Origin of the sequence: Brevibacterium sp. H602 (genome assembly GCF_051172395.1) — a bacterium.
In the GTDB taxonomy this organism is placed as follows: Bacteria; Actinomycetota; Actinomycetes; order Actinomycetales; family Brevibacteriaceae; genus Brevibacterium.
Genome location: NZ_JBPIZD010000008.1, coordinates 1 through 174668 on the forward strand (window position 1 = coordinate 1; position 174668 = coordinate 174668).

The 174668-nt window shown below is 65.8% G+C and carries 155 protein-coding genes, 1 tRNA gene and 1 pseudogene; 70 read left to right on the forward strand and 87 right to left on the reverse strand.

The genetic code is table 11. The features are described 5' to 3' along the window. Window positions 1-22: 22 nt before the first annotated feature. Both ACSBQT_RS07470 and ACSBQT_RS07475 read right to left on the reverse strand, forming a co-directional pair. Window positions 23-703, reverse strand: a complete 681-nt coding sequence (locus tag ACSBQT_RS07470) for a GntR family transcriptional regulator (RefSeq protein ID WP_410709492.1) — start codon at window positions 701-703, stop codon at window positions 23-25. A 2-nt stretch (window positions 704-705) separates the two neighbouring features. After that, complete coding sequence (locus ACSBQT_RS07475) at window positions 706-2511, reverse strand: gamma-glutamyltransferase family protein (protein WP_410709491.1); 1806 nt, start codon at window positions 2509-2511, stop codon at window positions 706-708. Between the two features lie 204 nt (window positions 2512-2715). Here ACSBQT_RS07475 and ACSBQT_RS07480 point away from each other — a divergent pair, with 204 nt between their 5' ends. Further along, on the forward strand, window positions 2716-3417 hold the full coding sequence (locus ACSBQT_RS07480; protein ID WP_410709490.1) for a YoaK family protein: 702 nt from the start codon (window positions 2716-2718) through the stop codon (window positions 3415-3417). A gap of 79 nt (window positions 3418-3496) precedes the next feature. Here the strand turns inward: ACSBQT_RS07480 and ACSBQT_RS07485 are convergent, their stop codons facing one another. Beyond that, the gene (locus tag ACSBQT_RS07485) at window positions 3497-4792 is read right to left on the reverse strand and encodes an MFS transporter (RefSeq protein ID WP_410709489.1); all 1296 of its coding nucleotides are present in this window, start codon (window positions 4790-4792) and stop codon (window positions 3497-3499) included. A gap of 79 nt (window positions 4793-4871) precedes the next feature. Beyond that, the gene (locus ACSBQT_RS07490; RefSeq protein ID WP_410709488.1) at window positions 4872-6335 is read right to left on the reverse strand and encodes a M20/M25/M40 family metallo-hydrolase; all 1464 of its coding nucleotides are present in this window, start codon (window positions 6333-6335) and stop codon (window positions 4872-4874) included. A gap of 138 nt (window positions 6336-6473) precedes the next feature. On the opposite strand from ACSBQT_RS07490, the gene ACSBQT_RS07495 reads away from it, so the two are divergent. Further along, window positions 6474-7373, forward strand: coding sequence for a LysR family transcriptional regulator (locus ACSBQT_RS07495; RefSeq protein ID WP_410709487.1), 900 nt, complete (start codon window positions 6474-6476; stop codon window positions 7371-7373). Window positions 7374-7422: 49 nt separating this feature from the next. Here the strand turns inward: ACSBQT_RS07495 and soxR are convergent, their stop codons facing one another. Next, window positions 7423-7890, reverse strand: a complete 468-nt coding sequence (gene soxR / locus ACSBQT_RS07500) for a redox-sensitive transcriptional activator SoxR (protein ID WP_139906564.1) — start codon at window positions 7888-7890, stop codon at window positions 7423-7425. A gap of 71 nt (window positions 7891-7961) precedes the next feature. On the opposite strand from soxR, the gene ACSBQT_RS07505 reads away from it, so the two are divergent. Together ACSBQT_RS07505 and ACSBQT_RS07510 are read left to right on the forward strand one after the other, a co-directional pair. Continuing rightward, window positions 7962-9431, forward strand: a complete 1470-nt coding sequence (locus ACSBQT_RS07505) for an MFS transporter (RefSeq protein ID WP_410709486.1) — start codon at window positions 7962-7964, stop codon at window positions 9429-9431. Between the two features lie 63 nt (window positions 9432-9494). Further along, window positions 9495-10451 carry a PCC domain-containing protein gene (locus tag ACSBQT_RS07510; RefSeq protein WP_410709485.1) on the forward strand — a complete coding sequence of 319 codons (957 nt, stop codon included), beginning with the start codon at window positions 9495-9497 and terminating at the stop codon, window positions 10449-10451. A gap of 104 nt (window positions 10452-10555) precedes the next feature. Here the strand turns inward: ACSBQT_RS07510 and ACSBQT_RS07515 are convergent, their stop codons facing one another. The 10 genes from ACSBQT_RS07515 to ACSBQT_RS07560 all read right to left on the reverse strand — a co-directional run bounded on the left by ACSBQT_RS07515 (window position 10556) and on the right by ACSBQT_RS07560 (window position 21131). After that, window positions 10556-11323 (reverse strand): SDR family NAD(P)-dependent oxidoreductase, encoded by a 768-nt coding sequence (locus ACSBQT_RS07515; protein ID WP_435001330.1) that lies wholly within the window; start codon window positions 11321-11323, stop codon window positions 10556-10558. Between the two features lie 34 nt (window positions 11324-11357). Continuing rightward, entirely contained in the window at window positions 11358-12902 is a 1545-nt protein-coding gene (locus tag ACSBQT_RS07520; RefSeq protein WP_410709483.1) for a TRAP transporter large permease, read from the reverse strand. Further along, entirely contained in the window at window positions 12899-13453 is a 555-nt protein-coding gene (locus ACSBQT_RS07525) for a TRAP transporter small permease (protein WP_410709482.1), read from the reverse strand. The genes ACSBQT_RS07520 and ACSBQT_RS07525 overlap by 4 nt, the downstream gene beginning before the upstream one ends. Before the next feature lies 1 nt (window position 13454). Beyond that, the gene (locus ACSBQT_RS07530; protein WP_410709481.1) at window positions 13455-14495 is read right to left on the reverse strand and encodes a DctP family TRAP transporter solute-binding subunit; all 1041 of its coding nucleotides are present in this window, start codon (window positions 14493-14495) and stop codon (window positions 13455-13457) included. 93 nt (window positions 14496-14588) lie between these two features. Further along, complete coding sequence (locus ACSBQT_RS07535) at window positions 14589-15512, reverse strand: SDR family NAD(P)-dependent oxidoreductase (protein WP_410709480.1); 924 nt, start codon at window positions 15510-15512, stop codon at window positions 14589-14591. Next, window positions 15509-17164 carry an AMP-binding protein gene (locus tag ACSBQT_RS07540; RefSeq protein ID WP_410709479.1) on the reverse strand — a complete coding sequence of 552 codons (1656 nt, stop codon included), beginning with the start codon at window positions 17162-17164 and terminating at the stop codon, window positions 15509-15511. The genes ACSBQT_RS07535 and ACSBQT_RS07540 overlap by 4 nt, the downstream gene beginning before the upstream one ends. Continuing rightward, window positions 17164-18327, reverse strand: coding sequence for a thiolase domain-containing protein (locus ACSBQT_RS07545; protein ID WP_435001334.1), 1164 nt, complete (start codon window positions 18325-18327; stop codon window positions 17164-17166). Before ACSBQT_RS07545 ends, ACSBQT_RS07540 begins: the two co-directional genes overlap by 1 nt. Before the next feature lie 230 nt (window positions 18328-18557). Beyond that, window positions 18558-18899: a DUF1330 domain-containing protein gene (locus ACSBQT_RS07550; protein WP_410709477.1), complete on the reverse strand. Its 342-nt coding sequence runs from the start codon at window positions 18897-18899 to the stop codon at window positions 18558-18560. A 4-nt stretch (window positions 18900-18903) separates the two neighbouring features. After that, window positions 18904-20187 (reverse strand): MFS transporter, encoded by a 1284-nt coding sequence (locus ACSBQT_RS07555; RefSeq protein ID WP_410709931.1) that lies wholly within the window; start codon window positions 20185-20187, stop codon window positions 18904-18906. Further along, window positions 20187-21131, reverse strand: coding sequence for a hypothetical protein (locus ACSBQT_RS07560; RefSeq protein WP_435001335.1), 945 nt, complete (start codon window positions 21129-21131; stop codon window positions 20187-20189). The genes ACSBQT_RS07555 and ACSBQT_RS07560 overlap by 1 nt, the downstream gene beginning before the upstream one ends. A 122-nt stretch (window positions 21132-21253) precedes the next feature. Here ACSBQT_RS07560 and ACSBQT_RS07565 point away from each other — a divergent pair, with 122 nt between their 5' ends. Then, a complete protein-coding gene (locus tag ACSBQT_RS07565) occupies window positions 21254-21847 on the forward strand; it encodes a TetR/AcrR family transcriptional regulator (RefSeq protein ID WP_435001337.1) in 594 nt (197 codons plus the stop codon). 113 nt (window positions 21848-21960) lie between these two features. Here ACSBQT_RS07565 and ACSBQT_RS07570 read toward each other — a convergent pair whose 3' ends face one another. From ACSBQT_RS07570 to ACSBQT_RS07580, 3 genes are all read right to left on the reverse strand, one after another. After that, window positions 21961-24534 (reverse strand): GcvT family protein, encoded by a 2574-nt coding sequence (locus ACSBQT_RS07570; protein ID WP_435001339.1) that lies wholly within the window; start codon window positions 24532-24534, stop codon window positions 21961-21963. 68 nt (window positions 24535-24602) lie between these two features. Beyond that, window positions 24603-26117, reverse strand: a complete 1515-nt coding sequence (locus ACSBQT_RS07575) for a flavin reductase family protein (RefSeq protein WP_435001340.1) — start codon at window positions 26115-26117, stop codon at window positions 24603-24605. Next, complete coding sequence (locus ACSBQT_RS07580) at window positions 26114-27340, reverse strand: aromatic ring-hydroxylating oxygenase subunit alpha (RefSeq protein ID WP_410709930.1); 1227 nt, start codon at window positions 27338-27340, stop codon at window positions 26114-26116. Before ACSBQT_RS07580 ends, ACSBQT_RS07575 begins: the two co-directional genes overlap by 4 nt. Before the next feature lie 255 nt (window positions 27341-27595). On the opposite strand from ACSBQT_RS07580, the gene ACSBQT_RS07585 reads away from it, so the two are divergent. Both ACSBQT_RS07585 and fdhA read left to right on the forward strand, forming a co-directional pair. After that, the gene (locus ACSBQT_RS07585) at window positions 27596-28528 is read left to right on the forward strand and encodes a LysR family transcriptional regulator (RefSeq protein ID WP_410709472.1); all 933 of its coding nucleotides are present in this window, start codon (window positions 27596-27598) and stop codon (window positions 28526-28528) included. 198 nt (window positions 28529-28726) lie between these two features. After that, complete coding sequence (fdhA, locus tag ACSBQT_RS07590) at window positions 28727-29941, forward strand: formaldehyde dehydrogenase, glutathione-independent (RefSeq protein ID WP_410709471.1); 1215 nt, start codon at window positions 28727-28729, stop codon at window positions 29939-29941. Between the two features lie 125 nt (window positions 29942-30066). Here fdhA and ACSBQT_RS07595 read toward each other — a convergent pair whose 3' ends face one another. Continuing rightward, window positions 30067-31266, reverse strand: a complete 1200-nt coding sequence (locus ACSBQT_RS07595; RefSeq protein WP_435001343.1) for a M20 metallopeptidase family protein — start codon at window positions 31264-31266, stop codon at window positions 30067-30069. Window positions 31267-31425: 159 nt separating this feature from the next. On the opposite strand from ACSBQT_RS07595, the gene ACSBQT_RS07600 reads away from it, so the two are divergent. Then, a complete protein-coding gene (locus ACSBQT_RS07600) occupies window positions 31426-31983 on the forward strand; it encodes a dihydrofolate reductase family protein (RefSeq protein ID WP_435001344.1) in 558 nt (185 codons plus the stop codon). Window positions 31984-32049: 66 nt separating this feature from the next. Here the strand turns inward: ACSBQT_RS07600 and ACSBQT_RS07605 are convergent, their stop codons facing one another. Next, window positions 32050-32406: a VOC family protein gene (locus ACSBQT_RS07605; protein WP_435001346.1), complete on the reverse strand. Its 357-nt coding sequence runs from the start codon at window positions 32404-32406 to the stop codon at window positions 32050-32052. A 248-nt stretch (window positions 32407-32654) separates the two neighbouring features. On the opposite strand from ACSBQT_RS07605, the gene ACSBQT_RS07610 reads away from it, so the two are divergent. From ACSBQT_RS07610 to ACSBQT_RS07640, 7 genes are all read left to right on the forward strand, one after another. Continuing rightward, window positions 32655-33440, forward strand: coding sequence for a SurA N-terminal domain-containing protein (locus ACSBQT_RS07610; protein WP_435001348.1), 786 nt, complete (start codon window positions 32655-32657; stop codon window positions 33438-33440). Window positions 33441-33644: 204 nt separating this feature from the next. Beyond that, the gene (locus tag ACSBQT_RS07615; RefSeq protein WP_139467760.1) at window positions 33645-35015 is read left to right on the forward strand and encodes an L-lactate MFS transporter; all 1371 of its coding nucleotides are present in this window, start codon (window positions 33645-33647) and stop codon (window positions 35013-35015) included. A gap of 15 nt (window positions 35016-35030) precedes the next feature. Further along, window positions 35031-35201 (forward strand): hypothetical protein, encoded by a 171-nt coding sequence (locus tag ACSBQT_RS07620; protein WP_435001351.1) that lies wholly within the window; start codon window positions 35031-35033, stop codon window positions 35199-35201. Window positions 35202-35470: 269 nt separating this feature from the next. Beyond that, complete coding sequence (locus tag ACSBQT_RS07625) at window positions 35471-35908, forward strand: MarR family winged helix-turn-helix transcriptional regulator (protein WP_435001353.1); 438 nt, start codon at window positions 35471-35473, stop codon at window positions 35906-35908. After that, on the forward strand, window positions 35905-36513 hold the full coding sequence (locus ACSBQT_RS07630) for a DUF998 domain-containing protein (RefSeq protein WP_410709461.1): 609 nt from the start codon (window positions 35905-35907) through the stop codon (window positions 36511-36513). Before ACSBQT_RS07625 ends, ACSBQT_RS07630 begins: the two co-directional genes overlap by 4 nt. A gap of 133 nt (window positions 36514-36646) precedes the next feature. Next, window positions 36647-38122 carry a S1C family serine protease gene (locus tag ACSBQT_RS07635; RefSeq protein WP_410709460.1) on the forward strand — a complete coding sequence of 492 codons (1476 nt, stop codon included), beginning with the start codon at window positions 36647-36649 and terminating at the stop codon, window positions 38120-38122. A gap of 45 nt (window positions 38123-38167) precedes the next feature. Beyond that, the gene (locus ACSBQT_RS07640; protein WP_410709459.1) at window positions 38168-38917 is read left to right on the forward strand and encodes a TVP38/TMEM64 family protein; all 750 of its coding nucleotides are present in this window, start codon (window positions 38168-38170) and stop codon (window positions 38915-38917) included. Here ACSBQT_RS07640 and ACSBQT_RS07645 read toward each other — a convergent pair. The 9 genes from ACSBQT_RS07645 to paaA form a co-directional block, all read right to left on the reverse strand. After that, entirely contained in the window at window positions 38914-39690 is a 777-nt protein-coding gene (locus ACSBQT_RS07645; protein ID WP_410709458.1) for an enoyl-CoA hydratase/isomerase family protein, read from the reverse strand. The two genes, ACSBQT_RS07640 and ACSBQT_RS07645, sit on opposite strands and share 4 nt — an antisense overlap. Before the next feature lie 64 nt (window positions 39691-39754). Then, a complete protein-coding gene (locus tag ACSBQT_RS07650) occupies window positions 39755-40624 on the reverse strand; it encodes a 3-hydroxyacyl-CoA dehydrogenase family protein (protein ID WP_435001357.1) in 870 nt (289 codons plus the stop codon). Beyond that, complete coding sequence (locus ACSBQT_RS07655) at window positions 40621-41529, reverse strand: enoyl-CoA hydratase/isomerase family protein (protein WP_410709929.1); 909 nt, start codon at window positions 41527-41529, stop codon at window positions 40621-40623. Before ACSBQT_RS07655 ends, ACSBQT_RS07650 begins: the two co-directional genes overlap by 4 nt. Before the next feature lie 23 nt (window positions 41530-41552). Next, window positions 41553-42716: a thiolase family protein gene (locus tag ACSBQT_RS07660; protein ID WP_410709456.1), complete on the reverse strand. Its 1164-nt coding sequence runs from the start codon at window positions 42714-42716 to the stop codon at window positions 41553-41555. A 91-nt stretch (window positions 42717-42807) separates the two neighbouring features. Beyond that, window positions 42808-43926 (reverse strand): 1,2-phenylacetyl-CoA epoxidase subunit PaaE, encoded by a 1119-nt coding sequence (paaE, locus tag ACSBQT_RS07665; protein ID WP_410709455.1) that lies wholly within the window; start codon window positions 43924-43926, stop codon window positions 42808-42810. Further along, window positions 43926-44495 (reverse strand): 1,2-phenylacetyl-CoA epoxidase subunit PaaD, encoded by a 570-nt coding sequence (gene paaD / locus ACSBQT_RS07670; protein WP_410709454.1) that lies wholly within the window; start codon window positions 44493-44495, stop codon window positions 43926-43928. Before paaD ends, paaE begins: the two co-directional genes overlap by 1 nt. Beyond that, window positions 44489-45469: a 1,2-phenylacetyl-CoA epoxidase subunit PaaC gene (paaC, locus tag ACSBQT_RS07675; protein ID WP_410709453.1), complete on the reverse strand. Its 981-nt coding sequence runs from the start codon at window positions 45467-45469 to the stop codon at window positions 44489-44491. Before paaC ends, paaD begins: the two co-directional genes overlap by 7 nt. 13 nt (window positions 45470-45482) lie before the next feature. Continuing rightward, on the reverse strand, window positions 45483-45824 hold the full coding sequence (gene paaB / locus ACSBQT_RS07680) for a 1,2-phenylacetyl-CoA epoxidase subunit PaaB (protein ID WP_410709452.1): 342 nt from the start codon (window positions 45822-45824) through the stop codon (window positions 45483-45485). After that, on the reverse strand, window positions 45821-46870 hold the full coding sequence (gene paaA / locus ACSBQT_RS07685) for a 1,2-phenylacetyl-CoA epoxidase subunit PaaA (protein ID WP_410709451.1): 1050 nt from the start codon (window positions 46868-46870) through the stop codon (window positions 45821-45823). The genes paaB and paaA overlap by 4 nt, the downstream gene beginning before the upstream one ends. Window positions 46871-47535: 665 nt before the next feature. Between paaA and paaI the strand changes: the two genes are divergently transcribed. The 4 genes from paaI to ACSBQT_RS07705 all read left to right on the forward strand — a co-directional run bounded on the left by paaI (window position 47536) and on the right by ACSBQT_RS07705 (window position 51329). After that, entirely contained in the window at window positions 47536-48084 is a 549-nt protein-coding gene (gene paaI / locus ACSBQT_RS07690) for a hydroxyphenylacetyl-CoA thioesterase PaaI (RefSeq protein ID WP_410709450.1), read from the forward strand. Window positions 48085-48243: 159 nt separating this feature from the next. Then, window positions 48244-49539, forward strand: coding sequence for an AMP-binding protein (locus tag ACSBQT_RS07695; protein ID WP_410709449.1), 1296 nt, complete (start codon window positions 48244-48246; stop codon window positions 49537-49539). 137 nt (window positions 49540-49676) lie between these two features. Next, window positions 49677-50378 carry a TetR/AcrR family transcriptional regulator gene (locus tag ACSBQT_RS07700; RefSeq protein ID WP_410709448.1) on the forward strand — a complete coding sequence of 234 codons (702 nt, stop codon included), beginning with the start codon at window positions 49677-49679 and terminating at the stop codon, window positions 50376-50378. Between the two features lie 48 nt (window positions 50379-50426). Further along, window positions 50427-51329, forward strand: a complete 903-nt coding sequence (locus tag ACSBQT_RS07705) for a diacylglycerol/lipid kinase family protein (protein ID WP_410709447.1) — start codon at window positions 50427-50429, stop codon at window positions 51327-51329. 116 nt (window positions 51330-51445) lie between these two features. Here the strand turns inward: ACSBQT_RS07705 and paaZ are convergent, their stop codons facing one another. After that, window positions 51446-53482: a phenylacetic acid degradation bifunctional protein PaaZ gene (gene paaZ / locus ACSBQT_RS07710; RefSeq protein WP_410709446.1), complete on the reverse strand. Its 2037-nt coding sequence runs from the start codon at window positions 53480-53482 to the stop codon at window positions 51446-51448. A 391-nt stretch (window positions 53483-53873) separates the two neighbouring features. Here paaZ and ACSBQT_RS07715 point away from each other — a divergent pair, with 391 nt between their 5' ends. Next, a complete protein-coding gene (locus ACSBQT_RS07715) occupies window positions 53874-55238 on the forward strand; it encodes an MFS transporter (protein ID WP_410709445.1) in 1365 nt (454 codons plus the stop codon). A 145-nt stretch (window positions 55239-55383) separates the two neighbouring features. Then, entirely contained in the window at window positions 55384-56373 is a 990-nt protein-coding gene (locus tag ACSBQT_RS07720) for a serine/threonine dehydratase (RefSeq protein ID WP_265418822.1), read from the forward strand. A 63-nt stretch (window positions 56374-56436) separates the two neighbouring features. Here the strand turns inward: ACSBQT_RS07720 and ACSBQT_RS07725 are convergent, their stop codons facing one another. Together ACSBQT_RS07725 and ACSBQT_RS07730 are read right to left on the reverse strand one after the other, a co-directional pair. After that, entirely contained in the window at window positions 56437-56628 is a 192-nt protein-coding gene (locus tag ACSBQT_RS07725) for a hypothetical protein (protein ID WP_039211572.1), read from the reverse strand. A gap of 82 nt (window positions 56629-56710) precedes the next feature. Continuing rightward, window positions 56711-57550 carry an ABC transporter ATP-binding protein gene (locus ACSBQT_RS07730; protein ID WP_410709444.1) on the reverse strand — a complete coding sequence of 280 codons (840 nt, stop codon included), beginning with the start codon at window positions 57548-57550 and terminating at the stop codon, window positions 56711-56713. A gap of 185 nt (window positions 57551-57735) precedes the next feature. On the opposite strand from ACSBQT_RS07730, the gene ACSBQT_RS07735 reads away from it, so the two are divergent. Together ACSBQT_RS07735 and ACSBQT_RS07740 are read left to right on the forward strand one after the other, a co-directional pair. Continuing rightward, a complete protein-coding gene (locus ACSBQT_RS07735; protein ID WP_410709443.1) occupies window positions 57736-58659 on the forward strand; it encodes an IclR family transcriptional regulator in 924 nt (307 codons plus the stop codon). A 296-nt stretch (window positions 58660-58955) separates the two neighbouring features. Then, window positions 58956-59939 carry an Ldh family oxidoreductase gene (locus tag ACSBQT_RS07740; protein WP_410709442.1) on the forward strand — a complete coding sequence of 328 codons (984 nt, stop codon included), beginning with the start codon at window positions 58956-58958 and terminating at the stop codon, window positions 59937-59939. A gap of 187 nt (window positions 59940-60126) precedes the next feature. On the opposite strand, the gene ACSBQT_RS07745 is transcribed toward ACSBQT_RS07740, so the two are convergent. The 8 genes and pseudogenes from ACSBQT_RS07745 to glyA form a co-directional block, all read right to left on the reverse strand. Continuing rightward, window positions 60127-60441, reverse strand: a complete 315-nt coding sequence (locus ACSBQT_RS07745; RefSeq protein WP_435001363.1) for an FCD domain-containing protein — start codon at window positions 60439-60441, stop codon at window positions 60127-60129. A gap of 191 nt (window positions 60442-60632) precedes the next feature. Beyond that, window positions 60633-60794: pseudogene (locus ACSBQT_RS07750) on the reverse strand (GntR family transcriptional regulator); the annotation flags it as partial. Between the two features lie 157 nt (window positions 60795-60951). After that, the gene (gene purU, locus ACSBQT_RS07755; protein WP_039211576.1) at window positions 60952-61806 is read right to left on the reverse strand and encodes a formyltetrahydrofolate deformylase; all 855 of its coding nucleotides are present in this window, start codon (window positions 61804-61806) and stop codon (window positions 60952-60954) included. Window positions 61807-61897: 91 nt separating this feature from the next. Further along, entirely contained in the window at window positions 61898-62584 is a 687-nt protein-coding gene (locus tag ACSBQT_RS07760; protein ID WP_410709441.1) for a sarcosine oxidase subunit gamma, read from the reverse strand. Beyond that, on the reverse strand, window positions 62577-65504 hold the full coding sequence (locus ACSBQT_RS07765) for a 2Fe-2S iron-sulfur cluster-binding protein (protein ID WP_410709440.1): 2928 nt from the start codon (window positions 65502-65504) through the stop codon (window positions 62577-62579). The genes ACSBQT_RS07760 and ACSBQT_RS07765 overlap by 8 nt, the downstream gene beginning before the upstream one ends. After that, complete coding sequence (locus tag ACSBQT_RS07770) at window positions 65501-65791, reverse strand: sarcosine oxidase subunit delta (RefSeq protein ID WP_410709439.1); 291 nt, start codon at window positions 65789-65791, stop codon at window positions 65501-65503. The genes ACSBQT_RS07765 and ACSBQT_RS07770 overlap by 4 nt, the downstream gene beginning before the upstream one ends. 22 nt (window positions 65792-65813) lie before the next feature. Next, entirely contained in the window at window positions 65814-67031 is a 1218-nt protein-coding gene (locus ACSBQT_RS07775; RefSeq protein WP_410709438.1) for a sarcosine oxidase subunit beta family protein, read from the reverse strand. After that, window positions 67031-68422 carry a serine hydroxymethyltransferase gene (gene glyA, locus ACSBQT_RS07780; protein WP_410709437.1) on the reverse strand — a complete coding sequence of 464 codons (1392 nt, stop codon included), beginning with the start codon at window positions 68420-68422 and terminating at the stop codon, window positions 67031-67033. Before glyA ends, ACSBQT_RS07775 begins: the two co-directional genes overlap by 1 nt. A gap of 136 nt (window positions 68423-68558) precedes the next feature. Here glyA and ACSBQT_RS07785 point away from each other — a divergent pair, with 136 nt between their 5' ends. Then, complete coding sequence (locus tag ACSBQT_RS07785) at window positions 68559-69221, forward strand: GntR family transcriptional regulator (protein WP_062860491.1); 663 nt, start codon at window positions 68559-68561, stop codon at window positions 69219-69221. A 51-nt stretch (window positions 69222-69272) separates the two neighbouring features. Here the strand turns inward: ACSBQT_RS07785 and ACSBQT_RS07790 are convergent, their stop codons facing one another. The 6 genes from ACSBQT_RS07790 to ACSBQT_RS07815 form a co-directional block, all read right to left on the reverse strand. After that, window positions 69273-69980 carry an IclR family transcriptional regulator gene (locus tag ACSBQT_RS07790; protein WP_435001366.1) on the reverse strand — a complete coding sequence of 236 codons (708 nt, stop codon included), beginning with the start codon at window positions 69978-69980 and terminating at the stop codon, window positions 69273-69275. A gap of 28 nt (window positions 69981-70008) precedes the next feature. After that, window positions 70009-71262: an aminopeptidase P family protein gene (locus tag ACSBQT_RS07795; protein ID WP_410709435.1), complete on the reverse strand. Its 1254-nt coding sequence runs from the start codon at window positions 71260-71262 to the stop codon at window positions 70009-70011. A gap of 68 nt (window positions 71263-71330) precedes the next feature. Continuing rightward, window positions 71331-72680: an MFS transporter gene (locus tag ACSBQT_RS07800; RefSeq protein ID WP_062860490.1), complete on the reverse strand. Its 1350-nt coding sequence runs from the start codon at window positions 72678-72680 to the stop codon at window positions 71331-71333. Between the two features lie 254 nt (window positions 72681-72934). Next, the gene (locus ACSBQT_RS07805) at window positions 72935-75520 is read right to left on the reverse strand and encodes a cytochrome b/b6 domain-containing protein (RefSeq protein ID WP_410709434.1); all 2586 of its coding nucleotides are present in this window, start codon (window positions 75518-75520) and stop codon (window positions 72935-72937) included. A gap of 1 nt (window position 75521) precedes the next feature. Next, the gene (locus ACSBQT_RS07810; RefSeq protein WP_139906505.1) at window positions 75522-76499 is read right to left on the reverse strand and encodes an electron transfer flavoprotein subunit alpha/FixB family protein; all 978 of its coding nucleotides are present in this window, start codon (window positions 76497-76499) and stop codon (window positions 75522-75524) included. A gap of 12 nt (window positions 76500-76511) precedes the next feature. Further along, complete coding sequence (locus ACSBQT_RS07815; protein WP_370035216.1) at window positions 76512-77288, reverse strand: electron transfer flavoprotein subunit beta/FixA family protein; 777 nt, start codon at window positions 77286-77288, stop codon at window positions 76512-76514. 419 nt (window positions 77289-77707) lie between these two features. Between ACSBQT_RS07815 and ACSBQT_RS07820 the strand changes: the two genes are divergently transcribed. Continuing rightward, the gene (locus ACSBQT_RS07820; RefSeq protein ID WP_410709433.1) at window positions 77708-78163 is read left to right on the forward strand and encodes an Lrp/AsnC family transcriptional regulator; all 456 of its coding nucleotides are present in this window, start codon (window positions 77708-77710) and stop codon (window positions 78161-78163) included. Window positions 78164-78426: 263 nt separating this feature from the next. Here the strand turns inward: ACSBQT_RS07820 and ACSBQT_RS07825 are convergent, their stop codons facing one another. Together ACSBQT_RS07825 and ACSBQT_RS07830 are read right to left on the reverse strand one after the other, a co-directional pair. Further along, window positions 78427-80376: a hypothetical protein gene (locus ACSBQT_RS07825; protein WP_435001369.1), complete on the reverse strand. Its 1950-nt coding sequence runs from the start codon at window positions 80374-80376 to the stop codon at window positions 78427-78429. 165 nt (window positions 80377-80541) lie between these two features. Beyond that, window positions 80542-81159 (reverse strand): TetR/AcrR family transcriptional regulator, encoded by a 618-nt coding sequence (locus ACSBQT_RS07830; protein ID WP_435001372.1) that lies wholly within the window; start codon window positions 81157-81159, stop codon window positions 80542-80544. Window positions 81160-81268: 109 nt separating this feature from the next. On the opposite strand from ACSBQT_RS07830, the gene ACSBQT_RS07835 reads away from it, so the two are divergent. From ACSBQT_RS07835 to ACSBQT_RS07850, 4 genes are all read left to right on the forward strand, one after another. Further along, a complete protein-coding gene (locus tag ACSBQT_RS07835; RefSeq protein WP_435001420.1) occupies window positions 81269-81784 on the forward strand; it encodes a YqeB family protein in 516 nt (171 codons plus the stop codon). 184 nt (window positions 81785-81968) lie between these two features. After that, on the forward strand, window positions 81969-83075 hold the full coding sequence (gene pdhA, locus ACSBQT_RS07840) for a pyruvate dehydrogenase (acetyl-transferring) E1 component subunit alpha (RefSeq protein ID WP_410709431.1): 1107 nt from the start codon (window positions 81969-81971) through the stop codon (window positions 83073-83075). Beyond that, window positions 83072-84190, forward strand: coding sequence for an alpha-ketoacid dehydrogenase subunit beta (locus ACSBQT_RS07845; protein WP_407645292.1), 1119 nt, complete (start codon window positions 83072-83074; stop codon window positions 84188-84190). Before pdhA ends, ACSBQT_RS07845 begins: the two co-directional genes overlap by 4 nt. Then, complete coding sequence (locus ACSBQT_RS07850; protein WP_410709430.1) at window positions 84190-85731, forward strand: dihydrolipoamide acetyltransferase family protein; 1542 nt, start codon at window positions 84190-84192, stop codon at window positions 85729-85731. The genes ACSBQT_RS07845 and ACSBQT_RS07850 overlap by 1 nt, the downstream gene beginning before the upstream one ends. Window positions 85732-85846: 115 nt before the next feature. On the opposite strand, the gene ACSBQT_RS07855 is transcribed toward ACSBQT_RS07850, so the two are convergent. Both ACSBQT_RS07855 and ACSBQT_RS07860 read right to left on the reverse strand, forming a co-directional pair. Next, the gene (locus ACSBQT_RS07855; protein ID WP_410709429.1) at window positions 85847-86998 is read right to left on the reverse strand and encodes an ATP-binding protein; all 1152 of its coding nucleotides are present in this window, start codon (window positions 86996-86998) and stop codon (window positions 85847-85849) included. 189 nt (window positions 86999-87187) lie between these two features. Next, window positions 87188-88864 carry an ATP-binding cassette domain-containing protein gene (locus ACSBQT_RS07860; protein ID WP_410709428.1) on the reverse strand — a complete coding sequence of 559 codons (1677 nt, stop codon included), beginning with the start codon at window positions 88862-88864 and terminating at the stop codon, window positions 87188-87190. 311 nt (window positions 88865-89175) lie between these two features. Between ACSBQT_RS07860 and ACSBQT_RS07865 the strand changes: the two genes are divergently transcribed. Together ACSBQT_RS07865 and ACSBQT_RS07870 are read left to right on the forward strand one after the other, a co-directional pair. After that, window positions 89176-89481, forward strand: a complete 306-nt coding sequence (locus ACSBQT_RS07865) for a DUF3311 domain-containing protein (protein ID WP_410709427.1) — start codon at window positions 89176-89178, stop codon at window positions 89479-89481. Next, window positions 89478-90992 carry a sodium:solute symporter family protein gene (locus ACSBQT_RS07870; protein WP_410709426.1) on the forward strand — a complete coding sequence of 505 codons (1515 nt, stop codon included), beginning with the start codon at window positions 89478-89480 and terminating at the stop codon, window positions 90990-90992. The genes ACSBQT_RS07865 and ACSBQT_RS07870 overlap by 4 nt, the downstream gene beginning before the upstream one ends. Window positions 90993-91081: 89 nt before the next feature. Here the strand turns inward: ACSBQT_RS07870 and ACSBQT_RS07875 are convergent, their stop codons facing one another. The 3 genes from ACSBQT_RS07875 to ACSBQT_RS07885 are packed head-to-tail and all read right to left on the reverse strand — an operon-like array spanning window position 91082 to window position 95288. Further along, window positions 91082-92287 (reverse strand): acyl-CoA dehydrogenase family protein, encoded by a 1206-nt coding sequence (locus ACSBQT_RS07875; RefSeq protein ID WP_410709425.1) that lies wholly within the window; start codon window positions 92285-92287, stop codon window positions 91082-91084. Beyond that, entirely contained in the window at window positions 92287-93651 is a 1365-nt protein-coding gene (locus tag ACSBQT_RS07880; protein WP_410709423.1) for a beta-ketoacyl-[acyl-carrier-protein] synthase family protein, read from the reverse strand. Before ACSBQT_RS07880 ends, ACSBQT_RS07875 begins: the two co-directional genes overlap by 1 nt. Next, window positions 93648-95288, reverse strand: coding sequence for a class I adenylate-forming enzyme family protein (locus ACSBQT_RS07885; protein WP_410709422.1), 1641 nt, complete (start codon window positions 95286-95288; stop codon window positions 93648-93650). The genes ACSBQT_RS07880 and ACSBQT_RS07885 overlap by 4 nt, the downstream gene beginning before the upstream one ends. A gap of 163 nt (window positions 95289-95451) precedes the next feature. On the opposite strand from ACSBQT_RS07885, the gene ACSBQT_RS07890 reads away from it, so the two are divergent. The 4 genes from ACSBQT_RS07890 to ACSBQT_RS07905 all read left to right on the forward strand — a co-directional run bounded on the left by ACSBQT_RS07890 (window position 95452) and on the right by ACSBQT_RS07905 (window position 97589). Then, window positions 95452-96057, forward strand: a complete 606-nt coding sequence (locus tag ACSBQT_RS07890; RefSeq protein WP_410709421.1) for a TetR/AcrR family transcriptional regulator — start codon at window positions 95452-95454, stop codon at window positions 96055-96057. Beyond that, window positions 96054-96395, forward strand: a complete 342-nt coding sequence (locus ACSBQT_RS07895) for a DUF6204 family protein (protein ID WP_410709420.1) — start codon at window positions 96054-96056, stop codon at window positions 96393-96395. The genes ACSBQT_RS07890 and ACSBQT_RS07895 overlap by 4 nt, the downstream gene beginning before the upstream one ends. Continuing rightward, window positions 96392-96775: a hypothetical protein gene (locus tag ACSBQT_RS07900; RefSeq protein ID WP_410709419.1), complete on the forward strand. Its 384-nt coding sequence runs from the start codon at window positions 96392-96394 to the stop codon at window positions 96773-96775. The genes ACSBQT_RS07895 and ACSBQT_RS07900 overlap by 4 nt, the downstream gene beginning before the upstream one ends. Before the next feature lie 133 nt (window positions 96776-96908). Then, entirely contained in the window at window positions 96909-97589 is a 681-nt protein-coding gene (locus ACSBQT_RS07905) for a DUF402 domain-containing protein (RefSeq protein WP_410709417.1), read from the forward strand. 161 nt (window positions 97590-97750) lie between these two features. On the opposite strand, the gene ACSBQT_RS07910 is transcribed toward ACSBQT_RS07905, so the two are convergent. The 3 genes from ACSBQT_RS07910 to ACSBQT_RS07920 all read right to left on the reverse strand — a co-directional run bounded on the left by ACSBQT_RS07910 (window position 97751) and on the right by ACSBQT_RS07920 (window position 102961). After that, window positions 97751-99145 carry an NAD-dependent succinate-semialdehyde dehydrogenase gene (locus ACSBQT_RS07910; protein ID WP_370035198.1) on the reverse strand — a complete coding sequence of 465 codons (1395 nt, stop codon included), beginning with the start codon at window positions 99143-99145 and terminating at the stop codon, window positions 97751-97753. A 343-nt stretch (window positions 99146-99488) separates the two neighbouring features. Next, window positions 99489-101942 carry a transketolase-like TK C-terminal-containing protein gene (locus ACSBQT_RS07915; protein WP_410709416.1) on the reverse strand — a complete coding sequence of 818 codons (2454 nt, stop codon included), beginning with the start codon at window positions 101940-101942 and terminating at the stop codon, window positions 99489-99491. 2 nt (window positions 101943-101944) lie between these two features. After that, window positions 101945-102961 (reverse strand): 1-aminocyclopropane-1-carboxylate deaminase, encoded by a 1017-nt coding sequence (locus ACSBQT_RS07920; RefSeq protein ID WP_410709415.1) that lies wholly within the window; start codon window positions 102959-102961, stop codon window positions 101945-101947. 171 nt (window positions 102962-103132) lie between these two features. Between ACSBQT_RS07920 and ACSBQT_RS07925 the strand changes: the two genes are divergently transcribed. The 8 genes from ACSBQT_RS07925 (at window position 103133) to ACSBQT_RS07960 (ending at window position 110846) form a co-directional block, all read left to right on the forward strand. Then, window positions 103133-103792: a GntR family transcriptional regulator gene (locus ACSBQT_RS07925; RefSeq protein ID WP_410709414.1), complete on the forward strand. Its 660-nt coding sequence runs from the start codon at window positions 103133-103135 to the stop codon at window positions 103790-103792. A gap of 143 nt (window positions 103793-103935) precedes the next feature. Then, window positions 103936-105006, forward strand: a complete 1071-nt coding sequence (locus ACSBQT_RS07930; protein WP_435001382.1) for an alpha/beta hydrolase family esterase — start codon at window positions 103936-103938, stop codon at window positions 105004-105006. Between the two features lie 58 nt (window positions 105007-105064). Next, the gene (locus ACSBQT_RS07935) at window positions 105065-105778 is read left to right on the forward strand and encodes a FadR/GntR family transcriptional regulator (RefSeq protein ID WP_410709412.1); all 714 of its coding nucleotides are present in this window, start codon (window positions 105065-105067) and stop codon (window positions 105776-105778) included. Further along, window positions 105775-106596 (forward strand): creatininase family protein, encoded by an 822-nt coding sequence (locus tag ACSBQT_RS07940; protein WP_410709411.1) that lies wholly within the window; start codon window positions 105775-105777, stop codon window positions 106594-106596. Before ACSBQT_RS07935 ends, ACSBQT_RS07940 begins: the two co-directional genes overlap by 4 nt. Before the next feature lie 128 nt (window positions 106597-106724). Further along, window positions 106725-108269, forward strand: a complete 1545-nt coding sequence (locus tag ACSBQT_RS07945; protein ID WP_410709410.1) for an AbgT family transporter — start codon at window positions 106725-106727, stop codon at window positions 108267-108269. A 512-nt stretch (window positions 108270-108781) separates the two neighbouring features. Next, on the forward strand, window positions 108782-109396 hold the full coding sequence (locus ACSBQT_RS07950; protein ID WP_410709409.1) for a DUF6230 family protein: 615 nt from the start codon (window positions 108782-108784) through the stop codon (window positions 109394-109396). Continuing rightward, window positions 109396-110010, forward strand: coding sequence for a DUF6114 domain-containing protein (locus ACSBQT_RS07955; RefSeq protein WP_200885320.1), 615 nt, complete (start codon window positions 109396-109398; stop codon window positions 110008-110010). Before ACSBQT_RS07950 ends, ACSBQT_RS07955 begins: the two co-directional genes overlap by 1 nt. Then, the gene (locus tag ACSBQT_RS07960) at window positions 110007-110846 is read left to right on the forward strand and encodes a hypothetical protein (RefSeq protein WP_410709408.1); all 840 of its coding nucleotides are present in this window, start codon (window positions 110007-110009) and stop codon (window positions 110844-110846) included. The genes ACSBQT_RS07955 and ACSBQT_RS07960 overlap by 4 nt, the downstream gene beginning before the upstream one ends. 73 nt (window positions 110847-110919) lie before the next feature. Here ACSBQT_RS07960 and ACSBQT_RS07965 read toward each other — a convergent pair whose 3' ends face one another. From ACSBQT_RS07965 to eat, 7 genes are all read right to left on the reverse strand, one after another. Beyond that, a complete protein-coding gene (locus ACSBQT_RS07965; protein ID WP_410709407.1) occupies window positions 110920-112593 on the reverse strand; it encodes an alanine/glycine:cation symporter family protein in 1674 nt (557 codons plus the stop codon). Between the two features lie 226 nt (window positions 112594-112819). Further along, entirely contained in the window at window positions 112820-113602 is a 783-nt protein-coding gene (locus tag ACSBQT_RS07970; RefSeq protein WP_410709405.1) for a type 1 glutamine amidotransferase, read from the reverse strand. A gap of 29 nt (window positions 113603-113631) precedes the next feature. Beyond that, entirely contained in the window at window positions 113632-114408 is a 777-nt protein-coding gene (locus tag ACSBQT_RS07975) for a 3-oxoacyl-ACP reductase (protein WP_370035182.1), read from the reverse strand. Window positions 114409-114451: 43 nt separating this feature from the next. Then, window positions 114452-115819, reverse strand: a complete 1368-nt coding sequence (locus ACSBQT_RS07980) for an aldehyde dehydrogenase family protein (protein WP_410709403.1) — start codon at window positions 115817-115819, stop codon at window positions 114452-114454. Further along, a complete protein-coding gene (locus ACSBQT_RS07985) occupies window positions 115816-116586 on the reverse strand; it encodes a gamma-glutamyl-gamma-aminobutyrate hydrolase family protein (RefSeq protein WP_435001387.1) in 771 nt (256 codons plus the stop codon). The genes ACSBQT_RS07980 and ACSBQT_RS07985 overlap by 4 nt, the downstream gene beginning before the upstream one ends. Further along, the gene (locus ACSBQT_RS07990) at window positions 116567-117985 is read right to left on the reverse strand and encodes a glutamine synthetase family protein (protein WP_410709400.1); all 1419 of its coding nucleotides are present in this window, start codon (window positions 117983-117985) and stop codon (window positions 116567-116569) included. Before ACSBQT_RS07990 ends, ACSBQT_RS07985 begins: the two co-directional genes overlap by 20 nt. 47 nt (window positions 117986-118032) lie before the next feature. Then, the gene (gene eat, locus ACSBQT_RS07995; protein ID WP_410709399.1) at window positions 118033-119469 is read right to left on the reverse strand and encodes an ethanolamine permease; all 1437 of its coding nucleotides are present in this window, start codon (window positions 119467-119469) and stop codon (window positions 118033-118035) included. 188 nt (window positions 119470-119657) lie between these two features. Here eat and ACSBQT_RS08000 point away from each other — a divergent pair, with 188 nt between their 5' ends. Together ACSBQT_RS08000 and ACSBQT_RS08005 are read left to right on the forward strand one after the other, a co-directional pair. Beyond that, complete coding sequence (locus ACSBQT_RS08000) at window positions 119658-120404, forward strand: FadR/GntR family transcriptional regulator (protein WP_410709397.1); 747 nt, start codon at window positions 119658-119660, stop codon at window positions 120402-120404. Between the two features lie 76 nt (window positions 120405-120480). Beyond that, on the forward strand, window positions 120481-121290 hold the full coding sequence (locus ACSBQT_RS08005; protein WP_410709395.1) for a MerR family transcriptional regulator: 810 nt from the start codon (window positions 120481-120483) through the stop codon (window positions 121288-121290). Between the two features lie 132 nt (window positions 121291-121422). Here ACSBQT_RS08005 and ACSBQT_RS08010 read toward each other — a convergent pair whose 3' ends face one another. Next, window positions 121423-121890 (reverse strand): DUF2871 domain-containing protein, encoded by a 468-nt coding sequence (locus ACSBQT_RS08010; RefSeq protein ID WP_370035173.1) that lies wholly within the window; start codon window positions 121888-121890, stop codon window positions 121423-121425. Window positions 121891-122035: 145 nt separating this feature from the next. On the opposite strand from ACSBQT_RS08010, the gene ACSBQT_RS08015 reads away from it, so the two are divergent. Further along, complete coding sequence (locus ACSBQT_RS08015; protein WP_410709393.1) at window positions 122036-122521, forward strand: hypothetical protein; 486 nt, start codon at window positions 122036-122038, stop codon at window positions 122519-122521. 78 nt (window positions 122522-122599) lie between these two features. Here the strand turns inward: ACSBQT_RS08015 and ACSBQT_RS08020 are convergent, their stop codons facing one another. Then, entirely contained in the window at window positions 122600-124180 is a 1581-nt protein-coding gene (locus ACSBQT_RS08020; RefSeq protein WP_410709392.1) for an 8-oxoguanine deaminase, read from the reverse strand. A gap of 449 nt (window positions 124181-124629) precedes the next feature. Between ACSBQT_RS08020 and ACSBQT_RS08025 the strand changes: the two genes are divergently transcribed. Beyond that, window positions 124630-126240, forward strand: a complete 1611-nt coding sequence (locus ACSBQT_RS08025) for a nucleobase:cation symporter-2 family protein (RefSeq protein WP_410709391.1) — start codon at window positions 124630-124632, stop codon at window positions 126238-126240. Window positions 126241-126440: 200 nt separating this feature from the next. Here ACSBQT_RS08025 and ACSBQT_RS08030 read toward each other — a convergent pair whose 3' ends face one another. From ACSBQT_RS08030 to ACSBQT_RS08075, 10 genes are all read right to left on the reverse strand, one after another. Beyond that, complete coding sequence (locus ACSBQT_RS08030) at window positions 126441-128576, reverse strand: HNH endonuclease signature motif containing protein (protein ID WP_410709390.1); 2136 nt, start codon at window positions 128574-128576, stop codon at window positions 126441-126443. 251 nt (window positions 128577-128827) lie between these two features. Then, window positions 128828-129505, reverse strand: a complete 678-nt coding sequence (locus tag ACSBQT_RS08035) for an HAD family hydrolase (protein WP_410709389.1) — start codon at window positions 129503-129505, stop codon at window positions 128828-128830. A 71-nt stretch (window positions 129506-129576) separates the two neighbouring features. Beyond that, window positions 129577-130326 (reverse strand): M50 family metallopeptidase, encoded by a 750-nt coding sequence (locus tag ACSBQT_RS08040; protein WP_410709387.1) that lies wholly within the window; start codon window positions 130324-130326, stop codon window positions 129577-129579. Window positions 130327-130491: 165 nt separating this feature from the next. Then, window positions 130492-131505: a sugar phosphate isomerase/epimerase family protein gene (locus ACSBQT_RS08045; protein ID WP_039211626.1), complete on the reverse strand. Its 1014-nt coding sequence runs from the start codon at window positions 131503-131505 to the stop codon at window positions 130492-130494. Next, window positions 131502-132461 (reverse strand): sugar phosphate isomerase/epimerase family protein, encoded by a 960-nt coding sequence (locus tag ACSBQT_RS08050; protein ID WP_410709386.1) that lies wholly within the window; start codon window positions 132459-132461, stop codon window positions 131502-131504. Before ACSBQT_RS08050 ends, ACSBQT_RS08045 begins: the two co-directional genes overlap by 4 nt. Before the next feature lie 27 nt (window positions 132462-132488). After that, window positions 132489-133706, reverse strand: a complete 1218-nt coding sequence (locus ACSBQT_RS08055) for a substrate-binding domain-containing protein (protein WP_200885321.1) — start codon at window positions 133704-133706, stop codon at window positions 132489-132491. A gap of 16 nt (window positions 133707-133722) precedes the next feature. Then, the gene (locus tag ACSBQT_RS08060) at window positions 133723-134871 is read right to left on the reverse strand and encodes an ABC transporter permease (RefSeq protein ID WP_410709385.1); all 1149 of its coding nucleotides are present in this window, start codon (window positions 134869-134871) and stop codon (window positions 133723-133725) included. Continuing rightward, window positions 134868-135953, reverse strand: a complete 1086-nt coding sequence (locus ACSBQT_RS08065) for an ABC transporter permease (protein ID WP_410709383.1) — start codon at window positions 135951-135953, stop codon at window positions 134868-134870. The genes ACSBQT_RS08060 and ACSBQT_RS08065 overlap by 4 nt, the downstream gene beginning before the upstream one ends. Beyond that, window positions 135950-137464, reverse strand: a complete 1515-nt coding sequence (locus ACSBQT_RS08070; RefSeq protein ID WP_039211628.1) for a sugar ABC transporter ATP-binding protein — start codon at window positions 137462-137464, stop codon at window positions 135950-135952. Before ACSBQT_RS08070 ends, ACSBQT_RS08065 begins: the two co-directional genes overlap by 4 nt. A 19-nt stretch (window positions 137465-137483) precedes the next feature. Beyond that, a complete protein-coding gene (locus ACSBQT_RS08075; RefSeq protein ID WP_410709381.1) occupies window positions 137484-138584 on the reverse strand; it encodes a Gfo/Idh/MocA family protein in 1101 nt (366 codons plus the stop codon). A 95-nt stretch (window positions 138585-138679) separates the two neighbouring features. On the opposite strand from ACSBQT_RS08075, the gene ACSBQT_RS08080 reads away from it, so the two are divergent. The 4 genes from ACSBQT_RS08080 (at window position 138680) to ACSBQT_RS08095 (ending at window position 142354) form a co-directional block, all read left to right on the forward strand. Then, a complete protein-coding gene (locus ACSBQT_RS08080; RefSeq protein WP_052240144.1) occupies window positions 138680-139867 on the forward strand; it encodes an ROK family transcriptional regulator in 1188 nt (395 codons plus the stop codon). Window positions 139868-139985: 118 nt separating this feature from the next. Beyond that, window positions 139986-140909 (forward strand): PhzF family phenazine biosynthesis protein, encoded by a 924-nt coding sequence (locus ACSBQT_RS08085; RefSeq protein WP_410709380.1) that lies wholly within the window; start codon window positions 139986-139988, stop codon window positions 140907-140909. Then, window positions 140906-141877 (forward strand): methyltransferase family protein, encoded by a 972-nt coding sequence (locus ACSBQT_RS08090; protein WP_410709378.1) that lies wholly within the window; start codon window positions 140906-140908, stop codon window positions 141875-141877. The genes ACSBQT_RS08085 and ACSBQT_RS08090 overlap by 4 nt, the downstream gene beginning before the upstream one ends. 45 nt (window positions 141878-141922) lie before the next feature. Beyond that, the gene (locus tag ACSBQT_RS08095; RefSeq protein ID WP_369863841.1) at window positions 141923-142354 is read left to right on the forward strand and encodes a YdeI/OmpD-associated family protein; all 432 of its coding nucleotides are present in this window, start codon (window positions 141923-141925) and stop codon (window positions 142352-142354) included. Here ACSBQT_RS08095 and ACSBQT_RS08100 read toward each other — a convergent pair whose 3' ends face one another. Then, complete coding sequence (locus tag ACSBQT_RS08100; protein WP_410709376.1) at window positions 142355-142729, reverse strand: VOC family protein; 375 nt, start codon at window positions 142727-142729, stop codon at window positions 142355-142357. A 98-nt stretch (window positions 142730-142827) separates the two neighbouring features. Between ACSBQT_RS08100 and ACSBQT_RS08105 the strand changes: the two genes are divergently transcribed. Then, window positions 142828-143301, forward strand: coding sequence for a MarR family winged helix-turn-helix transcriptional regulator (locus ACSBQT_RS08105; protein WP_410709374.1), 474 nt, complete (start codon window positions 142828-142830; stop codon window positions 143299-143301). An 81-nt stretch (window positions 143302-143382) separates the two neighbouring features. Here the strand turns inward: ACSBQT_RS08105 and ACSBQT_RS08110 are convergent, their stop codons facing one another. The 4 genes from ACSBQT_RS08110 to ACSBQT_RS08125 all read right to left on the reverse strand — a co-directional run bounded on the left by ACSBQT_RS08110 (window position 143383) and on the right by ACSBQT_RS08125 (window position 147600). Next, the gene (locus ACSBQT_RS08110; protein WP_039211639.1) at window positions 143383-143856 is read right to left on the reverse strand and encodes a VanZ family protein; all 474 of its coding nucleotides are present in this window, start codon (window positions 143854-143856) and stop codon (window positions 143383-143385) included. 80 nt (window positions 143857-143936) lie between these two features. Beyond that, entirely contained in the window at window positions 143937-144404 is a 468-nt protein-coding gene (locus ACSBQT_RS08115) for a VanZ family protein (RefSeq protein WP_235355253.1), read from the reverse strand. A 157-nt stretch (window positions 144405-144561) separates the two neighbouring features. Further along, window positions 144562-145641, reverse strand: coding sequence for an NAD(P)-dependent alcohol dehydrogenase (locus ACSBQT_RS08120; RefSeq protein ID WP_410709373.1), 1080 nt, complete (start codon window positions 145639-145641; stop codon window positions 144562-144564). 132 nt (window positions 145642-145773) lie between these two features. After that, window positions 145774-147600: a bifunctional 3'-5' exonuclease/DNA polymerase gene (locus ACSBQT_RS08125; RefSeq protein ID WP_410709371.1), complete on the reverse strand. Its 1827-nt coding sequence runs from the start codon at window positions 147598-147600 to the stop codon at window positions 145774-145776. A gap of 161 nt (window positions 147601-147761) precedes the next feature. On the opposite strand from ACSBQT_RS08125, the gene ACSBQT_RS08130 reads away from it, so the two are divergent. From ACSBQT_RS08130 to ACSBQT_RS08170, 9 genes are all read left to right on the forward strand, one after another. After that, the gene (locus tag ACSBQT_RS08130; protein ID WP_435001399.1) at window positions 147762-149135 is read left to right on the forward strand and encodes an FAD-binding oxidoreductase; all 1374 of its coding nucleotides are present in this window, start codon (window positions 147762-147764) and stop codon (window positions 149133-149135) included. A gap of 182 nt (window positions 149136-149317) precedes the next feature. After that, window positions 149318-149698, forward strand: coding sequence for a YciI family protein (locus tag ACSBQT_RS08135; RefSeq protein WP_410709369.1), 381 nt, complete (start codon window positions 149318-149320; stop codon window positions 149696-149698). A 10-nt stretch (window positions 149699-149708) separates the two neighbouring features. Continuing rightward, complete coding sequence (locus tag ACSBQT_RS08140; RefSeq protein ID WP_435001401.1) at window positions 149709-150962, forward strand: RNA polymerase sigma factor; 1254 nt, start codon at window positions 149709-149711, stop codon at window positions 150960-150962. 84 nt (window positions 150963-151046) lie between these two features. Continuing rightward, complete coding sequence (gene mvk / locus ACSBQT_RS08145) at window positions 151047-152009, forward strand: mevalonate kinase (protein WP_410709367.1); 963 nt, start codon at window positions 151047-151049, stop codon at window positions 152007-152009. Then, a complete protein-coding gene (gene mvaD, locus ACSBQT_RS08150) occupies window positions 152006-153022 on the forward strand; it encodes a diphosphomevalonate decarboxylase (protein ID WP_410709366.1) in 1017 nt (338 codons plus the stop codon). Before mvk ends, mvaD begins: the two co-directional genes overlap by 4 nt. Next, window positions 153019-154149, forward strand: coding sequence for a phosphomevalonate kinase (locus ACSBQT_RS08155; protein WP_410709364.1), 1131 nt, complete (start codon window positions 153019-153021; stop codon window positions 154147-154149). Before mvaD ends, ACSBQT_RS08155 begins: the two co-directional genes overlap by 4 nt. Continuing rightward, window positions 154139-155299: a type 2 isopentenyl-diphosphate Delta-isomerase gene (fni, locus tag ACSBQT_RS08160; protein ID WP_410709363.1), complete on the forward strand. Its 1161-nt coding sequence runs from the start codon at window positions 154139-154141 to the stop codon at window positions 155297-155299. The genes ACSBQT_RS08155 and fni overlap by 11 nt, the downstream gene beginning before the upstream one ends. Then, window positions 155296-156414, forward strand: coding sequence for a hydroxymethylglutaryl-CoA reductase (locus ACSBQT_RS08165; protein ID WP_410709362.1), 1119 nt, complete (start codon window positions 155296-155298; stop codon window positions 156412-156414). The genes fni and ACSBQT_RS08165 overlap by 4 nt, the downstream gene beginning before the upstream one ends. Further along, a complete protein-coding gene (locus tag ACSBQT_RS08170) occupies window positions 156411-157754 on the forward strand; it encodes a hydroxymethylglutaryl-CoA synthase family protein (protein WP_410709361.1) in 1344 nt (447 codons plus the stop codon). The genes ACSBQT_RS08165 and ACSBQT_RS08170 overlap by 4 nt, the downstream gene beginning before the upstream one ends. Before the next feature lie 367 nt (window positions 157755-158121). Here the strand turns inward: ACSBQT_RS08170 and ACSBQT_RS08175 are convergent. Then, a tRNA-Leu gene (locus ACSBQT_RS08175) sits at window positions 158122-158205 on the reverse strand. Between the two features lie 375 nt (window positions 158206-158580). On the opposite strand from ACSBQT_RS08175, the gene ACSBQT_RS08180 reads away from it, so the two are divergent. The 7 genes from ACSBQT_RS08180 (at window position 158581) to pknB (ending at window position 168265) form a co-directional block, all read left to right on the forward strand. Next, window positions 158581-159453 (forward strand): DUF3662 and FHA domain-containing protein, encoded by an 873-nt coding sequence (locus ACSBQT_RS08180; RefSeq protein ID WP_410709360.1) that lies wholly within the window; start codon window positions 158581-158583, stop codon window positions 159451-159453. Next, window positions 159450-159959 carry an FHA domain-containing protein FhaB/FipA gene (locus ACSBQT_RS08185; RefSeq protein WP_369863824.1) on the forward strand — a complete coding sequence of 170 codons (510 nt, stop codon included), beginning with the start codon at window positions 159450-159452 and terminating at the stop codon, window positions 159957-159959. The genes ACSBQT_RS08180 and ACSBQT_RS08185 overlap by 4 nt, the downstream gene beginning before the upstream one ends. Before the next feature lie 53 nt (window positions 159960-160012). Continuing rightward, the gene (locus ACSBQT_RS08190; protein WP_435001408.1) at window positions 160013-161380 is read left to right on the forward strand and encodes a PP2C family protein-serine/threonine phosphatase; all 1368 of its coding nucleotides are present in this window, start codon (window positions 160013-160015) and stop codon (window positions 161378-161380) included. Next, window positions 161380-162966, forward strand: coding sequence for an FtsW/RodA/SpoVE family cell cycle protein (locus tag ACSBQT_RS08195; protein WP_410709358.1), 1587 nt, complete (start codon window positions 161380-161382; stop codon window positions 162964-162966). Before ACSBQT_RS08190 ends, ACSBQT_RS08195 begins: the two co-directional genes overlap by 1 nt. Beyond that, the gene (locus ACSBQT_RS08200) at window positions 162963-164432 is read left to right on the forward strand and encodes a peptidoglycan D,D-transpeptidase FtsI family protein (protein WP_435001410.1); all 1470 of its coding nucleotides are present in this window, start codon (window positions 162963-162965) and stop codon (window positions 164430-164432) included. The genes ACSBQT_RS08195 and ACSBQT_RS08200 overlap by 4 nt, the downstream gene beginning before the upstream one ends. Further along, a complete protein-coding gene (locus ACSBQT_RS08205) occupies window positions 164429-166255 on the forward strand; it encodes a protein kinase domain-containing protein (RefSeq protein WP_410709356.1) in 1827 nt (608 codons plus the stop codon). Before ACSBQT_RS08200 ends, ACSBQT_RS08205 begins: the two co-directional genes overlap by 4 nt. 117 nt (window positions 166256-166372) lie before the next feature. Further along, window positions 166373-168265 carry a Stk1 family PASTA domain-containing Ser/Thr kinase gene (pknB, locus tag ACSBQT_RS08210; protein WP_435001413.1) on the forward strand — a complete coding sequence of 631 codons (1893 nt, stop codon included), beginning with the start codon at window positions 166373-166375 and terminating at the stop codon, window positions 168263-168265. Between the two features lie 91 nt (window positions 168266-168356). Here pknB and ACSBQT_RS08215 read toward each other — a convergent pair whose 3' ends face one another. The 4 genes from ACSBQT_RS08215 to ACSBQT_RS08230 all read right to left on the reverse strand — a co-directional run bounded on the left by ACSBQT_RS08215 (window position 168357) and on the right by ACSBQT_RS08230 (window position 171008). Then, a complete protein-coding gene (locus ACSBQT_RS08215; RefSeq protein WP_410709354.1) occupies window positions 168357-168869 on the reverse strand; it encodes a GyrI-like domain-containing protein in 513 nt (170 codons plus the stop codon). A gap of 159 nt (window positions 168870-169028) precedes the next feature. Then, entirely contained in the window at window positions 169029-169673 is a 645-nt protein-coding gene (locus tag ACSBQT_RS08220) for an anthranilate synthase component II (RefSeq protein ID WP_262775787.1), read from the reverse strand. After that, a complete protein-coding gene (locus tag ACSBQT_RS08225; protein ID WP_167443994.1) occupies window positions 169670-169837 on the reverse strand; it encodes a hypothetical protein in 168 nt (55 codons plus the stop codon). Before ACSBQT_RS08225 ends, ACSBQT_RS08220 begins: the two co-directional genes overlap by 4 nt. Before the next feature lies 1 nt (window position 169838). Continuing rightward, window positions 169839-171008, reverse strand: coding sequence for a class E sortase (locus ACSBQT_RS08230; protein ID WP_410709353.1), 1170 nt, complete (start codon window positions 171006-171008; stop codon window positions 169839-169841). Window positions 171009-171272: 264 nt separating this feature from the next. On the opposite strand from ACSBQT_RS08230, the gene ACSBQT_RS08235 reads away from it, so the two are divergent. Then, on the forward strand, window positions 171273-171965 hold the full coding sequence (locus ACSBQT_RS08235) for a cell division protein CrgA (RefSeq protein WP_410709352.1): 693 nt from the start codon (window positions 171273-171275) through the stop codon (window positions 171963-171965). 422 nt (window positions 171966-172387) lie between these two features. On the opposite strand, the gene ACSBQT_RS08240 is transcribed toward ACSBQT_RS08235, so the two are convergent. Further along, window positions 172388-173077: a rhomboid family intramembrane serine protease gene (locus tag ACSBQT_RS08240; RefSeq protein ID WP_370035137.1), complete on the reverse strand. Its 690-nt coding sequence runs from the start codon at window positions 173075-173077 to the stop codon at window positions 172388-172390. Window positions 173078-173115: 38 nt separating this feature from the next. Beyond that, on the reverse strand, window positions 173116-173658 hold the full coding sequence (locus ACSBQT_RS08245; protein ID WP_139467639.1) for a peptidylprolyl isomerase: 543 nt from the start codon (window positions 173656-173658) through the stop codon (window positions 173116-173118). A gap of 175 nt (window positions 173659-173833) precedes the next feature. Here ACSBQT_RS08245 and ACSBQT_RS08250 point away from each other — a divergent pair, with 175 nt between their 5' ends. Beyond that, entirely contained in the window at window positions 173834-174574 is a 741-nt protein-coding gene (locus ACSBQT_RS08250; protein ID WP_370035136.1) for a hypothetical protein, read from the forward strand. Window positions 174575-174668 lie beyond the last annotated feature (94 nt).

Consider the following 174668-nt stretch of genomic DNA (forward strand, 5'->3'; position numbering starts at 1 on the left):
CTCGGCCGCCGTCAGGTAGCAATTAGGGGCGTTCGGACATGGTGGCGAAGTAGGAATCGCGGCTACGGCGCACGTGTCGGGCCATTGTCCCGGCGGCTTGCTCGACCTGGCCAGCATCGATGGCAGCGATGATCTCGCGATGCTCCGGCCACGCCTGCGGGCCTCGACGCATGAGGTTGAGCGAGTACAGCCACTCGATCTTGCCGGAGATCTGACGCAGCAGGCTGATGAACGACAGGCTCCCGCTGAGCTCGGCGACCGCGAAATGGAATTGCATATTCAGGACCGCGAGGTCTTCAAAGCGCTCATCAGCGATGACGGCGTCGCCGGCCTCGAGGATCTCGTTGATCTCTGCGCGGATCTCCGACCACTTCGCATCATGCTCGCCGCCGGCACTGAGCTCGGCGGCCCGGCGGGCGGCGCGCTTCGCGGTGGCCGATTCGAGCACGATGCGGATCTCGAACAGATCCTCGGCATCCTCGGCCGGGGAGGGCGCGACAACCGAACCGCTGAACTTCCGGGACTCGACGAGCCCATCGGCCTCGAGGGTTCGCAGCGCTTCCCGAATCGGAATCCGCGACACTTCGTAGCGTTCGGTCAGGGCGACCTCACGCAGCTTGGTCCCGGGCTCGAGCTTGCCCTTGATGATGTCGGTGCGGATCTGCGCGGCGACATCCAGTGGCGCATCGTGCGAATCAGCCATGGTCATCTCCCCGCCGCATAACCCTGTGCCCCGCGCGGATTCGCTCCGGCGCTCAGCCGCCCAGTCGCCGGATCCCTGGTCACACACGACAGCCGCCCGAGCTCCCACTCCCCCGCCCTGGTCACGTTGTGACCGCGGGCAATGAGCCCGTTGATGACATCCTCGCCGAGGCGGTCCTCGACGACCGCCCCACCCGGAACCCAGGTGCGCGGCCAGAACGACCCTGCCAACGACGTCGTGTGCAGCGCCGGCGCATCGATGGCCTCCTGCGCACGGTAGCCGCCGACCAGCATGCGCAGGACCAGCAGCAGCTGCCACTGTTCCTGCTGGTCACCGCCCGGTGATCCGAGAGCGATGACCGGCTGCCCGTCTTTCGAGATCAGCGTCGGGGTCAATGTCGTACGCGGACGCCTGCCCGGGCGCAGCGCCGAGGGAGCCGCCTCGTCGAGCCACATCATCTGCAGCCGGGTGCCGAGGCAGAATCCGAGCCCGGGAACGGTCGGCGAGGATTGCAGCCACCCTCCGGACGGGGTCGCCGCGATCATATTTCCCCACCGGTCGACGACGTCGAGGTGGCAGGTGTCGCCGTTGTTGGTGCCGTTATTCTGCACGGTCGGCTCCCCGATACCGGCCTTGATGAGCTCCTCTTTGTCTGCTCCTTCGGGAATGAGCGGAGTAGTGAAAACCGGCGCCGCCCCATCCCGGCCAAGCCCGGGACGGAATTCCGCCGATGCCTGCTCGGTGATGAGCTCTCGTCGGGAGACCGCATAGGAGTCGCTGAGCAGCCAGTCGAGGTCGACGTCGGCATCGCCGTAGTAGGTGTCACGGTCGGCCATGGCCAGCTTCAGCGCTTCGAGGATCGTGTGCGCTCCGCTCTCGGTCGACGGGTCGAGGCGGTCATCGTCGAAGCCCTCGAGGATTTTCAGAGTCTGCAGCAGCACCGGACCTTGACCCCAGGCGCCGATCTTCGCGACCTGATATCCGCGGAAGTCGATGGTGACGGGATCTTCGAACCCAGCGTCGAAGACGGAAATGTCCTTCAGAGTCATGACTCCGGCGTGGTCGCCTCCGGTCGAGTGTCTGTGCGCGGTGGTGATGAAGTCGGTGATCGCCCGCGCGACGAATCCGGACTTCCACTCCTGCCGGGCCGCTCGAATCCGCTCCTCCCGTGTCGCAGCGCCGTCACCGGCGGCGATGAGTCTGCGCAGCACATCGGCGTAGGCGTGGTTGAACACCAGCTCGCCGGCTTCGGGTACTCGGCCTTCGGGCATCCACTGTGCGACCGAGGTCGGCCAGTGATCGGTGAAGAGTTCGCTGACCTTCGCGATCGTCCCGGCTGCTCGGGCGAGGATCGGATGCCCGTTGTCGGCATAGTCGATGGCGAAGTCGAGGACGTCTGCGAGCTCCCACGTCCCATGATGTTCGAGCAGATTGAGCCACGAATCGACAGCTCCGGGAACAGCGGCAGCGAGAGCCCCGGAGCCAGGAACCATATCAAGGCCCTCGCCGCGGAAATGCTCGATCGTCGCCGCAGCCGGGGCCGGCCCTTGGCCCATCATCACCTGTGGTCGGGAAGGCTCGGCGTCGGTGGCGAAGATCCCGGTCATGTCACCGCCGGGTCCGTTGAGGTGGGGTTCGACGACGTGGAGGACGAAGGCTCCGGCGACGGCAGCATCGAAGGCGTTCCCGCCGCGTTCGAGCACCGCCTGCGATGTCGCAGTGGCCAACCAGTGCGTCGATGCCGCCATCCCGAAGTGACCTTCGAGGGTGGGGCGCGTGGTGAACGCTGGGGGCGGGGTAAAGGTCATGGGCGAAGTCCTTCGGCAGTGGTCAGCTGATCGTGGTTCGGCGTGCAAGCCTTGGCCAGCTGTCGATACCGACGATACCCGGACAATTCTGGTTGCCCCTCGATTGCATGCCAACTGTCACCTGATTAAAGTTTTGTATACAAATTACACCTCATGGCGACATTCCGGCACTGCTGCCGGCTCCACTCGCCCGGAAAGGACACCATGACTCGTCGCCTCGACCTGGCCATGCTCCTGCTGCTGACCTTCTCGACCGGCATGGTCGATGCCATCGGCTACCTCGGCTTCGACAAGGTCTTCACCGGCAATATGACCGGCAACGTCGTCATCCTCGGCATGGGCCTCGCCGGCGCCGACGGCGTTCCGGTCCTCCGCCCCGCCCTTGCCCTCGTGTTCTTCATGGTCGGTGCGGCGCTGTCGGGTCGTATCCTCGGCGACATCGGCGAGAACTGGCACCATCGGACGACCGTGATCTTCTCCGGCGTCGCCGTCGGCTGTGCCACATTGTCCGTCTATGTCGCCATCGTCCCCGATCCCGAGATCGGCCTTGCCGGCACGGTCTTCACCTCGGCCCTGTCCGCGCTCATGGGCGCGCAGGCCGCAGCCGCACGGAAGATGAAGATCGCCGACGTCACCACCGTGGTCGTGACCTCGACGATCGTCGGTCTCGCCGCTGATTCGAGGTTGGCCGGCGGGGACAACATTCGGTGGATCCGCCGAGCCCTCGCCGTCGTCCTCATCCTCATCGGCGCGCTGGCCGGTGCCGCCACGCTCATGCTCAATCAGTGGATCGGCATCGCCCTCGTCGCCGTTATGATCACCGCCGCAGCCGTGATCGGCCACCTCGGGGAAAAGAAGAGACGAACCCGCGCCGAGGCGGCCGCCGCCGTTCCTTCGAACGCCTGAGTTCCGTATCCGCCCAGTCGGGGCCGTGGTTGCAGTCGGCCACGGCCCCGATCTCACGGCGGCACCCATACCCTGGGCGTCACCGCACCCCGAGCTTCTTCCACACCACGAGGATCGCCGCCACGCTCAGCGCTCCGGCGAGCAGCACCCAGTAAGCCGGGGCTTTTGCGTCACCGGTGACGCCGATGAGCCAGGCCGCCACCAGCGGGGTCAGTCCTCCGAAGATGGCAACGCCGACGTTGTAGCCTAGTGACAACCCGGTCCCTCGCACCTCAGTCGGGAAGATGTCGCCCATGACGCTGGCCAGCGGCCCGTAATAGGCGGCTTTCAGGATCGAGAAGATGACGACCACGACGATGAGCACCGTCAGCGCGTTGGCCGCGACTACCCAGGTGAAGAGGACCCAAGTGAGCACCATGACCGCGAGCGCCGCTGGAATCATGAAGGTCAACCGTCCGACCTTGTCGCAGAAGTAGCCGGCGACCGGTGTGCAGAGGAACAGCACGAGTCCGGACACAAGCGTTGCCCAGAATCCTGCGGAGCTGTTCATACCGAGGTTGTCGACAGCGTAAGTCGGCACATACGTGATGAAGTAGTTGAGGCAGGTCGAGACAGCGATCGCACCGATCGCCAACAGCACCGCGAGTTTGTGATGTCGCAGCACCCCTCCGATTGCTGCTGCTTCCTTGGGCTTCTCAGCTTGGGCAGCGGCAAACTCGGGAGATTCGGGGACATGCCGACGTATGTAGAGTCCGACCGGGCCGACGAGGAGTCCGACGATGAATGGCAGGCGGAAGCCCCAGGTCTCGAGTTGCTCCTGCGTCAGCGTCGTCGTTACGGCCACACCGATGACGGAGGCGAGAATTGTCGACATCGCCTGCGAGGTGAACTGCCAGCTTGCAGCGAACCCTCGGCGGTCGGGCAGGTGCTCAACCATGAGCGAGGTCGCCGAACCGAACTCGCCGCCAGCGGCAAACCCCTGAATGAGTCGCGCAAGCAGTATGAGCAGCGGCGCAGCCAGTCCGATGACATGAGCCGGTGGCATGAGCACGATCATCAGGGTGCCTGCGAACATCAGCCAGATCGTCAGCGTCAGTGCCGGTTTGCGTCCCTTCCGGTCAGCAAAGCTGCCGAGCACGATTGCTCCGACCGGGCGGATGAAGAAGGACAAAGCGAAAGTGCCCAAGGCCAGCATCACTGAGACCGCATGACTCTCGGAGGGGAAGAACGCCACGGAGATGTAGACGGAGAAGTACGCATAGACCGAGATGTCGTACCACTCGAGGGCGTTTCCGATCGAGGCCGCGGTGATGACCTTCCACGATTTCACCGGTTTGTCCTCAGCGGCATTCTGCGCAGACAGCTGTTCTGTCATGACTGGGCTCCTTTGCCAGCAGTGTGATTGTGGGATGGCTTGGTTATCGGCGACATGGGGTCTCCGACAGCTGGCGGGATCATTTCGAGGAGAACCAGTCGCCCGGACGCATGCGCATGTCCCAGAACATTCCCGTCATGATCTCTGCACCCTGCTCGAGGATCGACACCAGCGCATGCTCATTCGGTGCGTGCTGGTTACATCCTGGGTAGGAATGCGGCACCCAGACGGTCGGCAGCCCGAGCACTTCGGCGAAGACATCGTTCGGGATGGTTCCCCCGAGGTTCGGCTCGACGGCGACGTCGAGTCCGGTCGTTTCGCGGATCGAGTCCACCGCTGCCGTGACGACTCGTGCTTCCGGGTCCAGACGTGTGGCCGGCATGCAGTGTTCGAGCTCGACCGCGACCCCATGGATCCCTTGTTCTTCGAGGAAGGTCCGGACCCGGTTCTCGAAATCGCTGACATCCGTGCCCACGACGTATCGCAGCTGCATGCTCGCCGAGGCGGCGCCGGGAATCGCGTTGACGACCTGAGTCGGGTCGCCCGCATCGAGGGCGAGGACCTCGAGCACATTGAACGCGAAGACCCGTTCAGCAGGGCTCAGGCCGGGCTCACCCCAGTCCGGATCGGTCTCCGGTGCACCTTCCTCGGCGATGTCAGGCAGCTTCGCCACTGCATCGAGCACCGAGGCGGGAGGATCGTCAGGGCGCAGCGCAGGGATCCGAATGACGCCGTTGGCATCCACCAGAGCGTTGATCGCGGCGGCGATGACCGTGGCCGGGTTCCGCAGCCGACCGCCCCAGTTGCCCGAGTGGTGGTCGCCGTCGCGCTCGTGGGCGATGAGCCGGAAATTCAGTGCCCCACGGGAGCCGAGGAACAGCGTGGGGACCTCGGCGGCGATCCGTGGTCCGTCGGAGGCGAGGAAGAGCTCGGCCGAGAGGTCATCGGCATGTGCGGCCGCAAACGAGCGCAAGCCCTTGGACCCCGCCTCTTCAGCGGTCTCGATGAGGATCGTGATGTTGTAGCCGAGCCTGGCTTTGCCGGTTACGTGCTCTGCACGGAGGCCGTCGAGCACGGTCTTCAATGCCGCCGTGTTCACGCTGTGCTGGCCTTTGTTGTCGGCAGTGCCGCGGCCATACAGGCGGTCACCGTCACGAGTGAGCACCCAGGGGTCGAGGCCCGCGGCCCACTGCGAATCGTGGGCGAACTGCACATCGGCATGGCCGTAGAGCAGCACCGTGGGCAGCTTCGGGTCCTCGACGCGCTTGGTGATGAGAAGCGGGTGTTCGTCCGATTCCGGATTGTCGTGGATGGTCGAAACGAAATCGAGTTCGTCGAGTTCTGGAACCAGCTCTTCGCTGAGGTAGGCCAGCGCTGCCGGCCCGCCTCCGGGTGCTTGGCTTTCGGTGCGCCGGGCGACTCTGCGGGAGAGCCGATCGATGAAGTCTGCGCTGCGGACGAATTCGCCCGCACGTCGGGCAAGATCGGTTCGGGTTTCGGGGGAATCTTCTGCACCCTTGCGGACAGTGTTCTCTGCGTTCATGACTGTCAGCATCGCCCAGCAGACGGCTCGACAACACCCGGATCCGTCCACACCCAGGTGCGTTTCCCGCACCGAGGTGGTGCGTTTGCTGCACCACCGACGTACTCTGGAGTCGCACCCGGCCGAAGGACGACCACGATGACCGATCTCCGCAGTCTCAAGACCCTGCTTGCCGTCGTCGAATACGGGTCGATCCATCTTGCCGCGAGGTCGATCTTCATCTCGCACTCGACAGCGAGCCGTCAGATCAGGAGCCTGGAAGAGCATTACGGCACACAGCTCTTCGAACGGACGAGTGCCGGAGTCAATCCCACAGCACAGTGCCTTGCCGTCGCGGATTTTGCTCGCCGAACCATCGCCGAGTCGGAACTGCTCGCCGACTCGTTCGGGGAGTACTCGGGCGCGGTCGAAACAGTCTCGATCGTGACGAGCACCGGGTTGGGGCAGACCGTGGTTGCCGATGCCATCAACCGACTGATGAGGATGACTGACAGAGTTCAGGTCAGCATCATCGACCGCGGATCGGTCGAAGCTCTGCAGGTGCTGCGGAACCGTCGGGCCGACCTGTGCGTGAATTTCTCGGTCTCCAGCCACGAATTCGGAACCTTACCGGGGGTCCGCAAAGTCGCCGAAGTGGAAGCGACGAACTTTGCGATTCTCGACGGACACCATCCGCTGGCTGACCGGTCCAGTCTTTTCATCAGCGATATGACGGACTTTCCTGTCGGAACACTTCCCGCCGGGAACACTGCTCGGATGCGCATCGAGCAGGCAGTCCGGGCCCAGGGGCAGGTCTTCTCCCCGTCACTTGAGGCCACATGTCCGGTTCTCATGCTGCGCTCTCTCGTGGGAACGTCGATGATCGCGATGATGGCCGGTCGAACCATTCCGACGAACCTCAATGCAGTTGGCTGCAAAGCGATTCCGATCGTCGATCCGGATATCGAATCGCGCTACATTCAGGTCCTCGAAGCCGATCCGCGCCGCGATTCCCACGGTCTCGACCTCATGGTGGAGGCTCTGAAGACCAGCTTGTGAGATGTTCCGGGTTCTTCACACTCTTCTTCTCGTAGAACCGCTCATCCCCTCACTCGGAGGGGAATTCAGGAAGCAGGCGCGGGCCCGAACCGTTCGAGCCGAGCGCGTCATCCGGGTTGAGTACTCGACAGCTGCGCAGGGAGACGCAGCCACAGCCGATGCATTCGACGAGCTCGCTCTCCATCCGCTCGATCTCCTTGCGACGGGCCTCCAACTTGCCTCTCCAGCGCTCGCTGATTCGTCGCCAGTCAGTCTTTCCCGGCATCCGGTCCGCAGGGAGGTCCTCGAAAACCTCGGCCACCTCCGCCAGGGGAATGCCCATCCTCTTCGCCACCTGGATCACCGACACCCGGCGGAGCACATGACGGGCGTATCGGCGCTGGCCTCCGGCAGTACGGACCGAGGCGATCAGGCCCTGCCGTTCGTAGAAATGCAAAGCAGAGACGGCGACTCCCGTCCGTGCGGCCACATCGCCCACGGACAGGATGTCGGTCGGCGACGGCTTTTTGTCGCTCATGGACATTCTTTTTCCTCGCTCAGCAGAGACCTATTGACCTCAACTTAAGTTGAGGTTCTAGCGTAATCGATATGAGAGACGAACACGAGAGTGCGATTCCCGAACACCCCTCCGAAGGCGCAACCGCGGATGCCGCCGCAGCGCAGTCGACGGGCGGCTGGCGGGAACTCTTCAGCGCCGAGCATGCAAGCGCCTCCCTCGTCCTCGCCGGCGGCATCGCGGTGTTCGCGATGAACACCTTCGTCACGGCAGCCCTTCTGCCGTCGACGATCGCCGACATTGGCGGGCAGCAGTACTTCGCATGGGTGACCACGGCATTCCTCGTCGCCTCTGTGCTCGCCTCAATGCTCGTCGCCAGAGTGCTCGGTTCGATGGGCGCTGCGTGGTCGTACCTGCTCGCGTTCGGCCTCTTCGCTGTCGGCTCGCTCGGCGCCGCGCTCGCTCCTACCATGGAGCTGCTGGTGATCGCGCGGGTCGTTCAGGGACTCGGCGGAGGTCTGCTCGCCGGGCTCAGCTACTCGGTGATCCGCGATGCCCTGCCGAAGCGCCTTTGGACTCGCGCGACAGGACTGGTCTCGGCGATGTGGGGGCTCGGCACACTTATCGGCCCAGCCGTCGGCGGAGCATTCGCCCAGGTCGGGTACTGGCGCGGGGCCTTCGGTCTGCTGACGCTGATATCGGTTGTGCTCTGCCTTATGGCGCTGCGCAGCCTTCCCCGCGAGGCTTCCGGTCAACGGGACTTCGGCCGCCTTCCGATCCCCTCGCTGTCGCTGCTCGTCCTTGCCTCCGCTGCCTTCAGTATTGCCGCAGTGGTTCACACGGGCTGGCCCACGACGATCGCTCTTGCTGCAGGAGCGGCACTCATCATCACCTTCATCGCCGTCGAACGGACTTCCGCTTCTCCAGTCCTCCCACACATCACCTACCAGCGCGGCAATCCGCTCAAGTGGATCTACCTCGTCATCGGGGTCCTCAGCTCCGCGGCGATGGTGGAGATCTTTCTGCCGAAGTTCGGTCAAGATCTCGTCGGCATGCCGCCACTGTTGGCGGCTGTGTTCGGCGTTAGCATCTCGGTCGGCTGGAGCTTCGTCCAGCTGTTCAGCGCGAGTACCGATGATTCTCGCACCGGCCGGAGGCTCATGACCCTCGGCCCCATCCTTGTGACCGCGGGGCTGGTCATCTACGCCGCGACTCAATTCGTCGACGCGGAGTGGATCGCTTGGGTCTGGGCCGTAAGTCTGGTGCTCGCCGGCTCCGGAATCGGCCTCGCCTTTCCGCACCTCAACGTCGCGGCGATGAGCAGCAGCGATGACCCCGTCGAAGGATCCAAGGCGGCCGCCGGGCTCGGCACCGCCGAGCTCATCAGCAACACGATCGCCTCAGCACTTGTCGGAGTGTTCGTCGCCGTCGGCGGTCCGGGCGCGACCGGTGCGATGACGATGGGTGCCGGCATCGCCGTCCTCGGCGGCATCGGCATCATCGGTACCGTGATGATCATGCGCGGCACCGAGGCGGCCGCCGCCGTTCCGTCAGATGTCTGAGCTCATGTTCCACCACTTGGATCTTCGGCGACACCGGCCGTGACCCCCAACCATAATCGAGACATGAGCGATGGAGCCGAGACGACAGCACTGCAGCAGCCGACCTTCCCGCTGAAGGCTCCCGGAACCGCGGTCGTCCACGCGGGTCAGCGACAGAGCCCCCGCATCGTCTCCGTCCCGACCCGCTGCACCGAGCATGTCCTCGAACTGCCGGAGGGCGCGGACCTGTTCGCCTCACTCGAAGCATCCCTGACCGACTTCGCCGTTCCCGGCATCATGGCCGAGTTCGTCTCCGGACAGTTCGGCCATATCGACTATGTTCATCCGGCCTACGGCCCCGACGCCGAGCACCCGATGTCCTTCACTCAAGCCTTCACTGTCGACGACCCCAGCCGCCTGCGCCACGCCTCGGCCACGATCGGTTGGCGCGATGACTCCCCCTTCTGCCACGTCCATGCATCGTGGACCAATGCCGACGGCGAAACCAAGGGCGGCCACCTGCTCCCGGGCACCCTGGCAGGACCGTTCGGACTGACCATCCGGCTCTTCGCCCTGCCCGATGCCCACCTGATCAGCGACGTCGATCCCGAGACAGGGTTCTCCGCCTTCGCACCGCACCTGGTCACACCGGCACACGCCGCCGCGTCATCATCAACCGCGCCCGATCTCGCCGCGGCGGCCCGCCCCGCTGAAGCCGTCGTCACCCGCGTACGTCCCGGTGAGATCCTCGACGAGGCGGTCCTCGCCGTCTGCCGCACCGCTGGCTTCGACTCCGCCGAGGTGGTCGCGAGTCTCGGCAGTACGACCGGAGCCGTGTTCACCGATGGCACCGCCCCGTGGCCGGCCGTCGAGTTCACCCATCTGAGCGGCGCCGTGACCGGAGCGCGAAACTCAACTCCACGGATCACCCTCTCCGGCGAAGTCGTCGACGTCGCCGGAGAGGTCAGCTCCGGCACCCTCAAGCCTCAAGCCAACCCCGTGGCCGTGACCTTCGAACTCTTCGTCCGCCGCACAGCCTGACCGGACACGTCGCCCAGCCAGACAGGTCCGCAGAGACAACGATCCCCGCACCATCTTGAGGATGATGCGGGGATCGTCCGTTCGAGCTCAGAACACTCAAACGCTCACGACATCACGGCCCCGCCGTCGATGCGGAGGATCTGTCCGGTCGTGAACGCGGCCCCATCGGTGGCAAGGTAGGCGACCGCCTCGGCGATCTCATCCGGCTGGCCCATCCGATCGAGAGCCTGCCCTGAGGTGTCATAAGTCTGACCGACGGTGAGCGCTGATTCGACCGGCCCCGGTGCCACCGAATTGCAGCGGATGCCCTGGCGTCCGTACTCCTTGGCCACCCATTTCGTCAGGGCGATGATCCCGCCCTTGCTCGCCGCATATGCCGGCCCCGACCTTGCCCCGGCTTCCCCGTCGGAGACCGCTCCGCCGTTGATGCCCGAGATCGATGAGATGTTGATGATCGACCCGCGTCCCGCATCACACATGTGCGGGTGGACGGCGGCCTTGATGAAGTTGAACGTCCCACCCAGGTTGGTCTCGATGTCGCGCTGCCACTGTTCGGCGGTGATCCCATCGATGCCGATGCGCGCGGCAGTGCCTGCATTGTTGACGAGGATATCGAGACCCCCGAAGGTCGACACGAACGACCCGACCGCGGCAGTCACTTCCTCGGCGTCGCGGACATCGAGTGAGAACGCGGCGAACCGCTGGTCCGGGTACTCCGAAGCCAACGACGCGGCGGCCTCCTCGGCGCCCTTAAGATCGACGATGCCGACCGAGGCACCCCGCCTGGCCAGTGCAGTGGCGATGGCCAGGCCGATGCCCTGCGCGGCACCGGTGACCAGGGCCGTCTTGTTCGTGAGCAGATACGGTTCCATGATTCTCCTTCGACAGAGTTGAGTGAGGCGTGAACTACCCGACCCCGAGCAGGTCCGGCAGCCAGTTCGAGATCGCCGGGATGTAGGTGATGAGCAGCAGAGCGATGATCGCGCAAATGAGGAACGGCATGATTCCGCGCACGACCTCCTCGAGCTTGACCTTTCCGATGCCCGCACCCACATAGAGGTTGAGCCCGACCGGCGGCGTGAACAGGCCGATCGCCAGGTTGACGGTCATGAACACACCGATAGTCGTCATGTCCACACCCACGCCGATGAGGATCGGCACGAGGATCGGGATGAACAGGTAGAACGCGCTGATCGCGTCGACGAAGGCGCCGACGATGAGCAGGATGATCGTGATCGCTGCGAGGATGAGGTACTTGTTGTCCGTCACGCCCAGCACGGCTGTCGAGATCCGGTCGGCCACGCCTTCGACGGTGATGACGTAGGAGAAGAGGCTGGCCACGCCGACGATGAACATGATGACCGCGGTCGAGACCCCGGATTCGAGGAATACCTTCGGCATGTCCTTCCAACCCAGCTCCCGGTAGACGAACACCCCGACGATGAGCGCGTACACGGATGCGACGGCTCCCGCCTCGGTGGGGGTGAAGATTCCGCCGTAGATCCCGCCGAGGATGATCACCGGAATGAGCAGGCCCGGGATCGCCTTGACCAGTGCGGCCATGATCTCGCCGAACCCGCCCTCGGGGTTGACCGTGACCGTCGGATCCGCCGATCCGACCGACCCGGACCCGACCGACCTCGAAGTCCCGGAAACCCCGGAACTCGCCGAGGCGGCCTTCCCGTTCGCCGTCAGCAGCTGGGTCTTGCTCCCTGCCGCGCTGTCACCCGAACCGCCGTTCCCGGCGGAGTCAGCACCGGCGGAACCGGACGCCGACGTTCCGGTCGACGTCGACCCCGTGACCGCCTCGGCGTCGGGCTTCGTTCTCACCGGCAGACCGGCGAGCTCACGCACCCTAGGGACGAACAGGGCGGCGATGAAGAACGCAACGGCCATGATGATGCCGGGCACGATGCCGGCGATGAACAGTCGGGAGATCGAGATCTTGCCGAACTCGGCGGCGACGACGGCGAAGATGATGAACGCGATCGACGGCGGCACGACGATGCCCATCGAACCGGAGGCCGCGACGAGGGAGACCGCGTGCTTCTTCTGGTACCCGTTGCGCACGAGCGCGGGGATGAGGATCGCACCGATCGCGGCCACGGTGGCAGGACCGGATCCGGAAATGGCGGAGAAGAAGAACGCGGAGATGATCGTCACTGCGGCCAGGCCGTGGCGCAGCCGTCCGAAGATGAGGAACGCGAGGTCGACGAGTCGCTGCGAGATGCCCGTGTACTGCATGACGATGCCGGCGAGGATGAAGAACGGGATCGCCAACAGCGTGCCCGAACTCATCGACGGGAACATCACCGAGGGCACGACGTCGAGGACCTGCACACCGTCGGTGGTCACCAGGGTGACGACGGCGGAGAGGCCGAGGGCGAAGGCGACGGGGATCCCGAGGCCGAGGAAGAGGAAGAAGCTGCCGAAGAGCAGAAGCGCGATCATTTCCGGCCCCCTTCGCGATCGGAGGAGAATTCGGACGAGTCGATGGTCGGAGCGGCTTCGCTGGCGAGCCGCTCGACGACTGCCTCGGCGGAGGTGTCCTCATGCAGAGCCGTCCGCAGGGCCTGAAGACTGCGGATGATTCCGAGCAGCCCGGCCAAGGGAATCGACAGGGTGAACAGCCACTGCGGGATGCCCAGCGACGGCGTCGCCCGGCCACGCAGTCCCTGCGCGATCGTCATCTCGCCGCCCCAGATGAGCAGGACGGCCAGGAAGACGACGATGAGGGTGGTGCCGGTGATGAGCAGGACGCGGCGGACGCTGCCTTTTGCGTTCTCCACGAGGTAGGTGAATCCGAGATGCGCGCCGAGGCGGATCCCGACGACGGCTCCCATCATCGTGAGCACGACGAGGAGGTTGATGGTGATCTCCTCGGAGAAGGCCAGCGAGGCCTTGAAGATGTAGCGGGAGAGGACGTTGACGAAGGTGACGACGACGATCACCATAAATGAGGCGATGACGACCCAGTCCTCGAAGAATCTGATGACTCTCATCTCACAGTCCTTTCGGGATGAACGCCTGGGACAAGTCCGGTCCCCAGACCTTGCGGTATTCGCTGTAGATCGGACCCAGCTTGGCGCGGAAGGCGTCCTTCTCCTCGTCGCTGAGTTCGTTGACCTCCATGCCGGAGTCGGCGAGTTCGGCGATGAGCTTCTCTTCGCCGTCCCTGTTCTTCTTGATCTGGAAGTCGTTGGCCTCGCCGGCCAGGCGGGTCACGAGCTTCTGGTCCTCAGGCGTCAGGGAGTCGAAGAGGTCCTTGTTGATGCCGAGGATGAGCGGATCGTACGAGTAGTTCCACAGCGTCAGGTACGGCTGGACCTCCTGCAGGTTCGCCGAGTAGATGACGTCGATCGGGTTCTCCTGACCATCGATGGCTCCCTGCTGCAGGGCCGTGAAGACCTCACCGAAGGGCATCGTCGTCGGGTTCGCGCCGAGTCCGCGGTAGAGGTCGGTGTACATGCCGAAGCCGGGGATCCGGAACTTCATGCCCTTCATGTCGTCGGGCGTGTGGATGGGCCGATGCGTGTTCGTCAGCTGCCGCATTCCGGATTCGCCGAAGCCGAGCAGATGCACTCCGCGTTCGGCGAGGTAGTCTCCGTAGACGTCCCCGCCTTTTCCGGCGAGCGCCTTCTGGCCGTCCTCGACGGAGTCGAAGATGAAGGGAGCGGTGACAGCGCCGAAGCGCGGGTCGACGCCGGCGTAGATGATCGGCGAGTTGTAGGAGAAGTCCTTCGCCCCGTCCATGAGCTGTTCGACTCCGGCCGTCGGTTCACCTGCAGAGAGTCGTTCGCTGGTGAAGATCTTCATGGTGATCCGGCCGTCGGTCTCCTTCTCGAGGTCCTTGGCGAGCTTCTCCGCCGCGAGGTACCACGTCGAGGTCGACCCGGTCGTCACCGTCATCTTCCACCGGTAGCGCTGCTTTCCGTCGTCGGTGGTGCCGAAGTTCGTTCCGCACCCTGCCAGCAGCAGGGCGCACACCATCAGTACGGCGGACCAGACGAGCATGGTCCTCGTCGTCCGTGTTCTCGGCACCATTGCCTCCTTGATTTCTGTTATTTCACTGTCGTTGGGTTCGGTGGGGTCAGGCCCCCGCCGGGGCGACCGCCGCCGGTCGCGCGAACCGCAGCCTCATCGTTTCGGCATCCCCGCGTAATGCGTCAGTCCCCCATCCACGGGGATGAGCGTGGAGTTGATGTACGCCGATTCGCTGGATGCGAGGAACACCGCGAGGTCCGCGACGTCCTCGGGCCTGCCCATCTTCCCGGTCGGCGACTGCGCATGCCGGGCGGCGAGCATCTCCTCGACCGAGCCGTAGTGGCCCGAGATCGAACGGTGGATGAGCGGGGTCTCGATGAGGCCCGGGGCGATCGAGTTCGCACGTATGCCTTCGGAGGCATACTGCGCGCCGACGACCTTCGTCAGCTCGATCAGCCCCGCCTTCGACGCCGCATACGCCGGGTAGTCATACCCCATATAGCGCATGCCGCCGACCGAGGACACCGTGATGATCGACCCGCGCCCGGCCGCGCGCATATGCGGCAGTGCATGCTTGATCGCCGAGAACGCCCCGGTGAGGTTGATGTCGAGGGCGCGCCTGAAGCCGTCGGTGTCGAGTTCGTCGACTCCTCCGTTGACGACGATTCCGACGTTGTAATGGAGCACAGTCGGTCCACCGAGGCGGTCGGCGCAGTGAGCGAACGCCGCTGCCAGGGAGTCTTCGTCGCCGACATCTGCGACTACCGTGGTCAGCTGAGCGTCGAGATCGACCTCCGTATTGGGAACAACCCCGTCGAGGCGGCCCCGCCCAGCCGTGACCGCGCCGTTCGAGTCGACCTGGGCAGCCGCCTCGGCGAGGGCCCGTGTCGCTTCGTCAAGCGCACCTGGGTCTCGGTCGACGATGCAGACCTTCGCTCCCTCGCGCAGGAATCCGATCGCCGCAGCGAAGCCGTTGTTCACCTCCCCGTCCGGAGTGCCGCAGCCGATTGCCATGATCGTCGTGCCGACCAACCTACCCATCGGCACTGACACGGCTGCCGTCTCTGTCGTATTCATCGTGCGCTGCCCCGTCCCTGGGAGTATTCGGCCTTGAGTTCCTTGCGTGCGAGTTTGCCGTAGGCGGTGACCGGCATGGTCTCGACGAAGTGGATCTCCTTGGGAACCTTGTAATTCGCCAGCCCCGACTTGCACAGCGCGGTCAGCCGCTCGGCCAGGTCATCGGCGTCGGCACCTCCGTCGCCCGCACTTCTGTCACGGGCACCTTCGTTCCCGGTCGACGGCGCACGTTCGATGACGGCCACGCCGATCTCGCCCCACTGCGGGTCGGGCACGCCGACGACGACGGCCTGGGCCACTTCGGTGTCGGTGAGGAGGAGCTCCTCGATTTCGCGGGGGTAGACGTTCGAACCGCCGGAGATGTACATATCGGACTTCCGGCCGGTGAGGAACAGGTACCCCCGTTCGTCGAGGTAGCCGACGTCGCCCGTGTGGAAGAGCCCTCCGGCGAAGGACTCGGCATTCGCATCGGGGCGGCCGAGGTAGCCGGCGCACACGGTCGGCCCGGCCACGCAGACTTCGCCCTGCTCACCGGCGGGCAGCTGTGCGCCGGTCTCGCCGACGATGACGATCTCGACCCCGGTGCGGGCTCGGCCGCAGGTGCCGATGCCGGCGCCATCGACGGGGATGGCCCCATGATCCTCGGGGCGGAGGATCGTGATCGCTCCGGTCACCTCGGCGAGCCCGAAGTACTGGACGAGGCACGGTCCGAGCCGCTCGAGTGCCCGGGCCTGGTCGGCAGCGAGCATCGGCGCTCCGGCGTAGATGACCCGCTCGAGGGTGTGGTCCTCGGGTCCGCGGCCCGACGGGTAGCCGGCGGCGATGCGGCTGAGGATGGTCGGGACGGTGAAGGCATTCGTGATCCCGTAGGCGTCGATCGCCGGCCACAGGGACTCCACGCTGGGCTTGCCACCGGGGTGGATGATCGACGGGGTGCCGCCGAAGACCTGACCGAGCATGTGGATGCCCGCACCGTGCGACAGCGGCGCGAGCACGAGGGACGCCCCCGTCTCGTCCTCGTTGGGAAAGAGGTCGCAGCGGTGATTCATCAGCACCGCACCGAGGTGGCGGTGCGTGAAAGTCGCAGCCTTGGGTCGCCCGGTCGACCCGGAGGTGAAGAAGTACCAGCAGGGGTCGTCCTCGTCGACAGTCGAGTCGACGGCCTCTGCCGGTGCGGCTGCCGCCTGGGCTGTGGGCAGGTCGCCGATCCAGAAGACGGGGCCGGTGAAGCCGGTGTCTTTGAGGGCGGTGACGAAGTCGGTGTGGGCGCGGTCGGCGATGACGGCGGCAGGGGCGACTTCGGCGCTGATGCCGAGCAGCTCCTCGGTCGACAGGGCCGCATTCGGTGGGGCGATGACGCCGCCGGAGCGCAGAATCCCCCAGAAGGACTGGACCACCTCGGCGTGGTTGGCCGAGACGAGGAGGACGGTGTCGCGGCGGTTGACGCCACCGGCCTGGAGGGCAGCGGCGAGCGCCTCGGCGCGGGCGTCGAGTTCGGCCCAGGTCCACCGCTGCCCGTGATCGTCGTCGACGACGGCGAGGCGGTCGGGGATTCGGCGGGCGGTCTGGGTGAGGAAGTGGGAGACGTTGACCCCGCGCCGAGGCGTGGGCGTGAAGTCCTTGGCCGGGGAAGTCTGGGAGATGGCGCGCATCAGCGGACGCGTTCGAGGACGGAGGCGAAGTTCGACACGGCGGCACCGCCCATATTGAAGACTCCGGCGAGTTCCGGTGCCTCGATCTGGATGCCGGGCGAGCGACCGGTCAGCTGCGCGGCAGCGAGGGCGTGCATGGACACACCGGTGGCGCCGATGGGGTGGCCCTTGGCCTTGAGTCCGCCGGAGGGGTTGACGGGCAGGCGGCCGCCGACCGCGGTGGCACCCTCGTCGAGCAGGGTGTGTCCCTGGCCGGGGGCGGCGAGCCCGAAGGCTTCGTATTCGAGGAGTTCGGCGATGGTGAAGCAGTCGTGAGTCTCGAGGAAATCGAGGTCGTCGATGCCGATGCCGGCGGCTGTCAGCGCCTGATTCATGGCGGCCCGGGCGCCGGCCATCTCGAGCGGGTCGCGTTGGGACAGCGGCAGGACGTCGTTGGCGTTGCCCATGCCTCTCCAGGTCACGGCCTGCGGTGCGGAGGCGGCGACATCCTCGGCGGCCAGGACCAGGGCTGCGGCCCCGTCGGAGACCATCGAGCAGTCGGTGCGGCGCAGGGGTTCGGCGACGTACGGGTTCTTCTCGCTCACGGTGTTGCAGAAATCGAAGCCGAGGTCCTTCTGCATATGGGCGAGTGGGTTCTGCGATCCGTTTGCGTGGTTCTTCGCGGCGATCTTCGCGAGTGCTTCGGAGCGGTCGCCGTAGCGGTCGAAGTACTGGCGGGCGATCTCGCCGAAGACTCCGGCGAAGGACTTATAGTGCTCTTCCTCTTCCCGGAAGCTGGCGCTGAGAAGCACTTCGTTGACGTCGTGGCCGGAGGCCTGGGTCATGCGTTCGGCGCCGATGACCAGGGCGGTCTTGTGGCGGCCGGCGGCGATGGAGTCATGGGCTGCGAAGATCGCGGCGGAACCGGTGGCGCAGGCGTTCTCGTGCCGGTGGGCCGGTGTGCGGGCGAGTTCGGGGAACACGGTGCCCGGCAGTGCGGCTTCGAAGCCTTGGCGGGAGAGTCCGTTGTTGAAGACGCCGACGTGGATGACGTCGATGTCGGCCGGCTCCAGTCCCGCCTCGGCGATGGCGTCGCGGGCGACGTCGGCCATCATCTGGGGCAGCGGTGATTCGGACCGACCGAACTTTCCGTGGGACCAGCCGATGATCGCAGGTGAGGACATGGACACTCCTTCGGGTACTGGGCTCTGCACAACGAGCACTGTCCTCTCATACTTTCCCGGTCCCATCTGCTGGTCAAAGAAAATCCACCATATGGAACATTGGTGTCGGCCTTCGACACACCACCCCTGGCCTAGCCACCGAAAAACGGGCGGAGCGTCGAGAAACGGGCGCGCACACCCGTTTCTCGACGCTCCGTGCGTTTTTCGATAAAGCCCCGCCAGCGCGGCGGCTAGCCGAGCTGTTCGCGCAGGGCCTGAGCCGTGGTCCGCGGATCGTAGCCCTCGGCCACGCCCTCGACGATGACGATGTCGGTGTCGATATGGCGCGAACGCAGCGGGGCGATCTCCTGATAGGCCGGGCTGTCCCACCATTCGTGAGCGAGCCGAGCGTCGGGGAAGGCGATCATGACGACGTGTCCCGGCCACTGGCCTTCCATCACCTCGCGGGCGGTGCCGTGGACGAGGAACCGTCCGCCGAAGGGTTCGAAGGTCTCGCCGATCCGGTCGATGTACTCGGCGACCTCGGGATGGGGCGTGAACTGCTGCAGGTGGGCGATCGCGTAGGCGGTCATGGTGTCACTCTCCTGTATTCTCTGTGTGCCTCGATGAGTTGCGCTGGTGCGATTCATTGCCGTGGTTCGAGGATTTGCTGCCGTGTGACGGCTCGCCAACCGGCGGCGTCTCATCGCTGTTTCGCGTCCTTCCGGCCGGCGGCGACCGACGGACGAGTTCCAGCAGAATCAGGGCAGCCAGTCCGAATCCCGCCGCGGCCAAAGGCAGAATCCCGGGACCCGCCTCGGTGAGTACGACTCCGCCGACTGCAGCTCCGAACGCGATGCCCAGGTAGGTCCCCGATGCGTTGAGTGCCAACGCCTGTCCCGCCAATGGCCCGGCCAACGTGTGCAGGCGCATCTGGATCGCCGGTGAGTTCCAGAAGGCCATTCCGCCCCACACTGTCGTGACGATGAGCACGAGCCAGATGGGCACGGGCCGGAATGCCCACATCCCCCACATCGCGACCATGGCGGCGATGATGACGCCGATCCCGAAGAACAGTGCTCGCCCCGGGCCCCATCGGTCTGCGACCTGACCGCCGAGCCAGATTCCGGCCATGCCCGCGAACCCGGAGAGTCCGAATGCCACTCCCCGCTCCTCGACTCCCGCTCCGGCAGTCGCGCTGAGATAGGGCGCCAAATAGGTGAGGACCATCATCGTTCCAGCCATGAGCAGACAGTTTGCCGCGAGGCTCACGGCAATCGGCGCACGCGTGAGGCTGCGCAGCTGTTCCGACAATCGTGGAGAACGATCTCCACGCCCGCCTCCCGGAACGGTGAGGAGGACACCGATGAGCGCGAGCATCCCGGCTACGGCAACCGCCAGGAAGGTCGCCCGCCAGCCGAACGCTCCGCCGATCCACGTACCCAGCGGGACTCCCAGCGCGATGGATCCGGTCACCCCGAGAGAGACCGTCGCCAGGTACCGTCCGGTCTTCCCAGCCGGCGCGTGCGACGCAGCGAAAGCGAAGATGGCCGGAGTGACGCTGGCCGCAGCCGCGGCCGCCACCACCCTCAGGACCATCAGCACGCCGAAGGACGAGGCGACCACCGCACCGAGATTCGCTCCCGCGAAGATGATGAGGGCAACGAGGAACAGCCGCCGAGGCGGGACCCGAGCCAGCGCGACAGCTGCCACCGGCGCGGCCACTGCCACGGTCGCCGAGAACGCCGTGACGAGCTGCCCGGCCTGGCCTTCGGTCACCCCGAGATCGGTCGCGATCTCAGGCAGGATGCCGGCGATGACGTAGTCGTCTGTGTAGAGGACGAAGGAAACTGCGAGAAGGACGATGAGCCAGGGCGGCATCACGTCGGCTGCTTCGCGTCATCGCGCCGAAGCGGGGACTGGCGGCGCAGGTGGGTCCTGAGCACAGCAATGCCGTAGAGGCTGGCACCCGGGGTCGCGAGAACAGCGATGCCGGTAACCACCGGCGCGACCTCTCCGCCTTGAGCGAGGAGGATCTGCGTCGGTCCCTGGAGAGCCACAACGCAGCACCCGGTCCACGTCACCAGCCACGCCGCGCGCGGCCATCGTCCAAGGTGGCGGGAGAGCAGCGGACACAGCAGGGAGAGAAAGCCCAGCAGAGCTGTCGCCGCCAGCACCATCCTCTGCGCCGGTTGCTCCATCCCCTGCGGTCCGGTGCTTCCCGGTCCCGCAATCGCCCAGACGGCCATAGCACAGCTGAAGGGCAGAACGCCGAGCACACCGCAGACGGTCATGATCAGCGACGGAGCCGGTGGCGGCGTATCCAACAGATCGCCCCAGCGCCGGATCACGTAGGCGCCGACGACGATCGCTATCGCCGCGCCCAGAGCGCAGAATCCGGAGTAGACGAGGCCGAACACCCACGGGTGCATCCCCGAATCGGGCAGCCGCAGCTCCCCGTCGATGAGCGCCTGGATGAGAATGCCCGGTGGAAGTCCCAGCAGTATCGGCCCGAGCAGCCCGGCGGCTCCGGCTCCGAGCACGAACACCACGGGCGCCGGAATGCGGCGCGCCCACGGCCGCGTCAGCGCCACCACGAAGGCCACGCCCGTCACCATCATCGCGAGAGTGATGGTGTTTCCGATGAGGAAGCGCGGTGTGAGCATCCCCTCGCCTCCGCTCGCGGTGGTCGATCCGAAAGATGAGCCGCTCAGCCACAGGATCTTGAAGATCACATACGGCAGAACCGCGACGATCGCCGTGACGATGGCGGCACGCTGCAGCGAAGAGACAGGGGCAGGTGCTGATGTCCGTGTATTCGCCACGGCGACTCCCGAATTAGAGGACGTTCTCTAGATGCTAGTCTCTAGTCTGAGGTACGGTTCCTCGAGGGTCAACCCTTTGAACGAGATTCTCCGATTCGCTGGAGCGAGAGGACGTGACAAAAATGGCGAAACGCGCGCTCTATTCGCGGGACGATATTCTCTCGGCGGCCATCAGCTCCGTCGGCCGACGTGGTCACGCCGCCACAGTGGCCGATGTGACGCACGAGCTCGGTGCACCTTCGGGATCGATCTACCACCGGTTCCCCACTCGGGAGTCGCTGTTCGCCTCTGCCTGGATCCGCTGCGTCCATCAGTTCCATGACACCTTCGCCACGATCACGGACGTCGACGATCCGCTGGAGGCGATCGTCGAGACCGGTCTGCTGATCCCCAGGTTCTGCCGGGAGAACCCCGATAAGGCGCGGACTCTCACCCTCTACCGGCACTCCGAACTGCTCGCAGGCCCTCCCAAGGGACTGCTCGATGACCTCACAGGACTCAACGATCCCGTAGTCGCCCACATCTCCGAACTCACGCGACGGCGCTTCGGCGACGTCACCCCTCGCAGCGTCGAACTCGTCGCCCTGGCCTGCCGCGAGACTCCGTACGGCATGGTGCGCGGCCTCATCGGCGGCGAGATCCCGGCCTGGCTCGACCAGCCGATCGCCGCAGCGATCACCGCGGTAGCCTCACTGGATCCTTCAACCGACGACTGAGCTCTCCACCAGTCCGTCGAAAAACGCGTTGAGCGTCGAGGCACGGGTGCGCTCCCCCGTGTCTCGACGCTCCGTGCGTTTTTCGATGAGTTCCGGCCGGAAGACGTGCCCGCTCAGCCTTTGAGGCGAGTCATCTCCGGGTCGAAGAGCGGTTCGGCAGTGACCGTGGCCGGCAGCCGTCGACCGAGGTATTCGATCTCCACGGCGTCACCGACTCCCAGGGTGTTCGGCAGCCACGCGTAGGCGATCGACTTCCCGATCGAGTAGCCGTAGGCCGCCGATGTGACGTACCCATCCGCGACACCCGAGCCGACCGTCCCGGCCGATCCGTCCGACTTCGCCGAGGCGGCCCCGCCATCCGCGTCACCCGAGCGTTCCCCGCTGACTACGTACACCGGTTCTTTGCCGAGCACGACGTCCGAGGGCACGTCGAGAGTCAGGCAGGTCAGTTTCGTCGTCGCTTCAGCCGCCCTCGGCTCCAGCGCGGCCTTGCCGATGAAGTCGTCGGCCTTGGAAGCCTTCACGGCGAATCCGAGGCCGGCTTGAACCGGTTCGTGTTCGCTGGTCATATCGGTGCCGAAGGATCGGAACCCCTTCTCCAGGCGCATCGAGTTGAAGGCTTCGCGGCCTCCGGCGATGATGCCGAATTCCTCACCGGCTTCCCACAGCACGTCCCACAGTCGCGACCCGAGATCGGCCGAGGTGTAGATCTCCCAGCCGAGTTCGCCGACATAGGACAGACGCATCGTCGTCACCGGCACTCCCCCAAGCACTGCGGGCTTCGTGCGGAAGTACTTGAGTCCGGCGTCGCTGAAGTCCTCGTCGGTGACCTTGGAGATGACGTCCCTGGCCAGAGGACCCCACAGTCCGATGCAGCAGGTTCCCGGTGTCGTCTCGCGTACGGTCACCCATTTCGATGGGTCGGCGGCCGACTGGTGCCTGGCCGCCCGCGAGATGGAAGCAAGGTCGATGTTCGAGTTCGCTCCCACCTGGTAGGTCTCCTCGTCGAGGATCGCGACCGTGATGTCGCTGGTGATGCCGCCTGCCTCATCGAGCAGCAGCGTGTAGCTGACCGCTCCCGGTTTGCGCAGCATCGACGAGGTAGTCATCCCGTGCAGCAGTTCGCCGGCACCGGGGCCGGTGACTTCGAAGCGCTTGAGCTGGGTCATGTCGAACATCGCCACCGAGGTGCGCGTCTTCCAGGCCTCGGCCGCGGCGATGGGCGAATGGAACTGATCCGCCCAGGCGTCTCGTTCCGGTGCCGCCCATTCCGCGGGCATGTCCGCGAGCAGAGCAGCGTTCGCGTCGAACCAGTGCGGACGCTCCCAGCCGGAGGTCTCAAGGAAGAACGCCCCGAGCTCCTCCTGCTGCCGCCGGAACGGGCTCGACCGCAGGTCACGCGGCGAGACCCGCGGCTGCAGAGGATGGATGATGTCGTAGATCTCAACGAAGTTCTGCTGCGAGGTCTCGCTGACGTAGTCGGCGTTCGTCTGCACATCCTCGAAGCGGTTGAGGTCGATGCCGGACAGGTCGGTGCGTGAGCGCCCTTCCGCGATGAGTTCGGCCACGGCCCGGGCAATACCGGCACCATGGGTCACCCACACCGCCTCGGCGACGAAGAATCCGTCGACCTGACGGGACTGTCCGACGAGCGAACCGCCGTCCGGGGTGAACGAGAAGATGCCGTTGAACCCGCGCTGGATCTGCGTCTGTGCGAGTTCAGGCAGCAGAGTCTTCGTCGCTTCCCATTCGGGGGCGAAGTCGTCCGGGGTGAAGTCGAGGCTCGAGGGCATCCGTTCACTCGTGATCTCGTCGGGCGAGTAGGTCTGCAGCGTGTCGAGGTCGACGGGCATAGGCCGGTGCGCGTAGGAACCGATGCCGATCCGCTCGCCCCATTCGCGGTAGTACAGGTCCTTGTCCTGGTAGCGCAGGATGGGTCGCTTCGCCCCGGCCGGCAATTCGTTCGCACCTACCAAGGAGGGCACCTCGGTGGTCCAGGCGAACTGGTGTCCCAGCGGCAGCAGCGGGATCGGGGTGCCGACCATCTCACCGATCTTCGGTCCCCAGAAGCCAGCGCAGGAGACGACGATATCGGCGGGGATCCGGTCCTCACCGGCGATGACCGCGGTGACCCGCCCGCCGGTGGTCTCGATATCGGTCACCGTGGTGCGGTCGCGGAATTCGACTCCCGCGGCACGGGCGCGGTCGATGACGAGCTGTGTGCCCTTCGCCGCCAATGCAAGGCCGTCACCTGGGGTGAGCAGTCCGCCGTGGACCATGTCCCGGTTGAGCATGGGGAAGAGCTTCGCGCATTCGTCGGGGTCGATGACGTCGGCTTCGACGCCGTAGGAGCGGTTCCATCCGGCTCGGCGGTGCAGGTCCTGCAGCCGATCCTCAGTGGTGGCGATCTCGAGGCCTCCGACGGGCAGGAACGATCCGCGCCCGTCGGCGTCCTTGAGCGAGGTGAGTTTCTCGATCGTGTACTGCGCGAATTCGGTCATCGACTTCGATGCATTTGATGAGAAGACGAGTCCCGGGGCGTGCGAGGTCGAGCCGCCCGGGATGTTCAGCGGGCCCTGTTCGATGACGAGGGTGTTGGTCCAGCCCAGCTGCGCGAGTTCGTCGGCGAGGTTGGCGCCGACGATGCCGGCTCCGATGATGACGACTCGTGGTGATGAGATCGGCACTGAGTACTCCTTAATGATGAAAGTTGTGGGGACTGTTTTGCAGAGGATGTCGCGGTTTCAGCCGCGGTTCAGGCGTCGATGACGAGGTCGGTCTTCGCCGTCGAGCAGCACGGCAGGAACTTCCCCGCGTCGATCTCGCGGGCGCGGATGCCGCCCAGATGGTTCATCTCGACATCGCCGTCGAGTTTGACGACCTTGCAGGATCCGCACATGCCCTCCTGGCAGTTCGCGGGGATCTTCACCCCCGCCTTCCGCGCAGCCTGGAGGACCGTTTCGTCCTCCCCGACGCAGACGTTGAGGCCGGTGCGCACGAACGACATCGTGTGCTCACCCTGCCCCACAGTAGGCAGTGCGGCCGGGTCGACGACGGCGATTTCGTCATCGTCGCCCGCATCCTTCGCCGAGGCGGCCGCCCCATCCCCAGCCGGGACCGCGGACCCAGCGTCGGACGAAGAATCGGGACCCGCCTCGGCGAGGTTCTCATCGGTGACGCCGACGACCTCGATCTCGACGTCGTCCTCGACCGGCACGACCGCCTGGGCGTCGACTGCTTCGGTCGGTGCACCGAGCGCCTCGATCGGACCGTCGGCGTCGTACTCGGGTTCGTACATGTCGAGTGCGGCCGGCTGGGACTCGAAGTACTCCTCGGTCGTCGCTGCGATCTCCTCGGCTATCTCACCGGCGATGGCGACTTCCTCTGCGTATTCGGCACGGATCTCACGATCACCGGAGAAGAACTCCATGAACACCGAGGTGTCGTCGACGCCGACTTCGCGCAGCAGCTCGGTCGCCGAGTTGAGGTATCCCTCCGGGCCGCAGGCGAAGACCTGTCGCCCATTGGCGTCGGGGACGAGCTCCTCGAGCAGCGCCGTCGACAGCCGTCCCGTCCGCCCCTCCCATTCCTCGCCGCATTCCCGATCGCCGAGGCAGTAGATGACCTTGATCCGGAAATCCACGTTCGCGAGGAAGTCGAGTTCCTCGGAGAAGGCGAAGGAGTCGGGTGCGGCTCCGTGGTAGAGGAGGACGACATCGGCTTGGCCGGGCAGCGAATGCACGGTGCGGATCATCGACATCAGCGGGGTGATCCCGGCTCCGGCCGCGAGCAGCAGGAACCGTGCCCTCCGGTCGTAATCTGCGAGGTGGAAGGCGCCGACCGGGCCGAGCATGTCGAGGACGGTGCCGGGGCGGAGGTGGTCATGCGCCCATGGCGACACCTTGCCATTGGGGTCGCGTTTGATCGTGATCGAGAATGTCCACGGCTCGGTCGGCGCCGAGGAGATCGAATAGCTGCGCGACACCGGCTCGGCATCGGGTCCGTCGATGGGGAAGTCGATGTTGATGTACTGCCCCGATCGGAACGCCAGGGGCGCCCCGTCCATACGACGGAAGACGAAGACCATCATCCCTCCCGCCTCGGGGATGGTCTCCACACATTCGGCGGCGAATTCCTGCGGGTGCCATGGTCCCAGGGCGATGGCGGCTCCGGCCGGCTCCGAGGCGCTCGAGAGCACGCGGTTCCAGGGCATTTCCAGTCCGCGCACCCGCTGGGCCAGCGGCAGCGCGGGCACAGCGGACGATCTCATCCGACGTGCTCCCGCATCCGCTGCACGTACCAGTTGATGAAGGCTTCGACCTGGTACTCGCTCTTCATATACGGACCCTGCTCATAGAACGGACTCGCCGCTCCCTGCTGGCAGAGTTCGACGAAGGCCTTGTCCTGCAGGTTGGTCTGCTTCCATGTGTGAGTGAGGGTCTCCAGGTCATAGTCGACGCCTTCGACGGCGTCGTCGGCGACGAGCCAAGTGGTGCGCACGAGGGTCTTCGAGGCACTGATCGGGAATGCCGCAAAGGTGATGACGTGATCGCCGAGGAGGTGGAACCACGAGTTCGGCTGCAGATGCATCGAACAGCGCCCGAGACGGAAGTCCGGCAGGTCGCCGAGCAGCTTCTTCGACAGCCGGCGCCCGTCTGCCGAGAAGGACTCTCCCGCTCCGTCGAGCGATTCGCGGGAGATGCGGATGCCGCCGACGCGGGTGTCGAGTTCTTCGACGACCTCATAGGGCAGGCCGTAGCGGCGGCAACGGTATTCGAGGGAGGCCTGCGCCTGCTGATTGCGGTCCCAGACGTCTTCGAGGTGCGGCGGGATCGTCTCGTCGGTCAGCCCCCAGGTCGGAAACAGCGAGCACGCGAGCTCCGGGTGGCCGTCGCAGTGGTAGCACTCGCGGTTGTTCTCCATCACGAGCTTCCAGTTGCCCTCTTCGACGATGTTCTGCTGAAAGGCGACCTTCGTCTTCGCCAGCTCGTGCGGGGCGACATAGGGTTCGAAGATCTTCGCGGTCTCATGGAAGTCAATCGGCGGCTCTTCGGCCAGGCAGATGAAAACGAGCCCGGCGGCGATCTTCCCGTGCGCGCGTTTGAGTGCGTAGCAGGACTTGTCGAAGGTCATCTCCCCCGGCGCCGAGGCGTGGATGAGGTCGCCCTCGGGAGAATACGTCCACGAGTGGTAGCCGCACACGAGGTTGCCCGTCGTGCCCTGCGGATCGGTGAGGACTCGTGCCCCGCGGTGCCGGCAGACGTTGTGGAGGACGTTGACGCCGCCATCGTCGCCTCGCAGGACGATGAGGGAGTACGGACCGTAGTCGAGCGTGACATAGTCACCCGGCTCGGGGATCTCGGCGATGCTGCAGGCGAAGACCCAGTGCTGACCGAAGATGGCCTGCATGTCGAGGTTGAAGAGGTTGTCATCGGTGTAGAACGGTGCCTCGAGCGAGAAGCCGACCCGACGGGTGTCGAGTCGGACGCGGATCTCTTCGAGCTTCTCTTCGCTGAAGCCCGCAGGTAAGCCCTTCTTCGTCGGTGCCAGATTGGTAGCGGTCAATTCTCATCTCCCTGGATGTCTGCCGATTGCGGCCGGACGACGGGCGACACACCTCAGCGTCGTACACCGCAGCGACCGAGCCGTGTGAGCGCGATCACGTAGGTAACGATAGCGATCTCGACTTTGCAGGAAAAGCGCGAGATTTGGTCCAATATCATGCGGAATAACTGCATAATATGAACCATGCTCGATCCTCGACTCACGACCCTGCGAACCTTCGCCGCCTGTGGCACCGTCGCCGCCACCGCGGAGCTCACCGGATACTCGCCGTCTGCCGTATCCGGCCAGCTGCGTGAGCTGCAGCAGAGCCTGGGAATGACGCTGCTGGTCAAGGACGGACGCGGGCTGCGGCTGACCGCGACGGGACGCTACCTCGTGCGCCGCTCTGATGCCCTGTCGGCCGAGTGGGAGGACATCAGGGCCGGCGCGCTCGGGGCCGGCGAGCAGGCCCCGAATCACTTCGGCATCGGCGGTTTCTCGACCGCCTCGTCGAACCTCCTCGCGCCCTTAGCCGCGAAGCTGCGCGGGACGCGCCCTGAGGTCCGCGTGCACGTCATCGAGGCGACCCCGACCCGTTGCTTCGAACTCCTCATCGCCGAACGCATCGACCTCGCGGTCATCGTTTCCATGCAGGGCAATGTGCAGGTCGAGGGGGACGATCGCTTCGAGAGCATCGACCTCCTCGACGATCCGCTCGACGTCATGGTGCCTGCCGACCACCCTGTCGCCGAACGCGAATCGGTGGCCTTGGCCGAGCTCGCCGGTGAGGAGTGGATCACCGCCGGGCCCGGATCGCCGTACCACTCGCTGTTCGTCGCCGCGTTCACCGCGGCTGGCGTGACGCCGACGGTGGCCCATGAAGCCGTCGAGTGGGAGACCTCGGCGGCCTTGGTCGGTGCGGGGGTCGGAGTCAGCCTCCTACCGAGACTGGCCAGCCTTGCAGGAGAGGCCAATGTTCGCCGAATCCGACTCAGCGGCACGGGGCGGCCGAGCCGGAAGATCATCGCCGCCGTGAGAACGGGCAGCCGCAGGTCTCCCCTGGTCAGGGAATCGATGCAGCACCTGCGCACGATGTCCCAGTACATCCTCTCCACGCGCCTGCGCGAGGACTCCTGACGAGAATTGCGCCCGCCCGAGGCGACGAATTCGTCGTGCGCTGTTGATCTTCCGGTGGGGGCTTGACAGAGTTCTGTCACGACGGCGAGACTGCATCTAAGTCTGATGTCAGACTGATATGTCAGAACCGTCGACGGACCCCTGTTCGTCGCACTCGCATGTCGAACTCCCACGTTTCACACACATGGAGGCTCAACGATGAGCAATAAGGCAATCAGCTATGCAGGTCCCGGAAAAGTCGAAGTCATCGACACCGAGTACCCGGAATTCGTTCTCAAGGACGGGCCTGGAGTCAATCCCGCCAATATCGGCCGCGAGGTCGATCACGGCGTCATCCTCAAGACTGTCGCAACGAACATCTGCGGCTCCGACCAGCACATGGTCCGGGGCCGTACGACTGCCCCGGAGGGTCTCGTCCTCGGCCACGAGATCACCGGCGAGGTCGTCGAGGTGGGCCGGGACGTCGAATTCGTCAAGGTCGGCGACCTCGTCTCGGTGCCGTTCAACATCTCATGCGGCCGCTGCCGCAACTGCAAGGAAGGCAAGACCGGCATCTGCCTCAACGTCAATCCCGACCGCCCGGGTTCGGCCTACGGCTATGTCGACATGGGCGGCTGGGTCGGCGGTCAGGCCGAGTACGTGCTCGTGCCGTATGCCGACTGGAACGTCCTGAAGTTCCCGGACAAGGATCAGGCGATGGAGAAGATCCTCGACCTCACGATGCTCTCCGACATCTTCCCCACCGGGTTTCACGGCGCCGTCAGCGCCGGCGTCGGCGTAGGTTCGACGGTCTACGTCGCCGGTGCGGGCCCGGTCGGAATCGCGGCGGCCACCTCGGCGCTTCTGCTCGGTGCGGCCTGCGTCATCGTCGGCGATCTCAACGAGGATCGTCTGGCGCAGGCTCGCGGATTCGGGTGCGAGACGGTCGACGTGTCCAAGGGCGATCCGAAGGACCAGATCGAGCAGATCCTCGGCGAGCCCGAGGTCGACTGCGGAATCGACGCCGTCGGCTTCGAAGCCCGCGGCCACGGCAAGGACGCCAGCCACGAGGCGCCGGCGACGGTGCTCAACTCGCTCATGGACATCACCCGGGCCGGCGGCAGCCTCGGCATCCCCGGTCTCTACGTCACGGGTGACCCGGGCGCGGCCGATGAGGCGGCCAAGGAAGGGTCGCTGTCGATGCGGTTCGGCCTGGGCTTCGCGAAGTCGCATGTGTTCGTGACCGGCCAGTGCCCGGTGATGAAGTACAACCGCGGACTGATGCAGGCGATCCTGCACGACAAGGTCTCGATCGCGAAGAACGTCAATGCGACACCGATCCGCCTCGAGGATGCCCCGCAGGGCTACGCGGACTTCGATTCGGGCGTGGCGAAGAAGTTCGTCCTCGACCCGCACGGCCTCATCTCCGCCTGAGGCTCTCAGACCTCACGCTGAGCCCGTGCTTCTCATGGCCGAAAGCCGGGTGAAGCGGTGAGAAGTGGTCGCAATCGGATGCTTTCAGGACCTCCTGAGTATCCGATTGCGACCACTGTTTTGCGTCAGTTCTTCTCCTCATCTTCCAACCGCGCAAAAGCCAGGTGGGCGAGCGCCGCGGCCTGATCGCCGAGTAGTCCGTCGTCGAAGACTACCCTGGGCGAGTGGTTCGTCTCGGCGTCCGGGTCGATGCCCTCGGGCGTCGCGCCGAGGAACACGAATGTGCCCGGAACCTTCTGCAAGACGAAGGAGAAGTCCTCCGACCCCATCCGCGGATGTTCCATCTCGACGACCCGCTCGGACCCGAATACCGAGCCCAGCCGCTCGAGCACGGCCGCCGACTCAGCGGGGTTGTTCACGGTCACGGGGAATCCCACCTGGAAGTCCACCTCGGCGGTGCAGCGGTGCGCCCGGGCGATGTTCTCGGCGATCTCCGTCACCCGCTCCTGCAGCAGGGCCACAGACTCGGCGGAGAGGAAGCGGATGGAGGCGGTGAGCTTCGCCGAGTCCGGGATGACGTTGCTGGCCTGCGCGGCTTCAAGCTGGGTGACCGAGACGACGACGGGGTCGAAGATGTCGAAGGACCGACCGGTCATCGTATTCAGGGCCAGCACCACCTCGGCGAGCGCCGGCACGGGGTCGATAGTGGCCTGCGGTTGGCTGCTGTGCCCGCCGGCTCCGTGGATGGTCAGGTTGAGGTCGGCGAAGCCGGCCATGAGCGGCCCGCCCTTCGTCGTGAAGCGACCTCGAACGTCGGCTTCGACGTGGATGCCGTAGGCCGCGACGACCGGGACACCGGCTGCTTCGAGCACGCCCTCGGCGATCATCGGCTCGGCCCCGCCTTCGACCTCCTCGGCGGGCTGGAACATGAAGATGATCGATCCGGGGATCTCCTCGCGGTGAGCGGCGAGCAAGCGTGCGGCGCCGACAAGCCCCGCCGTGTGCAGGTCGTGACCGCACGCGTGCATGTTCCCGTTCTCAGAGGCGAAGTCGAGGCCGGTGTCCTCGACGACCGGCAGCGCGTCCATGTCGCCGCGCAGCAGCACCGCGGGCCCGGGTTTCCCGCCCTTGAGGACGGCCACCACCGAGGTGAGCGACTCCCCCGTGGTGATCTCAAGTCCCAGCCCGGCGAGCTCATCGAGCACCGTCTGCTGCGTGAAGGGAAGGTCGAATCCCAGTTCGGGGTTCGCGTGCAGCTTGCGTCGCAGGGAAATGAGATCGCCGAGGTGGCCCTGAGCTTCGGTGCGGAAATCTGGGGTGGTCATGGGGCTCCTCATCGTGTGGGTGGCGTGCGGTTCGGTTCGACCGGTTCCGGTCGGCTGCTGTTACCAATCTATGCCCTCCGGTGGTCAACGCACCCTTGTTGCCGGTCTACACGGTCAAGTAGTGTTGATTACCCACGTCACTCAACGGGGAGACCGAGCGTGCGCATCATCATCACTCAGAACATCACCCTCGACGGTCGTGTCGAGATGCTCGACGACTGGTTCGATCCGCAGGCCCAGGACGAAGAGCTCTCGGCCGAACTCATGCGGCAGTCCGCGAACGAGGACGTGCTGCTGCTCGGTCGGCAGACCTTCGAGGACTTCCGCGGCTATTGGCCGAACGCCACCGATGACACCACCGGAGTCGCGGACCACCTCAATCAGGTCGACAAACGTGTCGTGTCTTCGACGTTGACCGAACCGGGTTGGCAGAACACGCAGATCATCAGCTCCGATCCGTTGGGCGCGGTCGCTGACCTGCGCGAGGCACCGGGACGCGATGTCATCGTCACCGGGAGCATCACCTTGGCTCATGAACTCATCGCGGAGGGACTCGTCGATGAGTATCGGATGTTCACCTATCCGGTGTGGCAGGGTCGCGGACGCGGTTACTTTCAAGACGGAGCGCACTCGGCCAGACCGCCGCGCCTCAAGCTCATCGATGCGAAGTCCTTCCCCAGCGGCATCATCTATTCGGCCTACGAGCCGAGCGCTTGACCGGCAACCAGCTCACATCGCCGCACGACTTCCTCGCTGGCCTCAGGGCCGGCCTGACGGCAATCCTCACGCCGTGCCGAACATGACTTTCCGGCCGTCGGGGTCCTCGACCGTGACGACGACGTCGTCGACCGCCACGAGCGGAGTGCCGGCGTTCTTGATCCGTTCGAGGAACTCCGCCTGATCCGGAATCCGGAAGTACAGGTGCGTGAGATTCGACTCGGCGACGGGCGGGAACGCATAGTCAGCGAACACCTCGGCCGAATGCAGAGCCAACTGCACTCCCCCGGCCTCGACGACGAAGTACGAGTACTCTTCATCGCCCTCGGTCATCAGCGGCAGCCCTGCGATCTTGCGATAGAAGGCGGCGGTCGCCTCGGCGTCGGTGCAGGTGAGGAACACCCCGCGAAACGTCGATTCCATGGCCAACTCCCTTCGCTGCGGATGGCACGGACCGTGCTCCGTGCGTTTCCGGTAGCCGAAGTGTACCCGCCGAGGCGGCCTGCCGTCAGCGCCCGATCGACGAGTCCGAGACGAACAGAAAGCATCAGGAACCTCCCCGAGCCCAACCACCGCAACTACCCTTGCCAAGTGACGCACATACTCCACACATTCTTCGGGGAGTCGGCCCTGTTAGCCTGGCAGGCTGAAACCGATGAGCAGGAGTGAATGTGCGAACGAACCGGTGGCTGCTGGGCCTGGCCATGTCCGTTTCCGTGGTGGCGTTGGCCGCCTGCGGCAGTCAGGATGACGAAGCATCGCCGAAGGAGTCCTCGGCCGCAGCCGAACAGTCGCCCGGCGCCGACTCCGCCCACGACCAACAGGGCCAGCAGGGCAAGCCGAACACCAAGGACATCCCCGAGGTGGTCGCCGAGGTCAACGGCAAGAAGATCAAGAAGAGCGAGTTCGTTCCCCTCTTCGAAACCCAGTATCAGCAGATGCAGATGCAGGCTCAGCAGTCCGGACAGCCGGTCGATGAGAAGGGCCTGAAGAAGCAGACGGTCGAGAACCTTGTGAGCACCGAAGTGCTCGTCCAGGAAGCCGACAAGCGCAAGATCGACGTCACGGACAAGGACATCGACAAGGGGCTCAAGGAATCCGCGAAGTCGGGGCAGATGAGCGAGAAGGACTTCCTCAAGGCCATGAAGGACCAGGGCATGGATGAGAAGAAGGTCCGCTCGGAGCTTGCCAACCAGCTGAAGATCGAAGGCCTCGTCGAAGACGAATACGGTGAGTTCAAGGTCAGCGGCGAAGAGATCGGGCAGGCCTACGAACAGGCGAAGACCCAGCAGGAGCAGATGGCTCAGCAGGGCGGCCAGGGCCAGCAGGAGATGCCGCCGATCGAGGAGATGCGTCCCCAGCTCAAGGAGCAGGTGAAGAGCCAGAAGTCTCAGGAGGCAACTCAGAAGTTCGCGAAGAAGCTCCGCAAGCAGGCCGACGTCACGATCCGCCTCTGAGCCCCGGAGGCCACGGATTCCGTCCCAGTTGGCAAGAAATTGCCGCCTTTTCTCAAAGAAACGCTGAGTATTCCTCGCATTTTCCTTGTGTGGAACTTACCCTGATGTGGACTATTCGATCGGTCGGATGACCGTCGGCCGCGCGATCCGTCCGCTGACCGGTGTCGACGGTGACACGAGTTTCACTGCAGAAAAGGACTTCCCGTGGCTTCCATTCTCACGCGCTCGGCAATCGTCGCGCCGAAGAACTTCAACCGGTGGCTGATCCCACCGGCCGCTCTGGCCATCCACCTGTGCATCGGCCAGGTCTACGCATTCAGCGTCTTCAAGATCCCCTTCATGTCCCACTTCGACGCCGGTGAGGTCTCCATCGGCTGGATCTTTTCGATCGCGATCCTCATGCTTGGCATCTCCTCGGCCGTCTTCGGCCCCTGGGTGGAGAAGAACGGGCCCCGCGCCTCGATGGTCGCCGCCGGAACCTGCTGGGTCGTCGGCTTCTTCATCGCCTCGCTCGGCATCATGACCGGGCAGCTGTGGCTGGTCTACCTCGGCTACGGAGTCATCGGCGGAATCGGTCTGGGCATCGGCTACATCTCCCCGGTCTCGACCCTGATGAAATGGTTCCCGGATCGTCCGGGCCTGGCCACGGGGCTGGCCATCATGGGCTTCGGCGGCGGTGCCCTCATCGCCAGCCCGATGTCGAACCAGCTCATGGCCCTCTTCGGCGGCGGCTCCGATCCGGAACACCTCGTCGCCGGTCTCACCCCGACCTTCGTCACCCTCGGCATCGTCTATGCCGTCGTCATCGCCGCCGGCGCCTTCGTCATCCGCGTTCCCCACCCCGAATGGACCCCGAAGGGCTTCGACCCCTCGAAGGTCAAGGCGAAGCCGATGCAGACGAAGGGCAATGTCTCCGTCCGCAACGCCATCCGCACACCGCAGTTCTGGCTGCTGTGGGTCGTCCTGTTCCTCAACGTCACCGCGGGCATCGGCATCCTCGAGAACGCCGCTCCGATGATCCAGTCCTACTTCGGCATCACCGCCGCCGCGGCAGCCGGCTTCGTCGGTCTGCTCTCGATCGGCAATATGGGCGGACGCTTCATCTGGTCGACCACCTCGGACTACCTGGGTCGGAAGAACAACTACATGATGTACCTCGGCGTCGGAGCGATCCTCTACCTCGTCGTCGCGCTGTTCGGCGGCGGTTCGATCTTCCTCTTCGTGCTGGCCACCCTCATCATCATCTCCTTCTACGGCGGCGGCTTCGCCACGATCCCCGCCTACCTCAAGGACCTCTTCGGCGTCTACCAGGTCGGAGCCATCCACGGCGCCCTGCTCACCGCCTGGTCGGCGGCCGGTGTGGCCGGTCCGCTCATCGTCAACTCAGTCGTCGAGGCCGGCGAGGCGGCAGGGAAGGAAGGCCCCGAGCTCTACACTCCGGGAATGTTCATCATGGTCGGTGCACTGGTCATCGGCTTCATCGCCAATGTGCTCGTCCGCCCGGTCAGCGAAAAATACTTCGAACGTGAAGAGGACGTCGCCGCCAAGCAGGCCGCCGCCCTCGAAGAGAACTGAAGGAAGGGTCCGATCATGAACGATTCCACCCACATCGCCCACGTCCCCGACACCGGTTCACCGCAGTCCCTCGTCGGCGGCGCCTACAAGGCCATCGGCTCGACGCTGACCGTCGTCGTGGTCGGCGGCCTCCTCTGGGGCCTGTCCCTGACCGTGGTCAAGGCCGTCGCGATCTTCACCGGCTGAGACTCCCTGAGACAGGATCCCGCCAAGGCGGTTCCCCACCGTCACATCGCCGAGGCTGCACCCACGCAGCCGCCCACCCGCCGTCCTCGACGCGGGCCCCCTTCCGATCCCCGGCAGAACCATGGTTCTGCCGGGGATCGGTCGTCTTCAGTCATGGTCGGACCGGCCGTGAACAGCCCTGCTGTGACCCCCGACCGTCTTCCTCCCCCTCAGTGAAGAATCTTCGCCGGCACCTTGCCACCGACTAACTTAAGTGCTTAACTTACAGCATGGATCTCGCTCATGAACTCCACGACCTGGTCCGCACACTCGACCGGTGGGCGGAGCAGATGCTGCGCCCCGAGGGACTGACCTACAACCAGTACGTCGCCCTCGTCATCGTCGGCCAGCACCCCGGCATCACCGGGCGCACGCTCTCGAAATCACTCGGCGTCACCGAGGCGGCCGGATCCGGGATCGTCAAAGCCTTGCTGACCGACGGCCTCATCACCAACGGCGCGACTCCGGGATCCGGCAATCGTAGGGAACTGCGCCTCACCTCGGCGGGGGAAGACAAGAGCGGGCACTGCGCACGCCTGCTCGGACACTCCCTCGACGACAATGCCCGAGCGATCGGCATCGACCCGAACTCTCTGGCCTCCACGATCCGCGACCTCCACGACGAGGTCCGCACCATCCGCTCCGAGACCCCGAAGGACCACTCATGACCCTCATCCTCGCCGCCCTCGCGGCCGCCTGCGGATCGGCTCGGCTCGTCCTCTTCATCGCTCTCCACCTCGTCAAGAGCGAGTACTCGATCGTCAGCCACGCCGTCAGCGACTATGCGGTCGGTTCAACCCGGCGCCTGAGCAGCGCGATGACCTGGGTGACGGTGCCGTTCTGGGGATTGCTCGCCGCGGCGGTCATCGTCGGCTTGCCGGATTGGGAGGATTCGACGTTCGTCAGCATCGCCCTCGCGGTCCTCGCGCTGATCTTCCTCGCCCTGCCCTTCGTCCCCACCGATCTGGAAGGCGAGAAGCTGACCACGATCGGGCGACTGCACTATCTCATGGCTATCGCCTGGTTCGCCCTCAGCTACGCCTGCATGGGCAACTTCGTGCGACTCTTCACCGCCGAGGGACCAGCACCCTTGGCACAGCTCCTCCAGGTGATCTCGTGGCTCGCACTCGTGTCCCTCATCGTCAGCGTCGCCGTGCTCATCATCAAGCCCCTGCGCCCGAAGTTCTTCGGCATCGCCGAACGCATCTTCATCCTCTCGGTCAACCTCTTCTACATCGGCGCCGCGATCGGCATCATCGTCATCGCCGGCTGATCGGCTCAACCCTCTCAGCCCTCGACTGACAAAGTCGAAGCTTCGCTCCAGCTGCGCCACAGCTTGGCCACAGCGTGCGGGTACTCAATAGGAATCACAGAGCACTTCCGCAGAACGGAGAAAGGCACAGACTATGAACGAGTCGAAGCGCATGAGGTCAGCACAGATGGCGACCGGCGCTGGGTACAACGGTGAGAACGCATTCGGCACCGAGACGACGGCGGCATCCGTCACCCGATCCCGCCCCCGGAGGCGTCGACTCGCCCTGGCCGTCACCGGAGCGGCAGCGGCGCTGGCGCTGAGCATCGGAACGACTGCAGGTCTGCCGGCCGCCGCGGCGGCCCATGCCCGCACGGTCGCGGGCGTGACCACCCAGTCAGCCATCCCCTTTACCGGGCAGCCGACCGACCCCAGCCAGGGCAGCGGGCAGAGCGGCAACAGCCAAGGGGGAAGCGGTCAGAACGGAACACAGTCCCCGAACTTCGGACCGGGAAACGGCGGCCAAGGCAGCTACGGCGGAGGCACCGCTCCCGGCGGCGGCTCGCAGTCCCCTGACACCGGCCAGGGCAGCGACGGCTCTTCCCAGCAGGAGGCCAGCCCGGCGAGTGAGAAGGAGTCGACCGGCGTCGTCCTCATCGACACCGAGCTCGGCTATGAGAACGCCGAGGCGGCCGGCACCGGCATCGTGCTGAGCAAGGACGGTCTCGTGCTGACGAACAACCACGTCATCGCCGATTCGACGAAGATCTCCGTCACCGTAGCCACCACCGGCAAGACCTACGAGGCCTCCGTCGTCGGCTCCGATTCGACGGAGGACGTCGCCGTGCTCCAGCTCAAGGGCGCCTCGGACCTGCAGCCGGCCACGGTCGACGACGACTCGGTCACGGTCGGTGACGACGTCACCGCCGTCGGCAATTCCGAAGGACAGGGACAGCTGCAGGCCGCCGACGGCACGGTCACCGACCTCGGCGCCTCCGTCACCACCACCGCTCAGGGCTCCGAGGATTCGGAGACGCTGAACAATATGATCCAGGTCCAGGCCGATATCGTCTCGGGCGATTCGGGTGGGGCCCTGCTCGATGACGAAGGCGAGGTCGTCGGCATGAATACCGCGGCCTCGTCGGGATCGGCCACCGTCACCGGCTTCGCCATCCCGATCGAGTCGGCGCTGTCCACGGCCGAGACGATCATCGACGGCGAGCAGACGAGCACGAACACGCTCGGCTATCCGGCGTTCCTCGGCATCGGGGTCCAACAGGATTCGCAGAGCGGACAGTCGAGCCAGTCGGGCCAGGGCAGCCAGTCGATCCAGCCGGGAGACGGCAGTTCGAACGGCCAGCCAGGTCAGCCAAGCCAGTCGGGCTCGTCGTCTCAGGCCGCAGGCGCAGTCGTCGCCGGTGTCTATGAGAACACCCCCGCGGCCGAGGCAGGACTGACCGCCGGTGACACGATCACCCAGATCGGTTCGACGCAGATCACCGACGGCACTGCTCTGTCGTCCGCCATCGCCGAGCACAAGCCCGGTGACACCGTGTCGCTGAGTTGGACCGACGCCGACGGTCAGTCCCACACCAGCGAGGTGACTCTGACCGAGGGTCCCGCAGCCTGACGGTGGGATTGCCCTACCACCCCGGGCGAGACGTAAGATCGGGCCATGTCCGGATACGAAGACGCCTCGCCCGCGGAGTGGTCGCCCCGCACCCGGCATAACCGGGAGCGTCTCGACTGGTCGACGATCCTGCGCAATATCGCCCTCGCACTCGCCGTGCTGGCCGGTGTGTGGGCGGTCTTCAATGTTCGCCTGCCCTCGGTCGATGTGCTGCAGGCCGATATCGCGGCCGCCGGATTCTGGGGCTTCGCCGTCTTCGTCCTCATCTATATGGCCGTCGCCGCCACCCCGATCCCCGTGACGATCATGGCCACCGCCGGAGGACTCATCTACGGGCTGCCGTTCGGCACCATTCTGTCGATGGTCGGAGTCGTCGCGGGATGCTGGATCGGCTACTGGATCGCTCGGGCGCTCGGCCGGGACACTGTGCTGCGGCTGCTCGGCTCCCATGCCGAGACGATCGAATCCAAGCTCACCGGCGGCGGCTTCTACGCAGTGTGCGCCCTGCGCCTCATGCCCGGGTTCCCGTATTGGCCGGTCAACTACGGCAGCGGAGCACTGAGCATCGACAACCGCACATTCCTCAGCGCCACCGTCATCTCGTCCCTGCCGGGTCAGCTCTCCCTCGTGGCCGTCGGCGCCTTCATCGGGGAGCCGAATGTGCTCAACGGCATCGGCGTGGGCATCTCCTGGGCACTGGTCATCACGCTGACGATCATCACGATGCGCCGCTGGAAGCGCACCCGAGACGCCGAACACGCACAGGCAGAGACGCCTGAACTCCCTGAGTCTTAGCCGAAGTTCGGCTTGCGGCGCTCCTGGAAGGCTCTGAAGCCTTCGGCGTAGTCCGGGGTCTGGCGCGCCGATTCCTGCAGGGCCGCCTCTTGAGCGAGCACCTCGGCGAGGTTCGGCCGTTCGTCGGCGAGCTTCTGGACGAAGCCCTTCTCCATGGCGAAGGCCTCGGCCGGTCCGGTGACGATCTTCTCGAGCTTCGATTCGACGAAGTCGGACAGTTCCGCGGCTGGGACCGCACGGGAGACGATCCCGGTGGCGGCCGCCTCGGCGCCGGTCATGAAATCACCGGTGACGATGAGGTCCATCGTCCGGTGATAGCCGACCCGGTCGAGGAACACGTGGTGAGCGCCGGAATCGAGCATCGCGCCGATCGCGGCGAACGGGGACCCGAACTTCGCATCATCAGCGGCGAAGATGATGTCCGCGGCCGCGGCGACCCCGTACCCGAGTCCGAGCGCGGCCCCTTGGACCTGGGCGATCACCGGGATCGGCAGCGCGCGGATCGCCTGGAACACGGGGGCGAAGATGTCGGCGAGGAACGCATGCGCATCATCGGTCTCGACGTCGACGTTCGCAATATCGCGACCGGAGCAGAAGACCTTGCCCTCCCCGCGGATGACGAGCACGCGCACGTTGGGGACCGCCTCGGCGACCTTGGCCACGGCGGCCGCGATATCGCGGAGGTTGTCCGCGTCGAGGGCGTTGCGGGACTCCTGTCCGTCGAGGACGAGCTCGGCGATCGGGCCGCGGTTCTTCAGTTGGATCTCGGTCATGGATGCTCCTTTGCGTGTCCTGTCAGTGCGGTGCGGCCGGTGCCCGCCGGGCGGGCATCCTTGGTCACCAGGTGTAGAAACCCTGTCCGGTCTTGCGGCCGAGTTCACCGGCGGCGACCTTGTCCTTCAGTATCTGCGGGGGTGTGAAGCGCTCACCGATCTCCGCGGCGAGGTGCTCGGCGATGCCGAGGCGCACATCGAGTCCGACGATGTCCGTCGTCTTCAGCGGCCCGGCCGGATGCCGGTAGCCAAGGGTCATGGCCCGGTCGATGTCCGAGGCCGAGGCGACGCCGTCTTCGACCATCCGCATCGCTTCCAAAGCGAGAGCCACGCCGAGGCGGGAGGAGGCGAATCCGGGAGAGTCCTTCACCGTGATCGCCGTCTTCCCCAGCCCCGTCACCCATTCCTTGGCGACATCGACGAGCTTGGGATCGGTGTGGGTGCCGACGACGACCTCGACGAGTTCGGACACGGGCACCGGGTTGAAGAAGTGCAGTCCGATGAGCGCCTGCGGCCGCGGCAGGGCTGCGGCGAGCTCGTCGATCGACAGCGCCGAGGTGTTCGTGCCGATGCTCGCAGCAGGAGCGTGCTTCGCGATGCTCGCAAGCACTTCCCGCTTGAGTTCGACGATCTCGGGCACAGCTTCGACGACGAGGAGCGCCTCGTCGAGCAGGGTGGGGTCGCGGTCGACGACGACGGTTCCGGGCACCTCGATGCCCTTGGACCGTGACTTCTCGACCGAGGCATCGATGCGCTCTCTGGCGGCGGCCACGGTGTCGTCGGTGTTCTCGATGACGATGACCCGAGCACCGGCGGTGGCAAAGGCATGCGCGATTCCGGCACCCATCCGACCGCCTCCGAAGACGCCGACGACATCAGGGACTCTTGCGGTGGTGGGGGCCGCCTCGGCGGGGGTGTCTGTGGTGTCGCTCATGCGTTGTCGTCTTCTCCTCGGGTGCGCGGATCGCTCTGCTGATCGATCGCTTCGGTGGCCACGGCTTCGGCGCGTGCGCGCTCGGCCGCTTCCTGCTCGGCTGCCTTCTTCGCCTTCTTGGCCTCGCGTTTGGACAGGAACGCGTCCATGCGGGCGAACTTCTCATCGGTTTCGAACAGCACAGCCTGGGCCACATTGTCGATGAGGGGATGGGCTTCACGCGGTGCGTGGAACGCCGACTTGCTCAGCCGCACTGCAAGCGGTGCGAAGCTCGCAATACGGTCAGCCAGCGCCTGACCGGCGAGTTCGAGGTCCTCGGGGTCGACGACGTCATTGAGCAGACCGATGGCCTTGGCTTCGTCGGCCTGCAAGGTGCGTCCGGCCAGGAGGATCTCCTTGGCGCGAGGTTCGCCGACGAGTTCGCGCAGACGCCACGCGGCCCCGGCTGCGGCAAGGATGCCCAGACCGGTCTCCGGGTTGCCGATCTTCGTCGACGGGGTGCCGATGCGGAAGTCCGCGGCGAAAGCGAGCTCGGCACCGCCGCCCAGCGCGAATCCCTCGATCAGGGCGATGACCGGCATCGGCAGTTCCTGGATGCGGGAGAAGATCTTCGAGTTGATTCCCGCCAGGGCATCATCACGACGACGATTGCGCAGCTGCGAGATATCGGCACCGGCCGCGAAGACACCGGAGGTGCCGGTGAGGATCGCAACCTTCGGTTCGGCCTCGAGTTCGGCACACACGGCATGAAGGGCATCGACCATCGACTGGTCGATGGCATTGCGGACCTTGGGTCGGTTGAGCCGGATGATCGTGCGATCGGAATGGCGTTCAATGAGCAGCGGGGAGGCGGAATCGTTCCCACCGGAACCGCTGGGTGCACCGGCTGCCGCACCGTCGTTCATACCCCCGGCGGGGCCGCCGGCGCTCACACGCGCTCCAGCAGCAGTGCCGAACCCTGACCGACGCCCACGCACATCGTCGCCAGTCCCTTCTTCGCCCCAGCCTGTTCCAACCGGTTGAGCAGGGTCAGGGTGATGCGGGTGCCCGAGCAGCCCAGCGGGTGGCCGAGCGCAATCGCTCCGCCGAATCCGTTGACGGTCTCCGGGTCGAGGCCGAGGTCGCCCATGCACGCCAGCGACTGGGAGGCGAAGGCCTCATTGAGTTCGACGGCGTCGAGTTCGCCGACCTTCCACCCGGTGCGCTCGAGCACCTTCCGGGTCGCGGGGACGGGGCCGATGCCCATGATCTCCGGGGACACACCGGCATTGGCACCGGCGACGACGCGGGCACGCGGGCTGAGCCCGTGCTTGTTCGCATAGTCCTCGGACACGAGCACGACGACGGCGGCGCCGTCATTGAGCGAGGAGGAGTTTCCGGCGGTGATGACGCCCCCGGGTCCGTGGATGGGGCGCAGCTTGCCGAGCTTCTCCAACGTCGAATCGCGCGGACCCTCATCTGCGGCGACTTCGCCGATGGGCAGGATCTCCGGGTCGAAGCTGCCGGCGTTCTGCGCGGCGAGCGCCTTCTGATGCGACTGATAGGCGAATTCGTCGAGGGCCTCACGGCTCAGCTGCCACTTCTCAGCGACGCGTTCTGCCGTCTGCGGCATCGACAGGGTCGTGTCCTCACCGAAGGCGGGGTTCGTGAACCGCCAGCCGATCGAGGTGTCCCAGGTCCGGCCCGGCTTCGACCAGGCGCGCGAGGGCTTCTCGCTCACCCACGGGGCACGGGTCATCGATTCGACTCCGCCGGCCACGACCACATCGGCGTCTCCCGCGGCGATCATCGCCCGTGCCGTCGTGATCGCGGTCATCCCTGAGGCGCACAGACGGTTGACGGTGAACCCGGGCACGGATTCGGGCAGTCCGGCCAGGAGCACGGCCATGCGCGCGATGTTCCGGTTGTCCTCACCGGCCTGGTTCGCTGAGCCGAGGATGACCTCGTCGATATCGGTCGGGTCGATGCCCGCACGTTCGACGACGGTCTTCATCGTGGTCGCCACGAGGTCGTCGGGCCGCTGGTCGGCCAGTGCACCCCCGTAGCGTCCGATGGGGGTGCGCAGTCCGTCCAGAATGAATGCCTCGGGCATGGGTCTCCTCGCTGAAGAGTTCGGGTAGGTGACATGGTACGGGCTTGCACCCGTTGGTGTGCGGGCCCGCGCCTGCTGGGGTTCGGGACGCTCAGGAGTCGAAGTCGACCGTGACCTCGTCGCTGACGGGGAACGTCTGGCAGGTGAGGACAAAGTTCGCTTCGACCTCGGCGTCCTCAAGGGCGTAGTTGCGGACCATGTTGACTTCGCCGCCGCAGATCTTCGCGCGGCAGGTTCCGCAGACGCCGCCCTTGCAGGCGAACGGCAGATCGGACCGGGATTCCTGTGCGGAATCGAGGATGGTCTTTCCCTGCGACATCGCCGAGGTGGAGCGCTTCCCGTCGAGGATCACCGTGACGTCGCTGGTGGCCCCTTCGACGACCTTGTCCGCGTGGACGACCTCCGGTGGGGGTTCGTCGACGTAGAAGAGCTCGAAGTGGATCTTCTCCTTCGGCACGTCGAATTCGGCGAGGACCTTGCGGGCGTCTTCGAGCATGCCGAAGGGGCCGCACAGCCACACATGGTCCATGCTGCCGATCGGGACGATGGCGGTGAGCAGATCCCGCAGCTTCTCCGCGTCGAGGCGGCCGGAGAAGAGCTCGACATCGCGGGGTTCGCGGGAGAGCACGTGAACGAGATCGAGCTGCTGGTTGCGGGCGTCCTTGAGGTCGGCGAGCTCCTCGGCGAACATCACGGTGTTCGTATGCCGGTTGCCGTAGAGCAGAGTCACCGAGGCTTCGGGGTTCGACAGCACGGTCGAGGCGATGGAGAGCATCGGGGTGATTCCCGATCCGGCGGCGATGCACAGGTGTCTGCCACCGGCTGCGGCGTCGGCGCGGAAGCTGCCCGAGGGCGGCTGCACCTCGATCGTGTCGCCGGCTTTCACCTCGTTGACCAGCCACAGGGAGAAGAGCCCCTCGGGGACTTCGCGCACACCGATGCGCGGGGCGGTTCCGGCCGGTGCGCAGATCGAATAGGTGCGGCGGTGCTCCTGGCCGTCGATGATGCGTCGCAGGGTCAGGGACTGTCCGGCGGCGAAGTCGAAGAGTTCGCTGTATTCGGCCGGCACGTCGAAAGTCACTGCGGCCGAATCCTCGGTGAGGTGGTCGACGGACTTCACGGTGAGTGGGTAGAAAGCCGACCGGGAGCGTCCGTCGGCGGGCTCGGTGGCGGGAGCCGCCTCGGCGGTCTGATCGATCGTCTGTGTCATCAGATCTCCTTCACATGGTCGAACGGTTCGAGGCAGTCGTTGCACTGGTACATCGCCTTGCACGCGGTCGCTCCGAACTCGGAGGACAGCCGGACGTCGTCGGATCCGCACAGCACGCAGGTCACGGCGCGGCGGGTGGGCATGAGTGTCAGCGCCACCGGGCCGGAGTTGCGCGGTGCTGCCCCGGGTGGGGAGATTCCGGCGTCCTTGAGTGCCTTCTTCCCGCGTTCGGTGATCCAGTCGCTCGTCCACGCCGGTGTCAGGGACACGCGCACCTCGGCGTCGGGGAATCCGGCGAGGAGGAGTTCGCGCTGCAGGTCATCGCGCATCGTCGCCATCGCCGGGCAGCCCGAATAGGTCGGGGTGATGACGGTGACGACGTGGCCGTTCTCGATCGCGACGTCGCGCAGCACACCGAGGTCGAGGAGGGTGAGCATCGGCATCTCGGGGTCGGTCACGCGTTCGGCGGCGGCCCAGGCACGGTCGATCGCCTCGGCGGCGGTGTCTGTCGTACGAGTGTCCATATCGGCTGCATCTGTCGGATAGGTCTCGAGCATGGCGGTCACCACTGCCCCTCCGGATGCTCCCGGGCGACGACCTGCATCTCGGCGAGCAGCTTCGACAGGGCCTCGGTGTGGAGTCCGTCGCGGCCCTTGCCGCCGTGGACGCCGACTCCGGCCAGACCGCCGCGTTCGGGCCGGTCGATTCCGGCTGCGGCGAACACCTGGTCGAGGATGACAGATGCCTCATCGGCCACGGTCGCGGGATCGACGCCGATTCCGGCCTCGGCCACGGAGGCTTCTACTGGGTGGGTCTCGAAGAGTTCGGACCACAGCGGCCACAGACCGTTCAGGGCCTTCACCAGGCGGGACTTCGATTCCTCGGTGCCGCGGGCCAGGGTCACGACCCAGCGTCCGGCGAAGTCGCGGTGGTAGGACATCTCCTTGACGCCTTTGGCCGCGATGGCGGCGAGCACGGTGTCGCGGCTGTCTGTGAGGCGTTCGAAGATCGACAGGCGCCAGGTGGAGTAGATGAGGATCTTCGCGACCGCCTCGGCGAAGTCGCCATTGGGCACCTCGGCGAGGCGGACATTGCGGAAGCCCAAGTCGTTGCGGAAGAACGCGAGACGGTCCTCATCGGGCACCGGGGAGCCTGCAGGGAGTTCAGGGACGAGCTCCGGATCGGCTGCGGCGGCGCGGGCGAGCAGAAGACGAGCCTGCCCGAGGAGGTCGAGGGCGATGTTCGCCAGCGCGATGTCCTCTTCGAGGTCAGGGGCATTCGAGCACCATTCGGAGATCCGCTGGCTGAAGACGAGGGCGTCGTCGCCGAGCATGAGGCAGTATGCGCCGAGGTCCTTGGCGTCGACGCCGTCGGGCACGGTCGTATCGACGCCGGCCAGGGGGTCTTCGAAGTCGGTGCCGAAGGCCCAGTTCGCGTCGTTGACGAGCAGACCGGAGTACGCGTTGTCGTGGTCGCCGTGATCGACGTTCGTGCCTGCTTCGTCGTGTTCGACGTGGATGGTGGGTTCGTTGTTCGCAGTCATCTCTCGCCCCTTCTCACATGTGGGGGACATCGTCGGGGATGTCGTAGAAGGTCGGGTGGCGGTAGACCTTGTCGCCGCTGGGGGCGAACATCGGGTCCTTCTCGTCCGGGCTCGAGGCCGTGATGTCGGAGGCGCGGACGACCCAGATGCTCACGCCTTCGTTGCGTCGGGTGTAGACGTCGCGGGCGTGGTGGACGGCCATCTGGTCGTCGGCGGCGTGCAGGGATCCGACGTGGACGTGGTTGAGTCCGCGCTTGCCGCGCACGAAGACCTCGTACAGCGGCCATTCGCCACGGGTCGAGCCCACAGCGGATTCATCCTTCGCCGAGGTGGAGCCGGGGTTGGTCTCGGTCATTTCGCTGTCTCCTCGGGGGTGGTGGTGTCGACTCCGGCGGCGGGGGTCGCGTCGGCGGACGACGATTCGGGGGCGGCCGGGGTGGCGGCCGCCTCGGCGTTCTGGTTCTCTGCGAAGGCGAGCGCTGCTTCGCGCACCCACGCTCCTTCGTCCCAGGCGCGCTTACGATGGGCGACTCGCTGAGTGTTGCAGGGGCCATTGCCCTTGACGACGTCCCAGAACTCGTCCCAGTTCGGGGTGGAGAAGTCGTAGTGTCCGCGCTCTTCGTTCCACTTGAGGTTCTCATCGGGGAACGTCACGCCGAGGGCTTCTGCCTGCGGGACGGACATGTCGACGAACTTCTGGCGCAGCTCGTCGTTTGTGTGGGTCTTGATGCCCCAGGCCATCGACTGCTCGGTGTTCGGCGAGTTGTCGTCGGGAGGCCCGAACATCATCAGCGCCGGCCACCAGAAGCGGTTGACCGATTCCTGGACCATCTCGCGCTGAGCCTCGGTGCCGCGCATCATCGTCATCAGCAGCTCGTAGCCCTGACGCTGGTGGAAGGACTCTTCTTTGCAGATGCGGATCATCGCGCGGCCGTAGGGGCCGAAGGAGGTCCGGCACAGCGGCACCTGATTGCAGATGGCCGCTCCGTCGACGAGCCAGCCGATCGTGCCGACATCGGTGTAGGACAGGGTCGGGTAGTTGAAGATCGAGGAGTACTTCTGCTTGCCGGCGACGAGCTTCTCGGTGAGCTCGTTGCGCGTGGCACCGAGGGTCTCGGCGGCAGAGTAGAGGTAGAGGCCGTGTCCGGCTTCGTCCTGGACCTTCGCCAGCAGGATCGCCTTGCGGCGCAGGGAGGGCGCACGGGAGATCCAGTTGCCTTCGGGCTGCATGCCGATGATCTCCGAGTGCGCGTGCTGCGCGACCTGGCGGATGAGCGTCTTGCGGTAGGCCTCGGGCATCCAGTCCCGGGGTTCGATCCGATCCTTGCCCTCGATCGTGGCGTCGAACTGCTCCTGCAGCTGCGCCTCGTCGAAGCGGTTGTCGTTCACTTGAGTTGTCATGACCACTCCACCCTTGGATGTGCCCTTGTCAGGACCTGCCTCGGTCAGCGGCTGCCGACCTCATCATCGGTCCGACCATCGTCAGACCTCTGGCCCGAGGGCATCCATTTACTGACCATTTGTTCTGTATTGTTGCCACCAGTGTCGCACACCCCCAGCCCGGGTGCAATGCCGCCCCCGCTGACTGCCCGACCGCTCTCGCAGCGCCCCGGCACCCGCGCCCGCAACACTCTTTCGCCGCCATGCCGCGTCGTCGAGCCGCGGCACCGAACGTCGCCCGCCGAATATAGGTCAGCGTCGGATACTTTCAGCGCCGAAGAATGTCCGATGCCGACCTATGTTTCTCGGGAACTATCCGATAGCGACCTATTTCCCGCTGACTTTCCCGCTGACACTTGACGATGCGCGCGGGATTCGACGCAGGAAGGACACGATTCGCCGCGCTTGACGATGCGTGCGCAATTCGACGCAGGATCCTCGCCAACCACACCCCGTGACTTGACACCGGCGACGATCGGAACGATATTTATTGACCAGATGGTCGTTTATTCTCCGGCGGGCTGACCGTCCGGGATCACGGGGAACTCTCACCGTCGTCCATACGCAGCGGCGCAGGCACTCCCCGTGCACCGCGCCCGAACCCGCGACTCGAGGAGGAGCCGACCATGGGACAGTCCGCCCACGATACGACGACCGCGGAGTCACAGACCCCGAACGACCCCTCCCCCGCCGAGGCAGCACCGCAGACCGATCCCACAGGGTCCACCGAGGCGGCCCCCGAGTTCCCCGCCGGGGCGGCCACCCCCAAGTCCTCATCCGAGCCCACCGGCGCTGCCGCGATGTTCGCCAATGATCGCGCCTCCCAGCACCTGGGCATCACCGTCGATGACCACGGACCCGGATGGGCACAGTGTTCGATGACGGTCACCGACATCATGACCAACGGCCACGACATCACCCACGGCGGCTATGTCTTCCTCTTCGCCGACACCACCTTCGCGATGGCCTGCAACTATCCCGGTTCGATCACCGTCGCCTCCGGAGGAGACATCGACTTCCTCAAGCCCACGCACCTCGGCGATCAGCTCGTCGCTCGCGGCCACGAGGTCGTCAAGCAGGGCCGCTCGGGCATCTACGACGTCACCGTCACCCGCGGCGACGACATCATCGCCACCTACCGCGGCCGCTCCCGCACGCTGCCCGCCCGCAAGTAGAACCGGCCGGCCCCACGACCTCCCGACCCGCGTCCGGCACTCAGCCGCGCCGGACCACCCCCACCGAACCACCCGTCGACGACCGGACACCGAAGAACGGTGGACCACCTCGGCGGTCTTTGGATCTGACACACAGAAGAGATTCGCAAGGAGACGATGATGACTGAGACCGACCTCGACGCCGGCGAACGGATGAGCCTGGACGAGCTGCGCTCCGACCAGCTGAAGAACCTCAAGACGACGGTGACCTCGGTGTACGAACGGGTGCCGTTCTACCGGAGGGCCTTCGACGACCTCGGTGTGACTCCCGCCGACATCACGAGCCTCGACGACATTGCGAAGCTGCCGTTCACCACCAAGCAGGACCTGCGCGACAACTACCCGTTCGGGCTCTTCGCCGTCCCCCAGGAGCAGGTCGCACGCATCCACGCCTCCTCGGGAACGACCGGTCTGCCGACCGTCGTCGGGTACACGATGGGCGATCTCGATCGGTGGGGCAGCCTCATCGCGCGGTCCATCCTCGGTGCCGGCGGCAAGCGCGGACAGATGATGCACAACGCCTACGGCTACGGCCTGTTCACCGGCGGCCTCGGCGTCCACGGGGCGGAGCGTCACGGGTTCACCGTCGTCCCGATCTCCGGCGGTCAGACCCCGCGCCAGGTGCAGCTGATCCAGGACTTCAAGCCGGACATCATCACGGCCACCCCGACCTACCTGCTCACGATCCTCGACGAATTCCGCAAGCAGGGCATCGACCCGACCTCGACGAGCCTGAAGACCGCGATCTGCGGCGCCGAGCCGTGGACAGACGAGATGCGCAAGGAGATCGAGAACTCCTTCAACATCAATGCCGTCGACATCTACGGCCTCTCCGAGGTCATGGGACCCGGTGTGGCCTGCGAGTCCGCGGTGACGAAGGACGGCCCGACGATCTGGGAGGACCACTTCTACCCGGAGATCGTCGACCCCTTCACCGGCGAGGTGCTGCCCGACGGCGAGGAGGGCGAACTCGTCTTTACCTCGCTGACGAAGGAAGCGCTGCCGATCATCCGCTACCGCACGCACGATTTGGCGACGCTGCTGCCGGGCACCGCGCGCCCGAACTTCCGCCGCATCTCGCGCATCACCGGCCGCTCCGATGACCTCATGATCATCCGCGGCGTCAACGTCTACCCCGCGAACGTCGAGACCGTGCTCTTCGAGTTCGCACCCCTGAGCCCTCACTTCCAGCTCGTCCTCACCCGCCCGGGTCGGATGGATGAGATGACCGTCGAGGTCGAGGCTCGCGAAGGCGTCGGTGCCGTCGAGCTCGACGGCCTCGACAAGCTCGTGGCCGCCCGCATCAAGGAGCGCCTCGGCGTCTCCTGCGCCATCGACATCAAGATGCCCGGGGATCTGCCGCGCTCGGTCGGCAAGATGAAGCGCATCATCGACCGCCGCGAGGGCGTGCGCTGAGATGACGGCGACGGCGCGCGTCACGGCAAGAGGTCCTGCCGGTAGGCTCACCGGCGCGGACCCGGCCGTGGCGCGCCTCGCAGGCTCTCGTGACGTCCGAGAGGGCACTCACCGAGGTGGCCGTTAGACTGATGCGCATGCCCGAATCGTCCTCACCTGCGTCGACATCCCCGGACTCGACGACGTCGTCCGTGGAATCGACGACCACCGCGTCGACGTCCTCGACCACCCCCGCCGAGGCGGCCGCCCCCAAACGCTCGCGCCGTGGCCGTCCCGGATACGACCGGGAGACGCTCATCAACAAAGCCACCGAGGTCTTCGTCTCCCGCGGCTACGACGGCACGTCGATGGACACCGTCGCCCGTGAGCTCGGCATCACGAAGTCCGCGATCTACCATCACGTGAAGTCGAAGGAAGAGCTGCTGCACCTGGCGATCAGCCGCGGCATCCGTGCCCTCGATTCCGCCGTGGAGACCGAGAGTCTGCGCGAGAACGTCACCGCCCTCGAACGCCTGCAGCTGGCCGTGCGCGCCAGCGTCGTCATCCTCATCGAGTACCACCATTCGGTGACGCTGCTGCTGCGCGTGCGCGGAAACTCGCCCTTGGAACGCGAGGCCCTCGAGGCCCGGCGCAATATCGATGCGAAGGTCCGTGCTCTCGTCGAGGCCGCCATCGCCGAGGGCGGTCTGCGCTCGGACTTCACCCCCGGGCTCATCACGCGCCTGCTCTTCGGCATGGTCAACTCGATCACCGAGTGGTACCGGCCCAGCTATCCCGTCGATCCCGAGACCATCGCCGAGGCGGTCACGACGATGGCCTTCCAGGGGCTGGAGGCCTGAGGGCCTTCACCCCATCAATCTGGACAGCGACGTCCCGGGAAGAATTCCATGAACGCTGCCGACTCGACGGTTCCGATCATCCTCAATCCGAGTGCACGCAAAGGCGCCGTGCTCAGACGTATCGACCCCCTGACGACGACGTTCGCCGAACATGGACTCGAGGCAAGGTTCGTCAGGAGCACGAGCGCGGACCACGCCAAGCAGCTCGCTGCTGACTTCGCCGCACAGGGTTCGGATCTCGTCGTCTCCCTCGGCGGTGACGGGATGGCGCGTTCGGTCGCAGCCGGGCTCGTCGACACGGACACCGCGTTGGGTGTCATCGCCGGTGGACGCGGCAACGATCTCATCGGCAAACTCGGCATCCCGAAGGACATCGAGGCAGCCGCGGCCATCATGGCCGACGGCCGTGACCGGACCATCGATGTGCTCGACCTCGACGGGAAGGTGTGTCTCGGCAATGTCTGTCTCGGCCTCGACTCGACCGTCCAACACCAAGCGAATGCGGCGAGGCTCATCCGCGGCCGCTGGGTCTACCTCTACGGGGTCGTCCGCGCGCTGCTGCCGCCCAAACGCATCGAGCTGGAGCTGACCATCGACGGCCAGCGCTTTTCATTTCGTGGGCTCACTGCGGGGTTCGCGAATTCCGGGCGCTACGGCGGCGGGCTCAGGCTCTCCCCCGAGGCGGCCCTCGACGACGGGCTCATCGACGTGGTCCTGCTCCAGGAGGGGTTCCTGCCCAAGCTCGCCGTCGAAGTCGTGGAGTACAGTTTCGGCCGTCATCACCGGCACCCTCATATCCACTTCACCCACGCTCGGGAGGTGGAGATCGACGTCCCGGAAGGGGCCGCCCCGATCGAGATCATCGTCGACGGCGACGCAATCGCGCAGACCCCTGCCACCGTGAAGATCCGACCCTCAGCACTCAAGGTCCGCGTTCCGCGAACCTCCTGAACGACTATGTCCGCCGACTGAACGACAGGGCCCCGCGTCGAGGATCTGCATCCTCGGCGCGAGGCGTTCCGCGTGACGGCCAGTGCTGCCAGTAGGGCTTTCGGGCCGCCTGAGCCTCAGTATTCCTTGGCCACGAGAGTGAGCACGTCGTAGTTCGCGACGGGCTCCTCGTTCTGGTTGACGACCTGTGCGTCCCAGCGGACCTCACCGTATTCGTCGGTCTCACGCGGGGTGATACGCTTCGCGGTGAGCGTGACCTTGAGCTTGTCACCTGGGGAGACGGGCGTGATGAAGTTGAGGCCCTCGAGTCCGTAGTTCGCGAGCACCGGGCCCGGGTCCGGCTGGACGAAGAGTCCGGCAGCGAAGGACACGATGAGGTAGCCGTGCGCCACGCGCCCCGGGAAGAACGGGTTCGCGGCGGCCGCTTCCTCGTTCATGTGCGCGTAGAAGGTGTCGCCGGTGAAGTTCGCGAAGTGCTCGATATCGTCGAGCGTGACTTCCCGCCATTCCGAGTCGAGGGTGTCGCCGATGCGCAGGTCGGCAAGCGACTTCGTGAACGGATGCTCGCCGAGGCGGCGCTCCGATCCGTTGACCCATTCCCCGCCGATGGCGGTGAGCATGTCCGGGGAGGCCTGGATCGCGGTGCGCTGCATGAAGTGTGTGATACCGCGCAGTCCGCCCATCTCCTCACCGCCACCGGCCCGTCCTGGGCCGCCGTGGATGAGGTTCGGAAGCGGCGAACCGTGACCGGTCGACTCTGCGGCATCGTCACGGTCGAGGACGAGCACACGGCCGTGCCACGGGGCGATCTTGCGGACGAATTCGGTGGCGAACTCACGGTCGTGGGTGACGACTGAGCCGACCAGCGAACCGCGGCCACGGGCGGCCAGGCGGACGGCGTCCTCGGTGTCGGAATAGGTGATGATCGAGGTCACGGGCCCGAAGGCCTCGATGTCGTGGACGGCATCGGACCAGGCGTCATCGGCCTGGAGGACGGTCGCCGCGACATAGGCTCCGCCGTGTTCGGCAGCCAGACGATCGGATTCCTCACGCCCGCCGGTGAGCAGGTGGGCTCCCCCGGCGATGATCTGATCGACCGCGTCGAGGACGTCGGTGCGCTGTTTGTCGGAGACGACGGGGCCCAGGCGAGTGGACTTCTCTCGCGGATCGCCCACACCTTGGGTGGCGAGCTTCGCGATGATGGCTTCACCGACCGCCTCGGCGTGGGCTTCGGGGACGAAGGTGCGGCGGATCGCGGTGCACTTCTGTCCGGCCTTGACGGTCATCTCGGCGACGACGCCGGAGACGAAGAGGTCGAATTCCTCAGTGCCGGGTCCGGCATCGGGTCCGAGCAGGGAGAAGTTGAGCGAGTCCGCCTCGGCGAAGAAGCGGGTGCCGCGCTGGGTCACGCAGTCGAGCGCGGACAGCGTGCGGGCGGTGTGCGCTGAACCGGTGAAGGCGATCGCGTCCTGTTCGGCGAGGTCGTCGAAGAGCGGGGTGACGTCACCGCAGACCAGCTGGATCGCACCGGCCGGGAGCAGACCGGACTCGATCATGTCGGCGACGACCGCGCGGGTCAGGTGCGCGGTGTCGGTGGCGGGTTTGACGACGACGGGGACGCCGGCGACGAACATCGGTCCGAACTTCTCGAGCATGCCCCAGACGGGGAAGTTGAAGGCGTTGATCTGCAGCGCGAGACCCTGCCGGGAAGTGAGGATGTGGCGGCCGACGAAGGTGCCGTTCTTCGACAGGCGCTCGACTCCGCCGTCGAGGTGGACGGTCGAGTTCGGCATCTGACGGCGGGCGACGCCGGAGTAGGTGAAGAGTGTGCCGATTCCGCCTTCGATGTCGACGAAGGCGTCGCGCTTGGTGGTGCCGGTGGTGAAGGAGATCTCGTGGTAGTCCTTCGTGCGCTCCATGAGGTAGGTCGCGAGCTTCTTGAGGATCACACCGCGCTGGTGGAAGGTGAGCCTCTGCAGTTCGGCGATGCCGGTGGTCCGGGAGTGGTCGGCAACGGCGGCGAAGTCGACACCGGCCGAGGTCACCGAGTGCAGGAGTTCCCCGGTGCCGGCATCGCGGACGGGCCGGGCGGACTCGGTCGCTGCCGGCGTGTGCCAGGATCCGGCCACATAGGAACTGAGGATTTCGGTCATGCTTTGCTCTCCCTGGTGAAACGACGTCTCCCGGTCCACGGCGGCCGCATTCGGCACCGCTGCCGATTCCTAGACATATACTAACCAATCGGTCGGTAATTGTCATGGGCAGTCTCAACCAGGGCGATCGGACGAAACCGCGGCACATCCTCGGTGCGCCTCGTGATACGCGAGTGACACGGGGGCGCTTTCTGACCTATGATCGTTCTCAATTACTGACCAAGCAGTCAGGCGCTGATGTGGCAGTCAGCCGCCAACTCACCGGTCGGTCGAGGCAGACGTCCATCCGTCCGCCGCCAGACCCGAGGCACCGGCGATCACTCAGAGTCGAGGACCACCGCCTCCGGAGACGGCACCCGGCAAAGTCGCCCAGCAACAGAAGGTTCCGCTCATGTCCGCCACCGCTTCAGGCCCAGTCACTCCGAATCCGGCCACCCCACATACGACCACCCGCGAGGAGCGCAAGGTCCTCGCCGGCACCCTCGTCGGCACCACCATCGAGTGGTACGACTTCTTCATCTACGCTCAGGCCGCCGGCCTCATCCTCTCCGCCCAGTACTTCGGCCCTTTGGCCGCGGACAATCCGGCACTCGGCCAGATCATGGCGTGGGCATCTCTGGGCATTTCGTTCCTCTTCCGCCCGTTGGGCGCGATCATCGCCGGCCACCTCGGCGATCGGATCGGACGCAAGAAGATGCTCGTGCTCACGCTCATCCTCATGGGGGCCGCGACCTCGCTCATCGGCCTGCTCCCGAACTACGCGATGATCGGAGTCGGCGCGCCGATCCTGCTCACCCTGCTGCGAATCCTGCAGGGCTTCTCCGCCGGCGGCGAATGGGGTGGGGCCGCGCTGCTCTCGGTCGAACACGCCCCGATCTCCAAGCGCGGCATCTTCGGCGCGTACCCGCAGATCGGCGTGCCGGTCGGCATGATCCTCGCCACCGGCGTGATCTGGGTGCTCACCACGGTCCTCACCGCCGAACAGTTCGCAAGCTTCGGCTGGCGGATCCCGTTCCTCTTCTCCGTCGTCCTCGTCTTCGTCGGCTATTACATCCGCCGCCAGGTCGAGGAGTCCCCGGTCTTCGCCGAGCTCGCCGAGCGCAAGGCCGAATCCTCGGCTCCGCTGGGCACCCTGTTCAAGAAGAACACGAAGGAAGTCGTGCTCTCCGCGCTCATCTTCATCGGCAACAACGCCGTGGGCTACATGATCATCGCGTTCTTTGCCGCCTACGCCTCGCGCCCGCTGGAGGAAGGCGGATCCGTCGGCCTCGACCGGGCACCCGTGCTGTTGGCGACGACGCTGGCGAGCTTCGGCTGGCTGGTGTTCACGATGTGGGGCGGCGCGTTGTCGGACAAGCTCGGTCGCGTGCGGACCTTCCAGATCGGGTACGTCCTGCTCATCGTGTGGCTCATCCCGACCTTCCTCATGATCGACATGGCGAACATCTGGATGTACGGCATCGGCATCTTCGTCCTCACCGTCGGCATGGGCCTGTCCTACGGCCCGATGTCGGCGATGTATGCGGAGATGTTCCCGGTCGAGGTCCGCTACTCGGGCGTCTCGATCGGCTACGCGCTCGGCGCGATCCTCGGCGGCGCTTTCGCCCCGACTATCGCCGAGACTCTGCTCGCCGAGACCGGCTCATCGATCTCGATCGCGATCTACATGATCGTCGTGTGCATCATCTCGCTCATCGGCGTCAGCCTCGTCAAGGAGACGAAGGGCAACGACCTCGGCCTGACGAAGCACCACTGAGGCTGCGGCGAACCCCCAGTTCGTCACCTGCACCTCGATTTCCTGGTCGATCCACGGTGAGTCCTCCGCCTGAAACGCCGTGGATCGACCCAACAATCCACCGAGGCGGCGCACCCACTCAGCAGCTCTCGCATAGGCTGATGAGATGACCCTGCCAGACCACACGAACCCGACTTCCCTCGCGTATCCCGACATCGAAGCCGCGGCGGCCCGGATCGCCGGGCAGGTCCGTCCGGTCACGGTCACCCAGCGGGGGAACGACGGAATAGTCTTCGCCCTCGAGTTCATGCAGCACACCGGCACGTTCAAGGCCCGCGGTGCGCAGAACTTCATCCAGGCTCACCTTGCCGAAGGCACCTTCCCCGAGGCGGGAGTGACGATCGCATCGGGCGGCAACGCCGGACTCGCCTGCGCATGGGCGGCCCGTGCCGCCGGTGTACCGGCGACCGTGTTCCTGCCGACCACCGCGCCGAGCGTGAAGGTCGAACGGCTGCGATCGTATGGTGCGCGAGTGGAGTTGGTCGGTTCCGAATTCGCCGAGGCGGCCGCCGCCTGCCAGGAATTCGTCGAGTCCTCCGGTGCGCTGGCCTCGCACGCTTACGACCATCCGCTCATCGCCGCCGGCGCGGGCACCTTGATGACCGAGATCCTCGAGCAGGTGCCCGATCTCGACACGGTCGTCGTCTCGGTCGGAGGCGGCGGTCTGTTCGCCGGCGTCGCGACGGCCGCGACTCATCACGGAGTGCGCACTGTCGCGGTTGAGCCGGAGAACTGCCGAGCGCTGAGTGCAGCGATCGAAGCGGGCGAACCGGTCGATGTCACGGTCGATTCGGTGGCAGCGGATTCGCTCGGAGCCCGTCGTGCCACTTCGCTGGCGCTGGAGGCGGCGCGATCAGATCTGGTCACCTCGGTGCTGGTCAGCGACGACGCCATCATCGAAGCACGACAGCGACTGTGGGACGAACACCGGCTGGCGGTCGAGCATGCGGCGGCCACGGCGTTGGCGGGAGTCAGCGGTGGTGGCAGAGGGAAGACTGCCAGCGACGGGAAGTCGCCGGGCGGTTATGTTCCGGCCGAAAAAGAGAAGGTCTGCGTCGTCCTCTGCGGGGCGAACACGAGCCTCAGCGATCTCTGAATCACGGGGACGGCCACCTCGGCGATTCGAGCGCCGGAAGTCAGCATGGTCGAACGTTGGACGTCAGCGCGTTCGGTCGCGGTCCTTGGACTTCAGCGAGGCCTTGATGAGGCCGAAGATCGCGAGCGCCACGACGACGGTGATGATGGCTTTAACGAGGAACCAAGCAATGGAGAACGCGACGTTGACCACCCACCACGCGATGATGATGGCGATGATCGCGCCGATGATGCTCCACACGGTACTCATCTTCATGCCTCAAGCCTAGGCCCGAGTGCACAGCCGTGCAATGCGCGCGGTGATCGTCCCAGCCGATCCTCAGCACGGACGCGGTTCGTCAGCCGAGCGCGGCAGCGGTCCGCCCTGCACCGGTCGTCCGAGGTGCCGCACCGGACCGAACTGCGCGGGCCGACCAGCGGCGGTCGGCGAAGCCCACTTCGATCGGATGGTCGAAGGCGGCAGAGACCTGCTCGGAGGTGAGCACCTCGGCGATGGGACCGGCGGCGGTCAGTCGCCCGTCGGAGATGAGCGCGGCGTGAGTGGTCGTCTCGGGAATCTCCTCGAGATGATGGGTGACCAGCAGCGTCGACAGCTCCGGCGAGCGCAGAGACAGGGCGTCGATGGTCTCGAGCAGCTGTTCGCGTGCGGCCACGTCGAGTCCGGTGGTCGGCTCGTCGAAGAGCAGCAGCTGTGGTTCGGCGATGAGCGACCGGGCGACGAGCGCACGCCCGCGCTCCCCCTGTGACAGCACCTTCCACCCGGCGTCGGCGCGGGACGTCAGTCCCACCTCGGCGATCTGGGCATCGGCCTTCACGACATCCTCAGGCGCGGGCTCCCACCGCATGGGACGTTCGACGGTGCCGGTCAGCCCGGTGAGGACGACCTCGCGGACGGTGAGGTTCGACCGCAGCGGATGACGTGGATTGACGTGACCGATGAGGCGGCGCAGCGCGGCGAGCTCGACCCGACCCATGCGTGATCCGAGGATATCCACGGTGCCCGAGGTCGGGAACACCTGCGCCGAGGCGAAGCTCAGCAGCGTGGACTTCCCCGCCCCGTTCGGACCGATGAGCACCCAGTGCTCGCCGGCATTGACAAGCAGATCGATGCCGTGGAGTATCTGCGTCTGCCCACGCCGGAATGTCACATCAGCGATATCGAGGACGGTCTTGGCCACGCCTCACTCACCTCTCGCGGACCCGCACGGTCCAGTTGATCCATGCGCCCCGCCTTCGGGCAGGGCGAATCCGAGTCTAGGCGCGGATGTCGCCGAGGCGGTCCTCGCCGATCGATACCGAGTTCCACATCCTGGATCACGGTGGCACCCCGCAGGCGACGACGGCAACGGGCCATAATGGAGTCATGCACAACGCCGCCGATTCGAATGAGGACCTCCGCGAGGAGTATCGCATCAAGATGCGCGGTCGGCTCCTGCGCCGGTCCGCTTCGTTCAATGTCGCCCACGCCGTCGACAGCCTCGAACCGGGCACCGGCGCTCAGAGCATCCAACGCGCGCTGACGCTGCTCAACCTCGTCGGCCTCATCGCCGGGGAGCGGCGCGAAGGCGCGAGCCTGTCCGAGCTCGCCTCGATCAGCGGCCGCCCGAAAGCCAGCGTCCACCGCATGCTCCAGGCGCTCATCGCCATGGGATACGTCGAACGCCTCGAGGAGGGCGGGTACCGCCTCGGCGTGCAGTCGCAGATCCTCGGTCAACTGGCCCAGAAATCGGTGGATCCGCTGGTCACGGAGTCGGAGTCGAGCCTGATGCGCTTGGCCGAGCTCAGCCAGGACACCGTCTTCCTCACCCTGCGCACGGGCAGCTATTCGATCTGCGCCCGCCGCGAGGAGGGCTTCGGTGAGATCTTCAACAACGCCCTGTCCGTGGGCGACCGTCACCCGCTGGGCATCGGCGCCGGATCGCTGGCGATCCTCTCCGAGCTCTCCCCCGCCGAGGTGGACGCCCAGTTCGAGGCCAACGCCGAGATCCTCGCCGAGAGGTATCCGAAGGTCTCCGTTCCACATCTGCGTGACATCATCGATCAGGCCCGCATCGACGGATTCGTCCACAATCCCGGGCTCTTCGCCAAGGGGTCGTGGGCGGTCGCGGTTCCGCTGCGCATCCGCGGATCGCGGCCGCGTGCGGCCCTGTCGATCGCCTCGATCGCCGACCGTGTCACCGGTTCCCGGGTCGAACGCCTCGTCGCTCTGCTGCGCCGGGAGGCGAAGGCCATCGCCGAGGCGCTCAGTTCGCAGTCCGACCTCACCCCTGACTCCGGCGACCTCTGAGGCGGCCTTTGTTCCCCTCGCGCATGACTCCTGCGGGCGGATCCACCTCGAAATCCGCTATTGGATCGAGACGGATCCACCCGCAGGAAGCGCCGATCTGCTTACATGCGCACGGGGTCTGACCTCCTGGTAGCCTGACCACTAGCAACGTCGGGCTCCCGGTTCCCGAGTCACCACGTGACTGGCTGGCCCCAGAGCTGACGACCCCCAGGTGTTGCCGCGGCAGCCTGGGGGCGCTTCGTACTCACCCCGGGTCCGGCTCCAGCGCACTGCGCGAACTCCGGTAGCGTGAGGGCATGCCGGAGACTCCTGATGCCACGACCGTGTCCCTGACGATTCCCGAACTGCGTGAATTGTGCATTGCAGCGATCACCGCTGCCGGTGGGTCACCCGCGCTGGCGCAGTCTTTGGCCGAGGCGACCGTAGCTGCCGAGCGACGGGGCAAGACCGCCGTGGGCACGGCGCATCTCTTCGATTACCTCGACGGCCTCGAGGCCGGCCGCATCAACGGGCGGGCGCAGCCGAAAGTGACGAACAAACTGCCCGCAGCGCACCACGTCGACGCCGACCGCGGCACCGCGCAGCTCGCCTTCGATGCAGCCTTCGACGACTTCGCCTCGTCCGCCGAATCGCTCGGCATCTCCGTCCTCAACATCGCCAACGCCTTCACCGCCGGAGAGCTCGGCTGCTATACGACGCGGCTCGCCGAACGGGGCCCGGTGGCGTTTGCCGGGGCCAACTCACCGGCGCTGATGTCGCTGTTCGGCACACCGGGCTCGGCGACCGGAACGAACCCGTTCTCGTTCGCCGTTCCCCATACCGGTGGCCCGCGCATGTTCGATCAGGCGACCAGCGCCACCGCGTGGGTCAACGTCCGCAACGCCGCCGACCGGGGAGAGACGATCCCCGACGGATGGGCCCTCGCACCCGACGGGGCGGCCACGAACGATGCCGGGGCCGCCCTCGCCAGTTCCCTGCTGCCGTTCGGCGGGGTCAAAGGCAGCAATGTCGCGCTCATGATCGAACTCCTCGCCGTCCACGGCGGGGGCCGCTTCTCCGTCGACGCACCCGCCTTCGACTCGGGTCAGGAGAGCCCGGGCACGGGACTGTTCGTCATCGCGATCGCGGCCGATGCCTTCGACCCTGGCTATTCGCAGCGGGTCGCCGAGCATCTTGACCGGCTGTACGCACGGTTCGGCTTCGACTTCGGCCGCAAACGCAGCCTCGAGGTCGTCGAGCTGCCGGAGGAACTCCACTCGGTGCTCCTCAGCCGCGCCTGAGCTTCACCGACCGCTCGAGTTGCCGTCGACCTCGCACCGCATAACTCGGTACAGCGACGGTAACTCGAACGGTCAGTGGGCACGACCGACGCTTGAGTGCGCAGTCGGTGCGTACGTATTTGGAACAGCCAGAGCGGTCGCACCTTCCCAGAAATCGGCCGACCGGAATGGGCTCAGCGACCGGCCCTCAGGCCCCTAGACCGGCACGGATGCGGCGGACGGCGTCGTCGAAAGACTCCCCGGTCACCTCGGCGGCCGCCCCCGGATCACCGGCGTCGACGGCATCCATGAGTCGGCGCTGGTGCTTGAGCAACGGCGCCTTGGCGTCGGCCGAGATCTCCCGCCTGGCACCGACGAGTTTGTACGCCCGGCAGCGCAGCCACAGGGTCCGGATCGTCTCAACGAGGACGGGATTGCCCGAGGCGGAATATATCGTCGCGAGCAGCTCTTCGTCGTGGTCGAGATACTCTGAGGCATCGCCGGAGTCGAGAGCCGCCTCCATCGCCGCAAACTCCTCATCGAGCCGCGCCCGGCCCCCCCAACGAGCTTCTGCGCACCCTGGACCGTCGCTTCGACCTCGAGGATGCGACGCACCGAATAGATCTGCAGCAGCTCCTCGGCGGTGAATTCCTTGACCACGGCCCCGCGGTGCGGGCTGGTCTCGACGAGCCCGACCTCCTCGAGTCGGGCCAGCGACTCCCGCACGGGCATGACGCTTGTACCCAGGGACGCCGCGAGCTGGCGGATCCGCAGTCGATCTCCACTGCGATATTCGCCGGAGAGGATGCTCGCCTGCAGCGCTTCGAACACTTGGTCGCCGATGCGCGGGCCGATCTCGGTCTGGGTCTCGCTCATAGTCGACAGTCTATCCACGCCGAGGCAGCAAGCAGCCCCTTCAATGAGCTCAGTCCCACGGCGCCGTGGATACGCCGACCGCTCAGGTTGCCGTCGACCGCTCGCCGCATAACGCGGTACAGCGACGGCAACCTGAGCGGTCGGTGCGAAAGCGGTTCTAGCGCAGGACGACGGTCCTCTTGCCCGAGAGGAACACACGTCCGTCGCAGTGCCACTTCACGGCATTGGACAGCGCCTTGCATTCTGCGTCGCGACCGGCGGCCACGAGGTCCTCGGGAGTGAAGGCATGGTCGACCTCGACGAGCTGCTGAGCGATGATCGGCCCCTCGTCGAGTTCGGAGTTGACGAAGTGCGCGGTCGCCCCGACGGTCTTCACTCCGCGCTCCCACGCCTGGTGGTAGGGCTTCGCGCCCTTGAAGGACGGCAGGAACGAGTGGTGGATGTTGATGGCCCGTCCTGTGAGCTCGCGGGCGAGGTCGTCGGAGAGGATCTGCATATAGCGGGCGAGCACCACGAGGTCGACCTCGAAGCGGTCGACGAGTTCGAGCAGCTTCGCCTCGGCCTCGGGCTTCGTCTCCTTCGTCACGGGGATCCGGAAGAAGGGGATGTGGTGCCATTCGACGAGCTCACGATGGTCAGGGTGGTTCGACACGACTGCGGCGATCTCGATCGGCAGCTCGCCGACCCGGGCGCGGAAGAGCAGGTCGTTGAGGCAGTGCTCGAACTTCGAGACCATGATGAGCACCCGCCGCTTCTGCCCCTGCGGCCACAGCTGCCAAGTCGCTCCGAACTCCTCGCCGATCGCTTCGAAGTCGGTCCGCAGAGCCTCGACACCATTGCCGGGCTCGTCGGAGACGCTGAAGTCGATGCGCAGGAACAGCTGCTGGGTCGACTGGTCGTCGAACTGTTTGAGTTCCTTGATGTCTCCGCCGTGGGTGAGCAGGGCACCGGTCACGGCATGCGTGATTCCGGGGCGCTCGGCGCATTCGAGGGTGAAGATGTAGTCCTGCATGTCCGTATCTTTCTGTCTGTGGGGCGAAGTCCCGGTGTCCCAGTCTGCCGCATAATGGCGATCGGCATCGGCACGGTCGACCGGTCGTAGCTCATTCGGTGAGGAACTCCGCCATTCCGTCGAGCAGCCAGCGGACCGTGAAGTCCGCGAAGCTCGCCCGCGGGTAGACGCGGTAGGTGTCCTCACCGCTGTGATGGAGGATGACCGGGACGGGTCCCAACGCGGTGACGATCGCCGTGCCGACTCCGAAGGCGCGGGGGTGGAGATCGGCGCGGCAGCTCTTCTCGAGCACCTCGCGGGCCTTCTCCCCCGTCAGTTCGAGGATCGTCCGGTTGGCAGAGAGATCGACGGCCTGTCCGGGCAGTCCCTCGAGTCCCGCCTCTGCGACGATCGTCTCGCCGGGCTGCTGGCAGCGGGAGACGTCGACGGCAAGGAATTCGTCGGGGCTCAGCCACAGCACGTGCTGAGCCGCCGGATCACCGGTGACTTCACCGACGCCGCGGGGCAGGCGCAGGCCGAACGTGTCCTCGAGCGACTTCCATGATGCGGAATCCGGCTGTGCCCGCAGGCCGATCTGCACGGTGAAGGGCAGTTCGCGCAAGCCCACGCTGCGGCCGCCCGCCGCGCTCGCCTCGGACATCAGCCCGGCCAGGTGCGCGGCCGGAGAGACCCGCAGGTCATCGAGTCCGCTCGACCCGGTGCCCGCGTGGGCGGCCTGCGTCTCAGCGGTCGAGAGGGACTGTGCCGTCGAACGGGTGGAATAGGTGGTGTCAGCCATCGCGGCGGTTTCCTTCCGGATCGTAGAAGACGGGCGAGGTGATCTCGACGTCGACGAGGGTGTCGCCGAAGGGGGACTTGACGATCTCTCCTTCGCGGTTGCGGCCGTTCTCGACGAGTGCGAGTCCGAACGGCCGGTCGAGGCTCGGCGAGATATAGGACGAGGTGACGTGTCCGATCATCGGCACCGGTCCGTCCTCCGGTGTGACGGGGGTGCCCGCAGCGATGAGCTGGGCGCCCTCGGCGAGGCGGGTCGTGCCGTCGACGGGCAGCACCCCGACGAGGTGCTTGCGGTCCTCCCGTGACGTGTCGGCCCGGGAGTAGGAGCGTTTGCCGATGAAGTCCTTGACCTTCGACACGATCCATTCCATGCCCGCGTCCTGAGGGGTGACGGTGCCGTCGGTGTCCTGGCCGACGATGATGAAGCCCTTCTCGGCACGCAGCACGTGCATGACCTCGGTGCCGTAGGGGGTGATGTCGAACTCGGCGCCCGCCTCGGCGACGGCTTCCCAGACTGCCAGCCCGTAGAACGTGTCGACGTTGATCTCGAAGGCGAGCTCGCCGGAGAACGAGATCCGGCAGATGCGGGCGGGAATGCCGTTCGCCAGGGTGGTCTCGCGGAAGCCCATGAACTCGAAGGCGTCGTTCGACACGTCGAGGTTCGGGGCGAGCTTGGCGATGACGTCGCGGGACCGGGGTCCGGCCACGGCGACGGTCGACCACTGTTCGGTCACCGAGGTGAAGACGACGTCGAGGTCGGGCCATTCGGTCTGATGCCATTCCTCGAGCCATTCGAGGACGGTCGCCGCCCCACCGGTCGTCGTCGTCATGTAGTAGCGGTCCTCGGCCACGCGCAGGGTCACACCGTCGTCGAAGACCATTCCGTCGGGCTTGCACATCAGCCCATACCGACCCTTGCCGACCCCCAGCTTCTTGAAGCCGTTCGTGTAGATCTGGCCGAGGAACTCCCCGGCGTCCTTCCCGCGGATCTCGATCTTGCCGAGCGTCGAGGCGTCCTGGAAGCCGACGGATTCGCGCACGGCCTTGCCCTCGCGCAGCACCGCCGCCTCCATGTCCTCACCCGGCTTCGGGTAGTACCAGGGACGCTTCCACTGCCCGACGTCTTCGAACTCGGCACCGTGGGCGACGTGCCAGGAGTGGATCGAGGTGACCCGAGCCGGGTCGAAGAGCTCGCCCTTGCGCCGTCCGGCCAGTGCCGCGAAGGGCACCGGGGCGAAGGGGGCGCGGAAGGTCGTGTGCCCGACCTGTCCGAGGTCGTCGGCCTTCCCCAGCACCGAGGCGATCGCGCCGATCGCGTTGACCGCTGAGGTCTTGCCCTGATCGTTCGCCGTCGAGATCGAGGTGTAGCGCTTGATGTGTTCGACCGAGCGCATGCCCGCGCCCATCGCCCGCTGCACGTCGGCGACGGTCTGGTCACGCTGGAAGTCGATGAAGTGAGTGCTCAGGTTCTGGTGGTCGTCCTGCGCCGACGTGACCAGCCACAGTGGACGGGCCGGAGCATAGGCCATCGCTGAGACGGCGGGCACAGCGAGCGCGGCCGGGAAGCCGGTGCGGTTCGCCGCTTGGTTCCCCGCCTCGGCGCCCTGCCGCAGAGCCGCTTCGAGCGAGTAGTCCCCGGTCACTGCTCCGACCGTGAACTGGTCGCGCACGGGCGTCGTCGGCACGAAGGCCGCGATGTCGCCGTTCCAGTGGATTGTGCCCTTGCGCTGACCGTGCAGGTGGATGACCGGCGAATGTCCGCCGGAGACCGCGAGCAGGTCGACGGGAATGCTCTCACCGTTTTCGGCTGCGACGCCGTCGTCGTCGAGTCCGGCGACAGTGATGGCGCTGACCCGTCCGGCGGGTCCGTCACCGGCGGTGCCGGTGACGGCGGAGCCGAGGATGAGACGGGTGCCCGTGGCGGTGGTGACGGATTCGGCGATCGCCGAGGCTGAGGTGCGGGAATCGATCACCGCAGGGACGGTGATGCCTGCCGCGTGGAGGTCGGTGACGAGGTCATAGGCGGAGTCGTTCGTCGTCGCCACGGCCACGTTCTGCCCGGCGGCCACACCGTAGCGGCCGAGGTAGGTGCGCACGGCCGAAGCGAGCATGATGCCGGGACGGTCGTTGTCGGCGAAGACGATCGGACGGTCATGCGCACCGGTGGCGAGCACGACCTGACCGGCACGGACGTGCCAGACCTTCTGACGCACTCCACGACCACCGACAGCCGCGACGGCGTCGGTGCGGTCTTCGAGGGCGACGAAGTAGTTCGAGTCGTAGCTGCCGAAGACGGTGGTGTTCTTCACGTAGGTGAGCTCTTCGTGCGCGGCGAATCCGGCGACGGTGGACTCGACCCAGGCGAGGGCGTCGACGTCGTCGATGGTTTCGGCCGTGGCCGGTCCCGCCGCGAGCAGCGAGCCGCCGGGCCGGGACTGATCGTCGAGGAGCAGGGTGCGGGCTCCGGACTTGCCGGCTTCCCGGGCGGCGGCGAGTCCGGCCGGGCCGGCGCCGACGATGAGAACGTCGGTGTGCACGTGCTTGTGCTCGTAGGTGAGTTCGTCCTGGCCGGGGTCGAGGATGCCGAGTCCGGCGAGGTAGTCGGCCTCGAGCCCTTCGGCGATGGCGACGCGGGTGGCAGGCAGCATCGACTCGGAGACGTCTCCGGGGAAGCGGGAGTGCACGCGGACGAGCGCATTGGACTCCTCGACGCCGGCGCCGAGGATGCCGCGAGCACGTCCCAGGTAGGTCGAGTTGCCGCAGTCGATGCGGCCGGCGGCGATCAGCGCACTGGCGATCGTGTCACCGTCGAAGCCCGAGTATGTCTGTCCGTCGACGGTGAAGTCGATCGGGCGGGTGGTGTCGATGCCGGTGGCAGAGGGCAGTCGAGACGCGGAGTGCAGTCGGGTGGTGTTCGTCATCGAACCTCTCCTTGGGTGTCGGGACGGGGTGAGCCGATCGGGTAGATCGCGGCGAAGTCGTAGGTGGCCGTATTGCGGATGGCGTTGAACCACTTTCGGCAGCCGGCGCTGTGGCTCCACATCTCAGCAAAGGCACCGCGGTTGTTCTCACGGTAGAAGAGGTACTCGCCCCATTCTTTGTCGGTCAGGGCGTACGGGTCTTCAGGGTAGGGAACGTGCGCCTGTCCGCCGTAGTGGAATTCGGTTTCGTCGCGTGGCCCGCAGTTCGGGCAGTGGATGAGCAGCATGTCGGTGTCTCTTTCCTTCCGCTCAGTGAGCCACGGCTGCGGCGCCGTGTTCGTCGATGAGGTGACCGGTTTCGAAGCGGTCGAGGGCGAATGGGGCGTTGAGCGGGTGGGGTTCGTCGTTCGCAATGGTGTGGGCGTAGGTGAAGCCCGCCGCCGGGGTGCCTTTGAAGCCGCCGGTGCCCCAGCCGCAGTTGGCGTAGAGTCCTTGGACTTCCGTCTTCGACACGATCGGTGAGGCGTCGAGGGTGACGTCGACGTTGCCGCCCCAGGTGCGCAGCACATGGGCGCGGGCGAAGATCGGGAACAGTTCGACCGCGGCGGCCAGCTGCTCCTCGATGACGTGGAAGCCGCCTCGTTGACCGTAGCCGTTGTAGGAGTCGACGCCGGCGCCCATGACGAGTTCGCCCTTGTGCGCTTGGGAGACGTAGACGTGGACGTGGTTGGACATGACCACGGTCGGGTGCACGGGTTCGAAGAGTTCGGAGACTAGGGCCTGCAGCGGGTGGGTCTGGATCGGCAGGCGGATCCCGGCCATGTCGGCGAGCACCGAGGAGTCGCCGGCCACGGCCAGAGCGACCTTCTCGGTGGCGATCGGTCCGCGGTTCGTCTGCACACCGACGACCTGATTGCCGATGCGTTCGATGCCGGTGACTTCGCAGTTCTGGATGATGTCGACGCCCATTTCGTCGGCCTTGCGGGCGAAGGCCCAGGCGACGTGGTCGTGCTTGGCGATGCCGGCGCGCGGCTGATACGTCCCGCCCATCACGGGGTAGCGCAGCTCGTCGCCGATGTTGATGATCGGGCAGACTTCCTTGACCTGTTTCGGATCGAGCCATTCGGCGTCGACGCCGTTGAGCTTGTTCGCGTTCACCCGGCGCTGAGATTCGCGGACGTCCTGGAGGGTGTGGGCGAGGTTGAGCACTCCGCGCTGGGAGAAGAGGAAATCGTACTCGAGCTCTTCGGGCAACTGTTCCCAGAGCTTGAGGGACTTCTCGTAGATCGCGGCGGATTCGTCCCACAGGTAGTTCGATCGGATGATCGTCGTGTTGCGGGCCATGTTGCCCCCGGCGAGCCAGCCCCTCTCGAGAATGGCGATGTTCGTCATTCCGTGGTTCTTCGCCAGATAGTAGGCGGTGGCCAGGCCGTGTCCGCCGCCGCCGACGATGACGGCTTCATAGGACTTCTTCGGCTCCGGGTTGCGCCACAGGAAGTCGGGGTGTTCGGGAAGCTGGTCAGCCATCAGCGTGCTCCGATCTCGGTGAGTGTGGGGTACAGGGGGTGGTCGTTCGCCAGTCGGGTGACGCGTTCGCTCAGTTCGGCGATGATCTCCGGGCTGGCTCCGTTGTCGTCCGTGCCGGCCTTGAGCACCTCGGCGATGATGTCGGCTGCCTCGGCGAATGCTCCACTGCCGAATCCGCGGCTGGCGAGCGCCGGGGTGCCGATCCGCAGACCGGAGGTGACCATCGGCGGTCGAGGGTCGTCGGGGACGGCGTTGCGGTTGACGGTGATGCCGATCTGGGCGAGCAGATCTTCGGCCTGGGCTCCGTCGAGGGTCGAGTTGCGCAGATCGACGAGGACGAGGTGGACGTCGGTGCCGCCGGTGAGGACGGAGATTCCGCGTTCGGCGACGTCGTCTTCGGTCAGGCGGCGGGCGAGTTCGCCGGCGCCGGCCAGGGTCCGCTTCTGCTTGTCGACGAAGGTGTCGGTGGCGGCCAAGCCGAAGGCCACGGCCTTGCCGGCGATGACGTGTTCGAGGGGTCCGCCCTGTTGTCCGGGGAAGACGGCGGAATTGATCTTCTTCGCGATGTCCGCGTCATTGGTGAGGATGATGCCGCCTCGGGGGCCGCCGAGGGTCTTGTGCGTCGTCGACGACACGACGTGGGCGTGCGGGACCGGTGAGGGGTGAAGCCCGGCGGCGACGAGTCCGGCGAAGTGGGCCATGTCGACCATGAGGTAGGCACCGACCGCGTCGGCGATGCGGCGGAACTCGGCGAAGTCGAGCTGACGGGTGTAGGCCGACCAGCCTGCGACGATGAGCTTCGGCTGGTTCTCGTGGGCGAGGCGTTCGACCTCGGCCATGTCGACGCGTCCGGTCTCGGGGTCGAGGCCGTAGGGGACGATCGAGTAGAGGCGGCCGGAGAAGTTGATCTTCATTCCGTGGGTGAGGTGGCCGCCGTGGGCGAGGTTGAGGCCGAGGACGGTGTCGTCGGGACGGATGAGGGCGTGCATGACCGAGGCGTTGGCCTGGGCGCCGGAGTGCGGCTGGACGTTTGCGTATGCGGCTCCGAAGAGTGATTTGACGCGGTCGATGGCGATGCGTTCGATCTCGTCGACGTGTTCACAGCCGCCGTAGTAGCGGCGGCCCGGGTAGCCCTCGGCGTACTTGTTCGTGAGCACCGACCCTTGAGCTTCCATGACGGCCGAGGCGGTGTGGTTCTCCGAGGCGATCATCTCCAGGCCCTCGCGCTGCCGGGCCAGTTCGGCGTCGATGAATCCGGCGACCTGCGGATCGAGTTCAGCGATCGAGGTGCTCAGTTCGACGGGTTCACGGCTGGGGAAGGCCCCAGCGGAAGCGCCCGTCGGGGCACTGGCCGTGCCGGCTTCGGCGGGGTTTGCGAGTTGCTCTGTCATGGATCTCCTTCGACCTGTTGCGATCAGTCCTTCCCGGCTGATCGGCAACTAATATATCAGGTGCGTTCCTGTAGTGTATGCAGAGAATTCCAGCCGACGCAATACATCTGCCGCAGAGATTATGGGGAGTCTTCGCATGAGCACATCCGCCGACGCGACGTCGCCGACGACGTCCTTGGCGAATCACGCCTATGAGATCCTGCGGCACCGGCTCATCATGCTCGACATCGCTCCGGGCGATCCGATCAACGAGGCGGCCCTCAGTGCCGAACTCGAGGTCGGCCGCACGCCGATCCGCGAGGCCCTCAAGCGCCTCGAGCGCGATCACCTCGTCGTGTCCTACCCGCGGCGCGGCACCTTCGCCACCAATGTCGATCTCACCGACCTATCGACGATCTCAGAGATGCGGGAGGCCCTCGAGCCCATCGCCGCCAGGCGCGCGGCTCGCAACCTCACGCCGGAGCGTCGCGCGGATTTCACGGCAGCGATCGCCGGTCTCAAGGCACTCGAGGCGACCGACGAGCAGCGGACCCTCATGGAACGCGATCTCGATGTCCACCGCCTCATCTACAGCTCGGTGGACAATCCGCACCTATCGGAGACCCTCATCCGCCTCGACGATCTGGCCACGCGCATCTGGTGCCTCGTCATCCCGGGGATCCCGGATCTCGTCACTCACATCCGCGAGCACATCGATCTGCTTGAGGCGATCCTCGACGGGGACGAACAGACCGTGGCCGCCCGCGCCGCCGAGCACGTCCGCGAGTTCGACAAGACCGTCCGCGCCACCTTGCGCTGAGCCCAGCCAGAACTGGACCCGCGCTTCACGGTCCCGTCATCGCACACAGATTCAGAGTCGCCGCCGCCCTGAACCACCGAGGCGCAGCGAGACCCGCTCCGCCGCCTGAACGCAGTGTTCGCCGAGCTCGGCGATGCGGGTCGCATCGGTGCGGAACTTCGGTGCGGCGATGAGGACGGCCGCGACCACTTCACCGCGATGGTCGTGCACGGGTGCGGCGATGCCGACCTCGTGCGGAGAGGTCTCGGCATCGTTGAGTGCATAGCGGGGACCGCCGGTGCGATCCGGGCCGTCGCCGGCGTCGCAGAACACCTTCACCGAGGCACTTCCCTCCGTCCGATATCGCGACCCCAGACTGGACGTATGCTTGACCGGCTCGGGACTTGGAACCTGTTCGACGGTGACCGCCTCGGCGCCGTCCCACACCATCAGCGCACTCGTCTCGGAAGTGGCCCGCGTGAGTGCCTGCAGGATGGGATACGCTGCCCTGCGAACATCAAGATCGGCCAACAGAGGGCCCGCGATCGCGATGATTCCCAGACCCAGCCGATACCGCCTGGACGGCGCCTGTTCGACGATCCCCTCCTGCTCGAGCGAGGCGAGAATCCGCGACACCGAACTCTTGTGCAGCCCCACGCGCGGTGCGATCTCGGTGACACCGAGCTCCTGCCGGTCCGGCGCGAAACAGCGCAGGATGGCGACGGTGTTTTCGATGACCGAGGCACCGCGGCGTGGGTTGTCAGGCGATTGTCGGGACATGGTGCGAGTATATTCGCCAGCCGGTGCCTCAGGCCGGAATGATGTTGTGTTCGGCCCCGAACGGGAACTTCGTGATGTCCTCGGAACCGCTTTCCCCGACGACGACGATGTCATGTTCGCGGTAACCGCCGGCACCCGGCTGCCCCTCGGGAATGGTGATCATCGGCTCCATGGAGATGACCATTCCCGGCTCGATGACGGTCTCGATGTCTTCTCTCAGTTCAAGCCCGGCCTCACGCCCGTAGTAGTGGCTGAGCACTCCGAATGAGTGTCCGTACCCGAAGGTGCGGTTTTCGAAGAGTCCGTGCTCGAAGTAGATCTCATTGAGTTCGGCGGCGATGTCCTTGCACACAGCTCCGGGCTTGATGAGTTCGATTCCGCGCTTGTGCACTTCGACGTTGACGTTCCACAGCTCGAGCGACCGAGCGTCGGGCTCTCCGTAGAAGAGTGTGCGCTCCAGCGCGGTGTAATAGCCGGTCGGCATGGCGAAGCAGTTGAGGCTGAGGATGTCACCTTTTCGGATCTTGCGGGTCGTCGCCCAATTGTGCGCGCCATCGGTGTTGATACCCGATTGGAACCACACCCAGGTATCACGGATTTCCTGGTCAGGGAACGTCCTAGCGATCTCATGAGTCATCGCCTCAGTGCCGATGAGCGCGAGTTCGTACTCGCTGATGCCTTCGGTGATGGCGGCCTTGATCGCCTCACCGCCGAGGTCGCCGATTCGAGCGCTGTGCTTGATCACCTCGATCTCCTCGGGTGACTTGATCATCCGCTGGCGCATCGACTCCTTCGAGATGTCGACGAGTTCCGTTGCAGGGAAGGCATCTTGGAGCCTGTTGCGATTCTCGAGGGGCAGGTTGTCGTCTTCGACGCCGAGACGGCGCGGGTTTCCGATTCCGCGCTGACGCAGGCCCTCCTGGATCGCGTAGTAGTAGTTGTCACGACGCCAATCCGTGTACACGATGTTCTCCCCGTAGCTGGTTCGCCACGGCATGCCTGCATCGATATTCGCGGTGATCGTCACCGTGTCGTCGGCCGTGACGACCATGGCATATGAGCGACCGAAGTAGGTGAAGAGGAAGTCCGAGTAGTACTTGATGTTGTGATAAGAGGTGAGGACCACTGCGTCGAGCTCCTTCTCGGCCATAATGGCGCGCAGTCCGGTCAGTCTCCGCTCCATCTCCCCATCGGAGAAGGTCAGCGGTGTCTTGGACCCGTTGTGGAGGACCTTGAGCCGCTCAAGGTCAGCGACGGAGGCGTTGTCAGCAAAGGTGGTCATGGGTTTCTCCTATTCGTTCGACACCGCCATCTCGGTGCCGCGGCGGTGTGGTGGGGTTCTGGACGACTTCAGACGTCGCGCAGAGGCTTATGGAAGGTCTCCTTGGCGCAGATGACTGCACCGAGACAGATTGCGGCCGCAGCCATGAGGTACCAACCGGGGGCAAGATGCGAATTGGTCAGGCCGATGAGCAGAGTGGCCATAAAAGGTGCGGTGCCGCCGAACAGGGCGTTCGACACGTTGAAGCTCACGGCAAACCCGGTGTACCGGATACGTGTCGGGAACATCTCGGCAAGGAAGCTCGGCAGAGTGCCGTCGTTGAGGGTGAGCATGGCTCCGAGTCCGATCTCGACAAGGACGACGAGGGTGAAGCTGCCGGCGTCCAGCAGCATGAAGGCCGGCACCGTGAGGACGATGAAAGTGACTGACGCGATGATGAGCATCCTTTTGCGACCGAACCGATCCGAGGCCAGACCGGTGAGCAGGATGAAACCGATATAGGTGACGAGAGCGATGGTGGTGGCGAGGAATGATTCAGCAGCCCCGTAGCCGAGCTCGGTCGTGAGATAGGTGGGCATATAGGTCAGGACGACATAGAACCCGACGGCGTTGAGCAGCACTGCGCACATCGAGATGACCAGGGGCCGCCAGTGGTCCCGGAACATGGCGAAGACCGGGGCTTTGATCACTTCATCCTGCTGAGCGAGTTCACGGAATGCCGGCGTGTCCTCGAGTCGGGTTCGGATATAGCGGCCGATCAGTCCCATGGGCGCGGCAAGGAAGAATGGGAGCCTCCAACCCCAGCTCTCCAGCTGTCCATCGCTCAGCGTCGACGAGAGGACTGCGGCGAGCACCGATCCCAATAGCAATCCGGTGGCGGTGCTGGCGGGAACCACTGCCGCGTACAGTCCGCGTCGCCGCGGTGGTGCGTATTCAACGAGGAACGCCGAGGCCCCCGCATATTCGCCTGCCGCAGAGAATCCTTGGACGAGGCGGACGACGAGCAGCAGCACCGGAGCGAGGAAGCCGGCGACCGCGAAGCTCGGCAGCAGACCGATCGCAAAGGTCGAGACAGACATGATGAGAATCGAGACGGACAGCGCGGAACGTCGTCCGATCTTGTCTCCGATATGACCCCAGATGAAGCCGCCGATGGGGCGGACGACGAAGGAGACGGCGAAGACCGCAAAGGTGGACAGAAGCGCGAGATTGCCTTCGGACTCAGGGAAGAAGACGATCGCAATGGTCGTCGCAAAATACCCGTAGACGCCGTAGTCGAACCATTCGACGAAGTTGCCGACGAAACTGGCGGAGACGACGCGCCGCAGCGTCCGCTTCTGCTCGATATTCGGCTGCGCGGTCGCCGACGCATCTGATTTCACAGCGTCGTTGTCCTCTGGAGCGAGGTCGGACTTCATTGTCTTCTCCATCGTTGTGAACGGTGACAACGCGGTGTTGCATTCTTTACAACTGCGTTGCGTTTAAGGTTATTGTGTCCCGATCACCCGGTCAAGAGATTTCTGCTCAGAACTGCGCGCAATCGGAAAGCGGCAGGCGAAAGGCCCTGCCGGACTGCATGTCCGACCGGGCCTTGGAACTGTACTCACCGACACAGCGAAGCCCCGCACGACCATTCGATCGTGCGGGGCTTCGCTGATGCGTCCGGTGTCGCCTACCTGCTCGAGACGCGTCCGAAGAGATTCGCGATCGGGGCCAGCAGCAGCGGCCTGGCGGCGAACCAACCGGCCACGACCACGACCATCGCGATGAGGAACCAGACGAGTCCGGCCCAACCGAGCATCTCGGTACCCGCGAACATGTAGCCAAGGTTGTGCCGCAGTCCGGTCGTGAACACGAGGAACACGTGGACGAGGATGAAGAACACGAAGAACAGCATCGTCGGGAAGTGGATCGCCCGCGCCAGCGGCGCCGGGTAGATCTTGTTCAGCGTCGTGGCGTTCTTCGGCCACCATTCGCTCATCCGCACACCCGTGATCGCGGCCAGCGGGGCGGCGATGAACACGATGATGAAGTACATCAGCTGCTGGAGAGCGTTGTAGTTGACCCACGCATCTTCCATCGGCCATTCCATCGTTCCGTACTGCAGCGCCGCCGACAGCGCGTTCGGGAAGACTTCCCAACTGGTCGGCACGATGCGTGCCCAGTGCCCGGAGACGAAGAGCAGCACGACGAAGACCACACCATTGGCCAGCCACAGCAGATCGAGGCTCGTGTGCAGCCAGAGGTTGATGCTGATCTTCTTTCCACCCTTCTTCGGGGTGTAGAACGCCGGCGGCTTCTGCTGGTGACGCACCTGCAGACCCGAACGGATGATGAGCACCATGAAGAAGATGTTGAGGAAGTGCGTCCACCGCACCCAGCCCGGGAAGCCGGGATCGACGAATTCCGGGATGTGGTATTCGCCCGGGTAGCGCTCGAGGAACTCCGGCACACCCGGCAGTGTCGTGACACCGCGAGCGGCGAGGATGAGGATCCCGGCCACGACGATGAGTCCGCCGAGTCCCAGCCCGACGATCTTCGACCACTGTCCCAGCGACTTCGAACCGATCATGACCGGTTCCTTCTTCGCTGCAGGCTTCGCCGAGGCGGCGCTGCCCGAACCGGACGATGTGGCCTTCGCCGCCGGTGCCGTCTTCGCGGCCGGCTTGTCCGCGGTGCGAGCCGCAGCCTTGTCGTCGGCCTTCGCAGCGGGCTTGGCCATCGGTTTGCGCTGAGCGGCCTTGTCCGTGGTCTTCGCCGCGGGCTTCGCCATCGGTTTGCGCTGAGCGGGCTTCTTCTCGGCTCCGCCGGAAGACTTGTCCGACGCCGAGGCGGCTCCCGCTGCTGCGGCACCTGCGCCGGCGGCGGCTCCCGCACCTGCGGCTGCCGCGCCGGCACCGACGCCGCCGATTCCGGTGCGCCGCCCCTGGGGCTTCTTCTCAGCGGAATCGTCCTCGGCCTTGGCGGCCGGCTTCGATTCCTGCTTCGCGGCTTCGCCGGACTGTGTGGCCTCGGCAGGCTTGTCTGCCTCGGCAGATGCGGCATCGGTCGACGTGGCGCCGGCGGCCTTCTCTTCAGCCGGAGCCGAAGCGGCGGCCGAGCCTGCGGCAGGTTTAGCAGCGTGCGCTGGAGCAAAGCCTTCCGGGGGCCAGGGGTCTCCCCCGGCGGTGCGGGGCAGTCCGCGGCGCAACGGTACATCGGAGAGTTCTCCGGAGCCCGAGCCGTTCGCAGCTGCTGCAGCCACACCGGCACCGGCAACGCCAGCACCAGCTACGGCGGCCGCCGCAGGAGCAGCGGACGAGGACTCGGAAGCGGAATCGGCTGACGTTTCAGCCGAAGGTGTTTCGGCAGAGTCGGCCTGAGCAGCGGATTCCTCCGCAGTGCTCTCGGCAGGAGCGGATGCAGCCGCTGCCGGAGCAGCAGCGACAGCGGATCCACCTGCGGCCTTGACACCGGCGGGCGCTAAGCCTTCCGGCGGCCAAGGATCTCCACCGGCAACACGCGGCAGACCACGGCGCAGTGGAACCTCGGCGGCAGGAGCCGATTCGGCAGCGGGAGCATCAGTGGCGGCAGGTTCTGCCGCAGCCGACTCATCGTCCGAACCGGAAGCGCCGACGGCAGCGCCAGCAGCCACTCCGGCACCAGCCGTCGCTGCAGCTGCAGCCGGGGCGGCCGAGGACTGTTCGTCCGATTCAGCTGACGCGACAGGAGCAGCTGAGGCACCGGTGGCCTTCACTCCGGCCGGAGCAAGACCTTCCGGCGGCCAGGGCTCTCCGCCCTCGACGCGCGGCAGTCCACGGCGCAGAGGCACTTCGGCCGCGGGAGCGGCGTCGGCCTCGGGCTCACCGGCAGGAGTCGAGTCAGCCGACTCACCCGCGTCATCGGCACCGGCTGCGGCAACACCCGCAGCACCAGCGGCGACACCGGCAGCGCCGACGCCCGCCGCAACAGCGGCACCCGACGAAGATTCGTCAGCCGATTCATCGACCGAATCCTCAGCCGCGTCCTCAACGGAGTCCTCAGTTGGCTCCTCCGCTTCAGCGGAAGCCTCTGCCCCCGTCGATTCCTCGGCGTCGGTCACATCGGACTCGGCCGCCTCGGCGGGGGAACCTTCATCCAGTTCCTCCGTCTCGGCAGTCTCCGGCAGCCATGACGCGCCCTCTTCCAAGGGTTCACCGATGGTGCCCTCCGGGGGCCAGGGGTCTCCGCCTTCGACCCGGGGCAGACCCGAGCGCAGCGAACTGGAATAGGTTGCCATATCAGGACTTGTTCTCGTTCAGTGATTCGATGGCCTGGGGAACGACCTTGAACAGGTCGCCGACGACGCCGAAATCAGCGATGTCGAAGATCGGGGCTTCAGCGTCCTTGTTGACCGCGACGATGGTCTTCGAGGTCTGCATGCCGGCCTTGTGCTGAATCGCGCCGGAGATGCCGAGAGCCACGTAGAGCTGCGGGGACACCGACACACCGGTCTGGCCGACCTGGTGCGACTGGGCGATGTAGCCGGCGTCGACGGCCGCACGGGAGGCACCGACGGCTGCACCGAGGGTGTCGGCGAATTCGCCGACGAGCTCAAAGGACTCCTCCGAACCGACGCCGCGACCACCGGAGACGACCTTCTGCGCACCGCGCAGTTCGGGACGCGAGGAGGTTTCGACGACGGCTTCGAACGAATCGATCGCCGCCGAGCGCTTACCGGAATCGGCGACCTCCAGGGCCTGCGTGTTCGCGGACTGCGCTTCGGCGCGAGCCTCGATCGAGCCCAGGCGCACGGTGACGATGGGGGCACCGAAAGTCGGGGCCGAGGAGGCGGTGTAGCCGCCGCCGTAGACGGAGTGGTTGGCCACAATGCCCTCGGAATCGCGTTCGAGTCCGGTGGCGTCGACGGACACAGCCGATCCGCTGCGCACAGCGTAGCGACCGGCGATGTCGCGACCGTCGAGAGTATTGGGCACGAGCACGGCGTCGGGAGCAGTGAGCTCCGCGGCTGCGGCGACGGCGTCGACGGCCGCGGTGCCGAGGTTGCCCTCGGTGGCTGCGGCGGTCAGGGTTGCCACGGCGCCGAGTTCGGCGGCCTTCTCGGCAGCGGCGTCGGCGCTGCCGGCAGCGAGCACGAGGGCGACGGGCGAGCCGATCTCAGCGGCTCCGCCGAGCAGTTCGGCGGCCGGCTTCTCCAGCTGGCCTTCGGCATCGGCGGTGAGGACGACGAGAATGGAGTCCTGCGGGAATTCTGACATGTGCGATTCTCCTTAGGCCAGACGGTTCTTGGTGAGGTATTCGGCGAGTTCGACTCCGCCATTGCCTTCGTCGACGACCTTCTCGCCGGCTTCGCGCGGCGGCTTCTCGGCGACGGTGACCATGATCGAGCGGGCCACGGACTGGTCCTCAGCATCGATGTCGACATCGGACAGGCTGATGACCTCGAAGGGCTTCTTCTTCGCCGCCATGATGCCCTTGAAGTTCGGGAATCGGGCCTCGGGAAGCGCCTCGGTGATGGAGATGACGGCGGGCAGCTCGGCCGAGACCTGCTGCTTGCCGCCCTCGACCGCGCGGGTGCCGGAGACCTTGCCGTCGCCCAGTTCGACGGTCGTCAGGCCGGTCACGTGCGGGTAGTCGAGGTGCTCGGCGAGCATCGCCGGCATCATGCCGCCGTTGCCGTCGGTGGAGACGTTGCCGGTCACGACGAGGTCGAACTCACCGCGGCGCAGAGCGGCGGCGAGCACCTCGGCGGTCAGACCCAGATCCGCACCGGCCAAGCCTTCATCGGCCACGTGCACGGCATTGTCGGCACCCATGGCCAGACCCTTGCGGATCGTCGCAGTCGCGGTATCGGGCGCCATCGAGATGACGGTCACCTCGGTGTCGCCGTCGGAGTCCTTCTGCGTCAGGGCGACCTCGAGGGCACGCTCACCGATCTCATCGAGGACGGCTTCCGAGGCGCCACGATCGGCGAGCCCGGTTTCCAAGTTCAACTTGCGGTCGCCGTACGTATCCGGGACCTCTTTGACCAACACCGCGATCTTCAAGGATGACTCCTTAGGTTCGTGAAGCAGTTCCAGCTGCGTGAGACTTTCGTCTCATAATCTACAGGTGGCTGATTTCCGTCCGTTGACCGGGTCCGGGTTAGAACCGATCATGTCCATCACCCATGGTACGTGGTAGGCACCACAGATATCTCCGTAACTGTACGAACGATCGACAGAATTTGTCCAGTGCATCGGACTCCGCAACCATGCGGACTTTCCTCGTCGAGGCGGTTCCCCTGTCGTCGACGACGGGACCTCGACGCAGGGTCATCCCCTCGCCGAGGCGGGGCCCTAGAATGGGAAGCAGACCGACCAGTCCTCCCGGTGGACATCGCCGCCTCTCCGCGCGAGTGCATCCGGGCAGGTTGGACGCAGAGGTCGCAGGCAAGACGCAGACAGCAACGGTGAAGGAGCGCCCCGTGGCATTCGACCTCGACGACATCGACCGCAGCATCATCGCCGCCCTCGTCGAAGACTCGCGCCTGAGCGTGCGCCAGCTGGCCGAACGCGTCCACATCTCCCGCTCCGCCGCACATAAGCGCTTCACCACCCTCATCGATTCGGGTGCGATCAGGAAATTCACCGCCGAGGTGGACCGCGAGGCCCTCGGCATGACCGTGACCGCGGTCGTCGTCGTCAAGATCGGCGAGCGCCCCTGGCCGCAGGTCCGCGATGACCTGGCCGCTCTGCCCTTCGTCGAAAAGGTCCAAGCCGTCAGCGGGGACATCGACGCCCTGGTGACGGTCAATGCCCCGGACAACACTGCACTGTCGCAGGTGATCCTCCGCCGCATCCACGAAGTCCCGGGCGTCGTGTCCTCCCGCTCGCTCCTCATCCTCGATGAGGCCGAGGGCCACCGTCCTGGCGCCGGCTGAGGACCGCGGCGCTTCCACCCGATAGGGCACTCACCCCCTGACAGAGCGAAGCCCCCGGCACCGGAATTTGTGCCGAGGGCTTCTTGACGTGAAACAGAGAAAACCGCAGGCGCCGGATCCAACACTTCAAGCTAGCGTGTCAACCGCCTTAGGAAAGATCAGCGTTGCGTAATTCTCACAGGTTAGCCTAACCCGAGGATCGTGAGTACACAACAGATCGATGGAGACTTTTTCGGTCGCGCTGCCTGTGCGGCAGTCACCGTTCAGCTGCGCGGCCCCGACAGCAGCATGAGCGCGGCGCCGGCGACGATGCGCTTGTACACCGGCTCGACGGACAGTGTGTCTCCGTCGGCCGTCAGGAGTCCGAGCTCGGTGAGCTCCTGCAGCTCGTCTGCCAAGAGCGTGACGAGCCGTTCGCCGCGCACCTCGCCGAGGTCGAGTTCGGGGCGTTCGGGTGCCGAGTCGGGAGTGAGGATCTCGATGAGGCGCTGGGCGATCGTGATCGCCGGGGCGCCGTAGTCCTCTCCGGGAACGAGGTTGATCACGTCGAGCAGCCGCTCGTAGATGAAGGCGCCGATGACCGGCAGTGCGGTATCCGCGCTCACCTCGCCCTTCTTCCACTCGTCGGCGGCGTTTCCCGGGCGGACCTTGGTGCCGGTGATCTCGGTGATCTCGGCGCTCTGCATCACGGCCCACATCGCTTCGAGGACGGGCACCTCGTCGGCGCTGCGCGCATAGTTCACGCCATGTTCGTACCGAGCGTTCGACGCGACTCCGACGGCGTTGATGCCGAACTTTCCGGCCGCCTCGGCGATATCGGCTCGCTTCACCCGTCCCGTACCGGTCAGGGGGCGGGAGTCGCCGATCCAGTCGAGAATGCCGGCCACGCCCTCGACGAGGCGGTTGTTCGGCATCGGTGCTGCGAGCTGTTCCTCGCTCAGCGCATTGGCTTCGACGGCGGCCATCAGGGCCGAAGGCAGCGGATCGGTGCGCATGCTCGCGGCCTCGGCGCGGGCCCGGGCGGCACTCCAGCGTTCGGGATTCTCGTCGGTGTCCATGCGGAAACGGAGATAGTTGTCGAGAGCTTCGAGGCTGTCGAGGAAGATCACCGTCGAAGGCGATTCGCCATCGGTCTTCTCCGCTTCCTCCTGTCCGTCGACTGCGAAGCTTTCAAGGAGATCGAGGAGGTCGTCGATCCCCTCCGGTTCGTCGATATCTGCGCGGGAGGACACGGCGATGCAGAACAGGAGATGGGCGATGTCGAAGACCTCTGAGTCCTCGTCGACATCATCGTAGGTCTCGGCCAACCAGTCGCGGAAGCGCTGGTAGAGCGGCATCTCGTAGACGGTCTTCTCGACCTCGTCCATTCGTGCATCGATGCCCTGCGGGTCAGCGTGGGGATTCGCCTGTGCACTCGCCTCGGCGCTCGATCCGCCGAGCCACTCCGGCAGGTCCTGTTCTGCAGCAGGGCCGTCCTCGGCTTCCTGGGCGTCTTGGATCACGCGGCCGGCGGAGCCGTAGGTGCCTTCAACCGGTTCAGGATAACCGTTGAGTGGCATGAGCTCGTCGACGACGTCCTGCTCCGAGACCTTGTTTCGCTTGGTCAACCGCACGACCGCGGCGGCTACGGCGAGCATGGAGCCCTCGAGGACGGGACGTCCGCTGTTGCTGGCGATGAGGCGATCGAGGCTGTCGACGACGCGGCCCTTATGTGCCAGCGCCAGGATGTCGCGGGCCACGGCACGGGACTTCTTCACCGACCACTTCGGTGCCATCACTCCGCCGAGCTTCGGTCCGTGCACGTCGTCGGTGAACCATTCGTCGAGGAGGCCCATCGCCGCCCCGGTCACCTGCGCGACGCTCGGGCTGAAGTCCTGGGGGTCAGAGGGCAGAGAAGCCACAACAGCCTCGGCGCGCTTGGTATCGCCTTCGGCGAAGGCAAGGGCGAAGGAGCGCAGCTTCCCCAGCGCCAGTCCGCGGTGGGCACCGACCGGGGTGAACAGGCGGCGGTTGTATTCCACCTGCGCCTTCTCCATGGCAGCGTGGAATTCGGCTTCCGTGAAGTCCGCATTCGGATCATCGATGTCGATTCCTTCGGCCTTGAGGAACGGCGCCAGCTCCCGCATCATCCGATCGGACATTCCGGGGTCGTGGCTGATTTTGCCGCCCGCTGCCATTCCGTGGAATTCGGGACCGTCGAAGAAAGTAGACACGCATTGCTCCTGCCGAGGATGAACTGAAGCAATAACGGTAACAAGTCAGACCTCGTCGGCCGCACAACTGCCCCGGCATGGCCCCGCGGCTTCACCGAGATCACATTTCGGGAGTCGGCGGTACCGCACTCAGCTCTGCGGGCCCGGTCGGTGTTCACGCCCTGGTCAGCGCTCAGCCCTCTGACGAGGCGTCAGGGTCTTCCGCACCGCCCTGATGGTCAACTCGAGAGACTGGGCGCGCGCGGTCCGATCGTCGACGCCGACGCTCACGCTGTAGAGGTGTCCGGAGCCGATAGTGAGGTAGACGAACGCTGCCGCCCATCCGATCGGCACTCCTTCATCGATGGACCCGTCCGCCTGCCCTCTCGCAATGACGGCCTCGAGGGGATCATCTTCGTCGCCCGCAGATTCAGCACCCGTGCTGGACTCGGCGGCCGCCTCGGCGAAGGTCTCATCGGTGATGATCGGGTTGTCAGCGAAGAGCAGGGTGAGCACATCGGGCAGAGTGAACAGCTCCGCACAGATCCGTTCGAGCGCAGCCAGCCCGGTCCCTTCGCCGGGACGGGCCTTCATGACCGCCTCACCGAATCGCCGGGCCCCGAGCCTCGCCGCCGCGCCGACGAGAGCTTCCCGTTCACCGAAATGTCGGTAAAGAGTGGTGCGGCCGACGCCGATCGACCGCGAGAGCTCGATCATCGACGCCTGAGGGTTCGCAGCAAGGTGAGTCAGTGCCTCGCTGACCAGGGCCTCTCGGCCCAATCGACGCATTCCCTGCACCGGCACAACCCCTCCCTGACTCTGCGAACGATACAGAGCAGTCTACTTGTGGAACACCTGTGTTCCACTTTGGTATCATGGAGTACCGACAACGCCTTCGAGGATCGAGCATGTGATGGATCAGCCCCCGCAGAAGAACGACTCGGCAACCCAGCAGTCCCACGCCGCTGCGAGGTTCGCCCTCAGTCGGACCGACGTCGTCGTCATCGGCCTCGTCTGCACCGGCATCGGCGTGGCTCTCGGCTTCTTCCTTCCGGCCCTCGGATCGCTTGCCGCAACATTTCCCATTCCTTTCGGGGACGTCATCGAGAAGCTCAGCCGCTTCGACCAGGCGTGGGTCGTCATCGCCCGACCGATCCTCGGCGGAGCACTCGGACTCATCGCCGCCTTCTTCATCGCCGCCTCGACGACACCCCTGGTCGTCGATGAACACGGAATCACCATCGGGCGAGACGACGACCACCCGCTGCGCATCTCCCGCGCCTCGTTTTCGACCGCGTACTTCGCCGACAGCAAGCTCGTCGTCGTCACCGAAGGCGGGCATCAGGCATTCAAGGGCGATGTCGAAGGCAAGAAGGCTGCAATCGCCGAGGCCTTCACCTCCCGCGGCTACCGGTGGGGAGAGATCTGACCGCGCGGGGAGAGATCTGAGTAGTCCGAAAACGGAGTCTGCGCCTCCCTCACCGTCCAGCCAAATGTCCACTCGGCCTGCCGGAACCGGTCCCTTCGTCCCGAGTTCGCGACACGTTTGGCCGCCCGTCCTCACCTGCGCGTCAGCCATGGAATCGTGACTCGGCTCACGCCACCATGGGGCCATGACCATTGACGTTCCCACCACAGGCCGCTCACTGCCCCAGCTGCAGCCGATCAGCTTCATCGGCGCAGATGGCCGGCTCACCGACACTCCGACCGAAGGGCTGCGGATCCCCAGCGATGCCACCCTCACCGGTCTCTACCGGCAGATGGTTCTCGTCCGCCGGTTCGAAGCGCAGGTCACGCACCTGACCCGGCAGGGTCGACTTGCGACCTACCCCTCCGCGGCAGGTCAGGAAGCCGCCGAGGTGGGGGCCACCACCGCGCTGGCCCCGAACGACTGGCTCTTCCCCACGTACCGCGACTCGGCAGCGCTGCTGACCCGCGGAGTGCCCGTCGCCGAGATCCTCGCCGCCTTCCGCGGAGAGTGGCACTGCGGTTTCGACCCGCATGAGTATCACGCCTCACCTGCGGCGACACCGCTTGCGACGCAGACTCTGCACGCCACCGGATTCGCGATGGCCGCGAAGCTCAAAGGCGAGGATGCAGCGACCCTGACCTTCCTCGGCGACGGCGCCAGCAGCGAAGGCGACACCCACGAGGCATTCAACTTCGCCTCCGTGTGGCAGACCCCGACGGTCTTCGTGCTCCAGAACAACCAGTACGCGATCTCCACTCCCCTGCGGGAGCAGACGAACGCGACGATGCTCGCCGATCGCGCCGCCGGCTACGGAATGCCGGGCCTGCGCGTCGACGGCAATGATGTCGCCGCCGTGTTCGCCGCCGTCTCGGCGGCGCTGGCGCGCGGTCGGAACGGGGACGGTCCGACCCTCATCGAGTGCCTCACCTACCGGATGGAGTCGCACACGAACTCCGACGATCCGACGAAGTACCGTGACACCGAAGAGGTCGAGCACTGGAAGCAGTTCGATCCCATCGACCGTCTCGAGAAGTATCTGCGAACGACCGGTGCCCTCGACGATGCGACAGTCGCAGAGATCGCCGAGGCAGCCGAGACCCTGGCCGCGTCCGTGCGCGATGCGATGAACCAAGAGGCCGAGGTCGACCCGCGCGAGCTCTTCGCCCACGTATATTCGACCCCGCGCACGGCCCTTGCCGAACAGCAGCAGGTCCTCGAAACCGAACTCGCCGCGGCAGGCTGCGCATGAGCGTCGAAGCGGGAACCGAACCGACCACCGACCCCACCACCGATCCGACCGCGGTGAACGACGAAACAGCCACGGCCGCCTCGGCGAAGGGCGACACCGCACCCGGCACTGCGCGGGCCCCCGAAGCCGGCCCCGCCCCGTCATCGGTGACGATGACGAAGGCCCTCAACCACGCGCTGCGCGATTCCCTGGCCGACGACGACACTGTGCTCATCTTCGGTGAGGACGTCGGCCGCCTCGGCGGGGTCTTCCGGGTCACCGAAGGACTGCGGGCCGAATTCGGGTCGAACCGCGTTTGGGATTCCCCACTTGCGGAGTCCGGCATCATCGGCACCGCAATCGGCATGGCGATGAACGGGATGCGCCCGGTCGTCGAGATGCAGTTCGACGCCTACGCCTATCCGGCGTTCGAGCAGATCGTGTCCCATGTGGCGAAGATGCGGAACCGGACGAAAGGCCGGGTCAGCCTGCCGATCACGATCCGGATTCCCTATGCCGGCGACATCGGCGGGGTCGAGCATCACTCGGATTCGTCCGAGGCCTATTGGACGTCGACGCCGGGTCTGACCGTCGTCACGCCGTCGAATCCGGCCGATGCGTATTCGCTGCTGCGGGAGTCGATCGCCTCCGACGATCCGGTCGTGTTCATGGAGCCGAAGTCGCGGTACTGGATGAAGGAGACGCTGAGCCTGCCCGTGTCCACGGCACCGATGAACCGCGCTCAGGTCATCCGCGAGGGCACCGACGCCACCCTGCTCGCCTATGGACCGACCGTGCGGACGGCGCTGGATTCCGCCGAGGCGGGAGCCGAGCACGGACTGTCCATCGAGGTCATCGACCTGCGCACGCTCTCGCCGTTCGACGACGAGACGGTGTCTCAGTCTGTGCGCAAGACCTCCCGCGCGGCGATCATCCACGAGGCCGCCCAGTTCGGCGGATACGGCGCCGAGGTGGCCGCCCGCCTCACCGAACGCAACTTCACCTATCTGTCGGCCCCGATCCTGCGGGTCACCGGGTTCGACGTGCCGTATCCGTCGCCGAAGCTCGAGGAGTTCTACTTGCCCACCATCGAACGCGTGCTCGATGCGCTCGAGTCCTGGGATTGGGAGCTGTGATGAGTGCTGATCTGAGTGCAGGTATGCGCGACACGGGTACGCGCGAGTTCATCCTTCCCGACCTCGGTGAGGGCCTCACCGAGGCGGAGCTGATCTCCTGGAAGGTCGAGATCGGCGATGAGGTCCACGTCGATCAGATGGTCGTCGAGGTCGAGTCCGCGAAGTCCGTCGTCGAGCTCCCCTGCCCGTACGCCGGACGCATCGTCAGCCTCCATGCAAACGCCGGGGACACCGTCAGTGCAGGTCAGGCGCTGCTCTCCGTCGCCGAGGCGGGGGCTGGGGCCGATGCGCCGGCGTCGGATGGTGGCGAGGCTGTAAACGCGACGGCGAGCGCAGATGGTGGACATCCCGAGTCGAGCGGTGCGAACCTCATCGGCTACGGCACCTCCGAACCGAAGACCCGCTCGACGAAGAAGCGCTCGTTCGGCGGCAAGCATGCAGCCGCACCGGTCGCGACATCCACTGCCGCACCGACTGTGGCTCCCGCGGTTCCGACCGTCATCCCAGCTGCTCCTCCGCAGCCGCCGACCGAAACGCCAGCCCCTGCCGGCGACTCTTCGACCGTTGCGACCGACCGCGTCTCCCCCGTGTCCTCACCCCTCGTGCGCAAGCTTGCGAAGGACCACGGCATCAGTGCCAAGCATCTGCCTGGCACCGGCCCCGGCGGGGTCGTGACCAGGTCCGACGTACTTGCCGCCATCGAATCTGGGGCGGGCGCAGCCGCCACACGCGTCCCCGCGGGGACGTCCCGGCCTCACATGGGGACGGAAGGCACAGCCGGCTCGGCGAGCGTGCCTGTATCCGGTATGGCCGCCACGGCGAGCGTGCCTGCCTCCATCCCCCACGCCGACCGCGATACCCGCACGCCGATCACGGGACTGCGGAAGGTCGTGTCCGAACGTCTCACGAAGTCGCGGCAGGAGATCCCCGAGGCGACGATCTGGCTCGATGTCGACGCCACCGAGCTGCTGGGCACGAAGCGCGCGCTCGAGGCGCGCACGGGTGAGAAGTATTCGCTGCTGGCCCTCGTCGCCCGCTTCGTCGTGGCCGGGTTGAAGAAGTACCCGATCATCAATTCCTCGATCGACACGACTGCCGGCGAGATCGTCACCCACGGCGACATCAACCTCGGCTTGGCCGCGCAGACCCCGCGCGGGCTCATGGTTCCCGTCGTCCACGGGGCCGGCGAGATGAGCCTGAGGCAGCTGCGCGACTCCGTGTCCGAGACCGTCGGGAAAGCCTCCTCGGGGAAGTTCGATCCGGCGGAACTCTCCGGCGGCACGTTCACCTTGAACAACTACGGGGTGTTCGGCGTCGACGGTTCGGCCCCGATCATCAACCTCCCCGAGGTGGCCATGCTCGGCCTCGGCCGGATCAAGGACCGCCCGTGGGTCGTCGACGGCGAGCTCACGGTGCGCAAGGTGATGTACCTGTCGTTCGTCTTCGACCACCGAGCGTGCGACGGTCAGGAGCCGAGCGAGTTCCTCACCTTCGTCGCCGACTGCATCGAGAACCCGATCTCGCTGCTGCCCGAGCTCTGACGAGCGAGGGCGAGCTCGCCCGTCGAGCGGCCCAGCGTCGTTCAAGCGTCAGCGCACTAGTCGCGAGGTTTACGCCCCGACAGGTGCGCTGCGCCTTGAACGAGTACGACTGAGTTCAGCGTTGCCGGTAATAGTCACGCGAAAAGGGAATCGCATATCGCAGTCTCCCGCGCGCTGGAGCTTCGATAACCCCCTGTGCCAGCAGCCTGATCCTGAACACCCCTGCGTGCTTCGAGCTGATACCCATCCTGTCCGCGATGTCCCGCAAAGCTGAATCACTGTCATCGCGACTCATCGCGTCCATGAACTCCCGCTCCCGCTCGGACAATTCGGCAAACGCCGGACCGTGCACTTGGTCGAACATCAGAGAACGGGATCTCCTCACTGCCTTTGCAACATCCTGCTCAGTGAGCTCGGAACGATCAGAAGCATTCCGCCATGCCTGATCTCCGATGAGTTGAACCAAGTACGGGTACTGTCCGGTCCCCTCGACGGCCAGTTTGAGCGCAGTCTCACCGATAGTCTTTCCATTGTCCTCGATTGGTGCCAACAGTCCCCGTCGAACTCCATCGCGGCTGAGATTGCCCAACTCAACACGAGCAGATCTCCTCAGGTAAGTAGAGATCTCGTCGTTCACCAGTGAGTTGATCGTCGACGGCAGGCCAGCAGCGGCGAAGGCAACCGGCAGACCGTCGCTGAACGCTGCGGCAATCGTTCCTGTCAGCTCGCGCAGTTCGCTCAGCTGCGCATGGTGGACCTCGTCCAGTGTGATGAGCAGACCCGTGCCATGAGTCTCCAGGAGGGACAGAATCGCGATGACCTGGTGCTCGAAATCCTGGACGATCGGATGAGTGGGTTCAGTTGTGGTGGACACACCCCCAGCACCAAACGGCAGATTCACCCCCGAGAGGCGAGTCTTGGTCTTCGTTGTGATGTCGAGATCGTCAAATGCTTCGGGGATCCTTGATTCTGCCAACCGACGAAGAAAACCGGGTCCAGCGTCCGAGTGGACAGCAACCCATTGCCGTGATGCCGCCACTTCGCGAAATACCTTCAGCATCACACTTTTGCCCATACCTCTCTGACCTGTCACTAAGGTCGCTCGCCCCATGGCACCTGGCCCTGAGTCGAGAGCATAGGCAAAATCATTGATGTAGCCCTGCCGATCTGCGAGCAGCGGGGGAATCGTCCCGAACGACGGAGTGAACGGCGAGAGCGAGCTCTCGCCGGACGACACCGGCGGTATCTCAAACGGCAAGGACATCATCGGCTCCTCGAAATGACTGCTCTGACTGCTCTTCGTCGGCTATGAGTCTTTGTTAGTCTTGTTAGTCATTGTAAGTCTTTGTGCGCATACGAGCCAGGCTCGCAACGACTCTCGTTCAAGCGTCAGCGCACTTGTCGCGAGGTACGCCCCGCGACAAGTGCGCTTCGCCATGATTGAGAGTGCCTCGGTTCAGTGTGCTCGGTCCCCGACCACTGCTCTTCCGATGTCGAGACGGGGCCAGTCCGCCAGATCCGCCAACATCTGCCGGTCGTGAGTGACCACGATGAGCGCCGCCGAGGCGTTCCCGAAGGACTCCGTGAGTTCGTCGACCAGCGAGGCGGACAGGTGGTTCGTCGGTTCATCGAGGATGAGCACGTCGGGTTCGACTGCCAGACACATCGCCAACTGAAGTCTGCGCTGCTGACCCTGCGAAAGTCGGTGAACCGGTGTCGTCGAGTCATCCGCCGAAAGCAGCCCGAGGTCCTGCAGTGTGAGGTCGCCGGACAGCGACGCCCATAATGCATAGTCCTCGAACACACGGGCGGCGGTGTCGGCTGCGTTCCATTCGCGAACCTCCTGGCGGAGCAGCTCCACCTGTGCCTGCGGATGTTTCCACACTTCTCCGGAACTCGGATCGAGACGGCCGGAGAGCACGTCGAGAAGCGTCGACTTGCCGGTGCCGTTCGTCCCGGTGATGAGCAGACGGTCGCCGGGAGCGATGCTCAGAGACACCGTCTGCCTCATCCTCCCTTCAACGGTGACCGATTCGGCAGTCAGCAGTGAGCCGCCTTCCGCTTCCCACCGCTCGTCATCGGATTCCGACACGACCGGCCACTGCAGACGGAGGGGTGGTTCGGGCACTTCCACGGCGTGCCGTTCGAGGTCTTCGACGCGACGGTTGAAGGCCTGCACAACGCCGGCGGTTCTCGTCGCGCGAGTGTGCTTGCCGGTTCCCTTCAGCGGACGCCATCCGGTGCTCAGTCGGGACCGAGCATCATCGGCAGCATCGGACAATCGGGCGTGTTCGGCCACCTCGGCGAGGTAGTCCTGCTCCCACTTCTCACGGTCCCGACGCTTCCCCTCCATCCATCCGCGGTAGCCGCCGGAGTAGTTCCGGGGACGTCCGTCGCGGCTCGGATCGAGATCGAGGAATTCGTCGGCGACATCGTGAAGCAGCGCCCTGTCGTGGCTGACCAGGGCGAATCCGCCGGATCGGGTGCGCAGTCGCTCGGTGAGGAACGCCAGTGACTGGGCGTCGAGGTGGTTCGTCGGCTCGTCGAGAAGCAGGATGTCGGTACTCGAGCCGAGGACGACGGCCAAACGCACTCGGTACCGCTGGCCGACCGAGAGGCTCGCGAGGCTCCGCGTCCGGTCCGAGCACGTGGACAGTCCTGCCAGTGCCGCGTCGATGCGACGCTCACCGTCCCATGCGTCGAGGCGGGTCGCCCAGTCGAGGGCGTGGGTGAAGGCCCCGTCTGCTCCGGGTTCGTCTCGTGCCATCGCCTCGCCGGCGGCGTCGAGAGCGGCCAATGCGGCCTTCTCCTGGCTCAGGGACTCATTGATGAGGTCGCCGACTGTGCGGTTGTCATCGGCATCAAGGGCCTGTTCGAGCAGGGCGACGGTACCTGACCGCCTCAGCACTCCCCGGTCGGGAGGAAGCGTACCGGCGAGGACGTGGAGCAAGGTCGTCTTGCCGCTGCCGTTCTCGCCGACGACAGCCAGTCGCGAACCGGCGGAGACCGTCAGGTCGAGACCGGTGAGGATCTCGCGGTCGCCGCGCATGATGTGAATGCCTTCGGCGCGGATGTGTGCGGCAGATCCTGCGGACAGGTCGAGTTCGGGGGATGAAGATGTTGATTTCGGCATCGTGGTCTTTCAGCTCGTCGTGGAGCCGGACAGCATGAAGCCACCGTCCGGCGAGGGCCAGGACGGCGCACGAGAGTGATGTTGAGGTTCCCGCCGCCGTCAGCGGCGGCTGCGGAGCCTTCTGGAGGGCATACCGAAATTCATGGCATCAATTGTATCAATCACCGTCGAGCAGTGCGGCCGCGTACATCGGACCGGCGGCAGGACCATCCGGTTCCACACTTCGGACGACCCTTTCGTCTGTGACTCACAGCACTAACCTTGCCGAGGCTGCCGACCGGCTGCCGGTGTCGAGTGAAAGAAGGTCGCTCATGTCGCAATCTGACGATTCGGCCCCAACGTCAGGGCCGCCGCCTCGGCGGCGTTATTCGCTGGTCCTCCTCATCGTTCCCGTCATCCTCTACGTCCTCACCCCGGTCGTGGCGAACTCGGTCGAGCCGCGCATCGCCGGTCTGCCGTTCATCCTCGCCTATACGATCGCGGTCACGATCCTCACCTGGCTCTTCGTGTGGATGACCGCTCGGGGCGACCGGTACTACCGGCACGATCTGCCCGAGCACATCCCTTCCGATGTCGCCTTCGGTGAGGACCACGAGATCGAGGAGGCCGGGAAATGAACACCTCCGCGATCATCGCCTGCATCATCTTCGGCCTCGCAATGCTCGCGACCATCGGCATCGGCATCTGGTCCGGCCGCGGCCGGGAGAAGTCGCTCGACGAATGGTCGGTCTCCGGGCGGGGGCTCGGCTTCGTCTTCATCCTGCTGCTCATGGCAGGCGAAACGTATACGAGCTTTTCGTTCCTCGGCACGGCCGGTTGGTCCTACTCCTACGGTGTGCCGATCCTCTACCTCATCGGCTACCTGAGCATCGGTCTCGTCGTCGCTTACCTCGTCGGCCCACTGTTCTGGACCTATGCCGCCCGGCACAAGCTCGTCAGTCTCTCCGACATCGTCGAACACCGGTTCCGCTCGCGTGGGCTGGCGATCCTCGTGGCTGTCCTCGCGACGATCTTCATCGTCCCCTATATCCAGCTGCAGATTCAGGGCATGGGTGCAGTCGTCAACGCGATGAGCTACGGCGCGATCGACCTCAAGGTCGCCGCCATCGTCTCCTTCATCGTCGCCGAGGCGTTCATCCTCTTCTCCGGACTGCGCGGTTCCGCCTGGGTCAGCGTCCTCAAGGACGGGCTGGTCATCCTCGCTGTTGCGTTCCTCGCGATCTACGTTCCGCTGCACTATTTCGACGGACTGGCTCCTCTGCTTGACCGCGTCGTGAGTGAGAAGTCTCAGTGGCTGACCTTCCCCGGTGCAGGCGACGGCATCTACGGGGGTGCATGGTTCATCTCGACGATCATCCTGAACGGGATCACGATCACCGTGTTCCCCACGTCGATCGCCGGCTACCTGTCGGGCACCTCGGCGAATGCTCTGCGGCGCAACTCGATCATTCTGCCGTGGTATCAGCTGCTGCTCCTCGTGCCGATGATGGTCGGTGTGGCTGCACTCTTCGTCGTCCCTGCCCTCAAAGACGCCGACCTGGCCCTGTTCTCCGTGGTCATCGATTCCCTGCCCGCGCCGATCGTCGCGATCATCGGCGTCGCAGGCGCGCTCTCCGCGATCGTGCCGATGAGCGTATACATGCTCTCGATCGGCTCGATGTGGGGGCGGACCGTCTTAGGCGGCGGCTTGGCCGGACCGAAGAACGCCGCCTCGATAACGGCTGAACAGCTGAAGGCACGGGGCCTGCGGCAGAAGACACTGTCCCAGTGGGTGTGCTTGGCCGTCGGCATCATCGCCCTGATCATGAGTCTGCTCATGCCGGATGCGCTCGTCGAGCTCTCCGTGCTCAGCTACGAGGGCCTGGCACAGGTCGTGCCGGCCGCGCTGCTGTCCCTGTACTGGCCGCGCATGAGCAAGCAGGCGGCGGCTGCGGGTCTCATCGTCGGCTCCGTCGTCATGGTCGCCCTCCACTACACGGGACTCGACCCATTGCTCGGAATCAACGGCGGTCTCTGGGCGGTCGCGGCGAACCTCATCGTGGTCGTCATCGTCACTCTGGCCAAGCCCGACCCACGGTGGGTGCCCGCAGCCCAGCGGCAGACGCGCACCGGGGCGGCGGCGCTATAGGCGCGAGCCCCTCGATCAGCGCGAATCGCGAAAAGGTCGTCACCGGCGACGACTTTTTCGAGTTTCGCGTTGACTGAGCCGAAGCGAGCTCACCCGTCGAGCAACGCAGCCGCGTACATGGGACGTGCGGCGTCGGCGCTCGGCGGGTGGAAGAGTCCGGCCGCGGCATCGCGGAAGAGGCGGGAGAGTTCGTGCTTGTTGCCGAATCCGCTGCCGCTCGTGCACATCAGGGCGGTCTCGGCGCTGCGGCGGGCCGCCTCGGCGGACTTGATCCTCGCCCCCACCACGCGCAGCGGCCAACCGGCGCCATGGTCGATGAGGTCGTCGAAGTCCCGGGAGTAAGCGTCGATCATCGCCGTCACGGGCATGAAGTCGAGGTGGGCATCGGCCAGGCGCGTCCGGGCTTCGGGCACCTCGGCGAAGGTGACGCCGGCCTTCGCGGACTTCCGCTTGTGCAGTCCGGCGGCGCCCAGCTCGAGCGCCCGGGCCGCGACTCCGGCATAGACGGCGGCGATGAGCAGCTGGAAGTTGCTCGTGATCGCGAAGGTGAGCAGATCAGGGTGCTTGCCGGCGGGAATGACGCGTGAGACCCGTTCGGGTTTCATCGGCACGTGGTCGAGGATCGTCGCCCGCGACTGCGAGGCCCGCATTCCCAGCACATCCCACTCGTCGGAGACCGTGATCCCGGGTGCATCGCGTTCGATGAATCCGTAGACGAGCTGCCCCTCGGCGGGCTCGTCCGCATCGGGACCGGCGATCCCGTCGTCGTCGGAGGCCACGGCACCGTGGACGATGAGCCTGGTCCACACGGGTGAGAGCGAAGTGAAGATCTTCACCCCAGTCAGCTCGTATCCGCCGTCGGATGTCGGCACCGCCTCGGTGTTCGAGCCCTGCAGCACCCAGTCGTTCGACGGCTCGGAGATCCCGAAGGCGAAGATCTCACCGGCCATGACCTCGTCGAACACCCAGTTCAGCGAGTCGTCGCCGCGATCGGCCAGCGCCTTGACCACTCCGGTTGTCATGAGGTGCATGTTGATCGCCAGAGCCGTTCCGGGCGCCGCCGCTGCCAGCCGCTGCTGCAGTCGGGTGACCTCGAACAGGCTCAAGCCGGGCCCGCCGTGGGACTCGGGCACGAAGAGGGTGAGGTAGCCGAGGTCCCCCAGTTCGGCGAGATCCTCGTCGAAGAATCGGTTCTCGCGGTCATAGACGTCGGCTCGTTCGCGGAAGCGATCACACACATCATCGGGCAGGTACCGCGCGGCGAGTTCGCTCACGCGTGTCTCACGGTCGGTCATCATCTCTCCTTCGTCGAGGGGTCGGTCGCGCCCGCTGGGGGTGTCGCGGGCCGCGCGGTGCGGCGCAGGATGATCGCGCCGTTGTGCCCGCCGAAGCCGAACGACGTTGACAGCACAGTGTCGACGGCCGCCTCGGCGAGGTTCGGTTCACCGCCCATCTCACGGGCGTGACCTGCAACGATGTCCCAGTCGGGGAACTCGTTGTCGTCGAGATTGAGCGTCGGCGGCAGCGTCTGATCACGCAACGTCAGGGTCGCGATGATCGCCTCGACGACCCCCGATGCGCCGAGGAGGTGCCCAGTCGTCGATTTCGTGGCCGAGATCGGGATCGACCGTCCGACCTCCCCCAGAGCGGCATCGAAGGCGGCGAGTTCGGCGCGGTCGCCGGCCGGTGTGCCCGTGGCGTGGGCGTTGATGTGGTCGATATCGTCGGGTTCCAGCCCGGCGTCGTGCAAAGCCTGGACCACCGCCGAGGCGGCTCCCCGCCCCTGTGGATGCGGGTTCGTCGGGTGGTGGGCATCGCTGGCGGCGCCGAATCCGGCGAGCTCGGCCAGCGGCGTCGCCCCACGTGAGGCCGCCGAGTCGGCGGATTCGAGGAGGATCGCGGCCGCACCTTGGCTCATGACGAAGCCGTTTCGGGCCCGGTCGAAGGGGCGGCTGGCGGCGGTCGGATCGTCTTCGTATCCGGCGGCGAGCGCGCGCATGTTCGCGTTCGAGGCGAGATTGACCGGACCGAGGCAGTCCTCCATGCCGACGACGAGCACGGCGTCGGCGTAGCCGTGGCGGATGCGGCGCATCGCCTCGCCGAGTCCGATCGCCCCGGAGGCGCACGTCGCCGAGACTCCCTGGCCGGGACCGCGCAGGTCGAAGCGCTGGCTGATGAGCGCTGCCGCGGAGTCCGGCGCCCCGTGGATGGACAGGGTCAGCGGCACGGACCTGGGGCCGTCGGCGTCGAGGCGACGCGTCGCCTCCTGCATGGCGTCGACGGGTCCGGAGCCGGTGGCCGCGATGACTGCCGTGCGGTCACGGTCCCAGGGCAGATCGTCGGCCGCGGATGCGATTCCGCCTGCGCGCATCGCCTGGTCGGCCGCGGCGATAGCCCAGTGCTGGACGGGGCTGAGTCGGCGGGCGAGCGCCCGGGGCAGAACCGCCTCGGCGTCGAAGTCCTTGATCTGCCCGCCGATTCGCACGGCGAGGTCGTCGAACTGCTCACCTGCGAGGACGTCGATGGCGCTGGTACCGCTGCGGACAGATCGCCAGAGGGTTTCGGGGTCCTGGCCGCTCGGGGTGATGGATCCGTGTCCGGTGAGGACGACCTCGCGCACGCCGTCTGTCCGGTGCCGATTGCTCCGGGATGCGTTCACAACCGCTGTGCCTTTCCGCTCATGACCAGGTCAACGGTTTCGTGGCGTCGAATCTTCCCGCCGACGGTCCGGGGCAGCCGGTCGAGTGAATAGAACCGTCTTGGCACGAACTGCGGGGCCAGTTCCGCCCGGGCGTGGTCGAGCAGTGCTGCTTTGTCGGGCGCAGTCGATTCGCCATCCCCGGCATGGCTCCCCGAACCCTGGGCGCCTGGTTCGATGACGAGGGCGACGATGCTGCCGAGACCGTCGTCGGGCAGCGCGATCGCGCAGACCTCGCCGAGGCGGCCCTTCCCCGACCGCGGATCCGCGCGGTCGAATTCTTCGAAGGCTCGTTCGACCTCGGGCAGGGACACCTTGTGCCCTCCGGTGATCGCGATGTCACCGGCCCGTCCGGCGAGTTGGAGGAGTCCGTTGTCGATCCGTCCCTGGTCACCGACCGTGGCCCAGCCGTCGGGGCGTCGCAGCCGAGCGTCGGTGGTGCCGGTGACATAGCCGTCGGAGCAGGCGGCGGCTCTGATCCAGACCGTGCCGATCTCTCCGTCGGGCAGCCGGGCACCGGATTCGTCGCGGACCTCGACGCCGATGGTGTCGTAGATCGAGATCCAGGTGCCGTCGCCGTCGCGGCTATCGCCGATGAATCCGATCTCGGCGGCACCGTAGTAGCTGATCAGCCGGGCGTCGGGGAGGACGTCGGCGAGTGCCGAGCGGATGGAAGCGGGCAGGTTCGCTCCCCCGGTGACGACGAGGTCGAGACCGTGGAAGTTCTCAGGCGTTCGGCGGGCCGCCTCGGCGAGGGCCTTGACGACGGCGGGCACGGCGACGACGCGGGTGTTGGCTTCGTCGGCGATGCGCGAGCCCATGGTGAACGGGTCGAAGTCGTCGGCGACGTGTACGCTGCCGCCGGTGGCGAGGGATTCGATGACGGCATAGAGGGTGAGGCTGTAGGACATGGGACCAGGCGCCAGGGTGGCCACCCCGGGGAAGGGTTCGAGGTGGGCCGAGGACACGGCGACGTTGTCGCGGTACTGCTGCCGGGTCTTGATGAACGCCTTCGGGTTGCTCGTCGTGCCGGAGGAGAAGAGCATGAGGAACGGCTCGGACGCTTCGCGAACGGTCGGCGGTGAGGTGTCGGCGGGGTCGATGGCGGTTTCGCGGGCTTGGAAATCGGTCGCGGTGATGACGGTTCCGGTCCAACCGGCGGCGGCGAGCGCCTCGGCGAGCGGGGTCGAGTCGGAGATGACGAGACCGATTCCCGTGGTCGTGATGACTCCGACCTGATGGTCGAGCGGCCAGCGGGGATCGATCGTGGCCGAGACCGCGCGGAAGCCGGCGAGGCCCGCGATGATGCGGGAGGTCTCGAACGCCGAGGTGAGGCTCACTGCCGTGATCGGGATGCCGTGGGTCTCGGGCGCGGGAGTCGGCGGGTCGGTCTGGGCACGGTGGAGGGCGTCGACGGCGGCGAACATCGTGGCCGAATCCCGGACGAGCTGCGCATACGTGAGGGAACGTGGGGCTCGTGCGCCTTCAGCAGGGTCGGCGCTCTCACCGGGGGCGGAGCTGCCAGAGGGGCCTCCGACGATGGCCAACTGGTCCGGATCGGTGGCCGCAACCTCGAGGATCCTCGACGTGATGGGCAATTCCGTCCTCCTCGAATTCGTTCCTCGCAGGCCCGTTCCGGGCACCGATCCTCAGTATAGGAGCGACACGGACGGCTGCGACCTTTGGAGGGGTCCGGCCCGCTTCCGCCAGGTCGGTTCGCATACTTTGCAGTATTCAAATACATTGCTGTATCTTGAAGTCATGAGTTCAGCACCGCAGCGCATGACGCGCAGGGAAAGTCAGGAAGCGACTCGCCAGCGACTCATCGAATCGGCGATCTCGCTCTTCGCCGACCACGGCGTTGCCGAAACCTCGCTCGTCGCGGTGGCCGAGAACGCCGGATTCAGCCGCGGCGCCGTCCACGGCAACTTCTCCGACAAGGAGGACCTGGCCGCCACCGTCGTGCAGTCCATCGTCGGCGAACTCGGCCCCGAGCTCGGCCGCGCACTGAATTCGACCAAGAGCTCGAACGACAGGCTGGCGGAGTACATCTCGACGCATATCACCTACTGCCGACGACATCCCGAGCGGGCTGCCGCGATCATCGCCTCCGTCGGCCATCTCGCGAGGCGCGCACCGGGAGCAGCCAGCTATGGCGAACGCGCCACCGAATCGGTCGCCGACCTCGTCGCGCTCTTCGAGGACGGACAGCGCCGAGGCGAGATGCGCAGCTTCGATCCCACGACGATGGCCCTGACCCTGCGCTCGGTCCTCGACACCGCGGTGCCCACCTACGGCGACATCGCTGCCGAGGAGATCGTCGCCACCTTCGAACACGCCACCCGCATCCAGGAGACCACTCCATGACATGGAACTTTCGCATCACCGCCCGCGGCCGCTTTGCCGACCTCGACGACGAGCAGCGCCGCCGCCTCCGTGCGGCTCAGTCCGAGCACGACATGTTCGCCGCCCGCTTCACGCCCGAGGGGACCTTTCTCTACACGCCGGAGCTCGTGTTCTTCCAGCATCGGTTCCTCATCGACGTCGACGAGTCCGATCCCGATGACGCCGAGGTGCTGGCCAAGCTCAGAGGTGAGGAGCTCGCCACCACCGACCTCGGCCGTCGCGGTTTCGCAGGCACAGTCACCGAGGTCTCCGCAGTGTGCGTCGAGGACATCAAGACACGTTCGGGGCGGCGGTCATGAACGCATCGCCCAACCTCGACGCGGCGCTGACCGTCGCCTGGGCGAAGAGCGCGCTCGACACGGCGGTCGGCGCTGCCCTGGCCCGCGTCGGTCTGTCGCTCGATGATCTTCGTCGACTGCGCATCATCGGGGCACATCCACAGGGGCTGACCAGGGAGGACCTCGCCGAGGCGATGGGTGAGACCCGGTCGCAGACCATCCGCTCCAGCGGCCCGCTCGTCAAGCTCGGCTGGCTCTCGCGCGCAGAGTCCGGTGAGTTCTCCCTCACCGACAGCGGCCGCCACCTCATCGATCAGGCCGAAGGCATCTCCGAGAAGGCGGCAGCCCGTTGGTTCACGGCGAATAGCATCGACCCCGACACCCTCACAAGAATTCGCTGACGTCGTCCTCGGCCCGATCGTGCAGATCCCCACCGCCGAGGAGCGCGCCGCCCTCAAAGCCGCCCACAGCTGATCATCCGCTCCCAGCTCCATCTCACGGCTCACGCTCGCCCCGGTCCGGGACAATGAGAGCATGAGCGGAGCAGGGAGCCGGGACGAACGGGCAGACGAACCACGTTGGCGATACGGCGACCAGATCCTGTGGACCTACACCAACCCGGCACACCCAGGGCTGTACGACCAACGCCCCGTCACAGTCATCGCCGATGATGAGAACCACCTTGCCGTCTGGCTGGAGTCCGGGACGAGGATGCTCCATCAGGTGCTCGCCGACGGCTCGGGAATCCGCACCGCTGACGGACCCGCCCGCTTCGGCGCCCCGCGGGCCCAGGGCCTCAAACGGTGGCAGGGACCGGGAATCGTCGCCGTCTTCCAGCCGGGAGCCGACTATTCGGTGTGGTTCTTCGAGAACCCGGACTCTGCCCGTCGCGATTCCTTCTACGACAACCTCGAGGAGCCTTTCACCCGCTTCGACCGGGGCATCCTCACCTCCGACCACGTCCTCGACATCGTCGTCGACTCAGATGGCACCTACCGGCTCAAGGACGAGGACGAACTCGAGTTCGCGCGAAGAGCCGGACTGTTCTCCGACGAGAAGACCGCACGCATCCGCGCAGCTGCGGACTCCGCCATCGAGGACATCCGGACCTGGGTCTTTCCCTTCGACTCGGACTATCCGGACTTCCAGCCGGACCCCGACTGGCCGATGCCGGACCTTCCCGCCGAGGCGACCTGGGACTTCGACGCGAGCTGAGCTGAGCTGAGCTGAGCCAACCGGAGAGCATAGGATCCACCCGCACGGAACACCCTGGCCCACGCAGAAAGGGCTGGGCTCCGAATCGCGCATGCTCTCACGCGCTCTTCGGAGCCCAGCCCGTCAAGCTGCAGCTGCAACAGTCCCCGCAGGGACCCCAGTCAGTCAGCCACGTAGTACATGCGCTTGTTGACGAACTCGTCCATGCCGTAGGGGCCGAGTTCGCGGCCGAAGCCCGAACGCTTCGTGCCGCCGAACGGGATCTCCGCACCTTCACCGGCCGGGGTGTTGACGTTGGACATGCCGACATCGAGGCGCTGTGCGAGCTTCGCTGCGCGCTCCTCGTCCTTGGCGAACACGGCGCCGCCGAGGCCGAAGCGAGAGTCATTGGCCAGAGCCAGTGCCTCATCATCGCTGCTGACCTTGTAGACGGTGGCCACGGGGCCGAAGAGCTCTTCGCGGTAGGCGTCCATCTCCGAGGTGACTCCGGTGAGCACGGCCGGCGAGACATACGCGGATCCGTCGGTGGCGAGCTCGCCGCCGACGAGGGTCGCACCCTGCTCGACGGCACGGTCGAGCTGCTTGCGCAGGTTCTCGGCGGCCGAACGCGAGGACAGGGGCGAGTACTTGCCGTCGCCCGCCTCGGCGGGGGTGCCCTTCTCCCAGGACTGGGCACGCTCGGTCAGACCGGACACGAAGTCGTCGTAGATGTCGTCCATGACGATCATCCGCTTGTTCGCATTGCAGACCTGGCCGGTGTTGTACAGGCGGGTGCCCCAGGCGGTGTCGACGGCCTCGTTCATGTCGTCGGTGTCGAGGATGATGTACGGGTCGGAGCCGCCGAGCTCGAGCACGGCCTTCTTGAGGTACTTGCCGGCCGTGGCGGCCACGGCCGATCCGGCGCGCTCGGAACCGGTCAGGGACACGCCTTCGACGCGGTCGTCGGCGATGATCGTCTCGATCTGCTCATGGGTGGCGTAGATGTTGTTGTACACGCCCTCGGGGATGCCGCCTTCCTTCATGAGCTCGGCGATCTTCGCCGAGGAGCGGGGGCAGATCTCCGCATGCTTGAGGATGATGGTGTTGCCGAGCACGAGGTTCGGTGCGGCGAAGCGAGCGACCTGGTAGTAGGGGAAGTTCCAGGGCATGATGCCCAGCAGCGTGCCGACTGGACGGCGCTGGATGAAGGCCTTGCCACCCGACATCGATTCGATCGGCTCATCGGCGGCGAACTTCGGTCCGTTGTCGGCGTAGTAGTTGAAGATCGCCTCGCAGAACTCGGCCTCTTCCTCTCCCTCGGCGGTGGGCTTGCCCATCTCCTCGGCGATGATCTTCGCGAGCTCTTCCTTGTGCTCGCCGAAGAGAGCGGCGACCTTGTTGACGATCGCAGCGCGTTCCTCGATCGTCTTCTCGCGCCAGCTCAGGTAGCCCTTGTGTGCGGATTCGAGGACCTGCTGGACCTCTTCGTCGGTGGCATTGTCGAACTTCTCGACGACCTCACCTGTAGCCGGGTTCTCGACACGGTAGCCGCCTGCAGCACTGCCTACGTTGCTCATTCCAGACTCCTTTGACTTGTGCGCGCCTGTTGGCGCCGCTGAAGCAATTGCATACCTGTTTGCCGTCCGAATCGACGGAATGCGTATGCCTGCCACCCACGCTATCAATACGTGACCCGCGCAACAAGTGCCGAAACCTGGGGGAATCCTCAGTCCCGGATCGACCGCGATCCCCTCGCCGAGGCGATGCGGATTCCGAATCGTTCACGACGAAATTCGAACCGCGCTCGCAGCGAGGGAATACTGGCATCGATCGGGGACCACCCTCCTCGGCGAGGGGTCCGCTCCGGTCCCTGTTCATCGAACCAGAGGACCGAAACGGTTCACCTCGCGGCTCGGGAACTCACCGCCCCACGAGGTCGAGTCCGGCGCGCACGATCGAATCCGTGTCGATCCCGTGGATTGCGTAGGCCTCCCCCACCGAGGATGCCTGACCGAATTCGGTGACCCCGAGGTTCCGTGTGCGATCCCCGCGCACTCCGGAGAGGAACGAGAGAGTGTGCGGGTGCCCGTCGAGGACGGTGACCAAGGGGGCCGGATGCTCTGCGGGGAAGAGTTCGTCGGCGATTGCCGAGCGGACACTCGAACGGACCTGCGACCGCGCCTGCACCGATCGGAACACCTTCGACGGGGAGCTCAGGCAGACGATTCCGGCCCGCACGCCCAGGGATTCCAGCCGGGCCGCCGCTTCGATCACCTCGGTCATGATGGCCCCAGCACCGACGAGAGTGACCTCATCCTCGGCGGCCGGTCTGGCGGAGAGCCGATAGCCGCCGGCGATGACCTGGTCGCGGCGACGTTCCCGCAGCAGCGGGTCCTCGGGCACTCCTGCCAGCGCCTGCTCCACCGGCCTCGTCGTCAGCCGGAAGTAGGCGGAGTCGCCGTCCGGGTCGGCGAGTTCGCGCAGCGCTTCGAGCAGAGTCCACTCGAGGTCCTGGGCGAAGGCCGGCTCCCAGCTCGTCAGGCCCGGGATCTCAAGAGTCACCGACGGTGTGTTGAACGACTGGTGCGCCCCGCCTTCCGGCGCGAGCGACACACCCGAGGGCGTGCCGACCATGATCGAGCGCCCACCCGCGTAGAGGCTGAAGGTCCAGGGCTCGAGAGCACGGTTGATGAAGGGATCGTAGATCGTGGCGATCGGCAGCAGCGGCTGTCCCCAGCGCTGCCCGGTGGACCCGAGCTCTCCGGCCAGGGAGACGAGGTTGACCTCGGCGATGCCGAGTTCGATGTGCTGTCCGCTCGTGCCCTCCTGCCAGCGCAGCACCCGTTCCCGATCATCGGAGAACCAGTCATGCCGGCCCGCCGGGGACCAGATTCCTGTCTTGTTGATCCATCCGCCGAGGTTCGTCGACGTCGCGACGTCCGGTGACAGGGTCACAACCCGCTGGGCCACCTCGGGTGCGACGTGCTTGAGGTCGGAGAGGAACCGGCCCAGCGCCGCCTGGGTGGAGATCTGCGGTCGCGGGGTGAAGCCCAGTTCGGCGGGCACCTCGGCCACGGTGTGGTCGGTGACCGGTTCCCGCCGCAGCCGCTGCGCGGTTTCGGCACAGAATCGGCCGGCCGGGGTGTCCGGAGCGAAGGCGACCCACGGATCGTCGAGGTCCATCCCCGAGGCGGCCGCGAGCTCGCGCATCTGCGCTTCGGTCAGCTGCGCGGCATGGTTGCCGGGATGGCCCTCCGTGGCCAGCCCCTTGCCTTTGATCGTGTAGGCGAAGACGACCGTCGGCCGGTCGTCGTCGATGGCGTCGAACGTCGACACGAGCTGGCCGAGGTCATGTCCGCCCAGGTCACGGATGAGGGAGGCGAGACCGTCCGCGTCGAAGCCGTCGATGACCGCGGACAGGGCGGCCGCCTCGGTGTCGGTGAGACCCGAGAGCAGCCGGTCGTGGATCTCGGACGGATGGGCACGCAGCAGCCGCTGGTATTCCGGATTGGGCATCTGCACGAGCCGATTTTTGAGCGCCGCGCCCCCGGGAGCTGCGAACACGGCTTCGAGTCGGCGCCCCCACGGGCAGGTGAGCACCTGCCACCCGGCGGCATCGAACATGCCCTGCAGACGGCGGATCTGGACATCGGGAATGACCCTGTCGAGCGACTGCCGGTTGAGGTCGACGATCCACACGATCTCACCGAGGCTGCGCACCTCCGGATCGATGATCGCCTCCCACACCGCACCTTCGTCCATCTCCGCGTCGCCGAGCAGGGAGTAGAACCGGCCGGCTTCCGGAGTCTCGGGGAAACGGTCGGAGACGTAGCGGTGGGACAGGGCCGCCCAGATGGGAGCGGTCGCGCCGATGCCCACGGATCCGGTGGAGAAGTCCACCGTGTCCGGGTCCTTCGTCCGTGACGGGTAGGGCTGGAGTCCCCCGCGGCTGCGCAGGGTGTCGAGGAATTCCTCGCCGAGGTCGCCGAGCAGATAGTTGATCGCGTGGAGGACCGGCGAGGCGTGGGGTTTGACCGAGACGCGGTCGATGGCGCGCAGTCGGGTGAACCACAGCGCCGTCATGATCCCGGTCATCGACGCCGACGAGGACTGATGACCGCCGACCTTGACCCCGTCCGGATTGACTCGGCCGCGGTTGGCGCGGTCGATGATCGAGGTCGCCAGCCACAGCACGCGCTGGGCGATCTCGTCGAGGATCTCATCATCACCCGAGGTCGAGGCCCGCAGCGGACGGTCGTTCGTCCCGGGCGGGCTGACCTGCAGGGAGGTCTCGAATTGGTGGCGATCCGTGTCCTGTGCTGTTGATGCCTGAGCCGCCGACTCCTGTGCTGTCGCCTCCTGTGCGGTGCTCATCGTCAGAAGATCGAGGAGTAGGCGTTGAGTGCGAGCTGTCCGCCGAGGTGGGCGTAGAGGACGGTCGAGTCTTTGCCGATCGTGCCGTCTCCGACGAGGTCGAGGAGGCCGGCCATCGACTTGCCTTCGTAGACAGGGTCGAGGATGACGCCTTCGAGCTGGGCGGTGGTGCGGATCGCGTTCACGGTCGTCTCGTCGGGGATGCCGTAGGCCGGGCCTTCCCAACCGGTTCGGATATCGACGTCGTCATCGGTGATCTCACGCCCGAGGCCGATGAGTTCGGCGGTGGTGTTCGCGATCCTCTTCACCTGGTCGCGAGTCTTCTCGATCGTGGCCGATGCATCGATGCCGATGACCTTGCGCTTCGGCCCGCCGGCGGCTTCGAGGGCGGCGAATCCGGCGATCATTCCGGCGTGCGTCGAGCCGGTCACGGTGCACACGACGATGGTGTCGAAGAAGACGCCGAGTTCCTTCTCCTGTTCGGCGACCTCATACGCCCAGTTCGCGAAGCCGAGTCCGCCGAACTTGTGCTCGGAGGCGCCGGCCGGGATCGGGTAGGGCTTGCCGCCTGATTCTTCGACCTCGGCCAGGGCGTTCTCCCAGCTCGAACGGATGCCGATGTCGAATCCGGCCGAGTCGAGGCGGACGTCGGCTCCCATGATGCGCGAGAGCTCGATATTGCCGACCTTGTCGTTGACCGGGTCCTCCCAGTCGACCCAGCGTTCCTGCACGAGACGCGCCTTCAGTCCCAGATGAGCGGCGACCGCGGCGACCTGGCGGGTGTGGTTGGACTGGTAGCCGCCGATGGACACGAGCGTGTCCGCGCCCGAGGCGAGGACATCGGGAACGATGTACTCGAGCTTGCGGGTCTTGTTGCCGCCGAAGGCGAGTCCGGAGTTGACGTCTTCACGTTTGGCCCAGACACGGGCCCCGCCGAGGTGGTCGCTCAGTCGCGGGAGCTCGTGCACGGGGCTCGGCCCGAAGGTGAGTGGGTAGCGTTCGAAGTCGGTGATGGCCATGATGTCCTCTGTTCTCTGGTGCGTTCGCTTCGGGGCGACTGCTTTCGCGTGCGATGTGTCCTGGATCGCAATATGCAATATATTGCATTCTGCTGGTGGTTACAATGAGTCAGAGTTCGAGTCCCATTCCGCGGGACGAGACCTGCCCACTCAGAGACAAGGTGAACGAGCGTGCCGATCCCCACGGATTCCCCCGCCCCGCAGCGCAGCCTGTTGCGCGATGACGTCTATCGGTCGATCCGCGACGCCATCGTCCGCGGCCAGCTCGCCCCCGGCGAACAGCTGCGTGATCAGGAGCTCGGCGCCTGGCTGCAGGTGTCCAGAACGCCCGTGCGCGAGGCGCTTCAACGTTTGGCGCAGACCGGACTCGTCGTGGCGGAGCCGGGCCGGATGACGCGCGTGGCCCCAGAGGATCCGGAACTCATCCTCGCGGCCCGGCAGATCGCCGCCGAACTCCACGGTCTGGCGATCGACCTCGCCTTCCCAACTCTCGACGAGGCAGCTCTGAATGAGATGGAGCAGGCGAACGGCCGATTGAGCGCGGCCCTCGCGGCCGGCGATGCCGAGGCGGCGATTGCGGCCGATGACGACTTCCACGAGGTGGCCCTCACTCGATCCGGCAATCCCCTCATTCCCGATCACCTCGAGGTCGTCACCGCCACTCTGCGCCGCGCGGAGTTCCTGCACTTCGAATCGGTGAAGGGATCGGCTTCACCGGAGCAGCACACCGAGATCATCGCCGCCATCCGCGCCGGTGAGCATGCGCATGCCGTCGCGCTGACGAAGGCGAACTGGTCAACCATCGAAGGGGATTCGCCGCAGACGGCCTGAGTCGAACACCTTCCGACCGCGGATTCCGAATCGGCAACACCACTGCCTCCTCGACGACGCCACCGTCATAGCCAATTCATTTAGTCATCTGATGACTTGTGCTAGAGTCCTCACCACGATCACCGACGATCAAAGGACTGACGATGTCATCAATGACGAAACGCATCACGACCACCCTGCTCGCGACCGCCGCGAGCGCTGCTCTGCTGACGGGCACAGTTGCGACCCCAGGAATGGCCGCCACCGCACAGACCGCACCCGCGCATTCTGCCGCCGCTCACACCACCGGCAAGAAGGCATCGACGATACCGGCCGCCCCGTCGGCCGGCTGCGGCACCGAGCAGAAGCCCGGCAATGATGAGAAGACGATACCTACGGAAGACGGCGAGCGCAGCTACCGCATCAACATCCCGCGCGACTACGAGCTCGAGACTCCCCTGCCGCTCGTCCTCGGGTTCCACGGCAACGGGTCCGACGGTGCCGAATTCCAGAACTACACGGGACTGCCGACCCTGCCCGCGATCACCGTCTTCCCCGACGGCGACGAAAGCGACGGCAAACGTTCCTGGCAGGGTGCTCCTTACGCCAGCGGTGCCGATGACGTCGCGTTCGTCGCCGAGCTGCTCGATTCGATCGAGTCCGAGCACTGCATCGACCTCAATCGGGTCTATGCCACCGGCAAGTCGAACGGCGGCGGCATGGTCTCCGTCCTCGCTTGTCACCTGCGCGATCGCTTCTCCGCATTCGCTCCCGTCGCCGGCGCGTACTATCCGCAGTCGACGGAGGGCTGCGACTACTCGACCCCGACGCCGATGCTCGCGATCCACGGCACGGGTGACGCCACGATGCACTACGAGGGAGGTCACCGCCAAGGCGAGGACTACCCCGGTGTGCGCGAATGGATCCAGCCCTGGGCGGGGGCCTCCGGCTGCACGAAGTCCGCTGACCGCCAGGTCGGCCGCAAGGGCGAAGATGTCGTGCGCACCCAATGGGCACAGTGCAGCGAAGGAAAAGAAGGCGGCCGCTCACCCGGCAAGCCCGGCGGATCTGCCGCCGTCGAGCTCTACTCCGTCACCGAAGGCGGCCACGTCTGGCCAGGTGAGGTCGTCTACAGCGGCGGCGGATATGTCACTGAGGATTTCTCGGCCACGGACACGATCTGGGACTTCTTCCTCAACCACCCGGGCGCCACCAAAGGCCCCGCCCAGAAGTGACCGTTGACACGTCCACCCCAAAGTGATTAGATGACTTAAACACTTGAAGGAGAGCACCATGACGTCCACCGTCGGACTCGTCGAACGCCTCACTCGCGAAATCGTCGACACCATCCGCTCCGAGAACCTGCAGCCCGGGCAGACCCTGCCCTCGGCGAAGGTCCTCGCCACCCGCTTCGAGGTCACCGTGCCCACCGTCCGGGAGGCCCTTCGCCGGCTCGAGGCCACGGGTTCGGTCGAGCTCAAGCACGGTTCGGGCACCTACGTCCGCGAGGCGATCAACCGCCGCATCCTCGACAACCCGCACTATGTGCCCGTCGACCTCGCGGCGGCCATCGAACTCCTCGACGCCCGCATCGCGATCGAGCCCGGCATCGCCGAGCTCGCGGCGACCGTGCAGGAAGCCGATGCCGTGGCCTCCATGGAATCCGCGCTCGACAATGCCCTCCAGGTCGAGACCGCGGTCCCGGCCGGTCACTTCCACGTCGAACTCGCTCGCGCTTCGGGCAACCGCGCTCTGCACGAGATGCTCGTGTCCCTGCTGGCCATCCACTCCCGCACCCAGCAGGCGGCGCGCACGAGCTACGACCGACTGCGGGACCACGACGAACACGCGGACATCCTCGATGCGATCCGTCGCGGCGACGGCTTCGAAGCCTCCCACCGCACCCGCAAGCACCTCGAGGCGATCAAGGCCGCCGTCCTCGCCGACTGGACCGACGATGCAGACCAGTCCGGTGACGCCGACACCGCCGAAGGACCCCGGCGATGAGCCGCCCGACGATCTCCGAGATCCGCCCGCATATCCGCGACTACGCCGAGCTCACCTCTTTGGAAGTCGAACTCGCGAAGGACCGAAACAGCCTGCTCGTCCTTCCCGTCGGCGCCTGCGAACAGCACGGCGACGGACTTCCGCTGGGCACCGACAACATCCGTGCCGCCCATGTCGCCCGCGCCGTCGTCGACAGACTGTCTGTCCTCGATGAACGCGCCGGTGGAGATCAGAACAAAGCCTTCGTCCTGCCCGGCATCGACTACGGCGTCTCCCCGCACCACCGCTTCCTGCCCGGTACGATCAACATCGGCCCCCAGCTGTTCATCGACCTCGTCACCTCGATCGTGGGCCAGCTCGCCGATGCCGGATTCGACCGGCTCCTCGTCATCACCGGACACGGCGGCAACCTCTCAGCCCTCGGCGTGGTCCAGCAGGCCCTGCTCGCCACCCACCCCGACTTCGTCTTCGCCTACGCCCCGGTCTCCGGCTTGGCCACCGAGGCGACTGCCGCCCTTCCCCGTACCGAGGTCAGCGGCCACTGCGGAGAGTCCGAGACCTCGCAGATGCTCGCCATCGACGAATCCCTCGTCGATTCTGGCCATCTCAACCCCGGCGCCACCCGGCTCGACGATCTCGACCCGCGCGCCCGACTCTCGCGAACGAAATCACCGTCAACAGCGGTGACGTTCGATCGCTACGCCGACAACGGCGTCCTCGGCGATCCACGGACCGCCACGGCCGCGGCCGGGGCGGACATCCTCGGCGAGGTCGTCGACCGACTCGTCGCCTACTGTCAGGAGCTGCAGAGACTGTGACACCCGCTTCTCACTGACCGGCCGCCCGGCCGAGCACCCCACCACCGATCACCCGATTCCAGTGCCGTAATCACCGTGCCCTGGTGGACCCTGCCCGAAAACTCCGCCTGGACTCTCAGGAGCTCACAATGAAACCGACCCAGACCACCGATACCCCGCAGACCCACGAGCAGGAGAAGCTGCCGCTGGTCATCCGGGCCCTCAACGTCATCGAAGTCGTCGGCAACAAGCTGCCGAACCCCTTCTGGCTGTTCTGGATCCTCGCGGCCATTCTCGCTGTGTTCAGCCTCGTCCTCTCCCTCGCCGGCGCGGGAGTCGAGGATCCCGGCACCGGGGAATGGACCCCGGTGAACAACCTGCTCAGCGGCAACGGCATCGCCATGGCCGTGAGCACTGCCCTCGATGCCTATGAGACCTTCCCGCCGCTCATCACGATCATGGTCGTGATCATGGGAGTTGCCCTGGCCGAGCGCACCGGTCTGCTGTCGACGGCGATGAAGGTCTCGATCGCCCGGGTCCCGGCCGGACTCATCGTCTTCACGGTCGCGTTCATGGGCACGGTCTCCCACGTCGCCTCGGCGGCGGCCTATGTCATCCTCGTCCCGCTCGGCGGAATGGTGTTCAAGGCAGTGGGCCGCTCCCCCGTCCTCGGCGTCATCGTCGCCTACACCTCGATCGCCTCCGGCTACGATGCCAGCCCGATCCCGACGCCCAACGATGCGATCTTCGCGGGGATCACGACGGCCGCGGCGAACATCATCGACCCCGACTACATCGTCACCCCGATCGGCAACTGGTACTTCAACATCGCCAGCTCCTTCCTGTTGGCCATCGTCATCACGATCGTCACCGAGCTCGTGCTCATGAAGCGCGACAACCTCGAAGCCGACGAGGATGCCGAGCACGAAGACCTCGTCATCACCGATCAGGAGCGCAAGGCCCTGCGCTGGGCGATGTTCGCCGTCATCGCCGCGGTCATCGCCATCGTCGTCCTCGTCGTCCCGGACGGTGCGCCCCTGCGCGGCGATGGCCCCTTCGGCGAGTCCCCGTTCCTCACCGGAATCGCCTTCCTCATCGCCATGCTTTTCGGCATCGGCGGCATCGTCTACGGCTTCCGCGAGGGCACGATCGAGACCTGGTCGGACGTGCCGAAGCTGATGGGTCAGGGGCTCGCCTCGATCTCCGGGGTCCTCGTCCTCTTCTTCGCCATCGCCCAGTTCCTCGAGTACTTCGAGTGGACGAACATCGGCATGCTCGTCTCGGTCTCCGTGTCCGAACTCTTCACCGGGCTCGGTCTGCCGACGTGGGTGGTGTTCATCCTCGTCCTGCTCGTGCTCTCCGTCGTCAACGTGCTCATCACGTCCGGCTCGGCGATGTGGGCGATCATGGCCCCGGTCATCGTGCCGCTGCTCATGCTGCTCGAGGTGCCGCCGGAGACCTCGCAGGCGATCTTCCGCATCGCCGACTCGGGTTCGACGGCCATCACCCCGATGAGTCCCTACTTCATCCTCGCGCTCGGCTTCATGCAGAAGTATCAGAAGAACGCCGGCATCGGCACGCTCGCCTCGCACACCCTGCCCTTGGCCGTGTGCATGACGATCAGCTGGAGCCTGCTGTTCTTCCTGTGGTGGGGTCTGGGCATTCCGCTCGGTCCCGATGCTCCGGTGCGCTGAGGTGCGCTGAAGTGCGGTGACCGCGCCCGCTCCGGTATTCGCCGCAGCCGATGCCTGGTCAACGCCGGGTCGACGCCGGGTCGACGCCGGGTCGACGCCGGGCCGGGCAGGGCCGATTCCATGCTCACCAGGACGATGTGCGCGGCAAGGGTGACTGACTTCTGAAACGAGTTCTGAAAGCTGAGTTTTGAAAGTTTTGTTCACGGCTCTTCCCGGCCCGCTCCCCGTCACCGAGTCCGAACCTCCGGGCCCTTGGACGCGGGCCCGACCCTCGATTCGAAGACCACGAATACAGCATCTGATCTGGAATGATGTCGCCACGCCCGATCTGGCAGGTAGGCTTTCCACGCGGTCATACGGCCGCCCGAACTCTCCCCCTTGAGAGCACCGGCAACAAAAGATGTTGACGCTCAAACTTCAGCCGCGATACCGTCGGGTAACACCCCGTAGTAACTTACGTCACACGCTGATGCCCACCGAGCCTTCGGTGGTCAAATGGTCAAGGAGGATCAATGAAGTTCCGCAACCCCAGCCTCATCCGCAGGCTCGTCTCGTCTCATGCCGGTCGCATCGCCATGGTCGCGATTCCCACCGGCGTCGTCTCAGCCATGCTCATGGGCGGGGTAGCCCAGGGTGCGGTGCCGGTCTCGTTCGCCATCTCCGGCACTCAGTTCAAGATCTCCTCGACAGAGCTCGATGGAACCGGCTTCTCCCAGTACAGCGGAGTCGCCAAGGACGCAGAAGGCGCCAAGCACGCCGTCGTCACCGCAAACATCAAGAACGCGAGCCTGGAGAACCTCTGCCAGTCGGCCGTGCAGGAAACTCCCCTGGGCAAGGTCGGAATCCTCATCAAGGCTGGCGGCAAAGGCGAACCAGCCACGGCGAAGGACCTGCAGATCGGCATGACCGGACTCGAGGGCGATGCGTCGTTCAACAACATCCGGATCGGCGTCGATGCCTCCGACGTCAACACGAAGGAAAAGGGCAGCAAGGGCGACTTCTCGCAGGACGCCGATACCGTCAACATCAAGGACCTCAAGCAGGATTCGTGGTCGACCACGGCCTCGGTCTTCACGCTCAAGGACATGTCGCTGAAGCTCACCGACGGATCTGAGCAGTGCGACTGATGAGGGACTCAGCAGCCAACGGGCAGCCGACCGATGAACGGGAGGCCGCCGATCAGGAGGCAACCGTGCAGAAGACGAGCCTGCTTGCGCTGTCCCGGCGGAGTCGACGCGCCGATGAGCAGAGCGACTCTTCCGAATCCGGCGTCGAGACGGCGGAGTTCGCCGTCCCGGCTCCGGAGGCCGGGGATGCCGACAGCAGCGAGGGAGCCGAGATGAGCGAACGCGCCGAGAAACGCCAGGGGTTCAAGCACTGGCGTCGGCAGCGCCCCTTCATCGGAGGAGTGCTTGCCGTCCTCGGAGGAATCGAGCTGTTCTTCTCCGGACAGTTGGACCTCGGCAACATGCAGATCCAGTTCGGCATCGAGGGACTGCAGGCGACGGTCCTGCCGATCGCCATCGTCGTCCTCGCTCTGCTGTCGATCTTCCGCCCCACGCATCACGTGTTCTACGGGATCATCGCCCTCGTCCTCGCAGTCTATTCACTCATCGGAGTGAACCTCGGCGGGTTCATCATCGGCATGCTGCTGTCCTCCATCGGCGCGATCCTCATCGTCGCCTGGATGGGACCGCGCGGGCCGAAGGAGTCCGAAGCCGCTGAGGGGGAGACTGCATGAGGGCACCCAGCCGCCGCACGGCCTCAATCCTGGCGGCAGCTGTCCTGATCCTCCCGACGACTCTCGGGGCGGGTTCGGTTGCAGCCGCCCAATCGTCACCGCTGTGCTCACTCGTGGGCACCTGCGATGACAAGGATTCCGCAAAGACCCAGGACCCCGCACCTGCGGATGACCTGTCTCCCGGCATGCCGGTGAAGCCCAGTGATCCACCGACGTCCGACCCCTCGCTGCCCGCACCGGGCCCCACGGATGAACCGAGCGAGGAGCCGACGGAGGAGCCTTCCGAAGAACCCACGGACCCGGGAGGAGGCCTGGGACTCGATGAGCCCAGCGATGATCCGACCGAGGACGAGGATTCGGAGGAAGAGGGCAACGGCGAGTTCCCGTCCGACGCACAGATGGATGAGAACGCGCCGATCTTCACGAAGACTCCGGCCGCAATGGGATCCGAATCCCTGTCGTTCAAGGGCCTCAAGGGGATTTCGTTCGTCTCGGTGCCCACTGCTGACGGCGGGTCCATCGTAGTGCTGAAGATCCAGGCCGACGAGATCACGATCGAGGAATTCTCGCTGACGGTGAAGCCGCCCGAGGAGCACGAGGGATTGGTGACCACGGCCGACACGATGACGCTCAGTGGCAATGTCACTACTTACATCGGTTCGATCACAGCCCAGACGAAGGACGGGAAGTCGCTGACCATCGGGCCGGAGACCCCTCCGCCCATGGACGACGTCGAACCCGGACTTCTGCGAGTCACGATGGGGCTCGTCGGCTCCACCGCTGATTCGATCTCCTACTCCAACACCGATCAAAAGCTCAAGAAGGCCGAAGACTGACCTTGAGCTGAGGCGGAACCCCTCACCGAGGCGGCGCCGACCTTCGAAACAGAAAGGCCCGAAGGCCGCGGACTCAGTCCGCGGCCTTCTGCCGTTCCTGCTTCTTCCGGCGCAGATTATCGCGGACCTCGCGCAGCTTGTCGCGTTTGCGCTTCCGCCCCGCCTCGGCGGCCTTGATCTGCTCCTGGGTGGGTTCGTGGTCACCCATACCGACCTGGAGTTCCACAGGGGTGATTTCCTGCATCACACCGACGTCGATCCTCGTGCGCAGGCGCAGGATCTCGAGGCGCAGGATGCGGGCCAGGAAGTAGATGCCGAGCAGGTTCGGGAAGGCCATGAGGAAGAAGATCGCGTCGGAGAAGGCGATGACCGATTCCAGCGACATCGAGGCGCCGACGACGACGCCGAGGATCCAGAAGATCTGGTAGGCCTTGTCAGCGGCCTTCGAGTTCTTCGTCAGATAGCCCAGCGCCTGCTGTCCGTAGTAGCCGTAGGCGAGGATCGTCGAGAAGGCGAAGAGCACCACGGCGATGGTGAGCAGGATCGGGAACCAGCTCGACACTGTGCCGAACGCCTGCGCCGTCAGGCCGATGCCGTCCTCGGTGCTCTCGGAGTAGAGCCCGGTGGTGATGATCGCCAACGAGGTCAGGGTGCAGATGATGACGGAGTCGATGAGCGGCTCCCACATCGCCACGAAGCCTTCGGTGGCCGGCTTCGTCGTCTTCGAAGCGGCATGGGCCATGCCCGCCGAGCCGATTCCGGCGGCGTTGGAGAACAGCGCACGTTGGATGCCGACGATCGCCACGCCCACGGCACCTCCGGCGACGCCGCCGGGGCTGAAGGCACCGGTGAACATGAGCGCGAAGGCATGCGGGATCTGCCCGGCATTGAGGATGAGGATGACGGCGATCGAAAGGAAATAGAGGATCGCCATGAGCGGAGTCAGCTTCGACGTCCACTGACCGATCTTCTTGATCCCGCCGAGGATGACCAGAGCGGTGAGTGCGGCGATGATCGCGCCGATGAGCCAGAGTTTGTCGGCGAAGAAGCTCGATTCGCTGCCGGTGGCCTGGACGATGATCGCGGCCGCCTGGTTCGCCTGGAACAGGTTGCCGGCGCCGATGACGCCGAGCACGGCGGTGAGCGCATAGAACCCGGCGAGGAACTTCCCGAGCTTGGGTCGACCGATCTCGGCCAGGCCAGCCCGCAGGTAGTACATCGGCCCGCCGGAGACGGAGCCGTCCTCGTTGATCTGCCGGTACTTCACACCGAGTGTCGCCTCGGCCATCTTCACGGTCATGGCGAAGAAGCCGAAGATGATGATCCACAGAGCGGCACCGGGTCCGCCGATCGTGATCGCCACGGCCACACCGGCGATGTTGCCCAAGCCCACGGTGCCCGAGAGTTCGGTGGCGAGCGCCTGGAAGCTCGAGACCTGCCCCGGGTCGGTCTTGCGGGTGAAGCGGCCGCGGATGATGCCGACGGAGTAACGGAGTCCGGTGATCGGTTGGAAGCGGAGGTAGAAGGTGATGAAGACAGCGGCGGCCATGAGCCACACGACGATGAGCGGGATGCCGAGCGAGCCGATCTGCAGTTCGAAGAAGACGATATTGCTGAAGGTCTGTGCGGCTGGCCCGAGGAAGGATTCAATGGCTTCGTCGACTCCGGCGGCGACGAGATTGTTCCCTGTGGCGGAAAGGTCGGCCGCGGAGGCGGTGTGGGCGAGATTTTCGGTTATGGAAGTCATATCTGCGGGCGCGTCATTGCGTTTCGTCCGGAGGGTTGGTCCGGGACCGGCACCTGTCATCAACGTAGCAACCGGATAGACCGGTGTCAGCGATCGCTCAGGAAAAGTGCGTGGCTCTGAGGGTTCTCACAATTTCTTGAGTTTTCAAAGACCTCCGGAACTCCCCTGACCAGTGAGCAGCGTCTCCTCGCCCATCGGACTGCACTCGCCTATCCGCCGGACGGACTTATCCGTCCTGCCGAGCGGAGAGGAAGTCGACGAAGGATCCGGCCAAGCGGCGGCCCACTTCCGCGAGTGCTGCGTCGTGAGCCTCGACCTCCGCGATGATCGAGTCCTCGGTCTTGCCTGCGGGCAGGGCCAAGTCATTGCCGTCCAGCCAGCGAGCGATCTGTGTGGCATCGGTTTCCGGATGGAACTGGGTACCCCACGCGAGTTCGCCGAGGCGGAAGGCCTGGACCGGGGCGTCGGAACCGGTGATGAGGAGTTCGGCTCCGTTCGGCAGCGCCATCTCCTCCTGATGGAAGAGCACGGACGGCAGCCCAGTGCCGCTGGTTGACTCGGCACCGGTTGTCGCCCCACCGGCTGACTCGCCACTGGCCAGTGCCCCGAAGACCGGGTCGGCTTCCCCTGCCGAGGTGGCACCCAGTTCGTAGATCCCGATCTGCGGGTGTGCCCGCCGAGTGATCGGAGCATCGCCGGCGACAGCGAGCATCTCGCCACCGAGACAGATGTTGAGGCTCGGGAACTCCCCGGTGATCGACCGGCGAAGCAGGTCCCTGACCTCGGGGAACCAGGGATTCTCAGCGTCCTCGGTGGGCCCTGCGGATCCGCCGAGGACGATGAGAGCATCGAACGAACCGAGCTCCGGAATGACCTCGCCGAGGTACGGACGGGTCACCACCACCTCGGCGCCGGCTTCGGACAGCCATTCACCGAACCGCTGCGGTCCAGTGCCACGTTCGTGTTCGATGGCGAGGATGCGCACCCGGCGCTGGGAATCGATGCTCATGGCTCCATCCTCTCACCCTCCATGCGTCTCTATTCGGCGGTGACGTAGGCCGAGGAGATACCGCCGTCGACCGTGAAGGTCGAAGCGTTGACGAAGGAGGAGTCGTCGCTGGCGAGGAAGGCCACGGCGGCGGCGATCTCCTCAGGTTCGGCGAAGCGCCCACCGGGGCAGTGGACGAGTCGCCGCTGCGCCTGTACGGGGTCCGAGGCGAAGAGCTCACGCAGCAACGGGGTGTTCACCGGTCCCGGGCACAGTGCGTTGACGCGGATGCCGTCCTTCGCGAACTGGACGCCGAGCTCACGGCTCATCGACAGGACTCCGCCTTTCGACGCCGAGTAGGAGATCTGCGAAGTCGCCGCTCCCATGAGCGCGACGAATGACGCCGTATTGATGACCGACCCCGAGCCCTGCTTGACCATGTGCTCGAGGGCGTACTTGCTGCATAGGTAGACGGAGGTGAGGTTGACCGTCTGCACCCTCGCCCAGGCCTCGATGTCGGTGGTGAGGATCGAATTGTCGTCGGTCGGGTTGATACCGGCGTTGTTGAAGGCGACGTCGACGCGTCCGAAGTGCTCGACGGTGCGGGCGAACAGGTTCTTCACCTCCTCCTCATCGGCGACGTTGACGCGCTCGAAGTGTCCGCCGAGCTCCTCGGCGACCTCGGGTCCGCGCACTTCGTCGAGGTCGCCGATGACGACCTTCGCGCCTTCTTCGGTCAGACGGCGGGCACTGGCCAGTCCGATGCCCGAGGCGCCGCCGGTGATGACGCAGATCTTGTCCTTGAGTCGGGTTGCCGCAGTGGTCATGATTCTCCTGATGATCGTGGTGATGAGGTGGCAGGTGGATGGGTCAGCGCGCTGGCCGCGTCGCGAAGAAGACGTTCTTGACCTCGGTGAATGCGGATACGGCGTCGGGGCCGAGTTCGCGGCCGAGTCCGGACTGCTTGAACCCGCCGAAGGGGGTCGAGTAGCGGACCGAGGAGTGCGAGTTCACCGACAGGTTGCCGGCCTCGACTCCGCGGGAGACCCGCATCGCCCGGTCGAGATCATTCGTCCAGATCGAGCCGGAGAGTCCGTACTCGGTGTCGTTGGCGATGCGCAGGGCGTCCGTTTCGGTATCGAATGGGACGACGGAGAGAACGGGGCCGAAGATCTCCTCGCGGAAGTCGGCCGTCGCTGTGTCCGGCGGGGTGAGCACGGTCGGCGGAAACCAGAAGCCCGGGCCCTCGGGGGCAGAGCCGGTGAAGGCCACCTCGGCGGCAGCCACATAGCCGGCGACCTTCTCTCGGTGAGCTGCGGTGACCAGCGGACCCATGTCCGTGTCCTCGCGGCTCGGATCCGCACAGGCGAAGGACCCGACGGAGGATTCTAGTGCGGCCATGAAGTCGGTGTAGATCCCGCGCTGGACGAGCAGTCGGGACCGGGAGCAGCAGTCCTGGCCGGAGTTGTCGAACACTCCCGCAGGGGCAGCGGCCGCGGCGGCCGTGACATCGGCGTCGTCGAAGACGATGTTCGCGTTCTTCCCGCCGAGTTCGAGAGTGAGATTCTTCACCTGCGCCGCACAGCCGGCCATGATCCGCTTGCCCACCTCGGTGGAACCGGTGAAGACGACCTTGCGTACGGCCGCGTGGGTGACGAAGCGCTCCCCGACGACGGATCCCTTGCCGGGGATGATCTGCAGAACGCCCTCGGGCAAGCCCGCTTCGAGGGCGAGTTCGCCGATGCGGATCGCGGTCAGCGGCGTGATCTCGGCGGGTTTGAGGACCACGGTGTTCCCGGCTGCCAGGGCAGGGGCGAAGCCCCACCCGGCGATCGGCATCGGGAAGTTCCAGGGGACGATGACACCGACAACGCCGAGCGGTTCGGCGAAGGTGATGTTCACTCCCCCGTCGACGGGGATCTGCCGACCGAAGAGCCTCTCCGGCACCGCCGCATAGTATTCGAGGACATCGCGGACGTTGCCGGCCTCCCACCGGGCGTTCCCGATCGTGTGTCCGGCGTTGGCGACCTCGAGCCGGGCGAGCTCTTCGTTGGCCGAGTCGACCTTGTCGGCGAAGCGCCGCAGGAGCCGGGCGCGATCGGCGGGGGCGACGGTCCGCCAGGTTTCGAACGCCCTCGCCGCCTTCTCGATCGCCCGGTCCGTCTGCTCGAGGTCGGCGAGTTCGACTTCGGTGATCGGCTCTTCCGTCGCCGGGTTGATGACCGTGTACGTGCTCACTTCGGTGCTCTCCTTGTTCCTCTGTCTGTCGCGTGTCGTCGTGCCGCCTGAACGAGGGCACGAACGACTCGGTCGTCATCGGGGTCGTGTTCGGGATGCCATTGGACGGCGAAGAGCCATCCCCCGTCAGCCGGATCTCCTGTCTGACTCACGGGCGGGTCCAATTCGATGATCTCGACGAGTCCCTCGGGACTGCGTCCGGTCGCCCGCAGACCGGCGCCGAGGCGGTCGACCCCCTGATGGTGATAGCAGGGTGCCGTGGTCGCCTTGCCGAGGGTCTCCCTGGCCAGTGACCCCGCTTCCGTGGTCACCGTGACCTCGCCGTAGACGCCGGGGGCGGGCTGATAGTCGGAATGCCCAAGCGACTCCGGCAGATGCTGGATCAACGTGCCTCCGTAGGCCACGTTGATGACCTGCATCCCACGGCAGATGCCGAGCACCGGCAGGCGGCGATGCCGCGCGGCCGCCAGGAGCATCATCTCGCTCGAGTCGCGAAACGGGTGGGACACGGTCGTATCGTGCGGATCCTGACCGTACTCGGACGAACCGACATCGGCTCCTCCGGCCAACAGCAGGCCGTCGACACGGTCGAGGACCACAGGGGCCTGTCCGTGGGGCGGCAGGAGCACGGGTATCGCTCCGGAGGCGGCGACCATGCGCACGTAGTCTCCCGGGATGAGAGCCGCCTCGGTGTCCCAGACTCCCCACTGGGCCCGCTGCATGTAGCAGCTGATGCCGATGACGGGGTCAGAGTCTTTCGAAGCCACGGAGCCTCTCCCAGTCGGTGACAGTCGCGTTGTAGGCCTCGAGCTCGATGTCGGCCGCGTGGACGTAGTGGCGGACGACGTAGTCGCCGAACGCGTCCTCGGCGATCTGCGATCCCTCCAACCGGTCGCGCGCACCCTGGAGGGTGGTGGGCAGTCGGGAGGCGCCGGCGGTGTAGGCGTTGCCTTCGGTGATCGCAGGCTGTTCGAGGCCCTTCTCAATCCCGTGGAGTCCCGCCGCGATGAGAGCCGCGGTGGCGAGGTACGGGTTGAGATCGGCCCCGCCGACTCGGCATTCCACGCGCAGAGAGGGTCCCGAGCCGACGGCACGGAAGGCGCAGGTGCGGTTGTCGAAGCCCCAGGCGACCGCGGTCGGAGCGAACGAACCCTCCACGAAGCGCTTGTACGAGTTGATGTTCGGGGCGAAGAAGTAGGTGAAGTCCTCGATGCAGGCGAGCTGACCGGCGATGAACTGCTCCATGAGAGTCGAGAATCCATGTTCGCGGTCTCCGGCCATGACCATATCGCCCTCAGCCGAGCGGAAGCTCAGGTGGATGTGGCACGAGGAGCCCTCCTTCTGGTCGTATTTGGCCATGAAAGTGATCGACTTCCCGTGCTGGGCGGCGATCTCCTTCGCCCCGTTCTTGTAGACCGCGTGGTCGTCGCAGGCTTTGAGGGCGGGCTGGTAGCGGAACGTGATCTCGTGCTGACCGAAGTTGCATTCGCCCTTGGCCCCTTCGACGAAGAGCCCGGCCCCAGCCATCGAATTGCGGATGTCGCGCAGGAGAGGTTCGACTCGGGCGGTGCCGAGGAGGGAGTAGTCGACGTTGTACTGGTTCGAAGGCGTGACCTCGGTGTACTTCGAGGCGAAGGCCTCCTCGTAGCTCGAGTCGAAGGTGATGAACTCGAGTTCGGTGCCGACATGGGCGCTCAAACCATGCTCGGCAAGGCGGGCGAGCTGGCGTTTGAGGATCTGACGTGGGGAGGGCGCCACCTCGGTGCCGGTGGTTGTCAGGAGGTCGCAGTTGACCATCGCGCTGCCCGGCTGCCAGGGCAGGAGGCGCAGGGTCTCCAGGTCGGGCTTCATCACCATGTCGCCGTAGCCGGTCTCCCAGGACGAGACTTCGTAGCCGTCGACGGTGTCCATGTCGACGTCGACGGCGAGCAAGTAGTTGCAGCATTCGGAGCCGTGGTCCATGACGTCTTCGAGGAAGAACTGCACTCCGAGCCGCTTGCCCTGCAGGCGACCCATGTGATCGGTGATGGCAACGACCACGGTGTCGATCGTGCCCTCGGCGGCGAGTCGGCGGAGTTCGTCGACGGTGAGCGGATCGGCCTGGATCGACCCTCGGGAGGTCCTCTGCTCTGAGGTGGGCGAGGTGGGTACCGGAATCTCGGTCATGCGTCGTTCCTTTGCTGTGCGGGGTGGTTGAAGGTGGGTCGTGCGGGCTACTTGAGGCCCTTCTCGGCGGCCTCGATCTGTGCGAACTCCTCTTCCGGGGCGCTCGCGACGAGGTGGTGGCGGGAGTAGAACCAGAAGTAGGCGAGTGCGATGAGGAAGACTCCGGCGGCGATGCCGGCGGCGAGGATGTCGACGAAGAAGGTGGCGATGACGGCCACCGAGGCGAGTGCGAGGGCGATGGAGGTGGTGACGACGCCGCCGGGGGTGCGGTAGCCGCGGGGCAGATCGGGTTCTTTGACGCGCAGGCGGATGTGGGAGAGGTTGAGCAGGACGTAGGAGACCGTGGCACCGAAGACCGCGACGTTGAGGAGGACTCCGCCGTTGCCGTCGACGGCGATCGCGAGGATGAAGCCGATGGTGCCGGGGACGATGAGGGCGAGGACCGGGGTCTTGCGTTTGCCCGTCAGGGACAGCCATTTGGGCAGGTAGCCGGCGCGCGAGAGGGCGAAGAGCTGACGAGAGTAGGCGAAGATGATCGAGAAGAAGCTCGCGATGAGTCCGGCCAGGCCCGCCCAGTTGACGAAGGTCGCGAGGACGGAGTTCTCGCCGTAGATCGTGCGTAGGGCTTCGGGCAGCGGATTGTCCGATTCCCCCATCGCCGAGGCGCCTGCGAGTCCGGGGACGAGGAGGAGCATGAGGGCGCCGAAGACGACGAGCACGGCCATTGCCGTGATGATGCCGCGCGGCATGTCCTTCTTCGGGTTCGCCGATTCCTCGGCGGCCAGCGGGACGCCCTCGACGGCGAGGAAGAACCAGATTCCGAAGACGAGCGAGGCGAGCAGGCCGGAGATGCCCATCGGCATGAAGGCCGATGACCCGAGGGCGCCGGTGGGTTCGATGTCGAAGAGATTGCTCGCATCGAAGTGGCCGACCGCGGCGACCACGAATACGATGAGGGCGATGACGGCGACGGCAGTGATGACGAACATCAGTCGCAGGGCCTCGCCGACTCCCCATAGGTGGATTCCGATGAAGACCGCGTAGGCGACGAGATAGATCGTCCAGGTCGGTACCGATTCCGGCAGAATGCCGAGCGCCTGGACGTAGCCGGCGATGAAGGTCGAGATCGCTGCCGGAGCCATCGTGTACTCGATGAGGATCGCCATGCCTGTGGCGAATCCGCCCAGTGGGCCGAGCGCTCGGCGGGCGAAGCCGTAGCCGGCGCCGGCAGTCGGCAGAGTGGAGGAGAGTTCGGCGAGGCCGAATACCATGCACACGTACATGAGTCCCATGAGGAGGAAGGCGATGAGCAGGCCGCCCCAGCCGCCTTCGGCCAACCCGAGGTTCCAGCCGGAGAAGTCTCCGGAGATGACGTAGGCGACGCCGAGGCCCGCGAGGAGGATCCAGCCGGCCGCGCCCTTCTTCAGCTGTCGCTTTTCGAGGTAGTGCTCATCGACATTGCCGTATTCGATGTTCTTGCTCATGGCTGCCCCTCGGGGTTCTTGTGAGTATCGATCTCGTCGTGGTCGAACTGCCATCCAATGGATCGTTACCAGACCATTAGACTGAGACGAATGTAATCTGACTCACAGATGACTGTCAAGGATTTTCCGCGAGAGTGGAAGAATCAACGAAGATGAGTTGAGCTGCGAGACCAGGAGAGGAGGCAGACGTGGACGGAGCAGAAGAGCCGGGCAGCCCCGGGAATGCGGTCAGCCCGCCCCGCCCGGGAGGCCAGCATGCGCGCGGCGGAAATGTCTTCGAACATACGATTGCGGAGCTGCTGCGGGCGATTCGTCTCGGCAAGTACCTCGTCGGCGACAAACTGCCGGCCGAGCGCGAACTCGCCGCCCAGATCCGGGTCTCGCGGGCGACCCTGAGGCAGGCACTCATCGAGCTTCAGACTGCGGGCATCGTCACGTCCCGTCGCGGTCGCTACGGCGGCACCTATGTGACCCGACTGCCGTCCGCCGACACCGATGAGCGGATCGACCCTGGCGAGCTCGATGATGCCGTCCGGTTTCGCTTGGTTCTCGAGACAGCTGCGGCCCGTATAGTCGCCGAGCGAGACCTCTCCCCGAACGAGGTCGCTGCCCTGACCGCAGCCGAGACTGACTGCCGTACGGTGTTCGCCTCCGCCGAACAGTTCCGCGTGCTCGATGCCAGATTCCACCTCATGATCGCCGAACTCACGCACATGCCATCGCTCATCTCCGCCTCGGCGAGCACTCGCGACCGGGTCAACGCCCTTCTCGACCGGATCCCCTTCATCCATACGAACGTCGAACATTCCTGCGATCAGCACCGAGAGATCGTCGACGCCATCCTCGCCTCTGAGCCCGGTCGTGCCGCCGACCTCGCCGCACAGCATGCGGAAGGCACCGAGAAGCTGCTGCGCGGATTCCTCGAAGAGAGATGAGACCAGCGGCGAATGCTCTTGAACCTGACACCGTGACAGGTGATGGACTGTCAATGACGACAACTGCGGAGAGCACATGAGGATCGGTGAATTCGCGCAGCTGGGGCAGGTGTCGGTGCGCATGCTCCGACACTATGAGTCGATGGATCTGCTGACTCCGGATTCGGTCGACCCGTTCTCCGGACACCGCAGCTACACGGTGGCGCAATTGCCTCGGCTCAACAGAATCATGGCGCTCAACGCCCTGGGGATCTCCCTGCGGAAGATCGCCGTACTGCTTGATTCCGACCTCAGCACGACCGAGCTGACCAACATGCTCAACCTGCGTCGTCATCAGCTGCGAGCCGAACAGTCGGCGGCAGCCGCGAAGTTGGCCGAAGTCGAATTTCGGCTGGCACTCATCGAAGGGACAGCCATGAACCATCCGGACTGCATCATCAAAGAACTGCCTGCCGAGAGGGTCCTCGGGCTGACGGTCGTTCTCGGCGAGCCGCCGTTCGACACGTCTGAGATCGGACCGCTGTTCGGCAGCGTGGCCGACCGTCTCGCTGAGGCGGGAATACGACACGCAGCCGGCGTCGGCATCTACTCCGACACCGGGCACGGAACCGAGGTCACCTGCGGGTATCGCACGGAATCAGTTGAGGGGCTTGCGGATCTGCAGATCACAGAGCTGAAGTCGTGCACTGCGGCGACTCTCATCCACGAGGGGTCGATGAGCCGCATCGGCGCCAGCTGGCAGCACCTTTCCGAGTGGTGCATCAGTCAGGGGTATTCCCTGACAGGCCCGTGCCGCGAGGTCTACCTCGAGACCGGTGATGACACCGCAGACAACTCCGACCATGCGGGATGGATCGTCGAGCTCCAGCAGCCGATCATCGTGTGACGGCGTCGTCCTTGGACGGAGGGTTTCATGCGGTCGTTCAAGGCGAACCGCGTCTGCCGGCTCGTGTACGGCCCGACAGACGCGGTCCGCCTTGAATGACGCCGCGGAACCGCCTCGGCGAAGGTGTTCCGGTCAGCGCGACGGCGAAGTCGCCTCCGCGCCTTCGGTCACAGCCTTGCCGGTCACAGCCTTGCCAGTCACGACCTTCTTGCGCAGGGAGAGGAAGAACAGGACGAGGCTGACGGACAGGGCGATGTGGCCGAGGCCGGCGATTCCGTCGATCATGGCGTTCGACTCGTCGCCGAGGACGGTGAGCGAGCCGTGCCAGACCATGGCCCCCGCTGTGAGTATCACGCCGACGTTGTAGAGCCAGAAGAACCACGAGAACAGCTTCGTGCCGGAGAGTCCGAACACCTTGTCGAGGGCGAGGATGATGAGGAGGACGATGAAGCCGAGTGTGAGCAGGTGGGTGTGGACGAGGCCGAGCTGCGTGAACTCACCGGAGGGGAAGTCGCTGGCCTTGGTGAACTCGCGGTAGAACAGTCCCGAGAGGACGCCGATGATCATGTACGTGAACGCTGCATTGAATATCTTCTTCATGCTTCCACTTCATCGGCGCGCGGGCACGGTTTCCTGGCCCACAGGATTGAACTCCAACCCCAACTTTCGATTGATGTTCCATCACACAGGGTCCCGAGGCCCGGAAAATCGGTTCCGGAGCCGGCAATCCCGCTAGCCTGGAGGCATGGCCATGGAGAACCTGCTCGCGAAGATCGACCGCCTCGCCGGCGGCAGGAAAGCCGGAATCGTCGTGCCCTCGGACGGCCTCGAGCACCCGAAGACGAAACGCGCCTTCGCGTGGATCACCTGGCTGCTCGTGTTCGAGCTCGTGCTCGGCTTCGGAGCCGTGGTCTACGCAGTGCTCATCGCCAGAGCCGGCGAGCCCGTGCCGTTCGCCGTGTGGATGCGCACGATCGTCGTCCTCGGCATGACCGTGACCCTCTTCTACTTCTTCTGGCGCGCAACGAAGGGCTTCTACTGGGGCTACCAGCGCCTGCGCCCGTTCACGCAGATCTTCCCCGTCATCACCCTCGTCATGGCCGCGATCCCCGGCCTCTACCCGTTCTGGATGATCACCGAGCAGATCGTGTTCAGCCTGGTCATGATCGGCGTCGGCGACTTCCTCACCGGCGACCACGTGCGCGAGGTGTTCCGCAAGCCCGAGGACTGAGCGGCCGGCCGCCCATCTGTGCCCAAGGCCCGAACGGCCCTCAAATCAGGTTCGCCGAGGCGACCGCCGCCCCAGCCCTCATCCCGCCACGAGGCGACGCGCCTCCTCCTGATGCGCAGCGATGAGCGCTGCCTTGTCGAGCGCGTGTCCGTCCGCGCCGATGGCGTGACCATCGACGACTCGCCACTGACCGCCGACCATCACTCGGTCGGCCCTTTCTGCACCGCAGAGGACGAGCGCGGGGATCGGGTCGTGCGATCCGGAGAAGGCGAGGCCGTCAAGGCGGAACATCGCGAGGTCGGCCTGCTTGCCGACCTCGATGGTGCCGAGGTCGTCGCGGCCGAGTGCCGCCGCCGATCCCTTGGTCGCCCAGTCGAGGACGCGGTCGCAGGTGACCGCCTCGGCGCCGTAGCGCAGACGTTGGATGTAGAGGGCCTGCCGGACCTCACGGATGAGGTTCGAGGCATCGTTCGACGCCGATCCGTCGACTCCGAGTCCGACGTTGACCCCGGCGTCCTCGAGTTCGACGGCGCGAGCGATGCCCGAGGCCAGCCGCATGTTCGAAGTCGGGCAGTGGGCGACGGAGACCCCGGCGGCGCCGAGGCGGCCGATCTCCGCATCGTCGAAGTGCACACCGTGCGCCAACCAGGTCCGGTCCCCCAGCCAGCCGACGGATTCGAGATAGTCGACGGTGCGCAGGCCGAAGGTCTCGCGGCAGAAGTCCTCTTCGTCGATGGTCTCGGCCAGGTGGGTGTGGAGGCGGACATCGAGTTCCGCGGCGAGCGCGGCGGACTCGCGCATGAGCTCGGTGGTCACGGAGAACGGGGAGCACGGGGCGAAGCCGATCTGGATCTGAGCGCCGGGCCCTCGCTGATGGTAGGTTTCGACGAGGCGACGGGAATCGTCGAGGATGACTTCCGAATCCTGCACTGTCTGCTGCGGGGGCAGCCCGCCGTCGTCCTCGCCCAGGGACATCGACCCGCGGGTGAGCATGGCGCGCATGCCGAGTCTCCGGACGACGTCGACCTGGACGTCGATGGCCTCGTCCATGCCGGCGGGGAACAGATAGTGATGGTCGGCGGCAGTCGTGCATCCGGATTCGAGGAGTTCGGCCATCGCCACGGTCGTGGCGAGTTCGAGCGCGCGCGGGGTCAGCCTGGCCCAGACCGGGTAGAGGTTCTGCAGCCACCCGAACAGGGGCAGGTCGGCGACGGGCGCCCATGCACGGGTCAGTGTCTGGTAGAAGTGATGATGCGTATTGATCAGCCCGGGAGTGATGACATGCGCTGAGGCGTCGATGACTTCGAGATTCTCCCCGGAGGCCGCGGTCCCTTCGGCTCCGCAGGAGGTGGGTTCCCCACCGGCCGGGACGAGTTCGACGATGGTCCCTGTTGTCCGATCGACGACGATTCCCCGCGCCGCCCGCTTCGGATCGACACCGGCACCGAGGTGGACGGCCAGCGGATCGCGCAGCCACAGTCGCGCTGTCGATGAGTTCCCGGACGCCGGAGGGTTCCCCGGCCGCGGGGAGTTCCCTGACAGTTGGGAGTTCCTCGATACGCGGTCTCCCGCAGTCAGTGAGCTTCCCGGTGCCGAGAAGCTCCCTGGAGCCGAGAAACTTCCTAATGACGGTGTGCCGGTTCTGTTGATGTCGGTCATCGTGTCGCCTTTCCTCTTGAACCGTGCGCGACGAGCGCGCACTATTGGTCAGTGGCGACAGAACTGGGGCCGACGCCACCAGCTCAGGTTTTCCGGCGTCTGCTGCTCCGCCGGTCGGTATCCCATCCGGGATCCCCGACTGTACCCACCGGTCGGCGAGACGGTACGATGATCCAAAACCATCGGACTGAGCGAACGATCAGTAGATTGTCGAGGGATGGGTACACGACTGCCGTGAACTCTAACATGTGCCGCGGGTCACTAAAATGGCTTGCGGCGCAAATGGTATTCCTTTAGAGTTTTGCGATAAGGAAGTTTCCTTTCGCATAACGGAATTATGCAACCGATCCCTCGGTCGATCTGATGCCCGCTCGCACGCTACACCGGCCACTGAGGTCGGTCAGTCACAGTGAGGTCTTCGCCCGAGGACGCACTCAATGGAGAGATAGATGTCGGTATCCCATCAGTCGCCCAGCAACGACCGCAAGTCTGCGGCCGCGAGCAAGCCAGCCCGTCCGGAGGACGAACGGCTCTCCGTCGGCAGCTCGTTCGCCTACGGTCTGCAGCACGTGCTCACCATGTACGGCGGAATCATCGCCGTTCCCCTCATCATCGGCAATGCCGCCGGTCTCGACGGCAACGGCATCAGCCTCCTCATCGCCTCCTGTCTGTTCGTCGGTGGTCTCGCAACGATTCTGCAGTCGGTCGGTGTGCCGTTCTTCGGCTCGCAGCTGCCGCTGGTCCAGGGCGTCTCGTTCGCCGGTGTCGCCACAATGACGTCCATTCTGGCCGGCGGCGACGGTCTGCCTGCGGTCTTCGGATCGGTGCTGGTCGCCTCGGTGATCGGTCTAATCGTCGCTCCGGCGTTCGCACTCATCGTGAAGTTCTTCCCGCCGGTGGTCACCGGAACGGTCATCACCACAATCGGTCTGTCACTCATGCCCGTGGCCGCAGGCTGGGCCATGGGCGGGGACGCCGAGGCCGCCGACTATGGCAGCGCGCGCAATATCCTCATCGCCGTAGTCACCCTGGCCATCGTGCTCATCCTCAGCCGGATTCCCGTCGCGATGATCTCCCAGCTGTCGATTCTGCTGGCCATCATCATCGGCACCATCGGCTGCCTCATCTTCGGCTGGGCCGATTTCTCCCATGTGCTCGATCGCGGCATCTTCGCGTTCCCCGAGCCGTTCGCCTTCGGTATGCCGACATTCTCGGCAGCGGCGATCATCTCGATGTTCATCGTCATCATCGTCACCTTCGCCGAGACGACTGCGGACATCATCGCTGTCGGAGAGATCGTCGATACGAAGGTCGACTCCAAGCGCATCGCTTCGGGTCTGCGCGCTGACATGCTGTCCTCGGCGGTCTCGCCGATCTTCAACTCCTTCACGCAGTCGGCTTTTGCGCAGAACGTCGGTCTGGTCGCTATCACGGGAGTGAAGTCGCGCTTCGTCGTCACTGCCGGCGGTGCGATCCTCGTGGTGCTCGGTCTGCTGCCGGTGATGGGCGGGCTGATTGCCGCAGTGCCGACTCCGGTTCTCGGCGGCGCGGGCATCGTCCTGTTCGGCACGGTCGCCGCGTCGGGCATCCGCACGTTGTCTAAGGTCGAGTACGAGGGCAACCTCAATATGATCATCGTGGCGGTCTCGCTGGCCTTCGGCATCATCCCGGTTGTCGAGCCCGACTTCTACAACGCCTTCCCCGATTGGGTCGGCATCATCCTGCACTCGGGCATCTCCTCGGCCACTCTCATGGCCGTGCTGCTCAACCTCGTCTTCAACCACATCGGTGTGAAGACGAAGGATCGCTCCGACCGATCGGTCTTCGTGGCCGGCACCGGACGGGTCATCCGCAAGGAAGAGCTGCAGCGCCTCATCGATAACGAAGCCATCCTCTATGAAGGCGATACCATCAAGGACGGGAAGGTCGTCGACTGCAACGGTGAAGAGGTTCCCGTCGTCACCGAGGAGCAGCACGAGAAGGTCATCGACGCCGCCCAGAAGGGTGAGGTGCGCACCCAGGAAGACGTCCGCCGCCTCATCGCCGAGGACGGGACCTAAAACTGGATACGCCAATTAGGCTCGGTTACACCGCTTGGGCCCCGGCCGCCGCCTGCGAAGGCGCGCGTCCGGGGCCTCGTGCGTTTCAGAGCTGCCGGCAGGTCGGGCCGGGTCGTCAGGTCGGGCCCGCTGTCAGATCGAGCCGGCGTTCAGAACGGGGGCGCCGTCAGATCAGGCCCACTGTCAGATCGGGCCCGCCGTCAGAACGGGGGCGGATCTCCGGAGTCCCAATAGTCGTTCCACGGCGGCTTCCGGCTGTCCGTCGGGGCACACTTGTCCCCTCGTTCGGGACTGGGTGATGGATCTGCAACCTCACGATGACCGGCCGGGGTCAACTGCCCGTCACTCTCGGGCCGGCACGAGTCATCGACCGCAAAGCAGCCGGGAGTGTCGTAGGAAGTCACTTCAACGTCGTCGGAGATCCGCTCGCCAAGCAGATTCGGCAGTTGGGCATAGTTCTCCACCTGCCGAGCATGCTCGGCATTGATCGGGTTGTCCGGCGGATACATTGTTGCGACGACTCCGCGGGTGAAGGAGTACTCCACCGCCCCGTCCTCGGTCAATCGCACCGAGAACCTGCGGTCGGTCTTCGCCTGGTGGTCGGGTTTGCACAGCGGATGGAGGTTCTCGAACGTCGTCTGACCACCTCGGGCCGGATCGGCATGGTCGAACGGAATGATGTGGTCGACTTCCGAGGTCTCCGCTCGTCGGGTGCACCCCGGAGCAGTGCAGGACTGCCATTTGCCGACCAAGGGCGCGCGCACTTCTGCCGGGATGTGGTAGCTGCGTGAGCGGGCATCGATCGGTGTCCCGGTGGCGGGATCGGTGAGGATCCGGTGCCAAGTGGGGCTCTCACCTGCGAGAGCCCGTGCTGCGTCGGGCGGCACCGGGGTGCCGTCGGAGAACGTTCCCGGTAGTTCCGACTTTCCCACCGCGGTGAGATATGGAACCGTCACCATCATCTTCGCCTGCTCTCGCACCCACTGTCCGTGGGTGGGCATGACGAGCTTGATGGTGGTCTTCACGTCGGCCCCGGTGCTGGCTGCCGCTTCCGCTTCGCGCTGCGCGGTCTGCGCGGTGCGATCGACCGCGGATGCGGTGATCGGAGCCATAGGGTCGGATTCGTCGGCAGTCTCGAGAGCGATCTCGTTGGTGGTGGTCTCACCGGTCGTGGTGTCGTGCGTCGTTACGGCGATGCTCATCTGCGGGGTCGCTCGAGTGGCGATGTCGAACATCAGGGCGGCAATGCTGTCCTGGTCGGCAACCTCGAGGACGGCGGTGCTCTCTTCGGTGAGTGCTGAGAGGTTGCCATTGCGGATCGCCCGGGCGAAGGCCTCGATGCGCAGGTAGAAGGCGTTGAGTTCCACGGCGGGTCCGGACAGGGTCACCGAGGCGGTGCCGTCGGGGTAGTTCATGATGTCAACCCGGCGACGCTTCTTGGCCAGCTCGGCGCGGTCATCGACAGGCACGATCGCCGCGATCTTGAGGTTCAGCGACTTCCTGAAGGTCTCCAGGGTGATATCGGCACGACGGTCGCCCAGGTAGGCATCGAGACGGGGCAGATACTCAAAGGCGACGTCTTTGATGGCACGGGTCGCGGCAAGCGCGTGTTCGATCGTGAACTCACCGGCCAGGCAGCGCTGCAGGAACTTCGGCAGGCCGAACGCCAGTGTGACGGCGTTCGTGATCTCGTTGTAGGCACCGTCGCTCGACGAGCCGAGGACCGTGGTCAATTCGGCGATCTCTTCGCGAGCAGCAAGTTCATGGACCCAGCTGTTGAAGGATTTGTGCAGTCCGAATTTGGGAAAGTTCGGAAGCGGGGCCGCCGGCGGAGCAAGTGGCTGATCGACGATGCTCTCCCCGGTTTCGCCGTTGCCCGTGGCAGTGCCGGTGGAAGAAGCAGTGTCATCAGACCCGACGACTTCGCGGTCTTCGAGAACGAAGCCGGTGGATGTCCAGGGGTCCACGAAGTCGTCCTCCTTGGGCAGGAGTCCGTCACGTGCCGTGATGAAGCGGCCAGCCGTCTCAGTGAACGTTGCGTGATAGTAGATCTTGTCGCCCTCGGCGTAGCGGAGTTTCTCAATGACATCGGTCAGAAACAGGCCCGCGACGGCTTGGAATTCGGCGAGGCGAACTCCCGTGCTCAATTGAGACAGACTGACGACCACGGCCATCGGCGAGTCGGGGTCGACGTCGAGACGACGGGGCGAGTCGGGGCCGATCAGAGGGACCTGTGGCGAAGAAGAGGGATCCGCCGATGCGGCGGGGGAACCGGAGACTGATTCATTCGAGGCACGCTCGAGACCGTTGCTGCCCGGATCCTGAGGATCCTTCATCGGTCTCGCCGCCTTTCACGTCGATGTGAATGCCTTGACTCTATTTTACTCCCAAGAAGGAGAAATGAATGTCACATTTCGATTACGAAAAGTATATCTACGATTCTGAATGCCGTTTGATACATTTTGATCAATCATATCGTCCCAGCCGGGGTACAGCCACTCGGCCGTTCAGTCATCTACCCACTCGGCCGTTCAGTCATCTACCCACTCGGCGGTTCAGTCATCTACCCAATCGGCGAGCCAGGCACCTACTCAGTCAGCAGGCCAGGCAGCTGGTCCATCGCGCTGAAGGTCTCGGCCGCGCCTGCAGCCATCAGCGTTTCCGCGCTCTGATGAACCGGAGAATCCGGGCAGAACCCGAGCACGCGGGATCCGGCCGCAACCCCGGCGATCACGCCTGTGGGCGAATCTTCGATCACGGCCGCCTCGGCGGGGTCGATCTGCAAGGATTCGGCTGCCGCCAAATAGACGTCCGGGTCAGGCTTCGAGTTCGGCTGCTCCATGCCGGAGAAGATCCGACCGTCGAAGGCATCGAACAGGCCGATCTTGCGCAGCTGCAGCTCGATTTTGGGACGATCCGCTCCCGAAGCGCAGGCGATCCTGCCCGGGTAGATCTCAGCGATGCGGTGAACGGCCTCGACGACCCCGGGAATCGCTTGGAGGGAGGCCTCGAGCTGGGCATTGCGCCGCCGTCGGAACTCCTGCATCCACTCCTCGTCGATGCGGAATCCGGTGTGCTCCTCGATGACATCAGCCTCGTCGCGGAGCATCTTGCCGATGAATCGCGCAATGCATTCCTCGGCACTCAGCTGCCAGCCGAGCTCCTGCAGCATCTGGTGGAGGACGCCGTTCGTGATGCTTTCGGAGTCGACGAGGACTCCGTCACAGTCGAAGAGGACGGCGGAGAATTTCGGAAGTGGGGCCATACTCCGATTCTGCCACCAGGCACTGACGCGGAATCACGGCCCTCCGGGTCGCCGCCCAAAGCTCGCCGCATTCACACCGCGCCGACCGACACCGCCGTATACAGCACCCGTGCGGTGGCGAGCGCGCAGCCGACGATGACCAGCGCAAACAGCGTCAGCCAAGCACCGGCGGGCAGCGCCGAACCCTGAGCGAGGATATAGGCATCGGACTGCTGCACATGGCGCCGGCGCGTATGGACGCGGATGACCTTGACGAGGTCCTTGAGCGACCCGATCGTCAGCGCCGTGCCGAGCGCGGCGACGAAGACCGAGATCCACTCCAGCGGCAGGAACACGACGACGAGCTGCGCCGCGATCGCCGTGATCACGGCGATGACCGCGCCCGCGAAGTTCCGGATGAAGATGAGCGCGACCAACAGGATCAGCGCACCCACCGACAGTGCCAAAGGGGCCCAACCGAAGACCGCCGAGGTGGCCAGGACGAGTCCGAGCACGCCCGGTGCCGGATATCCCCAGAAACCCGCCCAGGTGGCGGAGAAGCCGACTCGGCCGAAGGAGTTCATCTGCCCCGAATGGTCGAAATTCAGCGAGATCCCCCTGACCACGCGCCCCGTCATCAGGGCGGCGAATGCGTGACCGAGTTCGTGGATGAAGGTCACGAACAGTCCGAAGAACCTCCAGATCCCCGGAGTCAGGGTCACGACCAGGGGCACTGCGATGACGAGCACGAGCCCGAGGACGTCGAGCTCGAGCCCGTCCTGCCGCCCGAAGCCCGAGGTGATGGCGTCCCACCACGTCGCCGTTGCCTGCTTGAAGTCCATAGCGGCCCAGTGTACGAACCGCTCCTGAGCGGGACCCTCAGGACCTCCTCAGCGATTCGGGAGGTCGGGGCTACGATGACTCAGACAGTCGGGGCGCCCACGGTTCGGGAGGTCGGGCACTTCGGAGGCTGGAAAGGCATCGCCTGGTCAATGACCCGAGGAACCTCATTGATTCGAGAACGCTGCATCGAATGAGGTCTCCGGTCGCTTCCACAGCAATTCGCGGATCCGGTCGACCGCTTCGGCGGCGCCGTGGAGACGGTCCATCCCAGCGTCCTCCCATTCGATGGAGATCGGTCCGTCGTAGCCGACCGAGGCGAGCGCCCGGAACGCGTCCTCCCAGTGCATATCGCCATGGCCGGTCGAGACGAAATCCCACCCTCGCCGAGGATCGCCCCAGGACAGATGAGAGCCGAGGATCCCGCTTCTGCCGGTCGGCGGCCGGAGCCGAGTGTCCTTGCAATCGACGTGATAGATGCGATCGGCGAAGTCCGTGATGAACCCGATCGTGTCGATTCCCTGCCACAGCAGATGGCTCGGATCCCAGTTGAGACCGAACGCCTGGCGATGGTCGATCGCCTCCAACGCCCGGACTGTCGTCCAATAGTCATAGGCGATCTCAGAGGGATGGACCTCGTGGGCGAACCTGACCCCTTCACCATCGAAGACGTCGAGGATCGGATTCCACCGGTGCGCGAAGTCTTCATACCCCTCGTCGATGACCGACGCCGGAACAGGCGGGAACATGGCGACATAGGGCCAGATCTTCGAACCGGTGAAGCCGACGACGGTGTCGACCCCGAGACTACGCGCCACCCGAGCAGCGCGCTTCATGTCCTCAGCCGCTCTCTGCCGCACTCCTTCCGCCTCACCGTCTCCCCACACATAGTCCCTGACGATCGCCTGATGCCGGAAGTCGATCGGATCATCGCAGACGGCTTGACCGGCGAGATGGTTCGATATCGCCCACACCCTGAGTCCGTGGCGGTCGAGGATCTCGAGCCTCGACCGCAGATAGGAAGGGTCTTCCTCGGCTCGGACCAGATTGAGATGGTCTCCGGAACAGGCGATCTCCAAACCGTCATAGCCCCACGAGGCAGCTAGGCGCGCCACCTCCTCGAACGGAAGATCGGCCCATTGTCCGGTGAAGAGAGTGACGGGATGAGAGCTGTCGGTCATGGCTGCTCCTCTGCAGTTTCGGCTGAGTGATCGTGACCAGCTGGATTGTCGTGACTGGATGAGTTGTCGTGACCAGGTACGTGGTCATCGTGGTCTGCTCCTGCCCGCGCCCGCTGCAGCGCGGTGAGAAATTCGGCGCTCGAACGTGCCAGTGCGTCCTGACTCTCCGCCAACGGCCGCCAGATCGAAGCAGCCACGGCAATCGTGTCGTTGTCGCCGGTGAAGCTCTCCACCGTCAGCGGACCGCGGTATCCGATGTCGTCGAGTGCGTCGAAGATCGCCTTCCAATCCGTATGATCGCCTCCTACGGGTCCGCGGTCGCTGCCGCAGACCTGTACGACCCGACAGTGCTCCCCGGCGGTACGGATCGCAGCGGCCGGCGATCGTTCCTCGATATTGAGGTGGTAGGTGTCCAGGGCCAAGCCGACGCCTTCACCCAGCAGCGGGTCCAAAGCGTCGAGCCCCTGTTCGACGGTGTTGATGATGCTCGTCTCGTAGCGGTTGAGAGGTTCCACAGCGATCGTCACGCCCCTTTCAGCCGCGAACGCGGCCACAGGGCGCAGAGCCTCCCGAAGCGTCCGAACCACCGCGGTCCGTTCCCCCGCGTCCATCCGCCACACCCGGCCGGTCGCTGCCGTGAACGGTCCGGCCACAGTCGGCGAACCGACGTGGACCGCCACCTCGACGCAGTGACGCAGGTAGTCCTGCGTATCCGACCGGAATCTCGGGTCGATAAGATCCCGACCGGACCCCATCGCCCCGACGATCCGCGCACCCAGACCGAACTCGGCCACCACCTCGGCGGCGGTCGGGGGGTCCCAGTCCCCCGGCGCCTCCACCGGAAGTTCGAGCAGGTCGAATCCGAAATCGCGGGCACGGCCGGCGAACCCACCGAGGCTGTCGGTCGTCAGCGGCGACACCCATACCCAGGTGTTGACTCCGATCTCTCGCTCCATGATCCGCTTCGCCCTGCCTCTCACGGCTCAGGGAATGACCCTGTCCTGCCACACCTCTGGGAATCCGGACAGATCCTCACCGCCGAACTTCGCATAGTGCCCATCAGGCATCCCCTTGTTCCGGTCGAGGTACTCATCGAGGTCCTCCGCCGTGATCGGGCTCTGCGGCAGCACCCATTCGGTCGGCACCTCTTCACCCTTGAAGATCATCTCAGCGGCGAGCAGCGGTGTCCGCCACTGGAAGTTCGAGTACACGGGAGCCATTGCCGTCATGTCCGTGTCCTTCCATTTGCGCAGGAAGCTGAGCTCGTCCTCGCCGGTCATGACGGGGTAGTCCTTTCCAGCGTCCTCGAAGGCTTCGACGGCGGAGACGGCGCCATCGCCGGCGTCCATCCAGACACCCTGGACGTCGCCCTTGGCGAGTTCGTCGGAGACGACCTTCTTGATCTCGGCCGGGTCTCCCTCGGTGAAGTAGTCGACGACCTCGATATCGGCCTCACCGAAGAGCTTCTCAGCTGCCGCCCACCGCTGTTCGAGCACATCGACGCCGGGCAGAATCCGCAGTGCGACGACTTTGTCTCCCTTCTCCAGGTTGTCGATGAGGAACTGTGAGGTGTCGATGCCCCATGCGAAGCCGCCGATCGGATGGATGAAGGTCACCGCACAGTCGGTTTCCACACCTCGGTCGAAGACGATGACTGGTTTGTCCGTCTTGCAGGCGCGTTCAACGGCAGGGGTGATCGCCGAGGTCGAGTTCGGCGAGATGATGAAGCCGTCGCAGTCGCCTTCCGAGATGAAGTAGTCGATGTCGGCGATCTGGGTGTCGTCGTTGTCCTGAGCGTCGCGGGTCTCCATCTCGGTGATGACGCCGTTCTTCTTGAGATCCTTCAGCTGTTCATTCATGGTGATCCAGCCGGTCTGCCTCCAGGGGTTCGAGATCGAGGCATTGGCGAAGCACATCTTCTTCCCGCCCTCGGACTTGAACTCCGAGGTATCGCCCATCTCAGGGTTGATCATCTGCAGGTACGGCTTGTCCTCGGGGCCTTCGGGGACGACGTCGCGTTCTTCGAATTGGCGATCGTAGAGCTTCTGGTCGAACCACTCCTCAGAGGAGTCCTCGCCGCCGCCCTCACCTCCTCCGGGTTCCACCGTGGGGTCGGTTGTGCACCCGGCCAAAGCGATGAGCGCGGAGGCACCGACCAGCGCGACCGCCGTCCTCAGCACTGGTTTCAGTCCTGTTCTCATGATGGTTTCTCCTCTGTCATTGCCGTACGGCACCATCGCCGCCGGCCGGTGGGGTCGACGGAGTGGTCTCCGCCGAGGTGGTCAATGGGTTCGTCGAGACTGAAGTCCGACCACGTCTGCGCCGTCGGGCGAAGACCACTCCCGAATAGGCGACTGCAGCGATGATGATCGCGCCTTGGATCGCATCGCGCATGGTTGCCGGAACCGCGGTGAAGTTCAGCAGAGTGAACAGGGCTTCCAAAGTGAACGCACCGGTGAGGGCTCCGAGGACGGTGCCTCGGCCTCCGCCGAGGACCACTCCGCCGAGGACAACGGCGGTGATCGCCGTGAATTCGTAGCCCTGCCCCACGGAAGGATGCACTCCGGCGAAGCCGACCAGCAGCACCCCGGCGACCGTGGCCGACAGCGACGAGAGCACGAACGCCGCCGTCTTGGTCCACCACACTCGGGCGCCTGCAAAGGTCGCTGCCGCCGAGTTGTCTCCGATCGCGACCAGAGTCCGACCGAAGGGTCGACGCGAAAGCCACACTGCCAGAAGAATCACGGCCGCCAGGATGAGTACCGCGAACGGCATGACATCGATGAGCGGGATGCCCTCGAACCCACCCCGGCCGATCTGTCGGAAGTTCTCGGCGGGATTGCTCGTCGCCACGCCTCCGGTCCACCACATGATCGCACCGTGGATGATGAGCATGGTGCCCAAGGTGACGATGAACGAGGGCACGCGCAGCAGAGTCGTGGCCAATCCGTTGATCAGTCCGACGAGGATGCCGATCCCGATGAGGACGACGAGCACTGGACCGGTCTTCGACTCATCGACTCCGACGAGATGGCCGACGGTCATCACCTGAGCAGTGACGACGGCTCCCATCGACAGGTCGAACTCACCGCTGACGATGACGAAATACTGTCCGATCGCCACGATTGCGATGGGTGCGACCCGTTGGATGAACCGCATCAGCGATCCGGGCTCGGCGAAGCTCGGGTTGAGCACGACGATGGCCAGAAGGATGACGATGAGGAGGACCACGACGATCCCCTTCGGATCGAGTGCCCGCCGTCCCAGTTCGGCAATCCTGTCCCCGACGCCGAGGCGGCTCTGTCCCGACCGTGGAGTCTCAGGCTGTGCCTGCGCCGAGGGTGGGAGCGAGGTCGAGGAGTTCACGACTGACTCCCCTCTCCGGTGACGACCGCTTTCTCGCCGAAGTTCCCCGTCTGTGCGGTCCGGATGGCAGAGCGATTCCCGTCGGCGAGGTTCGGCCCCTGCGGTGCGTGGGCGAACCTGATGCGGCGGGCGACGATCCTGCGCCGCGCGTAGAGTGCCACGGCGACGATGATGACGAGCCCCCTGATGACGTCCTTGAGGAATGGATTGAACTGCATGACGCTCATGAGGTTGTCGAGGACTGCGAAGATCGCGACTCCGCCGATGGTTCCCCAGATCGATCCTCGCCCACCCATGAGCACTGTGCCGCCGAGCACGACTGCGGCGATGGACAGCAGATCATAAGTGCCTTGTGAGCCGACGGTCGGACTGCCGACTCCCAGCCGACTGGCCAACAGCAGTCCCGCGAATCCCGCGCAGACCGAACTGCCGATATGCGCCCCGATGATCGGCAGGCGTTCACGGACTCCCGAGAGCCGAGCGACCTCAGCATTGCCTCCTGCGGCAAAGAGGTGGTGGCCGAAGGTCGTGCGGACGAGGATGAACGCGACGAGAGCAGCCAAGGCCAGCATGACGATCGTCGAAATCGGGACCGGACCGATGCCCGAGGCACCGAAGAGCTGAAACGACCACGGGACTTCTCCCTCGGTGCCCTGATAGTTCGTGTCCAGGTAGCCCTTGAGCATCAGACCGACCCCGAGGGTCGCGACGAATCCGTGGATTCTGAGCACCGAGACGAACAGTCCGTTGGTCAGCCCGATGAGAGCGGTGATCGCCACAGTGAGCAGCACTGCAGGGATCACCATCCCATCGCGGCCATCCATGGTCTGTGCGGCGACCAGACTCGCCAGGCTCATGACGTAGGGGACCGACAGGTCGAGGGAAGCGCCGAGGATGACGAGCGTCTGTCCGATAGCTACGAAACCGAGCACGCTCATACCGGTGAGGATGTCGCGGATGTTTCCAGGGCTGAAGAGATTGCGGCCCGTTGTGGCGACGAGTATTGCCGCGACGATGAGCACGATGACCAAGGCGATATAGACCAGAGCGGTGGTATCGAGATGACGCAGTCGAGTCCTCACTGTTCAGTCACCACCTGAGCTTCGGTTCCGGTCGCCAGCGACAGAACCTCCTCTTCGCTCGAGCCGGGAGGAAGCTCCCCGGCGATCCGACCATCGGCCATCACAAGGATTCTGTCTGCCATTCCCAGGACCTCCGGAAGCTCACTCGACACGAGGAGGATCCCCACGCCTCGGCGCGCCAGGCTTCGGATCAGGCGGTAGACGGCCACTTTGGCTCCGACGTCGATTCCGCGAGTCGGCTCGTCGAGCAGCACGATCCGGGGTGAGGTCGCCAGCCATTTCGCCAGAACGACCTTCTGCTGGTTCCCTCCCGACAGCGCCCGCACTTCCTGGTCGAGTCCTCGACTGATGATCTCGAGCGATTCGAGGATCGCCGGGACTTCCGTCTTCACCCGGGCAGTTCTCGACGGGAACACTGCACGGATGGCCAGCAGCGCATTGTCCGCAATGGATTGCGACAGCGCCAGACCTGTGCCCTTGCGATCTTCGGTGACCAGCGCCAGGCCCTGCCGGACGCCCTGCCGTGCGGAATTGATCCGCCCGGACTTTCCGGCCAGTCGAAATGCGCCCCGTGTGAATGGCTGTGAGCCGAAGAGGGCTTCGAGCAGCTCGGTCCGACCTGAGCCTTGAAGACCGGAGACGCCGAGAATCTCCCCTTCACGCAGTTCGAGCCCGATGCCCTCCAGCTGTTCGTTTCCTCCGCCGTTGACCTCCAACAGCGGTTCTCCGATGGTCGTCCCGGGTTCGGGTTCCGGGAAGAAGGCGCTGATGGGTCGACCGACCATGGCCCGCACAAGGCTCGCATGATCGAACTCGTCTCGTGGTCTGCCGGCCACCAGGGATCCGTCCTTCAACACGGTGATCTCATCGCAGAGGTCGAAGATCTCCTGCAGCCTGTGGGAGACGTAGATGATCGCCACACCTTTGGCTTTGAGAGTGTCGATGACGCGATAGAGAACAGCCACCTCGTTGTCCGACAGCGCCGCAGTGGGCTCATCCATCGAGATGACCTTCGCATCAACAGACAGTGCTTTGATGATCTCGACGATCTGCTGCTCGGCCACCGTCAGCCAGCCGACCTTCGCGTCAGGGGTGATGCCGGTGACGTCGAGCTCGTCGAGGAGCTCCTGTGTCCGCCGCTTCATCGCAGCGACATCGACGATTCCCCACTTGTGCGGTTCCCGTCCGAGGAAGACATTCTGGGCGACCGTGCGATCCGGCAGCAGGTTGAATTCCTGGAACACGGTGGCGACTCCGGCTCGTTCGGCCTCGACCGGATGAGAGAAGTCGACGAGTTCGCCGTTGATCCGCAGCTCGCCGGAATCCCGCTGGTGGACGCCGGCGATGATCTTCATCAGAGTGGACTTTCCTGCACCGTTCTCACCGACGAGACCGTGGACGGTTCCGGAGTGCACCTCGAGCGATACTCCATGCAGAACCTCGACGCCGAAGAAGCCCTTCGTGATCCCGGCAGCCGAGAGCACCGGCCGGCCCGCCTCTGTTGTGCTCATGTCTGCTCTCCTGCGGTGATCACGATGACTCGACCTCGACCCACGCGCGCTGTTCGGCTGAGTTCAGCACGGCCTCCGTCACGAGCACGGCTCGCACCCCGTCTTGCAGAGTCGGCAGACCCTCCGGCCTCTCGCCGGCGAAGAGCGCATAGGAGTCGGCGACGAAGGCATTGAACGCATCTTGGTATCCCTGCGGGTGGCCGGCCGGGACCATGCACAGACGCGCGGCATCGGCGGACAGGGAGTCGGGATCGCGGACGAGAAGGCGGCTGTCGGCTCGCTTGCCGAACCACAGCTGTTCGGGCCGCTCCTGCTCGAAGCGCATGCTCGCCTCGGTGCCGGCGATCTCCACGGTCAGTCCGTTCTTGCGTCCGGGAGCCAGCTGGGACACCAACAGTGAACCGATGGCACCGCCGGTGAACTCCACGGTCACGGCCACGGTGTCCTCCGTGGTCACCGCGGTGCCGCCTCGGCGGGGATGAACTGTCCTCGTGGTCGCCACCAGGGACGATATCCGGTCATCGACGATGAACTCGATGAGGTCGACGAGGTGGGAGCCGATATCGGCGAAGGCCCGCGAGGGGCCGCCGCGCTCAGTCTCGACGCGCCAGTTCTCGTCGCCCGAGCCGAGCAGCCAGTCCTGCAGGTATCCGGCGTCGACTGTCAGCAGCGTCCCGGCCTGACCCTCGCGGAATCGGGCTCGGGCCTCGCGCACCATCGGGTGGTAGCGGTAGACGAACGGAACGGTCCCAAGCAGACCCGCCTCGTCGGCGCGGGCCAACACGGCACGCGCGGCCGTCGAATCAGTCGCCAAGGGCTTTTCGCAGATGATGTTCGATCCCGCGTCCAGGGCCTGCAGGGACTGTGCCGCGTGGACGTCATTGGGCGTGCAGATGTGGATCGCGTCGAGCGATCGATCAAACAGCTCCATGTCCGAAGCAGGCCGGCCGAAGCCCAATTCGGCGGCGACCTCGGTGCTTCTCGCTGGGCTTGAGGCGACGACGCTGTCGAGCACGGCTCCGGCCGACCGCGCGGCCCGACTGTGGACGCGCCCCATGAACCCGCCGCCGAGGAGACCGATTCGAGGCGCCTGCGGAACCGCATGAGCAACATTGACCATGCATCATTATGTTGTCTGCATCACCTCTTTTGTCAATGCTTTTTCAAAAGTATTCATATCGTCACCCAGAAGTAGCAATGTGGTTTACTGAATGAATGACATTGTCGACCGATCCGCACACTTCTGACCTGTCCCATGCGGGTGGGCTGTTCCAGCTGCTGCGCGACAGCCGACCGCGGACTCGTGCGGAGCTGGTGCGTTCGACTGGTCTGTCTCGTCCGACGGTGGCGCACAGGATCGAGCAGCTGCTGGGGCTGGGGCTCATCGCCCCAGTCGATGATGCGGCCTCCACCGGCGGTCGACCGAGCTCGCAGTTCGCTTTCAATCCTCGGGCCCGCGTCGTCGTCGCTGCTGACTTCGGGGCTTCACATGCGCGGATCGCGGTGACGAATCTGGCCGGCGAGCTGCTCGCCGATCATCGCGCCAAGCGAGCCATCTCCACTGGTCCCGAGGACGCCGTCGACTGGATGACCACCACCGCCCTCCAGCTGCTCGAACAGACCGGGCGCAGCATCGGCGAGGTCGTCGGCATCGGAATCGGTCTGCCCGGTCCCGTCGAGTTCTCAACCGGCAGGCCGATCAATCCTCCGATCATGCCCGGCTGGGATCGCTTCGACCTCCCCGGAGCACTGAAGAAGACCTTTTCGGCGCCGGTCCTCGTCGACAATGACGTCAACATCATGGCTTTGGGCGAGCAGACCGCGGCCTGGCCCGACGCCTCGGACCTGATCTTCGTCAAAGTCGCGACGGGCATCGGGGCCGGAATCATCTCCGGCGGCTCACTTCGCCGTGGCTCGCACGGTGCGGCAGGCGATATCGGGCACGTTGCGCTCTCCCGAGCTGCGGATATCCCCTGCGCGTGCGGCAACCGCGGTTGCCTCGAAGCGGTGGCCTCCGGTCGAGCGATCGCACGAGACCTGACGAATTCCGGGGTCCCCGCTGCTACGCCCAGCGATGTCGTCCGCCTCGCCAAGGACGGAGATCTGCAGGCCATTCAAGCGGTCCGCCAAGCCGGGCGCGACCTCGGCGAAGTGCTCACCACATGTGTGAGCCTGATGAATCCGGCGCTCATCCTCATCGGCGGAACCATGGCACAGGCCGCCGAACACCTGGTCGCGGGTGTCCGGGAGGTCGTCTACGCACGATCGATCCCGCTGTCGACCGAGCACCTCATGATCGCTCCTTCGCGCGCGGCCGGGGACGCCGCGATCCTCGGCGCGGCTCAGCTGGCCATTGATGCAGCACTGTCGCCCGAGCGGATCTCCGCCGCCCTCCGCAGCTGACACCCCCGCGCCAACGGGGGCCAATCCACCGACGCTCCGGCCTGGGCCTTTACACTGTGAGAAGCGCCCGCGCAATCCCCCGCTCGCAGCGTGGTCCGCATCTTGCGAAGGAGTGTCATTGTCACAGCACCGTCGTTTCGCCCAGGTCGATGTCTTCTCTGCCGTGCCCTTCCAGGGCAACCCCGTCGCGGTCATCGTCGACGCCGATGGCCTCGATGAGACGCAGATGGCCCGCATCGCGAACTGGACGAACCTGTCCGAGACCACCTTCGTCCTCCCGCCCGACGACCCCGCGGCCGACTACCGCCTGCGCATCTTCACCCCGCACCGAGAGCTGCCCTTCGCCGGCCACCCCACGCTCGGTTCGGCAGCGGCCTGGCTCGACGCCGGCGGCGCCCCGCAACACGCGGACCGCATCGTCCAGGAGTGCGGTGCCGGTCTCGTCGACATCCGCAGATCCCCTCGCCGAAGCGGCCCGACCGATCCGACCGACTCGACCGATCCGACCAGCCCGACCACCCCGACCGACCCAACAACCGGATCCACCGAAACCCTCGCCTTCGCCGCCCCCGATCGCCTGCGCTCGGGACCGCTCGACGAGGCGTACGTCGAGCAGATCGCAGCCGCCCTCGGCGTCGATCGCTCCGAGATCGTCGGACACCAGTGGGCCGACAACGGCCCCGGCTGGGCGGCCGTGCGACTGTCCAGCGCCGAACAGGTGCTCGCACTGACCCCCGACTTCTCGGCGATCCCCGATGCGAAGCTCGGCGTCCTCGGCGCCCACCCCGACGGGTCGGACCACGAGTACGAGATCCGCGCCTTCGTGCCGGGAGTCGGCGTCGCCGAGGATCCGGTGACCGGCAGCCTCAACGCCTCCGTCGCCCAATGGCTCATCGGTGAGAACCTGGCCCCGAACAGCTACACCGCGGCCCAGGGAACCGCGCTCGGCCGCTCCGGAGTCATCTCCATCACCGCCGAGGACGACGAGATCTGGGTCGGCGGAGACACATCCATCTGCATCCGCGGGACGGTGCACACATGAATCGACATCTCACCGAAGTGAACAAACCGAAGAAACGACTGCGCATCTTCCACGGCCGCATGTACTTCGCCCTCCAGGCCCTCGCCGGAGCGGTATGGTGGCTGGGCACCGCGATGATTCCCGGGGTGGCCGACGCGACGCTCGGCAGCATCGACCCGCTGCTCGTCGCGTTCGTGGACATCCCGCTCTTCGTCATCGGTTCGGCCCTGGCCGCGCTCAACTTCCGCTGGGCCGTGTGGATCGCCACCGGTTGGACCGTGCTCGTGGCGCTGGGCATGGTCGTCTATGCGACCGCCACCACCGAGGCGGGACTCGGCGCCGTCCTCATGATCCTCGCCGCGCTCGGCAGCCTCCTTGCCGGTGTGCTCATGATCGTCGGGCGCATCCCGTCCGAGAAGCTCCTCATCGGACCCTTCGCGTTCCACAGTTCGCACACCCGCATCCGGTCCCGCCTGCTGATGCACACCACCATCCAGATCGTCGTGTTCTGGGGCGTGTTCCTCGTCATCATCCCGGTCATCATCAATGCCTTCGAAGACCGCTGGAACCTCGCCTACAAGTTCCCGATCCTCATCGTGGTCGTCGGCTTCGCCCTGCTCGCCTTCTCCAGCGTCATCGGCGTGTGGTCGGCCCGAGCGATCGCGAACTTCGGCTCCGGCACCCCGCTGCCCTCGCAGATGGCCCACCACCTCGTCGCCCGCGGCCCCTACGCCTTCGTCCGCAATCCGATGGCCATCGCCGGCGTCGTCCAAGGCATGGCGATGGGTCTGCTCATCGGCTCGTGGCTCGTCGTCGTGTACGCACTCATCGGCTCACTGCTGTGGAACTGGCTCATCCGCCCCCACGAGGAGAGCGACCTGATCGAGCGCTTCGGCGACGAATACCGCGACTACGCCAAGCGCGTGCGCTGCTGGTGGCCGACCTTCTCGACCGCCGAAACCGCTCCCGACCTTGTCGACGAGGACTGATCGGCCTACGCTCGGTCAAGACCATCCACTCACCGAGGAGGCCGCATGGTCACGTTCACCACTGAACTCCTGAAACTCGGCAACAACGTCGGCATCGAAGTTCCCGAGGACATCGTGCTCGGCTTCGGCGTGGGCAAACGGGTCCCGGTCATCGTCACGATCGAAGGCTATTCGTATCCCTCGACGACCGCGGTGATGGGTGGGAAGTACCTGCTCCCGCTCGCCAAGGAACACCGGGAGAAGATCGGGGTCGCCGGCGGTGAGACCCACGAGGTGACGCTGACTCACGACACCTCGAACCGAGAGACCCCGGTTCCCGATTCCCTCGCCGAGGCGCTCGCCGCCGCCGGTGTCCGCGCGGCTTTCGATGCGCTCGCACCGTCGAAGCGCAAGGAGCATGTGCGCCAGGTGACCTCGGCAAAGGCCGAGGAGACCCGGAACAGACGGATCAGGAAGATCGTCGACTCGCTCGGCTGATCACCCTGCGTCGTGCAGGGTCACCGCATAGCCGTCGGGATCGGCGAAGGCGAAGGTCAGCCCGAAGGGGCTGGGAGCGGGCGCCCGGAGGATCTCCACCCCCGCCTCGGCGAGGGAATCATGCAGTGTCTGGGCATCATCGCACCTCAGCCACAGCGCCACTCCGCTTCCCGGGCGATCGCCGGAGTCGAGGTCGACGCCGGGCAGCGGTTCGCGCACGGCAAAGGGGATCGGCGAGGTCGTGAACACGACCGCTCCGGGCGGGGCGGCCGGGGCTCGGGTCAGCCCGAGCTGCGATTCGTAGAACTGTGCGGCCGCTTCCACGTCGCGCACCTGCAAGGCGATGAAGTCCGGACCGCTCACTGACGCATTCATGGTGTTCTCCTTCTCTTTCGGCATCCCGCCGCATGGCAGGACCCGCTCTCGTCTTATGTCAGTAACCTGACATCAGAAATGTATGTCAGAATGCTTACATGAGTCAAGAGACTAATTCTGGAGAAGCCGTCGGGGAGGACAGGCTCGAGTCGCTGCTCGGCTATCAGCTCAAACATCTGCAGTCGGCGCTGCGGTCCCGAATGGATGAGACGCTCCGACCGTTGGAGCTGACCACGCCGCAGTACAACTGCCTCGAGCAGCTGCGGCGACGGCCGGGAGCGTCGAATTCCGAGCTCGCGCGCGGCGCCTTCGTCACCCGGCAGACGATGAATACGCTGCTGCGCGGGCTCCAGGAGCGGGGACTGATTGAGCGACCCTCCACGGCCGAATCCGGTCGCATCCTGCCCGCACGCCTCACCTCGGCGGGCTTTGAGGTGCTCGATCAGGCCGTCTCCCGCGTCGAGGCGGTCTCCGCGCGCATGGTCTCACCGCTCGACGATGAGACTCGGACGATGGTCACCGAGGCGCTCGGCCGGTGCATCGCGGCCCTCGAAGAAGCCGAGGACGACTGAGGGCCGGGAGATCGAGCGGTCACCGAAAGGCCGGCTGGAAGGCCGGCGGACAACCGGGGCCCCGGACTGACGTGATCGGATCTACACCGGCGCGAGCTCCCTCTCGGATTCCCGCCTCGTCGACCGTTTCGGCCATGCGGCCAGGCAGCACAGGCCGAGGAGCGCGCCGATGCCGGCGCCGAGAGTGTTCGTGACGAGGTCGCTGAGCGTGGCGAAGCGGGACTGAGTGAGCACGGTGCCTTGGAAGATCTCGATGGCGGCGCTGAAACCCGCGCCGAAGAGGAATCCGAGCCACCAGCGTCGGCGCCCGAAGTGCAGGGCCGCGAGGAAGCCGAAGGGAATGAACATCGCCACATTGCCGAGCTTCTCGACCCGTTCATAGGTCAGCCAGGCAGTCTCCCGGTGAGCGGCGAAGAGGTCGAGTGCGTGCCCGATGAGGGTGTCCGGGCCGGTGCCCAGCTGCTGCGGGGTCAGCGTGATGGCGGCGATGAAGAGGGTGTAGAGGACGAGAAGGGCCAGCGGCGCACCGACTGTGCGCTGATCACGATCGGTCATCACCGACCAACTTACGACCGAATCCTGGGCACATCCTCAGATGCGGATATGACCCGGCTCTCACCGGACCTCGGGACCTCTCACCGGACCTCATGGTCGACGGGGACGCGGTCCATCCTCGGCGGCCAGATCCTCATGACGACGAGTCCGACCACAGCTCCGATGCCGGCACCGAGGCTGTTCGTCACGAGATCGCTGATCGTGGCGAAGCGCGTGGGTGAGAGCAGGGTCGCCTGGGTGCCCTCGATGAGGCACGTGAACGCGATGCCCGCGACCCAACCGACCCACCAGCGGCTGCGGCCGCACTGGAGGGCCACAAGCAGGCCGAAGGGAATGAACATTCCGACATTCGCGAGCTTCTCGAGGATGTCGAAGCTGATCCATGCGGTCACCCGGTGGGAGGCGAGGAACTCGAGCAGTCCCGCGATGAACGACCCGGGGCCCGTGTCCATCTGGTTGGGCGTGAGCGTGACGAGGCCGATGAACACGGTGTAGAGGATGAGCAGCGCCAAGGGCACCGTCCGCAGCTGTCGCCTCGTGTCCGTCATCTCTCCCCCGCCCCTCGGCCCGGTCTCATTCTGCCCGCCTGCGGCATGGGGGTCGAGGGATTCCCGCAGGGATTGCGGGAATCACCCCGACCATTGCGGTCCCACGCCCGGGATTCAGACGAGGTGGGCCCAGACGCGGCGAATCAGACGAGATGGATCAGGCGATGGCCTCGACGTCGTCGAAGCTCGCGGTGTCGATGACGACGCGGAACTGCACATCTCCGGCCACGACCCGATCGTAGGCGGCATCCGCCTCGGTGACGGGGATCGTCTCGATCTTCGCGGCGATGCCGTGTTCGGCGCAGAAGTCGAGCATCTCCTGGGTCTCGGCGATGCCGCCGATGTTCGATCCGGCGATCGCCTTGGCACCGCCGATGACGGCGCCGAAGGAGAACTCCTGCTTCTCCGGCGGCAGGCCGACGACGGCCATGACCCCGCGCGGCTTCAGCAGACGCAGGTAGCGGTTGACGGGGATATCGGCGCTGATCGTGTTGAGGATGAGGTCGAAATCGCCGGCATGGTCGGAGAAGAAGTTCTCGTCGGTGGTGGCGAGCATCCGCTTCGCACCGAGTTCCAGTGCCGCGGCTTCCTTCTTCAGCGTGCGCGAGAGCACGGTCACTTCCGCGCCCATGGCCGCGGCGATCTGGACACCCATATGCCCGAGTCCGCCGAGTCCGAGCACGGCGACCTGCTTGGGAGCACCGTTCTTCTTCTCACCGGCGCCCCAGCGGTTGAGCGGCGCATAGGTGGTGATGCCCGCGCACAGCAGCGGGGCGGCGACGTCGAAGTCGAGCGCATCGGGGATCCGGCAGACGAAGCGTTCGTTGACGACGACCTTCTGCGCGTATCCGCCCTGGGTGATCGTGCCGTCGACGTCTTCGACGTTGTACGTGCCGACGTTGCCGTTCAGGCAATTCTGCTCCTGACCGGCCAGGCATTCCTCGCACTCGCCGCACGAATTCACCATGCAGCCCACGCCCACGCGGTCGCCGACCTTCCAGTCGGTGACATCGGAACCGACGGCCTCGACGACGCCGGCGATCTCGTGGCCGACGGTGAGCGGGAAGTGCGCCTCGCCCCATTCGTTGCGGATGGTGTGGATGTCGCTGTGGCAGATGCCTGCGGCCTTGATGTCGATGACGACGTCATCGGGTCGGGGATCCCGGCGCTGAATCGTGGCCACGCGGAACGGCTGATCCGCTCCCGTCTTCTGCAGTGCCTTGACGCTGATGCTCATGTGATCTCCTTGGACTTGCGTATCCGTTGCTGGGCCACATCGTCCAGCGCTTGCGGCTCGCAGTCTATTCCATGCACATGGACTTATTCTTCGACGATCCGCTCAGTGCCCCATTCGGCCCCATCGAACGCTTCAGTCCTTGATCGCCCGCTCCCCGATACTCAGGTCGAGGGGGAAATCGACGGGGGCAACCCCGAAGAGCAATCGACCCGCCGAGGCTGCCGCCGCCCTGATCGCCTCCGCCGCCTGATCGGCCTGTTCGGCCGGGGCATGGACGATGACCTCATCGTGGAGGAAGAACACGAGGTGGGCACGGCGGGAGAACACCGGCCCCGAGGCGGCCGCCGGGGAGGTGCCCGCCCCACCATCCGGTGTCGCCGCCTCTGACGTCTCCTCGATCTCCGGCAGCCGCGCCAGACGCAGTCTCAGGTCGGCCAGCCAGGCCAGCGCCCATTCGGCCGCTGTGCCCTGAACGACGAAGTTGCGAGTGAATCGTCCCTGGTCACCGGCGGCCCGCCGGGCCCGCTGCTCATCGGCACCGGTGGCGTCGAAGCGGTTCGCCGCCCTCTGCAGTCTCTGCCACCCCTCGCCGGGCGGCGGAGAGGTCCGTCCCAACCAGGTGGACACGACTCCTCCCTGTCGTCCCGCCTCGGCGGCGGAATCGACGAGGTGCATGGCGGCAGGGAAATTCTGCCGCAGACGCGGCACCAGGGCTCCGGCCTCACCGGTCGTCGATCCGTACATGGCACCCAGCACCGCGATCTTCGCTTCCTGCCGGGTGGCCACGACGCCGGCGTCGACGAGCCCGGAGTAGAGGTCCTTGCCGAATCCGGCCTCGGCCATCGCCCGGTCGCCGGACATGGCGGCGAGCGCGCGGGGTTCGAGCTGGGCGACATCGGCGGAGACGAGCCGCCACCCCTCGTCGGCGCGCAGAGCCGGACGCAGCTGCCGCGGGATCTGCAGGGCCCCTCCCCCGCTGGCCGCCCACCTCCCGGTGACGACTCCTCCGGGCACATAGACCGGCCTGTACCGGCCGTCATCGACCCATTCATCGAGCCAATGCCAGCCGTTGGCGCTCAGCAGCCGGGCCATCTTCTTGTACTCGAGCAAGGGCGCGATCGCCGGATGCTCGCTCGTCTGCAGCTCCCATTTCGAGGTCGAGGCGACATTGATGCCGGCGTTGCGCAGGGCCGCGAGCAGCCGGTTCGGCGAATCGAGGTTGACCCGCGGATCCTCAAGGGCCTCACGGACCTCCTCGGCCTTGGCCAGCATCTTCGCAGGCTTCCCGTCGCGGATCGGACGGGGACCGAGCAGGTCGGACAGTATCCGATCGTGTTCGACCTCGTCCCAAGGCACGCCTGCCGCACGCATCTCTGCGGCGACGAGTCCTCCCGCCGACTCCGCGGCCAACAGCAGCCGCAGTCGTCCCGGATCGCCTGCGGTCTCCATCGCCGCGGTCTGCCGGACATACTCGGCCAGGGCCGCCTCGAGGTCATGTGGAACCTGCGGGATGAATCCGCGTCCGGCATCGACGTCGAAGAGAGCGGCCGCCTGTTCGGGCGCTGCGGCGTCGGTGGGCGCGGCGTCCCATTCGGAGGCGGCACGCACCGCCTCCGGTGCGGTGACGAGTTCGGAGCGGGCGAGGATCGCATGGGACAAGCGCAGATCGTGGCAGCGTTCAAGGCTCACCCCGGCGGCCAGCAGCGGCGGGCACCATTTCGCGGTATCGCTGAGGACCCAGCGGGGGCGGGCCCCGCCCGGCCCGCGCGAATCTCCCCCGACCCCGTTCTCACGGTCGCGGACGAGCTCGGGCAGGTCCACCTCGGCGAGGTCGATCCGACCGACCTCCTCACCGGCACTGTCGAGGTCGACGATCCCGATCCGGTGCCCCTCGAACCCGGTCCCGGGCACGGTTCCGAGCACGCAGGCGGCGGGCCGCTGAGCGGGGGCGGAGGTCATGGATCCAGCCTACGCCGCGGGGGCGCTCGGACGGTCGCGCGGACGGTCTCCCGCTCGCCCGTCCACACCCTGACCCTGACCGCCCGCCGCGAACGTGATCCTGGTAACGTCGAGAGCGAATTCCGGGTGCCGAACTCCGCTCGAAAGGTCAGACACACAACATGGACGTTGTCTCCTCCCTCACCTCCGCTCTGCCGGCCGAAGCCGTCATCACCGATCCCGATTCGATGGATGCCTACCGCTGGGATCGCGCGAACGACCCCGATGCCGGGGTGCCTGCCGCCGTGGTCCGGGTGAGGACCACCGAGGAGGTGCAGACGGTGGTGCGCATCGCCGCCGAGGCGAAGGTCCCGATCGTGCCCCGCGGCGCCGGATCCGGCCTGTCCGGCGGCAGCTCCGCGATCGCCGGCGGAATCGTGCTCTCCCTGGACAAGATGCGCGAGATCAGCATCGATCCCGTCACCCGCATGGCCACGGTCCAGCCGGGTGCCTTCAATGCCGAGGTCAAGACCGCCGCGGCCGAACACGGCCTGTGGTACCCGCCGGACCCCTCGTCCTTCGAGTTCTGCTCCATCGGCGGAAATATCGCCACGAACGCCGGCGGTCTGTGCTGCGTGAAATACGGTGTGACCACGGACTATGTCCTCGGAATGACCGTGGTCCTCGCCGACGGGCGGGCCGTGAAGCTCGGCGGACCCCGGCTCAAGGACGTCGCCGGTCTGCCGCTGACGAAGCTCTTCGTCGGTTCCGAGGGGACCTTGGGCGTGATCACCGAGGTGACCCTGCGTCTCATTCCCGCTCAGCTGCCGCCGACGACCGTCGTCGCGATGTTCCCGAAGCTCGCCGATGCCACGAACGCCGTGCTCGAGATCGCAAAAGCCATGCGCCCCTCGATGCTCGAGTTCATGGACAAGCCCTCGATCAACGCCGTCGAGGACGAGCTGAAGATGGGTCTCGACCGTGAGGCCGAGGGCATGCTCGTCATCCAGTCCGACGAACCCGGCGAGCACTGCACCGTGCAGGCGAAGATCATCGAGGAGATCTGCAACAGCAACGCCGCCTCCGAGTGCTATCTCACCGCCGACCCCGACGAGGGCGAAGCCTTCGTCACGGCCCGCCGGATCGCGATCCCGGCCGTGGAGAAGAAGGGTGCTCTGCTGCTCGAGGACGTCGGCGTTCCGCTGCCGAAGCTCGGCGATCTGGTGCTGGGTATCGAAAAGATCGCGGCCGACCGCGAGGTGACGATCGCCGTCATCGCGCACGCTGGCGACGGCAACACGCATCCGCTGCTCGTCCTCGATCCCAAGGACGAGGAACAGCAGAAGCGCGCGCAGATCGCCTACGGCGAGGTCATGGACCTGGCCACGGGACTGGGCGGGACGATCACCGGTGAGCACGGCGTCGGCCGCCTCAAGGCACCGTGGCTCGCGCCCTACCTCGGCGAGGACGTCATGGAGCTCAACCACCGGATCAAGCAGGCCCTCGATCCGGACAACATCTTCAACCCGGGATCGGTCTACACCGGGCTCGTCTGAGGATCCGGCTGGGGTCCGCGGCGCAGCAGCGGCTGGGTCGGGACCGCCTCGGCTGGGTCGGAACCGCCTCGGCGGAGGGAATTCGTGGAAGAATTCTGCACAGCTGTCGAATCGACGTCGATTCGATCGTCTTCTCTGTGAGCGACCGAAATCCGGCCGCCGCACACAGAACGGAGCGAACCATGCGCTATTCACTGATCTTCCACGCACCCGAACCCGGAGTCGACGGCCCTGCCCCCACCGAAGAGGACATCCAGGAGATGATGCGCCTCATGGACGACTTCGGCCAGGCGCTCACCTCGGCCGGGGTCTTCGTCGCCTGGGAGATGCTCGCACCCCACACCGAGACGAAGACCGTGACCCGGCGGACCGGAGAGGTCGTCATCGAGGACGGGCCCTCCGCCGCGGCGAAGGAGGCCCTGGCCGGGGTCGTCGTCATCGACGTTCCCGACATCGAGGCGGCCCTGGCCTGGGCCGAGAAATTCCCCGGCACGAGCTACGGCACCATCGAGGTCCGACCCGCGGCGACCTCGTTCGTCGACGGCACGTGGACCCGGCCCTGATCGGGAACCCGTGACCGAGTCGGCCGATCCTGCCGAGCGCGCGATGATCCTGTCCCAGGACGGCTGGGGCAGGATCATCGCGCTCATCGCGGCCGCCGACGGTGATATCTCCGGCGCCGAGGATGCACTGTCCACTGCGCTCGAACGTGCCGTCACAGCGTGGCGGGACCAGGGACCGCCCGCCAATCCGGAAGGCTGGCTCTACCGTGTGGCGCTCAATGCCCGCCGAGACGTGTGGAAATCGGCGGCGGCACGGACCTCGACGGCACTCGACGAGGAGACGAACGACCGCATCGTCGGCGGCACCGACCCCGCCCATCACGACCCTGACGCCGTGCCCGACCGCAGGCTCGAACTCCTTGCCGCCTGCGCCCACCCGGACATCGATCCTCCAGCCCGGCCGCTGCTCATGCTCTCGGCGGTGATGGGGATGACGGCAAAACAGATCGCAGCGGCCATGGCCCTGCCCGCCGCCACCGTCTCCGCCCGTCTGACCAGGGCGAAGAAGCGTGTTGCCGGTCTCGGTGTCGCCTTCGGCAGTCCCGACCGCCTCGACCTCGAGTCCCGTCTGCCCGATGTGTTTGAGGCGATCTATGGGGCGTTCGCGATCGAATGGGCTCAGGCGGCCGCGCAGCCGCGGGAGGGCATGATCGGCGAGGCCCTGTACCTGTCCCGCCTCGTGGCCGAACTCTGCCCTGGCGACGGCGAATCCCACGGACTGGCCGCACTCATCCACCTCTCCGCCGCCCGGTTCCCCGCCCGTCGCAGCGGCAACGGACGATTCGTCCCGCTGACCGACCAGGACCCCGACCGCTGGGACGGAACACTCACCGAGGCGGGCGAGCGCCACCTAGTCGAGGTCCACCGCTGCGGACACGTCGGCCGATTCGGGCTCGAGGCAGCCATCCAACTCCTCCATATGGCCGGAATCCGCACCGGATCCACGGATTGGCCGATGCTGCTGCGCCTCCACGACGATCTCGCGCAGGTGGCCCCGAGTCTCGGCGGGTCGGTCTCCCGAGCGGCCGTCCTCGCCGAGGTCGACGGCCCCGAGGCGGGACTGGCCGCACTCGACGCGCTGGGCTTCGACCCGGACGGCCAAGACGATAAGCGCGTCTCCGCCTTCCAACCTGCCTGGGTGCTGCGGGCTCATCTGCTCACCCGCCTCGGCCGCACAGACGAGGCGGCCACCGCCCGCCGGCGGGCGCTCGACCTGACCACTGACCCGGCCGAACGCGAGTACCTCTCGGCAGGACTCACCTGAGACGGACGTCACCTCGTCTTCGGGATGGGCGGGGGTACGGCATATGATGGTGAAATCAATCCACAGACTCCGAAACCATCCTGCATGCACAATTCCTCTCAGACCGAACCCGCCCAGGGCACGTCCCAGGGCTTCGCCCACGCGAAGGCGATCCTGTTCGGCGAACACGCGGTTGTCTACGGCTCTCCGGCCGTCGCAGTGCCATTGCACGGGCTCGGAGTCCAGACCGATATCCGCCGGTCCCCGCACCAGGAGACCCGGATCGAGAGCCAGCTGTTCTCCGGAAATGCGCAGACCGCTCCGGAGCCGATGGGCCCCGTCGTCGCCGGTCTCAACGCCGCGCTGAAGGCCGTGGGCAACCCCGACGCCGAGGTGGAGCTGCTCATCCGTTCGGCGATCCCCCACAGCCGGGGCTTGGGTTCGAGTGCAGCCGTGGCCACCTCCGTGGCCCGCGCCGTCGCGAACCTGCATGCGACGGTCTTCGACGAGAACACCCTCCACGAGATCGTGCAGGCGGCCGAAACCGTCGCCCATGGCCGACCCAGCGGAATCGACGCCTGGGCCGTGGCCAAGCCCGCCCCCATCCGCTTCCAGACCGGGTGCGCCCAGACCATCGACGTCGGTCAGCGCCTCGTCTTCGTCCTCGCGGACTCCGGTCATCACGGGTCCACCGCCGAGGCGGTCGGCGGGGTCCGTGCCTGCCGTGACGCCGATCCTGTGCGCATCGGGGGGATGATCGACCGTCTGGCCGAAATCACCGATTCCGCCGTCGACAACATCCGCTCCGGTGATCGTGGGGCGATCGGCACCCTGATGAACGAAGCCCATGGACTGCTCGGCAGCCTCGGCGTGTCGACCCCGACCCTCGATTCCCTCGTGGATGCCGCCACCGCGGCCGGAGCCTGGGGCGCCAAACTCACCGGCGGCGGGCTCGGCGGCTGCGTGCTGGCCCTGGCCGATGACGATGATTCGGCCGAAGAGCTCGCCGAGGCCCTGCGCAAGGCGGGAGCACCCCGCACCTGGACGACGGAGGTCAGACCGACATGAGAACGACGACGGCGCGAGCCTACCCGAACATCGCCCTGGTCAAATACTGGGGCAAGGCCGATGAGGAGCTCATCCTGCCCGCCGCGGGCAGTCTGTCGCTGACCCTCGACCATTTCGAGACCACGACCACCGTGGTGCCCGCCCCGGACGCCGAGACCGATGTCCTCGAACTCGACGGCGCACTCGCCGATGCCGGTCAGACGGATCGCATCTCGACTTTCCTCGACCATGTCCGCGCCCTGGCGGGACGCGATGACCGGGTCCTCGTCCGGTCCCGCAACTCCGTGCCCACAGGTGCCGGTCTGGCCTCCTCGGCGTCGGGCTTCGCCGCTCTGGCCACGGCCGCCGCTGCCGCCTTCGACCTCGACCTCGACGCCAGAGATCTCAGCCGGCTGGCCCGCCGCGGTTCGGGGTCGGCCTGCCGCTCGATTCCCGACGGCGTCGCCGTCTGGCACGCCGGCGACGACGCCGCGTCCTTCGCCGAGACCGTTCCCGCACCGGACATGCGGATGATCATCGTCACCGTCAACCGGGCGAGGAAGGCCGTGTCCTCCCGCGAGGCGATGCGCCTGACGGCCGCCACCTCCCCCTTCTACTCCGGTTGGGTGTCCTCGACCGAGGACTACCTGGAGCAGATGGTCGCTGCGTGCGCGGCCGGGGACTTCACCCGCATCGGCGAGATCACCGAATCCCACGCCCTGCGCATGCACGGCCTCATCCAGTCCACCGTGCCTCCGATCCGGTTCCTCAATCCGACCAGCCACGCGATCTTCGACGCCGTGGCCGAAGCCCGCGAGAACGGCATCGAAGCCTATTCGACCGCCGATGCCGGCCCGAACGTCGCCGTCATCGTCCGCCCCCATGACGCCGAGGCGCTGGCAGAGAAGCTCTCCGGCTTCGGCGACGTCCGCGTCGTCGGCCCCGGACCGGGAGCCCACCTGCTCACCGCCGATGACGCAGTCCCGCCCGCAGACGCAGTGAACCCGGCTGCGGGTGAGGGCAGCCGGGCATGATCGAGACCCGGGCACCCGGCAAGCTGTTCATCGCCGGCGAGTACGCCGTCGTCGAGCCCGGACAGCCCGCCGTGCTCATCGCCGTCGACCGGTGCATCACCGTCCGACTGACCGAGAGCGAAGGCGCCGGCCGCATCCATTCGAGCGAATACGGTCAGGCTCCCGTCGTGTGGCGGCGCGAAGACGATGGTGAGCACATCATCGTCGACGAGCGCCCCTTCGACTATGTGCTCTCGGCGATCTCCACCGTCGAAGAGCTGCGCTCCGGCCGGGGTGCCAGCCCCCGCTACTTCGATCTCGAGATCTCCAGCGAACTCAATGACTCAGACGGCCGGAAGTTCGGCCTCGGCTCCTCGGCGGCGGTGACTGTGGCGACGATCGCCGCTCTCGATGAGTTCTACGAACTCGGGCTGACCCTGACCGAACGCTTCAAGCTCGCCGTCCTGGCGACCATCGCGATCTCCACGAAGGCCTCCGGCGGCGATCTTGCCGCCAGCACCTTCGGCGGTTGGATCCGCTACTCCTCCCCCGACCGTGCCGCCCTGCACGCTCACCGCGAGGCCCACGGGGTCGTCTCCGCCATGAGCTGCTCGGAATGGGCCGGCTGCTCGGCCAGACGGGTCACCCCACCGAGCTCGCTCGACCTCCTCGTCGGCTGGACCGGATCACCGGCGTCGACCGAACACCTCGTCACACGCGTCCACACCCCGCGCGAGCAGGCAGCCGAATCCTCTGCCGAAACGACCGCGGCACCGCAGAAAACGCGCCCGCTCGTGTCCTTCGCCGCCGAGTCGCACACGCTCGTCGACGACCTCGTGGCGGCCTTCGACGCCGACGATGCCGAGGCCAGCCTGACCACGATCCGCTCCGTGCGCACCCTGCTGCGGCGACTGAGCGACTCCACGGGCAGCCTCATCGAAACCGAAGCCCTGCACGACCTGTGCGAGATCGCCGAAACCCACGGGGCCGCAGCGAAGCCCTCGGGAGCCGGCGGCGGCGACTGCGGAATCGCCCTCGCCCACTCCCACACCGAAGCACAGACCATTCTCAGCGGCTGGGAAGCCGCCGGAATCCGACCCCTGGACCTCGGTGCCCACCGAGAGGAAGGCGAGATCGATGAGTTCTGAGACCCCGGCATCAGTTGAGACACCGGAGACCAAGGCCTCACGGGCCTCCCGCAAGGACGACCACGTACGCCTCGCCTCGGCGCAGCAGACCGAAGGCCCCCGCCGCACCGACTTCGACGACCTCGAATTCGTCCACCATGCCCTGTCCGGCACGAACCCCGAACTTGTCGACCTCTCGGTCGAACTCGGAGACTGGACGTGGCCGACTCCCTTCTACGTCAACGGCATGACCGGCGGCACGGAGACCACGGCGAAGATCAACCGGGACCTGGCCATCGCCGCCGCCGAGACCGGCCTGCCCATGGCCTGCGGATCGATGAGCGTGGCACTCGACGACGCCGAGGCAGCGAAGGGCTTCACCGTCATCCGCGAGGAGAACCCGGACGGCTTCGTCATGGGCAACCTCGGCGCCGGTCGCAGCGCCGATGATGCCCGGCGGGCCGTCGAACTGCTGAACGCAGATGCCCTCCAGCTGCACATCAACCCGGTGCAGGAGACCGCGATGCCCGAAGGCACCCGCGACTTCTCCACCTGGCTGTCCGGTCTCGAGGACATCGTCGCCTCCTGCCCCGTTCCCGTCGTCGTCAAAGAGGTCGGATTCGGACTCAGCCGCCGTACGCTCACCCTCCTCGCCGATATCGGAGTCCAGTACGCCGACGTCTCCGGCGCCGGAGGCACCGACTTCCTGCGCATCGAGAACGATCGCTCACCGGCCGATGACTTCTCCATGCTCACCGGCTTCGGCCAGTCCGCCCTGGCCTGCCTGCTCGACGCCCCATCCGAATGGACCACCGAGACGACGATGGACGACGGCGTCTCGAACCGCGTGCTGCTGGCCTCCGGCGGCGTGCGCAACCCCTATGATGTCGTGAAAGCACTGGCCTGCGGTGCTCGCGCCGTCGGCGTCGCCGGCACGTTCCTGCAGACCGTGCTCGACCACGGTCCGGACGGGCTCGTCGATCTCGTGCGCACCTGGCAGACTCAGACCTCGGCTCTGTTCGCCCTGCTCGGGGCGCAGCGGTCCACGGACCTCACGGCCACGGACCTGCTCACGCGGGGCCGCCTCGGCGAGTTCGCCCGCCTGCGCGGAATCGACGTCACCGCGCTCTCGCACCGATCCGACGTCCTTTCGAGGAGGAATCAGCTGTGAATCAGCAGACCACGATCACCGGGATCCCCACCACGTGGGTCGGTCCCCTGCGGGTCAGCGGCGAAGCGCTGGCGCCGATCGGCACCCACACCGAGGTGGCCGTGCCCCTGGCAACGTATGAGACCCCGCTGTGGCCCTCCGTCGGCCGCGGGGCGTCGATCTCCCGTGAGATCGAAGGTGGGATCCGCACCGTCATCGTCGATGAGCGGATGACCCGGTCGGTGCTGTTCGTGGCCGAATCCGCGATCGGCGCCGAGGCGGCCGCGCAGGCCATCCGTCACCGCACCCGCGAACTCGAAGCCGTCGTCGAGGCCGGGTCCGGCCACTGCCGGCTCATCGAGATCCACCCCGAGATCGTCGGGAACCTGCTCTTCGTCCGCTTCGCCTTCCGCACCAACGACGCCTCGGGGCACAACATGGTCACCCAGGCCTCGGATTCGCTCATGGACACCATCCTGTCCTGGCAGCTGGGCCTCGACTACGGCTCGGTGTCGGGCAACTACTGCTCGGACAAGAAGGCCACCGCGGTCAACGGGATCCTCGGACGCGGACGCAATGTCGTCGCCGAGATCGTCCTGCCCCACGAGGTCGTCGATCGTCGCCTGCGCACGAGCGCGGAGAAGATTGTCGAACTCGTCGTGCGCAAGAACCTCGTCGGATCGACGATCGCTGGCGCCCTGCGTTCGGCGAACGCGCACTATGCGAACATGCTGCTCGCCTTCTACCTGGCCACCGGTCAGGATGCGGCGAACATCGTCGAAGGCTCGCAGGGCATCACCTATGCGGAGAACCGCCCCGAGGGCCTGTACTTCTCGACGACGCTGCCGCACCTCATCGTCGGCACCGTGGGCAACGGCAAGGATCTGCCGCGTGTCGATGAGGCGCTGGAACGTCTCGGCTGCCGGGAGGATCGTGAGCCGGGAGCGAATTCGCGTCGACTCGCTGCGCTCATGGCCGCGACCGTTCTCTGCGGTGAGCTCTCACTGCTCGCCGCCCAGACGAACCCCGGTGAGCTGATGGACACTCACCGTCAGATGGAACGCAAGGCTGATGAGCAGCACGCTGCCGAGACTCCGACAGATTCAGCACACCGAGAGGACGGCGAGGCCGCATGACATCACACACTGCTGCGGGCACTGTCACGATCGGCATCGACGACATCGAACTGGCCACGAGCCATCATGTCGTCAGGCTCGATGACTTCGCCGAGGCGAACGGCACCGATCCGAACAAGTTCCGCCTCGGCCTCGGCCAGGACGAGTTCAGCTTCCCGGCACCCGATGAGGATGTCGTGACCATGGCCGCCGCGGCTGCCGCGCCGATCATTCAGCGCAGCGGGACCGAGGGCATCCGCACGATGCTCTTCGCCACCGAATCGGGAATCGACCAGTCGAAGGCCGCCGGCATGGCCGTGCACTCGCTGCTCGACCTGCCGTCGCAGATGCGCGTCGTCGAGGTCAAGGAAGCGTGCTATTCGGCGACGGCCGCCCTGCAGGCGGCCGTCGGCATCGTCACCCGGTCACCGGGTCAGCGCGTGCTCGTCATCGCCTCGGATGTGGCCCGCTATGCGCTCGATTCTCCGGGTGAACCGACCCAGGGTGCCGGTGCCGTGGCGATGCTCGTCTCCGCGGATCCGAAGCTGCTCGAGATCGAACCGGTCTCAGGGCTGAACTCGGCCGATGTCGATGACTTCTGGCGCCCGAACGATTCGACGACCGCGATCGTCGACGGAGCCCTGTCGGTCACCGCCTACCTCGATGCGCTCACCGGAGCGTGGACCGATCTGGCCGCGCAGGGCGGACCGGCCATGGCCGAGATCGACCGTGTGCTCTACCACCAGCCGTTCACGAAGATGGCGAAGAAGGCGCAGGTCCACCTCGCCGGACTCACGGGTGAGGATCTCGACACGGAGATCGTCGCGGGTGCCTCTGGAGCGGGTGCCTCTGGAGCGGGCGCCGTCGATGCCGGCACCTCGGATGCGGGCTCCACCGGCCCGACTGCCGCCCACTCGGCCGCCGCCGCGGACTCGGCCACTGCCGGCTCAGCCGACAGCTCGGCTGCCACCGGCCCGCGCGATACGGGTCTGGCCACCAGCACTCTGTACAACCGGCGTCTCGGCAACTCCTACACCGCTTCGCTCTATGCCGGACTGTGCTCGCTGCTCGATCACGATGAGGATCTTGCCGGCAAGCGCATCGGACTGTTCAGCTATGGGTCGGGCAGCGTCGGCGAGTTCTTCACCGCTCGCGTCGTCCCCGGCTACGAGCAGCATTCGCGCCGGCGGGCCGTCACCGATGCACTCGACGCCCGGGTGCCGCTGTCCATCGACGCGTATCGCGCCCTCCACGCCGCCGAGCTCTCCAGCGCCGAGGACGTCACGACCCCGAAGGTGACTGCGGGACCGTTCCGCTTCGCCGGAATCAAGGGCCGCGCCCGCCTCTACGAGCGCGCCTGAAGCCTCCAGGAGTCCTCCCCCCGGAGTCACAGCGCCCGTTCGCGTCCTCACCGCGCATTCGGACCGGCCTGATCGCTGTCAGCCCAGTTTGAGGCGAACAGCCCATGTTTGAAACAGGGCTGCTCAACTCAAACTGGGCCTTTTGCGAGTTTTGGTACAGGCCTCTTCGAACAGCCCCCTCTGCCCCCTGAGCCATTCGAAGAAACCTGTACCTTTTCGCGTTCGGCCCGGTTCGAAGTGAATAGCCCCTGGTCAAACACGTGCTGCTCGCCCCAAACTGGGCCCTTCGCACTGTGACCACCGCAGACACGAAGAAGCCCCTCACCTTGACCCTGTCGGGACCCGGTGAGGGGCTTCTCGTTCGCTGTGCGCGAGGGGGGACTTGAACCCCCACGACCTTGCGGCCACTGGCACCTGAAGCCAGCGCGTCTACCAATTCCGCCACTCGCGCGAACAAGGTAAAACTCTAGCATCGGAGTCGGCGAAACTGAAAACCGAGGAAGCCGAATCGACCCAAACGTGTCCACCTTCACATTTTCGACCCGAGCGTTCACTCACCCCCGACCCGCGCGGCCGCCCACGCTCGCCCCGCACACCGGCCCACCTGCGCCGTCTGCACTCCCTCGATCTTCCCTGGACGCGCGCAGGGAATCCCGGCACAGCTTCGCCCCGCGAACACGCGTAACGTGAGTTGAGAGCCTCCCCGCGTTAGGATTGGGTGTTGATGTGCCCAGAGTGCACGTGATCAGGACCACCTGGTCAGAGCACTCAAAGACGCTAGGCGAAGAGTTCGTCCGGCAACGGCAACACCTGATGAGGAGGTGCCATGGGGTTACTCGATCGCTTCGAGAAGGGGCTGGAGAACGTCGTCAACGGCGCCTTCGCCAAGGCTTTCAGATCCCAGGTCGAACCCGTCGAGCTCGCCGGAGCCCTCCGCCGTGAGGCCGACAACAAAGCCGCCGTGGTCTCCCGCGGTCGCACTCTGACGGCCAACCACTACGTCATCGAGCTCTCGCAGACCGACCACGACCGACTCTCCGGCCTCGAGTCCGAACTGCGCTCCGATCTGCGCCAGGTCGTCGGCGACCACGCCGTCGAACAGGCCTACAGCTTCGTCGGTCCCGTCTCCGTCGAATTCGCTCTCGCCGACGACCTCGACACGGGCATGTACCGCGTCGTGTCCTCGACCCAGCGCCCCGACGGATCCCCCGCCGCTCAGCCGGCCAACCGCGGCGGCTACGACCCGATCTCACGGGCGAATCCGATCGTCGGCGAGTCCCCGAACTCCGGTTCCCGACCCGCGACCCCGCGCCGCACCCCCGAACCCGCCCGTTCGGCTCCGGCCCCCGCCGCGACCTCGCGGCCGAACCCCGCCGCGCGCCCCGCCCCGGCACCCGCACCCGCTCGCACCATCGAAGCCAGCGTGACCATCGACGGTCGCACGCAGATGCTGCGACAGGGCACGAACACCTTCGGCCGTTCCTCGTCGAGCTCCGACTTCGTCATCGACGATCCCGGCGTCTCACGCCGTCACTTCGAGATCGTCGTCGAGGGCGACCGCGCCGTGGCCAATGACCTCGGATCGACGAACGGCACACTGCTGCACGGACGCAAACTGACATCGGCGACCCTCTCCGACGGCGACATCCTCCTCGCCGGCGAGGCCGAGGTCCACTACAACGAGCGGGACGCCCAGTGAGCGAATTCACCGTCACCGTCTTCCGGTTGGCATTCTTCATCATCCTCTGGCTCTTCGTCCTCGGAGTCGCCGGAGTCCTCCGGCGCGACATCTTCGGCCCCCGGAAGACCCGTGCCGGAAGGAAATCCCGCCGAGGCGGCTCCAAGTCCGCCCCGCAGCCACCGTCCCGGCCGGCTCCCGCGCCTCGTCCGGCGGCCGCCCCGGTCGCCCACGCCCATCCGGGCACCATCCGCATCACCGACGGCCCCTTGGCGGGGCAGACGCTCATGCTCTCGGGAGCGCCCGTGACCTTCGGCCGAGCTCCCGACAATACGATCATCATCAATGACGACTTCGCCTCCAGCCATCATGCTCGAATCTCCGCGAAGAACGGCGCATGGATGCTCGAAGACCTCGGATCGACCAACGGCACCATCGTCGACGGCTCACGCATGACCGGACCCATCCAACTGGCCATCGGCACCCGGATCACCATCGGACATACGACCCTGGAGACCCAATCGTGACGACCGGCGGTACCATCACTCTCCGTTCGGCAGCCCGGTCTCACACCGGGCTGGTGCGTAAGAACAACCAGGACTCCGGCTACGCGGGGCCCAATTTCCTGCTCATCGCCGACGGAATGGGCGGTCACGCAGGCGGAGACGTCGCCTCGGCGATCACCGTCTCCCGCCTGGCCGAGCTCGACCACGAGCCCGGAGGCGAGGACGCCCTCGAAATCCTGCGCACCTCGATCCTCGAAGCCAACGACCGCATCTGCCGCGGCGTCGGTGAACAGCCCGAACTCGCCGGAATGGGCACCACCGTCACCGCCGTCCTGCGTGCTCCCGGCAACCGCTTCGCTCTCGCCCATATCGGCGACTCCCGCGGCTATGTGCTGCGCGACGACAAGCTCCAGCCGATCACCCACGACCACACCTTCGTACAGATGCTCGTCGACGAAGGCCGGATCACCCCCGAGGAGGCCGAGACCCACCCGCAGCGCTCGGTCGTGATGAAGGTCCTCGGCGACGTCGGGGCCTCCCCCGACCTCGACCTGTCCCTGCGCGAGGCCCAGGTCGGCGACCGTTGGATGCTGTGCTCGGACGGTCTGACCGGATTCGCCGACATCGACGACATCACCCGCGTGCTCAAAGAGGTCGCCGACCCCGACGAGGCCTGCCGTCAGCTCATCGACCTGGCCCTGGCCGGCGGCGGAGCCGACAACGTCACCGTCGTCGTCGGCGACGTCCTCGAAGGCGAGGTCGAGACCACCGAAGGCGTGTCCGTCGGCTCCGTCCAACTCAACCCCCACTACGCCGCGATCGGTGCGAACCCCGACGCCGAGGCGGCCGTTGACACCGAAGCCCACGAAACCTTCGCCGACAACGACGTATCCGCCGACACGGCACCGATCCAGACCGTAGACGGCGAGGACGTCGACGCTCGGGACGGCACTACTCAGCAGCTGCGGACCAACACCGCTGCAGACGAGGAGGCCGACCTCGACGAAGAGGTCGAGAAAAGGTCCTACCTCGGGTGGATCATCACCGCCATCGTGATCGTCGCGCTGGCCGTCGGCGGATTCTTCGCCTATAACTACGTCAGCCACCAGTACTACGTCGCCAACGACGACGGCAAGGTCTCCCTCTACCGCGGCCTCGACACGACGCTCGGGCCCATCGAACTCAGCCGCCTCGTCGACACCACGGACATCGAGGTCGGCAGCCTCAACAGCTACTCCCAGGACCGTCTGCGCGGATCGATACCCGCCGGGTCACGCGATGAGGCCGATCGCATCATCGACAATCTCCGCAAGGAATCCGATCGCTCCTCCGGCATGTCCGGCGACGTGCAGGACTCGACGAGTCCGAGCGACCCGGCTCCCTCACCTCCGGATTCGAAGTCCGCGGACCCCAGTGACGCCATCACCCGGGAGTCGCAGTGATGAACCAGGCTCCCTCGCAGACCGCGCGCCCCAGAACCTACCGTCTGGCGGAGCTCGGTCTCCTGATCCTGGCTATCGCCGTCGCAACCAGCGCCTATGCTCTGGTCGGCCTCGGCGTCGAAGACACCATCCCGGCCAATGTCTACGGCTATGCCGCATGGCTGGCGGCCCTCGGCGTCATCCTCCACATCATCGTGTGGATCAAGGCGAAATACGCCGATCCCGTGCTCGTGCCGATCGCGGTGCTGCTCAACGGCCTCGGCCTGGCGATGATCTACCGCGTCGACCTCGGCCGCGACGAATACCTCGGTTCGGCGATGACCCAGCTGGTGTGGATGACACTCGGCGTGGGTCTGGCCATCGCCGTGATCTTCGTCGTCCGCGACCACCGCTGGCTGCGCCGCTACACCTATGTCTCGGGCTTCGCCGCCCTGGTCTTCCTCCTGCTGCCGCTCATTCCCGGCATCGGCAAGACCATCAACGGCGCCCGCATCTGGATCGGCGTCGGCCCGCTGTCCTTCCAGCCCGGCGAGATCGCGAAGATCCTGCTGGCCATCTTCTTCGCCGGCTACCTCGTCACCTACAAGGACCAGCTCGTCGCCGCCGGCCCGAAGATCCTCGGCATCCGGTTCCCCCGACTCCGCGATTTCGGACCCATCGTCGTCGCCTGGGTCGCCAGCGTGGGCGTGCTCGTCTTCGAACGCGACCTCGGCACCTCGCTGCTCTTCTTCGGCCTCTTCGTCGCCATGCTCTATGTGGCCACCTCGAAGGTCTCGTGGATCATCCTCGGCCTCGGATTCTTCTCCGCCGGCGCAGTTGCGGCGACCTTCCTCTTCTCCCACGTGGGACAGCGTGTGTCCGGTTGGCTCAATGCGCTGACCGCCGAGGAGTACAACAAGACTCCCGGCGGTTCCTACCAGCTCGTGCAGGGCCTGTTCGGCATGTCCAACGGCGGCCTCATCGGCACCGGCTTCGGCGAAGGCCGACCGAACATGGTCCCCTACGCCGAATCCGACTTCATCTACGCCAGTTTCGGTGAGGAGATCGGCCTGGCCGGGCTCTTCGTTATCCTGCTGTGCTACCTGTTCATCTTCCAGCGTGGAATCCGCACGGCTCAGCAGCTGCGTGACGGCTTCGGCACTCTTCTGGCCACGGGTCTGTCGTTCACGATCGCCCTGCAGGTCTTCGTCGTCGTCGGCGGCGTCACGCGCCTCATCCCGCTGACGGGTCTGACCACGCCGTTCCTCGCACAGGGCGGTTCCTCGCTCATTGCGAACTGGATGATCATCGCCCTGCTGCTGCGGATCTCGGACAATGCCAGGCGCCCCGTGGAGGAATTCCACACCGGAGTGCTCACCATCACCGAGGATCCCGAACCCGTTCCAGCGGGTGCCTCCGCCGCCTCGGCGCGCACCGTCGACGAAGATGCTCCCACGACGAATCTGCCGCCGGCCGATTCCCGTGAGTTCGACGGCGAAGCCCCGACGACGAACCTGCCGCCCGCGGATGACCGCGCACTCAAGCGCGGCGGGACACCCAACGACACCGATCCCACCGACCAACGACCCACCGGAGGTGAACGATGAAGAAGCCATTGACGCATATCGCCGTCGTCGGATTCGTCATGTTCGCGCTCCTGTTCGGGTCGACGAGCTGGGTGCAGTACGTGACCGCGGATTCGCTGAACAACAATCCGCTGAACAACCGACGGATCCTCGACCAGCTGGCCCGTGATCGCGGTCCGATCCTCGTCGACGGCACCCCGATCGCGTACTCGGAGCCTGTCGACGACAAGTACAAGTACCAGCGCAAATACGGTTCGGACAACCTCGATCCGCGCGCCTACGCCTCGCTGACCGGCTACTACTCCGTCGTGTCCGGAGCCTCGGGCATGGAACGTGCCGCCGGCGACTACCTCTCCGGCGATTCCGACGCCCTGTTCTACGACAAGGTCGGCAGCTTCTTCACCGGTGAGCAGCCACGCGGCGCAGCGGTCGAGCTGACCATCGACCCGAAGGTGCAGCAGGCGGCGTGGGACGGGCTGGGCAACCAGAACGGTGCGGCCGTGGCCCTCGACCCGAAGACCGGGAAGATCCTGGCCATGGCCTCGACCCCGGGCTGGGACCCCAATGCCCTGGCCAGCCACGACACAACTGAGGCCAGCGAGGCCTTCAAGAACCTTGAAGCCGCCGAGGGCAAGCCCGCCTACAACCGCGCGATCGGCGGCAACCTGTACCCGCCCGGCTCGACTTTCAAGGTCCTCGTCGCGGCGGCCGCCCTGGAATCCGGCGACTACGAACCCGATTCCCAGCTCAACGGACCCGCCACGCTCGATCTGCCGCAGACGACGGCGACGATCGGCAACTCGCATCCCGGTGCCTGTCGCAACGGGGGCAAGCCGAGCCTGGCCGATTCGCTCGCCGAATCCTGCAACACCTCATTCGCCTCCCTGGGCATGGACCTCGGAGAAGACGCGGTCGCGAAGCAGGCCGAGAAGTTCGGCTTCGGCGAGGATCTCGAGATCCCTCTCAATGTCACCCCGTCCTCGTTCCCGTCCGACCTCAATCCGCCGCAGCTGGCCCAGTCCTCGCTCGGTCAGTTCGAGGTCAGGTCGACTCCGCTGCAGATGGCGATGATGACCGCGGGAATCGCCAACGGCGGCAAGATGATGAAGCCCCAGCTCGTCGACAGGGTGCTCAATGCGAACACCCTCGAGCCGATCTCCGAGACCCGCCCGAGCCAGATGTCCCGCCCCGTGTCCGGAGATACGGCAGACAAGCTCACCGACATGATGACCGGTGTGGTCGAGAACGGCACCGCCTCGGTGGCGAAGATGGGCGATACGAAGGTCGCAGCGAAGACCGGCACCGCCCAGCACGCCAAGGGCGCGGCACCCCATGCCTGGTTCATCTCTTTCGCCCCGGCCGACGACCCTCAGGTCGCGGTCGCGGTCGTGGTCGAGAACGGCGGAAACGCGGGCAACGAAGCTTATGGTGCGACGGTCGCAGGACCGATCGCGAAGAACATGATGGAAGCGGTGGTCGAGAAATGAGACCCGTCGAAGGCACCCTGTTGGGCAACCGTTACAAACTCACCTCCCGCATCGCCGTCGGCGGCATGGGTGAGGTCTGGAAGGGTGTGGATTCCGTCCTCGGCCGTGAGGTCGCGGCGAAGATCCTCAAGGACGAGTACCTCTCCGAATCGACCTTCCTCGCCCGGTTCCGTGCCGAGGCCCAGAACATGGGTCGTGTCTCCGACCCGGGAATCGCCGGTGTCTACGACTACGGCGACGAGCAGGGTTCGCCCTACCTCGTCATGGAATACGTGCCCGGTGAGGCTCTGTCGGCGATCATCGAGCGCAGCGCACCCCTGTCCGAGACCGATACCCTCTCCATCGTCACGCAGGCCGCTCAGGCCCTCGGCGCCGCACACAAGGTGGGCGTCATCCACCGTGACATCAAGCCCGGCAACATCCTCATGACACCGGACTTCCGGGTCAAGATCACGGACTTCGGCATCGCCCGGGTCACCGATCAGGCGCCGCTGACGAAGACCGGGCAGGTCATGGGCACCGCCCAGTACCTCGCCCCCGAACAGGCCACGGGAAAGGGTTCGGGACCCGGTTCCGACCTCTACGCCCTGGGCATCATCGCCTATGAGGCCCTGGCCGGTCAGCGTCCCTTCACGGGGGACTCGCAGGTGGCCATCGCCATCGCCCAGGTCAATCAGCAGCATCCGCCGCTGCCGGACACGGTCTCCGAACCGCTGCGCCGCTTCGTCGACTGCCTGCTGGAGAAGAAGCCCGAACGCCGTCCCTCGGATGCCTTCAAGGTCGCCAAGGCCGCCGAGGCGCTCTCGGCCGGGGACATCGCAGGCGCCGAGGAGCTCGTGCCGCAGATGCGCCACGGAGCCGCCGCGTCCGAAGCCCTGACCCAGGTCTTCAACAACCCGGAGCCGGCAGCCACGACGAAGACTCTGCCCGTCACATCCTCGAACGATGCGACCCAGGTGTACCCGAACGGTGCCGCCGCCGGAATCACCGGCGCCGGGGCCGCCGGTGCCGGAGCCGCCGCGGCGAATACGGGACAGATCGATCCCGAAGATCCGCAGAATCAGGATCTGGAGAAGGACAAGCAGTCGAACAAGGGCCGCGTCCTCATCTGGATCCTTGCGATCATCGCCCTCATCGCGGTCGGTTCCCTGCTGTGGTTCTTCCTCGGCGGAGGCAATGCCGAACCCGAACCGGAACCGTCGACCTCGGCGCCCACCTCGGAGGCGGCGAAGACGATCGAGATCGATAAGAACGATTACATCGGACTCACGGAATCCTCGGCGACGCAGAACCTCGAGAACAAGGGACTCGAGGTCGAGACGACCGACATCAACTCGGATCGGGCGGCCGGAACCGTCGCGGACGTCGGTGAGGGCGACAACGGATACACCTTCGAAGAGGGTGACACCGTGACCCTCTACATCTCCGCCGGTCCCGCCGAGCAGCCCGAAGAGCCCGCCACGGACTCCGGATCCGATTCGGGTCTGGGCAATGACTCGGAGTCGAGCTCGGATTCCGATTCCGCATCCGATTCGCAGGATCAGGGTTCGGACTCCGATGACAACGGCTCTTCCTCCGACCAGGACTCCTCGAGCTCGTCGAACTCCTCGTCGGACTCCGAGACCTCGAGCGAAACGGACTCCTCGTCATCGACGGATACGTCCGGAGAGTCGGACTCCTCGGGCTCCGGCGATTCGGCGGACAGCAACAGCGGCTCGAACCCGAACAGCGGCAATGACGGGACGGGCAGCAACCCCGGCTCGTCGAGCGGTTCGAACTCGGAGGCCGGTGGCAACCCGAACGGAAACAACGGCAATGAATAGACAGTGATCGACACAGAGCAGCGATTACGAGAAGCGAAGAGTTTGAGATACTGAAACTCGACCCGGCTCAGGTGAGAATGAAGCCTGAAGCTCGGGTGAGACAAGCGGAGGACATACATGAGTGAACCCAAGGTGCTGTCGGGGCGTTACGAAGTTCGTGCGCTCCTCGGCCGTGGGGGCATGGCAGAAGTGCATGAGGGCGTCGACAACCGTCTCGGCCGTCGCGTGGCCATCAAACTTCTGCGCTCCGATCTCGCCCGCGATCCGTCTTTCCACACCCGTCTCAAGCGCGAGGCCCAGTCCGCGGCCGGTCTCAACCATCCCGGAATCGTCTCCGTCTATGACTCCGGCGAAGAGGAATTCGTCGAATCCGGCGGCTCGTCGGTGTCCGTGCCGTTCATCGTCATGGAATACGTCGAGGGCCAGACCCTGCGCGAAGTCCTCAACGAGCACGGCACACTCACCGTCGATGAGGCCCTCAACGTCATCGCCGGGGTCCTGGCTCCGCTCGAGTACTCCCACCGCAACGGCATCGTCCACCGCGATATCAAACCCGCGAACGTCATGCTCACCCCTGAGGGTGACATCAAGGTCATGGACTTCGGCATCGCCCGGGCGCTCAAGGACAATTCGGGACTGACGCAGACCCAGTCGGTGGTGGGCACCGCCCAGTACCTCTCCCCCGAACAGGCCCGCGGCGAGGTCGTCGACGCCCGTTCTGACCTGTACTCGACCGCCTGCCTGCTCTACGAGCTGCTGGCCGGTCGTCCCCCGTTCGTCGGCGATTCCCAGCTGGCCGTGGCCTACCAGCACGTCGGGGAGACTCCGCAACCGCCGAGCTTCTACAACCCGAACATCCCACCGGCCGTCGACCGGCTCCTCCTCCACGCTCTGCTCAAGGACCGCGACGCCCGCTACCAGGACGCCTACACCTTCCGCGAGGACGTGCTCGCCGCCCGCGACGGCCGTCCCATGAGCTTCGAGGACGATGTCGAGGCTACACAGGCGTATCCGATGATGGCCCCGCCGATGACCGCTCCGATGGCTCATGCCAACGAGGCCGAGCCCGCTCCCGAGACCGGGCCAGTATCGGCGATCATGACCAACCAGGAGGAGCGCCCACCGCAGAAGCGGTCGCGCGCCTGGGTCTGGATCGGCAGCATCTTCGTCCTCCTCGCCCTGGCCGCCGTGGCCCTGTGGGTGTATGAGATCAACAAACCCCCCGAGGTCATTCAGGTCCAGGTCACGGATGTGGCGAACATGGACGCCGATGAGGCCGAGGCCGCGCTCATCCAACAGGGCCTGCGCGTGGACACGGACGAGAAGTACAGCGCTGAAGTCGACGAGGGCAAGGCGATCGAGACCGACCCTCCGGGCGGTCAGAAGGTCGACAAGGACAGCGTCGTCAAGCTGATCATCTCCTCCGGCCCCGAGTCCGTGAAGATCCCCGACGTCTCCGGCAAGACCGAGGAACAGGCGCGGAAGATCATCAATGACGCGAAGCTGCAGGCCGGCACCCATATCTCCCAGAATTCTCCGGATGTGGAGAAGGGCGTCGTCATCGAGACCAAGCCCGGTGACGGTCAGGAAGTCGACGTCGATTCGAATGTCGATCTCGTCGTGTCCTCAGGTCTCGTCAAGGTCCCCGACGTCACCGGTCAGACCGCTGAGGAGGCCTGCCAGACGCTCGAGGGCGATGAGTACCAGCTCACGTGCAAGACCGAAGAGGTCGAGACCGCCGACCACGATGACAAGAAGGTCTTCGAACAGTCCGCGACCGGCGGAAGCGAGGTCAAACAGGGCTCGGAGATCACCGTGAAGGTGGCCAAGAAGCCGCCGGAGCCGTCCCCCTCGATTCCCTCCGTCCCCGGTGGCATCCCGACCGCTCCCGGCGACGACAACGGCGGGGACGAAGATGACAAGGACAAAGACAAGGACAAAGACAAGGACAAGGATTCGATGGGCGGAGGGCTCTTCGACGACTGGTCCGAAGGCATCATCGGCAACTGAGATCGCAGCGCACAGCGGCCGGGTCAGTCATCGACTGACCCGGCCGCTGTCGTCTCCCAAGAGAGTCCGTGGGCGTCGGTGACGTTGGTCCTCACTCCAGGGTGAGGAACAGGTCGGTGCGCATATCGGCGGGATCCGCCTCTGGGCTGGGTTCGGTGACGTAGAGTTCGATGAACGGCAGTCCCGGACGATGCCCCGCCGCCATCGCGTCCTTGAGCAGCTGCGCCCAGGATTCCCCGAGCCCGTCGTATCCGCCGAGGTGGCTGCGCACGGCCATGGATCCGCCGGGCAGCTCCGCAGGGATGACGATATGACCACCGGCGATCGGCTGCGCATTCGTCAGCCCCGCCGAGGTGGGGATCCCGACCTGCAGATCCACCGTTTCACTCGGCTGACGGGTGTAGAGGGCGAAGGCCGGTCCCGCGGGTTCGAGTCCCGCCTCGGAGAGCACGGGGAAGAGTCCGGAGAATGTGGCATCGAAGAGCTCCGGCAGATCGGCCATGTGCACTTCGCGCGCCTCGACGACCGCCGCCGGAGTGGCCGGGACTTCGATGACGGTGAGTTCGGTGAACGGTTCGTCGCGCAGATAGGTCGGTTCTGACATCGTCGCTGTCTCCTGTTCGTCGGCAGTGCACGGCGCTTGAGCTCGTGCACGGATCCCGGCGCGGGTTCGGATCATCTGAGCACAGGGACCACTGTGCTCACGATCATAACGATGGGCCGCCTCGGCGAGAACCCTGAGAACAGGGATCGGCGGGAATTCTCAGGCGATCGCGGTCGCCAGCGGCGACATGCCTGCCGCAGCCTGGGCGGCACCTTCGAGACCGCACACCTCGAGCCAATTGCCGAGCATGAGGTATCCGCATTCCGTGAGCACGGATTCGGGGTGGAATTGGACGCCGAACAAGGGCTTCTCCCGGTGTTCGATGGCCATGACGATGCCGTCGTCGGTGCGGGCGGTGACGGCGAACTTCTCGAGGTCGAGGGTCTCGTCGACGATCGCCAGCGAATGGTAGCGGGTGACGGTCAGCGGGCTCGGGCAGCCGAAGAAGATGCCTTCGCCGTCGTGGGTGATGACCGAGGTCTTGCCGTGCATGAGCACGGGAGAGTGGGTGACCTCGGCGCCGAACACCTCGCCGAGGGCCTGATGGCCGAGACAGACGCCGAACACGGGCATGCCGGCCGTCTCCGCCCAGGACAGCAGTGGCGGGCAGACCCCGGATTCTGCAGGCACGCCGGGCCCCGGGGACAGGAGCACGCCGTCGTAGGCGCTCACGGTCTCCGCGATCGCGGAGGCGGGGATGTCGTCGTTGCGGACGACGTCGACGTCCGCGCCGAGCTCACGCAGATAGGACACGAGCGTGTAGACGAAGCTGTCGTAGTTGTCGATGACGAGGATCTTTGTCATTGTCCGCCTTCGGTCACGGTGGCGTTGTTGAAGGGCATGTACGGGGCGATCACGGGGAAGACGTACTGCATGAGCAGCAACACGACGGCCGCGATGAGGATGAGGGCGAGGATGAGCTTGACCACCCAGTTGCCCGGGAGGATCCGCCAGATGAATGCGTACATATCAGGCACCGCCGTTCTTGCTGACCTTGTCGTAGGCCTTCGAGTCCTTGATATTGTCCGGCGCTCCGTCGCTGGCCGGCGTCCAGTCCGTGAGTTCGGCGTAGGCGACGTAGCGTTCCCGGGCGGAGAACATCGGGTTGCAGGCCGTCATCGTCAGGATCCGGTCCTTGCCCTTGAAGTCGGGAGCGTCCGGCACGGGTGAGAGCACTTCGACGGCATCGGGGAGGATGATGTCGAAGTTGCGGAAGGTGTAGGTGTAGAAGCCGTCCTTCGTCTGGACGATGATCTCATCGCCCGGGCGCAGGTTCGCGATCTGGTTGAGCGGCTTGCCGTAGGTCACGCGGTGGCCGGCGATGGAGAAGTTCCCCACCTCACCCGGCATCGCCGAGTTCGGGTAGCGGCCCACACCCATCCGGTTGAGCACGGGTTCGAGGTCGACACCCTCGGCGACGGTGCGGTAGTAGTCGTCGCCGAAGCGCGGGATGTAGAAGATGCCGAAGGCCTCGTTCTTGCCCACGGGATCGGCGACCACGGGTTCGTCCGGGTCGTCCGGCAGCTCGTTCGGGTCCTGGTTCGCCCAGTCCTGGGTGAGTTCGTCGGCGAGCACTTCGTTGTCGCGGTTGGCCTGGATGTCCGTCCACCACAGCTGCCAGACGACGAAGAGGATGAGGACGAGACCGGCCGTGATGCACAGTTCGCCGAAGGTGCGCACGGTCCCGCGGATCGGGCCCAGCGGTTCCTTCTCCACGGGCTGACGTCGCCGCTGACGGCGGGTCTGAGACCGGCCCTGCTGTTGCGGTGCGGCCTGAGGTTGCGGTGCGGCCTGAGGTTGGCGTGGATCCTCGCCGAGGTGGCCGTGCGTCTGCGGTCCACCGTGACCCTGCGGGACCGCGGGCATGGCCTGGGTCGCCTGGCCGTGCTGTTGGCCTTGTGAGTGCTGCTGCGGCTGTTCGCAGACGGGCGGGGCGTCGGAGTAGACGGCGGTCGGTTCGCCCTGGGCCGCGGCGGCTTCGGCTTCCCTGCGCCGCAGCTCGCGTCGGCTGGGCAGCGGCTGATCGCCCGAACCGCCCGCAGACTGACCGGCGGAGTGACCGAGCTGCTGGTCACCGTAGTCAGCTGGAGCCTGCCGTCTCTGAGCAGGACGGATAGTGGGTCGCGAGGGCGGATTCACGCCCGGCTCGTTACCCGAGGAGGAACTATTCACCACTTCTGCTCCGTGACTGTCACTGCATTGTCGGGGGCCGTCGAAGATGACAGGCGGGGACACCCCTACGCACTTTATCCTATGAGAATCATCGTTCGGGGCGCGCTCGGGGCGCTTTCAGGGTAGTCGGAGTTTTTCACTGTGACCCTCGCCCCGAGTAGACTGGTCTGCGATCGTCCCCAACCATTCATTCGGCGACCCCAACGACGGTCGACCGACAAAGGAGTACTTGTGGCCAAGTCCAAAGGACGCCCCCAGCGCACTTCTCGCACTTCGTCGGCGGCCAAGGCGAAGCAGGCCGAATCCGCAGAAGCGGTCGAAGCGACCGAGGTCGACGAACTCGAGACCGAATCGCTCGACACCGAAGTCGCCGAGGCTGCTGACACCGAGTCGGATGCGACGGAGTCTGCTGCGGAGGACCTGAAGGGCGAGTCCGCGGATGAGGACGCAGACGCAGAGGACTCCGACGAGGCTTCCGCGAAGGACTCAGCGGCCGCGGCCGCAGGGAAGAAGGACAAGGCGTCGAAGGACGAGAAGTCAGCCAAGGATGCGAAGTCGTCGAAGACTACGGACTCGAAGACCTCGGCTTCGAAGGCCTCTGATTCCAAATCATCCGCCTCCAAGACAGCCGGCTCGAAGGGTGCGGCCGCCAAGCGCACGTCCCGTTCGGGCAATCCCGCCAAGCGCCCGCAGGGCCGCAAGACGGCGAGCTACACCTCGACCTCGGGCCAGCAGACCATCAAGCCCAACCCGAGCTGGTTCCTGCCGGTCCTCATCGGCCTGCTGCTCATCGGCCTGATCTGGCTCGTCACCTTCTACATCACCCAGGGTGCTTTCCCCGTCGAAGCCTGGGGCAACTGGAACATCCTCATCGGCTTCGCCTTCTTCGTGGCGGGTCTGATCATGTCCACACGCTGGCGGTAGCCGACCCCGGCCGCAATCCCTGACGATTGTCTGGTCGATCCGCGGTGATTCCGAGTTTGGAATCACCGCGGATCGACCAGACAATCTGCATTCACGGGTCCCCTACCTGCTCCGACAGCGGCACCCCGGAATCAACAATCCACAAGCGCCGAGTTATACCCAAGCCGGGTGCGTCGCTTGTGGAAAACTTATTTCGGACCTCTGACCAGGCTAAACACACGGGTGTAAGTTATCCACGTTGTGGATAGAGCTTGTGGACAAAGAATTTTCCACTGCAGAGTGCACACAAAACGGATTTTGTCTGGTAAAAGCCTGACAGCACCTATGCGACTCTGCGCTGCCGTCGAAATCGCCGCACTCTGGGACTGAGTCCAGGGCCTCGGCCGAGTTCGGAATCCGAGTTCAGGAGCGCCGGCCGGGTTTCAGAGGCCGGCCAGCTTCCACGCTCCGCCGGCTGCCAGGAGCACCACCAGACCGACCGAGGTCGACGTGAACACGAGCGTCCGTGTGCGCTGCGGTCCGAGCAGCCCCGCGCAGCCGAGCACGAATCCGGTGAGCAGACCGCCGAGGTGGGACTCCCAAGACACGCCCGCGACGAGGAACCCATAGCCGAAGTTGAGCGCGACGAATACGAGCACCCCGGCGATGTTCCGGTCGAGCCGACGGGTCGGGGCCAAGAGGACACCGACGATCGCGAACACTGCACCCGAAGCACCGATATGATGCGTCACCCAATCGACGCTGAGGGGATCGGCCAGCAGGAGCACCATGGCCGAACCACCCGCGGTGCCGATGATGTAGACGGCCAGGAACTTCCAATGCCCCAACGCCCTCTCGACGAAGGATCCGAAGAAGAACAGTCCGATCATGTTCGCCAGCAGGTGGAACGGCGAGGGCTCCTCGTGAACGAGGGCGACAGTGAGCACCCGCCACGGCTGTTCGAGCGTGAGTGCAGGCACGAAGCTCAGTCGGCGCAGCAGGTCGAGGCCGGGAATGAGCTCCGCGAGGAACGCCACGATGGTGACGATGAGGAGTATGCGGGTGATCAGCGGCGGGGATGCAGAGAGGGCCCGGCCGGTTTCCCGTGCCGAGCCCTCCTCAGGTGTGTCCATCACACCATGGTACTCAGTGGTCCTCTACGGACAGTGACTCACTTCGCGGTGACGTCGACCTTCTCGATGACGACCGGCTCGACCGGCTTGTCCATCGCAGCGGTGCGCACACCCTCGATCTCGTCGACGACCCGCTGCGAGGCTTCGTCGGCAACCTCACCGAAGATGGTGTGCTTGCCGTTGAGCCAAGGGGTCTCGGCGGTGGTGATGAAGAACTGCGAACCGTTGGTGCCGCGTCCCATCTGCTTGCCGGCGTTGGCCATGGCCAGCAGGTACTTGCGGTCGAACTGCAGTTCGGGGTGGATCTCGTCGTCGAAGGTGTAGCCGGGTCCGCCGGTGCCGGTGCCCAGCGGGCAGCCGCCCTGGATCATGAAGTTCGAGATGATGCGGTGGAAGCCGAGTCCGTCGAAGAAGGGGCGCTTGGTCGGTTCGCCGGTCGAGGGATCGGTGAACTCACGCTCGCCCTGGGCGAGTTCGACGAAGTTGGCCACGGTCTTCGGAGCATGATTGCCGAAGAGGTTGATGGTGATGTCACCGTGGTTGGTGTGCAGGACTGCGGTATGTGTCGAAGCTGTAGTCATGGCTTCATTCTTCCACGCCGAGGCGGCGAATGCAGTTTCGCACCAAGTCCATTGCCCAACCTGTCAGGCGATCCGCAGACAATTCGATGACATCCGCTGTCCACAGGGTTGCCCCTAGGCCGTAGACTGGTCAGTGATCAACTGACCACCGACATCTAAGGATTGGGAACTGTTTATGTCGAAGAAGCCCACTCGAGATCAGCTCACTTCGAAGCTCGATTCCGCGAAGCAGACGTCGCTCCGAGTCCTGGCAGATGCCAGCGAGAACGCAGCCCCGAAGCTGCGTGAGGCCGCAGACAAGGCTCGCCCCCAGGTTGAGGCGCTGGCCGGCAAGGCCGAAGAGTTCGCTGAGAAGGCTCGTCCGCAGGTCGAAGCTCTGGCCGACAAGGCCAATGATCGGGTCCACGACTGGGCCGACAAGCTCGAGTCCTACCGCCCCGAAGCCACCGAACGCGCCGGCAAGTTCGCATCGAACGCCGCGACTTCGCTGTCGGCTGCCGAGACCCCGAAGCTCATCGATGACCTGGCTGTCCGCCTCACCGGTGACAAGAAGGCCATGAAGAAGGCCCGCAAGGCTCTCGCCAACGCAGGCAAGCGCATCGAGAAGGACACCGCTCGCAAGTCCGGTGGCGGAAAGGCCGCACTCGTGTGGACCCTCGTCATCGGTTCGGCCGCCGGAATCGGCTACTACGTGTGGAAGAAGGCACAGCCGGTCGAGGATCCCTGGTCGACCCCGCTGCCGAACAACCGTCCCGCCGATGCCCGTCCGGTCGGGTCCACCCCGGCTTCGCGCCAGGCCGCTGCCACCGAGGTCTCGCAGACCGCTGTGCCCTCGACCAAGGCTGAGGCCGCGAACGAGGTCCCCGCACCGAAGCCGGCTTCGCAGTCGGCTGAAGGCTCCGACGCCAAGCACTGAGTCACTGACGACTGATCAGTCACGCTGTTCAGTCACCAAGCGAATCCACGGATTCGCATGACCGTCACCGAGGCGGCCCACCGTTATGGTGGTC

Coding starts and splice junctions, on each gene's coding strand:
- ACSBQT_RS07635 (WP_410709460.1), top strand. CDS start 36,647: ATGAACGAGTCGAAGCGCATGAGGTCAGCACAGATGGCGACCGGCGCT.
- ACSBQT_RS08045 (WP_039211626.1), bottom strand. CDS start 131,505: ATGACCGACAGCTCTCATCCCGTCACTCTCTTCACCGGACAATGGGCC.
- ACSBQT_RS08250 (WP_370035136.1), top strand. CDS start 173,834: ATGTCGAAGAAGCCCACTCGAGATCAGCTCACTTCGAAGCTCGATTCC.
- ACSBQT_RS07555 (WP_410709931.1), bottom strand. CDS start 20,187: ATGCCGCCCTGGCTCATCGTCCTTCTCGCAGTTTCCTTCGTCCTCTAC.
- ACSBQT_RS08120 (WP_410709373.1), bottom strand. CDS start 145,641: ATGAGCATCAGCGTCAAGGCACTGCAGAAGACGGGAGCGGATCAGCCG.
- ACSBQT_RS07875 (WP_410709425.1), bottom strand. CDS start 92,287: ATGACCGACCGTGAGACACGCGTGAGCGAACTCGCCGCGCGGTACCTG.
- ACSBQT_RS07850 (WP_410709430.1), top strand. CDS start 84,190: ATGAGTGCTGATCTGAGTGCAGGTATGCGCGACACGGGTACGCGCGAG.
- ACSBQT_RS08245 (WP_139467639.1), bottom strand. CDS start 173,658: ATGACTACAGCTTCGACACATACCGCAGTCCTGCACACCAACCACGGT.
- ACSBQT_RS08155 (WP_410709364.1), top strand. CDS start 153,019: ATGATCGAGACCCGGGCACCCGGCAAGCTGTTCATCGCCGGCGAGTAC.
- ACSBQT_RS07745 (WP_435001363.1), bottom strand. CDS start 60,441: ATGGAGGCGGCTCTCGACTCCGGCGATGCCTCAGAGTATCTCGACCAC.
- ACSBQT_RS07805 (WP_410709434.1), bottom strand. CDS start 75,520: ATGGCAACCTATTCCAGTTCGCTGCGCTCGGGTCTGCCCCGGGTCGAA.
- ACSBQT_RS07630 (WP_410709461.1), top strand. CDS start 35,905: ATGACCCTCATCCTCGCCGCCCTCGCGGCCGCCTGCGGATCGGCTCGG.
- ACSBQT_RS07625 (WP_435001353.1), top strand. CDS start 35,471: ATGGATCTCGCTCATGAACTCCACGACCTGGTCCGCACACTCGACCGG.
- ACSBQT_RS08050 (WP_410709386.1), bottom strand. CDS start 132,461: ATGGAGCGAGAGATCGGAGTCAACACCTGGGTATGGGTGTCGCCGCTG.
- ACSBQT_RS08240 (WP_370035137.1), bottom strand. CDS start 173,077: ATGGACACACCTGAGGAGGGCTCGGCACGGGAAACCGGCCGGGCCCTC.
- ACSBQT_RS08090 (WP_410709378.1), top strand. CDS start 140,906: ATGAATCGACATCTCACCGAAGTGAACAAACCGAAGAAACGACTGCGC.
- ACSBQT_RS07890 (WP_410709421.1), top strand. CDS start 95,452: ATGAGTTCAGCACCGCAGCGCATGACGCGCAGGGAAAGTCAGGAAGCG.
- paaB (WP_410709452.1), bottom strand. CDS start 45,824: ATGACCGAGACCAACCCCGGCTCCACCTCGGCGAAGGATGAATCCGCT.
- ACSBQT_RS07955 (WP_200885320.1), top strand. CDS start 109,396: ATGAGGGACTCAGCAGCCAACGGGCAGCCGACCGATGAACGGGAGGCC.
- ACSBQT_RS07655 (WP_410709929.1), bottom strand. CDS start 41,529: ATGAACGACGGTGCGGCAGCCGGTGCACCCAGCGGTTCCGGTGGGAAC.
- ACSBQT_RS08110 (WP_039211639.1), bottom strand. CDS start 143,856: ATGACCGATCGTGATCAGCGCACAGTCGGTGCGCCGCTGGCCCTTCTC.
- ACSBQT_RS08115 (WP_235355253.1), bottom strand. CDS start 144,404: ATGACGGACACGAGGCGACAGCTGCGGACGGTGCCCTTGGCGCTGCTC.
- ACSBQT_RS08040 (WP_410709387.1), bottom strand. CDS start 130,326: ATGGACTTCAAGCAGGCAACGGCGACGTGGTGGGACGCCATCACCTCG.
- ACSBQT_RS08170 (WP_410709361.1), top strand. CDS start 156,411: ATGACATCACACACTGCTGCGGGCACTGTCACGATCGGCATCGACGAC.
- ACSBQT_RS07470 (WP_410709492.1), bottom strand. CDS start 703: ATGGCTGATTCGCACGATGCGCCACTGGATGTCGCCGCGCAGATCCGC.
- ACSBQT_RS07505 (WP_410709486.1), top strand. CDS start 7,962: ATGAGAGACGAACACGAGAGTGCGATTCCCGAACACCCCTCCGAAGGC.
- ACSBQT_RS07620 (WP_435001351.1), top strand. CDS start 35,031: ATGAACGATTCCACCCACATCGCCCACGTCCCCGACACCGGTTCACCG.
- ACSBQT_RS07545 (WP_435001334.1), bottom strand. CDS start 18,327: ATGTCCTCACCTGCGATCATCGGCTGGTCCCACGGAAAGTTCGGTCGG.
- ACSBQT_RS07520 (WP_410709483.1), bottom strand. CDS start 12,902: ATGATCGCGCTTCTGCTCTTCGGCAGCTTCTTCCTCTTCCTCGGCCTC.
- glyA (WP_410709437.1), bottom strand. CDS start 68,422: ATGACAGAGCAACTCGCAAACCCCGCCGAAGCCGGCACGGCCAGTGCC.
- ACSBQT_RS07770 (WP_410709439.1), bottom strand. CDS start 65,791: ATGCTGCTCATCCACTGCCCGAACTGCGGGCCACGCGACGAAACCGAA.
- ACSBQT_RS07490 (WP_410709488.1), bottom strand. CDS start 6,335: ATGAACGCAGAGAACACTGTCCGCAAGGGTGCAGAAGATTCCCCCGAA.
- fni (WP_410709363.1), top strand. CDS start 154,139: ATGAGTTCTGAGACCCCGGCATCAGTTGAGACACCGGAGACCAAGGCC.
- ACSBQT_RS07940 (WP_410709411.1), top strand. CDS start 105,775: ATGAGCCGCCCGACGATCTCCGAGATCCGCCCGCATATCCGCGACTAC.
- paaZ (WP_410709446.1), bottom strand. CDS start 53,482: ATGACCGAAATCCTCAGTTCCTATGTGGCCGGATCCTGGCACACGCCG.
- ACSBQT_RS07910 (WP_370035198.1), bottom strand. CDS start 99,145: ATGAGCAACGTAGGCAGTGCTGCAGGCGGCTACCGTGTCGAGAACCCG.
- ACSBQT_RS07475 (WP_410709491.1), bottom strand. CDS start 2,511: ATGACCTTTACCCCGCCCCCAGCGTTCACCACGCGCCCCACCCTCGAA.
- ACSBQT_RS07790 (WP_435001366.1), bottom strand. CDS start 69,980: ATGTCCCGACAATCGCCTGACAACCCACGCCGCGGTGCCTCGGTCATC.
- ACSBQT_RS07870 (WP_410709426.1), top strand. CDS start 89,478: ATGAACACCTCCGCGATCATCGCCTGCATCATCTTCGGCCTCGCAATG.
- fdhA (WP_410709471.1), top strand. CDS start 28,727: ATGAGCAATAAGGCAATCAGCTATGCAGGTCCCGGAAAAGTCGAAGTC.
- ACSBQT_RS07515 (WP_435001330.1), bottom strand. CDS start 11,323: ATGGAACCGTATCTGCTCACGAACAAGACGGCCCTGGTCACCGGTGCC.
- ACSBQT_RS07970 (WP_410709405.1), bottom strand. CDS start 113,602: ATGAGCATCGATTCCCAGCGCCGGGTGCGCATCCTCGCCATCGAACAC.
- ACSBQT_RS07855 (WP_410709429.1), bottom strand. CDS start 86,998: ATGATGTCCTTGCCGTTTGAGATACCGCCGGTGTCGTCCGGCGAGAGC.
- ACSBQT_RS07760 (WP_410709441.1), bottom strand. CDS start 62,584: ATGGCTGACACCACCTATTCCACCCGTTCGACGGCACAGTCCCTCTCG.
- ACSBQT_RS07585 (WP_410709472.1), top strand. CDS start 27,596: ATGCTCGATCCTCGACTCACGACCCTGCGAACCTTCGCCGCCTGTGGC.
- mvk (WP_410709367.1), top strand. CDS start 151,047: ATGCACAATTCCTCTCAGACCGAACCCGCCCAGGGCACGTCCCAGGGC.
- ACSBQT_RS07605 (WP_435001346.1), bottom strand. CDS start 32,406: ATGGAATCGACGTTTCGCGGGGTGTTCCTCACCTGCACCGACGCCGAG.
- ACSBQT_RS08135 (WP_410709369.1), top strand. CDS start 149,318: ATGCGCTATTCACTGATCTTCCACGCACCCGAACCCGGAGTCGACGGC.
- ACSBQT_RS07800 (WP_062860490.1), bottom strand. CDS start 72,680: ATGAAGTCCGACCTCGCTCCAGAGGACAACGACGCTGTGAAATCAGAT.
- ACSBQT_RS07965 (WP_410709407.1), bottom strand. CDS start 112,593: ATGACTTCCATAACCGAAAATCTCGCCCACACCGCCTCCGCGGCCGAC.
- ACSBQT_RS08195 (WP_410709358.1), top strand. CDS start 161,380: ATGAACCAGGCTCCCTCGCAGACCGCGCGCCCCAGAACCTACCGTCTG.
- ACSBQT_RS07990 (WP_410709400.1), bottom strand. CDS start 117,985: ATGACCGAGATTCCGGTACCCACCTCGCCCACCTCAGAGCAGAGGACC.
- ACSBQT_RS07495 (WP_410709487.1), top strand. CDS start 6,474: ATGACCGATCTCCGCAGTCTCAAGACCCTGCTTGCCGTCGTCGAATAC.
- ACSBQT_RS07845 (WP_407645292.1), top strand. CDS start 83,072: ATGAGCGTCGAAGCGGGAACCGAACCGACCACCGACCCCACCACCGAT.
- ACSBQT_RS08220 (WP_262775787.1), bottom strand. CDS start 169,673: ATGACAAAGATCCTCGTCATCGACAACTACGACAGCTTCGTCTACACG.
- paaC (WP_410709453.1), bottom strand. CDS start 45,469: ATGACTGCGAACAACGAACCCACCATCCACGTCGAACACGACGAAGCA.
- ACSBQT_RS07950 (WP_410709409.1), top strand. CDS start 108,782: ATGAAGTTCCGCAACCCCAGCCTCATCCGCAGGCTCGTCTCGTCTCAT.
- purU (WP_039211576.1), bottom strand. CDS start 61,806: ATGCAGGACTACATCTTCACCCTCGAATGCGCCGAGCGCCCCGGAATC.
- ACSBQT_RS08200 (WP_435001410.1), top strand. CDS start 162,963: ATGAAGAAGCCATTGACGCATATCGCCGTCGTCGGATTCGTCATGTTC.
- pdhA (WP_410709431.1), top strand. CDS start 81,969: ATGACCATTGACGTTCCCACCACAGGCCGCTCACTGCCCCAGCTGCAG.
- ACSBQT_RS08095 (WP_369863841.1), top strand. CDS start 141,923: ATGGTCACGTTCACCACTGAACTCCTGAAACTCGGCAACAACGTCGGC.
- ACSBQT_RS07795 (WP_410709435.1), bottom strand. CDS start 71,262: ATGACCACCTTTGCTGACAACGCCTCCGTCGCTGACCTTGAGCGGCTC.
- ACSBQT_RS08005 (WP_410709395.1), top strand. CDS start 120,481: ATGAGGATCGGTGAATTCGCGCAGCTGGGGCAGGTGTCGGTGCGCATG.
- ACSBQT_RS07660 (WP_410709456.1), bottom strand. CDS start 42,716: ATGCCCGAGGCATTCATTCTGGACGGACTGCGCACCCCCATCGGACGC.
- ACSBQT_RS07930 (WP_435001382.1), top strand. CDS start 103,936: ATGTCATCAATGACGAAACGCATCACGACCACCCTGCTCGCGACCGCC.
- ACSBQT_RS08070 (WP_039211628.1), bottom strand. CDS start 137,464: ATGAGCACAACAGAGGCGGGCCGGCCGGTGCTCTCGGCTGCCGGGATC.
- ACSBQT_RS08225 (WP_167443994.1), bottom strand. CDS start 169,837: ATGTACGCATTCATCTGGCGGATCCTCCCGGGCAACTGGGTGGTCAAG.
- ACSBQT_RS07530 (WP_410709481.1), bottom strand. CDS start 14,495: ATGGTGCCGAGAACACGGACGACGAGGACCATGCTCGTCTGGTCCGCC.
- ACSBQT_RS08020 (WP_410709392.1), bottom strand. CDS start 124,180: ATGACCGACATCAACAGAACCGGCACACCGTCATTAGGAAGTTTCTCG.
- ACSBQT_RS07525 (WP_410709482.1), bottom strand. CDS start 13,453: ATGAGAGTCATCAGATTCTTCGAGGACTGGGTCGTCATCGCCTCATTT.
- ACSBQT_RS08205 (WP_410709356.1), top strand. CDS start 164,429: ATGAGACCCGTCGAAGGCACCCTGTTGGGCAACCGTTACAAACTCACC.
- ACSBQT_RS07695 (WP_410709449.1), top strand. CDS start 48,244: ATGACTGAGACCGACCTCGACGCCGGCGAACGGATGAGCCTGGACGAG.
- ACSBQT_RS07720 (WP_265418822.1), top strand. CDS start 55,384: ATGACCCTGCCAGACCACACGAACCCGACTTCCCTCGCGTATCCCGAC.
- ACSBQT_RS07535 (WP_410709480.1), bottom strand. CDS start 15,512: ATGAATACGACAGAGACGGCAGCCGTGTCAGTGCCGATGGGTAGGTTG.
- ACSBQT_RS07480 (WP_410709490.1), top strand. CDS start 2,716: ATGACTCGTCGCCTCGACCTGGCCATGCTCCTGCTGCTGACCTTCTCG.
- ACSBQT_RS07860 (WP_410709428.1), bottom strand. CDS start 88,864: ATGCCGAAATCAACATCTTCATCCCCCGAACTCGACCTGTCCGCAGGA.
- ACSBQT_RS07725 (WP_039211572.1), bottom strand. CDS start 56,628: ATGAAGATGAGTACCGTGTGGAGCATCATCGGCGCGATCATCGCCATC.
- paaE (WP_410709455.1), bottom strand. CDS start 43,926: ATGACACAGACGATCGATCAGACCGCCGAGGCGGCTCCCGCCACCGAG.
- ACSBQT_RS07945 (WP_410709410.1), top strand. CDS start 106,725: ATGAAACCGACCCAGACCACCGATACCCCGCAGACCCACGAGCAGGAG.
- ACSBQT_RS07550 (WP_410709477.1), bottom strand. CDS start 18,899: ATGACCGCCTACGCGATCGCCCACCTGCAGCAGTTCACGCCCCATCCC.
- paaA (WP_410709451.1), bottom strand. CDS start 46,870: ATGACAACTCAAGTGAACGACAACCGCTTCGACGAGGCGCAGCTGCAG.
- ACSBQT_RS08075 (WP_410709381.1), bottom strand. CDS start 138,584: ATGGTCAATGTTGCTCATGCGGTTCCGCAGGCGCCTCGAATCGGTCTC.
- pknB (WP_435001413.1), top strand. CDS start 166,373: ATGAGTGAACCCAAGGTGCTGTCGGGGCGTTACGAAGTTCGTGCGCTC.
- ACSBQT_RS07960 (WP_410709408.1), top strand. CDS start 110,007: ATGAGGGCACCCAGCCGCCGCACGGCCTCAATCCTGGCGGCAGCTGTC.
- ACSBQT_RS08130 (WP_435001399.1), top strand. CDS start 147,762: ATGGACGTTGTCTCCTCCCTCACCTCCGCTCTGCCGGCCGAAGCCGTC.
- ACSBQT_RS08215 (WP_410709354.1), bottom strand. CDS start 168,869: ATGTCAGAACCGACCTATCTGCGCGACGAACCGTTCACCGAACTCACC.
- ACSBQT_RS07640 (WP_410709459.1), top strand. CDS start 38,168: ATGTCCGGATACGAAGACGCCTCGCCCGCGGAGTGGTCGCCCCGCACC.
- ACSBQT_RS07895 (WP_410709420.1), top strand. CDS start 96,054: ATGACATGGAACTTTCGCATCACCGCCCGCGGCCGCTTTGCCGACCTC.
- ACSBQT_RS08100 (WP_410709376.1), bottom strand. CDS start 142,729: ATGAATGCGTCAGTGAGCGGTCCGGACTTCATCGCCTTGCAGGTGCGC.
- ACSBQT_RS08025 (WP_410709391.1), top strand. CDS start 124,630: ATGTCGGTATCCCATCAGTCGCCCAGCAACGACCGCAAGTCTGCGGCC.
- ACSBQT_RS07865 (WP_410709427.1), top strand. CDS start 89,176: ATGTCGCAATCTGACGATTCGGCCCCAACGTCAGGGCCGCCGCCTCGG.
- ACSBQT_RS08125 (WP_410709371.1), bottom strand. CDS start 147,600: ATGACCTCCGCCCCCGCTCAGCGGCCCGCCGCCTGCGTGCTCGGAACC.
- ACSBQT_RS07835 (WP_435001420.1), top strand. CDS start 81,269: ATGGATCAGCCCCCGCAGAAGAACGACTCGGCAACCCAGCAGTCCCAC.
- ACSBQT_RS07905 (WP_410709417.1), top strand. CDS start 96,909: ATGAGCGGAGCAGGGAGCCGGGACGAACGGGCAGACGAACCACGTTGG.
- ACSBQT_RS07735 (WP_410709443.1), top strand. CDS start 57,736: ATGCACAACGCCGCCGATTCGAATGAGGACCTCCGCGAGGAGTATCGC.
- paaI (WP_410709450.1), top strand. CDS start 47,536: ATGGGACAGTCCGCCCACGATACGACGACCGCGGAGTCACAGACCCCG.
- mvaD (WP_410709366.1), top strand. CDS start 152,006: ATGAGAACGACGACGGCGCGAGCCTACCCGAACATCGCCCTGGTCAAA.
- eat (WP_410709399.1), bottom strand. CDS start 119,469: ATGAGCAAGAACATCGAATACGGCAATGTCGATGAGCACTACCTCGAA.
- ACSBQT_RS07700 (WP_410709448.1), top strand. CDS start 49,677: ATGCCCGAATCGTCCTCACCTGCGTCGACATCCCCGGACTCGACGACG.
- ACSBQT_RS07705 (WP_410709447.1), top strand. CDS start 50,427: ATGAACGCTGCCGACTCGACGGTTCCGATCATCCTCAATCCGAGTGCA.
- ACSBQT_RS07765 (WP_410709440.1), bottom strand. CDS start 65,504: ATGACGAACACCACCCGACTGCACTCCGCGTCTCGACTGCCCTCTGCC.
- ACSBQT_RS07565 (WP_435001337.1), top strand. CDS start 21,254: ATGGCGAAACGCGCGCTCTATTCGCGGGACGATATTCTCTCGGCGGCC.
- ACSBQT_RS07595 (WP_435001343.1), bottom strand. CDS start 31,266: ATGACCACCCCAGATTTCCGCACCGAAGCTCAGGGCCACCTCGGCGAT.
- ACSBQT_RS08015 (WP_410709393.1), top strand. CDS start 122,036: ATGGCCATGGAGAACCTGCTCGCGAAGATCGACCGCCTCGCCGGCGGC.
- ACSBQT_RS07650 (WP_435001357.1), bottom strand. CDS start 40,624: ATGAGCGACACCACAGACACCCCCGCCGAGGCGGCCCCCACCACCGCA.
- ACSBQT_RS07915 (WP_410709416.1), bottom strand. CDS start 101,942: ATGAGCACCGCACAGGAGGCGACAGCACAGGAGTCGGCGGCTCAGGCA.
- ACSBQT_RS07740 (WP_410709442.1), top strand. CDS start 58,956: ATGCCGGAGACTCCTGATGCCACGACCGTGTCCCTGACGATTCCCGAA.
- ACSBQT_RS07775 (WP_410709438.1), bottom strand. CDS start 67,031: ATGGCTGACCAGCTTCCCGAACACCCCGACTTCCTGTGGCGCAACCCG.
- ACSBQT_RS07920 (WP_410709415.1), bottom strand. CDS start 102,961: ATGGCCATCACCGACTTCGAACGCTACCCACTCACCTTCGGGCCGAGC.
- ACSBQT_RS07935 (WP_410709412.1), top strand. CDS start 105,065: ATGACGTCCACCGTCGGACTCGTCGAACGCCTCACTCGCGAAATCGTC.
- ACSBQT_RS07645 (WP_410709458.1), bottom strand. CDS start 39,690: ATGACCGAGATCCAACTGAAGAACCGCGGCCCGATCGCCGAGCTCGTC.
- ACSBQT_RS07715 (WP_410709445.1), top strand. CDS start 53,874: ATGTCCGCCACCGCTTCAGGCCCAGTCACTCCGAATCCGGCCACCCCA.
- ACSBQT_RS07510 (WP_410709485.1), top strand. CDS start 9,495: ATGAGCGATGGAGCCGAGACGACAGCACTGCAGCAGCCGACCTTCCCG.
- ACSBQT_RS07575 (WP_435001340.1), bottom strand. CDS start 26,117: ATGAGATCGTCCGCTGTGCCCGCGCTGCCGCTGGCCCAGCGGGTGCGC.
- ACSBQT_RS08105 (WP_410709374.1), top strand. CDS start 142,828: ATGAGTCAAGAGACTAATTCTGGAGAAGCCGTCGGGGAGGACAGGCTC.
- ACSBQT_RS07810 (WP_139906505.1), bottom strand. CDS start 76,499: ATGTCAGAATTCCCGCAGGACTCCATTCTCGTCGTCCTCACCGCCGAT.
- soxR (WP_139906564.1), bottom strand. CDS start 7,890: ATGAGCGACAAAAAGCCGTCGCCGACCGACATCCTGTCCGTGGGCGAT.
- ACSBQT_RS07900 (WP_410709419.1), top strand. CDS start 96,392: ATGAACGCATCGCCCAACCTCGACGCGGCGCTGACCGTCGCCTGGGCG.
- ACSBQT_RS08180 (WP_410709360.1), top strand. CDS start 158,581: ATGGGGTTACTCGATCGCTTCGAGAAGGGGCTGGAGAACGTCGTCAAC.
- ACSBQT_RS07785 (WP_062860491.1), top strand. CDS start 68,559: ATGAGCACATCCGCCGACGCGACGTCGCCGACGACGTCCTTGGCGAAT.
- ACSBQT_RS08055 (WP_200885321.1), bottom strand. CDS start 133,706: ATGAGAACAGGACTGAAACCAGTGCTGAGGACGGCGGTCGCGCTGGTC.
- ACSBQT_RS07485 (WP_410709489.1), bottom strand. CDS start 4,792: ATGACAGAACAGCTGTCTGCGCAGAATGCCGCTGAGGACAAACCGGTG.
- ACSBQT_RS08035 (WP_410709389.1), bottom strand. CDS start 129,505: ATGGCCCCACTTCCGAAATTCTCCGCCGTCCTCTTCGACTGTGACGGA.
- ACSBQT_RS07975 (WP_370035182.1), bottom strand. CDS start 114,408: ATGACCACTGCGGCAACCCGACTCAAGGACAAGATCTGCGTCATCACC.
- ACSBQT_RS08010 (WP_370035173.1), bottom strand. CDS start 121,890: ATGAAGAAGATATTCAATGCAGCGTTCACGTACATGATCATCGGCGTC.
- ACSBQT_RS08030 (WP_410709390.1), bottom strand. CDS start 128,576: ATGAAGGATCCTCAGGATCCGGGCAGCAACGGTCTCGAGCGTGCCTCG.
- ACSBQT_RS08080 (WP_052240144.1), top strand. CDS start 138,680: ATGACATTGTCGACCGATCCGCACACTTCTGACCTGTCCCATGCGGGT.
- ACSBQT_RS07540 (WP_410709479.1), bottom strand. CDS start 17,164: ATGCGCGCCATCTCCCAGACTTCCCCGGCCAAGGACTTCACGCCCACG.